Below are 230686 nucleotides of genomic sequence, written 5' to 3'. Positions count from 1 at the left end.
CCGGGCCGATCCCGACACGGCCGTGATCCGGGTGAGTGGAGACCTCGCGTACACCACGGCGAGCCCGCTGCATGCGGAGATCGACCGGGCGCTACAGGCCCGCCCCGGACTACTCGTACTCGACTTCGCCGGTTTGCAGTTCATCGACAGCACCGGGCTCAGCGTCATCGTGCACGCCTGGCGCGAAGGGCAGAAGTCGGGCATCGTCCTGCGGCTGCGGGCGGTGCCGCGGTTCCTGGAGACCATTCTCGACATGACCGGGGTGACCGGCCTGCTCGCCCGGCCGGTCGGCCCCGGCGCCCCGGTGACGAGCGAGCCCGACGGGCAACCCACCGTCACCGCCTGAGCCGGCCGGCCTGACGACGGAACGCGCAGCGGGCGGTGGGTCACTTCACGCGGATGACGAATCGCCCACCCCGCGACTTGCGCCAACCCGACGGACTGGGAGCATGGAGCCATGACCGCGCAGCTGTTGACCATCGAGGTCGGCCGGTTCGACGCTGGGCGGGCCGAGCTGAAGTTGACCGGGGACCTCGACTTCGACAGTGCACCCGAACTGATCGCCGCGGTCACCGAGTTGCGCCGTGAGGGTTACCAGCAGCTGGTCATCGACCTGGCGGGCGTCGGCCTGTGCGACTCCTCCGGTCTGAGCGCCTTCGTGGTGGCCCATCGGGGCGGTTCCGCACCGATCCGGCTGACCGGGGTCAGCGCCAACCTGCGGCAGTTGCTGGACCGTACCGGTCTCGCCGAGTTGCTCGAGATGTCCGCCACCACCGAGGACGACGTACAGGCAGCTGGCTGAACCGCCGACCGGGGGATGGCCCCCGACCCTGGGACCAGGGGCCGGGGGCCGGAGTTCGGCTCAGGGTGCCGGGACCGCAAACCCGGCTCGACGCGGTTCGGGTACCGGTTCGGCGTCCTCCGGCGGACCGGAGTCGGGCGGGCTGAACAGGTAGCGGACGAACTCCGCGCCCGTGTCGTCGTCGGCTCCGGGCCACTGCCCGGCACAGTCGACGCCGATCACCTCGCGGCCGGTGCCGTCGGCCTCCTCCAGCAGCGCCCACAGGCTCACGGAGTAGCACCGGGTGCTGCCGGGGGGCCCGGAGACGTCGCTCTCGGCGGCCAGGCGCCACCGGGCGTACCAGCCCGGGCGGGCGGGGACGATCTCGACAATCCGCTTCATCACGACCTGCCCTTCCGCGTGCCTCGGAAGATCTCCGGTCCAGGTCGATCGTCCGCACCGCTGGGGTGAGCGTCCCTCACCCGGCGAGGATGAAGCGGAATCGTCGCTGTCCGGCGGGCCCCGAGCCGGAGCCGGAGCGATCGTTTCGCGCCCGGTGGCGGCGGGAAGGCCACCGACGAGGCCAGGGAACAGCCACCGTTGAAGCCAGGGAACACCAGCGGAAGCGAGGTGTCACCATGCGCAAGCAGATGGAGGGCGACAACCAGCGTCGACGGGCGCTGGCCCGGCAGGCACGGGAACGCGGCCGGCAGGCCGGCGACACCGGGGCCAGCCTCAGTGCGTCGAAGCAGCTCACCCACCTCGACCAGGGCAAACGCGCCGGACCTCCGCCGGCCGGCAAACGCCACAAACCCGATGCCACGCGCGGTGGTCCCACCCCGGCGCCGGCCGGTGTCCCGGAGACCTCCCGCCCCCGCCCCGAACCGGGCAGGCAGGAACCGGGGGTGGCTCCGATCGGCTACCGGGATCTCGTCGAGGACGTGGTACGTCGGGCCGGCGTGGACTTCCGCACGGCGAAGGTCGGCGTGGAGTCCACCGTGCTCGTGCTGGCCTGGGCGCTGGGCGCGGCCGAACGCCAGCGCCTGCTGGCGGCGGTGCCGACCTCGCTGCACGACGTCGTGCCGGTCGACGGTATCGAGCGGCGGCAGGACCTGCCGGGCTTCCTGTCCGAGGTGGGGCGGCTCAGCGGACGGAGCCCCGAACAGGCCCGCTACCAGGCCGAGGCAACCCTCGCGGCGCTCGCCGAGCAGGACGGTGATCTGATCGAGTCGTTGCACGTGCCGGACGAACTGCGGGAACTGCTGAACCCGCCGTCCGTCGGCGGCGGGGTGGTCGGCGCCAGTAGCGCCACGCCGCCGCTGCCGAAGGCGGACCTCGACGCCGCGCTGGCCGACCTGCCGTACTGGTCGGACGAGGGCGACGGACTGTCGCGGACCCTCGAACTACCGGCGGACAACCTCGATCGGGTGTTGGACCGGCTCGACGAGCTGCGCGGCCAGACCGGCCGGGGGCCACGGATCGGCCGGGCGGACCCGAGCACCGCCGTACTGACCGTCACCACCGGTCGCGTCGGCGGGGTGACCGCGCTGGACGTCGACCTGGCCCACACGGTCGACGCCGCGATCGACGAGGCGGGCGCCGGCCTGGCCGGCTGACGAAGGTCGAGCGCCCGGGCGACTGTCGGGCCGGCGGGCACCCCGCCCGCCGGCCCGCACGCCCAGCCCCGCCCGTCAGCGAGCCCGGCTGGGCACCTCGGGTGAGGTGCTCTCCAGCGGTACGGCGTTGGCCGGTACGAGACCCAGTTGGGCCGCCGACCGGGGCAGCGTCGCGTCGAGCAGCCAGTCGGCGCTCACCCGGGCCCGGTTGCCCGGCATCGCCAGCAGGTGGTAGCCGCGGGTGACGGCCTTGGCCGGCAGGCCGGCCAGCGGCACCTTGAGCGGGTTCGCCGCCGCCTGCCTGCCGCCGAGGTCGACCACCCAGCCGAGGTCGTGGTGCTTGTACGGCCGGCGGCGGCCCTGCCCGTACGAGGCGGCGATGTTGTGTGCGGCCAGCTTGCCCTGCCGCTGCGCGTGCTGCGCGGTCATCGTGCAGACCTGGCCGGGGCGGGCCAGGTCGGGCACCGCGGCGGCGTCACCGCAGGCGTACACCTCGGGGAAACCGGGGACGTTGAGGTACTCGTCGACGACCAACCGCCCCTTCTCGGTACGCAGACCCAACTGGGCCACGAACGGGTCGGGACGTACGCCCACGCACCAGACGAGGGAGCAGGTCGGTATGTGCTCCCCGTCGGTGAGTTTGACCCCGTCGGCGGTGGCGACGGCCACGGAGGTGCCCATCCGGACGTCCACGCCGCGACGACGCAGCACCCGGTCCGCGGTCTTCGACATCCGCTGGTCGAGTTCGGGCAGCACCCGCGGCGCGACGTCCAGCAACATCCACTTCGGGCGGATCTTCAGCCGGGGGCGTTGGGCGGCCAGTTCGTCGGTGAACAGTTGTCCGTGGGCGGCCACCTCGGTACCGGTGTATCCGGCACCGACCACCACGAAGGTGGCCCGGGCCTGCTGCTCGGCCGGGTCCTCCGCCTGCTCGGCCAGCTCGATCTGCCGGACCACGTGGTCGTGCAGGTAGACCGCCTCGGGCAGGCCCCGGAAGCCGTGCGCGTACTCGGTCACGCCGGGAATCGGCAGCAGTTTGTTGACGCTGCCGACGGCGAGGACGAGCCGGTCGTACGCCAACCGGTTGTGGTCGCCCTCGGGTTGGCTGAAGCCCACCCAACGGTTCTGCAGGTCGACGTGGTCGGCCTCGCCGATGACCACGCGTACCCCGTCCAGCGTGCCGGTCAACGGCACGGCGACCCGGCCGGGCTCGACCACACCGGCTGCCACCTCGGGCAGCAACGGCAGGTAGAGGAAGTAGTCGGTCGAGTTCAGCAGGACGATCTCGGCCCGGTCGCGGGCCAGCCGACTCAGCGTCTTCGCCGCGTGGTAACCGGCGAACCCGGCTCCCACGATCACCACACGAGGTTTCGTCATCTCGGCCCGGTTCCCGTCGCCGGCCACGACAAACGTCCGCCCCGCAGGAGCCGACCGGTTGGCTGGTGCGGCTGGTGCGGCTGCAACCTGTTGGCACCCCGACGGTCGCCTGGCCCGGGAGGCACGTTCCTGGACCGGCGTGATTTCAACCTGAAATATTTATTTCACCCTGAAATCAGGGTTGCGCCAGTGGACCGTCGCCGGACGGCGGCATCGGGAACTGGAGGAACGTGGTGCCCCGCAGGTCCAGCCAGGCCCGGTCGGGCGCCCGGACCAGCCGCACCATCACCTCGGCACAGGTCGGGCAGCGCGCCACCAGTCCGGGCGCGTGCGAGTAGACCCGCAGGGCGGCCACCGGACCGGTGGCGCCGCAGTTCGCGCACCGCCCGGTGGCAGTGCTGAGGTCTACGGCGAACACCTCCCCCATCGGGCCGTCGAGCATGTTGCCGTCGACGTACGGCAGCGCGGTCATCCGCGGTCTCCTCTCAGCCGGTCGGGCCGAAACGTTCGGTGCGGACCCGACGGGCCGGATGTCCCAGCCCGACGAGCAGGTCGGAGACGGTCTCCACGAAGCCGGTGGGGCCGCAGACGTACACCAGCGGTTCCAGCTCCGGCGGCCAGCCGTGATTGTTGACGTCGGCGAGCCCGACCCGGTGTGGCTCGCCCCGCCAGCCCGGCGGCGCCTCACGGGTGTAGACGTACGCCACGTCGAGGCCGGCGTCGTCGCGCACCCGTTGGCGCAGTTCCTCGGCGTAGAAGAGGTCGGCGGGGGTCCGTACGGAGTAGATCAGCCGGAACGGCGTACGGCTGCCCGCCGCCCGCCGGGCACGGATCATGGCCATCAGTGGCACCACGCCGGAACCGCCCGCCACCAGCAGTACCGGCTCGGTCTGCTGCGGCCGCCAGATGAACCAACCGCCGAGTGGGCCGCGTACCTCGACCGGGTCGCCCTGCTGGAAGGCGTCCACCAGGAACGGCGACACCTCGCCGTCGGGCACCCGCTGCACGGTGACCTCGATCCGGTCGCCGTCGGCGGGGCCGGCCAGCGAGTACGACCGGGCGGCCTGGTAGCCGTCCGGTGCGGTGAGCCGGATGTCCACGTGCTGGCCGGGCAGGTGCGACGGCCAGTCGGGCACCTCGAGTACCAGAGTCTGCGCGCTCGGTGTCTCGACCCGGCGACCCACCAGCCGCGCCGGCTGCCAGCGCATCCGCCCGCTCAATCGCCCTGGTAGCGCTGCTCGCGCCACGGGTCGCCGTAGTCGTGGTAGCCGGCGGTCTCCCAGAAGCCGGGGGTGTCCTCGATGGTCAGGTGGATGCCGCGTAACCACTTGGCGGACTTCCAGAAGTAGAGGTGCGGCACCAGCAGCCGGGCCGGTCCACCGTGCTCGGCCGGCAGGTCGTCACCGTCGTACGTGTGCACCAGCCAGGCCTGCCCGTCGCGCAGGTCGTCCAGCGGCAGGTTGGTGGTGTACCCGCCGTAGGAGTGCGCCAGGGCGTAGTCGGCGGCCGTCTCGACCTCCTCCAGCAGGGTGTCCAGGGAGACCCCCTGCCAGCTGGTGCCCAGCCTGGACCACCGGGTGACGCAGTGGATGTCGACGGTCGGCGTCTCCTGGGGCAGCGACATCATCTCGTCCCAGCTCCACCGGTACTCGGTGCCGGTTTCGGTGGTGATTACGAACTCCCAGTCCGCCCGCGGCACCTTGGGTGTCGGACCGGCGGAGAGGACCGGGAAGTCCGGTGTCAGGTACTGCCCGGGCGGCAGGTCCGGCGCGCCGGACCGGGGCCGGCCCGAGAAGCCGGGCGTGATGATTCCCACCGCTAAGTCGTACCACGTCCGGGTCGGCACCCGGGGAGGTTCGCCGGCCCACCGGTCTTGGCCTGGTGGGCCGGCGTGTCGTCACCGTCGTTCGGTGACGACCTCCTTCGAGCCGGGCACCACGTTGCGGGTGGCCCGCAGACTGGTGATGGTGACGATGGTCAGCACGGCGATGATGACCAGGAGGGAGATCTCGGTGGGGATCAGCGGGACGCCCTCCCAGATGCCGTGCGCCCAGTGCAGGCCGAGCTTGACGCCGATGAACGCCAGGATGATGGCCAGGCCGTAGGTGAGGTGGACCAGCCGGCTCAGCGCCGCGTGCAGCACGAAGTACAGCGCGCGCAGGCCGAGCAGGGCGAAGGCGTTGGTGGCGAAGACGAGGTACGGGTCCTCGGTGATGCCGTAGACGGCCGGCACCGAGTCGACGGCGAACACCACGTCGGTGGCGAGCACCGCCACCACCACCAGCGCGAGCGGGGTGAGTGCACGGCGCCCGTCGACCCGGACGGTCATCTTCGTGCCGTGGTACTCGTTCACCACCGGCATGAAACGGCGCAGCAGGCGCACCGAGCGCATGTTGGCGATGTCGACCGACTGCTCGTGCCCGGTGAAGGCGTCGCGCAGCAGCTTGGCCGCGGTGAACAGCAGGATCAACGCGAAGATCAGGAAGGCGAAGTCCAGGGTCTGCAGGGCCGCCGCGCCGAGGGCGATGAAGATGCCGCGCAGCACCAGCGCGCCGGTGATACCGAAGAGCAGTACCCGCTGGGCGAGCACGCTCGGTACCGCGAAGGCGGCCAGCAGCAGCATGAAGACGAAGAGGTTGTCCACCGACAGCGACTTCTCGACCAGGTAGCCGGCCAGGTAGTCGATGCCCTCCTGACGTCCGTACTGGGACCAGACCCAGGCACCGAAGGCCAGCGGCAGGGCTATGTAGAAGGCGGACCAGCCGAGTGCTTCCTTCAGCGACACCTCGTGCGGGCGGCGGGTCACCACGAAGTCGAGCACCAGCAGGGCGACGACCCCGACGATGGTGATCGCCCAGAGCGACGGCGTACCGATGGTCTCGAAACCGGCGGCCGCATACGACAAATCAGACATGGATCCTCCTCGAACACCGTGTCATGTTCGAGGTCTCCTTCACCCACGTTTCGTGGGCAACCACCCGAGGCGCACCCTGGTGCGCCGTACTGACCGGTATGGTTCGTGGGAAGTACTCCCCTCGTGCTGACAAGGTTAGGGCAGCCCGATCCCGGCCGCCAGGCGGGGCACGCCGGTCTCGTCCGCCGAGGTCAACGGTGTTCCAGTCGGACACGAGTGCCTATCGTGAACCGATGAGCGCAGCGCAGTCCGGCCCGCTGGCCGGTGTACGCCTGGTCGAGCTGGCCGGCATCGGACCGGGTCCGTTCGCCGCGATGATGCTCGCCGACCTCGGCGCCGACGTGATCCGGGTGGACCGGGTGACCGACGTGGACGCCTCGGCCTTCGGCACCCCGCACCCCGACCTGCTCAACCGGGGCCGCCGGTCGATCGCGGTGGACCTGAAGTCGGCCGGCGGCCGGGAGGTGGTGCTGGCCCTGGTCCGTGACGCGGACGGCCTGATCGAGGGCTTCCGGCCCGGGGTGACCGAACGGCTCGGTCTGGGCCCGGCCGACTGCCACGCGGTCAATCCCGGGCTGGTCTACGGCCGGATGACCGGTTGGGGGCAGGACGGGCCGAACGCCCCGTACGCCGGGCACGACATCGACTACCTGGCCCTGACCGGGGCCCTGCACGGCATCGGCCGGGCCGGACAGCCGCCGGTGCCACCGCTGAACCTGCTCGGCGACTTCGGCGGCGGCGGGATGCTACTGGCCCTGGGCGTCGTCTCCGCGCTGTACGCGGTCCGCGGCGGCGCGGCCGGTCAGGTGGTCGACGCGGCCGTGGTGGACGGGGTGGCGGTACTGAGCACCCAGGTGCACGCCCTGCGGCAGCTCGGCATGTGGCAGGACCCGCGCGGGGTGAACCTGCTCGACGGCGGTGCGCCGTTCTACGACACCTACGAGTGTGCCGACGGGCGGTACCTGGCGGTCGGCGCGCTGGAGCCGAAGTTCTACGACGAGTTGGTCCGGCGGACCGGGTTTCCACTGCCGCCGGACGAGGCGCCGGACCGCACCGACCCGGCGAACTGGCCGGCGCTGCGGGCGGCCTGGGCGCGGCTGTTCCGCAGCCGGTCGCGGGACGAGTGGTCGGCCCTGCTCACCGCCTCCGACGCCTGCGTGGCACCGGTGCTGGACTGGCAGGAAGCGCCACGGCATCCACACCTGACGGCGCGGGACACCTTCGTCGTACGCGACGGGGTGGTCCAGCCGGCGCCGGCACCCCGGTTCTCCGGTACCCCGACCGCGCTCCGGCGGCCGCCGCCCTGGCCGGGTGAGCACACCGACGAGGTGCTCGCCGAGACCGGCTACCGCCCGGACCGGGTGTCGGAGCTGCGCGCCGCCGGTGCCGTCGGCTGACCGGAGCCGCACGCGGCCGGGTGACCGGGGGGCCGCACGCGGCCGGGTGACGGGGGCCGCACGCGGCCGGGGCTGCGCGTTCAGCGGCGGCGCAGGGTCGCGCCCGGCGCCATCGCCGGTTCGACCAGGTCGCGATAGTCGCGCGGCAGCTGCACCACCAGTTCGTCGAACTCTCCGCCGGTGACCGCCTCCCGGATGGTGGTGAACACCGCCCGCACCACGTTGCGGGCGGCCGGCTCGGAGACGTCGGCCCGCAGGGCCACCCGGGCGACGAACTCGGCCGCGCCGAACCGGTGTGCCGCCTCGGTACCGGGTGTCGGCCGCAGCGACAGCCGGAGCGGCTCGGGCAGCTGGACCGCCAGGTCCAGCGCCTCGCCGCCGGTCAGCCGCTCGGCGAGCGTCTCCAGGGTCGCCCCGGTCAGCTCCACCGCCCGTGCCGAGGACGTGCTGGTGCGCTGGGCGACCTGGTCGACGAACGTGTCGTAGTTCATCGTGTCTCCCCTCCGGTCGGCGGTTACCCGCCCGGCCGGCGCGGAAACGGCGGCCGATTCTCCGGGACACGGTGCGTGACCGGCGCCCGGGCGGGTAACCGCCGCCGGTCGTGGCCGGAACGAAGCCGGGAGGAGCCGACACCATGGCGAGCTACGCCGACGTTCTGCACTACCTGTCCAGCCTGGACTACCCGGCCGGGAAGGACGACGTACTACGCGAGGCCGAACGCGAGGGAGCCCCGGCCGACGTGCTGCGCGCGCTGCGTGCCCTGCCGCCGGTCGACTACGCCAACGGCACGGAGGTGGCCCGTTCGGCCGGTATCGAGGCCGCACCGGAGGTGAACGACGCGCAGCGGGCCGCAGCGGGCCGCGACAAGCGGCACCAACGGGTGTCCCAGCATCTGCGCAGCATCTGACCGGAACCATCGGACCGCAAACCCAGGAGGGCGCCCCGGCCGCGAACCGCGACCGGTGGCGCCCCTGGGTAACCACCTGCCCTGGTGGCGGCTGCGCCGAACCGGTCGCGGCCACCAGGCGGCCCCACGGCCGCCCGAACCGGGCAGCCGCTGTTACCGCGACCAGCATACGACACGCCATCATCCGAACGGACATGGGGGTACCAACCGAAGATCTAACCGGTCACTTCCGCGTACCGGTGCTCCAGGTCGATCCGCGCGAGCGCCCCGACCAGCCAGGCCAGTCGTTCCGATTCGCCGCCGCCGGCCACCTCGGCGAGTTCCGCGGCCGAACGCCCCAACCCGAGCCGACGTGCCGCCGCCAGCGCCCGCTTGTCGGCGACCGGCGCCACCTCCGCCCACAGCGCCTGCACCTCGCGCAGGAACAGGTCGACGACCGTCGCGTCCACCCCGGGCAGCGCGGCCAACAGCATCCGCTCACGGGTTGGGTCGTGCCGGGCCGCGGAACGCATCCGCCGCAGGTCACCCCGGTACCGCTCGGTCACGGTGCGGGCCAGGTCGCCGAGCAGGTCGGCGAGGGCGTCGACGTCGCCGCGTTGACCGCTGTCGCACAGTACCCGGACCCGGTCGCCGTGCGGAGCCCGCGCCAGCCGGGCGGCGCTGTCCCAGCCCGCCGCCGGTAGGGCGTGAGCGCTGTCCAGGGCCCGCCGGAAGTCTCCCCGGCGGGCCAGCAGCACCGCGAGACAGAGCAGTTGGAACAGGCTGGACGGGTTGTTGGTGACCCGGAAACCGTACTGCTCGGCGAAGCCTCGACCGCTGCCGGCGAGCCGGCGGGCCAGGCGCTTCCGGTCCTCGATGGTGGTGGCGACCGCGGTTGGCATGCCGGCTACTACCCGCCTGCGGCCCGGTCAGTCCCGCGGACCGCCGGCCCGGTCAGTCCCGCGGACCGCCGGCCCGGTCAGTCCTGGAAGCCGCCGGCCCGGTCGCGGGCCTTGAGTCGGGTGGTGGGCAGGGCGGGGGCGGGCAACGGCGGATCCGGATCGGCGGCCACGACCCCGAACCGCCGCCCGGCCATCCAGTCCTCGCGGGCGGCCACGATCTCCTCGTGGCTGCGGCCGACGAAGTTCCACCACATCACCAGCGGCTCCTCGAACGGGGTACCGCCGAGCAGCATCAGCCGGGTGCCGGGCTCCGCGCGTACGGCCAGCGAGGTGCGGCCGGTGCCGAGCCAGAGCAGCGCGCCGGGGGTGAGGGGTACGCCGTCGACCTCGGCGCTGCCGTCGACGGCCAGCAGCGCGTACTCGAAGTCCCGGCGCAGCGGCAGCGCGGCCGGTCCCGGGCCGGTCACCTCCAGCTGGGCGCCGAGCAGCGGGGTGTACGCCCGAGCCGGTGAGCGCTCCCCGTCGATCTCCCCGACCAGCAGCGTCACGTCCAGTTCCCCGTCCCGCCAGCGGGGCAGGTCGGCGTGGTGGGCGAAGTCCGCCGGACCGGAGCGGGCCGAGTCGGGCAGCGCCACCCACAACTGCACGCCGTGCATCAGCGGCGGACGGTCGGCCGGGGACCGCTCGGAGTGGGCGATGCCGTGGCCGGAGGTCATCACGTTCAGCTGCCCGGGGCGGATCGGCTGCACGTTGCCCAGGCTGTCGCGGTGCACGATCTCGCCGTCGAGCAGCCAGGTCACGGTCTGCAGGCCGGTGTGCGGGTGCGGCGGTACCTCCATGCCGGGGCGTACGGCGACGTCGTCCGGGCCGAAGTGGTCGACGAAGCACCAGGCGCCGACCAGCCGCCGGGCCCGCTGCGGCAGCAGCCGGCGGACCGTGGTGTAGCGGCCCAGCGGCACGTCGTGCCCCGGCAGCAGCACACTGCCCGGATCGACGGTCGCCACCCCGGGCGGTCGGGTCTCTGCCGGCAACGACTCGGTACGTTCCACCAGCCGACTGTACGCCCGCCACGGGCCCGGTCGACCCGGCTGCGGCGGCACCGGCCGGTGTCATCCCCGACGCACGGTGACCAGGTTCGCGCCGGCCACCAGGTCCAGGAAGATCCGGTCGACCGAGCGGTCCCAGTTCGGCGAGCCGAGCACCGTACCGGGCGGCACACCGTCGCGGCGTTCCTCGTACACGTTGACTCCGCCGGCCCCGGAGCGGGCGCGTACCCGTACCGGTGCCCCGTCGGCGACCGTGACGGCGAGGAGGTTCACCCCGCCGGTCACCCGCACCACCAGCGCGCCGCGGGTGCGCGGCAACCGCAGTTCGGTACGGGTCGCGCCACCGGCGAACTCCAGCGCGGACAGCCGTCCGGCGGTGAGGTCGAGCCGGCGTTCGGTAACCCCGCCGGTGATCCGCAGTTCCCACGACACCTGGGCGTTGAGCAGCACCTCCACCGCACCCGGCGCGTCGCCGATCCGCTGCATCCGCAGCCGCAACCGATCCCCGGTCAGCTCGGGACGGGGTCGAGCGTCGGATTCGGCCGGGCTGGTGATCCGGTACAGCTCCTCCCCCAGGTCCGTCACCCGCAACTCGAACCGGGTCACCCCGTCGACCAGCTCGAAGCTGGCTCGCTCGCGGCCGTCCAGCGGCGCGGTCATCGCCTCCTCGGCGCGCTCCGCGGCCGCCCGGGCCGCGCCGCCCAACCCGCTGGTGCCCGCCGGCTCGGCCGTCTCCTCCGACTGCGGTCCGGCGCCGGAGAAGACCAGGCCGAGCCGGTGCGGGTCGGAGAGGATCACCACCACGGCGACCCCACCGAGCCCCAGCACCAGGACCGCGGCGGCGGCCAGCAGTCGTGCCCCGGCCGACCAGGTCGGCCCGGCCGGGACAGCCGCGTCGCCGGCCTCGGCCGGTTCGCCGTCCACCGCGCCGCCCGGCGCCGGCCCATGGGTTGTCGGACAGTTCGTGTTCCGCCCCGAATCGGCCATGCCACGTCCCCTTCCACGGTCCCCCTACCAGCAGACACGCACCAGAGGGCGGGATGGATCAGTCAGGCCGGCGCCGATGGGGTGGGATCGGCCGGCGGTGCCACCCGCTCGGCGACCTTGCCGGCGCAGTTCGCCAGCACCGTCCGGGCGTCCAGGCCCAGGCTCTCGATGGCGACCAGGGCGGTGAACGCCACGTCGGCGAGTTCCGCCACCACGTCCGGCCGGGTGTGGGTGACGCCCTTGCGCGGGTTCTGCCCGAGCGTGCCGATCCAGGCGGCCGCCACCTCGCCCACCTCCTCGGTGAGCTTGAGCACCCGGCAGGTCAGCTCCGCCTCGCCGGTGCCGTTCGCCACGTCCAGCCACTCCCGCGCCGTACGTACGGTCGCCCAGATCGTCTCGTCCACGTCAGCCGATGAAGTCTCGTCCACGGCGGCCAGTGAACCGGACGACGTGGAGGATCCGTATCCGGGGGCACCGTCGCCGCGGCGGCGGTGAGGTGCGGCAACGAAGCCGCGCCCGGACCGGAAGGACGTGTCGGTGATGCCGGAGACGGTCGAGTCGGTGTTCGCCAGGGTGGTCACCCGCAACCCGGGTGAACCCGAGTTCCACCAGGCGGTACGGGAGGTGCTGGACAGTGTCGGCCCGGTCCTCGCCCGGCATCCCGAGTACGCGGACGCCCGGATCGTCGAGCGGATCTGCGAACCGGAGCGGCAGGTCATCTTCCGGGTGCCGTGGGAGGACGACCGTGGCCGGATCCGGGTCAACCGGGGCTTCCGGGTGGAGTTCAACAGCGCGCTGGGCCCGTACAAGGGTGGTCTGCGTTTCCACCCGTCGGTCTACCTGGGCATCGTGAAGTTCCTCGGCTTCGAGCAGATCTTCAAGAACGCCCTGACCGGGCTGCCGATCGGGGCCGGGAAGGGCGGTGCGGACTTCGACCCGAAGGGCCGGTCGGACCGTGAGGTGATGCGGTTCTGCCAGAGCTTCATGACCGAACTGCACCGGCACATCGGCGCGCAGACCGACGTACCGGCCGGGGACATCGGGGTGGGCAGCCGGGAGATCGGCTACCTGTTCGGGCAGTACAAGCGGATCACCAACCGGTACGAGTCGGGGGTGCTCACCGGCAAGGGCCTGTCGTACGGCGGCGCGCAGGTCCGTGCCGAGGCCACCGGCTACGGGGCGGTGTTCTTCGCCGAGGAGATGTTCGCCCAGGTCGGGGAGGGTCTGGATGGCAAGCGGGTGGTGGTCTCCGGCGCGGGCAACGTGGCGATCCACGCGATCGAGAAGGTGCACCAACTCGGTGGCACGGTGCTCACCTGCTCGGACTCGGCCGGGTATCTGCTCGACGAGAAGGGCATCGACCTCGAGGTGTTGCGGGAAGTGAAGCAGCGTCGTCGCGGCCGGCTGGCCGACTACGTACGCGAGGTCCCGCACGCGGTCGCCGTCGCCGGACGTACCCCCTGGGAGGTGCCCTGCGACCTGGCCCTGCCGTGCGCGACCCAGAACGAGATCGGCGCGGCGGAGGCCGCCGCGCTGGTGGCCGGCGGCTGCCTGGCGGTGGTGGAGGGGGCGAACATGCCGACCACGCCCGACGGGGTGCGCGTCCTGCGCCGGGCCGGGGTGCGGTTCGCGCCCGGGAAGGCCGCCAACGCCGGTGGGGTGACGGTCAGCGCCCTGGAGATGCGGCAGAACGCCAGCCGGGAGTCGTGGACCTTCGCCGAGTCGGAACAACGGCTGCGGGAGACCATGCGCGACATCCACGCGCGGTGCTGGGCCACCGCGCAGGAGTACGGCCGCCCCGGCGACTACGTGGCCGGTGCGAACATCGACGGCTTCCGTCGGGTGGCCGAGGCGATGCTCGCGCACGGGGTGGTCTGAACCGGACAGCGGTACGCGCCGGTGCCCGCCGGAAGGGATCCGGCGGGCACCGGCGCGCGTGTTACGAACGCTGCCCGCAGCGTGGGATCAGCGTGTGCCGAACCGGCTGCGCCGACGCCAGAGCATCGTGCCGAGCAGCAGGACCGCGCCCGTGGCGACCAGGCCGCCACCGACCTTCAGCGGCGTGTCCAGGCTGCTGCCGGTGACCGGCAGGTGCGGCTTGCGCTTGTGCAGCACCCGCAGCTCGGTCGAGGCGGTACGACCCGACTCCCGGCCGACCGCGGTGATGGTGAGCAGGCCGGTGACCGACGGCGTGTACCGCCGGGTGAAGACGCCGTTGCTGTTGGTCCGGGCGGTGAAGCTCAGCGGCGCGCCCGCCTGGAACGCCACCGGCACCATGGCGACCGTGCTGCCGTCGCCGCGACGTGCCGTACCGGCGGCGGGCGCGGCCAGCGGCTGCACCGTGACCGACAGGTCCACCGTCTCGTTCGGCCCGAAGTCGCGGCCGGTGAGGACGACCGTCTCGCCCACCACGATGCTCGGCTGGTTCGCCGTCAGCGTGGCGAGTTCCGGTGTGTACGGCGGTGGTTGGGGCGGATCCGTGGCCGTGGGCGATGGAGACGGCGCCGGCTGCGGCTGTGCCGCCCCCGCCGCGGCCGGCACGGTCGCTACAGCCAGTCCGACCGTGAGCGCCATGATGATGCGGGATAGCCGCATGATCTCGTTCCCTCCTACTGTGAACAGCTAGGTGCGGTGACAACTTGGGTGGTCCATGGGGTGGCGGTCGGGGTCAGCCACAGCTCGGCGGACCCGCTGCCCGTCTTGCCGGTCAGCAGCGAGACCTCCAAGGTGCGACTGCCACCCGGGCCGACCTCGACGTTCACGGTGGCCACCTGCCGGCGCCGTTCGGTGCCGGTGGCCACTGCGGTCTCGGCCCCTTCCAGGCGGGTGTTCAGTACCGCGCCGCCAGCTGGTCCGTACACCGAGACCAGGGTTCGGATGGTGTACGGATCACCCGCCCGGCCCAGGCCGAGGACCGACTTGCTCAGTCCGGAGCTGGGGGCGGTGGACCGGATGGTCACCCGCAGGCTCAGCTCCCGACGGCCGTCCGCCTGGCAGGCGCCGACCGCCAGGTCGGCGCTCTGCCGCAGGTAGTAGCCGAGTTTCGCGCCGCTGCCGTCGTTGAGGAACACGCCGACCGTCGGCACGCTGTCCTCTTCCGGAAGCGTCCCGGCCATCCGGCTGTCGCCGAACATCCGCTGTTCCTCTGGTCGAGCACTCCAGAACAATATCCGACGTTCTTGCACAGATCGGTCAAATGCGGACAACAGCCCGTTCGGGCTGGTGTTCCGCTCGAACAACGTGTTGAACACCTTCGCGGCGGCGGCGGCGAAGAAGGCGTCCTGTTCCTTCGGTTCCAACCGCTGGTAGGTGTCGTGCAGCAGGGTCTTGACCGCGTTGTCGGCGTCGATCGTCACCCCGTCGGCGAGCCGTACCGCACCGGTGACCCTCAACAGGTACGACAGCGCCACCGGGTCGACGGCGAGCACTCCGTCGACGGCCTCACCACCGCGCTGCCGGTACATCTGCCGGAACAACGACGCCGCCGTCGGGAAGTGTGGCGTCAGGTTGACGTCCGCGGGATACATGCCGGGCAGGTCACCCCAGAGCGCCCGCACCTCCCTGGGCACCTTCAGCGGGTCGGTGAAGCGGCCGAGGCTGCCACTGCCGCCCTGCGCGCCCATCTTCATCCGGCCCCGGTTCGCCTCGATGACCGCGTACGCGCCGATCATGCCGCCGGTGGCGCGCAGTTCGGCGGAGTTCTGCGAGACCAGCAGGTACTGCCGTGGCCCGTCGACGCCGAGCAACGCCGGCAGCAGGCGGCTGGCCCGATCCGCCGCCGAACTCAACGCCGCCAGCCGGTCGATCTCGCCGCGCAACTCGACCAGCGCCTGCCGGATCGGGCCGACCAGCCGATCGTCCGGGATCTCGGCCAGCTTCGCGCGGGTCCGCTGCACCGTCGCGTCCACCTCGACCAGTTCCGCGCTGACCGTCCGCAGCGCCGCCACGTCCAGCCGCCCCTCGCGAGGCACCAGCCCACCGAGGTCGACCCGCAACAACGCCGGGAACGTCGCGCGGGCCAGGTCGTCGATCGCGATGGAGATCTGCCGCACCGCCGAGAAGTTCGACCCGGCGTAGGGCACCTGCCGGCCGAGCCACCAGCCTGGATCCCCGGTCGCGCGACGCGCGGCGCCGGACTGTTCCTGGAGCGCCGAGAGGGTGCGCTGCGCGCGTTCGGTGTCGCCGCCGACCAGTTGGCGGCTCAACTCACCGGCCAGTCCCGCGGCGTTGGTGAGGTGCGACCGGGCCTGCCAACCCCGGAACCCCACCCAGCCGGCGACACCCAGCAGCAACGAACCGGCCACCAGCGAGGCGAGCAGGATGCGACGCAGTCGGGCACGCCGCCGTCGGCGGGAACGACTCTGCCGACGACCCGGGCTGTCGCTATCCGTCACGCCGCACCTCACTCCCAGTAGTTCGGAACTTCCGGTAATCCGGACAGAAGGCATCACAGTTCTAACACCCAACGATGGGATTGGTGCCGTAATGACGGCTTCAGGCGATATGCGACTCTCGCTCGCTACTCACCTTCCGGCCCGATCCCGCGTCGGCCGCCTCCCGCAGCAGCTGCTCGATCCGGTCCACCCCGGCCGGCAGGGACATGTCCCGCAGGTACGCCGCACGCCCCCGCCGCCCCATGTCCAGCCGGGCCGGCGGCGGTATGGTGGCGGCCAACCAGAACCGGTCGGCCAGGCTGGCCCAGTCCTCCGGCGGGCAGGACAGTCCCGCCCGCGTGCGCTCCACCAGGGCCGCCGTGTCGCCACCCGCCGAGGCCACCACCGGCGCGGCGCAGGAGAGCGCCGCCTGCAGCTTGCCCGGCACGGTGCTGCGCAGCGCCGGCAGGTCGCGCAGCATCACCAACTGGTAGTCGGCGGCGGCGTACAACTCCGGCATGTCCAGCGGCGACCGGCGGTCGACGAAGCGCACGTTGTCGGCCCGCAACTCCTCGGCGAGCCCCCGCACCCGCCGCTCGTCCGCGCCCGAACCCACCAGGACCAGGTCCATGGTCCGGTCCAGGGCCGCCGCCGCCCGGACCGCCGTCTCCAACCCCTGCCGGAATCCGATGGTGCCGGCGTGCATCACCACGCAGCGCTCGTCGCGGCGAACCAGGTTCCGCGCGGACGCGCTGGCCGTCGCGGGGCGGAAGATCCGCTCGTCGGTCCAGTTGAGCACCGTGCGGACCCGATCCGGGTCGGTGCCGACCGCCACCACCGCGTCGCGCAGCGACGGCGCGGTCACCGCGATAGCGGCGGCGGACTGGTACGTGCGGGTCATCGCGGCCCGGACCCGTGCCGCCCACCGGCCGTCGTCGGTGTCCGCCGGCGCCTGCTCCGCCCACACGTCCGGCACGTGCAGCACCACCGGCACGCGGCCGAGTCGACGCAGCAGTGCCACCGAGGCGAACGCCGTGGCCGGCGGCTGGTGTACGTAGAGCACGTCGACACCGGCGAAGTAGCGACGTCCGACGAGCGCGGCGCTGCCGGCGAAGGAGAGCCAGGAGGCCATCCGTCCCCGTACGCCACCGTCACCCGTGCTGTACCGGGGGACCCGCCGCACGGTCAACCCCCGGCTGTGGGTCTCGTGCCGCCAGCGCTGCCGCCATCCAGGGTAGACGTGCCCGCCGGGATAGTCGGGGAAGCCGGTCAGCACCCGCACCTCGTGACCCCGCGCGGCCAGTTCCACGGCCAGGCTGCCGGGAATGAACGCCGGCTCCGGCGGAAAGTGGTAGGTCAGGATGCCGATCCGCACCGAGCCACCTCCGTCCCCGCCCATCCGTTCGGCGCGGCGGCCCCGACGGTGGGCGCCCCGCCTGCGTACGATGCCGGGAACCCCTCCCGGGACGGCCGCCGCCGATGGCCGTCCCTCGTCGCGGCGCTCCCGCCCGCGACCACGTCGTCGAGGGAGTTCCACATGGTCAACGGGGTGTTGTTCGTCTGCCACGCCAACCTGTGCCGGTCACCGATGGCCGAGTACACCGCCCGCCGGATGCTCGCCGGCCGGCCGGTGACCGTGGCCAGTGCCGGCACCGACGCGGTCGAGGGCCTGGCCATGCACCCGTACGCGGCGGAGATCGCCGCCGAGACCGGCGAGGACCCGGCGGCGTTCCGTAGCCGGCGGCTGGCGCCCGAACACCTCACCGAGGCGGTGCTGGTACTGACCGCCACCCGGCGCCAGCGGTCGATCTGCACCGCGCTGGCACCGGCCGCACTGCACCGGACGTTCACGCTGCGCCAGTTCGGCCGGCTCGCCGCGGCCGTCGAGCCGCCGGTGGACGAGCAGGACGACCCGTTGTCCGCCGCGGTGACCGCGGCCGCGCTGGCCCGGGGGCGGCTGCAACCCGCCCCCGGGGACGCCGACGACCTGCGGGATCCCGTCGCCGGCACCCCGGAGGACTTCCGGCGCTGCGCGGAGGAGATCGAACGATCCCTGCGACCGCTGGCGCTGCTCATCGGGACAGCCGGGTGAGTTCCTGCGTGTGGTCGACCTTGTCGGCGGCGGCATCCCGCTCGGCGTGCCGGCCAGCCGGGATCCCGTCCGTCGACGCGGTCCCCGCGACCACCCGGTAGGCCTCGTACTGGTACGCCTCGGTCTTCGGCACCCGGGCCATGTTCAGCACGCAGCCGAGCAGCCGCACCGACACCGAGTGCAGGGCCCGGGCCGCCGCGGCCACCTGGGTCCGCGAGGTACGACCCTGCTGGCTGACCAGCAGCGCGCCGTCGGCCTGCACCGCGACCACCACACCGTCGGTGACCGCGAGCAGCGGCGCGGTGTCGATGATGACGATGTCGGCCGACTCGCGCAGCGCCAGCAACAGGTCCGACATCGCCTTCGAGCCGAGCAGTTCGCTCGGGTTGGGCGGCGCCGAGCCGCTGGGCAGCACGAGCAGTGACTTGTCGCCCCAACGCTGTACCACGTCACCGACGTGCACGTCGCCGACCAGCACGTCGGTGAGCCCGACGCCGGAGTCGATGCCCAGGTAGTCACCGACCTTGGGCCGGCGCAGGTCGGCGTCGACCAGCAGAACCCGCCAGCCCGCCTCGGCCAGGGCGATCGCCAGGTTGCACGACATGGTGGTCTTGCCCTCGCCCTGCAGGGCGCTGGTGACGGCGATCACCCGGGCCGGCTCGTGCACGTCGACGAAGCGCAGGTTCGTCCGCAGTTTGCGAACCGCCTCGGCGCGGGCCGAGGTGGCGGCCTCACCGACGATCAGTGGCGCCACCCGGGCGCTGGGATCGAGCGGGATCTCGCCGAGCAGCGGGCTGCCGGTCACCCGTTGCAGCCCGGCGGCGTCCCGCAGTCGGACGTCGGCCATGCCGCGCAGGATCGCCAGGCCCACGCCGGCGAGCAGCCCGAGCAGGGCGCCGATGACGGTGTTGCGTACCGGCTGCGGCGAGACCGGCGTGGGGCTGACCCCCGGGCCGCTGACCACCTCGATCTTGATCGGTCCGGCGCTGCCGTCGGGCCGGGTCTCGACCTTCTGGACCAGTTCCACGAAGTTCGCCGCGAGCGCCTCCGTGATCCGCAGTGCCCGGGCCTGGTCGGTGTCGGTCACCGAGGCGCGCAGCAGGACGGTGCCGGTTTCGGTGGAGGTGCTGACCCGCCGCTGGACCTCATCCGCGGTCAACCCCAGTTGCCGCTCGGACACCATGCTCTGCGCGAGCCGGTCGCTGGTCAGCAGTTCCGCGTAGGACTTGACCCGCTGCTGTAGGAAGAGCCCACCCTGGTAGGCGTCGGAGACGCCCTGGCTGGGGGTGGTGACGAAGAAGGTGACCGAGGCGACGTACCGGGGTTGCGCCCGGACCGTGACCAGGGCGGTCACGCCCAGCGCGACCATGAGGGTGACCAGGACGATCCACCAGTGCTGGCGCACGAGGCGTAGCTGGCGCAACAGGTCCATCAGACATGCCTCCGGATCGGGCCGGTAACGCCAAAGAGCTTCACAAAAACCCCCAAGGTCGACTCAATCTCGTGAAACCATTAAAGCGGCTTCTGCGACTTATGTCCGGAGTTAGGTGTTTTCCTCGCAGACCACGGTGCTCGGAATGCCCAACCGGAGCGACGGTGCGTCGGAATCGCTTTCCGGCGGAAAAGATGCGGGTTTCTCCGGGGCGGGCGCGCGAGGACGCGCTCACCGCCGCCCGGGCCGACGAGACCGGACCGTCGCGCCGGGGTGCGACCGCCGATAGTCGGCGAGCAGTGCACCACGCAGCACGGTGCGCAGCAGCACGATGGCGACCACCCCGGCCAGGTCCGCCCAGGTCTGCTCGCCGACCAGCCGGACCAGGCCGGCGGCGACCAGCATGTCCAACAGCACCCCGAGGGCCGTCGGCACCGAACGGGTACCGACCAACACGATGCCGGCGGCGAACACGCCGATCACGGTGATCACGGTGGAGAGGGTGGCGGTCATCCGGTTCGCCCCCGGCGGTCGACCTGCCGCTGCTCCTGCTCGATCTCTCGGCCGAGGACGTGGTTGAGCCCGGTCCGGATCGCGGCGATGGCGGCGAGTTGGCCGATCTGCGCGAAGGTCGGCGACAACGCGGTACGCAGGATGTCCGCCGCCAGCTGGAACTCCAGCCCGAGGACGAGGAACCGACCCAGGGTCAGCCGGATCCGGGTGAAGACGGTGGCGTCACGCTGACGCAGTCCGTCGACCACGAACCGCAGCGCCGCCCAGGCCACGCCCGCGACGATCACCGCGACACCGACGACCTCCACCGCGGTCACCACGACCTGGTGGCCGCGGTGAAGGATCACCTCGATGTCCATCCCGGCGCCTTACCCGGCCGGCACCCGGGTAGTCAGCGCCGGGGCACTCAGAGCAGTTCCGCGGCCGCCTCGATGATCAGCCAGAGACCACTGAGGGCGAACAGCGCCGCGGCACCGTACTTGATGGTCCGTTCCGGCAGTTTCCGCCCGAGCAGCCGGCCGACGATGATGGCCAGCGCGTCGGCGGCGACCATGCCGATGGTCGAGCCGATCCAGGTGCCGAACCAGCCGTACTGGGTGGCCAGGGTGATCGTGGCCAACATCGTCTTGTCGCCGAGTTCGGCGAGGAAGAAGGCGACGCCCACGGTGAACACCGCCGACTTGCCACTCTTGGCGGCCTTGCGCTTGTCCTCCTCGGTGAGGGTGTCACCCCGCAGGGTCCACGCCCCGAATCCGATGAACGCCAGACCCGCCAGCAGTGAGATCCAGCCGGTCGGCAGGGCGGCACCGAGGCCGTGGCCGATGGCCACCGAGGCCAGGTGCACCACGGCGGTGGCGACGGTGATGCCGATCAGGATCGGCAGGGTGCGATATCTGGTGGCGAAGGCGAGGGCCATGAGCTGGGACTTGTCTCCCAGCTCGGCGACGAAGATCACGCCGAAGCTGACCGCCAGCGCGACGAGGAAGCCTTCCATGACGTCCTTCCGGATCAGGCCGGGAGGAGGTACGGGGATGCCCTCGACCCGGCTGTACAGCCTGGGTCGAAGGTCTCGCCCGCCTCGTCTGACGAGGCCGCGTGGCCGGATGCGGAACGCACCAGTATGTCGACCACGACGTTGCGGGCTACTCCCCTTCGCTGCGCCAAGCCTAGCCCATCATCGGCCGGGCCGGCCCCACCGGGGCGCCGGTCAGTCGGCGCGGGCCAGCGTCACCCCGAACAGGTCGTCCGGGTCGGTCCAGAACCGCTCGGCGTGCCACCCCGCGGCGGCGAGTTCGGCGGCGATCCCTTCGGGGCGGAACTTCGCCGACACCTCGGTACGCAGCTCCTCCCCCGCGGTGAAGCTGACCACCAGGTCGAGTATCCGGACCCGCATCGGCCGCTCGGCCCGCAGCCGCATCTCGATCCACTCCCGGTCCCGGTCCCAGAGCGCGACGTGGGAGAACGCCTCCGGGTCGAGATCCGCGCCGAGTTCCCGGTTGAGCACCCGCAGGACGTTGCGGTTGAACTCCGCGGTCACCCCGGCCGCGTCGTCGTAGGCGGGCAGGATCACCGCCGGATCCTTGACCAGGTCGGTGCCGACCAGCAGCCAGTCGCCGGCCTCCAGGGCGGTCCGCATCCGGGTGAGGAACTCGGCCCGTTCGGTCGGCAGCAGGTTGCCGATGGTGCCGCCGAGGAAGATCACCAGCCGCCGACCGCCGGCCGGCAGCCGGTCGAGATCCCGGGTGAAGTCGCCGACGATGCCGCGTACCCGCAGACCCGGATAGTCGGCGGCGAGCGTCACGGTCGAGCCGCGTAACGCGCTGACCGACACGTCCAGCGGTACGAAGGTACCCAGGCCACCCCGGCGGGTGAAGGCGTCCAGCAACAGGCGGGTCTTCTCCGAGGAACCGGAACCCAGCTCGATCAGCGTCTTCGCCCCGGTCAGCTCGGCGATCTCGGCAGCTCGTCCGGCCAGCACCGCACGTTCGGCGCGGGTCGGATAGTACTCGGGCAGCCGGGTGATCTCGTCGAACAGCTCGCTGCCCCGGGCGTCGTAGAACCACTTCGGGGGCAGCCACTTGCGCTCGGCGGTCAGCCCGACGCGGACGTCCCGGCGCAGGTTCTCGGCGATGTCCTGGTCGTCGAGATGGATCTCGAGCGGTTCCGCGCTCATCTACTTCCCCTTCCGTCGAGCTGATCGGGTACCACCGCCACGCCGAGGGCCTGCCGGTGTACCTCGGTCGCGTTCGCCCGGACGAGGTGCCCCTGCGGCACCTCCCGCCAGCCGGGTTCGTCGTCGTGTGGTTCGGAGGACAACAGCACCGAGTCGGCCGTCGCCCGCAGCGACAGCGCGTGCCCGAACGCGCTGGCGACCACCGTGCGGCCGTCGGTGAGCAGCAGGTTGAGCCGCGACCCGGGGGCGGCCGCGGCCACCGAGGTGACCGTCTCGGCGACCGCCCGCGCCGGGTCGAGACCCGCCCGCAGCCGATGACGTACCAGCGCCCACAGCAGCGCCGAGTCGGTGGTCGCGTCGAGGGTGAGCAGATCCCGTACCGGCAGCTCGGCGGCGAGCGGGACGATCGAGTCCGGCCAGCCGCGCACCACACCGTTGTGGCTGAACAGCCACCGTCCCTCGGCGAACGGTGCGGCGGCGGCGTCGACGACCGCCATGCCGACCGTGGCCGACCGCACCGCGGCCAGCACCGCCGTGGTAGAGGTGACCGCCGCGAGATCGGCGATGGTCGGGTCGGTCCAGATCGGCTGAGCCCGCCGGTACCGCACCGGCGGGCCGCTGTCCGGGTACCAGCCGACGCCGAACCCGTCGGCGTTGATCGTCCCGCCGCCGCGCATGTCCCGCGGTGCCCAGGACTGCCGCAGCAGCGAGTGCGGCGGGTCCAGGAGCAGTTCGCGCAGGGTCACCGGGGGACCCAGGTACGCCAGGTGGCGGCACATCAGGCGACCCTCACGGGTGGGCCTGCTCGGCGTCGGCGTCGCGGGCGCACCGGAACCCGCTGAAGATCTGCCGGCGTACCGGGTAGTCCCAGTTGCGGAACGTGCCCCGGCAGGCGGCCCGGTCGGTGCCGAACGACCCGCCGCGCAGCACCTGGTATTCCGCGCCGAAGAAGACCTCGGAGTACTCCCGGTACGGGAAGGCGGCGAAGCCCGGATAGCCCCGGAAGGTGGTGCTGGTCCACTCCCAGACGTCACCGACGAGTTGGTGCACACCCAGCGGCGAGGCGCCGGCCGGGTAGGCGCCCACCGGCGCCGGCCACAGGTGCCGCTGCCCGAGGTTGGCGTGCGCGGCGGTCGGCTCGTCGTCGCCCCACGGGTAGCGGCGGGACCGGCCGGTGGCCGGATCCCAGCGGGCCGCCTTCTCCCACTCCGCCTCGGTGGGCAGCCGCCTACCCGCCCACGCGGCGTACGCCTGCGCCTCGTGGAAGCAGACGTGCACCACCGGCTCGTCGTCGCGGACCGCGGTCCAACGGCCGAAGCGGCGGTACGCCCAGCCGTCGCCGTCGCGTCGCCAGTGCATCGGCGCGCTCAGCCCGGCCTCCTGGCGGTGCCGCCAGCCCGGTCCACTCCACCAGCGGGGCTCGTCGTATCCGCCGTCGGCGATGAACTCGCGGTACGCGCCGTTGGTGACCGGCGCGGCGTCGATCAGGTACGCGGGCAGGTCGACCCGGTGCGCGGGGCGCTCGTTGTCCAGCGCCCACGGGTCGGTGTCGGTGCCCATCACGAACGGACCGGCCGGCACCAGCACCTCGCCGGCCGCCCGGGTGGCCGGCTCGGGCGGCGGCGGGGCGTGCAGCGCCGCCGGCCCGGAGCGCAGTTGGTGGGTGGCGAGCATCGTCTCGTCGTGCTGCTGCTCGTGCTGCACGATCATCCCGAAGGCGAACCCGTCGGCGACCAGTCGACGGTTGTCGAAGGCGATCCGGTCCAGCAGGTCGTACACCTTGTCGCGGACCGTCGCCAGGTACGCCCGCGCCTCGGCCGGCGGCAGCAGCGGCAGAGCCGGACGGTCACGGCGGGGCTGCTTGAAGGCGTCGTACAACTCGTCGATGTCGCACCGGACCGGTTCTCGGCCGCCGACGTCGCGGACCAGCCAGAGTTCCTCCTGGTTGCCGACGTGGGCCAGATCCCACACCAGGGGGGACATCAGCGGCGAGTGCTGGCGCATCAGCTCGCCGTCGTCCACCGCCTCGGTGAGCAGCGTGGTGCGGGCGCGGGTGCGTTCGAGTTCCGCCGCGATGCGGTCCCGCAGCCCGCGACCGTCGGCCGGCGCGGTCGGGGTGTCGGTCACCGTTGCCTCCTCTCCGCGACGGCACGCCGCCGTCGCCGTAGTCCCCGTTCGATGTCGTGGTGCAGTCGCGGCGGCAGGTCGAGCCGGGACAGCGCGGCCAGGGCCAGGTCGAGCAGGGCGACGGCCGCCGCGGCCAGGGCGGGAGCGCGCAGCCCGTGCCGCGCTGCGGTGCGCCAGTCGGCGGCCACCGGGGTGGCCACCGCCGTGGCCGCGTCGATCGTGTCGGCGCCGCTGAAGAGGGCGGCGAGCACCGCCAGCGGCAGCGTCCAGTCCCGCCCCGGCTGCGCGTCGAGATAGCGCAGTTCGAGGTAGCCGCGCGGTCGTACCGGCGGGAAGAGGGTGCTCACGTGGTATTCGAGGTCGTCGACGGTGGGTGGCTGGGGCAGCGCCCCGTCGAGCCAGTCGGCGAAGGTCAGCTCCGGCGGTGGGGTCCAGTCGTCGCCGTCCCGGACGCAGAGCAGCGGGGCGGCCAGTACGTACGCCGTCCATGCCGCGACCGGCTCCGCGTCGGCGCGGTCCGGCCGCCAGACCGGCGCGGTGCGGGCCGGGTCGATGCGCCACCACGTCCCCATCCGGGCCGACGCCCAGCCGGTGTCCCGGCCGGCGTGCCGTCCCGCCGTGGCGAAGGCGGCCAGCAGTGGTGGCCCGACGGCGTGTGCCAGCGCCCACCGGGCCGCCAGTTGGTCCGGCTCGCCCGCGTCGAGACAGACCTGCAGGCCGGCGCTGCTGTACATCATGGTCCGCCCGGCCGGGCCGCTGCGGTCGAAGACCTGCCGCATGGCGCGGTAGCGGGGTGTGTCGATCGCCGGCCGGGGCGGCCGGAACGGGTCGAGTCCGGCGGGCCCGAGGCGCAGGCCGGCGGTCCGCAGCAGGTGGGTGAGCTGATCGATGTCGGATCGGGTGGCCTCGACCAGCGCGGCGAGGGAGGCTCGCGGCGGGGTGGAGATCTCCACCTGGCCGCCGGGCTCGACGGTCACCGTGCTGCCCTGGAGCAGTCGCCGGGCGGGGCTGGTCGGATCCAGTGTGGTGGGGTTGTAGGGTCCGAGCGCCGCGCGCAGCCGCGTGGCGTCTAGGGGGCGGGCGGGATCGACGGCGTCGTGGACCGTCCACTCGAGTTCGACACCGGTGAGTGTCGGTGGGCCGGTCTTGAAGCAGATCCGGCCGATGTGTCGGGCGGCTGCGGCGCGGTCACGCAGCACCGCCACCCGGTGCAGTTCCGGTGATGTCACCATGCGACGGCTCCCTTCCCGGCGCCGGCTCAGCCCTGACACCGTAACCCGGAACTGTGACATCCGTGGGGGCCGCCGACGGTCGCACCGCTTCTGTCCAGCCGGCGCCGGCCGGGCGTCGAACGGCATTCACCCCGCTGCCACCTGCCCGGCGGTGGCGTGGCCTCGCCCGTGGGTGGACCGGATCAGGATGTCGCGTCGCCCGTGGCCGACGGGGCGGGCGTCGGCCCGTGCTTCGCCAGCCAGGCCGGGTCGACCTCGGTCAGCAGCTGCTGGCAGTACGCCAGCACGTGCTCGGCACCGCCGGCGGCGACCACCAACTCGTTGAACGCGGGGGTCTGCAGGGCCTTCTCCCGCTGCCGCTCGGACTTGGACAGGTAGGCCCGGCAGTGCCCGGCCCGGTCGGCGGTGTTGCTCGAGTTACCGGGCCCGACCTGCACCGTCGCGTCGGGATCGGGTTCACCCAGGCCGGGCGTGGGTGCCGGCGACGTCGCCGCCGGCTCGCCGCCGACGGGTCCGGCTCCGCTGGCCGACGGCCCGTCGACGCCGTCCGGCAGGCCCGTCACGCCGACGGACGGGCTGGTGCCGATCCCGTTGGGCCGCGCACCGGCGCCGGTGGGCGCGGGCGTGGGCGACACGGTGACCGGTACCGGCGGCGGGACGGATGGCTGGTCGGGACGGTCCAGGCGGACCGCCGCCAGGGCCGCACCCGCGGTGGCGGTGGCCGCCACGCCGGCGATCCAGACCACCGCGCCGGTGGTGAACGGCCGGCGGCGCGGCCGAGGTGCCGGCCCGGCCGGGGCGGCCTGTCGCGCGGCGCGGAACGCGGCGAGCGCCGCCTCCTCACCGGCGAGTTCCGGCTCGCGCGCCGGGGCGGCAGCGGCTCGCAGCAGTCCGGCGAGCCGGTCCGGCGAATCGGCGGCAGGCGTCGCGTTGCGCGGTCCACGGGCGCCGTCGAGCAGCTGGTCGGCGCCGGAGCGGGTGGCTCCGGAGCGGCCCAGCCGCCGCAGGATCATGCGAAGTCCCATCACGTCAACCATCCACCGGTTCGGCGTGCGGCGCCGGCTGGGACGGGCCGGTACGGGGACGCGGTGGCGGACCCGGCGACTCGGCTGCGGTCTCCTCCTCGGCGCGCTGGTCGAGCAGCAGCGCCAGCCGTCGCAGGCCGCGGTGGGCGGCGGTGCGGACCGCTCCGGCCCGGCGACCGAGCACCCGTCCGGCGGTCTCGGCGTCCAGCCCGACGACCGCCCGCAGCAGGACCGCTTCGGCCTCCCGCGGCGGCAGGCTGGCGATCATCGCGAGCGCCGCCTCGGTACCGATGCTCTCGCCGGCCCGTTCGGCGGTGTCGGCGTCCCCGGCCAGTTCACTGAGCTCCTGAACCGGCACCGAGAGCGCGGGGCGGCGGCGCTGTCGGCGCAGGTGGTCCATGGCCCGGTTACGGGCGATGGTGACGACCCAGGCACGGAACTCCCCACCGGTGAATCTGGGCAGGTCCCGGGCGACCTGCAGCCATGTCTCCGACGCGACGTCCTCGGCATCCGCCCCGACCAGAGCGGTCAGGTAGCGCAGCAGTCCGGGCTGGAGGCTGCGGTAGAGGAAGCGGAAGGCTTCCTCGTCGCCGGCCTGGGCCGCCTCGACGGCCTGACTCAGTTCACCGGTCATGGCCTTGCCGCTTCCGTCTTGTCGGTCCTCTCGCGGGACGTCTGCCCGGTGGGCGTACTCGGTGCGGGTTCGGTGCCCGGGCCGGACCTGTTCCCCCGCACCCCGCCCCCGTCGACCTGTTCGCTGCTGGACCGCTGTGGCCCGGAGCGGATTGTTCCCGACCGTACCGCCGACCACAACCACCAGTGCCGAAACTGCGGCGGCGCCCGAGGAGACCGGGACGGGGTTAACGTTAGGAGCCGGCGCGGGGCGCGGCAACCACGGCCCGAGCCGACAGTGACAATTGTCTACCCGCTCGCCGGGCGTTTCGCCGTAACGGGTGGGAATCGGACGACGCTCCCCGAGCCGATGGCCGACCCGGCAACGAACCACACCAGAGAAGATCAACTCGCCGCGACCGGGCCGTCGCGGTCGGTAGGCGTCGACGACCGGCCCGGCCCGCGACACCGGTACCCGAGTGCGCGCCACCCGGCCCGGCCGGCGCGCCGGCCGACGCCGCTGTGGGTACGGTGGTGCCGTGTTGTCTTCGGAGGTCGTACTCAGCGGCCGGTACCGCTTGGACGAACGTGTCGCCACCGGCGGCATGGGTGACGTCTGGCGCGGCACCGACCTGATCCTCGGCCGGCAGGTCGCGGTCAAGGTGCTGCTGCCCTCCCTGGTGTCCGACCCCGACTTCATCGCCCGGTTCCGCGCCGAGGCCCGGATCATGGCGGCGCTGCGCCATCCCGGCATCGTGCAGGTCTTCGACTGCGGCGAGGACGAGCTACCGGGCGGGGGGCACGCCGACTACCTGGTGATGGAGTTCGTCACCGGCCAGCCGCTGTCGAAGCGGATCGAGGCCGAGGGTCGCCTGGACGTCGGCCAGACCATGTCGGTGGTGGCCCAGGTGGCGCAGGCGCTGCACGCGGCGCACCTCGGCGGCATCGTGCACCGCGACGTGAAGCCGAGCAACCTGCTGGTACAGGAGGACGGCAGCGTCGTCCTCGTCGACTTCGGTGTCGCCCGGTCGACCAACGTGACCAGCATCACCAGCACCAACGCGGTGCCCGGCACCGCGCTGTACATGGCGCCCGAGCAGGCCGCCGGCCGGCCGGTGTCCGGCGCGACCGACCTGTACGCGCTCGGCGCGGTCGCGTACTGCTGCCTGACCGGCAGCCCGCCGTTCACCGGCGACAATCCCCTCCAGGTCGCCGTCCGGCATCTTGACGATCCGCCCCCGGAACTGCCGCACGACATCCCGGAGGCGGTTCGGGCCCTGGTCGGGCAGGCACTGGCCAAGGAGCCGACCGCGCGGTTCAGCAGCGGCGCGGCGATGGCGGAGGCGGCCCGGGCCGCCGTCTCGGACGGTTCGATGCCGACGGCGATGGTCCCGGCCGCCGCGATGGTGCGCGACGCGGGCCCGAACACCCGGGCCGACAACACGGAGTTCGACACGGCTCCGGTCGGCCGTCGGCGTGGTCGGGGCACCCTGGTCGGCGCGCTCACCGCGGTGGTGGTGGGCCTGGTCGCGCTCGGCACCGCGCTCGGCGCGGCACGCGAGGCCAACACCCCGGCAGTGAAGCTGCCGAGCAGTCCACCGGCGGCTGAGGCACCGACCGAGGACGCGCCGGCACCGATCGAGACGGACACCGGTCCCGCGCAGGCTCCGCCGTTGCGGCCGGCCAACTCGACGGCGAAGCCGACCGATTCGCCGACGCCGACGCCGAGCACCCCGGAGCCCACCGAGTCGAACCCGCCCGAGTCGCCCGATCCGGAGCCGAGCAGCCCCTCCCCGACGGGCCCCGGCACGCCGAGCGGGGAGCCGCACACGCCGACGACGGCCCCACCGCCGCCGACCACCGCGCCGCCCGACGACGACACCGGGTCCGGACCGGGCGCCGGCAACGGCGCCGGCTGAGCCGGGACAGCCGCACCGGCGCGGCCGGCCGTGCCCGCCGTCACCGGCAGCGGCGTCGAAACCGCAGCAGTACGCCGGGCGTGTGAGGATGACCAGCCGTGACCGCATCCGGGGACGCCCCGCCCGCCCCGAACCGGCCGGCCGACGGCCGACGCCGACCCCACCCGCTCGACGTGATCGCCATCGCGCTCGCGGTGGCCGGTGCCGCCTGCGTGGCGACCGGACTGCTGCCGCGCGCCGCCGCCGCCGACACCCTCGCCCGTGTCGTGCCCCTGCTGCTCTTCCTCGGCACCGTGGTGGTGCTGGCCGAACTGACCGCGGCCGCCGGTGTCTTCGACGTGCTCGCCACCCGGCTGGCCGTCGCGGCGCGGGGCCGCTGGCTGGCGCTGTTCGCGCTCTGTGTGGGTTTCGCCGCGCTGACCACCATCGTGCTGAACCTGGACACCACGGCGGTGCTGCTCACCCCGGTGATGGTCACCCTGGCGGTCACCCTGCGCACGGCGGTGGCGCCGCTGGCGATCACCACGGTCTGGCTGGCGAACACGGCGAGCCTGCTGTTGCCGGTCTCCAACCTGACCAACCTGCTGGCCGCCGAGCGGATCGGGCTCGACCCGCTGGCCTACGCGGCCGTCATGTGGCTGCCCCAACTGGCCGTGCTCGCGGTCACCATCATCCTGCTCTGGTACCTCTGGTGGCGACGTGACCGGCCGGCCGGCGGCCGGTTCCCCGCGCCGCCGGTACACCGCCCCGCCGATCCGGTGCTGTACCGGACGGCGCTCGCCGCCTGCCTGCTGTTCGTCGGCGGCATCCTGGCCGGGGCGCCGGTCGGGCTCGCCTCGGCGGTCGCCACCGGACTCCTGCTCCTCGGCTTCGCCGTCCGCTCCCCCGGCACGTTGCGCCCGGCGCTGCTGCCGTGGCGGCTGCTGGTCTTCGTCACCGGGCTGTTCCTGGTGATCCAGACGATCGGCCAGCACGGGCTCAACGACCTGGTCGCCCGGCTCGCCGGGGACGAGGGCGGGGTGGCCGGCGTACTGCGCGCGGGCGGCACCGGCGCGCTGCTGGCCAACCTGGTGAACAACCTGCCCGCCTACCTCGCCGGTGAGACGGTCCTGCCGGTCGGCGACCGGCAGCGCCTGCTCGCCCTCCTGGTCGGCACCAACGTGGGGCCGTTGGCCCTGCCGTGGGCGTCGCTGGCCACCCTGCTGTGGCTGGAACGCTGCCGGGCGGCGCGGGTGAAGATCCCGCTGGGCCGGTTCCTGGCCACCAGCACCGTACTGGCCACGCTCGGCACGCTCGCCGCCGTCGGCGCTCTCCTGCTCACCGGCTGAGCCGACCCCGTCTTCCGCGCCGCCGACTGTGCGGCGGGCGGCTCCGGAGACCACGACCGCGACCGACGGTCCGGCCGGGGTCAGCCGGGCAACGGCGCCTCGTCGCCCCGGTTGCGACGCGGCGAGACCAGCCGACGCACCATCGGCGCGGCGTTCCAGCGGGCCGCGCCGACCAGGTCACGGGCGTGTTCGAGCACCGTGTAGTCCGGACGTGCCCGACCGGCGGCGATCGCCGCGTCCAGGTCGTTGTCGCAGCGCATCAGCACGCTGTCGAAGTCCCGCCGGACCGGTTCCAGCAGGTGGTAGCCGAACGAGCGGTGCAGCCGGGCGAAGAGCGGCTTGTACAACCGGGCCCGCTCGTGCAGCCCGGAGGAGTACGACATCGGGTTCTTCGGCCGGCGCCGGATGTAGTCGGGCAGCAGGTCGGCGAAGGCCCGCCGGACGATCCACTTCTCCTGCCCCGCGCACATCTTCAGCCCGATCGGCAGCCGCATCGCCAACTCGACCAGCGCCAGGTCGAGGAAGGGCACCCGGGCCTCCACCCCGAACCCCATGCTGGTGCGGTCCACCCGCTGCAACTCGGTCCGGCAGAGGTTGCGGATCTTGTGCAGGAACAGCCGGCGGGACGCCTCCGGTCCGACCTCGTGGTACATCGGGTAGCCGCCGAAGAGTTCGTCCGAGCCGTCCCCGGTGAGCACCACCTTGATCCCCAGCTCGGCCAGCCGGCGGAAGATCGGCACCGAGACGACCGCGTTGATGATGTCGCCGTACTCGGTCAGCTCGGAGATTCTGATCGCCTCACGTACGTCGGTCAGCCGGATGTCGCGCGGGCGCAGCTCGACCACCTCGTGCCGGACACCGAGGTCGCGGGCCAGTCGCCGGGCGTACGCCACGTCGGGGCTCTCCGGCACCCCGACGGTGACCGCGACACAGTCCGGGTGCAGCGCGGCCGCGTGCAGCAGCACCAGCGAGCTGTCCAGGCCGCCGGAGAGCACCACGCCCACCGGGAGGTCGGTGTCCAGCCGCACCCGGATGCTGTCGGTGAGCGCGGTACGCACGAGCCGGGCGGCCTCGTCCGGGTCCGCCACCATCGGCAGGCCCGCGCCGAGGGAGAGCAGGTCCACGTACGGGCGCAACTCGACCTGACCGTCGGCGTCGGCCCAGCCGTGGTGGCCCGGCGGCACCTCGACCACCGGCGCGCCCGCGCGGACCAGTGCCTTGACCTCGCTGGCCAGGTGCAGGCAACCCGGCGTCCGCGACCAGTACAGCGGCTTCACGCCGAGCGGATCCCGCACCAGGTACGCGCGGCCGGTGGCCCGTTCCACGATGGCGAAGGCGTACTCGCCGCGCAGCCGCGTCACCAGCTGCTCACCCCAGTGTTCGAAGGCGGCGAGCACCACCTCGGTGTCGCTGGCGCTGCGGAACCGGTGCCCCAGGGCGCTGAGCTCGGCGCGCAACTCGTGGTGGTTGAAGACCTCGCCGTTGTAGCAGAGCACCCACCGCTCGTCGGCGGAGACCCAGGGCTGCACCGCCCGGTCGCGGTCCACCACCCGCAGCCGCCGGACACCGGCGAGCAGGCCGGTCTCGTACCGCGTCTCGGTGACCTCGCCGCGCGGGGACAGGGTGGCGAGCATCCGGCGGAAGATCGCCGGGTCGGCCTCCGGGCCGAGACTGAGCAGGACCCCACACATCGCTCAGATCCCCATCTCGGCTTCGTACGCCCGGCGCAGCCGCAGCGTCGCGGCCGGCGCGAGGCAGACGTGCCAGGCCTGCCCCTCGTCGACCACGTTGATCTCACCGGCGCGCTGCCGGTTCAGCAGCAGCCCGGCCAGCACGTCCCGCGCGCCGAAGCGGCGGTACCACTCCATCTCCAGGTCCACCGCCCAGCCCAGGCAGTGGCCGCTGGGCACCATCGCGGCGTACCCCAGGCGGCGCAGCCGGTACTGGTGTTCGGCACTGCGTACCAGGCTGGTCACCCACAACGGCGGCGTACCCGCCGGGGTGGCCGCGGTGAACTCGCGGCCGATGTCGTTGAGCAGGGCGACCACCTCCCGACGGGCCCGGCGGAACAGCAGTCCGGCGGTACGCGGTGTGGCGTCGGGCAGCAGCCGTCGGCGCAGCGCCCGCACTCCCCGACCGGCCAGGTTCCGGGGCTGCTCGGTGTAGCGGAACCGCAGCAGGTCCCGGCGCCGCAGCCACTCCAGGTCGACCAGTTCCGCGCTGTGATGCACCTCGGTGTCGGTGAGGAAGGTGCCGGCGTCGCGCCACCACATCACGTCGATGCGGGAGAGCAGATAGATCCGCACCAGCGCGGTCAGGTCCGCGGCGGAGCTGCGCGCATTGGGCTGGTAGCGGGCCATCTCCAGCAGCAGCGTCTCCCGGGCACCGACCAGCCCCTGGCTGGTGGCGTCGAGCACCGCGGCGATGGCGGGCTCGCGCAGCCGCTGGTCGATCAGGAGCTGCCGGGCCTTGGTGCTGCTCGCCCCGGCCAGCGCGCCCACCTCGACCAGCAGTTCGGCGACGGCGTCGCGGTACGCGTCCAGATCCGGCTCGGTCGCGGCCGGCGGCCGGGCCGGGCCACGAGGGCGGCGGCGGGCGGGCGCCGCGGGAGGACCGGACCGATGTCCCGGGCTACGGCTGGGCAAGCGCATGATCGGGTCCTCTCCCGTCGCTACACACGGCGTACGTCACCCTCAGCGACACCGTAAGCACGTTTTGCGGGAGGAGCCCGAACAATCCTCCTATCTACTCCACAAGGAGGCAGACCGGATACCCGACCCCGTACCGACCGGCGGGCTCACAGCCAGCCGTACTCGCGGGCCACCCGGAGCGCCTCGGCGCGACTCTCCACGCCCAGCTTCTGCACCGCGAGGGCCAGGTAGTTGCGGACCGTGCCGGTGGACAGGTGTGCGCGGCGGGCGATCGTGGCGACCGGTGCGCCGTCCCCGGCCAGGCGCAGCGTCTCCAGTTCCCGGGGCGTCAGCGGGCACGGCGGAATGGTGAGCGCGTCGGCCGCGAGCGCCGGGTCGACGTACCGGCCACCGGCGTGCACCCGGCGGATCACGTCGGCCAGCGCGCCGCCGGGGGCGCCCTTGGGCAGGAAGCCCCGGGCCCCGGCGGCCAGCGCCCGGGCCAGGTGCGGGGGCCGCCCCTGACCGGTCAGGATGACCACCGCGCAGTCCGGCACCGCCCGGGCCAGTTCGGCGGCGACCGCGAACCCGTCCCGTCGGGGCATGGCCAGGTCGACCACCGCCACGTCCGGCCGGTGGGCCAGCGCCGCCGTCACCGCCGCCTCCCCGTCGGCCGCCTGCGCCACGACCATGAGGTCCGCCTCGAGGTCGAGCAGGGCGGCCAGCGCGGTACGGATCAACTCCTCGTCGTCGGCGAGCAGCACCCGGATCACCGGCCGGTCACCGGTCCCGCCGCCCACGACGCTCCGGCGGCTCCCCACGGTCGCGCCGCCGTCGGCGGTCGGCCGGTCCGCGGCGGTCATGCGGCGGTCGGCACGGTCGCCTCGACGGCGAAGACGCCGTCGGCCCGGCGGGTCCGCAGCTGCCCACCGGTGGTGGCGAGGCGGTCGGCCAGGCCGCGCAGGCCGTGGCTGTGCCGGTCCGGTGCCGCCGAGTCGGCCACTCCGTCGTTGGTCACGGTCATCCGCGCGACGCCCTCCTCCTGGACGATCTCGATCCGGCACCAGCCGGCCCGGCTGTGCCGCAGCACGTTGGTGCCGGCCTCGCGGAGCACCGCCGCGAGTTGGGTCGCCGCCTCCGCCGGCAACTCACCGACCGGCGGCACGACCGTGCACCGCACCCCGGAGGAGCGCAGCACCTCCCCGACGGCGGTGAGCTGTTCGGCGAGGTCGACCCGGCGGTACCCGTGCACGGTACGGCGCAGTTCGGTCAGCGCCGTGGCGGCCAGCCGCTGCGCCTCGCTCGCCTCCCGGCCGGCCCGTGCCGGGTCGTCGGCGGCCAGCCGGGCCGCCAGTTCGGCCTTCAGCGCGATCACGGTCAGGTGGTGCCCGAGCAGGTCGTGCACGTCACCGGCGAAACGCAGCCGCTCCTGCGCGGCGACCAGCCGAGCCTGCGCGGCCCGCCCCTGCTCGGCCTGCACGAGCAGCCGCCAGAACCACACCTGGAAGCCGTTCACCAGGGCGATGCCGAGGCCGACCGAGCCGGTGATCAGCACCGACCGGCCGACCGCCGGGCCGATGAACCAGCCGACCGCCCCGGACACCACGACGGCGGCGAGCGTCGCCGGCAGCACCAGCCGGAACGGGGCCAGCAACGGAACCCCGCCGACCAGGGCCGCGCCGAACCAGGCCCAGGTGGGCCAGGCGGTGCCGCCGACCGGCCCGACGAGCGGCACGCTGAGCACCGCCACGGTGCCGTAGCCCAACCGCAGCCACCGGCGCCGGATGCCGGCCTCGTCGGGCGTCACCACGGCGTACAGCGCCGCCGCCAGCACCAGCGCGAACGCGGCGAGGGCGAGCGCGCCGGAGGCGACCCGCCAACCGTCCGGTTCCCGGGCCAGCCCGACCGCCGGCAGGAGCAGCGTGCCGGCCATGCCCGAGGCGAGGGAGAGCAGGGTCGCGGCCCGGGCGCGGGACAGGGTCCGCCCGCTGCCCGGCACCGCCGCGTCCGCCACCACGGTCGCCAGGGTAGAGCCCACCGGCGCACCGGTGGACCCGCCGAGGTGCCCGGGTCGGCCGGGCGGAACGCCCGGCCGACCGGTGACACCGCGCGGCTGGTCCCCGCCCTCGCCCACCCCGACGCTCGGTGGCATGACCGAGCTGACCTCCCCCACCCCCACCACCGCCGGCCACCGGGCCGGACCGGCCCGACGCCACTGGTCGCGGCCGCTGCTCCGGCACCTACTGGAGATGGTGCTGGCCATGCTGGCCGGGATGCTGGTACTCGGGCCGGCCCGCGCCGCCCTGGGTACGGCGTTCGGGTTGGCACCGGCGACACCCGGCATCGCCGCGCTGCTGATGGCCACCGACATGAGCATCGGCATGGCGGTCTGGATGGGCTACCGGGGGCACTGCGCCGCCGCGACCGTCGAGATGGTGCTGGCCATGTACGTGCCGGCCCTGCTGCTGCTCGTGCCGTACCGGGCCGGGCTGCTCGACGCGGGCGCCCTGCTGACCGGCACGCACCTGCTGATGGTGCCGGCGATGGTGCTGGCCGCACTGCGACGGCGGACCGAGTACGCCCGGCATCCGACCGCCCGGCCGGTGCCGCGACACCCGCTGGTCCGGGTACTGGTGCACCGCTGGCCGACCGCGCTGGCGCTGCTGATGACCGCCGACAACTGGAGCACGCCGACGGCGCTGGGGGCGTACACCCTGCTGGTCCTGCCCATCGGGTACCTCGTCATCGGCACCGTACGGCGGCAGTGGGGCGTACCGGGCAATCTGCGGACTCAGCTCGGTGGCCTGACGGCCTGGTCGGCGCTGGCCCTGGTCGCGGTGGTCCTCGGCGGCACCGCCGGGCGGTGGCTGGTGGCGGCCGGCTGGCTGGCCCACGCGGGGTGGGATCTCGCGCACCACCGCAGCCGACGGGTGGTGCCGCGCGGGTACGCGGAGTGGTGTGCGGTGATCGACGCCGTGCTCGGGGTCACCATCGTGTTGGCGCTGACCACCGGATGACGCGTGCCCGCGTGGGTTGACCGCCCCGCGCCGGAGTCGAGGTCCAGGAACTCCGTGGCCACGCCGGTGGCGCCGCCACGGTGGGGCCGCGACGGCGGCCCACCGGCCCGGACGGCGGCCCACCGGTGGGCGTTGCGGTGGTCGCCGCAGCGGCCGGGGGGCGGTGATGAAAGGCTTGACCCATGAGTTCCACGTCCATACCGCTCGACCCGTCCACCGAACAGCCCGCTTTCGCGGACCTTGGCCTGCGGCCCGAACTGCTCGCCGCGCTCTCCGCACTCGGCTACGAGGAGCCCACCCCGATCCAGCGCGAGGCCATCGGCCCGCTGCTGGCCGGCCGGGACCTGCTCGGACAGGCGGCGACGGGCACCGGGAAGACGGCCGCGTTCGCGCTACCGTTGCTCCAGCGGATGCCCGACCACCGGCCCGACGGCGACCCCGTCGCGCTGGTCCTGGTGCCGACCCGTGAGCTGGCCGTGCAGGTCTCCGAGGCGTTCCACCGCTACGGCAAGGATCTGGGCACCCGGGTGCTGCCGATCTACGGCGGGCAGCCGATCGGCCGGCAGCTACGCGCCCTGGACCTGGGGGTCGACGTGGTGGTCGCCACACCGGGCCGCGCCCTGGACCACATCGCCCGGGGCACGCTGCGGCTGGGCAACCTCGGCACGGTGGTGCTGGACGAGGCCGACGAGATGCTCGACATGGGTTTCGCCGAGGACATCGAGGCGATCCTGGAACACGCCCCGGCCCAGCGGCAGACGGTGTTGTTCTCGGCGACCATGCCGGCGCGCATCGACGGGATGGCGCGGGCGCACCTGACCGACCCGGTACGGATCCTCATCGCCCGGGAGCAGCCGGTGGCCGGTGAGGCGCCCCGGGTACGGCAGAGCGCGTACCTGGTGGCACGGGCGCACAAGCCGGCGGCGCTGGGTCGGGTGCTGGACGTGGAGTCGCCGACCGCGGCGATCGTGTTCTGCCGCAGCCGGGAGGAGGTCGACCGGCTGACCGAGACGATGAACGGGCGCGGCTACCGGGCCGAGGCGCTGCACGGCGGGATGAGCCAGGAACAGCGTGACCGGGTGATGGGCCGGCTGCGCGCCGGCACCGCGGATCTGCTGGTCGCCACCGACGTGGCGGCACGCGGGCTGGACGTCGAGCAGCTCAGCCACGTGGTCAACTACGACGTGCCGTCGGCGCCGGAGTCGTACGTGCACCGCATCGGTCGGGTGGGACGGGCCGGGCGGGAGGGGGTGGCGATCACCCTGGCCGAACCGCGGGAACACCGGATGCTCAAGACCATCGAGCGGGTCACCGGGCAACGGATCACGATCGACAAGATCCCGACGGTGGCCGACCTACGGACCCGCCGGTTGGAGCTGACCCAGGCGGCCTTGCGGGAGAGTCTGCTGGAGGACGACCTGGATCCGTTCCGGGTCATCGTCGAGACGCTCAGTGACGAGTTCGACCTGATGGAGGTGGCGCTGGCCGCGGTGAAGCTGGCCCACGAGTCGACCCTGCCCGGCTCGGACGAGGCCGAGGAGGAGATCCCGCAGGTCGCGGTCCGTCCGGCCCGGGAGCCTCGGGCCGGGGCCGAGGGACGGGGCGAGCGCCGGCCGGCCCGGCCCCGGACCAACGGCACCACCCAGGTCTTCATCGGTGTGGGCCGCCGGGCCGGGGTGCGCCCGCAGGACCTGGTCGGTGCGATCACCGGGGAGACCGGCATCCGGGGCCGCGACATCGGCTCGATCGAGATCGCCGACCGGTTCTCCCTGGTCGAGGTGCCGATCGCCGTCGCCGACGAGGTGATCGCCGGCCTGCGGAGCAGCACCATCAAGGGCCGCAAGGCCACCGTACGCCGAGACCGCGACGACCGCCGCTAGGTGCGCCGAAGGGCCCCTGCCACGCCCGAGGCGTCGGCAGGGGCCCGTTCCTCACATCGGCACCTCAGGCGGCGGTGAGGCGCTGGCCGCCCAGTTCCGCGGGGTCGATCTCGGCCGGGCGCAGGGCCAGGGCGAGCACGTCGGCGACGTCGGCCAGGGTATGCACGGTCAACGCCTCGCGTACCTCGGTGGGCAGGTCGTCGAGGTCCGGCTCGTTACGGGCCGGGATGATCACCTCGGTCAGGCCGGCCCGGTGCGCGGCGAGCAGCTTCTGCTTCACACCGCCGATGGGCAGCACCCGACCGGAGAGGGTCACCTCGCCGGTCATCCCGAACTCGGGGCGTACCGGCCGGCCGCTGGCCAGGGAAGCCAGCGCGGTGACCATGGTGATGCCGGCGCTGGGGCCGTCCTTGGGCACCGCGCCCGCCGGTACGTGCAGGTGGATCCGCCGCCCGGCGAGGGCGTTCGGGTCCAGGCCGAGCCGGCGGCCGTTGGCCCGCAGGTAGGAGAGCGCGATGTGCGCGGACTCCTTCATCACGTCGCCGAGTTGACCGGTGAGGGTCAGCCCCGGCTCACCCTCCATGCTGGTCGCCTCGATGAACAGCACGTCTCCCCCGGCGCCGGTGACCGCCAGGCCGGTGGCCACGCCCGGCACCGCCGTACGCTCCGCCGACTCCGGGGTGTGCTTGGGCCGCCCCAGGTAGCGGACCAGTTCGTCGGCACCGACCCGGACCGGGGTCGGGTCGTCGGTGAGCGCCACCGCGACCTTGCGCATGATCTTCGCGAGGGCCCGCTCGAACTGCCGTACGCCGGCCTCCCGGGTGTACTCCCCCGCGATCCGGCCCAGCGCGGACGGATCCACGTCGACCTCGTCGGCGGTGAGACCGGCCCGCTCCCGCTGCCGGGGCAGCAGGTGGTCGCGGGCGATGGCGACCTTCTCGTCCTCGGTGTAGCCGTCCAGGGTGACCAGTTCCATCCGGTCCAGCAGCGGGCCGGGGACGGTCTCCACCACGTTGGCGGTAGCCAGGAACAGCACGTCGGACAGGTCGAGGTCGACCTCGAGGTAGTGGTCGCGGAAGGTGTGGTTCTGGGCCGGGTCGAGGACTTCCAGCAGGGCGGCGGCCGGGTCACCGGCGTACCCCACGGAGAGCTTGTCTACCTCGTCGAGCAGCACCACCGGGTTCATCGAACCCGCCTCCCGCAGCGCCCGGACGATCCGACCGGGCAGCGCACCGACGTAGGTACGCCGGTGGCCACGGATCTCGGCCTCGTCGCGGATGCCGCCGAGGGAGACCCGGACGAACTTGCGCCCGAGCGCCCGGGCCACCGATTCGCCGAGGCTGGTCTTGCCGACCCCGGGCGGACCGGCGAGGGCGAGCACCGCGCCGGAGCCACGGCCGCCGACCACACCGAGGTCACGCTCGGCCCGCCGGTTACGCACCGCCAGGTACTCCAGGATGCGGTCCTTCACGTCGGCCAGGCCGGCGTGGTCGGCGTCGAGCACGGCCCGCGCCGCCGCCAGGTCGGTGTTGTCCTCGGTACGCACGCTCCACGGCATCTCCAGCACCGTGTCGAGCCAGGTACGGATCCAGCCCGCCTCCGGGGATGCGTCACTGGCCCGCTCCAGCTTGCCGACCTCGCGCAGCGCCGCCTCGCGTACCTTGTCGGGCAGCTCGGCGGTCTCGACGCGGGCCCGGTAGTCGGCCGAGCCGTCCGGGGCGTCCTCGCCGAGTTCCTTGCGGATCGCGGCGAGTTGCTGGCGCAACAGGAACTCCCGCTGCGACTTCTCCAGCCCCTCGCGTACCTCGGAGTTGATCTGGTCGGTGACCTCCTGCTCGGCGAGGTGGTCCTTCACCCAGCCGACGAGTAGTTCCAGCCGCGCGGTGACGTCCGGCGCGGCCAGCAGTTCGGTCTTCTGCGCCAGGCTCAGCCAGGGCGCGTAACCGGCCGAGTCGGCCAGTTCGGAGAGGTCGGTCATCCGCTCCACCGCGTCGATGACCTGCCACGCGCCTCGCTGCTGGAGCACGGAGGTCACCAGCGCGCGGTACTCACGGGCGAGTTCCCGGGCTTTGCCGGCCGGGGCGGGTTCGTCGATCTCGGACGCCTCGACCCAGAGCGCCGCGCCGGGGCCGGGCACGCCGGAGCCGATGCGGGCGCGGGCCAGGCCACGGATCACGGCGGCCGGCTCGCCGCTGGGCAACCGGCCGACCTTCTCGATGGTGGCGATCGCGCCGACGGAGCCGTACTCGCCGTCCAGGCGGGGCACCGCGAGCAGCGTCTGGTCGCCGGTGGCGCGGGCCGCGTCGACCGCGGCCTGGGTGGTCGGGTCGAGGGTCACCGGGATGACCATGCCGGGCAGCAGTACGGCGTCGGTCAGTGGAAGTACCGGAAGGGTTGCCATCGAACACCTGCTATCGCATTGAGTTGAGCGTGTCAGGCTCAAGTCGCGGACGGCGGGCATTGTTCCTCGCTGTGATCCAGGACACGACGCGCCCTCGGGAACCCGGCCCGACAGCGGCCCCACCTCAAGGACCGGGATCGGCGGCCGGGCCGGTCGCGCCGACATCTGCCGAAATCAGGATTTCAACGGGACGCAAAACGCGAGCAGCAGCAGGGTGTGGCTTTTGTTGCGCAATTGCCTGACGATCAGTCAAACTTTGACCACGCCCCGCCCGACACAAGGAGTAATCGACGATGGCGCGAAAAGTAATCACGGTACTGACCGACGACCTCGATGGCGGAAAGGCCGACCGGACGGTCGAGTTCAGCCTGGATGGCGTGGCGTACACCATCGACGTCTCCGACGAGAACGCGGGCGTCCTGCGCAAGGCGCTGGATCCGTTTATCAATGCCGGTCGGCGACTCGGCCGTGGCGGTTCCGACACGGTCCGCAGCCCACGCCGGGGCGGTGGTTCGGCGGCGCCCGGAATGAACCGCGAGCAGAACCGCGCCATCCGGGAATGGGCGGTCAGCAACGGCTACAAGATTTCCGAGCGGGGCCGCATCCCGGTCGAGGTCGTCGAGGCGTACAAGAACCGCTGAGCAGCCGCCTCACGGCAGCCGTCCCGGTGCGGACCGCACCAGAGGTATTCGGGGACCGGCGACGAACGACACGTCGGCCGGCACATAGGCGGCGGGGCCGCCGGAGTCACCACTCCGGACGGCCCCGCTTTGTTCTGCCGATCGGCGGTGTCAGTTGACCTGAATCCGCACCGCGTCGAACGCCGGCGTCTGGTTGGCCCGCTCCGACATCGGGATGCGGTGCGAACCGTCACCGGCCCAGACCGCGCACTGGGCGGTGCCCGACTCCGGCAGACCCGGAATCTGGATGACCACGCTGTCCGGCTGGCGTCCACCGCCACCGTCCTCGGTGGCGACGAAGAAGGCCGGTACGGGCTCGGGCGCCGGCGCCTCGTTCGTGTTGTTCAGCATCCGGCAGGCGGTGTGGAAGTGGCCCCGGGTCAGCCCCTCGCCGTTGAGCAGCGAGCTCTCCAGGTAGTAGCCACCCTGACCGGCCGGCAGGAAGCGGTCGCGGACCAGGTTACGGGTGCTCACCCGGATGGCGAAGCCCTCGTTGCGGTTGATCTGCTGGGGGAACTCGGTGATCAGCAGCGACGGGTTGTTGGCGGCGGCGCCGACCTCACCGAAGGCGGTGCTGATGCAACGGTTGCCGTTCTGGAACCCGTCGTGCGGCTGCAGCTGGCTGTTGTTGCAGTTGTTGGCCAGCACGCCGAGGCCGTTGTTGGGGTTGTTCCCGCCGTTGTCGCCCCCGTTGTTCCCGCCGTTGTTGCCCCCGCCGTTGTTGCCACCGTTGTTGCCGCCGGTGTTCCCGCCGTTGGTGTTGTCGACCGGCCGGACCTGGCAGGTGGCCAGGTTGGCCAGGCCGCGCGGCCGCGGGCCGAACCGGTCGATGGCGATGGTGATGCGGTCGAGCGTCGCGCGTCGCTTGCTCGCCAGCGGGCCCAGGATCGCGTTGTCGATGAACGCCTGACCCCGGTTGCCCTCGGCGGCGAGTCGCTGGTCGGCCTCGGTGATCTGGGTCTGCAACAGGGCCAGGTTGCGGTCCACCTCGGCGCGCGCCCGGTCTGGCACCTGGGGCAGCCGGCTGACCACGTCCGGGCAGGCCACGGCCAGTGCGCCGGTGGCCGCACCGCCGGTGCCGTTGCGGGTCTCCTGGCACTCCTCGACGGTCTGCTGGCCGTCACCCCAGTGGTTGGTCACCCAGCGGCCGTTCTGCCAGGTGCGAGTGGTGGTGACACCACGAGCGGCCGGGGCGGTCGCGCCGGGGCTCGGTTCCACGCATTCGGCCGCGACCGGCCGGGTCTGCTTGTTCGGCCGTCGGTCACCGGCCGACGAGATCTGGGTTACGGCGACCACGCCGCCGAATACGGCGAGCGTGGCACCGACTGCCAGCAGTCGCTTCGTCCGCGTGTTACCGGATGGTCGGCGCGACCGGGGGGACCTGCGCATCGAATTGCTCTCCTTCTCGATCCGGTACCTGATTCGTGACTCGACGGACCGAACGGAATCGTGGTGGCACGCTCGGCGGACATCCGAACGCACCGATGGCACGTCGACGAGCGACGATGCCCTTTCCGCACCGTCTCCCGCGCCTACCGGTGCGGGTTGGGGATCCTGTCCATTCGCGGTGAGGTACGGAGCGGCCGCGACGGAGGTTCAAAGACCGGTGACCTTTTTTTCGGTCGCTTCCGGCGGCGGGTCACCGCTCGGCCGGTGCGGGTGCCTCAGCCCTGGCAGAGATGGTCGTACGCGAAGTCGTCCACGAGTTCGTCCCGGCGGTCCCGCAATGCCCGGAGGTCGTCGAGCAGTACCGCCCGACGGATCAGGGCCGGCGTGCCGCTCTCCAACGTCCGCAGCCGGTCACCGACGGCGAGGGCGGCCAGATCCTCCGCGAGGCGCGCCGGCTCGATCCCGCAGGAGAGCCGGTGCGTCTGCAACGACACCCGTTCCAGCAGGCACTCGCCGGGGCGCACCTCGACCCAGCTCCAACCCTCGGCCGGGCCGGCCGACCAACGTACGTGCAGCCCGCGCAGGATCGGGTCGGCCAGCCGCCGCGCCACGTACGCCTCCACCGCCTCGGCCCGGGCGAGCGCGCCGAGATCGTTCACCGCGCCGGTGCGCCCGTCGGGCAGCCGGCCGACGATGTCCCGGAAGCCGACGGCGACCACGTCCGGCCCGCCGGCGCCCGCCGCGTACCGGCGCGCGTCGATCAGGTACGTGACGATGCCCGGCCCGTGCTCGACGGCGCGCAGCGTGTCCGAGACGATCCGCAGGACGGGCAGGCCGACCGCGGCGGTGACCGCATCCATGATCCGCTCGGCACGTCGGGCGGCGGTGTCGGTCGACGGCGGCCGGAACTCGACGGCGAACTCCACCCGTCCGGTGTCCTGCGCGCAGACCACCAGGTCGAAACGGCCCCGGCCGGCGGTGTTCCACTGACTCGCGGTGAGGCCGGGTGGACGGCGCCGGACCAGGTCGCCGAGGCGAAGCCCGGCCTGCACCCGCTGCCCCGCCCGGGTCAGTACCGTGCCGCGTCCGGCTCCGGCCGGAATCGTCGCCAGCCAGGAGTCGTCGCCACCGGTCATCGTCGTCTCCACCCAATCCTGCCGCCGACCGCCCGAGTCTAGGCTGACGATCATGCCGGTCGGTTCCCCCGGGTGGCCCCTGGAGTGGCTGTCCGGGAGTCGACAGGAAGGAGCGCGCATGCGGCTGGTCTCGCTGGTGCCGTCGCTGACCGAGGCGGTGGCGGTGACCCTGCCCGGCCTGCTGGTCGGCGCCACCGACTGGTGCACTCACCCCGGCGAGTTGGACGTGCCGCGGGTGGGCGGCAGCAAGTACCCGGACCTCGACCGGGTCCGCGCGCTGCGGCCGGACCTGGTCCTGCTCAACATCGAGGAGAACCGGCGCGAGGACGCCGTCGCGTTGGCCGCCGCCGGCATACCGGTTCGGGTGACCTACCCGCGCACCGTGGACCAGGCGTTGGCCGAGCTGGCCGAACTGCTCCGCGACCTCGGCGCCCCGACGGAGCCCGAGTGGCTGGCCGCGGCCCGTTCCGCCTGGGCCACGCTGCCGGCGGCCACCACCCGACGGGCGGTCATTCCGGTGTGGCGGCGTCCCTGGGTGGTACTCGGTGCCGACACCTTCGCCGGAGACGTGCTACGCCGACTCGGCGTGCACAACGCGTACGCCGAGTCGTCCGACCGGTACCCCCGCCCGAGCCTGACCGAGCTGCGGGCAACCGCACCGGACCTGGTCGTACTGCCCGACGAACCGTACCGGTTCACCCGCGACGACGGACCGGACGCCTTTTCCGGCTTACCCTGCGCCCTGGTCTCCGGTCGACATCTGACCTGGTACGGCCCGTCGCTGGCCGAGGCGCCCGGAGTGCTGTCCGGCCAACTCGCCATCCCGGTCGTCGGCTGACCGCATCCGGTCGCGCCGGACCACCCCGGTGGGCGGCGGGCGGTAGGTCCCGGTGGACAGAGGACCAAGGTCCCGCCCGATCATGGCCTGGTCGGCCCTGCTGGACCGCTGCCCCGCGGGCGTCCAATGAAGATGCCACCGGGACAGCGGTGCGAGGCAGAGAAGGGACGTGGACACGATGACCGCGATGATGGAGCGGAACGCCGCCGCCGCCAACACCCCGGGGGCCGAGACCAGCCGGGAGCAGGCCACCCGTAAGCGGGCCACCCGTTACCTGCTCGCCGGGCTTCGCCTGGCGCTGGGTTGGATCTTCCTCTGGGCGTTCCTGGACAAGCTGTTCGGCCTGGGATTCGCCACCGAGGCGAAGAACGCCTGGCTCAACGGGGGCAGCCCGACCAAGGGCTTCCTGACCTTCGGCGCCACCGGCCCGTTCCAGGGGTTCTACAACGGCATCGCCGGCGCCGCCTGGGCCGACTGGCTGTTCATGATCGGCCTGGCGGCCATCGGTACCGCGCTACTGCTCGGCATCGGCGTACGCGTCGCTGCCGCCGCCGGTGGCCTGCTGCTGGTGCTGATGTGGACGGCCGCCCTGCCGCCCGCCAACAACCCCTTCATGGACGACCACCTGGTCTACGCCGGGGTGCTGGCCCTGCTCGCGGTGACCAACGCCGGCGACACCTGGGGCATCGGCCGCACCTGGGCCCGGCTGCCGGTCGTCCAGCGGTTCGGCTGGCTCCGCTGACCGACTCACCTCCCCCAACCGGCGGGCGTCACCACCCAGGTGACGCCCGCCCTCGTCGCCCCCACCCCCCACCCCCGCGCGCCCGCACGCCCGCCGCCCCGCGACGCTTCTATAGCGGACGCGGGGATGAGCGCGGGGATGAGCGCGGGGATGAGCGCGGGGATGAGCGCGGGGCGGGGACGCGGGCGGGCTCGGGCGGGACGGGAGCGGGGACGCGCGGGGACGGGCGGGACGGGTGGAGGTGGGCGGGGGTGGGGCGCTGCTGCCGTAGCATCCGGCAGGATTGTGCTGAACGGAAGCGACGTCACAGGAGAATTCGCATGAACCAGGCAGCGAGCAAGCCCGAGATCGGTCCGATCGAGGGCGCCCCGCCGGCCGACCTCGTGATCGAGGACATCACCGTCGGCGAGGGCCCGGAGGCCCAGACCGGCCAGGTGGCCCGAGTGCACTACGTCGGCGTCTCCCACTCGACCGGTAACGAGTTCGACGCGTCCTGGAACCGGGGCGAGGCGTTCGAGTTCCCGCTCGGCGGCGGGCGGGTCATCTCCGGCTGGGATCAGGGCGTGGTGGGGATGCGGGTCGGTGGCCGGCGCAAGCTGACCATCCCGCCGCACCTGGGCTACGGCAGCCGGGGCGCCGGTGGCGTCATCAAGCCCAACGAGACGCTGGTCTTCGTGGTCGACCTGCTCGGCGTCCGCTGACCGACGCGTCCGGCGCCGGCCCCGTGCCCGGCGCCGGACGCCCCCGGCATCCGGCCGCCGTCACACCGTGGCGAGCACCCGCGCGGGCGCGGCCTCGACGACCGGGATGACCCGACGCAGGCCGGTGGCGCGCAGAACCCGCTCCACCACCGGCGGCGGATCCACCAGCACCAGCTCGCCGCCCCGGGCCCGCACCCGCAGGCGCGCCGCGACCAGTGCGCGCACCCCGGCTGCCGAGAGCAACCGAACCTCGGAGAGGTCGACGCGCAGTTCCCGGCGCGGCGGCGCGGCCCAGAGTGCGGCCCGGAACGCCGCGACGGTGGCGATGTCGACCACACCTACCGGGTGGACGCACACCGCCTCGTCGGACACCCGGGTCTCGACGTGGAACCGCTCCTCGCGCTCTCGCATGACCCGAACCTATCCGCCGGCCCCGACACTTTCCCCCTGCCGAGCGATGGTTCGGGGTAGATCCAGGGCAAGACCCGCAGGCCCACCCGCTCCACCCTAGGGAACATCCCCGGCTCGACGATCCGGCCACCGCCGCGAAGGCGACGCCGGGTCACCGCAACCGCGACCGGGCCGGCCCGTGCGGGCCGGCCCGGCGGGTACGGTCCGGTCAGCCGCCGCTGGCGGACGGGGCCGGCTCCGGCGAGCCACCGGCCACCGCACCCGGGTCCGGCGCCTGGGTCGGCGTGGGCCGCAGGTTGGCCGGTACGGGCAGGGCGCTGCCCTTGGTGAACTGGTCCCAGCTGACGTTCCAGGCGGTCCAGCCGTTGCCCTCGTCGAGTTGGACCTCGGTGCCCTTGACGGTGACGAGGTCGCCGACCTGGGTGATGCCCATCAACCAGTCGGCGTTGGCCGCGGAGAGGTTGGTGCAGCCGTGCGAGACGTTGGTGTTGCCCTGGTCCCCCTCCGACCAGGGTGCGCCGTGGATGAACTCGCCGCGCCAGGTGAGCCGCTGCGCGTCCTCGACGTCGACCACGTACGGGTCCGCCGAACCCCGGGTGTCGAACGTGGTGAACTCGAGCTTCTCCATGATCACCATCTTGCCGCTGGAGGTCGGGGTGCTCGGCTTACCGAGGCTGACCGGCAGTCTGCGCAGCAACTTGCCGTCCTGGAACACCGACATCTGCTTGGTCGCGTTGTCGATCTCCAACTCGACCTGCCGGCCGATCTTCGAGGTCGCCCGCTTGTCGGTGTCGCCCACGTACTCCTTGCCGATCGGCAGGCCCTCCAACGCCGAGCGGACGTTGATCGTCGTACCCGGCCGCCAGAAGTCGGGCGCCCGGTAGTAGACCTGACTGCCGTCGGAGACCCAGGACCAGGCGCCCGGCTGCGGCGGGTCGGTCTTCACGAACAGGCGCCGTTGTACGTCCGCCCTGGCCTCTTTCGGAATGGGCGGGTCGAACGCCACGGTTACCGGCATCGCCGTGCCGTACGTCCGGTTGCCGGCGAAATACAGGACGCTGGTGATCGCCGGTTTCGACGATTTCGGTTGGGTGGTGAAGGTCGTCCTCCGGGTGACGGTGGTGCCCGAATCACCGGTCGCGGTCACCTCGGCGGTGTAGGTGCGTTTCGGCTCCAGCGGCTTGTTCGGCACCCAGCCGGTGCCGTCCTCACGTGGCTCCGCCTCGACCGTGCCGCCCTTGTCGTCGGTGATCCGCACGGCGGTGACCCGCCCGTGCTTGACGTCGGTACCGATCTCACCGCTGATCGGCACGTCACGCGTACCCTCGGCGGGGGTCACGACCAGTTCCGGGTTGACCCGCGCCTCGGCGGGCTGGCCCGGTCTGCGGTCACCGGTGCACGCCCCCAGGGCCAGGGGTGCCGCTGCCACGGTCACCGCCAACAGCGTCAGTCGCCGCCTCAACATCATGATGCGTCCCCCCGTTATTGCTCCGTCCTCCGCCACATTCTCTCCGCCCGACACCGACGGTTTCGCAATTTCCGAGAAGAGCAGGCACACAATGCGAGAGCTTTTCTGGAAATCTGCTCCAGAACGCGCCGCCAATGCCGAACAGGGCGACGGCGGGCGGAACGGGGCCGGTGTCCCGGCCCGCCCCGCGTACGCCCGGGCCTCACCGGTGCGGACGGACGCGCCCGGCGTCCGTTACGACGACGCCGGGCGCGTGGGCCGGAAGCCGGAGTCAGACGGCGGCGACCAGCAGCGCCGGCTGCTCGACGCAGTCGGCGACGTGCCGCAGGAAGCCCCCGGCCACCCCGCCGTCGCAGACCCGGTGGTCGAAGGTGAGGCTGAGCTGGGTCACCTTACGCACCGCGAGTTGGCCGTCGACCACCCACGGCTTGTCCACGATGCGCCCCACGCCGAGCAGCGCCGCCTCGGGGTGGTTGATGATCGGGGTGGAGCCGTCGACGCCGAACACGCCGTAGTTGTTCAGCGTGAACGTCCCGCCGGTGAGCCGGGCTGGCGGCAGTCCACCGGCCCGGGCCGCCGTGGTGGTGGCGGCCAGTTCGGCGGCCAGCTCCGCGGTGGTGAGCCGGTCGGCGTCGCGCAGCACCGGTACGACCAGGCCACGGTCGGTCTGCGCGGCGATCCCCAGGTGCACCCCGGCGGACTGGATGATCCGCTGCCCCTCGGTGTCGACCCGGGCGTTGAGCTGCGGGTAGCGACGCAGCCCCGACAGGCAGATCCGGGCGAGCAGGGCCAGGATGCTCACCGGCTGGTCGGGACGGGCCGCGTTGATCGCGGCCCGGGTCTGCAGCAGCGCGGTGGCATCGGCGTCCACCCAGATGGTCACCTCGGGAATCTCCCGCCGGCTGCGGGAGAGCTTGTCGGCGATCGCCCTGCGGATGCCGGTCAGCGGGATCACCAGGTCCGCCGCGCCGGCCGGGGCGAGCCCGACGTGGGCCGGTTGCCCGGCCGCCACCCCGACGGCTGCCGCCGGCCGGTCGGCGTGCACGCCGCTGGCCTGCGGCACCGGTGTCCCGGCACCGCGGGCCAGCGCGTCGGCCGCCGCTTCGACGTCGGCCCGCCGGACCACCCCACCGGGACCGCTGCCCCGCACCGCGCGCAGGTCCACGCCATGGTCGCGGGCCAGCCGTCGCACGATCGGCGAGATGACCAGGACCGCGGCCGCCGTCACCGGCTGCGGCCCGGCCGGGGCGGTTGGATGCGGTCCGACGGCGGGCGGCGGGGCCGGGTTCAGCGCGACGGGCGATGCGGCCGGGTCCGGCGCGACCTGCGACGCGGCCGGGGCGGTGGCGTGGGTGGCCGGGGCGAGCCCGGCACGACGGCGTCGCCGCGAGCGGCCGCCGTGACCGGTGCCGTAGCCGATCAGGACGTTGCCGGATCCGGCCCGCTCCTCCTCGCGGTAGACGGCGTGCCCGGACGGTTCGGTCGTGGACCCGTCGGTCCCCGGCCCGGCCACCGTGATCAGCGGCTGGCCGACCGGGCGGACCTCACCCTCCGCGCCGTGCAGCGCGACGACCCGGCCGGCGTACGGGCAGGGTACGTCCACGACGGCCTTGGCGGTCTCGACCTCGACCACGGTCTGGTCGACGGTGACCACGTCGCCGACCGCGACCCGCCAGTGCACGATCTCCGCCTCGGTGAGCCCCTCGCCGAGGTCGGGCAGCAGGAAGACCTGTTCGCTCATGCCGCGCTGCCCTCGGCCAGCCAGCGCCCGTCGGGCTGGTCGTCGAACTGCAGCCGGGCCACCGCGTCGAGCACCCGGTCGACCGAGGGCAGGTGGGTGTGCTCCAGCATCGGCGCGGGGTACGGGATGTCCAGGCCGGAGACCCGCAGCACCGGGGCGTGCAGGGCGTGGAAGCAGCGCTCCTGCACGCGGGCGGCGATCTCCGCGCCGACACCGGCGAAGCCCTGCGCCTCCTGGATCACCACGCAGCGGCCGGTGCGCCGGACCGAGGCGGTGACGGTGGCGTCGTCGAACGGCACGATGGTGCGTACGTCGACCACCTCCAGGTCCCAGCCCTCCTCCCGGGCGGCCTCGGCGGCCTCCAGCGCGACCGGCACCGCCGGGCCGTACGCGACCAGGGTGGCGTCGCGTCCGGGCCGGCGGACGACCGCCCGGCCGAACGGCTCGGTACGGGCCGGCAGTTCCGCCTCGGCGCTGCCGAAGTAGAGCTTCTTCGGCTCCATGAAGACCACCGGATCCGGGTCGTCGATCGCCTCGCGCAGCAGCGAGTACGCGTCGGCGACGGTCGCCGGGGTGACCACCTTCAGACCCGGGGTGTGCGCGTAGTACGCCTCGGAGGAGTCGCAGTGGTGCTCCACCCCGCCGATGCCGCCGGCGTACGGCACCCGGATCACCATCGGCACGCTCAACGCGCCCCGGGTGCGGTTGCGCAGCTTCGCCACGTGCGAGGCGATCTGCTCGAACGCCGGGTACGCGAAGGCGTCGAACTGCATCTCGACCACCGGCCGCAGCCCGGACATGGCCAGTCCGACCGCGAAACCGACGATGCCGGCCTCGGCGAGCGGGGTGTCGAAGCAGCGCTTGTCGCCGAAGCGGGCCTGGAGCCCGTCGGTGATCCGGAAGACGCCGCCGAGCTGGCCGACGTCCTCGCCGAAGACGACGACCCGCTCGTCGTCGAGCATCGCGTCGGCGAGCGCGGCGTTGAGCGCCTTCGCCATGGTCATGGTGGCCATCAGGCGTCCTCCTCCTGCGCCGCGGCGAGTTCGGCACGGACCTGTTCCCGCTGTTCGACCAGCTGCGGGGTGGGCCGCGCGTAGACGTGCTCGAAGAGGCTGAGCGGGTCGACGGTGGGTTGGCTGTTCATCCGCTCGCGCAGCCGCGCGGCGTACGCCTCGGCCTGCTCGGCGATCTCGGCGACGGCCGCGTCGTCGAGCACGCCGCGGGCCCGCAGGTAGCTCTCCAGCCGGACGATCGGATCACGGTCGCGCCACGCCTCGACCTCGTCGGGGTCGCGGTAACGGGTCTGGTCGTCGGCGTTGGTGTGCGGCTCCATCCGGTAGGTGTGCGCCTCCACCAGGTACGGCCCCTTGCCGGCCCGGGCGTGCGCGACCGCCCGGTTGAGTACGGCGAGCACGGCGACCGGGTCGTTGCCGTCGACCTGCTCGCTGGGTACGCCGTAGCCGACGCCCTTGTACGCCAGGGTCGGTGCGGCGGTCTGCCGGGACAGCGGGACGCTGATCGCGTACCGGTTGTTCTGGACGAAGTAGACCACCGGCGCCTTGAACACGGCGGCGAAGTTGACCCCCTCGTGGAAGTCGCCCTCGCTGGTGGCGCCGTCACCGATGTAGACCAGCGCCACGGTGTCGCGGCCCTGGTACGACTCGCCGTAGGCCAGCCCGGCGGCGTGCACGCACTGGGTCGCCAGCGGGGTGCACTGCGGGGCGGTGCGCACCTCGGTGGGGTCGTACCCGCAGTGCCAGTCCCCGCGCAGCAGGGTGAGCACCTCGACCGGGTCGATGCCCCGGGCGGTGAGCGCCATCGACTCACGGTAGGTGGGGAACACCCAGTCGTCGTCGCGCAGCGCGAGGACCCCGCCGACCTGGCACGCCTCCTGACCCCGGGAGGACGGGTAGACGGCCAGCCGACCCTGTTTGGTCAGCGCGGTGGCCTGTGCGTCGAAGCGCCGCCCGACGACCATCCGCCGGTACATCTCGCGCAGCGCCTCGACGGGCGGCTCGGGGTAGTCGGCGCGGGGCGGCAGGGTGGTGCCGTCCGGGTCGAGCAACCGGACGGGCTCGGCCTGGGGCAGCAGTTCGGCGGACGGGTCGGGCGCGGCCGGGGTGGCCGGCCGGCGCTTCCGCGGGGATGCCCTGCGGGCCGCCTGGGGGGTGGTCGTCACGGCGGAACCTCCTGGACGTGTGGTGGCCCTATGCTCCTTTGGTCGGATGATTGACTCAAGATGGCCCGTGAAGGCGGGATGAATGGCATCACGGGAGGATTGATGTGGGCCAGGAGACCGTAGACAGGGGGCCGGTGACCGGTGGTACGGGACGTTCGGCACCCGGCCTCGACGAGGTGGACCGGCGCATCCTCGACGAGTTGACCCGCGACGGCCGGATCTCCATCCGTACCTTGGCCGAACGGGTGCACGTCTCGCGGACCAACGCGTACGCGCGTATGGAGCGGCTGGTCCGGGACGGTGCGATCACCGGGTTCACCGCTCGGGTCGCGCCGGAGCCCGCCGGGCTGGGCACGTCGGCGTACATCGCGTTGACCATCCGGCAGGACACCTGGCGGGAGGTGTCGGCGGAGCTGGCGCAGGTGCGCTACGTCGAGCACGTGGCCCTGCTCAGCGGTGAGCACGACGTGCTCGCCCTGGTCCGGGCGCCGGACAACGCCACGCTGCGGGACGTGGTGCTGGACCGGGTGCAACGCATCGCCGGGGTGCTCTCCACCCGCAGCTGGCTGGTCTTCGAGGAGTACGACGGGCAGACCAGCCCCTGGGCGTGAGCCCCGGTGGGGCTCGCCTCAGCGTTCCGGCGGGGCCTCCAGACCGTCGCGGTCGGCCAGGGCCAGCAACGGCTCCAGCGAGTACGAACGGGTGTCCAGGCCGGCGTGCGGGTCACCGCGCTCGGCGAACCGGCCCGGCATGGTGGTGACGTCGAAGTCCTCCGGACGGGCCTGGTCCAGCTCGGCCCAGTCCAGCGGCGCGGAGACCAGGGCCGCCGGTGTCGGCCGGATCGAGTATGCCGAGGTCATGGTGTGGTCACGGGCCATCTGGTTGTAGTCGACGAAGACCGGCCGGTCCCGCTGCTCACGCCACCAGGTGGTGGTGACCAGGTCGGGGCGGCGCCGCTGCAGCTCGCGGCCCAACGCGAGGACCGCACGCCGGCAGTCGCCGAAACTCCACCGGGGCTCGATCGGCACGTAGACGTGCAGGCCACGGCCGCCGGAGGTCTTGGGGTAGCCGGTCAGGCCCAACTCGTCGAGAAACCCACGCACCTCGTGCGCCACCGGCACCACCTGGTCGAACCCCACCCCGGGCAGCGGGTCCAGGTCGATGCGCAGCTGGTCGGGCCGCTCCACGTCGGCCCGGGTCACCGGCCAGGGATGGAAGCGCAGGGTGCCCAGGTTGACCGCCCAGATCACCACCGCCAGTTCACCCGGGGCCACCTCGTCGGCGGTCCGGCCGCTGGGAAAGGTGATGTGCGCGGTGCCCACCCAGTCGGGGGCGCCCGACGGCACCCGCTTCTGGTAGAACGCGTCGCCCCGGTTGTCCTGCCGGGTGGCGATCGTGGCGCCCTCGAAGACGCCGCGCGGCCACCGTTCCAGCATGGTCGGCCGGTCCCGCAGCGCGCGCAGGATGCCGTCGCCGACGGCGAGGAAGTAGCGCACCACGTCGAGCTTGGTCAGTCCGCGTTGGGGGAAGTACGGCTTGTCCGGGCTGGAGACGCGGACCGTCCGCTGCCCCACCTGGATCTCCTCGGCCGCCGTCGCCACCCACCGAGGGTACGCCGCGACGACGGGCCGGGGCGGACTACCGCGGTACGCCGAACCGCCCGGTCGGCGCGTCCACCGGCGGCCCCGGCTCGCCCGCCCTGCCTGCCCCGGAGCCGGCCGAGCCGGGCGACCCGCCGACCGACGCCACGGCGGGTGCCGGAACCACGGCGGGCACCGCGACGGCGGGCCGCGGCGCCACGCCCGCGGGTGGCCGCGGCCGGGCCCACCGGCGGGACAGCCGGACCACCGGCGACGGCGTCCAGTCCTTGAGCCGCAGCGCGGGTTGCTCGACCAGCTTCCAGGACAGGACGGCCGCCGCCCCGGCCACGGCCACGGAGAGCAGCACGAACGGCACGAAACCCCACCGACTCCAGCCCAGGCTGGCCATCACCTGCTGGCCGACGAAGCCGTAGATGTAGATGCCGTACGAGTAGTCGTTGCGTCGACCCACGGCGTGCAGCCGGCGCGGCATCCGGACCGACATCCAGATCAGCAGGTACGCGAAGGCGGGCAGGCCCAGCACGGCGAAGCCGCCGACCAACAGGGAGCCGGCCAGCAGCGCCGCCGAGCCGAGGCCGAGCAGGTCGTTGACCGGCACCCGCTCCCGGTATAGGTCGAAGCTGGCCCCGAGGGCGAAGAGGAACCCCAGGTAGAGCAGCCAGTGGTAGCCGACGTTGCCGAGCAACGGCAGCTCGACGCTGCCGCTGACCGTCTTGGCCGGGCCGGTCCAGCGTCCGGTGCTCCACCAGTTCGCCGCGATGGCCAGATAGAGGGCGACCGCCAGCGCCAGCACGAAGCGCCGGGCCTGGCGGAGTACCGCCGTCGCGGCGAGTACGAACACCGCCAGGTAGCAGAGCATCTCGTACTTCAGCGACCAGAGCGCGCCGTTGAAGATGCTGTCGCCGGTCCGGCGCCCCCACGGAGTGGTCTCGGCCAGCAACCCCTCGATACCGTACTGCCGTACACCGGTCCACCAGTTCGCCTGGGCGTACGCCAGCGGGCCGCCCGGCTCCCACGGCTCGTCGAAGAAGCCCGCGACGGTGCCGTTCTCGCGCAGCGCCACCAGCGGTGCCACCAGCAGCGCGGTGACCAGCAGGCAGACCCAGAGCGCGGGGAAGATCCGCAGGCCGCGGTGCCACAGGTAGCGGCCGAGGCCGGTCCGGCGGGCGCTGCGGGTGATCAGCAGTCCGGAGAGTACGAAGAAGCCGTAGACGGCCATCGTCCCCACGTTGGTCTGCCGGTTGAACAGGTGGTGGCCGAGGTCGCTGGCGCCGAACCCGAGCGGTCTGGCGTGCGAGGTGACCACGGCCAGGGCCAGCACGAGCCGGATCAGCCCGATGCCGTTGCCGCGTCCGGTGAGCAGCTCCGCCAGGGTTCCGTGCCGCCGGGTGAGCCGGCGCAGGATGCTTCCCACCGCGCGCACGCTATCACCGACCCGGCCGGTTCCGGTGTCCTGACGCCGGCGAGTGTTCTGACACTCCGCGAGCAATCGGCACCCAAGGTGTAACGCGACTCGGGAAAGGGGCGCTGGAGACGGTGTGAACAACCTCGGTCGCACAGCAGTCGTCGCGGCGACCACCGCGGCACTCGGCGCCGGCCTCGCCGGCGCCGCCGGGGCCCCGGTCACCGCCTCGGCCATCGGCCCGCAGGCCACCTACCTGGTGTTGGCACCACAGGGTGGCACGGTCGAGCGGGCCACCGCCCGGGTCTCCGCCGCCGACGGCACGGTGGTGGCCGACTACCGGCAGATCGGCGTGCTCGTCGTCCACTCGGCCAACCCCGCCTTCGTCACCGACGTGGCGGGCCCGGGTGTCGAGTCCGTGGCGTCGACCGCCGGCCTGGGTACCGTGCTGAACGAGGGCGACACCGTCGAGCTGACCGCCGCCGAGATCGCCGAGGCCACCGGCGACCCGACCGCCGAGCCGCTGGCCGGTCAGCAGTGGAACCTGGCGATGATCGACGTACCGCGAGCCCACCTGGTCACCACCGGCAGCGCCGACGTGGTGGTCGGCGTACTGGACAGCGGCATCTCCAGCAGCCACCCGGACCTGGCCGACCAGATCGCCCGGGAGCAGAGCGCCTCGTGCCTCGGCGGGGTGCCCGACACCAGCGAGGCGGCGTGGAACCCCACCACCTCCGACCACGGCACCCACGTCGCCGGGATCATCGCCGCCGCCCGCAACGGGATCGGCGTCGCCGGTGTCGCCCCCGGGGTCCGGGTGGCCGCCGTGAAGATCGTCGACAACGAGGGGTACGTCTATCCGGAGGCTGCGATCTGCGGTTTCGTCTGGGCAGCCGAACACGGGATGCGGCTGACCAACAACAGCTACCACCTCGACCCGTGGGAGCTGAACTGCCGCAGCGACCCGCGGCAGCGCCCGGTCTGGCAGGCGGTGCAGCGGGCCATCCACTACTCGTGGAGCAGGGGCGTACTCACGGTGGCCGCGGCCGGCAACGCCAACCGCGACCTGGCGCACCCGTTCGCCGAGGCGGGCGGCCCGGACGACAGCGAGCTACGCGAGATCGACGCCGCCTGTCGCGTCCTGCCGGCGCAGGCACCGGGCGTGGTGACCGTCTCGGCGGTCGGGCCGACCGGGCGCAAGAGCTACTACTCCTCGTACGGGCAGGGGGTCGTCGACGTGACCGCGCCCGGTGGCGACAGCCGGACGCGTACCCGGGGGCGGACCTCGACCACCGCCGACACGGTCCTGTCGACCACGTACAACACGGTGACCCGGACCGACGGTTGGGGCTGGAAGCAGGGCACCTCGATGGCGAGCCCGCACGTCACCGGCGTCGCGGCGCTGGCGCTGTCCGCCCACCCGGAGTTGACGGCCGGGCAGCTGTCGGAGCTGCTGGAGCGCACCGCCGTGGCCCGGCCGTGCCCGGCCGGCGGGTACGACCCGGTGCCGCTGCTGCCGAGCCCGACCGCGGGTACGGCCACCTGCCGGGGCGGTGTCCGCAACGGCTTCTACGGCGCGGGCCTGGTCAACGCGGACCGGGCGGTGCGGTGACCCGACCGGCGGTGGGCGCCGAGGGCGGGTGGCCCACCCGGTAGGATCGGCCACGGGCCGTGACTGGCGCGTGGGGATGGAGCACCATCGGGAAGCGGCCCCGTCACGAGGACGCACGCCGAGCGCCTGGGCCTTCCGCACATCTTCAGGAGGTCGCATGTCGCGCAACGCCGAATCCACCGCGTTCCGCAGCGCGTTGGAGGTCATCCGGGCGGTCGAGCCGCGGGTCGCCGACGCGATCGGGGCCGAGCTGACCGACCAGCGCGAGTCGCTCAAGCTGATCGCCAGCGAGAACTACGCCTCGCCGGCCACCCTGCTGGCGATGGGCAACTGGTTCAGCGACAAGTACGCCGAGGGCACCGTGGGCCGCCGCTTCTACGCCGGCTGCCAGAACGTCGACACCGTCGAGGCGCTGGCCGCCGAGCACGCCCGGGAGCTGTTCGGCGCGGCGCACGCGTACGTGCAGCCGCACTCCGGGATCGACGCCAACCTGGTGGCGTTCTGGGCGATCCTGGCCGACCGGGTGGAGGCACCGGCGTTGCGGCGGGCGCAGGCCCGGCACGTCAACGACCTGTCCGAGGCCGACTGGTTCGCGCTCCGCCGGGAGCTGGGCGACCAACGGATGCTCGGCATGTCCCTGGACGCCGGCGGCCACCTCACCCACGGTTTCCGGCCCAACATCTCCGGCAAGATGTTCGACCAGCGCAGCTACGGCACCGACCCGGCCACCGGGTTGGTCGACTACGACAGGGTCGCCGAGGCGGCCCGCGAGTTCCGGCCGCTGGTGCTGGTCGCCGGCTACTCGGCGTACCCCCGGAGGGTGAACTTCCGGATCATGCGGGAGATCGCCGACTCGGTCGGCGCCACCTTCATGGTGGACATGGCCCACTTCGCCGGGCTGGTCGCCGGCAAGGTCTTCACCGGCGACTTCGACCCGGTGCCGCACGCCCACATCGTCACCACCACCACGCACAAGTCGCTGCGCGGCCCGCGCGGCGGCATGGTGCTCTGCGGCCCGGAGCTGGCCGACCAGGTGGACCGGGGCTGCCCGATGGTGCTCGGCGGTCCGCTGCCGCACGTGATGGCCGCCAAGGCGGTCGCGCTGGCCGAGGCGCGCCGGCCCGACTTCGCCGACTACGCCCGGCGCATCGTGGACAACGCCCAGGCTCTGGCCGACGGGCTGCTGCGCCGGGGCGCGAAGCTGGTCACCGGCGGCACCGACAACCACCTGGTGCTGATCGACGTCACCGGGTACGGGCTGACCGGCCGGCAGGCCGAGCAGGCGCTGCTGGACTCGGGCATCGTCACCAACCGCAACGCGGTGCCGCAGGACCCGAACGGGGCCTGGTACACCTCCGGTATCCGGATCGGCACCCCGGCGCTGACCACCCGGGGGCTGGGCACGGCGGAGATGGACGGCACCGCCGAGCTGATCCACACCGTGCTGAGCCAGACCACCGCCGGGACGAACCCCGACGGCACCGCCTCGAAGGCCAAGTACGTGCTGGACCCGGCGCTCGCCGACAAGGTCAGCCGGCAGGCCGGCGAGCTGCTCACCGGTTTCCCGCTCTACCCCGACGTCGAGCTGTCCTGACGGGGCGGTCCCGCCGGTCCGCGCACCGGACCGGCGGGACCGCGCGGTCTGTCAGTAGTTGAACGTCCACAGGAACCACTGGGCGCTCTGCGGGCTGGCGCTCTGCTCGCAGTACCACCAGTCCCAGCGCTGCTCCGCCACGCCTTGCCGACCGTACGACTGGCAGAACCAGTAGTCGTAGTAGACGCCGCGCAGCGTCCCGCCCGGCGGATCCGCCTGGGCGGGCGCCGCACCGGCGACCAGCGCCGTGCCCACCATCGCGAGCGCCGCCAGCGCCCCCGCCATCCTTCGCCTGATCATCTTCTACCCCCGGCACCACGTCCGCGCCGACGCCCATGCATCGACGTTCGTCTACCTAGCGTGGCGAGTCGAGGATGCACCGTCAACGCGATCCCGGAGGGTGGTGACGCTCAGTTGAGTGGGCGTTTGAGGTGGTAGCGGTGCACCTCGGTGCTGCCCTGCACGTTGTTCACGTCCTCGGCCGCCGTGACCAACTCCCAGCCCTCCCGGCCGACCCGGTTGAGGTGTGCGACCGCGGTGTCGCCGTAGGCGGTGACGTCCTTTCGGGACCCGTCCGGCCCGTACCAGACGAAGGTGACGTGAAAATTCCGGCCCTGTCCCTGGTACCGGCGGACCAGCAGGGCGTACTCCCAGGCAATCATGCCGCCCATTATGACCATCCAACCAGGACGGCGACAGGACTGCCGTCACACGTTGCGTACGGATGAACGCGGTGCGTCGCGCCGCGCGGTCAGCCCGGTACGACGGTGCGCAGCGTCCGGGCCTCGGCCGGGTGGGCGCAGCCGGCCAGCGCCAACGCGTCGTGCAGCTCCGCGGCGAGCAGGGCCAGCGCGCGCACGAGGGGCTCTGCATGCGGTCCACCTTCGCCGACCCGTACCGTCGGCGCCAGCACATCAGTTTCGAGAGTGGCCCGCGGACCGCCGCGCACCGTGGCTGCCCAGAACCAGAAGGACACTCCGGCACCCGCGCGGGCCGAACGATCAACGGTCCCGTACGCGCATGCCGGAGTGCCCCAACCGGTCGCTGGTGTCACCGCTTCTCGCAGGCAACTCCATCCTTGTCGCGGTCGAGCTTGGTGTTGGCGTTGTAGATCGCCGTCGAAACCTTGAAGTTGGTCACCGGCTTCGTCTTGCCGCGAACCTTGTCCCGCGCACCCTTCTTACCCACACCGTGCTTGTACTTCTTGTGCATCGCGGCGCAATTCTTGAACTTGGGTGCCGCGGCCTGCGCCGGCGACACCACGGCCAGGGAACCGCCGCCAAGCACCAACGCAACAACAAGTGCTGCCCGGACCAGCCTGGAAACCAATCCAGCCTCCTCAAGGGATCGTCGTGGACGAGCACGCTATCGCGTCCGCCCGCGATACCTGGACCTCCGCGAGACCCAGCTGTCGCGACGTACGGTGACATTCCAAGCACCGATCGGGCAGCCCGGCCAAACCACCGACCGAGGCGGCAGACCCAGCGTTCAGCCGGTGGGTAGCCAGGGCTGCCACACCTCCGGGTTCGCGTCGAGCCACTTCTGCGCCGCCTCGTCGCGGGACAGCTTGTCGACCGTGAGGTAGCGGGCCACCTCGTTCTGGTCGGCGTTGGTCCACTGGAAGTTCTTGATCATCTCGGCGGCCGGGTTCCCCGACTCGGCGAACTCCCGGTTGGCGATCTTGTCGAGGTCGTACGGCTGGTAGTCGCAGGCCACCTTCTCCGGGTCGGAGTCGCAGCCGGGCGTGTACGCGGGCAGTCTGACGTGCACCAGGTCGACCTCGGCCAGGAACCACTGTGGCGCGTAGAAGTAGCCGATCGCCGGCCGACGGTCGCGTTCCGCCGCCCGGAACGCCTCGATCAGCTTCTCCTCGCTGCCGGTGAGGCTGACCGTGAAGTCCAGCTTCAGGTTACGGATCAACGCACGGTCGTTGGTCTCGTAGGACGGGTCGCCACCGAGCAGGGCGCCCTTGCCGTTCGAGGTGGGGGTGCGGAACAGGTACGCGTAGTCGTTGAGATTCTTCCAGTTGGTGATGCCCGGATACTGCTCCACCAGCCACGGCGTGACGTACCAGCCGACGACTCCCCGGTTCCCGGTCATGCCGTGCTCGACGGCGGACCGTTCCTCGTCGATGTAGCGCTTCTTCAGCGCCTCGCGGCCCCAGTTCTCCAGGATGACGTCGACCTCGCCGGCCGCGACCTGCGCCCAGGCGTCCTCCGCGGTGAGATCCTTCACCACCACGGTGCAGTCGAGCCGGGTCTCGGCGAGATAGCCGACGACGGCGAGGTTGGCTTCGTAGCCGACCCAGGGCAGGTTCGCCAGCGTCAGGGTGCCGCACTCGGTCCGCTCCGGCGGGCCCGGTGCCGCCACCCGGGGGGCGATGTCGGCCGCGCAGCCGGCCAGCACGAGCACGGCCGAACCGACGATGGCCGCCGCCCTGATCCAGCCTGACCTGCGCATCGTCACTGTCTCCTCCTCGTCGTGGCGCCCCGGGCACAACCGCACCGGTCGGCGGAGCGGCGTGCTGTCACCGGGACACGCCGGCCCGGGCCAGGCGTTGCGCCAGCACCACCTCGGTGAGCGCCACCAGCACCTGCTTGACCGACTCCCGGTCCCGGGCGTCGCACTCCACCAGCGTCACCTCGTCCGCGACGCCGAGCGCCTCCCGCACCTCGGGCAGGTCGAACCGGCGGGCGGTCTCGAAGTTGTTGACCGCCAGCAGGAACGGGATGCGGTGGTCCTCGAAGTAGTCGATGGCGGGGAAGCAGTCCTCGATCCGCCGGGTGTCGATCAGCACGACCGCCCCGAGGGCGCCGTCCACGAGGTCGTCCCAGAGGAAGGCGAAGCGGTCCTGCCCGGGGGTACCGAAGAGGTACATCAGCAGCGACTCGTCGAGGCTGATCCGACCGAAGTCCAGGGCCACCGTCGTGGTGGTCTTCCCGGCGACCACCGAGATGTCGTCGACACCCACCGAGACCTCGGTCATGTCGGCCTCGGTGACCAGCGGCTCGATCTCCGACACCGCCCCGACGAAGGTGGTCTTGCCGACGCCGAACCCGCCACTGACCACGATCTTCACCGCGGTGGGCGCGGGCGGCTGGCTAGAGAGCGCGGACACGGTCCCGGATCCTCTCGATCATCTCGACGGACAGCTCGCCCTGTTCCGTACGGTGCAGATAGCCCTCGATCAGCAGGTCCGCGACAAGCACCCGGGTGACACCGAGTGGCACCCGTAGCGCCACCGCGAGGTCGGCCACTGTGGTGGGCCGCTGACACAGCTCGACGATCCGCCGGGCCTCGAAGCGCAACGGCGCGGAGAGCGCCGCCGGTTGGGCATTGAGCAGCGTCTCCACCCGAAGCCCGTCCTGCACCGGGCGGGTGCGCCCGCCGGTGAGCAGGAAGGGCCGTACTGCCGCGTCATCCACCGGCTCGGCCTCGGACGCGGATCCGGACTCCCGGGCCGCGTCGGGCGGCGTGGGCGTGGGCGCCCAGTACGGGATCATTCGCGGGTCGGGCAGCCGCGGTCCCCCGCCACTCACCGGGGCAGCACCCGTCGCGACTCGGAGATCAGTGCCGGGGTCAGGATGGCACCGAACCGGTCGGCGAGCAGCGAGATCTCGTACCCGACCAGACCCAGGTCGCAGTCACCGTCGGCGAGCACCCCCAGACAGCTGCCGTCGCTGATCGCCGACACCAGCAGGAAACCCCGCCTCATCTCGATCATGATGAGCTTCAGCCCGTCGAAGTCGTACTTGCGGGAGGCGGTCCGGGCCAGGCTGGCCATGCTGGAAACGATCGCGGCGAGCTGGTCCCCGGCACCCCGGTCCAGGCCGGCGGAGACGGCGACGAGCAGACCGTCGGAGGAGACCGCGACGCTGTCCCGTACGCCGTCGGTCTGCCGGACGAAGTTCGCCAGCAGCCAGTTCAACTGGTGTGGATCGGTTTGCACGTCAACCATTGCGGGCCCCCCAGGAGTCGGTCGCGGTCTCGTCGCCAGGCGCGGTCTCGGGCGCCGACCGTGCGGTCTGGCCGCGTAATGTCCCGGCGCGCAGCGCGGTCAACCGGTCCCGGACGTGCGTGGGCGAGTCGTCGAGGGCGGCCGGACGTTGGTCGGGCACGGGCCGGGCCGTCACCTGCTCGGGCGTTGCGGTGCGCCGGTCGCGGGGCAGCCGCTTGCGCAGTCCGTTGGTGGTCCGCTCCGCAACCGTCCCGGCACCGGCCAGTTCGCCGGGGATGGTGGCGGGCCGGCCGACGACCGACTGCACCGGGATCGCCGGCGCCCCGGCGCCGGGCAGGCCGACGCCGCTGCCCTCCCCCGCCGTCACCGCGCGGGCGGCGGGCCGACGCGGCGGGTTGGCCGGCGGCACCCTGCCGGAGTCCGCCGGGTCCGCGGCGGCGATGGCGATCGGCGTCGAGTCGCCATCGGCGGATCCCGGCGGCGGGGTGATCGCGTTCGGGCGGCTGAGCAGGCTGTGCGGCAGGACCACCCGGGCGGTCACGCCGGTGACCGGGGACGGTGCCAGGTGGACGTCGATGCCGAGGTCCTGGGCCAGTTGGCCGACCACGTGGTGGCCGAGGTAGCGAGTCGGCGCGGAGACGAAGTCGATCTCGCCGCGCAGCCGCGCGTTGGCCTCGGCCAGGTCCTCCGGCGACATGCCGAGGCCCTGGTCGGTGACGGCGATGAGGTAGCCGTCGCCGTGGCGGCGGCCCTGGATCTCCACGTCCGCGTCCGGCGGTGAGAAGGTCAGGCCGTTCTCGACCAGTTCGGCGAGCAGGTGGGCCACCGCGCTGACGTTGGCCCCGACCACCCAGGCGTCGTCGATGCGGCGCAGCTGGACCCGCCGGTACTCCTCGACCTCGGAGATGGCGGCCCGGATCACGTCGGAGATCGCGAGCGGATTCGCCCACTGGCGGGGTCCGCTGGCACCCACCAGCACCAGCAGGCTCTCCGCGTTACGACGCATGCGAGTGGCCAGGTGGTCCAGCTCGAAGAGGTTGGCCAGCCCGGTCGGGTCGGTCTCCTCACGTTCCAACTTGGTGATGAAGCCGAGCTGGCGGCGGAGCAGGTTCTGGTTACGGCGACCGAGGTTGGCCAGTGAGTCGGTGGTGCTGCGGCGCAGCAGGGCCTGTTCGGTGGCGAGCCGGAAGGCCACCTCCTGCACCTGGTCGAGGGCGCCGGCCACCGAGCGGATCTCGGTACTGGCTCGCGGCGGCACCCGGACCGGGGTGGGTGCCTGCGGGGTACCCGCGTCGTCACCGTCCTGCAGCCGGCGCACTGCGGCGGGCAGCCGGTTCGCCGCGAGTTCGTGGGCCTCGGCGGCCAGCATCGCCAGCGGCCGGGTGATCGACCGGGAGGCCAGCACCAGCAGGGCCACCGCGCCGGAGAGGAAGAACATCACCAGTACGCCGACCCCGACGAGCCGCCCGGTGGACTCGCGCTGGCGTTCCGCGGCCCGCGCCTCGATCTCCGCGCCGACGTGTTCCTGCAACTGCCGCAGCCCATCCAGCACCGTGGTCAGCGCCGACCACCAGGATTGCGGGTTCACCTGCACCCGCCGGCCGTCGGCGGAATCGAGCGCGACCTGTTCGAAGTGGTTGGCCACCCGGGCGGCGCCGGTGTCCAGCACCCAGTCGTTGGCGGCCCGCTGTTCGGCGGTGGCGTACTCCTCGAACTCGGCCAGTGCCGCCTGCCGGGTCGCGCGCATCTCGGCGAACTGCAGGAACTCACCTTCGGCGAAGCCACCGGCGGAGAACACCCCGTTGAGGAACGCGCGCTGCTGGGCGGTGCTCTCCTTGATCCGGCTGAGGGCATCCAGTGCGGACACCTGGCGGTGCAGCTCCGGGTCGTCCGCCGCGTCGAGACCGAAGTCGACGCCGTTGAGGGTGGCGATGCGTTCGGTGAAGAAGTCGAAGGTCGCCGCACGGCCGGCACTGCCGCCGTCGGTGGCGGCACGGACCACGGCTAGCCCGTCGAGTTCCCGCACCGCCGAAGCGACCCGGGCCGCCACCGCACCGCCGCCGGCGATCGCCGTCTCGACCGCCTGCCTCCGCTGGTCCACCCGGTCCCGAGCCGGTGCGATCTCGTTGCGGAAACCGGTGTTCCCACCGAGCAGGCCGGCGGTGAGTCCACGCTCGGTCTGTAGTTCCTGGGTCAGCTCCTGTACGGCGAGGGCCAGCGTCACCGACTCGCTGGCGGTCCGGACGGCCCGGTACTCCGAGACCTCGATCACCGTCACGTAGCCGAGCAGCAGCAGGACGGCCGCCACCGGCAGGGCGATGATGCCGACCAGCCGACCGCGGATGGTGTTCCTTGTCGTGCCCGCAGGGCGGCGGGTCGCCGGCAGGCCCGGCTGGTCGGAGTGCTGAGTGGACACCCGTACTCCAATCAGCGCACGGCCGCGGGCCGGTGCGGCGGCATCGGGGGATTTGATCAGTGCAATATTCCGGCAGCGACGCGGTCCCACAACCCTTCGGTGCGATTGTCGTGGGGTCGGAGCTGCGGTTCCGTCCGTCCAGCCGCGACCGGTCAACCGAACGGTCCAGTCCGTGCGCACGCTCCCACGGCCACGTCAGCACTGTCCGTAAACGACACCATGGCCACCGCGACCGCCCTGCCGGCCTGTTCGCGGTGGTGCCGATCCATCGACGGGGTTGCCGAGTGGATCATGCTCTGTCAGGATTCCGCGATGGAGAACAGTTGGAAGACCAGGGCCCGCGCCCGACTGGCCCTGGCCAGCGTGGCGACGGTGCTGCTTACCACGGCGTGGGCGGGGGCGCCGGCGGCGGCAGCGGCAGCAGCCACCCAGGGGATCTGCTCGGAGCAGGGCAACTACGAGGTCTGCGTGACCTACGGAACGCCGGGCGGCCCGAACGACGAGGGCGACACGCTGCTCGTCCGGAAGATCAAGGCGAAGGTCGACGCCACCGCCGACTCGCCGCAGAGCGGCGACTACATCCGGATAGCGATGTACGCCTGGTCCAACACGGGTGAGGGCGGCCGACTGGCCGACGCGCTCGTGCGGGCCGCCCAGCGTGGCGTGAGTGTCCGCGTCGTGCTGGGCCAGAAGCACGTCGACCCGGCCATCGTCAGCAAGCTCAGAGCGGCGAATATCAACTTCAGGCAGTGTTTCAAGACGGTCGACGGCACCCCCACCGACACCTCCTGCATGACGCACCCGGACGGGCGCCAGATCGGGGTCATGCACAACAAGTTCGTCCTGATCAAGAAGGGCGACACCAAGCTGGTCATGCAGTCGGCGTCCAACCTGGACACCAAGCAGTACCAGCACTCGCAGAACATGCTGATCGTCCGCGACGACAGCGCGCTGTTCTCCGCGTACGTCAACTACTGGCGCCGGTTGTACGTCGGCAACTGGACGTGGGACGGGGTGACCTGGGGCGACGACGACAAGTCGATCTACGGCAGCAACGACAGCTCGCGGGCGTACTTCTTCCCGCAGTACAACAAGCGGCCCCTGGTCGGCGTGCTGGCCGGAGTCACCGAGTGCGCGCCGGGCAACGACCGGGTGTGGATGCTGGCGAGCAACGTCGACGCGGACACGGTCTACATCCGCGAGATCGCCGACCAGTTGAAGCGGCTGCGGAACATCGGCTGTGACGTCAAGGTCCTCACCCAGGACCAGGCGCACCGGAACAACCTGGTGGTGCTTCAGGGCGTACACGCCAACGACGTCAAATGCGACGCCGTCAACCACAACAAGCTGCTGCTGATCGACGCGAAGTACGCCGGCCAGTGGCGTAAGGCGGTCTTCGTCGGCTCGTACAACCTGACCGCGAACTCCAACTACAACGGCAACGACGCGATGCTGCGGATCATCGACGGATGGGTCACCAACCGCTACATCGACCTGTTCCGCGCGCTCTGGACCAAGTCCGCCCCGGTGGCCTGCGACTAGCTCGTGTCTCGAAGTCGGGGTGCGGCGGGTCGGTGATCGATAGGCAGCGGTGGATGATCGGCGCTGGCGCCGTGGCTGGCAGCCCGGGAGAGGGTTACCTTCAGAGCGCTGATTTCATGGTGAAATAAAAATTTCAGGGTGAAATCACGCCTACCCGCGGATCTGCCTCCGCCCAGCCGAACTGCGTCCTCGGCTATCCGCCCGCCCGCCGCGCTGACCCCGGCCCGTACCTGGACATCCCGTCCGGGTGCGGGCCGACGCGCGTCCCGGCCGGCCCCCGGCCGCCGGCCGTGGCCAGCTCCGCCGGGCCGCCGGTCGTGGACGGCTCCGCCGGGCCGCCGGTCGTGGACGGCTCCGCCGGGCCGCCGGTCGTGGACGGCTCCGCCGGGCCGCCGGTCGTGGACGGCTCCGCCGGGCCCGCGGGCGCCGCCGCGGCACCCGGCACGGGCCGGTGCCACATCCGGTCGGCGGCGTTGGGCAGTCGGTCGGCGGCGGGCCCGGCGAAGGGAGGGTCGGCGGGGAAACGCAGCGGGCTGGTCATGAGATGTCCACCGTCCACCACTCGATGTCGACGCGATCGTGTCTCCGCGTAGTTGCCGGAACCCTACGGCAGCCGTCGCGGGCATTGCGACGTGCGAATGGACAACGGAGAAAGGGCGACTCGCGGGATTGTCGGCGCACGGTTCGGCGAGGAAGATCGACCCCGTGTGCCGACCCTCGGCGAGCGGTCCGCCACCCTACGTGGCGCCCGGTCAGGCCGGGACGGGGGTCTGGGCGTGTACGTGGAAGCGCAGCGACCGGGCGTCGGTGAAACACTCCCGCATCGGCCGGACCAGGTCACGGTGCTCCGGGCTGCGTTCCCACGCCTCGAAGTCGGCCAGGTCGGCCCACTCGCTGGTGATCAGCCACTGCTCCGGGTCGGTGGCCGAGCGGCACACCTGGTCGACCAGGTGGCCCGGCACCCCGGCGGCGACCAGGTGGCGGACCGCCTCGTAGGCCCGCAGGAAGTCGTCGGTGCGGGCGGCGGGCACCCGGATCAGGAACACCACTCGTCCTCGCGTCATCGTCGCTCCTCTCCGGCCGGCGCCGACCCACGCAGCACCAGCGCACTGTTGAAACCGTCGAAGCCACGGGCACAGACCATCGCCACCCGGGAGCGTGGCCGCCGACGCTCACGCAGGAAGTCCAGGTCACAGCCGTCGGCAACCCGGTCGGGGCCGGCCGAGGCGGGCAGCGTGTCGTGCGCGAAGGCGAGCAGCGCGGTGGCCACGTCCAGCGCCGAGCCGCCCTGGTGGGCCCGCCCGGTCAACGTCTTGTGGGTACTCACCGGGGGTGCCGTGCCGGCGAAGGCGGCACGCAGCGCGGTCGCCTCGGCGCGGTCGAAACGGGGTACCCCGAGCGCGTCGGGGACCACCAGGTCCACGTCCCCCGGTTCGACCCCGGCGCGACCCAACGCCAGGCGCATCGCGCGGGCGTACTGGTGCGGGTCGCCGCCGCTCTCGGCGGTGGTGTGCACCGCGTCGTGGGTGGCGCCCCAGCCGGTCACCTCGCCGTAACTGCGGGCGCCCCGGGCGAGGGCGTGCTCGTACTCCTCGACGACGAAGACCGCGCCGCCCTCCGCCGGCAGGTAGCCGCTGGCGGCGGCGTCGAACGGCCGGTACGCCCGTTCCGGGTCGGTGACGTCGCTGAGCAGGCCGGAACGCAGTTGGCAGGCCAACGCGTACGGACTGAGCGGACACTCGGTCGCCCCGGCGAGCACCACCGAGGCGCCGCGCCGGACCGTACGTACGGCGTGGGCCAGGCTGTCCAGGCCGCCGGCCGCCTCGGTCACCAGCACCCCGCACGGGCCCTTCGCCTGGTGCCCGATGGAGAGCTGCCCGACGCTGGCCGCGTAGAACCAGGCGATCGACTGGTACGCCCCGACCGTGCGGGTCGGCGACGACCAGAGCCGTTGCAGCTCCCGCTGGCCGAACAGGTTGCCGCCGGAGGAACTGGCCATGGTGACCGCCCAGCCGTACGGGTCGGAGGCCCGTTCGGGCAGTCCGGCGTCGGTCAGCGCCAGCCGGGTGGCCGCGAACCCGAGGTGGGTCCAGCGGTCGGTCTGCACCAGGATCCGGTTGTCGGTGTACCGGGAGGCGTCGAAGTCCGGCACCTCGCCGCCGAGCCGGGTCGGGTAGCCGGTGGCGTCGAACAGGGTGACCGGACCGGTGCGGCGCTGCCCCGACAACACCGTCCGCCAGTGCGCCTCGGCGCCGATGCCGCTGGGCGCGACCACCCCGATACCGGTCACCACCGCCCGGCGGCGCTGCTCGGTCACGCCGCCGCCTCGCGGCCCAGCCGGCGGAACAGCATCGCCGACTGGAAACCGCCGAACCCGCTGCCGACCGAGAGCGCCACGTCCACCGGCACGTCGCGCGCCTCGTTGGGTACGTAGTCCAGGTCGCACTCCGGGTCGCGGGTGGTCCAGTTGGCGGTGGGTGGCACCACGCCGTACTCGATGGCCAGTGCGCAGGCGGCCATCTCGATGGAGCCGATGGCACCCAACGAGTGCCCGACCATCGACTTGATGGAGCTGATCGGCACCTGGTACGCCGCCGACCCGAGCGCCCGTTTGAACGCGGCCGTCTCGTGCCGGTCGTTCTGCCGGGTGCCGGAGCCGTGGGCGCTGATGTAGGAGATGTCCGCTGGCGCGATCCTGGCCTGCCGCATCGCGTCGGTGATGGCCAGCCCCATCTCCACGCCGTCGGGACGCAGCCCGGTCATGTGGTAGCCGTTGCTGCGGCTGGCGTAGCCGGCGACCTCGCAGTAGACGTGCGCGCCGCGCCGCTGGGCGTGCCCGGCCTCCTCCAGCACCAGCACCGCCGCCCCCTCGGCCAGCACGAACCCGCGCCGGTCGGCGTCGAACGGGCGGCTGGCGTGCGCCGGATCGTCGTTGTCCGGGCTGGTGGCCTTGATCGCGTCGAAGGAGGCAACGGTGACCGGGGAGATCGGCGAGTCGGCGGCGCCGGTCAGCACGATGTCGGCCTCCCCGTCGGCGATGAGCTGATGGGCGTAACCGATCGCGTCGATGCCGGACGTACAGCCGGTGGAGACGACCTGGGCCGGGCCGTGCAGCCCGTGCCGGCAGGCCACGTCGGCGGCGAGGCTGCTCGGGATCAGCGCCTGGTACAGGTACGGTCCGCCGAGCGCGGCGTCGACCAGCCAGCGCCGGCCGCTGTCGCTGACCGTCACGTACTCCTGTTCCAGCGCCATGGTGCCGCCGACCGCGGTGCCGAGCACCACGCCGGCCCGGTCGCGCTCGGTGTCGGTGAGCTCCAGTCCACTGTCGGCGACCGCCTCGGCGGCGCAGGCCAGGGCGAACTGCACGTACCGGTCGGCGCGCTGCCGCTCCAGCGGGGTCAGCCCGGCCGCGTCGGGGTCGAAGTCGCACTCGGCGGCGATCTGCGAGCGGAACGGTGCCGGGTCGAAGAAGCTGATCCGGCGGGTCGCCGTACGTCCCTCGGTGATGTTCTTCCAGAACCGGTCCCGGGTGGCGCCGCCGGGGGCGACCACCCCGATGCCGGTCACCACCGTGCGCCGGCCGGTCACGACCCGTCCCGCTGTTCGACCAGCTCGGTGTCGACGTGGCCGAGTTCCGGGCGGGGGGCCAACGGCCCGAGGTGGAAGACCACCTCGGCGGGGACGTCACCGGTGTTGCGCAACCGGTGCCGGACGTTGCGGGCCACGAACAGCGCCTCACCGGCGGTCAGCGGCACCGGTTCGTCGTCGAGGTCGACGGTGATGGCGCCGCGGGCGAGGTAGAGGAACTCCTCGCTGTACGGGTGGTAGTGCTCGGCGATCCGCTCACCGGGGGCCATGGTGGCCACGCCCATGAAGCCGGAGGTGCTGCCGACGGTCCGGGGGCCGAGCAGCACCCGCAGCTCGCCGCCGCGGCGGCGGTCGGCGGGTACGTCCCGGGCCGCCACCAGGGCCAGGTCACTCATCGTCGCCTCCGGTGACGTCCACTGCGGCCCGCCGGGCGGCGAGCCGTTCGATGCGTTCCTTGATGACGGCCAACTGCACCACGCTGTTGGTGTTGATCCGTTCGGTCATGCCGGCGTTGTCCACCGGCGCGGAGGGCTTCATGGCGAAGTCCTGCACCCAGGTCATCCGGACACCCTCGGCTTCCTCGGTGTACGTCCAGTGGATCCGCATGTACTCGAACGGTCCGGTCTCCACCCGGCGGGCCCGTACCTGCCGACCGGCCCGGTCGGGGGTACGTTCGCTGACCCAGCTCCAGGCCACCCCGTTCTCGTCGGGGTGCATGGTGAGCCGGAACCGGACGGTGTCGCCGTCGCGGCCGAGGATCTCCGCCTTCGCGTACTCGGTGAACAGCTCGGGCCAACCAGCCACGTCGTTGGTGACCGTCCAGACCAGTTCCAGTGGCGCGGCGATGACGATGCTGTTCTCGGTGTGTCCGGGCGCACCGGCGGCGGGTGCCGGTGCGGCGGCCCGCCGGGCCACCAGGTCGGCCACCGCCGGGATGCTCAGCTGGCCGGCCTGTTCCGGAATGCTCACCCGCCACCGGTCGGCGACCACGGCGGAGAGTTCGAGCAGCGCCAGGGAGTCCATCCCCAGCTCCTCCAGGGAGGCGGCCGGCGACCGGGCGGCGACACCCGGGTCCAATCCGCAGTTGGCCACCAGGATGTCGGTTATCTCCTCGGTCAGCGGGCGGCCGTCGGTGACGGTCATCGTTCACTCCTCGGGTGTGCGGGGGGCCGGGGATCGAAGCGCGACGCAGGTGTGGGCGGTCACGGGTCACGGCTGCCGGGCGTCGAAGCGGTAGAAGCAGCGGGCCATGGCGTCGCGGGGCGAGCGCCAGTCCGGCAGGTACGGCGTGATGTACGGGCTCAGGCGTTCGCTGACCCGGCGGAACTCCGGATGCTCCCGCACCGACTCCACCGCGCCGTCACCCGGTGAGTCGGTCTCCAGCAGGTGCACGTACAGGTCGTGCAGCCGATACAGCGACCGGTGCCGGACGCCGGCCAGGTGCGGCAACTCGGTCGTATCGGATTCGGCGAAGATGTCGGCCACCGACGCCTCGGCGGTCGGCACCACCTTCGCGATGATCAGCGTTCGGTCCATGCCGGTCCTCCCCGTGGCCGGGCCTCGCCGTCCGGCTGTCCCGGGCGGCTGCGCACACGATGCGGGCCGGTGCGTCACGCGCGCGTCACCGACACCCCCCGCCACCACCGCCTTCGGTGACGCTGCGTTGACGCAAGCTGTGGCTTAGCTGTGCGTACGGACTGCCAAGATCTCGGCAACTGACCAGTTCAGAGCCATCCTCAAAGATGACGGGCCGGTTACGTTGCCGGCGCGGATATTGACCGAGAGTAACGGCGATTGATAATCTTCACAGCGGTCCGAACCTGGCTCGCAACTACGCGCGAAGGCCGACCCCCTCGACAGAGGCGTCGGCGACCACGCCGGGACCCGGCCGATACCCGCAGCCGAAACGTTCCGCAGGGGGTGCCGCCGTGGCCGTCGAACGACCCACGCCGACCACCGGAGAGCACCGGGAGGCCGAGGTACGGCTGCAGTTGCTCGGTGGCTTCCGCCTGACGCACGGCGCCACACCGGTGGTGGTGCCCCGCGGCCTACAGCGGGTCATCGCCCTGATCGGGCTGCGTCCCGAGGCCACCCGCACCCATCTGGCCGGGCTGTTGTGGCCGGAGAACACGGAGGACCGCGCGCTGTCGTCGCTGCGCACCGCGCTGTGGCGGCTGCGCCAGGACCCCTACTGCCCGTTGACCACCACCGCCGACACGATCCGCCTCGACCCGATGGTGCGGGTGGACGTCGACCGGCTGATCGACACCGCTTCCCGGGTACGCGACGGTCAGCCGCCGGACGACGCCGCGCAGGCGCTCGCCGCCGGGCGACACGACCTGCTCCCCGGCTGGTACGACGACTGGGTTCTGGCCGACCGGGAACGGCTGCGCCAACTTCGGTTACACATGCTGGAGCAGGTGGCCGGGCAGCATCTGGCCGCCGGGCGGCACGGTGAGGCGCTGGAGGCGGCGCTGGAGGCGATGGCCGCCGAGCCGCTGCGGGAGACCCCGCACCGGTTGGTCGTCCGCATCCATCTCGCCGAGGGCAACGCCTTCGAGGCCCTGCACGCCTTCTACGTCTACCGCGACCTGCTGCTGCGCGAACTGCGACTGGAACCGTCACCGGCGATGAGCACACTGCTGGCCGAGACCCTCGAGCCGATCCGTCGGGCCAGCCGGACGGCACCGGAACCGCGCCGACAGCCGTCGAACCGCATCACCTTCCGGACCGGTTGACGCCTCGACGTCACCGGGCGGCCCGGATGCGTTGACGGCCAGGTGACAGGCACCGGAAAGGGTGGGTCCAACAGCGCGGTCGCGTCCCCGGCGAAGGAGCCGGACGCGACCACCGGCGAGAGGGGTCCGATGAGCAGCCGACTAGTGATCGTCAGCAGGATCATCCCGGGTGCGGAGGGACGGGTGGCGCAGATCTTCACCGAGTCCGACGCGACCGAGTTGCCCGGCCTGACCGGGGTACGGCACCGCTCCCTGTACTGCCTGCACGATCTGTGCGTACACCTGATGGAGACCGACGACGTCGGGGCCGACGCCCTCGCGGCGGCCCGCAACCACCCGCTCTACCGCCAGGTCAACGAGCGGCTCTCCGCGCACACCTCGCCCTACCTGCCGACCTGGCGTTCCCCGCGGGACGCGATCGCCAGCTGCTTCTACCGCTGGGACGCCGCGGACGTCCCGGCGCCGCGCGTGGCCGGCTGATCGGGGCGGCGCCGTGACCATCCGAGCACCGCACGTCCTGGTCATCGGCGCGGGCACCGGTGGCCTCTGCCTGGCGCACGGGCTGCGCCGGGCCGGCATCAGCGTCGCCGTCTACGAGCGACACCGCACCCGGTCCGACGGGCTGCTCGGCTACCGGGTGGGCATCGGCCCCACCGGTAGCCGAGCGCTGCGCGACTGCCTGCCGCCGGAGCTGTTCGAGATCTACCTGGCCACCTGCGCCCGGTCCCCCCGCTACTTCAACGTGCTGGACCAGAAGCTGCGCCGGACCGCCTCGTTCCCGCTCCGACCGGACACCCACCCGGTCGACACCGAACGGTCGGTGGCCCGGATGACGCTGCGCCAGGTGCTGCTGACCGGCATGGAGGACGTGGTGCACTTCGACCGCACCTTCACCCGGTACGAGCAGCACGACGACGGTACGGTCACCGCACACTTCGCCGACGGTGGCACCGCCACCGGTGACCTGCTGGTGGCGGCGGACGGCACGCACTCGGCGGTCCGCCGCCAGCACCTGCCGCACGCGGTCGTCCGGGACGCCGGGACGGTCAACATCGCCACCCGGATCCCGCTCACCGAACACACCCGGTCGCTGCTGCCGCCGGCCGTGCAGCGGGGCATCTCGCTGATCTTCGGCACCGGCGGGGTGATGGGTGTGCTGCACGTGATGGAGTTCAAGTGGGACGCCGAGGGCCGACTCAAGCCGGACACCAGCCCCGCCGACGCGGCGTTGCTCGCCGACTGGCCCGGGTTGCGTCACGACAACACCCGCGACTGCATCAACCTGGTGGTCTGGAGCACGGCCCGGCGCTTCCCCGCCGACGTCATGCAGCGCCGTGGGACGGAGCTGGTCCAGGTCGCCCTGGACCTCACCGACAACTGGCACCCGCACCTTCGGGAGTTGCTGGGCCGGGCCGATCCGGACAGCGCGCTGCCGATCCGGGTGTCCACCTCGGAGCCCGTACCGCCGTGGAAGAGCAGCACGGTCACCCTGCTCGGTGACGCGATCCACACCATGACACCCGGTCGGGGTGTGGGTGCCAACACCGCACTACGGGACGCGAACCTGTTGCGCCGTCAGCTGATCCTCGCCGCCGCCGGCACCAAGCCCCTGGTGCAGGCGGTGTCCGACTACGAGGCGGAGATGCTGCCGTACGGCTTCGCGCGGGTGGCCGACTCCCTCAACCGCAGCGGCACCAGCGGTGACGACCGGATGTACAAGCCGGTCTTCGGCCGGCTCGCGCTGCTCGGCGCCCGGGGGTACTTCCGGGTCACCAGCCGGGTTCCCCGGCTGCGCCGCAAGTTCGTCGACGACTTCTACACCTATCGGGGCGAGGAGGACTGACCCGTCGTACCCGCGACCCCGGCGCCAGCACGGCGCCGGGGTCGTCGGCGTTCGTCCGGTCCACACCGTCCGTCCCGTGTCGGGCACGGGTGGTAGCCCCGCCGCGGCCCGCACGGACTGTTACAAGACCTGCCTGTCGCCCGCGACGAGCGTGTGCGAAGCTGCGGCGAGTTTTTCTCGCGACGATTCGGACGTGACCTTCAGGGAGGTTTGCCGTGGCGGAGTCCTCTGGCATCTGGCTGATACTGCTCGTGGTGCTGCTCGCCGGGCTGGTGGCGGGCTGGCTGCTGCTACGCGGCCGGCGCAACGAACGGCCCGTGTCCAGCGGCGGTACGACCGCCGGGATGACCGCGCCGACGCCGGCCGCGACCACCGAACCCCAGCGGTCGAGCGCCAGCGACGAGGCGGCCTCCATCGACCCGGCGCCGACCCTGGCCGCCGAGACCACTCTGGCCGCCGGGCCGGCCGCCGAGACCACCACCGTGGCCGCCGAGGCGTCGCCGGCCACCGACGCCACCGTTACCCTCCCGGAGCCCGCCGGCCCCGCACCCGCCGGCACGGAGTCGGCCGACACCACTGCCGCGGATCCGCCCGCCGCGGATCCGCCCGCCGCGGATCCGGTCGCCGCGGATCCGGTCGCGTCGCTCGTCGAGAGCGACGCCGCACAGCCGGCGGACGTCCCGTCCGGAGCCGAACAACCGGCGACGGTCGTGGCCGAGCCGGCCGGGGACGTGACCGCACCGGCGGAACGGCCGGCGGTCGCCACCCCGCCGAAACGCGGTACCAAGGCGACCAAGGCCACCGCCGCCAAGGAGCCGACGGCCGCCAAGCCGGCGAAGGCAGCCAAGACCAGCACGGCCAGCAAGAACAGCACTGCCACGAAGGCCAGCACTGCCACCAGGGCCACGAAGGCCACGAAGACGGTGGCGGCAAAGACGGTGGCGGCGACGGCCGTGGAGCCGGCGGCGGAGGCCGTCGTACCGGCGCCGGAAGCGGCACCCGCGCCGAGTGTGGTCACGGGTGCCGGTGACGACTTCCGCCGGATCCAGGGCGTCGGCCCGAAGATGGCCACCGCGCTGCACGACGCCGGCATCCAGACCTACCGGCAGCTGGCGGACCTGGACGAGGCGGCGCTGCGGGAGACCATCCGGGGCGCCGGGCTGCGGGCCACCGCCAGCCTGGCCACGTGGCCGCAGCAGGCGAAGATCCTGGCCGCGGAGGCCGGCGAACTCGGCTGACCACGACGGACAACGGATCGCCGGGGTACGGGGGCCAGGTGCAGCGCCCGAACCCCGGCGATCCGGCGTATCGCCCCCGTGGTCGACGTACGGGTTCCGCTACCGGTCAGGTGGGCGCCGGCGTACCAACATCCGGCCGCCCTGCGGGACAGCGTGCCGCCGGACCGACCACTGGCGGTAGGCCGCCGGATCAGCGACTGGCGGTAGGCGCGGATCAGCGACTGGCGGTAGGCCGCCGGAAGGTGACTCACTGCTGGGCTGGGTGGGGTGGGGTGGGGTGGGGTGGGCCCTGTCGAGCTGAACCGCTTGTGCTATCGCGCGGGGCGCCGCCACGGCGGCCGGGATGTCATGGGCACCACCGGCCGGGCCCCTGGACCACCCACCCGAGCCGCGACCCGTTCGCGCTATCAGCTCGACAGGGCCCACCCCACCCAGCCCCGCCGTCCGGCGACACTCGTTCCGGTTACCAGCGCCGATATCGCCTCCGGCCGGTGGGTACGCGGCTAGCGTCGGGATGCCGGCCGAGTCCGGCCCGCCGAACCGTCGTCGGCCGCCGGGAGCCGTTCGTGTCGTCCGTCCAGCCGGAACCAGTACCCCCGAGGCGTTCGCTGGTCCGCAACGACCGGACACCCGTACGGGTGACCCTGCTGGAACTCTTCTTCGATCTCGTCTACGTCGTCGCCCTGGCGCTCATCTCGCAGGACCTGGCCAGGGAGATCAGCTGGCCACAGGCGATCCAGGCGCTGGTCCTGCTCGCTGCGGTCTGGTGGACCTGGGCCATCACCACCCTGGTCACCGACCTGTACGACCCCGACCGCACGCAGATCAAGGCACTGATCATCGGGGTGATGTTCGGCGTGCTGCTGATGACGACCGCGATCCCCAAGGCGTTCGGCGACCGGGGGCTGGTCTTCGCCGGTGCGTACGTGGCGATCCATCTCGGACGTGGGCTGTTCCTGATGCCGATGATGCGCGGCGACCGGCAGATCCAGCGGCGGGCGACCCGGGTCTTCTGCTGGTTCGCGGTATCGGCGGTGCCGTGGGTCGCCGGGGCCTACGTCTCCGGTGACGCCCGGCTGGTCCTCTGGCTGCTCGCCCTCGGCCTGGACTACCTCGGCCTGCGGCTGGCCTATCCGGTGCCCGGGCTGGGTACCGTCCCTTCCACCCAGTTCAACGTGACCGCCGAGCACCTCTCCGAGCGGTACCAGCAGTTCTTCACCATCGCCCTCGGCGACGCGATCCTGGTCATCGGCATGGCCTACAGCGCGGAACACGCCCGGACGGAGAACGCCGTCGGCTTCGTCATGGCGTTCGCCACCACCCTGCTGCTGTGGCGGATCTACGTGCACAAGTCCGGGGAACTGATGCCCGTCGCGATCGCGGCGGCGAAGAACCCGAGCCGGTTCCTGAAGACCGCGCCGTACACCCACCTGCTCATGATCGCCGGGGTGGTCGTCACCGCCTCCGGGTTCAAGCTGGTACTGCACGATCTGCCGGCGCGTACGCCGCCCACCTGGGCGGCGGTCATCCTGGGCGGGCCGGCGTTGTTCCTCATCGGCCGAGCCTTCTTCGAACGCGAGGTGTTCAGCCGGGTGTCGCCGTCGCGCCCCGGCGGTGTCCTGGCTCTGCTCACCGCCGCGCCGGCGGTGCTGTACCTGCCCCCGCTGTCCGCCTCGATCGCCGCCGCGCTGGTCCTGGCCGGCGTGGCGGTGGCCGACTTCCGGCGCAGCCACGGCCGCCCGCCCGAAGTGCCCGCGCCATCGCTGTAGCGGTGACCGTTGTCGGCCACCGGCTGCGGCGGCCCGGCCGGAAGTGGCCACGGCTGCCGGCCGGAAGTGGCCGTGGCGGCCCATCGGCCGGTGCGACCGCGGCGGCCCGTCGTTAGCCGGAGAGCGCGGTTGGGTACATGGCCGGACACCCTGGCCCCCCGAGCGTGGAGGAAGACATGCGCGGCACGTCGATATTCGGAGTCCTCGTGGTGATCTGGCTCGTCATCGGCGCGGTCGCCGCCGGTCAGCGCGGCTACTACGACAGCGGTGAGGCCAACTGTGCCGAGGTTGGCACGATCCTGGTGACCATCGCCGCCGGCCCGCTGAACTACGTGGGCGCGAACCCGCAGGTCGACTGCGAACTGCCCGAGCCCTCCCAGTGACCGGACGCGACGGTACGTCCGGCCCCGCGTACTCCGGTCGTCGGGACCGGGGTCGTGGGGGCCGGACGCACCCGGTGCGTCGCCCGTGCCCGTTCAGCGGAAGCAGTGTGCGACCGGCACCTTGCTCCCCAGGCAGTTGGTGGGGCTGTTCTCGATGACGACGCTCTCGTCGTCGATCTTGACCTGGGCCCGTTCGGCCTGGATCCCGCCGGCCTTGGCGGTGGCCCGGTTGCCGATCACCCGGCTGGAGTACAGCGAGGTGGAGCCGGCGGTGACGTACAGGCCGGCGCCCTGCGAACTGCCGCCGACCGCCTCGTTGCCCTTGACGTCGGTGTAGCGCACCAGCAGGTTGGACTTCTCGGTGTAGACACCCCCGCCGTTGCCCCGGCTGGTGTTGCCGACGATCAGGCTGTCGTCGATCGGCAACAGGCCCTGCACGGTCCAGATGCCGCCGCCGGCGACGGTCGCCAGGTTGTCCCGGACGGTCAGCTGCCCCAGCACCAGCACGGCGTCGGAGTTGGCCAGGCCACCGCCGGTCTTGGCGCTGTTGCCGGCGACCAGGCTGTCGAAGACCTTGGTACGGGCCGAGAAGCTGGCGATCCCGCCGCCCTGACCGGCGTTGTTGCGGATGAAGGTGGAGGAGTAGACGTCCCCGGCGGCCCGGAAGTTGGCCAGTCCGCCGCCGTAGCTGACCGCGTTGTTGTGCCGGAACTCGGTCCGGTACATGGTCATCACGCCGCCGTTGAGCAGGCCCCCGCCCTTGCCCTCGGTGCCGGCGGCCCGGTTGCCGACCAGTGTGCTGTCGCTGATCCGCAGGTTGCCGTCGTTGAAGATGCCGCCACCGCCGCCGTCCGCGGACAGTGAGGTGCTGTTGGCGACGGTGACCCGTTCCACGACCGCGGTCGCGCCATGCACGATGTGGATGCTGCCGCCCTCGGCCTTCGAGCGGCCGTTGCGCAGGGTCACGTCGCGCAGGGTCAGTTCACCGCCGTCGCGGACGGTGAAGAACCGGAAGTCCGCGGCGTTCGCGCCCCGGACGATGGTGGCACCGGAGCCCTCGATGGTGATCGCGTGGTAGATCACCGGCAGGCCGGCGGTGTCGTGCGCCGGGTTGCGCGGCGGCGCCTCGGCGTCGCCCGGGTTCTCGGCGGCGTCGGCGGCCTCCCGCGCGTCGCGGATCCCACCGTCGTACTCGTCGACCTGCTGGAAGGCGTGGGTCAGGGTGTAGGTGCACTGCTCCGCCAGCCGCAGGGTGGCGCCGCCCTCCGCGTTGGCGCGGACCAGCGCGGCGATCAGCCGGGCCGAGTCACAGGGCACCGGCACCGCCTTGCGCTGCGGCGGGCGCCCGTAGCCGCCGGTGGGCCGGCCGGCGGCCGGGTCGTCGGGCCGGGCGGTACCCGGGCCGGCGGGTTCGTCGCCGGGCCGCGGCCGGTCCTTGCCGTGACCCTCGGCCGCCCAGTCCGTGCCGGGTACGTCGGAGTACATGGCGGTGGGCTGGTCGCGGGTCGACGGCGGGGTGTCCCGGTCGGCGGCCGAGGCGGCGACCGTGGTCAGTCCCGCGGCGGTCGCCACCAGGCTGCCGGCGACCAGACCACCGGCCAGCAGCCACCGCGACCGCGGTCTGGATCGCGCCGGGCGCCGGCTCCCTTGATACGTGGACATGAGGGTTTCCTGCCTCTCGTGCGTGCGAATACACGGCCGCGCCGAGATCGGACGCGGGGTGGCCGACGTCGCGGCAGCCACCAGAGGCAACGTAAGGCGCGTGAGGGACGAAATCCGGCATACGTGAATAAGTACGCCATTCGCCTTCACGTCTGGGCGGGAAGGGGCGGTCGGCTACCCGCCGACGTGGATACCGGGACGGCGGGACGGATCCGGCTCGGACTTACGCAGGATCTCCCGCACCACCGGCGGGGTGTCGCCCCGACCCAGGATCAGGTACCGCAACAGGTGCGCGATGGGGTTGCCCTCGGACCACTCGAAGTGCGCGTGCGGGCGTACCCCGGTGGCGTCGCGCAGCGCCAACAGGATGGCGGCGATGGCGTTGGGCGCGGCCGGGCTGCTGGCCCGCAGCACCCGGTAGCCGCCCACCTCCACGCCGCGGACCCGCAGCACGTGTCGGAACCCGGACGGGTCGACCACGTCGATCTCCAGGAACAGCACGTCGGTCGCGCCCGGCACCGGATTCTGCCCGCGTTGCGCGCGCTCCTTGATGGTGTACTCCTTGACCGCGCCGTTGCGCCGCTTGTGGGCGATCACGTGCAGCCGGCCGTCGTGGGCCACCGAGTCGGCGACGAAGCGCCGGGCCGCCTCGTCGAACTCCACCCGCTCGGCCCGCAGCTCGGTGGTCCGGCTGACCCGGGACACCAGCGACACCGCGATGATGGCCAGGATGAACAGGCCGGAGATGGCGATCCCGTCCGGCTTGGCGATCACGTTCTCGACCAGGGCGTACAGCAGGACCAGGGTGAGCACGGTGAAGCCGACGGCGACGCCACGCTGCCGGCGGCCGACCGCGGCGATCGCCACCGCGACCGCGGCGGAGACCATCATCGCCAGGATCCCGGTGGCGTACGCCCCGGCCTGCGCGTCGACGTCGGCCTGGAAGACGATGGTCAGCACGATGCAGATCAGCGTGTAGACGATGACCACCGGCCGGACCGCCCGGGCCCACTCCGGCGCCATGCCGTACGACGGCAGGTAGCGGGGCACGATGTTGATCAGTCCAGCCATCGCCGAGGCACCGGCGAACCAGAGGATGAGCACGCTGCTCAGGTCGTACACCGTGCCGAACGTCTCGCCGACGCGCTCGTGCGCCAGGTAGGCCAGGGCCCGGCCGTTGGCCGCGCCACCCGGAGCGAACTGTTCGGGCGGGATGAGCAGGGTGGTGACGAAGGTGGTCGAGAGCAGGTACACCGACATGATCAACGCGGCGGCGGTGAGCAGCCGCCGGGTGTTACGGATCCGCGCGGCCAGCCGGGCCCGGGAGTCCGACCCCTCCCCCGCCACCAGCGGCATCATGCTCACCCCGGTCTCGAAGCCGGAGAGTCCCAACACCAGCAGCGGAAACGCCAACGCCGCGGTCAACGCCAGCTGACCCGGCCCACCGCCCGCCGTCAACGCCCCGGTCCAGTCGGACAGCACCCGCGGATCACCGGCGATCTCCACCAGCGACACCACCACGATCACCGCGTTCAGGGCCAGGAAGACGCCCACCAGGGGTACGGCAACCGCGACGGCCTCCCGGAAGCCGAGCAGGAACACCCCGCCCAGGACCAGCAGCAGCACCACGGTGACGACCACCGCGACGGTGGTCCCGCCGAAGGCCGCCGGCAGGTAGGGGTTCTGCAACATGTGCACGGTCGCGTCGGCCGAGGAGAGCGTGATGGTGACGATCCAGGAGGTGGCCACGAACCCGAGTAGCACCAGTACGAAGATCTTGCCCCGCCAGAACGGCAGCAGCCGCTCCAGCATCGCCACCGAGCCCTGGCCGTGCGGGCTGTCCCGGGCCACCCGGCGGTACATCGGCAGCATGCCGAACAGGGTCAGCGCCACGATCAGCAGCGTCGCCAGCGGGGAGAGGGCCCCGGCGGCCAGCACCGCGATGCCCGGCAGGTAGGACAGGGTGGAGAAGTAGTCCACCCCGGTCAGGCACATCACCCGCCACCAGGTGTGCGTCTTGGCCTGCCCCTCGGCGGTCTCCGGACCGACCGGCTGCACCTGGTGCACGAACAGCCAACGGCGCAGCCGGCTCTCCGGGTTGGCCGGTCCCGGCGGGCGCACCGCCACCTGGTCGGGCACCGTGACCCGCCGGCCGGCCCGCTCACCCGGCCGGGTCGGATCCCGGGCGGCGCGCAGCGCGGGCTCGGGTGTGCCGGACGCCGTACGACGGCGGTCCCGGCCACGTCGTGGTCTGGTCCCGTCCCCCATGCCCCGCCCCGCCCTCCCCGGTCCTGCCCCGACCGTAGGTGGTCGTCGGGCCCCTGCTCGCCGGAACGGTCAAAGCCGGCCGGCACCGGGCGGCGTGACGCCCGTCGTGCCGCGCTCGACCCACCCGGTCACCGGCGGCACGGCACGCTCAGCCACCGGGCGGCTCGGTCAGGGCGCGGGCCAGGGCGGTGGAGTCGGCGACGGTCACGGTCAGTCCGGGGTGTCGGGGCCAGTCTCCGGGCAGCAGCGCGGGCACCGGCCGGACGAACCGGACGCAGAGCCCGCCAGCGGTGCTGCTGCCGAAGGTGACACCGAGGTCGGCGGCGGACAGCCGGGGGCCGGCCACCCGCCACCAGCGGTACGGGCCGGTCGTCTCCACTCCCGCCACGTTGTCCCGGCCGGTACGCAGCCGCCAGGGCCCGAACCGCACCGCCAGTTCGTCGCCGTCGACGCGGACCCAGGCGGTCGACGGTCGGACGCCGAGCAGGGCCAACGCGGGGCGAAGGGGCCGGTCGAAGCGGAAGCCGAAGGTCCGGCCGGTCAACTCCGCGCTCCCCGGCCGGCGCGGTCTCCCGGCCGGGCCGGGCGCGGCGGGGCAGCGGGACGAGGTCGGGGCCGGGCGGCGGGACGGCGCCGGGACGCAGCGGTCATGGCCGCCGCGTACCCCGCAGGGGCCGGCCGACACCCCCCGGGCCGGCCGACCCCTGGTCCCCCTGCTCCCCCCGTGGTCACTCCGGGCGTCGTCGCCCGGGCGGGTCGGACCGCCCCCGCGCTCCACCGGGGGCGGAGCGCGGGGACCCCCCGTCCCGGCTACTGCAGGAACGCCCCGAGGGGCGACAGCAGCAACCGACCGAGCGCCGCGGACGTCTCGTCGAGCCGCCTGCGCTCGCGTTCGTGCCGGTGCGGGTCGTGCCGGCACCGCCAGATCCGCTGTGCGTTGCGCCAGGCGACATCCCGGGTGTAGCCGATCAGCTCACCCTGGTACCAGTCGTCGATGTCGCCGTTGAGCATGTCGATGAGCAGTTGCCACCGCTCCAGGTAACCCCGACGCAGACTCGGGATCTTCTCCGCGAAGATCTTGTTGATCTCCAGATAGTCGCGGTGCTGGTCACTGCCGTCGACCGGCTCCGACTCCAGGTGGTCGAAGGTGGTGACCAGCGCGAACGGCAGGTCGAAGTTGATGTGCGCGTTGACGCCGGCCGCCGCCGAGGGCAACGGACGGGCGTCCGGCCCGCGCATCCGCTCGAACAGGCAGGCCCACGCCTTCGGCGTGCTGGGGCTCTGGTCGCTCCACAGCCGTAGCGCGTCGAAGTAGCGGGCGGCGAACTCCACGTCCAGCCGGGACAGGAAGACCGGGTCGACGAACCGGTCGGCGTAGAGCCCGTCCAAGACGGTGCTGGTGATGACCAGGTAGAGCTTGTTGAAGTCGGCCAGCGGGCAGCTGTCCAGCAGCGGCGGCAGCCGGACCAGCATGTCCTGCAGCTTGGTCAGATGGTCCACGACCGCGGGCACGTCCGCCGGATGATCGGCGAGCAGGTCGACGATGTCCCGGTGCACGGGCCCCCAGGGCGGTTCGCTCATGCCGCCCTCCCGATGTCGCCACGTCCGTCCACGTCTCCCCCAGCCTGCTCGCCGGCGCCGTGGTGCCCTCCCTGACGCCGGGCTCAGCCTCTCAGCCGAACCGCCCGCCGGCATCAGTAGAACTACTTATCCGACACCTACCCGCGACTACGCAGGAAGATGGCGCTGGCCTGGACCCGGGTACGTACCTGGAGCTTGTCGAAGATGTGCGAGACGTGCACGCCGATGGTCCGCTCGCTGATGAACAGCCGTTGGCCGATCTCCCTGTTGGTCAGCCCTTCGGCCACCGCGGCCAGCACCTCGCGCTCGCGGGCGGTCAACGCGGCCAGCTCTTCGCCCCCCTCGACGGCCGGCGTCGCCGCCGGGGAGCGGTCCTCCAGGGTGACCCGGGCCCGGCCGGCAAGTGTCCGGATCTCGTCGGTCAACGGCACCGCGCCGAGCGCCTGGGTCATCTGGTACGCCTGCCGGAGCAGCTTCCCGGCGGTGGCGGTCCGTCGCCGACCGGCCAGCAACGCCTCGGCCTGCCGCAGCCGCGAGTACGCCGCCGGGTACGGGTGGTTACGGTGGTCCCACTCGGCGGCGGCCCGCGCCCACAGCTCCGGGTCGGCCCCGTCGAGCCGGCTCACCTCGGCCGCGCAGAGCGCCAGGTAGCCGTCCACCACGTCACGCACCGGCCGGGCCGCCCGCTCGCTACGACCGGCCACCCGCTCGGTGATCTCCCGCAGCCGTCGTACCGCGTTGTCGTCGACGGCGACACTGCGGCTGGCCTTCGCCTCCGCCTCGGCCCGCAGGCCGTGCCAGACCAACACCGCGAGAATGACCAGGTCGTCGGAGCGGGTCTCGGTCAGCCCTCGTTGCACCGCGTGCCGAGCCACGTCGTGCCGGCCCTGCCACATGGCCAGGCCGGCGCGCAGGGTGAGCAGCGGGATGACGTGCCGGGCACCGCCACCGGCCAGCATCGTCGCCACCGCGTCGAGATCACGGTCGGCCGCCTCGATGTCGCCGTACCCGACGGAGAGCCGGCAACGCGCCAGCAGCAGCTCGACGGCGTCGGTGCCGGAGGGCCGGTGACGCAGCGCCGCCGCCACCACCTTCTCCGCCTCGGCCCACTGCCCCACCCGGAACAGGCCGTTGGTGGCGATGGCCAGCAGCCGGGTCGCGTAGCTGCGCCCCAGCCCCAGCTCGGCCACCCGCTCGGCGCCCCGGCGGGCCACCACCACCCCCTCCTCGAGGATGTTCAGCGGCCCGGTGAGCAGCTCGGCCAGATGCAGGTAGGCCAGCGCGACGTCCTCCGGCCGACCGGCGCGTTCGGCGGTCTCCAACGCGCGGCGCAGCACGGCCAGCCCGGCGTCCGGATCCTCCAGGAACGCCTCGGAGAAGCCCAGCGCCGCGCTGGCCAGCACCACCTCCGTGGTGGCCCCCTCGACCTGCTCGGCCAGCGCCAGCGCCTCCCGCGCCCGCCGGCCCGCGTCGGCGTACCGGCCCAGGTGGAGCAACAGTTCCGCCAGTCGCGCGGCGGCGGTGGCCCGCTGGCCGGGGGTGCAGTCGGCGGCGTCCAACGCGCGCTGGTACTCCGCCTCGGCCAACGCCGACCGACCCGCGGCGGCGAGGTAGCGGGCCCGGCGGATGTACAGCTCACAGACCGGCTGACCGGTGTCGGCCAACTCCTCCAGCAGGGTCAACGCCCGGGCGTACTCGCCACAGTGGTGGGCGGCCTCGGCCGCGTGCCCCAGCAGGGCGGCCCGGTCGGTACCGGGCAACCCCTCGGCCAGCTCGACCGCGACCGACCAGTGCCGGTGCGCCTCGGCGTAGCCGTAGAGCCGCTCGGCCTCCTCGGCCGCGGCGACCGCCGCCGGCAGCGCCCGCTGCGGTTCACCGGCCAGCCGCCAGTGGTGGGCCAGCCGGGCCTGGTGCAGCTCCCCCGGTGCCGAGGTCAGCGCCTCGGCGTACCTGCGGTGCAGCACGGCCCGCTCGGCCGGTAGCAGTTCGTCCTCCAGCACCTCGGCGACCAGCCGGTGACGCAGCCGGTAGCCGTCGTGCGAACCGGCCAGCAGCCGGTGGGCGACCGCCGCCCGGACGGCGTCCAGCAGGTCCTGCTCGGGTAGCTCGACCACCCGGGCGAGCAGCCAGTGCTCGACCGGTTCCACCCCGGCGGCGACCGCGTGCACCACCCGGTGCGCCGCCCGGGGCAACGCGTCGACCCGGGCCAGGAAGACCTCACGCAGGGTGTCGGAGAGACCGTACCGGCCGTCGCGCAGATCCCGGGAGAGCTCCTCGACGACGAACGGGTTGCCGCCACTGCGCTGCCACAGCCGCTCGGCGGCCTCGGCATCCAGCGGGCGGCCCACCACCGCGGCGGCGAGCCGCTCGGCGTCGGCGCGGTCCAGTGGCGCCAGGTCGAGCACCCGCACCGACCGCAGCCGGCGCAGCTCGGTGAGGACCCGCCGCAGCGGATGGGCGCCCTGCAGGGACTCCGAACGCACCGCCGCGAGCACGGACAGCTGCAGGTCACCCAGGCCGGCGAGTAGATAGAGCAGCAGCTGGCGGGTGGTCCGGTCGACCCACTGCAGGTCGTCGAGGACCAGCACCACCGGGCGACCTCCGGCGATCACACTCAGCCCGCGCGAGACCCGCTCCAGCAGCGCACCCGCGCCATCCGGGCCGGTGGGATCCTCGGCGAACACCGCCAGTAACGACCGGATCGAGGCCGCGGCGGCCGGGGCCAGGTCGGCGTCGAGCCGCCGCAGCGCCTGGCGCAGCGGATGCAGCGGGGAGGCGTCGCCGATGTCCAGACAGGAGCCGGTGAGCACCAGGGCACCCCGGTCGCCGAGTTGCTCGCCGACTTCGCGCAACAGCCGGGTCTTGCCCACACCGCTCTCACCGGTGAGGAACACGGCGGCCGTGTTGCCCGGCGCCACGCTGTCGAACAACGCGGCACGCATCGTGGCCACCAGGTCGGCCCGACCGACGAGCGGTGTGCGGTCCACGTCGCTGGCCATGGCTCGCAGCCTAGTCACACGCGACCGCACCGTTCTACCGCCACCACCCGCCTCTCCTCCTCCTCGCGTCGACAATGCGACCAATGGTTGCGCTCGGCCGACATACGTCGTTCTGCAGATCCGCCGTCGGACCAGGGGTGACAGTCTCCGGTCAACATCGACACAAACGGGGGGAGAGGCGGGTGCGTCTCCATGCCCATGTCCACCGCCGCCGCCCGCGGCACGGCCAGACGTCTGCGCTGGTCAGTGCCGCAGGAGCGGCGGATCGTCACCGTTCTCTTCGTCGACATCGTCGGTTCGACCGGGTTGGTCGACCGGCTGGATCCGGAGGACGTACGCGCCCTGCAACGGATCTTCTTCGGCACCGTGGCCCGGGTGCTACGCCGCTGGGACGGCGCGGTGGAGAAGTACGTAGGTGACGCCGTGATGGCGTTGTTCGGCGCGCGGACCGGCGACGGCTGGGAGGCGTACCGTGCGGTGCGGGCCGCCCTGGAGATCCAGGGGGCGCTGGACCGGCGGCCGCTCGCGGCGGCCCCCGGGCTGCGGGTACGGGTCGGGGTGGCCACCGGCGAGGCCGTGGTCGATCTCGCGGTCGGGCACGACGGCGGGTACGGCGTGGCCAGCGGTTCGGTCATCACGCTGGCCGCCCGGTTGCAGGGGTACGCGCCGCCCGGTGGGGTGGCGCTCTGTCCGGCCACGCACCGGGCGGTCGCCGGGCTGATCGCGCAGCGCCGGGTGCCGGCGGTCACGGTGGCCGGCAAGTCGCTGCCGGTCGACGTCTGGCACGCCACCGGCACGCTGCGGCCCGGTCCACCCCGGTCGGGTGGTCCGCTGGTCGGCCGACGGCGGGAGCTGGCCACCGCCCGGGACCGGCTCGCCGAGGCGATCCACGGGCGCGGCCCGCGCCGCCTGCTGCTGGTCGGCGCGCCCGGCAGCGGGCGCAGTCGGTTGTTGCACGAGCTGGCGCGGGCGGTGCCCACGATGGACGGCGAGCCGGTGCAGTGGTGTGCGACGGGCTGCCCGCCCTATCCGGACGGCCCGCTGGCGCCCGTCGCGGACCTGCTCCGCGCGCTGGCCGGGGCCCGCGCCACGGACAGTCCCGAGGTGGTACGCCGGGGGTTGGCCGCCACCCTCGCCGGTCAGGTGCCGCCGGAGTGTCTCGCACCGGCGCTGGGCACGGTGGCCGGTCTGCTCGGCGCCACCGGCGCCGCGGCCGGCGCCCGGGCCATGGTGTGCTGGCGGGAGGTGCTGCTGGCGCTGGCCCGGCGGCGACCGGTGGTGCTGGCCGTCGACGATCTCGACCGGGCCGCGCCGGTGCTGCGCCGTCACCTGGATGCCCTGGTCGATCGGGCCACGGCCGACGGCCTGCCGCTGGTCCTGGTCGCCACCGCTGGCGGCGAGGACGCCACCCCGGGCCATCCCGCGCCGGGCCGTCCAGGGCCGGGCGTCGCCGGGCGGGACGGTACGCCGGGCCGACCGGTCGCCCGGGTGTGGATGCGGCCGCTCGACGCGGTGACCACCGGCCGGTTGCTGCGCCGGCTGTTGCGCCGCGCCGGTCGGCCCACCGAGTTGGTCCGGCAACTGGTGCCCCTGGTCGGCGGCAATCCCGGGCACGCCGTGGCCTACGTACGCGCGCTCGACGGTGACGACGGGACGCGACCGGCCGTTCCGGAGAGCGTTCGACGGCTCGCCGAGGCGCGGCTCGACCGTCTCGACCCGCCGCTGCGGGCCGCCCTGATGGCCGTGGCGACCCTACCGGTGGGCGCCACGACGGCGGCGACCGCCCGAGCGCTGAGCTGGCCGGTGGACCGGACCGCGTCGGCGCTGCGGGCGCTGAGCGCCGCGGGCCTGCTCGGCGCGCTGCCGGCCGGTGGGTACGGCATCACCGATCCGGTGCTGCGCGAGGTCGCCGGTGTACGGCTGCCGCGGGCGCTGCGGGCCGTCTTCGCCCGCCGGGCCGACACCACCCCGCGCACCGAACCGCAGGTCGACACCACGCCGCCGGTCCCGGTCGGCCGGGTCGGCGAGATCGGCGCCGGATCAGAGCTCCGCCAGGAAGACCCGGACCCGGTCCCAGGTGAGTTGGGCGGCCGCCGGGTCGTGGTCGGTCACGGTCGGATCGGTGAACAGGTGTCCCACCCCGGGGTAGCGGTGGACCACCAGGTCGGCACCGGCGGCGGTCAACTCCCGCCGCCACTGCTCGACCTCGTCGGGCAGGTCGTAGGGGTCCGGATCGGCCAGGTGCAGGTGGATCCGCAGCCCGGGCCGGACCGCCGACGGGCTGCCACCGGTGCCGTGCAACAGCAGCAGGCCGGCGGCGTCGGGGCGCTCGGCGAGCAGCGCGCCGGCGATCCCGGCGCCCATCGAGAAGCCGGCCAGGACGGTCTCGGGCGGCAGTTCGTCGAGGGCCGCCCGGGCCCGGTCGAGTACGACCTGCTGGCCGATCTGGTCGAGCAGGGTGAAGCCCGCCTCGACGGTGTCGACCGCCGGCACCCCGTACAGGTCGGGCGTGGTCACCTGGTGCCCGGCGGCGCGCAGCCGATCGGCGGCGGTCAGCACGGCCGGCCGCAGTCCGTAGACGGAGTGGAAGAGTGCCACGTCAGCCATGCGGACATCCTGCCCGACAGCTGCGACGATCCCGGCCCGGCGCGCGGTGCGGCCGCTCGTGTGCCCGGTGGGCCGGCGCCCGCCCGCCGTGGTCCAGTGACGGCGCGCGGTAGGACGGCCTTCGCGCGCGGTGGCGCCGCCGTCGCCGGGCGGGTCAGTCGGGCGTACCGGAATCGGGCGCCGGACCCCGGTCCCCCGGCGTGGGGCCCGGCTCGGTGGCCGGGCGCAGGCTTCGGCTGCGGCCCCGGAACTCCGCGACCACCTCCCCGTCGGCCCGGGTCACCGTGACGTCGTAGATTCCGCTGCGCCCGTAGCGGGTGCGTTCGGACGCGCGGGCGAGCAGCGTGTCGCCCGCGCGTGCGGGCCGGACGAAGGTGATCTCGCCGCCGGCCGCGACGGTGACCGGGCCGTGACTGTTGCAGGCCAGCGCGAACGCGGTGTCGGCCAGCAGGAACACGAACCCGCCGTGGGCGATCCGGTGCCCGTTGACCATGTCGGGGGTGATCCGCATCCGGGCCACGGCGGCACCGGCGGCGGCGCTGACCAACTCGATGCCGAGCCGGTTCGACGCGACGTCGGCGTCGAACATCTCGTGCGCGGCGGTGCGCTGCGGTTCCACCTGACCCCCGGGGTCCATACCACCGGGCGTTGCCGTGCCCGCGGACCGACATCATGTCACCGGCGACGACCACCCACGCCGGGTGGCCTTCGCGGGCCCGACCCGGATCGTTCCCGGCGCGCGTACCGACGAAGTACGGGGCCGAGCGGCTCGCGCCACCGGCCCCGCGATCATCGCCCTGCCATTCTCTCTCAATTGCAAATCGTTGGCAACAAGACTGGACAGCGATCCTGGTCGGTAACTACCGTGTCGCGCATGATCCCTTACATCGGTGCTGCCGGGGCCTGGCAGGAGAGCTGGGACCGACAGCAGGAGGCGTACCTACCGGACCGGGAACAACGCTTCGCCGCGATGCTCGACGCGGTCGACGCCATCCGCGACACCACGCCGCCCCGGCTGCTGGACCTGGCCGGCGGCACCGGCACGATCTCGCTGCGCGCGCTGCGCCGCTTCCCCGACGCCGAACTGACCCTGCTCGACCTCGACCCGGCCCTGCTCGCGCTCGCCGCCGCGTCGCTGGGCGACCGCGCCGACATCGTCACCGCCGACCTCAGCCGCCCCGACTGGTCCACCGCCCTGCCGCATCGCCGGTACGACGCGGTGCTCACCGCCACCGCCCTGCACTGGCTACCCGCCGAACGGTTGACCGACCTCTACGCCGAACTCCGCGACCTGCTGCGCCCGGGTGGCCTGCTGGTCAACGCCGACCACATGCCCGACGACGGGCTGCCGGAGCTGACCGGCCGCCTGCTGCGCCGGGCGGGGGAACGTCGCGCCTCCCGGTACGCCGCGGGCGCCGCCCTGTCCTGGTCGCAGTGGTGGCAGCAGGCCGAGCAGGACGAGGCGCTCGCGCCCCTGGTGCGGCAACGGCACGCCATCTACCCGACCGGCCACAGTCCGGAGTGGAACCCGCCGGTCTCCTGGCACCTGGAGGCCCTGTCCAAGGCGGGCTTCGCCGAGGTCGGCACCCTCTGGCGGGGTGGCCCCGACGCCGCCGTCGTCGCCGTCCGCTGAGCAACCCCGGCTCTGCCGGGTACGCTGCGCGCACCGCACGCCGTGTCACGACGTGCGGTGCGGCTCCGCGCGCGGCCCGCGGTGCGCAGCGGGCACGGGAGGGCGGTGCGGGCGGGTGAGGTTCGAGCGGGTTGCGGGGCGGGTGTGGGTCTGTGCGGGTGATCCGGATCCGGACCTGGTCCAGGCCGGCGTGGCGCTCGTCGCCGACGAACGCGGCAGCGTGCTAATCGATGCCGGGCAGAGCCCGTCGCACGCTCGGGAGATCCAGGCGGCGCTGCGCCAGGCCGGTCTGCCCGCGCCCCGCTGGTTGGTCTACACCCATCATCACTGGGATCACGTCTGGGGCGCCGGCGCCTGGCCGGACGTGGAGATCGTGGGTCACGCCGCCGGGGCCGAGCTGCTGCGCGCCGAGGCGAACCGGCCGTGGAGCATCCCGTACCTGCGCGCGGAGGTGCTGCGCAACCGGCGACTCGGACCCAGTTTCCGGGCCCGCGCCCTGGCCGTGGACTCCTGGGACGAGCTGACCGTGTTGCCGCCCACCCGGGTCTTCACCGACGCGCTGACCCTGCCCACCGGGGTGCGGCTGCGTCACGTCGGCGGTCGACACGCGCCCGACTCGACCGTCGTGGTGGTGCCCGACTCGGGGGTGATACTGCTCGGCGACAGCTGGTATCCCCCGCCGGCCCACCTGCGTACCCCGGCCGACCAGCCGGACCTGGCGCTGGTCGGTCGCCTGCTCGACGACGACATCGGCTGGTACGTCTCCAGTCACAGCCCGGTGCTGTCGCTGGCCGAGGCGCGCGCCGCCCTCCGCGGATGAGGCGCCCGGCTCAGCGGGCCCGGCGCTCCGGGTGGGCCCGGTTCCAGGCCCGCATCCGCTCCGGATAGCCGACCTTGGTGGCCTCGTACAGCGGGATGGCGTGTCGGCGGGCGAGGGCACCGGCTGCCCGCGGCGTACCGGTACGGCGGCGGATCCACTCACCGTCGTGGGCGATGGCCATCACCGTGGTGTCGGTGGCGGTGGTCTCCGGTTCGAGGTAGAACTCCACGCCCTGCCGGCTGGTGGCGAACTCCGCCAGCGCGGCGAGGTCCTGCGGGGTCGCCTCGCGGTCCAGTTTCGTCGGGATGCCCTGCGCGACCCGCGGTCGCCGGCTGAACCAGCCCATGCCCGGCTCCTCTCCTCGGCGTGCCTCCCAGTGCAGCACCCTCACCTGGCAGCTACCTGGGAGGACGGTGCGCGGTGACTGGACGGTGCGCCGGGTTCGGTCAGCCCGCCGAGTCCGCCTGCCCCGGTCCGCCTGGCCCGGACGACGCCGGCCCGGACGACGCCGGCCCGGACGACGCCGGCTCAGACGACGCCGGCTCGGCAGTGGCGGGCGGGCGGGCGGCCGGGACCAACGCCAGGGTCGGCAGGAGCAGCAGCGGGACGACCAACAGCGCCCGCAGCGTGCCCACCTGGTCGCCGAGCAGACCGAGCAGGGGCGGACCGGCGAGGAAGGCGGTGTAGCCGATCACCGCGACGACGCTGACCCGTACATGGGCATGTTCCGGCTGGTCGGCGGCAGCGCTCATGCCGACCGGGAAGCCGAGCGAGGCACCCACGCCCCACATCGCGACGCCGACCACCGCGAGCGGGCCGGAACCGGCGAGCACCGCCAGGCCGGCACCGCAGACCGCGAGCAGGATGGTGGTGGTCAGTACCGGACCTCGCCCCCACCGGTCCAGCGCCACCGTGCCCAGGGTGCGGCCCAGCGTCATGCCGACCACGAAGACACCGAAGACCGCCGCGCCGGCCGCCTCGCTGAAGCCGTACCCGTCGATGAAGGCGACCGCGAGCCAGTCGTTGGCGCTGCCCTCGGCGAACGCCGCCGCCAGCACGAGCAGGCCGATGAGCAGGGTGCGCGGCTCGCGCCAGGCGGCGAGCAGGCGCCGACGTCGACCGGCCGGGGTACCGGCGTCGGCGCCGGCCTCGGCGGGCAGGAACGCCCGCGCCCCGAGCAGGGTGCCGGCCAGCACCAGCGCGGCGATCACGCCCAGGTGCACCGCCACCGGTACGGCCAGGCGGGCGGCGGCGGCGCCGAGGCCGGCGCCGGCCACCGAGCCGAGGCTCCACGCGGCGTGGAAACGGGGCATCACGGTACGCCCGAGTCGACGTTCGACGGCGGCGCCCTCGATGTTCATCGCCACGTCGCAACTGCCGGAGCCGTAGCCGAGGGCGAACAGCCCGACGGCCACGCCCGGCAACGAGCCGGCGACGCCGGCCGACACGCCCGCGACGGTCAACCCGAACGCCAGGATCAGCGTGGCCAACGCCACCGCGCGAGCCGCGCCGAGCCGCTGGGTGACCAGCCCGGCGGTGGGCATGGCGAGGATCGCGCCGACCGACATGGCGAGCAGGAGCAGGCCGAGGCGACCGGGGCTGAGACCGAGCCCGTCGCGGATCGCCGGCACGCGGGCGAACCAGGTGGCCACGGCCAGCCCGTTGAGCGCGAAGACCACCGCCACGCCGTTGCGGGCGGCCAGCACGTGTCGGGGTGGACCGGCGATCCTCGGCGGGGTCGTGGCGGTGGTGGCGGCGGGATCCACGGGCGTCTTCCGTTCCTCTCCTGAAGCAACCTCATGACGATCACACACCTGGGAGCGCTGCCACCACAATCCGGTCCCGGCCCTTACCGTCGGCGGCGCCCGGGTGCATGATGCGGGTACGCGCCCACCGACCGGGCGCAGGACGGGCAACGGGGGTACCTGATGAAGACGACACGCCGCCCGGCCACCCTGGACGACGTCGCCCGCGCCGCCGGGGTGTCCCGGTCGACGGCGTCCCGGGTCATCGCGGGTAACGGCTTCGCCTCTCCGATCGCCCGGGAACGGGTGCACACCGCCGCCGACCGGCTCGGCTACGTACCCAACGCGGCAGCCCGGGCGCTGGTGCGGGGCGCGGGCGTCCGACTGCTGGTGGCGGTCGCCGGAGCCAGCGCCGCCGTCCTCGACGACGGCTACGTCGACCAGGTGGTGAGTTCGACGGCGCAGGTGTGCGCCCGGTACGGGCTGGGGGTCGCGGTCGAGTGGGTGCCGCTGGACGAGCCGGACCGGCTGACCCGGCTGACCGACGACCACGGGGTCGCCGGCCTGCTGCTGGTGAACACGACCGACGTGCTGCTCGGCCTGGTGCCGGGCCGGTTGCGCGGGCGGACGGTGTCCATCGGCATCGGCTCGACCACGGTCCCGTCGGTGGACATCGACAACGGCGGTGGCACCGCGGCGATCGTCCGGCACCTGTACGCCGCCGGCCGTCGACGGATCGCGATGGTGACCGGCCCCCGCTGGCTCAGCTGCGCCAACCGCTCCGTGGAGGCGTACCGGGGGCTGCTGCGCGACGCCGGTCTGCCGGCGCGGGAGGTACTCGGTGACTTCACCGCCACCCGGGGTCGGGCCGCGGCCCGGGAGGTGCTGCGCCGCTGGCCGGACACCGACGCGATCGTCGGGATCAGCGACGCGACCGCGCTGGGCGTGATCGGGGCGCTGCGCGCCGAGGGTGTGCAGGTGCCCGGCGACGTCGCGGTGACCGGGTTCGACGACATCCCGCTGGCCTCGGCGACCGCGTTGACCACGGCGAGCCATCCGGTGCGGCGGATCGCCACGGCGGCGGCGACGATGGTGCTGGAGCAGCGCCCGGAACCGGGCAGCACCGTCTTCCCCTCGGCGCTGGTGCTGCGCGAGAGCGCCTGAGTCCTCGGCCCGACGCTCAGTCGGTGAGGGCGCGCAGCAGGTCACGGACGGCGGCCCCGAGTTCGGCGCGGCTGGCCTCGGTGCCGGGTGGTGGCGCGGTGAGGGCGCCGGCACCGACCAGCCGGTCGAAGAGCAGCCCGTCGACGAACGCGACGAACTGCCGGCCCTGCCGGCCCGGATCCGGGGCGCCGGCCCGGGCCAGCAGGTCCTCCGCCTGGGTCCGCAGCACCGTGCCGTGTTCCAGGATGGTGCGCAACTGCGGGCGGTGGACGGCCTCCAGCAGGCAGGCGTACCGCGCCAGGGTGCGGTCCCGGCCGACGCCGAGCCAGTGGTCGAGCACCCCGGCGATGCCGGTGGCGAGCTGGTCGAGGTCGTCCGGGGTCAGTGGCGGTCCGGGCACCGGCGGTGGCGCGGCGGTGGGCAGCTCGTGGCCGCCGAGGTCGGCCCGGTCCAGCTCGGCCAGGCGCGCGACGACCGCCTCGATGAGCGCCTGCCGGGTCCGCAGGTAGGCCGAGGTGGTACCGGCCGGCACACCGGCCCGGACGTCCACCGCCCGATGGGTCAGGCCCCGCATCCCGCTCTCGGCGAGCAGCGCGATGGCCGCGTCGGCCAGCACCGCGACCCGCTTCGTCCGCCCGGCCATCCGCACCTCCCGACCGCTCTTCTACTGCTGTAGTATGACTTTCTACAGGCGTAGAAGGGTGGGCGCGGTGGCACACGGACACGCGGTCGTGGTCGGTGGCGGCATCGGCGGGCTGGCCGCCGCCGTCGCGCTCGGTCGCCGCGGCTGGCGGACGACCATCCTGGAGCGGGCGCCCGAACCACGCGAGGTCGGCGCCGGGATCACCCTGATGGCCAACGGCGTACGCGGACTGGAGGCGCTCGGGCTCGGCACGAAGCTCCAACGGATCGGGCGGGCCGACGGCCCCGGCGGGCTGCGCACCCGCACCGGCCGCTGGCTGTCCCGGGTGGACGCCGAGGAGATGAGCCGCCTGCTCGGCACCACCGCGATCGGCGTACACCGGCGCGACCTGCACCGGCTACTGCGCGAGGCGCTGCCGGCGGAGGCCCTGCGGACCGGCTGCGCCGTCCAGGACGCCGACCCGGACTCCGCAGTGGTGCGGTACCGCCACGCCGGCGGATCGGCCGAACTCCACGCGGACCTCGTCGTCGGCGCCGACGGGATCAACAGCGTGCTGCGGACCCGGCTCTGGCCACAGCTCCCGCCACCGGTCTACGGCGGTTCGACGACCTGGCGCGCCGCCGTGGCCTACGACGGCCCACTGGCCACGGCGGTCAGTTGGGGCACCGGGGCCGAGTTCGGGATGGTCCCGCTCGGCGCGGACCGGGTCTACTGGTACGCGGCGCTCGGCGCGGCGCCGGGCGGACGCGCCGCCGACGAACTGGCCCTGGTACGCGAACACTTCGGCCACTGGCACGACCCGATCCCCGCGCTGCTCGCCGCCACCGCACCCGACGCGGTGCTGCGGCACGACCTCTACCACCTGGCCACCCCCCTGCCCAGTTACGTGCGGGGCCGGGTGGCGCTGCTCGGCGACGCCGCGCACGCCATGATGCCCAACCTCGGGCAGGGCGGCTGCCAGGCGATCGAGGACGCGGTCACGCTGGGCGCCGTGGCCGACCCGAACACCGACGTCCCGGCGGCCCTGCGCGCGTACGACCAGCAGCGGCGCCCCCGCAGCCAGGCCGTCGCCCGGGCGGCGGCGCAGATGGCCCGGTACGGCCAGCAGTTGCGCAACCCGGCCGCCGTCGCGGTACGCGACACCCTGGCCTGGCTGGCACCCAACCGGGCGGCCCTGCGCAGCATGGCTCGCCACGCCGACTGGCGACCGCCGAGCATCGACTGATGCCGTACCACCGCGGGAACCCGTACCAGGGAATCCGCGGTCAACCCCTCAGGATAGCGATTCGTACGCTTTCCGGCCTCGGTCGAATGTGACTGCCGACCGGTAAGATCGGCGACTGCCTTGTGACTGATCGCTGACTGATGGGTCTAACGGCGAGCGCACACACTGAGCCCATGAATACCGGGTTCGGGCGCAGCAAGATTCTCCGCGGCACGGCGTGCCTGGCTCTGCTCGCGGCCCTTTCCGGCTGTATGCAACTCAATGCCGGTCTGACCGTCAAGGCCGACGACACGGTCAGCGGGCAGCTCCTGCTGACCGCCGACCGCAGCTTCCTCACCACCAACAACAGGACGGTCGAGACCGGCTTCGCCGAGCTTCGGCAGAACATCCCCGCGCTGCCGCCGGGTCCGGAGACCCGGTACGAGGACCCCACGCACTTCGGTTTCCAGATCAACTATCGGGACGTTCCGCTCGACCAATTCGACAGCGAGAGCATGAGCATCGTCCGCCAGGGCGACCGTTACGTGTTCACCCTTCCGCTGGACCCGAAGAAGTACGGCGGGAAAGTGGCCGAGCAGAATCCACAGAATCAAGAACGATTCATGTTGTTGATGTCGTTCGAGATAACCGTGACCTTTCCCGGCCGGGTTCTCGACGTCAGCACGGGCGGGCAGGTCAACGACCGGACGGTGACCTGGCGCGTCGACCGGAACCAGCAGAAGCCCGCCGACCTGCGGGCCGTGGCCGAGGCACCGCCCCGGCCGTCGGCCGCCGCGGCCGAGGACGACACCGGTGGTGGCGTGCCGTGGCTGCTGATCGCCGCCGGCACGGTGGTGCTGCTGCTCGTCGCGATCCTCGTCGTACTCCTGCTGCGTCGCCCCGGCACCGGTTCGACCAGCACCCCGACCTCGGCGGACACCGCGCTGCGTCCCGCCCCGGGCAGCACCGTCACACCGAGTACCAGCAATCCCGGCCTGCCGGGCGCCGGCTGACCAGCCGGCCCGCCGCCCCGCCGACCCGGCGGACGGCACCCCCACCACCCCACGGCGCACCAACGCAAACCGAAGGGGGATCGGCAATGAACGATCTCTTCACCTGGGCTGCACTGGGTAGTCTCACCGGCGCGAGTGCCGCGACGCTGCTCACCACCAACGTCATCGGCGGTTTGATCGGCCCCGGCGCCGACAAGGCCCGCAAGTGGATCGCGCTGGGCATCGCCCTCGCGCTGTCGTACCTCACCGCGGCCCTCGCCACCGACGCGGGGCCGGAGAAGTGGGTCATCGCGTTCTTCAACGGGCTGGTCATCTTCTCCGCCGCGCTCGGCGTCAACCAGCTGCCGCCCGGCAACCGGCAGGCGACACCGACCCGGCTGGCGCAGGGCAACGAGCCCCGCTTCGTCCGCTCGTGGGCCTGAGGGGAGCACGGTCATGGTCTTCGGCATCATCAGCGCCGCCGTACACGTCGCCGCCGGCGCGGTCCTCGGCCAACTGCTCGGCGGCATCGTCGGCCTGCTCGTCGGCGCCGGGTTCGGCCTGCTCGTCGGCGGCGTCTTCGGCTGGGCGATCGCCTCGGCCCGGGTGTACGGGGCCGACCCGCGGGGCGTGTTCCTGTTCGTGGTCGACCACACCTGGAGCCTGCTGAACACCCTGGTCGGTGCGCTCTACCTCGCCGTACACCTGGTGTTCGGGCACTCGCTGGACCGCGGCAGCTCCCAGCACAGCTGCCGGGTCAACGTGGTCGAGGGGGTCTCACCCCGGTACGCCACCACGCTCGGCACGGTCTGCGCCGGCTCCGGTCCGGGCATCCAGCGGCACGAGGACGTGCACATCTTCCAGGCCCGCCTGCTCGGGCCGCTCTACATCCCACTGGTGGTGGCCAACTATGTGCTGTTCACCATCGCCCCGGTGTGGCTGCTCTACCACGACCACACGGGTGCGCCGATCAACCGGTTCACCCGGTACTTCGAGATCGGTGTCTACCCGCACGTGTGGAACGAGGCCATCGCGTACCGGATCCAGGGGACGCCGCCGCGATGACCGACCGCGGTCCGATCGAGACGGCCACCGCCGACCTGGTGGTGTGGCTGGCCGGTGCGGCCGGTGACGCCGTCGCGGTCGGCCCACCCGGGCCGGACGCCGACACGGCCGGGCTGGCGCTGTGGCCGCTGGAGCTGCGCCCGGCCCGGCAGACCCGGGGCACCGGCGGTCCGGAACCGTACCGGTTCACCGTCCGCTACCTGCTCGCCGCCGGTGGGCCGGACGCCCTGGCGGCGTTGGACCGGGTACTCCTCGCGGCCACCGCGGCGAACGGGCACCCGCTCGTGCTGGAGGCCGGCGACCCGGCACTGTGGGCGGCGTTCGGCACGCCGCCCCGGCCGGCACTGCTGCTCGACGTGGCCGTGCAGGTCACCCAGCCGAGCCGGCCGGCAGCCCCGGTGCTGCGGCCGCTGCGGCTGCGACAGCTGGACATGTTGACCTTCGACGGCCGCGTCGTCGGTCCGGCCGACCAGCCACTGGCGGAGATGCGCGTCGAGGTCGTCGGTCAGCCGTACGCGACCCGGACCGATCCGGCGGGCCGCTTCCGGATGGTCGGCGTGCCCCACGACCCGGAGCACCCGGGTCGGATCCGGCTCCGGCTCACCGGCCGGGGGCAGGTGCTCACCGCCGAGGTCGACCCGACCGAGCCCGACATCGTCATCGTCTGCGCGCCGCCGGCCCGCTGATCAGCCACCCCGAACCGGGAGGACCGATGCCCAACTACTTCTCACCCGGCATCTACGTCGAGGAGGTGCCCGGTGCCGCCCGGCCGATAGGGCCGGTCGGCACCAGCACGGCAGCCTTCGTCGGCGTCGCACCGGACCGCACCGCCCACCTGGGCGAGGCGCTCGCGGTGAACAACTGGACCGACTTCCTGCGCCTGTACGCCGACGGTGACCAGTTGGAGAGCACCCCACTGGCCCGGGCCGTCTTCGGTTTCCTGGACAACGGCGGCACCCGCTGCTGGGTGGTGAACGTCGGCGAGGGCGGTTCGATCACCGGTACCGGCCGCAAGCGCGCCGGTCTGGACCTGTTGGAGGCGATCGAGGAGATCTCCATCGTGGCCGCTCCCGGCTTCCACGACCCGGTCTCCCACGAGGCGTTGCTGAGCCTGGCCGAACGCACCCGCACCATGGTCGCCATCTGCGACCCGGCACCCGACATCGACGACGTCTCCACGCTCACCCGGGTCGCCACCCCCGGCTCGACCCGGCCGGCCAAGCCGAGCGACGTCGCCGACTCCGACGCCCCGGCCGGGGGCACGGGTGGGGGCTCCGGCGGCAGCCCGGGCGCGGGGACCGGCGGCGGTTCCAGCGGAGGCGGCCCGGTGGCGAACCGGCCCCGGCAGTCGGACTTCGCGACGCTCTACTACCCCTGGCTACGGGTCCGCGACCCGCTCACCGGCGACCTGGTGCTCACCCCGCCGAGCGGGCACCTGGCCGGCATCTGGGCCCGTACGGACGGCCTGCGCGGAGTACACAAGGCACCGGCCAACGAACCGGTACGCGGCGCCGTCGACCTGGGTCACCTGGTCACCCGGGCCGAACACGACGTGCTCAACCCGAAGGGGGTCAACGTCATCCGCTACTTCCCCGGCGAGGGCATCCGGGTCTGGGGTGCGCGTACCCTCGCCGCCGAGGCCAGCGAGTGGCGGTACCTGAACGTGCGCCGGCTCTCCATCGCCATCGAGCAGGCCATCGCCAACGGCACCCGCTGGATGGTGTTCGAGCCGAACGACTTCACGCTGTGGCGTTCGATCCGCCGCGACATCGGCGCCTTCCTGACCCGGGTGTGGCGCGACGGCGCCCTGTTGGGGCGGACCGCCGAGGAGGCGTTCTTCGTCAAGTGCGACGAGGAGACCAACCCGGCCGACGTCCGCGACGCCGGGATGGTGGTCGCCCACATCGGCATCGCCGTGGTCAAGCCCGCCGAGTTCGTGGTGTTCAAGCTGAGTCAGTGGGCCGGCGGCACCGAGACCGAGACGATTGGAGGCTGACATGCCGACCACGGCCACTCCCCAGCCGGGCGCACCGGTCGACCCGTACCGCGCGTACAACTTCAAGCTGCTCGTCAACGGGATCACCAACGGCCACTTCACCGAGGTCAGCGGCCTGGAGGTGAACATCGCCGCGGTGCCGTACCGGGAGCAGGGCAACGACCGGATCCGGATGATCCCCGGCCAGGTCGAGTACGGCCCGGTGACCCTGCACTTCGGCCTCACCTCGTCCCGTGAGTTGTGGGACTGGGTACAGGGCGTCGCGCGCGGCACCGTGAACCGCCGCAACGTCTCGGTGGTGCTGCTGGACGCCGCCGGCACGGCCGAGGTACTGCGCTGGAACCTGATCAACGCCTGGCCGACGAACTGGCGCGGCGCCCACCTGAACACCCTCGGCCAGGAGATCGCCATCGCTGCCCTGACGCTGCGCTACGAGAGCCTGGAACTGGAGGCCGGTGGTGCCGCGCCGACGACCGCGTAGCTGGCTCGCCCGGCGCCTGAGGTCCACGGCCCGGGCCGTGGACCGCTTCGCCGGCCTGCTCGACTCCTCCCCCACCGACGTCTCCCCCACCGCCGGTCCCGGTTCGGCCGGGGGCGCAGCGGGGCCGGGCCAGCCACCGGCGCACTGGCTGCGGGTGGTCGAGGAGCACGCCCCCGGTCTGCTGCGTGACCTCGACGCCCCGTCACCGGCGGCGGTGAACACCGGAGCCCCGGCCGCGCCTGCCGACGGCGTGTCCGCGGCGCCGGGCCGTGTCCCCGACACCGCCTTTGCTCTGCTTCAACCGACGCAACGGCCACTGTCCGGATACCGGACGGACGCCGGTGCGTGGAGTGAAGCAGAGCAAAGGCGGGTCACCGGGATACCGCGGCTCCGGCCGGGTGCGCCGGCATCGGGGGTAGCGGCCTCAGGGGTACCGCGGCTGCGGTCGGGCACGCCCGCCGCGCCGACCGTGGCGCGTCACGGCCTGACCGACGCCGCCCGTCACGGCCCGACCGACGCCGCGCGTCACGGTCCGACGGACGCCGCGCGTCACGGTCCGACCGACGCCCTGCACCACGGCCCGACGGACGCCGCGCGTCACGGCCCGACCGACGCCGCCCGTCACGGCGGGCGGGCGGTGCCGGGCGGCGCGGTGGCGTGGGGCACGGCAGGCCACGGGGTGGGTGGGGCGGTAGCGCCGATCGGCGGTGCCACTGCGGCCGAGGTCGACGGGCCGGACCACGGCGGCGCGCGCCCACCGGGCCGGGCCTCGGGCGGGCGGCACGGTGTGCCGGACGCACCGTCCGTGGCCGGGGCTCCGGCGGGTGACGGCGAGGGATCCGCGCCACCGGGATCGACCCGGGCGCGGGCCGCGGCGAACCAGAACCGGATCCGCCTGCGCGCGGCCGCGCCTGGGCCGCGGTGGCCAGGACCGCCGGCCGACGGCGCGGCCGTACCCGAGCCGCGGTCGGCGGGACGGCACCCGGACGGCACCGGTTCGCGCGGGTTCGGATCGGGGCTGCGCCGACCCGATGCCGGGTCGGGGGCGGCCGGCGGCCGGACCGCACCGCCGTGGCCTGCCCGGCCGGTCGGCCCGACCGGCCCCACCGGCCGCGCGCCGACCGGCCCCACCGCCGGCATGTCGACCAGCCGCGTGCCGACCGGTGCCACCGGCCCCGGATCAACCGGTACGGGGCATCGGCTCGGTGTCCGGATTCCGGCCGGCGACGGATTGTGGCCCGGCGGCGGGGTACCGGCGGGGGTCGGGCGGCGTCCCGGCGGGGCGCCCTGGCCGGACCCGGAGTCGCCGGAGCGGTCACCGGGACCGTGGCGCGGGCCCGACCCGTGGCCGCCCCTGCCGGACGACCGGCCGTTGTGGTCGCCGCCCGAAGGGGCCGGGCTCGACACCGAGCGCCTGCACCGGCTCGACCGGGAACAGGCAGGTGACTGATGGAGCGGGTCGCCTTCCTCATCGACACCACCGGCGAGCGGGTCGACTGCCTGCTCAACCCGGAGACCGTACAGGTGACCCGGCTGGCCGGGGTACGGCGGCGCGGTGCTGCCGGCACCCCGCTGACCGGCACCGGCCTGGCCGACGACCCGCTGGTCTTCACCGGCGGTGGACGCACCGAACTGCTCCTCGACCTGCTCTTCGACACCGACTTCGCCGAAGGTCAGGTCCGCCCCGGCGACGTGCGGGAACTCACCCGGCCGATCTGGTTGTTGGCGGAGAACTCGGCGGTGGAGCACGGCTGGGTCCGCCCTCCGCTGGTACGGCTGGTCTGGGGCAAGACGTGGAACGTGCCCGGGGTGATCGTCTCGGCGGCGGAACGCTTCGACGCGTTCACCGCCGCCGGCTCGCCGCGCCGCTCCTGGCTGCGGCTCAAGCTGGTACGGGTCGCGGAGGACGCCGACCGGGCCCGGGAGGGCTTCGCCGAGGAACTGGCCGCCGCGCAGACCCCGGCGGTCGCGCCCGGCACGGCCGTGGTCGCCGCCGGTGACGGCAGCGAGGCGGCCGGCACCTCCGGCGTACGCTTCGACCTGCTCGCCCACGACGCCCTCGGCTCCCCGTTGCGCTGGCGGCTGCTGGCCGAACACAACCGGATCACCGACCCGCTCACGGTGCCCGCCGGCACCGTCCTGGCCGTGCCGCCGGTGCCGGCGACCCCCACCGCCGGAGGTGGGTCGTGACCAGCACCGCCACCCCCCGCGCGCTGATGATCCTGCTCGACGGCACCGCGCTGGCCGAGGTACTGACCGCCCGGGTCGCTGCGGTGCGGGTGGCCGCCCGGCTGAACCGTCCCACCCAGTGCGAGGCGACGCTGGTCACCGGCGCCGGGGCCGCGGCGCTGACCGGGCCGGTCCCGCTCGGCGCGACGTTGGACGTCCGCCTCGACGGCCGGCCGGAGCCGCTGTTCGGCGGCGAGGTCACCGCCGTCGAGGTCGAGTACGCCGCCGACGGCGCCGCCACGTTACGGATCCGGGCGTACGACCGGCTGCACCGGCTGCGTAAGCGGCAACGGCTGCGGGTCTTCGAGTCGGTCACCGCCGCCGAACTGGCCGGGGAACTCTGCGCCGACCTGGGGCTCACCGTCGACGCCGAGGCGGACGGGCCCCGGCTGGACCGGTTGGCCCACCACCGGCACAGCGATCTCGACCTGCTGCTGGAGGTCGCCGGGCGGGCCGGGCTGCACCTGACCGTCGACGGCGACAGGCTGCGGCTGGTGACCCTGGAGGGACACGGTGAACCGATCCCGCTCGACCTGGGTCGCGACGTGCACGACCTGCGGCTGTCGATGAACGCCGACCGGGCCGCCGGGGAGAGTACGGCGTTGGGTTGGCACCCGCAGCGCGCCGAGCCGATCGTCCAGCGCGTCGACACCCCCCGCTGCGGCCGACGTACGCCGGTGCAGCCGGAGCCGGTCGACGTGGGTGCGGACGGCCCCCGGACCGCGCTGGACCAGCCGGGCCGCAGCGACGACGAGATCGCCGCGCTGGCCCAGGCCCGGTTGGACGTCCGGGCCGCGGCACTGGTCACCGTGGAGGGCACGGCCGAGGGTGATCCGGCGTTGCGTCCCGGCCGCCGGATCCGGCTGACCGGGGTGGCCGCCGCGCTGGCCGGCACGTACGTGCTGACCGAGGTGGTGCACACCCTGGACGGGACCGGGCAGCTGACCCGCTTCTCCACCGCCCCGCCACCGGCGCCGCCGACCGGGCCGCCCGCACCGGCGGTGGTCACCCTGGGCACGGTCACCGACGTGGCCGACCCGGACGGGTTGGGCCGGGTGCGGGTGACGCTGCCCGCCTACGGCGACGCGGACGCCGGCTGGCTCGGCGTGCTCTGCCCGGGGGCGGGCCGGGGCAAGGGTCTGGTCGCGCTCCCCGATCCGGACGACCGGGTGCTGGTGGCGCTGCCCGGCGGCGAACCGGCCTCCGGGGTGGTGCTCGGGTCGCTGTTCGGCGCGGTCGAGCCGTACGACACCGGGGTCGACGACGGGCGGGCCCGGCGGTGGTCGCTGCGGACCTCCGGCGGGCAGCAGGTGGTGGTCGACGACGTGGCGGGCAGCCTGCGGTTGAGCAACGACGCCGGCAGCTGGTTGGAGCTGACCCCGCAGCTGGTCACCCTGCACGCCGCCACCGACCTGGTGCTCTCCGCCCCCGGTCGGGCGATGGTCGTGCGGGCCCGCAGCGTGGACTTCCTGCACGCCGAGGCGGTCGAGGACGCGCGGACCGCCGCCGAACGGGCGCGCGCGCTCGCCCGCGCCCAGGACGGAGGAGGTGGCTGATGCGCTGGATCCACCGCGACTCGGTGATCAGGTGCGACCACGACGGACGGGTTCGTAACCGGCCGTCCCAGCAGTGGGTGACGGTGGCCGGGGTGCCGGCGCTGGTGGCCGACGACCCGAGCGGGCGGGAGATCGTGGCGTGTCCGAACTACGGCGCCACGGTGAAGCCGTGCGCGAAGACCCTGGCGGTGCGGGTCGGCTACAGCGGTTGGGTGCGGGTCGACCGCCGGCCGGTGGTGCTGTCGCACCTGGCGGGTTTCACCGACGGCAGCCCACCCGGCCAGGTCAGCTACCGGGTACGCGACCCCCGGCAGCGGTTCGTGGGGGCCGACCGGTGAGGGCGATCAGGTTCGTCGGTGCCGGTTTCGACCCGGGTCAGGGCGGCGGGCTCGGGTTGACCGCGGCCGGCGGGCTGGCCATGACCGACGGCGACGAGACGGTACGCCAGGCGCTGTTCCTGCTGCTGTCCACCACGCCCGGTGAGCGGTTGATGCGTCCCGGCTACGGTTCGCGGCTGCACCGGCTGGTCTTCGCGCCGAACGACGACACCACCGCCGGGCTGGCCATCCACTACGTACGCGCGGCGATCGCCCGGTGGGAGCCACGCATCGACGTGCTCGGTGTCGACGCCGGGCCGGACCCGGACGATCCGTGGCTCCTGACGATCCGACTGGACTACCGGATCCGGGCCAGCCTCTCCCCCGGTCAGCTGGTGTTCTCCGTGGACCTGCTGCCCGCCGACGACGATCCGCCCGCGGAGCCGACCGGAGATCCCGGCTTCGAGGCAGAGGAGACGCGATGACACTGCCCGTGCCGCACCTGGACGACCGGACCTTCCTCGACCTGGTCACCGAGGCGCGGGAGCGGATCCGGCAGTCCTGCCCGGGCTGGACCGACCTGTCGGCGCACGATCCGGGTATCGCGCTGCTGGAGGCGTTCGCCCATCTCACCGAGGTGATGATCTACCGGTTGAACCAGCTGCCGGAGAAGGCGTACGTGTCGTTCCTGAACCTGCTCGGGGTGACCCGGCACGCCCCGTCGGCGGCCTGGGCGCAGGTGCGGTTCGTCCGTACCGGCAGCGACGACGCGGAGCTGCGGATCCCCGCCGGTACAAGGGTGGCCGCCGCGCGTGGCGCCGACCCCCGGCCGGTCGTCTTCGTCACCTGCGAACCGGCGCTGCTGGCCGCAGGCGAACGCGAGATCACCGTGCGGATGCACCACTGCGAGCCGGTGGAGGCGGAGTTGCTGGGGGTGGGCACCGGGGCGCCGGGGCAGGTGCTGCACGCGGCGCGGGCACCGCTGGCGCGGACCGCCGAGGCGTTGGACCTGCTGCTCGGCGTGGAGGTGCCCGCCGGGTCGGTGGAGTTGGGCGCGGCGGCCCGGGAGCACGAGGGCCGCACCTTCGAGATCTGGCGGCCGGTGGACAGCTTCGCCGGGCTCGGCCCGCAGGACAAGGCGTACCTGGTGGACCGCTGCTCGGGCACGGTGACCTTCGCCCCGGCGCTGGACCTGCGTACCGCCGACCCGCAGGACGGGTCGCTGCACTTCGGCGACGGCGCGGTCGCGGCGGTGCCGCCGGCCGGGCGGCAGGTACGGCTCTGGTACCGCGCCGGTGGCGGCCCGACCGGCAACGTGGCGGCGGGGACGCTTACCAGTCTGCGCGATCCGCTGCCCGGGGTGAAGGTGGTCAACCCGTTGCCGGCGGTGGGCGGCCGGGAGATGGAGGAGATGGAGTCGGTACTGCTGCGCGGGCCGTACGCGTTCTTCGCCCAGCAGCGGGCGGTCACCGCCCGTGACTTCGAGGTGCTGGCCGCCGCCTCGGGCGGGGTGAGCCGGGCGCGAGCGTTCACCCGGGCCGCCGTGTACAGCTTCGCCCGGCCGGGTGAGGTGGAGGTGGTGCTGGTGCCGTACGTGCCGGCGGAGGCGCGGCCGGGCGGCGGGCTGCCGGTACGGGTGCTGCGCGAGCACGAGGTGGAGGAGACCCGGTTGCGGGTCGAGGCGGACCTGGAGCGGCGCCGCTCGTTGGGCACCGACTGCCGGGCCAGCTGGGCCCGGTACAAGGCGGTCTCGATCCGGGCGCGGGTGGTGGTCCGCCGCGAGGAGGACGTCGACGCGGTCCGGCGGCGCATCCACGACCGGTTGCAGCAGTCGTTGAGTCCGCTGCCGACGGCGTTGAACCCGACCGGCTGGGCGTTCGGCGAGCCGTTGCGGGCGTCCAACGTGTACCGGCTGCTGGAGCACGCCGAGCCGGGGGTGCGCTACGTCGAGTCGGTGCGGTTCGTGGTCGACGAGGCGCCGGACGCCCAGGTGCGTACCCTGGCCGCCGACGAGTACCAGCCGCGCACCTGGTACGCCGGCAGCGGTGCGGTGCTGTTCCGCTCCACCAACGCCGGTGCGGGCTGGGAGCCGGCCGGGCGCTTCGACGGGGAGACCGTGCAGCGGGTGGCGCCCGCCCCGGCACCGGTCCGGCCGGGGATCGTGCCCCGACCCGGCTCGGTGGCGGTGGCCACCGTACGCGCCGGTGGCGGTTCCCGGGTGCATCTGAGCACCGACCTGGGTGAGAGCTGGTCGTTGCTGGCCGACCTGGACTCACGGATCAGTGACCTGGCGTGGATCGACCGGGACGGCGCCGGTGCCCTGCTGGTCGCCACCGACACCGGCCTGTACGAGGTGTCGTTGCTGCCCGGCGCGGTGCCGTTGCAGATCCTGGTCGATCCGACCGACGCCGACCGGGGCTTCTACGCGGTGCGGACGTTCGTCTCCGAGCGCGGCGTACCGGGGGTGGCGGTGGCGGCGCAGGCCGGCTTCGGGGTGTACCTGTCCGGCGGGGGTGGCCGACCGGGCACCTTCGTGCACGTCGGGCTGGCCAACGTCGACAACCGGGTGCTCGCCGTGCAGTACGACGGCCCGGCCACCCTGTTGTGGAGCGGTGCCGGCGAACCGGACCCGAAGAAGCCCGGCCAGGGCTGCTTCCGGGCGCGACTGTTCGAATCCGACGTCAAGTGGCAGGCGATGCAGGCGGGCTGGCTCGGCGGCACCTGCCGGGATCTCGCTTTCAGCGGCACGCTGGCGTTGGCCGCCACGCAGAGCGGTGGGGTGCTGCGGCTGGACACCGTGGCCGGGCAGCCGCAGTGGGCTTCCGTGTCGGTGAACTGCGGGCTGCCGTTGCGCGACCGTACCCGGTTCGTGCCGGTGGACGCGGTCGCCGCCACCTCGGGGGCGCAGCGGCTGGTGCTGGCCGGTGGTGAGCGGGGCGTGCACCGCAGCGCCGACGCGGTGGACTGGTCGGCCAGCGCCAACCAGGCCACCGCCGACACCGTGACGGTTCCGGACACCTGGCTGCTCTGCTCCGGCGAGCACGACATCGAGGTGGTGCGGCAGGATGCGTCGAGCGGGCATTGAGCGGCTGCTGCCCGCGGCGTACCAGCGGGCAGGTGTGCCGGGCAGCGTGCTGTGGGCGCTGCTGGACGTGATGGAGGGGCTGCACGCCCCGGACGAGGCGGTGCTGGCCGAGGTCGACGCCCTGTTCGCGCCGTACCGGGCGCCCGGCGCGATGGTGGCGTACCTGGCCCGGTGGGTGGCGATGGACCACGTGGTCGCCGTACCCCGGCGGGACGCCCCGCTGCCGCTGCCGCTGAGTCGGCTGCGGGACCTGGTGGCCCACGGCGCGCAGCTGGCCGCCTGGCGGGGCACCCCGGACGGGCTGCGGACCGCCCTGGAACTGGCCACCGGGGTCACCGGTTTCGTCCTGGACGAGCCGGCCGACCGGCCCTTCCACGTGGTGGTCCGGGTGCCGGCCGCCGCCGCCGACCAGGTGCACCTGGTCGGCCGCATCGTCGAGGCCGAGAAGCCGGCCGCGGTCACCGCCGAGATCGTGGTCGAGGCCGAGAAGCCGGCCGGGACAGTGGTCGAGGCCGAGAAGCCGGCCGGGACAGTGGTCGACCCTCCGGAGCGGGCGGTCGGCCGGGCCGCCGTTCCGCCCGCCGGCACCGTCACCGGCGTCGCCGAACCTCCCGTTACCGACCCTGCCGACCTCGCTCCGAAGGAGCCGTCATGACCACCGAATGGACCGTCGTCGCCGCCGCCGAACAGTTCACCCTGGACGCCCGCAACGCCGGGGAGCTGACCTTCACCGTCTCCAACCCGGGTCTCGCGCCGGACACGGTGGTGTTCGACGTGGCGCCCGGCGAGGGTTCGCAACGCGCCTGGTTCACCGTCACCGAACCGCAGCGGGTGGTGCCCGCACAGGGCTCGGTGTCGTTCCTGGTGCGGCTGGCCGTGCCGGCGGGGACACCGCCGCGGCGCTACGACATGACCGGGTTCGCGTACTCGGCGAACACCGCACCGGAGGAGAGTTCCCGCTCCAGCGGTCGGGTCACCTACGAGGTGCGGGCGGTGGCGCCGCCGAAGCGTACGCCGTGGCCGTGGATCGCCGCCGCGGCGGCGCTGGTACTTGTCGTCTCGGCCACGGTGGTGTTCCTGCTGACCCGCGACGACGAACCACCGCCGCCACCTCAGGTGGTGACCGTCGAGGCGGAGACGCTGGTCGCCGGTGCGCGGGTGGACTCGCCGTCGGGATCGTCGGCGAGCGTGCTGGCCCAGCGCAACTGCTGCGAGGTGACCTGGTCGCAGGACGGCCAGTTGTTCTTCCTCGGCCGGGCGGTCAACGACCGGGTGAGCGTCAGCGTGCAGCTGCCCGCCCAGGCGACCTGGCAGTTCTCGGTGGTACGGACCACCGCACCGGACTACGCCAACACGGTGTTCCTGGTCGACGGCCGCCAGGTCGGTGAGCCGTTCCTCGGCTACACACCGAAGGTGCGGGTCACCGACTGGATCGAGGTGGCCACCCTGGACCTCGCCGCCGGACCGCACGAGATCACCCTGGTGGTGATCGGCAAGACGCAGAGCACGAACAGCTACTTCGCCGGCCTCGACACCATCCGTTTCACCGAACTCCCGCCGTCCCACCGCCAGTGATCCACGGTGGCGGGTCGGCGGGCGCGGGGGCGACGGACGGGAGGGAGTACGGGTGAGTGGGTGGCAGAAGGGCCTGCTGGCGGGGCTCGGCGTACTGCTGGTGGTGTTGTTCCTGGTGGCGGTGGGCGCGGGGCGCGACGACCAGGGTGACCCGGCGGGGCGGCATCCGCTGGTCGAGTTGCTGGGGCGGGCCGGCGGTGGTCGGGACGCGGTCGACCCGGCCACCGTCGAGGCGGAGTGCGCCGAGGCACCGGGCCGGCTGGCGGTGGTCGGCGACTGCGCGCTGCGGGTCGCCGACCCGGGCGGGTTGCGGACTTTGATCCTGCGCAGCGCGGAGGCGTTCAGGGTGAGCGCGCCGGCACCCGGGGAGGCCGAGTTCACCGTCGAGGACCGCCGTACGCCCGGCCCCGACGACACCGGCGCGGTGGCCCGCATCGCCGTGGACCGGGCCGTCACGGTGATGCTGAGCTGCCCGGGCGGCTGCCTGGTCACGATCGCGCACGAGTGAGCCGGGAGGCCACGATGGGTGCCTTGCGTAAGCCGTTCCTGCTGCTGGCCATGCTCGCGCTGGTCCTGGCGGTCGGCGTCGAGGTCGGTGCCGGGCTGCTGCTGGGCGGCGGGGACGCCGGCGCGGCGCTGGTCGGCAGCGCCGCCGACCTGGGGGTGGAGGTCGGGGACGTGCGCGACGTCAGCGAGCCGTCCGGGCGCGGGTTGGGCTACCTGGTCCTGGTCGACGCGGCGGCGCTCTGGACGACCGGACTGTTCTGCCTGGGGCTGGTGCTGCCGGACCGGCTGCACGGTCGGCTACAGGGCGTCGCGACCCTGGTCTTCTCCATCGTCCTGATCATCGTCGCGCTCGTCGCGCTGGTCGTCGCCTTCGTCGAGTTGATGATCATGGTGTCGTTGTTCCTGGCGCCGCCGTTCGGCACGCTTGCGTACCTCGCGCTGTGGGGCTTCTTCCCGGTCGGCGACGCCGCCGTACTGCTCGGCCTGGCGCTGCTGCTCAAGCTCGCCTGGGCCGCGCTGCTGATCCTGGCCCAACCGAGGTTCCTGCAGAACAAGGGTCTGGTGCTGCTGATCCTGACCAGCCTGCTCTGCACGGTGGTACTGGAGTTCCTGCACCGTCTGGTGCCGGTGATCCTGGTCAGCATCCTCGACGACCTCGGTGCGCTGGTCTTCGCGGTGGTGGCGATCGTCTGGGCGCTGGTGCTGCTGATCGGCGCGATCCCGGCGATCGTCAAGGCGCTGCGGACCACCGCCGCCCTACGCGCCGAGTCCGACCCGCACCGGTAGGCCACCCGCACCGGGCGGGCGCAGCCGGAGCCGGCGCTGCGGCAGGAGACCGACGGCGGCTGCGGTGGGCGGCTATGGTTGTCCTGTGATCGGGCTCGGGATGCTCTGGTACCTCGTCGGCGTGTTGGCCGACGTCGGTGCCGGCAGCATGCTGTCCGGCACGGCCGCGGCGACCGGTGTCCTGCTCTCCGTCGTCCTGGCCGCCTCGAATCTGCTGCACCGGGTCCTCACCGACCCCGACCTGCGGATCACCCGCCGCATCCTGCGCGAACGCTCCGGGCGCACGGGCGTACCCCGCCATCGTGACCCGGACGCGGCCGGTCGGGCCCGCCCGAGGGCCCCGACGGCGACCCACGCGGTCGCCTGAGTCTCCTTCCGCTCTGCCGCTCGTCGGCGACCGCACCCGGCTGTCTCCTTCCGGCTCGTTCGCAGTCACCGGTCGCCTTTCGAGGGGTGTTTCATGTCCTTTCCATCCGCTTTCTGTAGTTCGTTCGTCGCGGGAGCAACCCGATGAGCGCGGTCTTCAGCCCGGTGATGGCCGTGATCTACGGCGCCATCTCCGCGATCCTGCTGTTCTGGCACGCCGCCTGGCGGGTGCTCTTCGGCGACAACGCGGTCCTGGGCACCAACTGGTCCTGGGTGCTCGGCATCGTCTTCCTGGTGCTCACCGTCCGGGGCGTGCTGTTCCCGGTCTACGTCAAGCAGATCAAGTCGCAGCGGGCGATGCAGGCGTTGCAGCCGCGGATCAAGGCGCTGCAGGAGAAGCACAAGGGCGACCGGGAGACGCTGCAGAAGGAACTGGTCGAGCTGTACCGGACGGAGCGGGCCAACCCGCTGATGGGTTTCCTGCCGATGCTGGTACAGATTCCCGTCTTCCTGGGCCTGTTCCACGTGCTGCGTCACCTCAAGCCGACCATGCCGGAACACATGAAGACGCTGTACGGCTGGTCGGTGACGCAGTTCGACAGCGCCTCGTCGGCCACGCTGTTCGGGGCGCCGATCGCGGCCAGCTTCCGGTCCACCGGGCAGGAACTGTCGCTGCTCGGCACCGACGGGATCACCGTCCGGCTGGTCGCCGCCATCCTGATCGTCGCGATGATCGCGACCACCTACCTGAGCAGCCGGCAGATGATCCTGCGGACCGGCTGGTCCGAGGATCCGCAGCAGAAGATGGTGCAGCGGCTGATGCTCTACGGCATCCCGTTGTCGCTACTGGTGTCGGGTCTGATCTTCCCGATCGGTGTGATCATCTACTGGGTGACCACGAACCTCTTCTCGCTCGGCCAGCAGACCTGGGTACTGCGCAAGTACCCGCCACCGCCGGCCAGCGCCGCCGCCAGGACGGCGACCGGCAGGCCCGACCACGGGGCCGGGACGGCCGGCGGCCGGCCCGACCGCGGGGCCAAGGTGACGGCCGGCGCGGCCAAGGCCGCCAAGGCGGCGGACGCACCGGTCCCCGCGAAGTCCCTCGCGCCCCGGCCGGGCGCCCGACCGACCACGCCACGCAAGCGCGCCAAGCGATGACCGGGCCGCGCCAAGCGGTGACCCGGCCGCGGCTCCCCTCGGCCACGGTGACGCCGCCCCGGTGAGCCGCGATCCCGGTACGGCACCACCCGAGCGGGTGGTGCCGTACCGGGATCGGCGGCCGGTGCGGTCAGGACAGCCGCGACGTGGTCCAACGAGGCGAGGCGATGGTGATCTCGGCGGGGGCGCCGACCAGGGTGGTGCGGGCCTCGACGGCCCGGTGGGCGCTGGTGCCGACCCAGAGTTCGACGTCGCCCGGCTCGACGATCCGGGTGAACGTACGGTCGGTGAAGGCCAACCGGGTGGTGGGTACGGACAGCTCGACGGTGACCGACCGGCCCGGCTCCAGGTGGACCCGCTGGTAGCCGAGCAGTTGCGCCACCGGGCGGGTCACCGAGGCCACCACGTCCCGGCCGTAGAGCTGGACCACGTCGTCACCGGCGACCGGGCCGGTGTTGGTGACCCGGACGCTCACCCGGACCGCCCCGTCGGTCGGCACCGTCTCCGGCGCCGTCAGGTCGGCGTAGCTGAACGTGGTGTAGGACAGGCCGTGGCCGAACGGCGCGACGGGCGTCGTCGGCAGGCTCGTCACCTCGTTGCCCTCGCCCAACGTGGGGTGCAGGTACGAGTACGGCTGCGCACCGGCCGAGCCGGGCAGGCTGACCGGCAGCCGGCCGGACGGGTTGACCCGGCCGGAGAGCACACCGGCGATCGCGCCGGCCCCCTCCTCACCGGGGAAGAACGCCTGCACCACCGCCGCGCAGCGGTGCACCGCCCACCCCAGCGCGTACGGGCGGCCGGTGAGCAGCACCAGGACCACCGGCGTGCCGGTGGCCAGCACCGCCTCGACGAGTTCGCGCTGCACACCGGGCAGTTCCAGATCGTCGCGGTCGCAGCCCTCGCCGACGGTGCCGCGCCCGAACAGGCCGGCGTGGTCGCCGACGACCAGGACGGCGGTGTCCGCGGCGGTCGCGGCGGCCACCGCCGCGGCGAAGCCGGAGCGGTCGTCGCCGTCCACCTCGCAGCCGAGCGCGAAGCTGACCCGGTCGGCACCGAACTCGACCCGGAGGGCGTCGAGGAGCGTCGGCACCTCGATGCCGGTCTCCACCCCCGGGTGCTGGGCCAGCACGTGGTTGAGGAAGGAGTAGCAGCCGAAGACGGCGCTCTCCCGATCGGCGTTCGGGCCGATCACCGCCACCGACCGCCCAGCCGGCAGCGGCAGCGTCTCCTGGTTGGTGACCAGGATGATCGACTTCTCGGCGAGCCGGCGGGCGATGTCCCGGTGCTCCGGCGAGTCGAGTTCCACCGGTTGGGGTTCGTCGGTGAAGGTGGCGTCGAGCAGTCCGAGTTCCTGCTTCTGGCGCAGCACCCGCAGCACCGCCCGGTCCACCAGCGCCTCGTCCAGCCGGCCGGTACGCACCGACTCGGCCAGCGTCAGGTAGGCGTCGCCGGTCGGCAGTTCGACGTCGAGCCCGGCGGTCAACGCCTGCACGGCCGCCTCGGCGTGGTCGCCCGCGACATGGTGCAGCAGGTTGAGGAACGCCACCCCGAAGTAGTCGGCCACCACCGTGCCGTCGAAGCCCCACTGGTCCCGCAGCACCCCGGTGAGCAGGGTCGGGTCGGCGAGGACGGGCACGCCGTCGATCTCGGCGTACGAGTGCATGATCGATCGGGCGTTGCCGTCCAGGACGGCCATCTCGAACGGTACGAGCAGCACGTCGGCGATCTCGCGGGGGCCCGCGTGCACCGGGGCGAAGTTGCGTCCGGCGCGCGAGGCGGAGTAGCCGACGAAGTGCTTGAGGGTGGCGTGCACCCCCTGCGCCTGCAGGCCGCGCACGTACGACGTGCCGATGGTGCCGACCAGGTACGGATCCTCGGCGACGCACTCGTCGACCCGCCCCCAGCGCGGGTCGCGGATCACGTCGAGCACCGGGGCGAGTCCCTGGTGGACGCCGAGGGCCCGCATCGACGCCCCGACCGCCTCGGCCATCTCGGTGACCAGTTCGGGGTCGAAGGCCGCGCCCCAGGCCAGCGGGGTCGGGTAGGTGGCCGCCTTCCAGGCCGACAACCCGGTGAGGCACTCCTCGTGGACGATCGCCGGAATGCCCAGCCGGGTACCACTGACCAGGTCCGCCTGGAACTTCCACAGCCAGGCGGCCCGGGCGGCGGCGTCCACGGGCCGGGTCCCGTACGCGCGGGTGAGGTGGCCGAGCCCGTGCCGGGAGAAGGTCTCCAGCCTGCCGACGTCACCGAACTCGCCCTGCAACGGGGCGACCGTCTCGCCGTCCTCCTTCTCCCAGAACCCGACGAGCTGCGCGATCTTCTCCTCGATCGTCATCCGACCGAGCAGCTCACGTACGCGCGCCTCGCTGTCAGGCCCGTCCCACCCATGCGGCCGGTCGTGCGCCGGACCCTGCTGTACCGGCGCCGTCGCGCCCGCCTGACGGACCTCAGTCATGCTGTGCCTTCCATTCTGGTGCTCGTGCGGCTGCGGCTCAGCCCTTGACCGCGCCCTGCAGGCCGCCGACGATCTGTTTCTCGGCGAAGGTGAAGAAAAGTAGTGCCGGGAGCATCGCCAGCGAGGTGAACGCGAGGATGCCGGCGGTGTCGGAGGTGTACTGGCTGGAGAAGTTCTGCACGCCCAGGGGCAGCGTGTGCAGGTTGGCGTCGCCGAGGACGAGCAGCGGCAGGAGGAAGGCGTTCCAGCTGGTCACGAAGGCGAGGATGCCCACGGTGACCAACGCCGGCCGGGACAGCGGCAGCAGGATGCGCCACAGGAAGCCGAGCCGACCGGTGCCGTCGATCGCGGCGGCGTCCTCCAACTCGCGCGGGATGGCGGACAGGAACGGCCGGAGGATCACGATCGTCAGCGGCAGCGCGAAGGCGATCTGCGGAAGGATCACCGCGTAGTAGGAGTTGATCAGGCTGAGGTCCCGCAGCATCAGGTAGAGCGGCAGGATCGCCGCGCCGGCCGGGAACAGCAGGCCCAGGGTGAAGAAGGTGTAGAGCACCTCGCGGCCGCGGAAGGTGTACCGGGCCAGCACGAAGGCGGCGCAGACCCCCAGGGTGACCACGCCCAGCGTGGTGCCCAGAGAGACCACGGCGCTGTTGAACGCCTGCCGCCAGAAGTTGCTCTGGGTCAGCACCCGGGCGTAGTTGTCCCAGACCCACGGGTCGGGCAGGCCGGCCGGGTTGGCGACGATCTGCGGTGTGGTGCGGAAGCCACCGATGATCACGTAGACCACCGGGGCGATCGACACGGCCGCGACCGCGAGGGCCAGCGCGTAGGTCAGCGGATTGCCCCAGGACACCGGGCGGCGCCGGCCGGACGGCGACAGGGTGGTGTTCGCGGTCACGGTCAGTTGGCCTTTCTGGTGATGGCGCCCTCGATGTCCCGACGCAGCAGGAAGCGCTGGAACAGCAGCGCCGCGACGAACGAGATGGCGAACAGGATCACCGCGACCGCGTTGCCGTAGCCCCACAGTCGGGCGAAGAAGCCGTTGTCCACCATGTACGTCGCCATGGTGGCGGACGCGCCGAGCGACCGGACCGCCGGTACCGAGGTCACCCAGATCACGTCGAAGACCTGCAACGAGCCGATCATCGAGAGGAACATCCAGATCCGGATCGTCGGACCCAACAGCGGAAGCGTCACGTGCCGCTGGATCTGCCACCAGCTGGCGCCGTCGATCTGGGCGGCCTCGTTCAACTCCTGGGGCACGTTGGAGAGCCCGGCCAGAAGCAGGATGATGGCGAAGCCGACGTACTTCCAGGTGAGCACGAACAGCAGCGTCCAGATGACGATGTCCAGGTCGGCCAGCCAGGGCTGCACCAGGCCACCGAGCCCGACCGCGCGCAGCAGCGCGTCGAAGGTGCCACCGTCGGTGAGGATCAGCTTCCACATGATGCCGACGGTGACCTCGGCGAGCACGTAGGGCACGAACGCCAGCAGGCGGAACAGCGTCCGGCCGCGGAAGGTGCGGTTGAGCAGCAGTGCCACGCCCAGCGCGATCGGCCCCTGGATGGCCAGCGAACCGAAGACGATGATCGCGTTGTTGCGCAGCGCGTCGAGGAAGATCGGATCCTGGAACGCCATGACGTAGTTGTCGAACCCGATGAAGTCGGTGGGCGGTCCGACACCACGCCAGCGGAAGAGGCTGTAGTAGAAGGCGAATCCCATCGGGACCAGCACGAACATCACGTACACGACGATCGCCGGGGCGGTCAGCCCGATGATCTCGTACCACTTCCGTCGGGTCACGGCGGCCCGGCCGGCGTTACGCCGGGCGGGCCGGAGCCCCGCCGGGGGCGCCACCGCGCCCCCGGCGGGGTTCAGGGTCTGGTTGGTCGAGGTCACTTGCGGGCGGCCGACTTCATCGCATCGACCACCTGCTGCGGCGTACCGTTGCCGGCGAAGATCGCGACGATGGCGTCGTTCATCGCGTTGCCGACGGTGCTGCCGAAGGCCGTGTCCAGCCAGAGTTGCACGTAGGTGGCGCTGGTGGTGGCCTCCAGGACGGAGCGCAGGGCCGGGTCGGCGACACCGGACTCGGCGCCCTTGGCGACGGGCAGGCCGGTACCGGTCTCCGCGTAGCCCTTCTGCACCTCGGGGCTGACGATGTACTTGAGGAACTCGACGCACTCGGCCGGGGCGTTCTTCGCGCAGGCGAACCCGTCGCCACCGCCCAGGGCCGCCTTCGGGTCACCGGCGGAGCCGGTGATCGCCGGCACCGGGAACCAGCCGATGAACTTGTTGAGTGCCTCGGTGTCCTCGGCGACGGTGTCCAGGGTGCCCTTGTTCCAGTCGCCCATCAGCTCCATCGCGGCCTTGCCGTTGGCGAGCATGCCGTTGGCGCTGGTCGGGTCGTTCTGGCCCGGGGTGGCGATGAAGTTGGGCTGGAACGGCTGGGTGTCGATGAAGGACTTGAGGTCCTCGCCGGCCTTGACGAAGCAGGGATCCTCGAAGTCGAGGTCGGTGGAGGCCTTCTTCAGGGTGTCGACCGAGCAGGCCCGCATGGCGAAGTTGTACCACCAGTGGGCGGCCGGCCACTTGTCACCGGCACCGACGGCGATCGGTACGACGTTGATCGCCTTGAGCTTGGTGACCGCCTCGTTGAGCTCGTCGAACGTGGTCGGCGGGGCCGTGATGCCGGCCCGCTGGAACATGTCCTTGTTGTACCAGATGCCCTCGATACCCATCCGGTACGGCAGACCGTACTGCCGGCCGTTGACCGCCCAGATCTCGGCGGAGCTGCCGATGTTGGCGACCTCGTCCTTGACCAGGTCGGTGATGTCCTTGAGGTAGTCGGCGTCGACCTGCTCGCGGATCTCGCCACCACCCCAGGCCTGGAAGATGTCCGGCGGGTCGTTGCTCAGCAGCGCGGCGGGCAGCCGGGTGCGCTGGAGCTGGTTGGTCTCGATCCCCTCGATCTCGATGGTGACCGTCGGGTGCAGGGCGTTGAAGTCCTTGGCGACCTTCTGCCAGTACTCCTTGCCCGGCCCGTCCTGGGAGGCGTTGTGCCACCAGGTCAGGGTCACCGGGTTCTTGTACAGCTCACTCTCGGCGGGCTGGTCGGACTCGCCGCCGCCACATCCGGCGGCGAGCAGGGCGGTGGTAATGGACAGCGCTAGGACGGTGGTTACGCGGCGCTTTATAGCCATCGGTGTCTCCTCGACTAGTCAGTCGCGGTGCTCGGCCTGCCGGGGAGTTTTACAGCCTCGAAACTTTGTGTCAATCGGTGTCGATAACGTTTTCGAATCGCCCGACACACTCCCCCGGCGGCCCTCTATCATCGTCGGCGTGGCGTTCCCGCAGCGTGTCAACATGTCGGACGTGGCCCGCGCGGCCGGCGTCTCCGTGGCAACTGTATCCAAGGTGGTGAATGGCCGGTACGGCGTGGCGCAGGCGACCGTGGAGCGCGTGCAACAGGTCATCCACCAGCTCGGGTACGAGGCCAGCCTGGGCGCGCAGAGCCTGCGCAGCCATCGCACCAACGTGCTGGGCATCCTGGTAGCCGAGTTCGAACCGTTCTCCACCGAGCTGCTCAAGGGCGCCTCGTCGGAGGTGACCGGCACCGGCTACCAGCTGCTGGCCTACTCCAGCGGCGACGTCGCGGGCGCCGCCATCGGCTGGGAGCGCCGCTCCCTGGCCCGGCTCTCCGGCACCCTGATCGACGGCGCCGTGATCGTCACGCCGACGGTGGTGGAGACCAAGCAGGGCTTCCACGTGGTCGCCGTCGACCCGCACACCGGCCCGTCGGGACTGCCCACCGTCGACTCGGACAACTTCGCCGGTGCCGTGCTCGCCACGAACTACCTGCTCTCCCTGGGACACCGCCGGATCGGACACATCAGCGGCCGGGCGGACCTCGAGTCGTCCCGGCTGCGCGAGGCCGGCTTCCGGCAGGCGATGGCCGACGCGGGCGTGACGGTGGACGAGCGGCTGGTCCGCGTCGGCGGGTTCCGCATCGAGAGCGCCGCCGGCACTGCGGCCGAACTGCTCGCCCGCCCCGACCGGCCGACCGCGGTCTTCGCCGGAAACGACCTCTCGGCGATCTCCACGATCGACGTGGCCCGCAACATGGGCCTGTCGGTCCCCGCCGACCTGTCCGTGATCGGTTTCGACAACATTCCCGAGTCAGCGCTGGTCAACCCGCCGCTGACCACGATCATGCAACCGATACAGCGGATGGGTGCCGAGGCGCTACGGCTGCTCGTCGACCTGATCGCCGGCGTCGAGCGCAACATCCACATCCGGCTACCGACCGAGCTGGTCGTCCGCGCCTCCTGCCGCGCCCTGGATGCCTGACGGGCTGTTTGCCGCTTTGCTCGCCATCTGAGAGTGCGCTCCCCCGACGACGGTATTTCCCGGGCCACCACCCGCTCCCTAAAGGCGTAACCGCGTCGACACCGGACCGAAACAGCCGGGGTCGGCAATGCTCCGTCGAGGGGAGAAGTTCGTCATGAGCAGTGCAGGAAGACGGCTCCGCCGGGCCGTCTGGGTCGGCCTCACCGGGGCGGCACTGACCGGTCTGTTGACGGTCACCGCAGCCGCCGCCGCGCCCGTCGGGGAAGGATCGGTGCGGGCGGCGGCCGCGGCCCGCACCGACGTCTACATCAAGGACGTCACCGCCGACGTCGGCACCGAGCCGCACTCGCACAACCCGCTGTGGGCCAGTCCCGACATCAAGGTCTGCCCGACGGCCGTGGAGTGCGCCGTCAGCCAGAACCCGATCGTCGGCGCGACCAACTTCATCTTCGTCAAGCTGCGTAACGCCGGCCCGTACGGCTCGGGCACCAGCAGCGGCGTGCTACAGGTCTACCGCACGACTCCGGGTGGCGGTGCGGTCTGGCCGACCCACTGGACCCAGATCGGCGCGGTCAACGTGGTCGCCTTCGCAGGTGTCACCACGGTCACCATCCCGTGGACCGGGGTGCCCGGACCCGGACACTTCTGCCTGCTGGCCCGCTGGGTGTCCGACTCCGACCCGATGACCTTCGAGGGTCCGGACATCAGCACCAACACCCGGCACAACAACAACATCGCCTGGCGCAACGTCGACTCGGTCGCGCTCACGCCGGGCGGCGGCCAGGTCGTGCGGCCGTTCGCGATCGGCAACTCGCTGCGGGTACCGTCGCGCAACGACCTCGTCTTCGCGGCAGCCGAGCCGTTGCAGGGCATCGGTGGCCGGGTCGTCGTCGACCTCGGCCCGCAGCTGTTCGAGCGCTGGCGGGCCGGCGGCGCGGTCGGTACGGGGGTACGCCCGGTGGGTCGGACCCAGGTGGAGATCGTGGAACCCACCAAGGCCAGCCTCGGCAACCTGCTGCTGAACCCCGGTGAGCGGGTGGAGTTCTCGCTGCTCTTCTCGGCCGAGGCCGCGTCCAACCGGGAGGTCTCGTTCACCGTCACCCAGTTCGGGCCGGACACCGCCGGCGCCCGATGGACCGACCTCGGTGGGGTGGAGTACCTGATCAGCGCGGGTAGGCGGCAGTAACCCGTACGCACCACGGGGTCGCGGGCCGGTCGGCCCGCGACCCTCGCGGCGTCACCGCAGACAGACCCAGTCGGTGGCCACCGCGTAACCGGCGGCGCGGGCGTGCAGCTGCACCGGACCGGGTGGTGGAACGGTCAGCGAGAAGAGCCCCACGGCGTCGATCGGGGCGTCGTCGAGGACGCCGTTCGCGGTCCGGGCGCTGATCCGCCCGCCACCGGCGGGTGAGAGCTGACCGACGATTCCGGCGTCACTGACCTCGATCTCCAGGACGACCGGGCCGGCCCGGAAGGACAGCGTCCGGGTGGAACCGCCCGATCGGGTCGCCCCGGCAGCGCCCGCCGCGCAGGCCGAGTCGAAGACCAGCTCGGCGATGGTCAACTCGGCGTCCACCGTCCGCCAGGCGAAGGCCGCCCGGGCCGCCCGCAGGTGTTGTTCGGGAACGGCACCGGCGTCCCAGAGCGCCGCCCGCAGTTCCGCGCCCAGGGCGGCGTCATCGGCCGGCGGCCACTGCTCCATCACGGTCACCTCCCGTCGTCGCGCTGCTCGGCCCCGGACCAAGGTACGACGCGAGGGCCGGGTAGTCGCGCAGCCGACGCAGGCAACGCCCCTGGGTCGGCCCGATGCTGCCGACCGGTACGCCGAGCCGTTCGGCGGCCTCCCGGTAACTCAGCGGTGGGTCGGCCGTCAGCAGTGCCAGCAACTCCTGACAGCGGGGTGGCAGTTGGGCGAAGCCCTCACGCAGGGCCTGTCGCCGCTCGGCCCGTAGCAGGTCCTCGTCCGGCGCTGCCGAACTGCCGGGGTAACCGTCGAAGGCACCGTCGGCGGGGTCGACCGGCTCGGTCCGCCGGCCCAGCCGGGACATCCGGTAGCACTCACGCCGGGTGGTCACCGCCAACCAGGCCGCCAGTGCCTCCGGCTTGCGTACCTGGTCCAGGTGCTCCACCAGGCGCAGCCAGACGGTCTGGTTGACATCGGCCGCGTCGGCACCGGCCAGGTCGTGGCCGCGGATCACCGAGTAGACCAGCGGGGTGTACCGGCGCACCAGCTCGACCCAGGCCGACTCGTCGCCGCGCGCGGCGGCGGCCACCAGGACCGCCGCGCTCTGCCCGGTGGCCATGGCGGGGGTCCGGGCGGTCATCCGACGTACACCCCGTAGTCGGGGTGCCAGCGCGGTGCCGCCAGCAGCGCCAGTCGGGCCGCCTCGGCATCCAGGCCACCGGCGGTCATCAGGGCGGCCAGCCGGCCGGCGACGTGGGCCGTGGCGAACGAGGTGCCGGCCCAGGTGGCGAAGCCGTGGAAGAGCCGGGCCGGTCGACCGGGCAACCACAACCGACCATCGACGTACGTGCTGTCGCGCCGACCGACGGCGCAGGCGTCGACCCACGGGCCGTAACCGCTGTAGGGCGCCGGCGCCAGTCCGCTCTGGGCGGTGCCGACCGCCGCGACCCCCACGACCCCCGCCAGGGCGGCCGGCCAGATGGGCCGCCCGGTGCCCGCGTTGCCCGCCGCCGCGACCACGACGGTGCCCGGCGGCAGCCCGGCCACGGCGTTGGCCAGCGGCAGCGAGGGTTGGTCGTCGAGAGTGAACCCACCCAGCGAGAGGTTCACCACGGACACCTCCGGTACCAGCCGGCTCAGCGCGGCCACCAGCATGGCCTCGTCGCCGATGCCGGTGGGGGCCAGCGCCGTCTCCGGATCCACCCGGACGCCCGGCGCGGCCTGCCGGACCACTCCGGCGACGAAGGTGCCGTGCCCACCCTGCGCGGCGAGCACGTCGGTGTGCAGGTAGAGAGGATCCTCGTCGTCCGGCTCGGGCAGGTACGCGCCGCCCAGCCACTGCGGGTGACAGGCGGCGGCCTGCCGCCAGATGCCGGTGTCGCAGATTCCCACCGTCACCCCGTTCCCCTCGGCGAGCCGGGTGGGGTCCGGTGGGGGCAGCGCGGCGGTCGCCCGGGGCGGGCTACCCGGGTTGCCCATGATGTTGCCCAGGCCGAGCAGCACGTGATGCGGTTGGACCTTCGGCACCGACTGGCCCGGCCACTGCCGGGGGTCGCGCAGTCTGGCCACGATCGCGGGAATGTCGGTTTCCGCGCCGAACTGCAACCGAGTGACGCCGGCGAAGTCGCCGGCCATGGTCGCCGGTTGGCCGATGTCCTTCAGTCTGGCGGCGACCCGCCGGGCATCGGCGGCGGCGGCCAGCAGTTGCCGGGGCCGGTAGAGGATTTCCCGGCCGGCGGCGAGGTGCCGCCGCACGTTGCGATCGGCATTCAGCGCTTCTTCGAATGCGTTCTGGTATGCCTGGTCGTCACCGGGTTCGGTCGCGCCGAGCGCGGGCGGCGGGCGCAGCCCGGCGCCGAGCGGGAATGCCACCGCGGCCAGCGCGGATGCCGCGAGCAGCCGGCGACGGGACGGTCGGCCGGCGGGGCATGACGGGGTGGGGTGGTCAGGGCGCACGGATCCTCCAACTGCGCGGGAGAGGGCACGCTCACCGGTGGCCGGCGCGGCGAATTCCCGCGGACCTCACCAATTCTTCCAATCAATCGGCACATGTCAATGAGACGAAGGACCATTCCCAGTTCCCACGCCCGCCATTAGACGACATTGACGCCCGGGCATGACTGATGGAAATCTCAGACCATGCCCGACAGCACCGGTACCGGTGCCGGAGCCGCCCAGGCGGCCCTCGACCTCGTCCAGCGCAGTCCACGCGAGGCGATCACCATCGCCGTACGGCTGATCGCCACGAGCGCGACCGATCACGACGTACGCTCCACCGCCGAGCGGGCCGTCGGGCTGGCCCTGCGCGAACTCAACGACCTGCCCGGTGCACTACGCCACCTGCGCCGCGCGGTGCGTACCGCGCGTACCGCCCGGACCCGCGCCCTGGCCGAGATGAGTCTCGGCTACGTTCTGGCCAACTCCGGCCGGACCGCGGCGGCGCTACGCGCGGTCACCGCCGCGCTGCCCGAGCTGACCGGCGCGGACGCCGGACGCGCCCGGATGCAGCGAGGAGTGGTGCTGCACTATCGCGGCCTGTACGACGACGCGGTGCGCGACTACGGCCACGCCATCGACATCGCCCAACGCGAGGGCGACCGACTGCTGGAGGCGCGGGCCCGCAACAACCGCGGACTGCTCAACGCCCACCGGGGCACCGTCGACGGCACCGACGACCTCGACCGGGCCGCGGCCATGTTCCACGACCTCGGCCTGGACCTGGCGGCGGCCGACGCCCGCTGGAACGGCGGGATCGCGGCCGGCCTGCGCGGCGACATCGCGGCGGCGTTGCGCTGCTTCGCCGCCGTCGGCGCCGATTACCAGCGGCTGGCCGTGCCCCGGCCGGCGTTGCTGCTCGATCGGTTCGAGCTGCTGCTGTCGGTGCCGCTGATCGACGAGGCGGTGCAGGTCGCCGCCACCGCCATCGGCGAGTTACGTCGACGGAGCATGGCCTCCGACCTCGCCGAGGCGCTGCTGGCCCAGGCCCGGGTCGCCCTGCTCGCCGGGGATCTGGACACCGCCACGGCCGCCGCCACGGCGGCCCGTACCCGGTTCCGCCGGCAGGGTCGCCGCACCTGGGCCGCCTTCGCCCGGCATGTCGAGCTGCGCGCCGAGTTCGGCCGGGGCACCCGATCCGCCGCGCTGTTGCGGGCCCTGGTGCGGACCGCCGACCAACTCGACGCCACGGGTTGGCCCGATCCGGCGCTGACCACCCGGATCGACGCCGGCCTGCTGGCCGCCGCGACGGGTCGGGCCGGTCACGCGCGGCAGCTGTTCGAGCGCGCCGCCCGTACCCGGGGCCGGGGCACCGCACCACGGCGGGCCCGGGGCTGGTACGCCCTGGCCCTGTCCCGCCGCCTCGACGGCGACGAGACCGGCGCGGCCCGCGCCCTCCGACGTGGACTGGCGGTGCTCGACCGGCACCGCACCTCGCTCGGCGCCACCGAACTACGGGCACACAGCGGGGTGTACGGGCAGGAGCTGGCGGCCGAGGGGCTGGACATCGCGGTCCGGGCCGGCGCGCCGGGCCGGGTGCTGGCCTGGGCCGAGCGCTGGCGCGCCAACGCACTGCGGACGCGTCCGGCGCTGCCGCCCGACGATCCCGACCTGGTCGCCGCGCTCGCCGAACTCCGGCTGGTCAGCGGCCTGTTGGAGGACGCGGTGCTGGCCGGACGGCCGGTACGGAGCCTGCGCGAGCGGCAGACCCGGCTGGAGCACCGGATCCGGGATCTGGCCCGGCGGGTACCCGGCGGCGCCCCGGTGGTGGCCCCGCCGAGCCTGGGTCGGCTGACCGATCGGCTCGGCGACCGGGTGCTGGTCGAACTGGTCGCCCACGGTGACCGGCTGCGGGCGGTGCTGTTGCGCGACGGCCGGGCCAGCCTGCACGACCTGGGTCCGCTCGACGAGGCGACCCGGCTGGCCCGATGGCACCGGTTCGGGCTGCGGCGCCAGATCGTCACCGGGGACTCGGCCGCGGCGCGAGCCGGCACCGGCCATACGGCGACCGCCCTCGACCGCCAGCTCTTCGACCCGTTGCGCCGCCGGCTGGCCGACCGTCCCCTGGTGGTCGTGCCGGTCGGTGCCCTGCACGCCGTCGCCTGGGCCGGCCTGCCGACCTGCGCCGGCCGGCCGGTCACCGTCGCCCCGTCGGCCACCGTCTGGCTCGGCGCGGAGAATCGCGAGTCGTGGACCGGGACGCCGGTGCTGGCCAGTGGCCCCCGCCTGCCGGCCGGGCAGGCGGAGGTCCGCCGGCTGGCCCGGGTGTTGCCGGGTTCCCGGCTGCTGACCGGCCCGGACGCCACGGTCGCCGCGTTGACCTCCGCCGTGGACCGGGCCGGGATGGTGCACATCGCGGCGCATGGCACCTTCCGCGCCGACAATCCCCAGTTCTCCACCCTGGAACTGGCGGACGGGCCGCTCTTCGCCTACGAGTGGGAGCGGGTCACCCACCCACCGGCCTGTGTGGTGCTCTCCGCCTGTGAGTCGGGGCTGAACGGGGTACGCCCCGGTGACGAGATCATGGGTTTCGCCGCGGTACTGCTGGCGCTGGGCACCCGGTGCCTGATCGCCACCGTGTTGCCGGTGCCGGCGGAACCGACCACGGCGCTCATGCTGGACCTGCACCGGCGGATGCGGGCCGGCGCTCGACCGGCGCAGGCCCTCGCCGACGCCCAGCGGGCGTTCGTGGTGGCCGGCGACGACACCGCCCGGGCCACCGCGGCGGCGTTCGTCTGCCTGGGTGCCGGTTGACCCACGGCGCCGGCACGTGCCCGGTCTCCGCTCAACGGGTGGCGTCGACCAACGCCCCGGCGGTGGCGCGGTCGAGCGTGCCGTCGGCGACGACCACCTGGTAGTGGCCCTGCCGACTGGCGCCGGCCGGGATGGTCGCGGTCCGGTCGAAGGCGAACGCCACGCACACCCCCGGGTACATGGTGGTCCGCACGAACCACCGGTCGCCGGGCCCGAGGCCGCTGAAGACCAGGGTGTACGCCGCACCCTGGCGGCCCTGCCCGCGCAACGCCACCCACGGCTGGTCGCCGCCGTTGACCGCCTCCTCACCGGTGAACGCACCGGCGAACACCTCGGGCGGGTGGGCCGCCACCGCCCGCCAGAAGAACCCGCCGTAGCCGGCCCCGCCGGGTCGCCCGTTGGTGGCTGGGCTGCCCAGGGTGACGTCCCGCCCGGCGGGGGCGGTGAGGGTGGTGTCGAACCGCAGTCGCCAAGCGCTCGGGTGCTCCGGTACCGCCGACGCGGTGAGGGTTCGCCGTTCGGTGAGCAGCACCGCGCCGGTCGGGTCGCACCAGTGCAGGTGGTGTTCGAGCCGGTCGGTCGCCCGGTGTTCCCAGTCGGTGTGGACGATCCGGCCGTGGTCGGCGCGCCAGGTGTAGCCGACGTCGCGCACGTAGGTGCGTCCACCCCAGAGATTGGTGCCGTTCACGTCCTGCACCGCCAACGACGCGCCGAGGTGCCAGACGTGGTCCTCGGGCAGCGCGTCGGTGACCGGGGTGCCGGCGAGGGTGCGTACCGGGTGCAGGTAGGGCCGCGGCCCGTGCCGGCCGTCGAGGTCGGGGGCGAGTACGTACCGGGCGACCGGAACGCCACCGACCAGCAACTGTGGATCGGCGGACGACGGGTCACCGGTGGCCGGAGCGCCGTCGGTCACCACGACTGCACCCGGACGACCGGCCGGCGGCGGGCGACGGCGTGCACGGCGGCCAGCGCGTACCCGGCGAGGATCGGCACCGCGACCGGGGTGACCAGCGCACCGAGCAGGACGACGACCACGCTGGTGCCGGCCAGGGCGGCGCCGGTCGGCGGGTGGTCGAGGCAGGCGCGGGCGGCGCGGGAGACCGCCGACCGCCACCCGGTACCGCCGGTGCGGCCCACCTCGACCACGATCGCGGCAGCGTACCCGAGCAGGGCCGCGGTCACCACGGTGGTGACGGCCAGCGCCGGCACGCCGCCGGGCACCCGACCGGTGGCCAACGCGACCAGGTCGGCGACGATCAGCCCGACGGCGGCGAGCCCGAGCAGGGTCACCGGTACGCCGGGCAGCAGGCCACGGCCGAAGCGGGCCAGCGTACGCCGGGCCGTCGGCCAACTGCCGGTGGTGAGCCAGTCGTGCACCGCCGCGCTGGCGGTGCCGACCGCGGCACCGGCGGTGAGTACCGGTGCCGCGGCGAGCACGGTCAGGATGCCCAGCAGCGCCAGGTCGGCGCCGTCGCGGACGGTGTCGCGCCAGTCGCGGCGCGACACCGTCGGCTCAGCCCTTGAGTCCACTGGTGTTGATCCCCTCGACGAGCATCCGCTGGAAGGCGACGAAGAACACGAAGACCGGCAGCAGGGAGAGCACCGCCATGGCGAACATCGGGCCGACCGCGCTCTGGCTGGTCGAGTCGATGAACAGGGTCAGCGCCACCGGCACGGTGTAGTCGCTCAGGTTGGACAGGAAGACCAGTTGCCGGAAGAACTCGTTCCAGGTCCAGATGAACGAGAAGATCGCCGTGGTGACCAGGGCGGGCCGGCTCAGCGGCAGGATCACGTGCCGGAAGATGCCGAACGCGCCGGCCCCGTCGATCCGGGCCGCCTCGTCCAACTCACGCGGGATCCCACGCATGAACTGCACCATCAGGAAGACGAAGAACGCCTCGGTGGCGAGGAACTGCGGGATCAGCAGCGGCAGGTACGGCCAGTCGCCGCCGACCAGGCCGAGGCTGCGGAACAGGATGTACTGCGGCACGATCAGCACGTGCCCCGGCAGCAGCAGGGTGCCGATCATGACGGCGAACCACATCCCGCGCAGCCGGAACTTCAGCCGGGCGAAGGCGTACGCGGCCAGCAGGCAACTCACCGCGTTGCCGAGCACGGTGAGCAGGCTGACCATCGCGCTGTTGAGGAAGAACCGGCCGAAGCTGACGTCGAAGTTGCGCCACCCGTCGAGGTAGTTGCCCGGGGTGAAGACCTGCGGCAGCAGGCCGATGTTGTTGACGATCTCCTCCTGCGACTTCACGGAGGTGCCGATCATCCAGATCAGCGGGTAGAGCACGACCGTGACGATGGCCAGCAGCACGATCAGCCGCAGCCAGGAGCGGCTGCGCGGGCGTTGCGGGCGGGTCGCCACGGGCGGGGCCACGGTGCTCGCCACCATCAGTGGTCCTCCCCGTCGGAGTAGTGCACCCAGAACCGGCCGGTGCTGAAGAAGACGACCGTGATGAGCGCGATGGCGATCAGGAAGACCCAGGCCATCGCGGAGGCGTAGCCCATCTCCAGGTCGGTGAAGCCGGTGATGTAGAGGTTCAGCGTGTACATCAGGGTCGAGTCGACCGGGCCGCCGGTGCCGTTGCTGAGCACGAACGCGGCAGTGAAGCCCTGGAAGCCGTTGATGGTCTCCAGCACCAGGTTGAAGAAGATCACCGGGGAGAGCATCGGCAGGGTGACGTTGACGAACTTGCGGAACTTGCCGGCCCCGTCGACCGAGGCGGCCTCGTACAGCTCGGTCGGCACCTGCTTGAGCCCGGCCAGGAAGATCACCATCGGGGCGCCGAACTGCCAGATGGCCAGCACCATCAGGGTTTCCAGGGCCCAGTCCGGGTCGTTGACCCAGGGCTTGCCCTCGATGCCGAACAGCGCGAGGAAGGAGTTGAACGCCCCGTCCCGGTTGAACATGTTCACCCAGACGATGGCCAGCGCCACGCTGCCGCCGAGCAGCGACGGCAGGTAGAACAGGCCGCGGAACAACCCGACGCCGCGCCAGGCCCGGTTGAGCAGCAGGGCCACGCCGAGCGCCGCGGCCAGCTTCAGCGGTACGGCGATCAGGGCGAAGCTGAGGGTGACCCGTACCGAGTGCCACCACGACGGATCGCGGGTGAACATCCGTTCGTAGTTGGCCAGCCCGACCCACTCGACCTCGGACCACGGGGTGAGGATGTCGTAGTTGGTGAAGCTGAGGTACAGCGACAGCAACATGGGTAGCGCCGTGATGCCCATCAGTCCGATGAGCCAGGGCGACAGGAAGACGTAGCCGGCCAGACCTTCCCCGTGCCGGATCCGTCCGGTCCCGCCCCGGGGGGCGGGAGGTCGGACGGATCCGGTGCCGCGGCGGGTCGGGTCGGGCGCCGTGGTCAGGGCCACGAACTGCTCCTCTCCGGGTATCGCGGCGTTCAGGAGGCGATTGCCGCCTTGCATGCCTCGACGAACTGGGCGGCGGCCTCGGCGGGGGTGGCCCGGCCGTACTGCGCGTTCTCGGCGGCCTTGGTCAGCTCGGCGCGTACCTTGCTGTGGCCCTTGATCGGCACCTGGGGCGACTCGCCGAACGTCTCGGCCAGCTTGTTCTCCACCTCGATGGACTGCTTCATCGCCGGGTCGGTGGTGTCGTCGCTGACCACCCGGCGCAGGTCCATGTTGGACGGCAGGCCCCGGTCGGTGCCGAGCAGCTTGACCGCCTCCGGGTCGTTGGCCAGGAAGTTGATCACGTCGACCGCGATGTCGGCGTTCTTGCTGCCCCGGAAGACCGACCAGTACATCGAGGCGCGGGCCCACTGCGCGCTCGGGTCACCCGGGTACGCGATGACCCCCAGCTCGTCGGTGGTGTTCTTCTTCAGCTCCGGCATCTGGTTGACCCAGACCCAGGAGGTCGCCGACTTGCCGGTGACCACCAGCTGCTTGGTGATGTCGGTGGCGTTGCCCTCGTGGATGACGTCGGGCGTCGGCGTGGCGCCCCGGTCCCGGGCACCCTTCCACAGCTCGAACCACTTGGTCACGTCCTCGACGGTGAAGCCCAGGTCGCTGCCGGAGTAGAGGTCCTTGCCCTGCTGGCGCAGCCAGACCCAGAACGCCTTGTAGTCGGCGCTGGGGTCCTGGGTGCCGGGGATCCCGGCCTTCTTGCTGACCTCCTCGGCCCAGGCGATGTGCTCCTCCCAGCTCATCCCGGTGGTCGGCTCGGGCAGCCCGTTCTTGGTCAGCAGCGTCTTGTTGTAGACCAGGCCCTGGGTGTTCTCCCCGGCGGCCAGCCCGGCGAGCTTGCCGTCGACCACGCCGTACTGGAGCAGGCTGGGCGGGAACTTGCTGGTGTCGAGGTCACCGGAGTCCTGGTACTTCTTCAGGTCCAGGGTCACGTTGCGGGCGGCGTACTCGGCGAGGAAGTTGTCGTCGATCTGGAAGATGTCCGGCGGGCTGCCGCCGGCGGTCAGGGTGGCCAGCTTGTCGAAGTAGCCCTGGTTGGCCTGCCAGGTCGTCTCGAAGGTGACGTCCGGGTTCTTGCTGGTGTACAGCTCCAGGGCCTGCGCGGTGAGCTGGGCCCGGGCGTCACCGCCCCACCAGAAGATGGAGATCTTGGTCTTGCCGTCGGACGCGCCGTCGTCGCCGCAGGCCGCGGCGGCGCCGACCAGGGGCAGGGCCACCACTGCGGCGAGCAGGCCGCGCAGCAGCCGGCGACGTGGCAGGAGGGTACGGTAGGTGCGCCCGTCGGGCGCGCTGGTGGGGTGCGTTGCGGGGTGCATGTGCGCTCACTCCTTGGCGTTAGGAGGCGACGACGTCACCGGCGGCCACTCTCGGGCCGCCCGGGTCCGCACGGCGATGCGGGCCCGGGCCTGCGGCAGTGGCACCGGGACGTTCCGGGCCGGCGTAGGGGCCCGGCCCGGTGGAGTCGCGGATGACCAACTCGGTCTGGAGCATTACCTGTGCGGTGGTACGACGGACGCCGACTGCCGCCCCGGCACCGCCGCCCCGCCCGGTGCGCGGGAAGTCGGTGTCCTGTTGCAGCAACATGTCGACGGCCGTCCGGCCGGCGGCCGCGGTCGGGGTGGCCACCGTCGTCAGCTTGGGGCGGGTGAGCCGGCTCAGCGAGATGTCGTCGACCCCGACGACACTCACCTCCTGCGGCACCCGCACCCCGAGTGCGTCGAGCCCCTCCAGGAGGCCGATCGCCATCAGGTCGTTGTAGGCGAGCACGGCGGTGACCCCGGCCCGGCGGACCTGCTCCGCCTGGGCCAGGCCACCGGTCTCGGTCGGCGGGTTGGGGCCGAGCACCGTCAGCTCCGCACCGGCCGCGCGGGCCGCGACACCGGCGGCCCGGCGCAGTTCCCGACTGGTCCAGGAGCCGCGCGGGCCGCCCAGTAGGGCGATCTCCCGGTGCCCCAGGCCGGCCAGGTGCTCGATCGCGGAGCGGGCACCCTGACCGACGTCCATCAGGACACAGGGCAGGCCGGCGAGCTGGCGGTTGACCACCACCAGGGGCACCTCCCGGCTGAGCTGTTCGATCAGGCTGTTGCTCATCCGGGGGCTGCACAGCAGTACGCCGTCGACCTGCTTGGCCAGGGCGTGTACGAGTTCCTCCTCCGCGGCGGCGTCCTCGTTGGTGTCGGCCACGAAGACGTGGTAGTCGCGGTGCCGGGCCTGACTCTCCGCCGCCTTGATCAGGGGCGGGAAGAAGGGGTTGGCGATGTCGGCGATGATCAGCCCGATGTTGTGCGTACGGCCGGTGATCAGGGCGCGGGCCGCCCGGTTGGGCCGGTAGCCCAGGTCCTCGGCGCAGGCGAGCACCCGTACCCGGGTCTCCGGGTTGACCAGGTGGGGCGCGGAGAAGGTGCGGGACACGGTGGAGATGTGCACTCCGGAGGCTCGCGCGACGTCCCGGATCGTGACTGGCACTGCGGCCCCCTTCGTCGATGTGTCGGCGGTCACGGGTGCCGCCAATTAATGCAAACGGTTGCTCCAGTGTCAACGGCCGATGATTACAGATGTGTTTCGGCACCGCACTCGCCATGCGCTCCAATACTCATCAATCGCCACAAAGGTTGCCGATTGCCGACCCACCGTTGACGTCGGGGGATCGAGCGTGATTACTTCACTGCAAAGGTTTGCAGAGAGATCGAGGAGGATCGGTCCGTGTCACCGCAACCCGGCAGGCGAGCCCGGTACGCCGTGGTCGGCACCGGCGCCCGCGCCGAGATGTTCGTCCGGGCGCTGGTCCGCGACCACGGCGACACCGCCGAACTGGTCGCCTTCGCCGACGTCAACCAGGCCCGGATGGACGCCCACAACCGGTGGCTCGCCGACCTCGGCCACCCGCGCGTGCCGACGTACCAGGCCGGCGACTTCACCGCCATGCTGGCCAAGGAGCGCGTGGACGTCGTGCTGGTCACCTCGGTCGACGTCACCCACGACGAGTACGTGGTCGCCGCCCTGGACGCCGGCTGCGACGTGGTCACCGAGAAGCCGATGACCACCGACGCGCCCCGCTGCCAGCGCATCCTCGACGCGGTACGCCGCACCGGCCGGCGGGTCACCGTCGCCTTCAACTACCGCTACAACCCGTTGCACGAGCAGCTGCGTCGGCTGCTCGCCGACGGCGCGGTCGGCGAGATCGGCTCGGTGCACTTCGAGTGGCTGCTCGACGTACGCCACGGCGCCGACTACTTCCGCCGCTGGCACCGCGACAAGGCCAGCTCCGGCGGGCTGATGGTGCACAAGGCCAGCCACCACTTCGACCTGGTCAACTGGTGGCTTTCCGCCACACCCGTGCAGGTGTACGCCGCCGGCCGGCTGTTCTTCTACGGCGAGAACGGGCACCGCCACGGCTACGCCCGCGACTACGACCGCGCGCACGCCTCCCCTGCCGCCGCCGACGACCCGTTCGCGCTGCGCCTGGCCGAGCATCCCCGGATGCGCGAGCTGTACCTCGACGCCGAGGCCGAGGATGGCTACCACCGCGACCGCAACGTCTTCGCCCCCGGGGTGAGCATCGAGGACGACATGGCGGTGCTGGCGACCTACTCCACCGGCGCGACCATGACCTACCACCTCACCGCGTACGCGCCGTGGGAGGGCTACCGGGTGATGGTCAACGGCAGCCGGGGGCGCCTCGAACTGGAGGTCTGCGAGAGCGAGTACGTCAGCCCCGCCGCGGCCGGCGCGCTCAAGGGCGCCGCGTTGCACGGCGACCAGGCCGCCGACGAGGGCGGTGGCGCCACGCTGACCCTGCGACCGTTCTGGTCCCCGCCCCGGCGCATCGAGGTCGACGGGTACCGCCGGCAGGGGCACGGCGGCGCCGACGCCCGGATGACCCAGGTGCTCTTCGGCGGCGTACCCGACCCGCTGCACCGCGCGGCGAACGCCCGCGACGGAGCGTTGGCCCTGCTCACCGGCTTGGCCGCGAACCGGTCCTTCGACACCGGCGCCCCCGTGCGGGTGGCCGACCTGCTCAGCCTCGACTGACCTCTACCCCCAGGAGCCGCACCCCGTGCCCACCTCGACCCGACCAGACCTGCTCCTCCCCGCCGAACCGGGCCAACGTGCACTGGCCCGGGAGCTGTACGCGCTGGTGGCGCGGTCGCCGATCATCTCGCCGCACGGGCACGTCGACCCGGCGTTGCTGGCCGAGGACCGGCCGTTCCCCGACCCGGCACAGCTGCTCATCGTGCCCGACCACTACCTGACCCGGATGCTGCTCAGCCAGGGCGTGCCCCCGGCCGAGCTGGGCGTGCCCAGCCGCGACGGCAGTCCGGTGGAGACCGACGGGCGGCGGATCTGGCGGCGCTTCGCCGCGCACTGGCACCTGTTCCGGGGCACCCCGTCGCGGCTGTGGTTGGAGCAGACCTTCACCGAGGTCTTCGGCGTCGACACCCGGCTGTCGCCGCAGACCGCCGACGAGGTGTACGACGCCCTCGCCACCCGGCTCGCCGAGCCGGACTTCCGGCCACGGGCACTGTTCGAGCGGTTCAACATCGAGGTGCTGGCCACCACCGAGTCACCCCTGGACGACCTGGGCCGGCACGCCAAGCTCGCCGCCGACGGCTGGGGCGGGCCGGGCGGGCGGGTGGTCACCACCTTCCGCCCGGACAACGTGGTCGACCTGGAGTTCGAGGACTGGTCGGCAAACGTCGACCGGCTCGGCGAGATCACCGGCGAGGACACCGGCACGTACGCCGGCTACCTGGCCGCGCTGCGCTCGCGTCGGGAGGCGTTCATCGCCGCCGGGGCCACCTCGTCGGACCACGGGCACCTCACCGCCCGTACCCTCGACCTGGGGGCGGGGGCGGCGGCGCTGTTCGACCGGGCCCGGCGGGGTCGTACCGAGCCGGGTGACACCGAGACGTTCCAGGCGCACATGCTGCTGGAGTTCGCCCGCATGTCGCTCGACGACGGGCTGGTCATGCAGTTGCACCCCGGCGCGGTACGCAACCACAACCGGTGGCTGCACGCCCGGCACGGCCGCGACGTGGGCGGCGACGTCCCGCAGGTCACCGAGTACGTGCACGCCCTCGCGCCGTTGCTGGAGGCGTACGGCAACGACCCCCGGCTGCGGGTGGTGCTCTACACCCTCGACGAGGACACCTTCACCCGGGAACTGGCCCCCCTCGCGGGCGGCTACGCCGCGTTGTGGCTCGGCGCGCCCTGGTGGTTCCTGGACTCCCCCGAGGTGCTGCGCCGGTTCCGGGAGACCGTCACCGAGACCGCCGGCTTCTACAACACCGCCGGGTTCGTCGACGACACCCGCGCGTTCTGTTCCATCCCGGTACGCCACGACGTGGCCCGGCGCGTCGACGCCGGGTTCCTGGCCCGGCTCGTCGCCGAGCACCGGCTGCCCATGGACGAGGCCGCCGAGACCATCGTCGACCTGGCGTACCGGCTACCGAAGCGGGTCTTCAAGTTCGGAGCGTTCTCATGACCATCATCACCGACGTCACCGTGCACGACGTGCGGTTCCCGACCGCCGCCAGCGGCGACGGCTCGGACGCCATCAACCGGGGCGACTACTCGGCCACCTACGTCGAGCTGCGCACCGACGACGGTCCGACCGGCGCCGGGTTCACCTTCACCAACGGCCGCGGCAACGAGATCACCTGTGCGGCGGTCCGTGCCCTGGCCCATCACGTGGTCGGCCGGAGCGTCGCCGAGATCACCGCCGAGCCGGTGGCGTTCTGGCGTTCGCTCGTCGCCGACGTGCAGCTGCGTTGGCTGGGCCCGGAGAAGGGCGTCATCCACATGGCCACCGGTGCGCTGGTGAACGCGGTGTGGGATCTGCGTGCCAAGCTCGCCGGCAAGCCGATGTGGCGCTACCTGGCCGAGCTGCCCACCGACGAACTGGTCGCCAACGTCGACTTCAAGCACATCACCGACGCGCTCACCGCCGACGAGGCCGCCGCGATCCTGGAGAAGGGCCGCGACGGGCTCGCCGACCGGCTGGCCGTGCTGGAGCGTGACGGTTTCCCCTCGTACACCACCTCGGTGGGTTGGCTGGGCTACCCCGACGACAAGGTCCGGGCGCTGACCCGCGCCGCGTACGCCCAGGGGTGGCGGGCGATGAAGATGAAGGTCGGCGGGCCGCCCGCCGACGACCTGCGCCGGGCCCGGATCATCCGGGCCGAGATCGGCCCCGACGCGCTGCTGATGATGGACGCCAACCAGGTGTGGGACGTCGACGAGGCGATCGCCAACATGACGGCGCTGGCCGAGGTCGACCCGTACTGGATCGAGGAACCGACGCACGCCGACGACATCCTCGGGCACGCCCGGATCGCCCGGGCGGTGACCGAGCTGACCGGCGGGCGGTGCCGGGTGGCCACCGGCGAGGTGGCCGCCAACAAGGTGATCTTCAAGCAGTTGTTGCAGGCCGAGGCGATCGGCGTGATGCAGATCGACGCCTGCCGGGTCGGTGGGGTCAACGAGGTGCTCGCCGAGATCCTGCTGGCCGCCAAGTTCGGCGTACCGATCTGCCCGCACGCGGGCGGCGTCGGGCTCTGCGAGTACGTCCAGCACCTGGCGATCTTCGACTACCTGCGGGTGGGCACCAGCCTGGACGGGCGGATGGTGGAGTACGTCGACCACCTGCACGAGCACTTCGTCGACCCGGTGCGCACCCGCGACGGTCGGTACCTGTTGCCGACCGCACCGGGCTACAGCGCCACCATGCATCCGGAGTCGGTCGCCACCTTCGGCTTCCCGGACGGGCCGGCATGGCGGTGACCGTGGGCGCGTCCCGGCTCGAACTCGGCGCGCTGCGCCGGCTCCCGGTCGACGCCCGCCCACTGGTACGGCCCGGCGCCGTGGCCGCCGGCGTGGTCCACCTGGGACTCGGCGCGTTCCACCGGGCCCACCAGGCGGTCTACACCGAGCAGGCGGTGGCCGCGGCCGGCGGCGACTGGGGCATCGTCGGGGTGGCGCCGCGCAACGCCGACCTGGTGCGGACGCTGACCGCGCAGGACAACCTGTTCAGCGTCAGCACGCTGTCGGCGGCCGACCGGCACACCCGGGTGATCGGGGCGCTGGCCGGGGTGCGGCTGGCCGCCGCCGACCCGGGCGCGGTGGTGGCGTTGCTGGCCGACCCGACGATCCGGGTGGTGACGCTGACGGTGACCGAGAAGGCGTACCAACTCGACCCCGCGGCCGGCACGCTGCGCCCGGATCCGGCGCTAGTCGCCGACCTGAGCACCGACCGGCCCCCGGCCACCGTGCCGGGGCTGCTGGTGCGCGGCCTGCTCGCCCGGGCCGCCGCCGACGCCGGGCCGATCGCCCTGGTCAGCTGCGACAACCTGCCGGCCAACGGCCGGCGGCTGCGGAGCCTGGTCGAGCAGGCCCTGGCGTACGCGGACGCACCGCGGTCGGCCGTCGACTGGGTCGGCGCGCAGGTCGGTTTCCCCGGCACGATGGTGGACCGGATCGTCCCGGCCAGTACGGCGGAGACCTTCGCGGCGGCCCGGCAGGCGCTCGGTGTCGCGGACCTGGCGGCGGTGGCCGCCGAGCCGTACACCCAGTGGGTGATCGAGGACGACTTCCCCGGCGGGCGACCCGCCTGGGAGCGGGCCGGTGCGGTGCTCTGCGCCGACGCCGGCCCGTGGGAACGGCTGAAGCTGCGGGCGCTCAACGGGGTGCACTCGGCCGCCGCGTACCTCGGCGCGCTGGCCGGCTGCGAGACGATCGCGGAGGCGCTGGCCCTGCCGCACCTGGACACCGTGCTGCGCCGGCTCATCGCCGAGGACGTGGCGGCCAGCTTCACCCCGCCCGAGGGCGTCGACGTGATCGACTACGGCGAGCAGGTGCTGGCCCGCTTCGGCAACCCGGCGATCCGGCACCGCACGTTGCAGGTGGCGATGGACGGGTCGCAGAAGCTGCCGCAGCGGATCCTGCACACCGTCGCCGACCTGCGGGCCGCCGGACGGCCGGCGCGGTGGGCGTCGCTGGTGCTGGCCGCCTGGATCCGGTTCGCCCAGGGCAGCGCCGACGACGGCCGTACGCTGCCGTTGGACGACCCGCTCGCGGACCGCATCCGTACCGCGCTGGCCGCCGGCACGTCGCCGGCCGACACGGTGGCGGCGGTGCTCGCCCTCGACGAGGTCGTCCCGGCCGAGGTGGCCGCCGACGCGCAGGTCCGCGCCGACGTGACCGCCTGGCTGACCGACCTGACCCGCCACGGCGTCCCCGGCACCCTCGCCGCCGCGACATGAGGCAACGGAGGGGCAGCTTGTTGACGCCCGGTGTGGAGGACGGGCCCCCGGTCAACCCGACCCGGGTCGCGCTGATCGGGGCGAACGGGCACGGCCGCTGGCACCGGCGGGTGATCGGCCCGCTGCACGACGCGGGGCGGCTGCGGCTGGCCGCCCTGGTCGACCCGAGGCCGATCGAGGCGGAACCGGCCGCGCCGGTGCCGCCCGGCACCCGGATCTTCACCGACCATCGGGAGATGCTCGCCGAGGTCGCCCCGGAGGTGGTGGTGATCTGCACCCCGCCGCACACCCACCTGCGGATCGCCGGGGACGCGGTGGCCGCCGGTGCCGACCTGCTGTTGGAGAAACCGCCGGTGTTGTGCTCCGCCGAGCACGACGAGCTGGAAGCGGCGCTGTCCGCCGCGGGTCGGGTGGCGCAGGTCGGGTTCCAGGCACTCGGCTCGGCGGCGCTGAGCGCGTTGACCGACGCGGTGACGGCCGGGCGGCTGGGTACGGTCACCGGCATCGCGACGGTGGCCGCCTGGCAGCGGCCGGACGCCTACTACGCCCGCGCCCCGTGGGCCGGTCGACGGCTGCTCGACGGCCGGCCGGTGCTCGACGGCGCGCTGGCCAATCCGCTCGCGCACGCCGTCATGCAGTGCCTGGCGGTCGCCGAGGCGGTCGCCGGGCGACCGGTGGTACCGGTCGGCATCGAGGTCGAGCGGTACCGGGTCCGGCCGATCGAGGTGGACGACACCGCCGTGCTGCGGGTCCGGACCGCCCACGGTCCGCCGATCGTGGCCGCGGTGACCCTGGCCGGGGAGGACTTCGTCCCCGGCGAGGTGATCGTCACCGGCAGCGTCGGGCGGGCGGTGCTGGAGTACCCGACCGACCGGCTGTCGCTGCCCGGCGACGCGGCGCCGGCCGAGGTGCCCGGCCGGCGGGGGCTGCTGGAGAACCTGCTCGCCCATCGGGCCGATCCGGGCGTACCGCTGATCGCGCCGCTGGCGCGGACGGCGCCGTTCACCGCGGTGCTGACCGCGCTACAGGTGGCACCCGAGCCGACGCTGCTCGGCGGTGGACTGGTCGACCCGGTCGGCACGGGCCCGCAGCGGGTGCTGCGGATCCGGGGCGTGAACGCGGTGCTGCGCCGGGCCGCCGAGCGGGGTGAACTGCCGTCGGAGTCGGGGGTGGAGTGGGCGGTCCCGCCGTGGCGGGTCACCGTGGAGTCGGGAGCCCGCGGTGGCGGGTCACCGCGGCGCAGCAGCCAACCCGCGGCGGGCTGACCACACCGAGAGAGGAGGAACGGCAACCGGACTGCAAAACACCGGTCCGATCCGGACCCGGCCAACACGTTGAACAGCAGGTTCCGACCTGGACAGGTCGGGGCAATCTCGGCCGATCATAATTACTGCAACAAACCTGCATATCATTAATATTGACCGCCATAAAACGCTCTCCGTAACCTTCGTTACAAACAAGAAACACCACGAAGGAACGGATGAGACGATGCGCAGAATCGCCGCCGGCGCGGCATTGATCACACTCACCCTGACCGCGACACCCGCCGCGGCCGCGGCCCAACCGCAGGCCGGCACCGGCGCACCGGCGCTCTCGTCGCCGACGCAGGAACGCGGCGCGGTGCTGTCCCCGCTGGCCCGTCAGCTCGGCCGGCAGGCCCTGCCGGCCGGCGACGGCTGGGCCGCCGCCGGACCGGGCACCACCGGCGGGTCGGCCGCAACGGCCGACCAGGTCCACGTCGTCTCCAGCCGCGCCGAGCTGGTCGCCGCGCTCGGCGGCGACAACGCCACCAACGCGGGCAACGCCACCCCGAAGATCGTGTACGTCAAGGGCACCATCGACGGCTTCGAGGACGCCGACGGCAGGCTGCTCGACTGCACCGACCTGGCCGACCCCGGCTACTCGCTGGCGGGCTACCTGGCCGCGTACGACCCGGCGGTGTGGGGCCGGACGGCACCGAGCGGGCCCCTGGAGCAGGCCCGGGTGCGGTCGGTGACCAACCAGACCCGGCACACCCAGATCAACGTCGGCCCGAACACCACGCTCGTCGGGCTGCGCGGGGCGCGGTTGACCGGTCTCACCCTGATGATCGACCGGGCGCCGAACGTCATCGTCCGCAACATCACCTTCGACGACGCGCGGGACTGCTTCCCCGCCTGGTCCCCCACCGACGGCGACACCGGCAACTGGAACTCCCAGTACGACCAGATCTCGGTGCGGCGCAGCGAGAACGTCTGGATCGACCACAACACCTTCACCGACGGCGACAACCCCGACAGCGCCCAGCCGCTCTACTTCGGACGCCCGTACCAGGTGCACGACGGCTCGCTGGACATCACGCACACCGCCAGCCTGGTCACCGCCTCCTGGAACCGGTTCGACGGGCGGGACAAGCTGATGCTGATCGGCTCGTCCAACACCGTCGGCCCGGACGTCGGCCGGCTCAACGTCACCCTGCACCACAACCTGTTCGACGGGTCGCTACAGCGGCTGCCCCGGGTCCGCTTCGGCCAGGTCGACGTATACAACAACGCCTACCGGCTGGCCGGTGCGGGCTTCGAGTACGCCATCGGCGTCGGCGTGCAGTCCGCCGTGTACGCCGAGAACAACCACTTCACCCTCGGCGCCGGGATCGACGCGGCCGACCTGCTCTACGACTGGGGCGGCACGGCGGTCACCACCCGGGGCAACTGGGTCACCCCGGCGCGCGGGCTGCCGCGTCCGGTGGACCTGGTCGCCGCGTACAACGCCGTACACGAGCCCGCGCTGAGCCCCGACGCCGGCTGGACGCCGACGCTGCGGCGCGGCCCGGTGCTCCCGGCGCCGCTGGTGCCGCTCGCGGTCGGCCCGCTCGCCGGCGCCGATCGGCTGCCGCTGTAGCGGCACACCGCTGTTGACAGGGCCTCGCCCGTACCGGCGACGTCAACCAGGGCCCTTCTTCCACCACCCACCACCACCAGCACGGAAGGTGAGACGAGGATGAGACGACCAGTCACGCGACGAGTCCTGGCGGCACTGGCCGCCACCGCCACCGGGGCGGCGATCTGTGTGGCCGTCACGACGCCGCAGGCGTCCGCGGCCGTGGGCAGCGCCACCGGCTTCGCGACCCGCAACGGCGGCACCACCGGCGGCGCGGGCGGGCAGACGGTACGCGCCACCACCGGTACGCAGATCCACGCGGCGCTGTGCAACCGGGCCAGCAGCAGCACCCCGATCATCATCCAGGTCGAGGGGACCATCAACCACGGCAACACCACCAGGGTCTCCGGTTCCAGCTGCAACACCGCGGCCGACGTGATCGAACTCAAGCAGATCAGCAACGTCACGATCCTCGGTGTGGGCAACGGCGCCCTCTTCGACCAGATCGGTATCCACATCCGCGAGGCCAGCAACATCATCATCCAGAACGTGACGGTCCGGAACGTCAAGAAGTCCGGCTCCCCCATCTCCAACGGCGGCGACGCCATCGGCATGGAGGCCAACGTCCGCAACGTCTGGGTCGACCACGTCACGCTGGAGGCGTCCGGTGGGGAGTCGGAGGGCTTCGACGGCCTCTTCGACATGAAGAACAACACCCAGTACGTGACGCTGTCCTACAGCATCCTGCGCAACTCCGGTCGCGGCGGACTGATCGGCTCCAGCGAGAGCGACCTGTCCAACGACTTCGTCACCTTCCACCACAACCTGTACGAGAACCTCGACTCCCGCGTTCCGCTGCTGCGGGGCGGCACCGCCCACATCTACAACAACCACTACGTCAACATCCGGGAGTCGGGCATCAACTCCCGCGCCGGTGGCCGCGCCAAGGTGGACAACAACTACTTCCGCAACTCCAAGGACGTGCTGGGCACGTTCTACACCAACCAGGCCGGCTACTGGCAGGTCAGCGGGAACACCTTCGACAACGTGACCTGGTCCAGCCGCAGCAGTGACAACAACCCGGCCGGCCCGAACCCGACGTCGAACACCAGCATCAGCATCCCGTACCCGTACAGCCTCGACGCGGCCAGCTGCGTGCCGAACATCGTCAGCCAGACCGCCGGCGCCAACAAGGGCATCCGCACCTCGAACGGCAGCTGCGCGACGCAGAACCCGACCAGCGGCCCCACGCCCGGTCCCACCGGCAACCCGACGCCGACCCCGAGCCAGCCCAGCGGCACCAACCTGAGCATCGGTGCCGGTTCCGACGGTTCCAGCAAGGCCAGCGGCACCAGCTACGGCGACGTACGCGACGGCAACATGAGCACCGCCTGGTCGCCGTCCGGCGCCACCGGCCAGATCTCGATCAAGTGGGACACCGCCACCCGGGTGTCCCGGATCAACATCCGCGAGGCGTCGGGCTCGGTCGGCAACGTCCGGGCGTGGCGGGTGCTCAACCACGACACCGGGGCCGTCCTGGCCACCGGCAGCTCGGCCGGCGTGATCACCTTCACCGCCACGTCGCTCCGCAAGATCACCTTCGAGATCACCAGCTCGTCCGGCACGCCGAGGGTCGCCGAGTTCGAGACGTACGCCAGCTGACCCCACCCGCGCCAGCCGGGCACCCCTGCCGGCACACCCCCCGGAGGTGGGGGCCGCCACCCCGGCGGCCCCCACCTCTCCTCGGCCCCCCTTTGTCGGGCGACCACATCCCGACCGCCGCCGCGACCTCCGCGTGGGCGACGACGCGGCGGCGGTCGGGGTGAGCTGCGCGGTGCATCCGGACGGGGTGGCCGCACACGTGGAACGGCAACGCACACTGCTCCGCGCCGGCTGGCACCTGTCCGACGTGTTCGCCAGCCGCTGGTCGAACGACCCGATCCGGGCCGCCCTCGACCTCTCCGCGCGGATCGCCCCACGCTGATCCGCCACGCGATGCCTAGAGCTTGACGAAACGTACGGGCTCGCGGAGTACCGCAATGGCGGAGTCGACGTCCGCCAGCCTCGCCGCGAGCGTGGCGGCAGCCATCCGGCTGGGCAGCGCCGCACTGAACTTGAGACCGGCCAGCGCCTTCTCGGTCACGACGACTCCAGTCGTCCGGCGCATGGGACGGGGCACCCGTAAGGGCCGTTTCCATCGCCGAGCCGCTGCCTACGGCTCCCGCATCCAGAGCTTCGGATCGTTCACGAAGACACCCTTGCCCTGATGCCGCCGGATCACCCGGAGGGCTTCGAGTCGGGCGTAGGCCATCTGCACGGTCCCGTGACTGACGTCGTAGGTGGCGCGCGTGTCGGCGATCGAGGGCAGCCTGTCCCCCGGCTTCAACTTCTTGGACTTGACGTCGGCGATCACATCATCGGCGATGCGCCAGTAGTCCGGCACTTCTCGCATGGCACTCCTCGCGTGGCAATCCGATTCGATCACACCGCGACGCGCCGAACAAGCAACGTTGACTCACCTGACATGTCTAGTTATGTTGGTGCGGAGCCGCTTCTCGCGTGGCAACGAGTTCGGCTCATCCCCCTGGTCGGGGCGGGTGTGTGTGCCCGTCCCGACCCAGTGAGCTGCTCTGTCGTCGTACCGCCGAACTGGGCTGCGGCGGCCGAGCGGGCGGGCCGTGCGGACGCCGGCCACGCACGGCCCGCCCTTCCACGCACCACCGCACCGACCCTCCGCGCTCCAGAGAGCCCTTGAGGAAGGACCGTCGTGGCCCAGGTGTATCGAGGTGGCCAGCCCTACGGGACCGGCCGCCCGACCCGGTTGACCCCACACGAGGTACGCAACCACACGTTCGCCCCGCGCCGCCGTGGGGCCGACCCCGATCAGGTACGCGAGTTCCAGGCCACGGTCGCCGACGAGCTGGCCGACCTGCACCAGCAGTTCCGCAAGCTCGCCCAGGAGAACGACCGGCTCAAGCGGGCCCTGCGCGACTGGCAGTCCATGCACGCCCGGCACTGCCGACCACCGAACCAGGCCCGCTGGTGACCGCGCGCCCGGTCCCCGGCGACCTGCTCCGGATCGACGGTCGCGCCTCGGTGCAGTTCGCCGGGGACCGGGCGCTGACCCTGCGCGTCGTCTCGACCAGCGACCGACAGGCGTACGACGGCTGGATCTGGCTGACCGGGTACGTCATCGACCGGCGCGGCAACGCCACCACCAAACGCGAGATCTACGTCCAACTCGCCGGGCTGCGTCCCGCCTCGGTGCCCGCTCCCCCTCGCCAGGTCAGCCGGCGAGATGGACCTGGTGGGCCGCGCGGAGCGTCGGCACGACCGTCCCGTGCAGGTACGGCGCCGAGGTGAGTCGCCCCAGTCCCGCTCGCACTCGGCGGCCCGGCGCCACAGCCCACGGGTGGAGCCAGGTGTGCTTCTGGGGATCATGGTGGCCGCCGGCTGGCCAGGATGGCGAGGGTCTCCCGGCGTACCGCCTCCGGCTCGCGCACGAGCCGACGGTGGGCGAAACGGACGACCAGGATGCCGAGGGCGGCCAGGTGTGCGTCGCGGCGCAGGTCGATCTCGCGCTGGCGTGGGTCGCCGTGGGTGCTGGCACCGTCGAGTTCGATGTTGACGCGTTCCGGTTCGGCGTACAGGTCGAGGTAGACGTTGCGCCGGCCGAGGCGGATCTGCACCTGCCGCTGGAACGCCGGCATTCCCGGGCCGGTGAAGACCCGCTCGTGTCCCCAGATCTCCAGCGGGCTGCGACAGCCGTCGGCGAGCCGGTTCAGCAGCGTGCGGAGCGCCACTCGGCCAGCCAGCCGCCTCGTGTGGTCGAGCGTCCCTTGCAACCGCCCGGGCGTGGTCAGCCGGTTGTTGACCGCCCTGATCATCGGCGTCCGTTGCTCGCTCGGGGGCAGCATCGGCCAGGAGTCGACGAGCGCACGCTCGATGGTGGTCACCGGCAGCCCTTGTCGCGTCAGCACCGACGGTGGGGCGAGGGTGAGGTGGCGGCGTCGATGGACCCGGACTCCGGGCCAGTTTCGTAGGCCGCCAGCGACTGGCGTGCTCACGTGCAACAGGTCCCCGGGCAGTTGTCGGCGCAGCCCCCACACGTCGAGGGCAGTGAGATGGCTGAGCGCGCCGCGCCCGCGTAGCCAGGCGGCGACCGCCCGGCGACCGAGGGCCGGGTCGAGGCGGCTGAGCGGCGGGCTGGCGGTGCGTTTGCACTGTTCGTCAAGGAGACGAGCTGCCGCGAACACCTCGGGGAGCACCCGCACCAGGTCGCCGTTGGTGCACGCCCGTTGCAGGATCCACTCCGGTACGACCTGCTCGGCCACGGAACGGGTCACCAGCCCGTGGCCGCGCTCCACCAGTTCCGCCAACACCGTATCCACGCCACCGACCGTGCCGCCCAACGCCGAAGTCCCGCAACGGCGAAGCTCCAAACCTGTGGACGAGGCATCCGCTGTGGACAAGCGCCACCGCCCGTCGTGATCTGCTACGGCGCGTGCATCTCGTGGGCCTCAACGTGGCGGTGCAGCTGCCTCCGCGTCGGCGTGTCGGACAGCCACGCGCCACATTCAAAGGCATCGCCACGATCGGGCGCCGCCGTGGAAAGGGGGGATGTCAGGCGGGGATGGAGCTGCGGTGGGCGTTGACGGCCCAGGCGTCGGGGAGGGCGATCCATTCGTTGTCGCCCACCGGGACCACCGCGCCGTCCAGCTTGGGCAGCGTGCCCGGGTCCTCCATCGGGCAGAGCAGCCACAGCTCCCCCGCCCCGCCGCGGGCCGCGTCCGCCAACTCGTGGAGCCGCTCCATCGCCCGGTAGCGCGCCAGCACTGCCGCGTCGTGCAGCAGCACCGGCCCGGCGTCGGCGCGCAACTCCGCGTGCAGCGACGGCACCGCCAGATGCCATGCCTGCTCGACGTACTCGCCGAGCTTGATGGCGCTGCGGGAGCCCGCCTCGGCGACGTCCGCGCCCAGCACCGTCTCCCAGGTGGGCTTCGGCCGGGCGTCGACCAGTCCACGTAGCTCACGCAGGAACACCGCCGCCACGTTGACCGGTCGGGCGTCGAAGCGTCGGGCCAGTTCCTGGCGGGCCAACGCGTACCGGTTGAGGCGTACCGTCAACGCGCGGAACCCACCGGCGGACCTGGCGCCGGTCAGCCGCTCCTCGGCCCGCATCGCCTCCGCCAGCTCCGGCGACTCGGCGGCCCAGCGGTTCGGTGCGTTCGTGGCGGAGGGGCGACGTTGGACGATCGACATCGACGACGAGCCGGCACGCGGTGGCGGCGGGACGTAGCGGTCACGGTTCCAGCGCAGCTCGAAGCCGGCCTCGGCGAGCAGCCGGTCGAGCTTCGGGTGCGGCGGCAGCGGCGCCGCCAGTTCGGGGAAGCGGGCGGTCACCCGCTGGACGACCTGCTCCGGGGTGAGGCCCCGGTGCCCCTCCGGGCTGGTCGCCGGGGGCACCACGCCGGCCTGGGCCAGCCGCAGCGCGCGGACCGGGTCGAGATTGCGCGGGTACAGCTCCAGCCGAGCGGTCGCGGCGGCCCGCTCCGAAGCCACCGCGGCGAGCAGTACCCGTCGCCGGTCGTCGATCGCGTCGGCCGCGCCGCCGGGCGCGGCCACCGCCGCGAGGGTACGCAGCACCGTCGCCGCACTGGGCAACACCTCGCTGGCGGCGAGCTTGTCGGCAGCCTTGCCGAGCACGTCGGCGTAGTCGAGCAGGGCCGGTGCGGCCGGAGTGTCCGGAGCGTCGTCCTCACCCGCTTCGAGCGCCACGAGCAGACGGTCACCCTGCGGGTGCGGCTTGCCGTCGATGTCGGCTCGGCCATGTCGGCGCAGCAGCAGCCGTGGCTCGTCCTCCAGGGCGTCGATCTCGACCGCCGCCCGCACGGCGGCGACCGCCACCGCGAGCCGCAGTTCGTCGCCGGTACGCACCGAGCCCCGGCTGACGAGCAGGGCCGCCGCCAGCTCGGCCACCCCCATCACCCGCCCGCCGTCGCGCAGCAGCTCGATGAGCTGGGTACGCACGCTACCCACCACCGGCAGGTCGTGCCACCGCTTGCGCTGCCTGCCGAGGATCTGCGCGATCCGTCCGGCGCTGACCCCGACTGCGGTGGCGACCTGTGGCTGCTGCGGCCAGAGCTGCAGCGCGGGTAGCGTGCCGGTGGCGTCCGGCAGGTTCAGCAGCAGCCGGGTGGCCTCCACCTCGGCGGCGTTGCGGCCGTTGTTGCCGGGCACGAGCAGCGTGGCGATCGCGTCGAGGCCGACGCGTACCAGGTCGGTGGCGCCGCCCGGCGCGGTGGTCTCGCCGGTGACCTCGACGGTGGCTGCCTTGCGGGCGGCCACCGAGGTGGGCACGGTCTCCCGCTCCCCCAGCCGGGTACGCCACTCCTTGACCCGCCGCTGCAGCTCCTTGCGGGTCTTCGCGCCGAGGCCGGGCCGCGTGGCGAACGTGTTGTTGCCGAGGGCCAGCAGCTCGCCAACGGTGGTGGCGTCCACCCGGTGGGCGGCGGAGACCGCCCGGGGGGTGAGCCCGGCAGCCTCCAGGGCGGTGGCGCGGGTGGCCTTGCCGGCGGCCTCCTCGCGGGCCTTCTCGGCGGCTCTCTCATCCGGCTCCTCGGTCTCGATCTCCGGGTGCTCGGTGCCGACCGGGGTGCTCGGTCGACGGCAGGTCGGCCCGACTGCGCACCGCTGGTGCGGGGATTCAGGGCGGGCGTCGGGTATAAGGAACGGGTGGAGATGCCGCCGTACCTGGCCACCATGCCGATGCACGCGATCACCGAGATGTACGGCGAGGCCGGACTGCGGGAGCGGTTCCGGTTGGAGATCGCCGCGTTCGACGCCGAGGCGCGGCGGCGGCTCGACGAGGCGTTGGCGCTGGCCGCCGTACTGCACCGGGACGACCGGCGGTCCCGGGAGCCGTACCTCAACCATCTGCTCCGGGTGGCGATCCGGATGATGCACCACTACCAGGTACGCGACGTCGACGTGATCGTCGCCGGTCTGCTGCACGACTCGGTCGAGGATCACCCGGCGGAACTGGCCGGTGCCGGGTTCGTGGGCGACCCGGGCGCGGCGGCGTTGGCGGTGCTCGCCGACCGGTTCGGTGCCCGGGTGGCGCGGCTGGTCGCGGCGGTCACCAATCCGGCCTGGGATCCCGGGCGCGACCGCAACGAGCAGTACCGCGAGCACGTGGCCGCCAGCCTGGACCGGGAGCCGTGGGCGCGGGTCATCAAGGTTTCCGACTTCACCGACAACGGCGTCGGCGTCATCCACTCGGTGGGGCCGAAGGTGGAGTCGTCGGCCCGCAAGTACCGGCCGCTGGTGCCGGTGTTCCGGGATCTGGTCACCCGGGCCGACACTCCCCTGTCGGCGCCGGTACGCCGGCACATCCTCGACCAGCTCGACCTGGCCGAGGAGCGGTTCGGCGCGATCCTCGACCAGCCCGCCCACCACGCCTGAGCGGCGCCTGGGTGAACGGCGTCGGGTCCGCACCACCGCCGGTGGGTCAGCGCGGAGCCGGCGGGTCAGCGCGGAGCCGGCGGGTCAGCGCGGAGCCGGCGGGTCAGTGCGGAGCCGGTGGGTCAGCGCGGAGCCGGCGGGTCAGCGCGGAGCCGGCGGGTCAGCGCGGAGCCGGTGGGGCGGTGCGGGTCCGGTCGAGCCGGGGCATCAGCAGCGTGGCCTGGGCGACCGATCCGCCGCCGACCTCGAGCCCGGCGCGCGCCGCGGCGTAGAACTGGTCGCGGGCCTCGTTGGCGCGGTGCAGCAGGCCGGGCAGGTCGTCGGTGGCGCGCGGTCCGCTCCCGGTGGCGCGCTGGCGGGCGAGGCGTTCGACCTCCCACACGGTGTCCCGCCAGTGCCGGGCCGCGGCCACCGTCGGGGCGTCCCCGAGCAGCAGGACGTTCTCCCAGGCGATGGTGTGCCGGAAGCTGGCCTCGGTCAGCGCGGCGAGTTCCTGGTCGGGGTCGAGGTAGCCGCCGATGAGCCGGCTGGCGATGGTGTGCACCTCCTTGAGGACGCGGGCGAACTCGGCGTACGCGTCGAGTCGCCGCTCGTCCCAACGCACGGTCTGGCGTCGCCGCCATCGGGCGCGGTCGGCGAGCGTGGTGGCGACGATGGTGCCGACGGTGCCGACCAGTACGCCGATGAGGGCGGGCAACTGCGCGACGATGCTCCCCATGACGATCACCCTGCCAGCCGGGGGCAAGGCCGCCGCTACTCCTCGCTGGTGGCGCAGTTGACTCGCCACCAGGTGGGTTTCGGCTGGGTGACGGCGCGGGTGCTGGCGGGGCGGTCGGGTCGCGGGCGGCGGACGGACCAGCCCGGCGGGGCGAGGCTTCGGTCGCCGCGCCGGGTCGTCGGATGGGTCGGTGCGATCAGCTGCCGGTACGCCTGGGTGAGGGCGTGGCCGGGGTCGACGCCGAGTTCGTCGCGGAGCAGCCGCGTTCCCTCCCGGTAGACGACGAGGGCGTCGGCCCGTCGACCGGCTCGGTGCAGCGCGGTGATGAGCTGCGCCCGGGCGATCTCCAGCATTGGCCGGTGGAGCAGCAGGGCGCGGAGTTCGGGGACGAGTTCCTGGTGGCGGCCGAGGGCGAGGTCGGCGTCGATCCGGTTGGCCAGCGCGATCAGCCACCGCTCTTCGAGCTGGACCACGGCCGCGGTGACGAAGGGGGCATTGATCCCGCCCAGTGCGTCGCCCTGCCAGAGGCCGAGGGCGTGGTGCAGGGCGCGGGCGGCCTCGTGCGGACGGTTGTCGGCCAGCGCCTGGCCGCCCTTGCGGGCCAGGAGCAGGAAGGTGGCGAGGTCGATCCGGCCGGGGTCGATCGTCAGCCGGTAGCCGGCCGGGTGGGTGTGGATCGTCGCGTCGTCGATGCCGGCGAGGAAGCGTCGCAGTGCGGACACCCGGACGTGCACCTGGGTGCGTACGGTGGCGGGTGGTCGTTCGCCCCACATCCCGTCGACGATCCGCTCGGTGCTCACCACCGTGTTGGCGTTGAGCAGCAGCAGTGCCAGCAGGGCCCGGGCGCGTCCGCTGGGAATCGGAATCGGGGCGCCGGGCATGGATATCTCGAATGGCCCGAGAAGCCGGAACAGCACTGATGAATTCGGGCTGGCGACATCCGGTCGGGCTGGTCCTACATTCGCCGTCAGATCACGCGCCACCCATGATTCCATCGATTCCTCCCCGTAAACAACGCAAGACTCCGAAGGAGTGGTGGAATCTCGGCTCACCCCATCAGTAAATGTCAGCATCTTAATGTTTGTTCAGCTGACCAGGCCAGACAGGCATTGATCTCCGTGCTGTGTCGTACATCACAGTCGGCTGTTCGGCATCGACACGACGGGGTCGATCATGGCGATATAGCGGGAACTAGTCCGATTAGACCATTGGCCTGAACGCGAGCCGGCACGGCCGTTCCACACACCGATAGCGAACCGATAGGGAACCTGTAGCCACACCTCCGACGATCACCGCCACCACAAACTCGTCGGAGGTTGAGTTGCAGCACAATCGTTCCAGGCGGGCCCTCGGCGGTCTGCTCATCGCGGCCGTTTCGGCCGTCGCCGCGGTCTTCGTCGCGCCACCGCCCGCGGCGGCCGCGCCGCCCGCCGACCACGTACTGTTCTGGAACGACGTGCTGCTGCGCAGCTATCGGCAGGTGGGCGGCGCGCCCGGACCACTGGCCCGGGCGGGCGCGATGATGCACGGCGCGATCTACGACGCGGCCAACTCCGTCGGGTGCGCCTGGAACGCCAAGCTCCAGGGCATCGGCTGCAACGCCGAGCCCTACCTGGTGCAGGTCGAGATGCGGGAAGATCTCGACCCGGTGCTCGAGACGGCGATCGACTACGCGGCCGTCACCGTGCTGCGGTCGACGTTCCCGCAGCTGGACTTCGACGCCGACCTGGCCGGCGCGCAGCAGGGTCGCAGTCAGGCCGCGAACGAGGTGGAGTCGGCTCGGGCCGGGACGGCGGCGGCCCGGGCGATGATCGACGCGCGGGCCGGCGACGGGTCGACGAACAACACCGCGTACGTCCACGGCACCGCCCCCGGCGACTGGCGGCCGACCGGATCCGGCCCGGCCGCGACGCCGAACTGGGGGCTGGTCACCCCGTTCGCGCTGACCTCCGGCGCACAGGTCCGCCCGCCGCTGCCCGGCGGGTTCGCCAGTACGGCGGCGCTGCTCGCCAGCCCGCTGTACGCCGCGCAGGTCAACGAGGTGAAGGAGCTGGGTCGGGAGGACAGCTCGACCCGTACCGCGGAGCAGACCGAGATCGCCTGGTTCTGGGCCAACGACCTGGACGGCACGTACAAGCCGCCGGGCCAGCACTTCGCGCACACCCAGATCGTGGCCCGCCAGCAGCAACTCGACCAGACCCGCAACGCGCGGCTCTTCGCTCTCGTGGCGATCAGCATGGCGGACGCCGGCATCGCCGCGTGGGACGCCAAGTACCGCACGCCGGTCGACCTGTGGCGCCCGGAGACCGCGATCCAACTCGCCGGCACCGACGGCAACTCCGCCACCACGGCGGATCCGAACTGGAAGCCGCTCTCCGCCGACCGGGACGGCAACAACTTCTCCCCCGCGTTCCCGGCGTACATCTCCGGTCACGCGACCTTCGGGGCGGCCTGGGCGGGCGCGATGCGCAACTACTTCGGCACCGACGCGATGACCTTCACGGCGACCACCGAGGACCCGCACGCGGTCGGCGTGACGCGTACCTTCACCAGCTTCAGCGCGGCCGCCACGGAGGACGCCCGCAGCCGGATCTACCTGGGCGTGCACTACCAGTTCGACGCCGACCAGGGCCTGGCGACGGGTACGGCGGTGGCGGACCACGCGGCGGCCAACCACCTGCAGGCGGCACCGGAGTTCGACTTCATCGGTCCGTTCACCTTCGAGCAGGACTGCCGGGCCGACGGCGACGCGCGGGTCGCCACCAGCGACTACTACGAGTTCTTCTGCGACGGCTTCCTCGGCGAGTGGTTCCTCTACATCCGCTGACGCGGACGCAGCCACCGCCGCCGACGCGGACAGGGCGGCGGGGCGGGACAATCGCCCCGCCCCGCCGTCGTGATCCGGATTCAGGAGGTGAACTTGTCCAGGGCCAACTCGATGGCACCGCTGTCCGGCTGGGCGTACGCCCGCATGGTCTGCTTGTTGTACGAGATGAAGCTCGGGCAGCGCACCGCCGGAGCGTTGATCCGCCCGCCGTCGCCGATCTTCTCGCCGGTCTTGGCGGCGTGGAAGGTCAGCGTGTAGCGCGCGGAGACGTAGTCGACGGTGACCTTCTTGTCGTCCCGGTCGTTGTACTCGCACTTGCGCGGCTCGCCCTCGCTGCCTTCCTCGAAGGCGAGGCAGCCGACCACGGCGACCGAGGCCCAGTCCGAGGTCTTGGCGTAGTACGGCTTGTTGAAGCCGACCGACTTGCTCAGCCAGGACTCCGGGCGCTCCGGGGAGTTGGCGAAGGTGTAGACCTTGGCGCCCTTGGGCGCGGTGTACGACGCGGCGTTCAGGATCGGGCTGCCGTCGCAGACCGCCGACATGTCGCTGGAGTTGCGAGCGGTGATGGCGTTGTTGTCGTCGGGCTGCTCCTGCGCCGGCGGGGCCTCCGACGGGGCCTCCGACGGGCCGTCGCCCTCGACGGGCGGGTTGCTCGGGCCGGTGGCGACGGGCGACGAGTCGTCGTCGGCCAGCAGGAAGTAGCCGATGGTGCCGCCGCAGGCGACCAGCACGGCCATCACCGCGGCACCGACACCAAGGCCGAGCCACAGCCCGGTCTTCGAGGACTTCTGCGGCGGCGCGCCGAAGGGCGGCGGGGCGGGTGCCCCGAACTGCGGCGGGGACGGCGGGGCGGGCGCGCCGAACTGCGGCGGCGGGTAGCTCCCCGGGGAACCGGGCGGAAGCGGTTGACCGACCGGCGAACCGGGCGGAAGCGGGGCACCGGGCGGTGTCGGCTGCCCCACCGGGGAGCCCGGCGGTGTACCCCAGGCGTTCGGATCCGGCTGCCCTCCGTACGGAGGGTAGTTGTCACTCATGTGTGGCCCTTGTCAGTGTCGAGAGGTTCACTGGTGATCAGGGTCAGGGTAGTGAGCGGCGCAAATCCGGCCCGCGACGTCGTCCGCGCGGTTCCGCACCGTGGACGGCCCGGTGGCCAGATCCGACACGGTGAGTGGTGGAGTCGGCGCGATACGCCACAACCGAGCGGACGAATCGAGCAAGGCCGACCTTCCCGGACGTGGTGATTGCCACAGGACAACAGGTGGCGACATGCACCGCCGTCGAAGCCTCCCAGCGGTGTGGCGGACCGCCGCGGCGGGTACCACGGGGACAGCGGCGAGGAGGAGGAACGAGATGACGACCGATCCCAGGTACACGCCGATCGCGATCACCGCGGCGGGCGGCAGTCTGGTCGACGACGACAGTGCGGAAGCCGGCGAACTGGTGGGCGCGGACGACGCGGCGGCCGACGCCGCTCGGGCCGGCGCCGACGTCGACCTGACCGGCGCGCGGCGGGACACCGATCCCACCCCGGTCGGGGCCGCCGACGCCGAGGCCGATCGGCGGCGCGCCGCCGGTGAGGCGTGACGCGACCCGGCCCGCCCGACGCCCCGGAGATCACCCTCCGGGGCGTCGACGTTCACTCCACCGCTGCGGACCGCGGCGTTCGGCCGGGCGCAACACTTCGATAGATAGAAATATTGCGTGACCGTTTCGCAACGCCGTAAGCTGCTGTGGGAGCGCTCCCGACCTTCCGTCCGATGTCGTCGGAGTTGCCGTACCCACCACCACACCAGATTGCGACGGTCCACATGAAGCATCCACCGCACCGCCCGCGGCGCCTGCTGGTCGCGGCCGGCACCATCGGCGCGCTGACCCTCGGCACCCTCGCGGCGCTGCCCGTCACCAACGCGATGGCCGCGACCGGCTGTTCGGTGAGCTACACGACGAACAGCTGGTCCGGCGGGTTCACCGCCAGCGTCACCGTCACCAACCTGGGCGACGCGGTCAACGGCTGGACCCTCGGGTTCTCCTTCCCCGACGGTGGGCAGCGGGTCACCCAGGGCTGGTCGGCGACGTGGAGCCAGAGCGGCCGCGCCGTCACCGCGCGCAGCGAGAGCTGGAACGGCGCGCTGGCCACCGGCGCCAGCACCAACATCGGCTTCAACGGCAACTTCACCGGCGCCAACCCGTCGCCGACCTCGTTCACCCTCAACGGCACGGTCTGCACCGGTTCGACCACGCCCACCACCCCGCCCCCGCCGACCACACCACCGCCGACCACACCACCGCCGACGAACCCCCCGACCACGCCGCCACCGCCCGGCGCGCAGACCCCAGTCGGCATCAACGGACAGCTGCGTGTCTGCGGGGTCAACCTGTGCAACCAGTACGGCCGGCCGATCCAGCTGCGCGGCATGAGCACGCACGGCATCCAGTGGTTCGGCAACTGCTACAACCCGGCCTCGCTCGACGCCCTCGCCACCGACTGGCGGGCGGACCTGTTCCGGATCGCGATGTACGTCCAGGAACAGGGCTACGAGACCGACCCCGCCGGGTTCACCCACCGGGTCAACAACCTGGTCGACGAGGCCACCCGGCGCGGCATGTACGCGATGATCGACTTCCATCTGCTCACGCCGGGTGATCCGATGTTCAACCTGGAGCGGGCCAAGACCTTCTTCGCCGCCGTCTCCGCCCGGCACGCGTCGAAGAACAACGTGATCTACGAGATCGCCAACGAGCCCAACGGGGTGAGCTGGGCGACCATCAAGAACTACGCCGACCAGGTCATCCCGGTGATCCGGGCCAACGACCCGGACGCCGTGGTCATCGTGGGCACCCGCGCCTGGTCCTCGCTGGGCGTCTCGGAGGGCGCCAACCACACCGAGATCGTCAACAACCCGGTGAACGCGAGCAACGTCATGTACGCGTTCCACTTCTACGCCGCGTCGCACCGGGACAACTACCGGGCCGAGGTCGAACGCGCCGCCGCCCGGCTGCCGCTGTTCGTCACCGAGTTCGGCACGGTCGACTACACCGGTGACGGCGCGGCCGACCTGGCCAGCAGCACCCAGTGGCTGGACCTGCTGGACCGGTTGAAGATCGGCTACGCGAACTGGACGTTCTCCGACAAGGCCGAGGGCAGCGCCGCGCTGCGCCCCGGTACCTGCAACGGGGGCAACTACACCGGCACCTCGGTGCTGACCACCTCCGGCGTGTTCATGCGCGAGCGCATCCGTACGCCGGACAACTTCCCGACCAGCTGAACGCGCTCCCCGGCGGCGGTGCCGCCGGGTGCGACAAGACCGCCCGACCACCAGGGGGGAGCCTGGTGGTCGGGCGGTCGGCGCGGGTGCCGCCCGGGGCGTGAAGCGCGCGCGGGGGCCGTCCGCTCACCGTGAGGTCGCCGCGGCCGGGGTCACTCCTCCTCGCCGCCGTCGTCGCCCTCGTCGTCGCCGAAGGCGTCGAAGACCTCACCGGCGACCAGGCCGCCGGCCATCCCGAGCGCGGCTCCGCCGACCACGCCCGCCGCGACCGCGCCCATGCCCGGCCCCCGCCGCTCGTGCTGCTCCGGGTGGCCGTAGCTGTGCTGTGGCGGCGGGTAGCCGCCCGGCTGGCCGTAGCCGGGGCCGTAACCCGGCTGGCCGTATGCCGGCTGGCCGTGGCCGGGCTGGGCATAGCCGGGGTGGCCGTGGCCGGGGGCGGGGTGCAGCGTCTGGTACTGGGTCAGCGCCGCACGGACCCACTGGTCGACCTCGGCGACCCAGTCCAGCCGATCGGCGTCCGCGTGCGATACCCGGTAGCGGCCGTACGTGTCGTGGCCACCGGAGAAGAGCCCACCACGCCGGTCGAACTCCAGCACGACGTCAACGCCGTGCTCGTCGGCGAGGAAGGTCAGCTCGACCTCGGTGACCCCGTGGGCGTACTGCGGCGCGGCGAAGTACTCGATCTCCTGGTAGAACGGCAGGGTCTGGTGCACCCCGGCGATCTGCCCACGCTCCAGGTCGGCGCCCTTGAACTGGAAGCCCAGCTGGCCGAACGCCGCGAGGATCCGCTCCTGCACCGGCAGCGGGTGGACGTACACCGGATCCAGGTCACCCTTGTCGACCGCGCCCCGGATGGCCACCTCGGTACGCAGGCCCAGGGCCATGCCGGGCAGGGGCTGGCCGTAGAAGTCGGTCACCGGGGTCTGCCAGGGCAGCGGGATCTGGAACGGCAGGGTCAGCTGCTGCCCCGGGGCCAGGCGCAGCCCACCGGCCACGGTGGCCCGGTGGAACTCGACGGTGGCGTCGTGGTCGGCCTCCGCGCCGTCGACCTCGACCCGGGTGATCAGGCCCAGCACGACGTGGTCGAGTTCCACGTCGTAGCTGCCGCCGGTCAGGTTCACCTGCCCGCCGAGCAGCATCCCGGGCCGGGTGCTGGGATTGGTCAGGACCGTGTCGACGCTGGGCGCGCCGACCCCGAAGGCACCCAGCATCTTCTTGAACACCACGAGCTTCTCCCTCGCCAGCGGACCGGCGCGACCCCGGGGACCAACGTGAAAGATCCACGCGGAACCGTTGCGTCGCAACGGGATCGACGCCGTCCATGATGGATCCCGTCGGCACCGGAAGCTAGCAGCGCAAGCTGTAAGGTAGCTGAGAGAGATCAGCCGATCACTTGCGGTGAGGGGTTTCACGGGCGCGGGTCAGCCCGGCACCGGGCCCAGCAGCGTGTCGTCCGGTCCGGCGGAACCGGCCGGGTACTCCTGCAACGGCACCGCGCCCGCCCGCCACGCGGCCAGCACCGGCTCGACGATGCGCCAGCACTCCTCGGCCACGTCGCCGCGTACCGACAGGGTCGGATCCCCCTCGAAGGCCCCCCGCAGCACCTCGCCGTACGCCGGCAGGTCACCGGGACCGAAGTCGGCGGTCAGCCGGACCCGGTCCAGGTCGAACGGGTCACCCGGACCGTTGATGTTGAGGTCCAGGCCCAGCCGGTCCGGACCGAACCCGATCCGCAGCCGGTCCGGATGCTCGTAGCCGGTCAGCCCGTCGGGCACCCGGGCCGGCTGCTTGAAGGTGATGATCGCTTCCTTGCGTACGCCGGCCGTCGCCTTGCCCGAGCGCAGCCGGAACGGCACCCCCGCCCACCGCCAGGTGTCCACCGTCAACACCAACTCGGCCAGCGTCTCGGTACCGCGCGCCGGGTCGACGCCCGGCTCGTCGGTGTAGTTCGGCAGCCGCCGACCGTCGATCTCCCCTGCGGCGTACCGGGCCCGTCGACTGGCCGTCACCGGGTCGTCGGCCCACAGCCGGGTGGCCCGCAGCACCTGCGCCTTACGGCCACGCAGCTCCGACGCCCGCAACGTCGGCGGCGGGTCCATCGCGAGCAGGGCGAGCACCTGCAGCAGATGACTCTGCACCATGTCGATCAAGGCGCCGGCCCCGTCGTAGTAGCCGGCCCGGCCCTCCAGCCCCAGGGTCTCGTCGAAGACGATGTCCACACAGGCCACGTGCGTGGCGTTGAGCACCGGCTCGAAGATCCGGTTGGCGAAGCGCAGACCGAGCAGGTTCAGCACCGTCGACTTGCCGAGGAAGTGGTCGATCCGGTGGACCTGCTCCTCCGGTACGAGAGTGGCCAGCAGTTCGTTGAGCGAGCGGGCCGAGACGCGGTCGACACCGAACGGCTTCTCCAACATCAGCCGGGTACCCGGTGGCACGCCGATGCGGGCCAGCGCCGCGGCCGACCGGGCGGTCACCAGCGGCGGCAGGGCGAAGAAGATCACCAATGGTCCGGCGCAGTCCCGCAGCAGCCGCCGCAGGTCGTCCTCGCTGGTCACGTCCGCGCTCACGTACCGGCTGTCGCGAAGGACCGCGGTCTCGTGCGGGCCGTCGGCGCCGACGGAGGCGAAGGAGTCGGCCACCCGGCGGCGCCAGCGCTCGTCGTCCCAGTCGTCCATCCCGCTACCGATCAGGCGCAGGCCGGGCACCGCCCCGGTGGCCAGCAGCCGCCCCAGGCCGGGCAGCAGCAGCCGGCCGGTCAGGTCACCGCTGGCGCCGAGCACCAGCAGCGTCTGCCGCGCCGGTGCGACGGTCGAGGAGCGTGCGGGGACGGTGGTGGGGGCGCTCGGGACCGAGGTCGTCATGGTTCCACCTTGCCCTGTCCCGGTCGCGGCGACGCACCGGACCCCACTGCCGCCGCCCCGACCGGCCACCGCGGTGACCAGTCGGCTGCTCTGGTGACCAGTCGGCTGCTCTGGCGACCGGTCCGCTGCCGCGGTGATCGGCCGGCTGCCGATGGTGAGCAGTCACCGCGTCCGGCTCGCGCGGCGATCTTCGTGTGGCAGGCTGGTGACATCCCCGCCGGCCGGCCGATGCCGGCGGCGTGCCGACCCTGCGAGGAGACGATCGATCCGATGGCTGCGGACGTCACCACCACCGACGAGTGGCAGGCCCTGCGCAAGCACGCCGACGAGATCCGCGCGACGCACCTGCGGGACCTGTTCGCCGGTGATCCCGACCGGGGCGAGCGGTTGACCGTCGAGGTGGCCGATCTCTACGTCGACTACAGCAAGAACCTGGTCACCGACGAGACCCTGACCCTGCTGACCGCGCTGGCGGAGCGGGTCGGGCTCACCGACCGGATCGCCGCGATGTTCGCCGGCGCCCACATCAACGGCACCGAGGACCGGGCCGTGCTGCACACCGCGCTGCGGCTGCCGCGCGACGCCACGCTGACCGTGGACGGGCAGGACGTGGTGGCCGACGTGCACGCGGTCCGGCAGCGGATGGCCGACTTCGCCGACCAGGTGCGCGCCGGCCAGTGGCGCGGGCACACCGGCGAGCGGATCCGCACCGTGGTCAACATCGGCATCGGCGGCTCCGACCTCGGACCGGTGATGGCGTACGAGGCGCTCAAGGCGTACCGCGACGCCGGCATCAGCTGCCGCTTCGTGTCCAACATCGACCCCACCGACATCCACGACACCACCGCCGACCTGGACCCGGCCAGCACCCTGTTCGTGATCGTGTCGAAGACCTTCTCCACCCAGGAGACTCTGGCCAACGCCCACCAGGCCCGCCGTTGGCTGCTGGCCGGGCTCGACGCGGGCGACGAGGCGGTGGCCCGGCACTTCGTCGCGGTCAGCACCAACGCGCAGCGGGTGGCCGACTTCGGCATCGACCCGGCGAACATGTTCGGCTTCTGGGACTGGGTGGGCGGCCGGTACTCGCTGCCCTCGGCGGTGGGCCTGTCGGTCATGCTCTCCATCGGCCCGGCCGGGTTCGACGAGCTGCTGGCCGGTTACCACGCCGTCGACGAGCACTTCCGCACCGCTCCCCCGGCCCGCAACGCGCCGGTGCTGCTCGGCCTGCTCAACGTCTGGTACACCAACTTCCTCGGCGCACAGACCCACGCGGTGTTGCCGTACTCGCAGTACCTGCACCGGTTCCCGGCGTACCTGCAACAGCTGACCATGGAGAGCAACGGCAAGTCGGTACGCACCGACGGCCAGCCGGTGTCGTACGACACCGGGGAGATCTTCTGGGGCGAGCCCGGCACCAACGGCCAGCACGCCTTCTACCAGCTGCTGCACCAGGGCACCCGGCTGGTGCCGGCGGACTTCATCGCGTTCAGCGAGCCCAACCACGACATCGGCGACATGCACGACCTGTTCATGTCCAACTTCTTCGCCCAGACCGCCGCGCTGGCCTTCGGCCGCACCGCCGAGCAGGTCGCCGCGGAGGGTACGGCCCCCGAACTCGTCCCGCACCGGGTGATGTCCGGCAACCACCCCACCACCTCGATCGTGGCGGACCGGCTCACCCCGGCCACCCTCGGCCAGCTGATCGCCCTCTACGAGCACATCGTCCTGACCGAGGGCGTGATCTGGGACATCAACCCGTTCGACCAGTGGGGCGTCGAGCTGGGCAAGGTGATGGCCAACCAGCTCGCCCCCCTGCTCACCGCCGACCGGCCCGACCTGACCACGCTGGACTCCTCCACCGCCGCCCTGATCCGCCGCTACCGCACCCAACGCCACCGCCGCTGACCCGCCCGACGGGTTGATCGAGAGGTGCCGGTCACGACACGACCACCACCTCTCGATCAACCCGAGCTGGGGGCGGGCGGCCCGGTAGGCTTGGCCGATCGACGCCGGCCTGCCGTACACCCGCGCCACGCTCGCCGACGACCTGAGGTCGCTGGGGGTGCGGCGCGGTTCGGTGCTGCTGGCGCACTCGTCACTCAAGGCACTCGGCTGGGTCTGCGGCGGCCCGGTCACGGTGGTCCAGGCGCTGCTCGATGCCCTCGGCCCGGACGGCACGCTGGTGGTAGCGACGCACACCCCGGACAACACCGATCCCGCCGGCTGGCGGCATCCGCCGGTGCCGGAGTCGTGGTGGCCGGTGATCCGCGCACACCTGCCCGGGTTCGATCCGGCGGTGACGCCGAGCCGGTGGATGGGCGTGGTCGCGGAGACGGTGCGCACCTGGCCCGGCGCGCGGCGCAGCGACCACCCACAGGTGTCGTTCGCGGCCGTCGGCCCGGCTGCCGAGGCAGTCGTGAGCGGGCATCGACTCGACGAGATGCTGGGCAGGAACTCGCCCGTGGGTGCCGTGTACCGGCTCGACGGTGACGTCCTGCTGTTGGGGGTGGGACACCACCGCAACACGTCGCTGCACTTGGCCGAGTACAGACTGCCGAACCCACCGCGCAGGCGGGAGGGCTCGGCTGTCCGCATCCGCACCGGCCGGGCCTGGACGCGTTGGCAGGACGTCGACACCGACGAGAGCGACTTCGACCGGGTAGGCGAGGCTTTCGAGGGCGGCGGCGCGCGGATCGGTCGGGTGGGCGCGGCCGAGTGCCGACTGATGCGCCAACGCGCGCTGGTCGACTCAAGGTCGTGCTCGATCCCGGATCGAGTCGCTATTGTGGCGCCGGGATGCCACTCGATCCAGGATCGAGCGTGATCTTGGCAAGGTGGCCAGGGCGTGTTCGGCATCGCGATCGGCAAGGCGGGCCGCACACTCATCAAACGCGCCGTCGTGCCGCGACTGCGCGCTAGCCCGGACCGCGATCCGTCTGTGCCATCAGCTCGATAGCGCCCACAAACCTCACGTCACCTCGCCTGGAAGCCCCATCGCAGCAGCCGGCCACCGGCCCTCGGCAGTCGACCTGCGGAGACCAGCTCAATCAATCTGGCGGCCCCGGGCCTTCGCGCTCGTCGTTCGGTTGGCTTTCGGGGTGCTCTGGCTCAATGGGTCACGAGCGGGTACCCGACCTCCCCCGTTGGTCGGGTGCCCGCGTCCCCTGACGCGACCGAGGAGCGAGTGCGTGACGACGACCGACATACGCGAGATCGACGTCATCGGCGAGCACGCCGGGGCGGCCCGACTGTTGGAACAGACCCTGTTCGAGGTGAAGCGGGTCATCGTCGGGCAGGACCGGCTGGTGGAGCGGTTGTTGACCGCGCTGCTGGCCCGGGGGCACTGCCTGCTGGAGGGCGTACCCGGAGTGGCGAAGACGCTCGCGGCGGAGACCCTGGCCACGGCGGTGGGCGGCAGTTTCGCCCGGATCCAGTTCACCCCGGACCTGGTGCCCTCGGACATCCTCGGTACCCGGATCTACCGGGCGTCGAAGGAGAGCTTCGACGTCGAGCTGGGGCCGGTGATGGCCAACCTCGTCCTGGCCGACGAGATCAACCGGGCTCCGGCGAAGGTGCAGTCGGCGCTGCTGGAGGTGATGGCCGAGGGGCACCTGTCGCTCGGCGGTCGCAGCTATCCGGTGCCGACGCCGTTCCTGGTGCTGGCCACCCAGAACCCGATCGAGTCCGAGGGGGTCTACCAACTGCCCGAGGCCCAGCGGGACCGGTTCCTGATGAAGGTCGTGGTCGACTATCCCACCGACGACGAGGAGTTGGGCATCCTCTACCGGATGGGCACCGGTACGCCGGCTGCCCGGCCGGTGCTCGACCCGGCCCGGCTGCTGGCGATGCAGGCCCGGGCCCGGGAGGTCTTCGTCCACCACGCGCTGGCTGAGTACGTGGTCCGGCTGGTGCTGGCCACCCGCGACCCGCGCCGGTTCGGGTTGGCCGAGGTGGCCGGGCAGTTGGCGTACGGGGCGAGTCCCCGGGCCACCCTCGGGCTGGTCGCCGCGGCGCGGGCCCTGGCCCTGCTGCGTGGGCGGGACTACGTGCTGCCCACCGACGTCCGGGAGATCGCCGGTGACGTGCTCGCCCACCGGCTGGTGCTCTCCTTCGACGCCGTCGCCGACGACGTCGACCCGGCCGAGCTGGTGCGGCGGGTGGTCGAGGCGGTGCCGCCGCCGCAGATCGCCCCGGCCCAGGAGGGCCAGGGTCCGGGTCTGGGGACGGCGGCATGAACCACGACTCGACCACGCTCGGGCAGCTGGCACCACAGCGTCGGCTGCGCCGGCTGGAGTTGACCATCACCCGCCGCCTCGACGGGCTGCTGCACGGGCAGCACCTGGGGTTGTTGCCGGGGCCCGGCAGCGAACCCGCCGGCAGCCGGGAGTACCGGGCCGGTGAGGACGAGGTACGGCGGATGGACTGGTCGGTGACGGCGCGTACCGCGGTGCCGCACGTGCGTACCGTCGACGCCGACCGGGAGTTGACCACCTGGACGCTTGTGGACGCCACGCCCAGCATGGACTTCGGCACCGCGGAGTTGGAGAAGCGGGAGCTGGCGGTGGCCGCCGTGGCGACCGTCGGGTTCCTCACCGCCGGCACCGGCAACCGGCTCGGCGCGCACCTGCTCGGCGACGCGGGGGTACGCCGATTCCCCGCCCGCACCGGACGGCACCACCTGATCAGCCTGCTGCGGACGTTGATGGAGGTGCCCCGGGGACGGCCCGCCACCCAGCCGGTGGCGCTGGCCGACGGGATCGACGGGCTGCGCCGCGCCGCCGGTCGACGCGGGCTCGCCGTGGTGGTCTCCGACTTCCTCGACGGGCTGCCCGACGAGGGTCTGGCCGGCGCGGACGGGGCGCCACCACAGTGGGAGGCGCCGCTGCGGCGGCTGGCCGCCCGGCACCAGGTACTCGCGGTCGAGGTCCGCGACCCACGGGAGCTGGAGCTGCCCGACGTCGGCCTGATCACGCTGGTCGACCCGGAGAGCGGGCGCCGCCGCGAGGTGGCCACCGGCAGCCGCCGGCTGCGGGAGCGGTACGCGGCGGCGGCCGCCGCGCAGCGGCTGGCCGTGGCGCGGGCGTTGCGCCGGTCGGGTGCGGCACACCTGCCGTTGAGCACCGACCGGGACTGGATCGCCGACATCGTCCGGCACGTCCACGCCCAGCGCCGGCTGTCCCGCGCCACCCGGAAGCCGAACGGAGGCGCCGCGTGAACACCAGCATGAGTTGGCAGTCGCCGGAGCGGTTGTGGCTGCTGGCCGGGGTGGCTGCCCTGGTCGTCGGCTATCTGGTGCTGCAACGTCGGCGCAGCCGGTACGCGGTCCGGTTCACCAACCTGCGGTTGCTGGACAAGGTGGCGCCGTCGCGCCCGACGTGGCGCCGACACGTACCGGCCGGTCTGTTCATCGCCATGCTGGCGCTGCTGGTGGTGGGTTTCGCCCGGCCCACCGACGAGGTACGCGTACCGCGGGAACGGGCCACCGTGATGGTGGCGGTGGACGTGTCCCGGTCCATGCTCGCCGACGACGTACCCCCGGACCGGTTGATCGCCGCCAAGGACGCGGCCCGGGAGTTCGTCGCGGACCTGCCGGAGGAGTTCAACGTGGGGCTGGTGGCGTTCGCCGGCAGCGCCCAGGTGATGGTGCCGCCGACCGGCGACCGGGAGGTGATGGCGGCCGGTATCGACCGGCTCGACGAGGGGATCACCGGGATCCAGGGCACCGCGATCGGCGAGGCGATCCACGCTTCGCTGGAGTCGATCCGCACGCTGGACGCGCAGGCGGTCGAGGAGCCGCCACCGGCTCGGGTGGTGGTGCTCTCCGACGGGGCCAACACCTCCGGGCGCAGTCCCACGTCGGCGGCGGCCGACGCGGTGGAGGCGGATGTGCCGGTGGACACCATCTCCTTCGGCACGCTCGACGGTCAGATCGGCGCGGGTCAGCGGGTACCGGTCGACGGGGAGACCCTGCGGACGGTCGCCGAGCAGGCCGGCGGCGGCTACTACGAGGCGGGCAGCGGCGCCGAGCTGCGCGAGGCGTACGCCGACATCGGCTCGTCAGTGGGCTACCGGATGGAGCGGCAGGACGTCTCGGCCCGGTTCATCGGTGCCGGTCTGCTGTTCGCCCTGTTGGCCGCGGCCACGTCGATGTTCTGGTTCTCCCGCCTGCCGTGACGACTTCGAAGGGACAGTTCATGACGAGCACGATTCCGGGCCTCGGTGAGCCGCGCGGGCCGCGGTTCGTCTCCCCCGACCTGCACCCCGGTGCCGCCCCGACCGGTGTACCGGCGGGCGCACCGGCTCCGCCGGTCGTACCTGGCCCGCCGCCCGGGGCGAACACTCCGCCGCGCACCGATCCCGGTGGCGGCCCGTCCCGGTGGCCCCGGTTCCTGCTGGCCGGGTTGACGCTGGTGGCGGTGTCGGCGGGCGCCGGTGGCGTGGCCGGTCATCTCGCCGCCCGCGACGACGCGCCGGAGGCGGTGGAGGCCGCCGCGCCGCCACTCGCCACCGGGCCCGGTGGCGACCTGGTGGCCGCCGCCGACCGGGTGCTGGCCGGGGTGGTGTCGGTGCAGGCGTCGACGGGTGGCCGGGGTGCCTCCGGCTCCGGTTTCCTGATCGACGACCGGGGGCATGTGGTCACCAACGACCATGTGGTGGCCCGGGGCGGCACGGTCAGTGTCGTCGGTCAGGACGGTCGGCGGTTGAGCGCACGGTTGGTCGGCCGTGACCCGGGTACCGATATCGCCGTGCTGCGCGTCGATCCGAGCAACGGGCTGCGCCCGCTGCCGCTGGCCCCGACCGGGCAGACCCGGGTGGGCGAACCGGTGCTGGCCGTCGGTTCGCCGCTGGGCCTCTCCGGCACGGTGACCGCCGGGATCGTCAGCGCGCTGGACCGGCCGGTGCGCCTCGGCGGCGGTGCCCGACAGCCGGCGGTGCAGACCGACGCCTCCATCAACCCGGGAAACTCGGGTGGGCCGCTGGTGAACGGCCGGGGCGAGGTGGTCGGAGTGAACACGGCCATCGCCACGCTGGAGGGCAGCGGCAACATCGGCATCGGCTTCGCCATCCCGGTGGACCGGGCGGCCCAGGTGGCGCAGCGATTGATCGCGAGGGGATGACGGGACGTGCGACTGCTCGTGGTGGAGGACGAGGAGGATCTGGCGGGTGCGTTGCGGGTCGGGCTGGTCCGGGCCGGGTACGCGGTCGACCTGGCGGGCGACGCGGCGGCCGCGTTCGAGTTGCTGCGGGTCAACGCGTACGACCTGATGTTGTTGGATCTGAATCTGCCGGACTCCGACGGGTTCGCGGTCTGCCGGGCGGTCCGTTCGGGTGCGGTGGAGTTGGCCGGCGGGCCGGAACTGCGGGTGCTGATGCTCACCGCCCGCGGCGCGTTGGGCGACCGGGTGCGTGGCCTCGACGAGGGGGCCGACGACTACCTGGTGAAGCCGTTCGCGTTGGCCGAGCTGCTGGCCCGGGTACGGGCGCTGCTGCGTCGGGACACCGGCGGCACCTCGGCGGTGCTGACGGTCGGCGAGTTGACCCTGGACACCGCCCGGCACGAGGCGCGGCGGGGGTTGCGCCGGTTGCGGCTCACCCGCAAGGAGTTCGGGGTGCTGGAGTATCTGATGACCCGACCGGGGCAGGTGGTGCCGGCGGAGGAGTTGCTGGAGCACGTCTGGGACGCCAACGCGGACCCGTTCACCGAGACGGTCCGGGTGACCGTGGGTACGCTGCGGCGCAAGCTCACCGGCGACGACGACGAACCGCCGATCGAGACGGTCATCGGGCGCGGCTACCGGTTGCGTGAGCGGACGGCGTGAGTGGGGTGGCGGCGTGAGTGTGTTCCGGTCGATCCGGTTCCGGTTGACGGTGCTCTACTCGACGCTGTTGTTCGCGTTGGCCGGTGCCGGGCTGCTGGTGGCGTACCTGGCGGTGGACCGGGCGATCGATCCGAAACCGATCAGCGAACGGTACGAGGCGCACCTGGTCAAGCTCAAGAGCGACGGCCGGACGGTGCCGACCGGTGTCACGATCGAGGTGGCCGAGGTGCAGCAGATCGAGGACGAGGTGAACCTGCGGCTGTTGCAGACCGTACGGGACTACTCACTGATCGCGCTCGGTGGCCTCTTCGTGGCCAGTCTCGGTATCGGCTGGGTGCTCTCCGGGCGGGCGTTGCGTCCGGTCGGCGCGATCGCCCGGACCGCGCGGGAGATCCAGGCCACCGACCTGTCGCGCCGGATCCGGCTGGAGGGCCCGCAGGACGAGCTGCGCGATCTCGGTGACACCATCGACTCGATGCTGGACCGGCTCGACCGCGCCTTCCGCGCCCAGCGTCAGCTCATCGACGACGCCTCGCACGAGTTGCGCAGCCCGTTGGCGATCATCCGGGCCAATCTGGACGCGTCGTTGACCGCGCCGGACGCCAGCGAGCAGGAGCGGGTCGCCGCGGTGGCGACCGTCGACCGGGCCACCACCCGGATGTCTCGGTTGGTGGAGGATCTGCTGGCCACCGCCCGGCGGGACGCCGACTCGACGGCCGACACCGACGTCGACCTGAGCACCGTCGCGCAGGAGGCGGGTGAGGACTTCACCCCGCTGGCCGCCGGGCGGGGGCTGCGCCTGCGGTACGCGCTCGGCGCGAACCTGGTGCTCGTCGGTGACCCCGACGCGTTGCGCCGGGCGGTGGGCAACCTGCTGTCCAACGCGGTACGGCTGTCGCCGCTGGGCGGCGCGGTCGAGGTGGCGACGGGGCGCACGGGCGGCTGGCTGTGGGTGGCCGTGGTCGACGAGGGGCCGGGCATCGCCGAGGCGGACCGGGGTCGGGTGTTCGACCGGTTCTGGCGTGGTGCGGGCGGCCGGGGTGGTGCCGGTGAGCGGCGTACCGGGCTGGGGCTGGCCATCGTCCGGCAGATCGTCGAGTCGCACGGCGGGCAGGTGGCGGTCTTCTCCCAGCCCGGTGCGGGCAGCACCTTCGTGTTCTGGCTGCCGGCGGCGGACCGCGCCGACGACGACCCGCCGCCGGCCACCGCGCCGCGGTGACCGGCGCTCGTCGGGTTATCTGTCACGCAACTGTCATCCAACCGTGCGGTCGACTCCAAGGTCCTTGCGCAAGGTGGTGGTCGATCGGGACGGCGCGTCGGGACGCCGGCCTCGACGACGAAGGAGACCGCTGTGGTGATGCCGTGGCCCTGGCCGATGCCCGACGACCACTCGTTTCGCGCGCTGTGGGACGAGCCGCAGGACCATGACGAGGACGTCCGGCTCGCCGCGTTGGTCGCCCAGCGGCTGAGCGCCGACTGGAGCACCCGCCGTCAGCAGATCACCGTGATGGTGCAGAACCGGGTCGTGATCCTCACCGGTCTGGTCGCCGGTGCCGAGACCCGGCGTGCCGCCGGTGAGTTGGCCTGGGATGTCGAGGGTGTGGCGGACGTCTGCAACGCCCTGCGGCTCGCCGGGCACCGGCGCAGCCGCCGCTGAGTTCCGGCCCGCCCGCACGCCCGGCACCGGCAGTGCGGGCGGGCCGGACACGGGGTGGCGCGGTCGGGCCAGGTCGCGCCGCCGCCGACCCGGCCGACGGTCCGCGCCGATCGGCGGTCGGACGTCGACGGTCAGGTCCGCTCGGCGGTCAGCCGGGCCAGGGCCTCGGCGCGGTCGACGGCCACCGACAGCACCTTGTCCAGGCCGGTGACCTGTAGCACCTGGCGGATCAGGGGCGAGGTGACCGCGACGCAGACGCGGGCGCCCCGTTCGGCGGCGGTGCGGTGGGCGCGGACCAGCAGGCCGAGGGCGGTGGAGTCGAGCAGGTCGGTACGACCGAGGTCGATCAGGACGTCACCGCCCATGTCGGCGGCGTGCCGCAGGGCCAGGCGCAGCGTGTCGCCGGTGTCGAGGTCCACGTCACCGGCGACGGTCACCACCGTCACGCCGTCGATGTGCTCGATGCCGAGGATTCCGCCGGGTACGCCGCCGGCGGCCGGGCCGAGCCGGATGCAGTGCGCGCAGCGGTGCGGGCCGGCGGCCAGTGGCGAGCCGCCCCAGCCGTGCTCGGAGAGCAGCGTCCAGACCACCTCGCCGTCGGCGGGTGGGCGCGGGCCGGTGACGGTGTCCCCGCAGTTGTCACAGGTCAGGGTGACCAGGTGGTCGTCCAGGACGACGGCCATGCCGGCCTCCTCCCACGTCGGATCGGTCGGGCACCCACCCTGCACCGGTCAGGTGGCGGGCACCGCGCGGACATGTGACGGTTGGGTGACGAATCCGTTTCCACCGGTTCGGTCGGATGGCTGACCGCTGGCCGGGAACGCCCCGGTTTATCTGCGACTATAACTATGAGGCACATGAATGTGACCGTGTGCGACAGGAGGTCGAATGATGTGGACCGGACTGCCCACCGACGAACCGGTCGGCACGCTGGAGGTCGTACACCGGTTCCGGAAGGCCATGCCCACCGGCGTGACCGTCTCGCACCGGGGCCGGATCTTCGTCAACTTCCCCCGCTGGGGTGACCCGGTTCCGGCGACCGTGGTCGAGCTGCGTCGGGGACGCGAGGTGCCCTTCCCCGACCTGCGGTGGAACACCCCGTCGGGCAACACCGACGAGTCCGCGTTCGTCTCGGTGCAGAGCGTCGTGGTCGATCCGGCCGACCGGCTGTGGGCGCTGGACACCGGCAGCCCGATGTTCGAACCCACCGCCCCCGGTGGCCCGAAGCTGGTCCGCGTCGACCTGAGCACCGACACCGTCGCCCAGGTCATCACCTTCCCGCCCGACGTGGCGCTGCCCACCAGCTACCTCAACGACGTACGGTTCGACCTGCGGCGCGGGGAGGCCGGGATCGCGTACATCACCGACTCCGCCGACGGCGCGCCGAACGCGATCATCGTGGTCGACCTGGCCACCGGTGTGTCGTGGCGCCGGCTCGACGACCACCCCTCGACCAAGGCCGCGCCGCTGGCGGACTTCCGGCCGGTGGTCGAGGGTCGCCCGTTCCTGGCCCGGCCGGCGCAGGGGGCGCCGCAGCCGGTGGGCGTCGGCGCCGACGGCATCGCCATCTCCGCCGACGGCGCCCGGCTGTACTACTGCGCCCTGGCCACGCGCCGCTGGTACAGCGTCGCCACCGACGCACTTGTCGACCGCACGCTCGGCGAGGCCGAGGTGGCCGCCACGGTGGTCGACGAGGGCGACAAGGGCGGCGGAGCCGACGGCCTGGAGTCCGACGACGCCGGTCGGCTCTACCTCACCAACTACGAGCACAACGCGGTGCTGCGTCGGCGACCGGACGGCGAGTACGAGACGGTGGTGCACGACGCGCGGCTGCTCTGGCCGGACACGTTGAGCGTGGCCACCGACCGGCACCTGTACGTGATCGCCAACCAGGTGCACCGGCAGCCGCCGTTCAACGGTGGCCGCGACCTGCGCCGCAAGCCGTACGCACTGTTCCGGACCCGGATCGACGCCGGCCCGGTGTTGCTGCGGCCGTGACGCGCTGCTGCTGCCCGACCGGCAGCAGTTTGCTGCACAACCTCGACGGCAGGCCACCTGCCGTGGCCGGCGACGGCGCCTCGATCGGGTGGTGCCGGCGCTCGCCACGGCGGCGCCGATGGGCGCGCCCGTAGCGTCGGGATGCAGCGACGACGAGGTGAGGAGTGGGTCGGTGACCGAGCCGGAGGAAGATCAGGAGAAGAGCGCGAAGGTCGACCCGGTGCTGTTCTCCCCCGACGGCGACCCGCACCACAACCCGGCCCAGGCGCCGCAGCCCGACGAGCACCTGGCGGTGACCTTCTCCCACGACGACGAGACCGAGGTCCTCGACGACGAGCAGTGACGGTGCCGGTCACCGGTGCCGGGCGCGCAGGGCGGCGGCGAGTTCCTCGTCGTAGGTGGCGAGTTCGTGCCCGTCGGCGTCGTAGGCCACCAACCGGCCGTGGGCCATCGTCGCCGAGCGGAACGAGAAGGTGCGCACGCCGGGGTAGGCCGCCAGCAGCGGGATGGCGCGCGGCGGGCCACCGGGCGCGGAGTGGTACTCCAGCCGGTCCACCCGGTCGGAGACCACCCCGTTGACGCGTACCTTGGTCTTCTCGGTGCGGGTGCCGAAGGTGACCGGGGCCGCCGTGCCGAACCGGGCGCACTGGGTCGCGTCCCGGCAGACGAAGAAGTAGCGCGGGTTGACCACGTCCTGCATCCGGTACGCCTTGAAGGTGGGGTCGGCGCCCGCCGGCAGCGGCTGCACGGCGAAGAACGCCAGTACCCCGGCGGCGGCGACGCCCACCCGCAGCCACGCCCGCCGCGACGCGGCGCGGGGCTCCGGCCGGCCGGCGACCACCGCGACGGCGCCGAAGCCCACCAGACACAGCGCGACCACGCCGAGGGCGCGGGCGTTCTCCAGCAGGAACTGCACGCCGGGGCGCATCGAGACCGGCCCCAGCGCCACTCCCAGCGAGATCACCATCGACGCCAGCAGCGCGGCACCGGCCACCCGGCGGGTCACCCCGGCGGCGCCGACCAGCAGCATCGCGGCCAGCACCGGCCACACCTGGTGGTGGGTCCAGGAGACCGGGGAGGCCGCCACGGTGGCGCAGCCGACGAGCACCGCGGCGTGCCCGGGCAGACCCCGGGCGGCCAGTTGCCGGGCCCGCAGCAACGCCACCGCGCAGATGCCGGCCACCAGCACCGCCCAGACCACCGGCAGGTACGCCGGGTCCAGGCCGAGGCGCAGCAGCATGCCGTGTACGGACTGGTTGCCCAGCGAGGCCAGGTTGCCGATCCGGGAGGTCTGTGCCACGGTGCCCGCCCAGTAGGTGAGGCTCTCCCGGGGCAGCACGACCAGGGCGAGAGTGGCGCAGCCGACGAAGGCGGCCAGCGCACGGGCGGCGTCCCGGTACCGTCCGCAGACCAGGAAGTAGGCCACGAACAGCAGCGGGGTGAGCTTGATCGCCGCCGCCACGCCGACCAGGACTCCCCGGGTACGCGAGGGACGGCCGACGGCGTCGAGCAGGGCCATCAGCACGATGAAGATGCTCACCTGACCGAAGCGCAGGTTGCTCTGCACCGGTGCGGAGAGCATGAGTACGGCGGCCACCGCCGCGACGGCCAGCGGCCGGCCGGCTGCCGTACCGGGATCGGGCCGACGGCCGGCTGCGGTTGCCGGATCCGCCTGGCGGCCGGCTCCCGTGGTGGCGAGGGTGCGGCCGATCGGCACGGCGACGGCGATCACCGCCAGGCAGGTCGCCGCCAACCAGATCGCCTCGGCCACGCCGAGCGGTACGGCGGTGATCGGCCAGAGCACCAGCGCGGCGAACGGCGGATAGGTGAACGGTCCACCGTTGGCCGCCGCGTACTCGTAGAGGGGTCGCCCGGCCCGCAGGTCGACCAGCGCGCCGTGGTAGATGTGCAGGTCGGACAGGTGGTCGGGGCGTCGCAGTACGAGCGCGACGGAGACCAGCGCGGTCAGCGTGAACACGGTCCAGAGCAGTACGACCCGACGATCCCGCATGGACCGAGGATAAGGATCCTCGCCGGGGTCGGCTGCCCCGCGACACGGGCCCGGCGTCTTGTCACCACCCCCCTGCGCCAACGATAATCGTCGATGTTCCTGAGCCGGACGAGATCGGGCACCGGGCAGCCCTCGATCGGAGCACCGCCCTGTCCACCCCCGTCCCAGGGAGCCCTCCCGATGAAGAACGCGATCAGACTGTGCTGCGCCGCCCTCGCGGCGGTCATCCTGACCGCGCTGGCGGCGTTGTCGATCCCGGCACCGGCGTCGGCGGCCACGCTGACCGAGGTGACCAACTTCGGCACCAACCCCAGCAACCTACGCATGTACCTGTACGTGCCGGACCGGCTCGCGCCCCGGCCGGGGCTGCTGGTCGCGGTGCACTACTGCACCGGCACCGGCCCGGCGCTGCACTCCGGCACCCAGTTCGCGGCCCTGGCCGACCGGTACGGCTACCTCGTGGTGTACCCGTCGGTCACCCGCAGCAGCCAGTGTTTCGACGTCTCCTCGCCGCAGGCGTTGCGGCGCGGTGGCGGCAGTGACCCGGTCGGCATCATGTCCATGGTCGACCACGTCCGGCAGCGCTACCCGGTCGACCCGACCCGCATCTTCGCCACCGGCGTCTCGTCCGGGGCGATGATGACAAACGTACTGCTCGGCCTCTACCCGGACGTGTTCGCCGCCGGGGCCGCCTTCTCCGGCGTACCGTTCGGCTGCTTCGCCACCAGCAACGGCTCCGAGTGGAACAGCGAGTGCGCCAACGGGCAACTCGTACGTACCCCGCAACAGTGGGGTGACCTGGTCCGCAACGCGTACCCGGGTTACTCCGGCCCGCGCCCGCGGATGCAGACCTGGCACGGCACCAACGACGACGTGCTGCGTTACCCCAACTTCGGTGAGCAGATCAAGCAGTGGACCAACGTACACGGCCTGAGCCAGACGCCCACGTTCACCGACAGCCCGCAGGCCGGCTACACCCGGACCCGCTACGGCGGCTCGGGCGGGCAGGCGCCGGTGGAGGCGATCAGCATGCAGGGCGTGTCGCACAACCTGCCGGTCGACGCCGCGCAGGCCATCCGCTTCTTCGGCCTGGACACCACCGCACCGACCAGCCCGCCGCCGACGTCCACCCCGTCGCCGACCGTACCGCCGACCCCGACGCCGAGTCCGACACTGCCGCCGACCCCGACCCCGCCGCCGGGCACGGGCTGCCGGATCGGGTACGCGGTAAACGCCTGGAACACCGGGCTGACCGCGTCGGTGACCATCACCAACACCGGCGCCACGGCGGTCAACGGCTGGAGCCTGGCCTTCACCCTGCCCACCGGGCAGCGCATCACCGGCGGCTGGAACGCCACCTACTCCCCCACCTCGGGTGCGGTGACCGCCCGCAACGTCTCGTACAACGCCGCCATCGCCCCCGGTGGCTCGGTCACCATCGGTTTCCAGGCCGACCACGGCGGCAACGCCGCCGCCCCGACCGCCTTCACCCTCAACGCCGTCCCCTGCTCGCTGGCCTGACCCGCGAGACCGCACCGTCGGCGCCCGGGCGACACACCCGCCGTCCGGGCGCCGTCCCGGTACGCACACCACCACCGCTCCCCTGGAGGAAACGCATGCTGTTCAGGGCACTCCCCAGACGACTCCGACAGGCCCTGGTGCTCGTGGTCGCGCTCGCGTTGCTCGGCGTGGCCGGCGCCGTCGCGGCACCGGCCGCCCGGGCCGCCACCGTCGACCCCAACGCCAGCTACGTCATCGTCAACCGGCACAGCGGCAAGGCGATGGACGTGTGGAACTGGTCGACCGCCGACAACGCCCCGATCAACCAGTTCACCCGCAACGACGCCGTCGTGCAGCAGTGGCGCTTCGTCGACGTGGGCGGCGGCTACCACCAGATCCGCTCGGTGCACAGCGGAAAGGTCCTCGAACTGCCCAACGCCAACGACGGCGTCCAACTGGTACAGAACACCGCGGCCAGCGGCAACACCCGTCAGCACTTCCGGCTGGCCGACTCCGACGGCGGTCACGTTCGGCTGGTCAACCGGCACTCCAACAAGGCGCTCGACCTGTGGGGCTGGTCGACCGCCGACGGCGCGATGATCTCGCAGTACCCGGACGTCGGCGGCGCCAACCAGCAGTGGCGGTTGGTGCCGGTCGGTGCCGCCGCCGGCTGCGGCAGCGGCGCGTTCCAGACCGAGGCGGTGCTCAACGGCTCGACGTGGACCGCCCGCACCGCCGGTGGCGCGGTCCACCACACCGGCGGCGACATGCGGGCCGCCGTGCAGGCCGCGGTGAACGCCCTGCCCGCCGGGCGGACCAGCAAGCAGCGGGTGGTGGTACGCGGCTCCGGCAGCATCAGCGCCGGTTCCCGCATCTCGCTGCCCAGCTACACCACGATCGACGTGTGCGGCACGATCAACGTGACCGGATCCGGCAGCGGCGATCAGGCGCCGATCTACTCACGCGGCACCACCCAGGTCGAGGTGCAGAACCTCACCGTCACCGGTGCCCCGCTGTACGGGATCTTCCTGCGCAACGTCACCGACGTGGTGCTGGGCCGGATCGAGATGCGGCTCTCCGGCGGGTTGGGCGTACGCATCGACAACCGGGGCGACACCAGCCAGTGGACCCGCAACGTACGCATCGACGACGTGTACGTCTCCGGTGCCGGCTCGCACGCGGTGGAGACGTACGGTGTGGACGGGTTGACGATCGGCACGGTGACCGCCCGCAACGTCGGCGAGTCCGGGCTACTGCTCAACCAGACCATCAACGCCACGGTGACCACGGTCGACGCGGAGAACGCGGGCAGCGGCACCGGCTACGCGGCGTTCCGGATCGCCAACCGGGCCGGGCGCGTCGGCAACGCCTACCCGACCAACATCCGGGTCGGTACGGTGCGGGCCCGCGGCGGCGGTCGGGGGATCTTCTGCGTCTCGGAGTCCGGTGGGCTCGCGGTCAACCGGGTCGACATCGCCAACACCGGCAACAACGCCATCCTGATCGAGAACTGCACCGGGGTGGATGTCGCGGCCGGCGGCGGCACGATCAGCGGCGGCGGTGAGCTGCGGCTGGCCGCCCGCGCCGAGTTCCCCGGCAACCGGGACATCGGCCTGCGCAACTTCACGCTGGTGAACAGCCGGATCCTGGAGAGCCCCTGCACGACCAACCTGACCATCAGCAACATCACCCTGAGCAACTCGACGATCAGCCGCTGCTGAGCCCCAGCACCACCCCAACCTGGTTGATCATGAGGTTGGCGGCGAAGTCGATCTCCTCGACTGCCGCCAACCTCATGATCAACGTGGGACCGGCCGGGGGCGATTCGTCAAGCAGGGGCCGTTCGTTGCACTCAGCTGGCGGTGCAGGTGGGGGTGGCGGTGGGACCGACACCGTTGCCCTGGAAACCGAACTCGGTGGTGGTTCCGGCGCTGACCGTGCCGTTGTAGCTCACGTTGCGGAAGTTCACGTTGCCGCTGCTACCGCTGGCCTGGGCGTTCCAGGTGTTGGTGACGGTGCTGCCGCCGGGTATCGAGATGTTCACCGACCAGCCGTTGAGCTGCGACGAGCCGGCGGTGACCCGGACGGTGGCGACGAATCCGCCGGTCCACGAGTTCAACGAGATCGACGCGGTGCAGCCGGCGCCGCCCGGCGGCGGAGTGGTGGGCGGCGGAGTGGTGGGCGGCGGGGTGGTGGGCGGCGGGGTGGTGGGCGGCGGAGTCGTCGGCGGCGGGGTGGTGCCGCCCGCGTTCAGCGCCTCCAGGGTGGCGTTGTACGCCTGCTTCTTGTTGCCGTTGTTGTCGAACAGCAGCGGGGTGCCGCCGGAGCGCCAGGAGTCCGAGTCGCGGATGCCCCACACGGTGATGCCGGTGCAGCGGGCGACCGCGAGGCAGTCGGTGACGACCCGGCGGTACGTCTCGGCCTGCGCGCTGCCGGAGCCCTCGATGTCCAGCTCGGTGATCTGCACGTCCACCCCGAGGGCGGCGAAGCTGGACAGCGTGGTCCGGTAGTTGCCCGGGTACGGCGAGTTGGGGTTGAAGTGCGACTGGAGGCCGACGCAGTCGATCGGCACACCGCGCTGCTTGAAGTCCTGCACCATCCGGTAGACGGCCTGGGTCTTGGCGTGCGTCCAGTCATCGGTGTTGTAATCGTTGTAGCAGAGCTTGGCGCCGGGGTCGGCGGCCCGGGCGGCGCGGAACGCCGCCTCGATCCAGTCGTTGCCGGTGCGCTGGAGGTTGGAGTCACGGCGGGCACCGCTGCTGCCGTCGGCGAACGCCTCGTTCACCACGTCCCAGGAGTGGATCTTGCCGCGGTAGTAGCTGGCGACCTGGGTGACGTGGTTGAGCATCGCGTTACGCAACGCGGTGCCGGACATGCTCTCCATCCACCGCGGCTGCTGCGAGTGCCAGGCCAGGGTGTGGCCGCGCACGCTCCAGCCCCGGCTGAGGGCGTGGTTGACGATGCGGTCCGCGTTGGTGAAGGTGAACTGCCCCTGGTTCGGCTCGAGCGCGTCGATCTTCATCTCGTTCTCGGCCGTGACCGAGTTGAACTCACGGTTGAGGATGCCGACGTAGGTGGAGTCGGAGAGCTTGTGGGCCGCCACCGCGGCGCCGAAGTAGCGACCCTTCTCGGCCGCCGAGGCGCCCAGGGTGGTCGCCGCGCTGGCGCTGGAGGCCACCACCACACTGGTGGCGGCGAGGGCGAGACCGACCACGGCCGAGATCAGCGCGGTGCGCGATCGCGGTCGGGTCGCGGGACGCCCACTGGCGCGGGCGAACGCGTTGTTCATGGCATGAGCCTTTCGACGAAGCCGTGCTGACGGGAAGCCGGCCCCGACTACTGCCCAACACGGTGGCCCTTCCCTCGCCGACGCGGTCGCCCGGATGCCGCGCCGGCCGGTGCACTCGGCCAGCCACCGTGAGTAGATCGAGGCTGTTCTATCGAAAACAGTATCGAAACACGTCGGCAACCTCAACGTGTCGGACTGTCTTCGGTGGACCGGAGCGAGCGGATCGCCCCAGCCTGATCCGCAGTAAACCACAGCACGTGCGCCCGGCGGACCGGAAGGAGACGACCGAAAGTTTCGGTCGAGAACCGGGACTACCGGTCACCCAGAGATCGTCGCGTCGCGCGTCGCCGACACCCGGTCCGACTCAGCGAGTACGCCGGACAGCCAGCGCAGTTGGCGTCGAACGTGCAGCGCCTCGCCGTGTTCGTGACCGTTGAACGGGTAGACGTGCATGGTGCGCCCCGGTGCCGGGCCGTCGTGGGCGGCGCCGTACTGGTTGTACGCGGCGAAACCGGTGCTCGGCGGGCAGACCACGTCGCGCAGCCCGACGCCCATGTGCAGCGGGGCCCGGGCCCGCCGCGCGAAGGTGACCCCGTCGACGTAGGACAGGGTGCGCGCGACCGCCGCCTCCGCCTCCCGGTGCACCGCCAGGTAGGTGACGATCTGGCCGTACGCGCCGACGTCGGTGAGTTCGACGGCCCGCTGCGGGTGGCAGAGGAACGGCGCGGTGGACAGCACGGCGGCCAGGTCCGGCACCAGCCCGGCGACCGCCAGGGCCAGCCCACCGCCCTGGCTGTTGCCGGCGACGACCACCCGGTCCGGGTCGACCCCGGGCAGGGACCGGGCCGCCGCGACGGCGCATACCGCGTCGGTGACCAGTCGCCGGTAGTAGTAGCCCTCGGGCGACAGGATGCCCCGGGTCACCGGTGCCGGCCCGCCGGGCGCGCTGCCGTGCGGGTCGACGGTGTCGCCGACGCCGTACTGCCCGGACTGCCCGCGGGCGTCCATCAGCAGGTGCGCGTAGCCGGCGGCGGACCAGGTCAGCCGCTCGTGCGGCAGGCCCCGGCCGCGCCCGTAGCCGACGTACTCGACGACCACCGGCAGCGGGTCGGGCAGCGCCGACGGGCGGGTGTACCAGGCACGTACCGGGTCACCGGCGAAACCGGCGAAGGTGACGTCGAAGGTGTCGACCAGGCGCAGGTCGGTGGGTTCGGGACGGACGTCGACCAGCACCGGCACGGCCGCCGCCGCCGCCTGGTGCAGCGTGCGCTGCCAGAACTCGTCGAAGTCGGCGGGCTCGGTGACCTCGGGGGCGTACGTACGCAGCTGGTCCAGGGGCAGGTCGAACAGGGGCATGGCTGATCACCACCGGTGGGTCAGGGCCGTCGGGGCGGGTGCGGTGCTCTCCCGGACACCAGCTCGGCACCACGTCGACCCCGGTGGTGGCGCCGACCGCCTCGACCCGGGCCCGGGTCGCCGCGGCGACGTCGGCACGGCCGTTGAGGACCTTGGAGACCGTCGCCGCCGAGACCCCGACCTCCTGGGCGATGGTCGCGATTGTCGTGGCGCCGAGCGCCGAGGGCGAGCGGCTCTCCGTCATCCGCTCCTCGGCAACGGTTCCGAAAGTTTCGGCAAACTCTAGCACGCGCAGCACGATCGCCGCTGACATCGGTCGATGCGCTGCCGGTCGGCACGACGCACCGGCAATCGCTTACCCGCTCGACATCTTAGGGCTGGACAGTGCATTCCCGGCCCTTGACACGGATTCATCGACGCCCTTAGGTTCCCGACACGGTAACGAATCGGTTTCCGAAAATTTCGATGATCGCCGTGCTCCGCGACGGTTGGTGGAACCGCCGGGACGACCTGCCGGGCGCGGCCGGAGGGGTGCGCATGACAAGTCAGCTGCCCGTGGACGATCCGCCGGCGGCACCGGACGACGACCGTTGGCGTGATCCGGCACTGCGGCCCGACGAGCGGGCCGACGCGCTCATCCCGCTGATGTCGCTGGCGGAGAAGGTCGCCCAACTGGTCGGTCTCTGGGTCGGCGCCGACGCCGCCGGCGGAGGCGTGGCCCCACACCAGACCGACATGATGGAGTACACCCCGCCCTGGTCGACGGCGATCCGGCACGGGTTGGGGCAGCTGACCCGGCCGTTCGGGACCGCGCCGGTGGATCCGGTGCAGGGCGCCCGTTCCCTGGCCGCGTCGCAGGCGCAGATCGTGGCGGCCAGCCGGTTCGGCATCCCGGCGCAGGTGCACGAGGAGTGCCTGACCGGCTTCGCCGCCTGGCGGGCCACCGTGCATCCCGCACCGCTGTGCTGGGGCGCTGCCTTCGACCCCGACCTGGTCGAGGAGATGGCCGGCCGGATCGGGCGCTCGATGCGCGCCGCCGGGGTCCACCAGGGGCTGGCGCCGGTGCTGGACGTGACCCGCGACTACCGGTGGGGCCGTACGGAGGAGACCATCGGCGAGGATCCGTACCTGGTCGGCACGGTCGGCGCGGCGTACGTGCGGGGGTTGGAACACGCCGGTGTGGTCGCCACGTTGAAGCACTTCGCGGGCTACTCGGCCACCCGGGGCGGACGGAACCAGGCCCCGGTGTCGATGGGCCGGCGGGAGTTGGCCGACGTGATCCTGCCCCCGTTCGAGATGGCGCTGCGCCTCGGCGGGGCGCGCTCGGTGATGAACTCCTACGCCGAGGTCGACGGGGTGCCGGCGGCCGCCGACGAGGAACTGCTGACCGAGCTGCTGCGCGACCGGTGGGGATTCGACGGGGTGCTGGTCGCCGACTACTACGCCGTCCGGTTCCTGCAACGCCTGCACGGTGTCGCCGCCGACGCCGCCGACGCCGCCCGGCTCGCGCTGCGCGCCGGCATCGACGTGGAACTGCCCACGGTGGACGCCTACGGCCCGCCGCTGGTGGCGGCGGTACGCTCCGGCGCCGTCGACGAGGCGCTGGTCGACCGGGCGCTGCGCCGGGTGCTGGTCCAGAAGATCCAACTGGGGTTGCTGGACGAGGACTGGCGGGCGCTGCCGGCCGACGTCGACGAGCTGTGCCTGGACGACGAGGCCGACCGGGAGGTGGCGCTGCGGCTGGCCCGCCGCTCGGTGATCCTGCTGCGCAACCGCGACGGGCTGCTGCCGTTGCGCACCGGCCGGCGGATCGCACTGGTCGGTCCGGTCGCCGACGACCCGATGGCGATGCTCGGCTGCTACTCGTTCCCGCTGCACATCGGGGTGCGGTATCCGGAGCACGGGGTCGGGGTGCGGATCCCGTCGCTGCACGCGGAGCTGCGGCGGCGCTGTGCCGAGCTGACCAGCGTACCGGGCTGCGCCGTCACCGGCGAGGACACCTCCGGCATCGCCGTGGCGGTCGAGGCGGCAGCCGCCGCCGACGTCTGCGTACTGGCCGTCGGTGACCGGGCGGGCATGTTCGGTCGGGGCACCTCCGGCGAGGGGTGCGACGCGGTCGACCTGCGGCTGCCCGGTGTGCAGGCCGAGCTGGTCCGGGCGGTGCTGGCCACCGGTACGCCGGTGGTGCTGGTGGTGCTCGCCGGTCGCCCGTACGCCCTGGGTCCGGAGGTGGACGACGCCACCGCGATCGTCCAGGCGTTCTTCCCCGGCCAGTTCGGCGGTCAGGCGCTGGCCGAGGTGCTCACCGGTGCGGTGGAGGTGTCCGGGCGGCTGCCGGTCAGCGTGCCCCGCGACGGCGGCGGGCTGCCCCGCACGTACCTCTCCCCCATCCTGGGCCACCGCAGCGAGGTGTCCTCGGTGGACCCCACGCCGGCCTTCCCGTTCGGGCACGGGCTGACGTACACCACCTTCGACTGGACCGACGCCGAGGCGGCCGGCGGTGACGTGGCCGGCGGTGACGTGGCCGGCGGCGAGGCGGCCGGCGGCACCGGTACGCCGGTGGACTGGCCGGTCGACGGCACGGTGCGCGTCGGGGTGACGGTCCGCAACACCGGGCCGCGGGCCGGCACCGAGGTGGTGCAGCTCTACCTGCACGACCCGGTGGCGCAGACCACCCGCCCGGTGGTCCGCCTGGTCGGGTACGCGCGGGTGCCGCTGCCGGCGGGCGCCGCCGCCCGGGTCACCTTCGCGGTACCCGCCGACGTCACCTCGTTCGTCGGCGTACACGGCCGGCGGGTGGTCGAGCCCGGCGCGGTGGAGCTTCGGCTGGGCCGCTCCAGCGACGACTTCGCCGCCCGGCTGGCCCTGACGCTGGTCGGCGACGAGCGGGAGGTCGGTCACCGGCGGGAACTGGTCAGCCGGGCGGACGTGGTGCCGCAGGAGAGGCGGTGAGCGGCCCGGTCCGGGTGGCCCCACCGGCCGCCGAGGACCAGGTGCCGCGCGGGGCACCGGTACCCCCGGCGCCGCCGCGTCCGCCGCGCCGGACCTGGCGCCGGGCGCTGCGGCGCGACTGGCAGCTGTACTCGTTGGCGATCCTGCCGCTGCTGTTCTTCCTGATCTTCCGGTACCTGCCGATGCTCGGCAACGTGATCGCCTTCCGCCGGTTCCAGCCCGGCGGCAACATCTTCGGCGAGTACTGGGTGGGGTTGCGGTACTTCAAGATGTTCCTCGGCGACCCGACGTTCTGGAACGTCTTCACCAACACCCTGGCGCTGGGCGCGTTGACCCTGCTGTTCTGCTTCCCGCTGCCGATCGTGTTGGCGCTGCTGCTCAACGAGGTACGCGCGCGCCGGCTCAAGCGGTTCGTGCAGTCGGTGTCGTACCTGCCGCACTTCCTGTCCATCGTGATCGTGGCGGCGATGGTCATGCAGCTGCTCTCCATGGACGGCACGATCAACCAGCTGGTCCGGGCCGGTGGCGGGGAGGCGATCCCGTTCCTGCAACGTCCGGAGTGGTTCCGCACCATCTACGTCTCCTCGGAGGTCTGGCAGACGGTGGGCTGGGGCACCATCCTCTACCTGGCCGCGCTCACCACCATCGACGACAACCTGTACGAGGCGGCCCGCATCGACGGCGCCAACCGGTGGCGCCAGACCTGGCACGTGACGCTGCCCGGCATCCGGCCGACCATGGTGACGCTGCTGATCCTCAACATCGGCACCTTCATGGCGGTCGGGTTCGAGAAGATCCTGCTGCTCTACAACCCGCTGACGTACCCGACGGCGGACGTCATCTCCACCTACCTGTTCCGGGTCGGTTTCGCGTCCAGCAACTTCAGTTACGCCGCCGCGATCGGCCTGTTCGAGGCGGTGATCGGGTTGATCCTGGTGCTGTCGGCGAACCTGATCGCCCGCCGCACGGTGGGGACGAGCCTGTGGTGAGCATCGAGGCCGAGCCGAGGCCGCGTCCCCGGCGGCGCGGCATCCAGGACACCCGCGGCTACCGGGTCTTCCGCGTCGTCAACGGGATCGTGCTGACCCTGGTGGTGCTGGTGACGCTCTACCCGTTCGTCAACATCGTGGCCCGTTCGATGAGCCACGAGTCGTACCTCATCGCCGGTGAGGTGAACCTGGTGCCGCGCGGGTTCACGCTGGACACCTACCAGCTGCTGATGTCCGACTCGCTGTTCTGGACGAACTACCGCAACACCGTGTTCTACACGGTCACCGCCACGGTCGTCTCGATCGTGCTGACCACCTGCTACGCGTACGTGCTGTCGAAGAAGCAGCTCAAGGGGCGCGGCGCGCTGGTCGGCATCGCGGTCTTCACCATGTTCTTCACCGGCGGGCTGATCCCCAACTACGTGCTGGTCACCAGCCTGGGGTTGAAGAACAGCGTCTGGGCGATCGCCCTGCCGAACGCGATCAACGTGTTCAACCTGCTGGTGATGAAGGCGTTCTTCGAGAGCCTGCCGGGCGATCTGGAGGAGGCCGCGGCGGTGGACGGGCTCAACACGTACGGGATTCTCTGGCGGATCGTGCTGCCGCTGTCGAAGGCCATCGTCGCCACCATGGTGCTCTTCTACGCGGTGGCCTTCTGGAACTCCTGGTTCGCCGCGTTTCTCTACCTGGACCGGCAGGAACTCTGGCCGGTCACCGTCTACCTGCGCAACCTGATCGCCGGGGCCACCGGCGCGGAGAACGTCGGGGCCATCTCGGAGGCCAACGAGGTGCAGGCCGAGGCGACGCTCAAGGCCGTGACCATCGTGCTCACCACCCTGCCCATCCTGCTGGTCTATCCCTTCGTCCAGCGGTACTTCGTCCGCGGCATCATGCTCGGCGCCGTCAAGGGATGACCAGCGTGTCCACCCCCGCACCCACCACCCCCCGAAAGGACCCGCCATGTTCCGCAGATCGTGGCGCCACCTGGCGATGGCCGCAGCCGCCCTGCTGGCCGTCTCCAGCGTCGCCGCCTGTAGCGGTGACTCCGCCGACTCGCAGGACCTGTCGGAGAACCGGGCCGGCGCGATGGCGGACTACGCCGTCGGTACGCAGTTCAAGGCCACCGAGCCGGTCTCCTTCTCCGTCCTCTACAACAACCATCCGAACTATCCGCTCAAGAACGACTGGCTGTTCTGGTCCGAGTTGACGTCCCGGACCAACGTCACGCTGGAGCCGGTGGCGGTGCCGCTGAGCGACTACAACCAGAAGCGCAGCCTGCTCATCGGCGCCGGTGACGCGCCGTTGCTGATCCCGAAGACGTACCCGCCGGACGTGCACGCGTACGTCTCCTCGGGGGCGATCCTGCCGGTCAGCGACTACCTCGACCTGATGCCGAACCTCAAGGACAAGATCGAGAAGTGGAACCTGCAGCCGGAGCTGGACACCCTGCGCCAGGCCGACGGCAAGTTCTACCTCCTGCCCGGCCTGCACGAGAAGCCCTGGCACGAGTACTCGCTGGTGGTCCGCACCGACATCCTCGACGAGCTGAACCTGGCCGTGCCGAAGACCTGGGACGACGTCTACACCATGCTCAAGGCGATGAAGGCGGCGTACCCGGACACCATCCCGTTCTCCGACCGGTACAGCCAGCCCAACCCGGCCGGCAACCTGCTGAACCTGCTGGCCCTGTCGTACGGCCTTCAGGGCGCGGGCTGGAACTTCCAGCACGTGAGCTGGAACGCGAACGCGCAGAGGTTCGAGTACACCGGCGCCACCGAGCAGTACAGGCAGATGTTGCAGTACCTCAACCGGCTGGTCGCGGAGAAGCTGCTCGACCCGGAGAGCTTCACCCAGACCGACGACCTGGCCCGGCAGAAGCTGGCCAACAGCCGGTCCTTCGTGATCAGCGGCAACGCGCAGGCGCTGGTGAACGACTACCGGCCGGACCTGGCGGCGACCAACCCGAAGGCGAAGGTCACCAAGATCCCGCTGCCGGTCGGGCCGGCCGGTGAGATCAACCCGGCCAGCCGGTTGGAGAACGGCATGATGATCTCCTCGAAGGCCCGGGACAGCAAGAACTTCGTGGCCATGATGCAGTTCGTCGACTGGCTCTGGTACTCCGACGCGGGACAGGAGTTCGCCAGGTGGGGGGTCGAGGGGCAGACCTTCGTCAAGGACGGCTCCGGCAAGCACACCCTCGCTCCCGACGTCGACATGATCGGCCTCAACGCCGGAGCGCCCAAGCACCTGCAGAAGGACTTCGGCTTCGCCAACGGGGTGTTCTCCTACGGCGGCAAACCCGAGCTGGTGCAGGCGTTCTTCTCCGCGGAGGAGCAGGAGTTCCAGCAGGTGATGAACGCCCGGCCGCCGAAGTCACCGCCGCCGCCGTACCCGCTCAGTGACGAGGAGCGGGAACAGGTGTCGCTCTGGGAGACCCCGCTGAAGGACCACGTCTACCAGGCCACCCTCCAGTTCGTCCTCGGGCAGCGGGACTTCGCCCAGTGGGACGCCTACGTCGGCGAGCTGAAGGGCAAGAACATGGACTCGTACCTGAGCACCGTCAACGAGGCGTACCAGCGCTACCGCGACCAGAACAACTGACCGGCGGGGCCGGTCCGGTCGTGTCGGCGCGACCGGACCGGCTGCCCGCGTACCCGGAGCGAGGGACGACGATGCGCATCACCGTTGCCGAGCAGCCCTGCGGCGAGTTCCCCGACGCCTGGCGGTACGCCGTCGGCACCGGCCGGTTCGACCTGGCGCTGCGCCGCGACTACCAGGACTCGCTGGCCCTGGTCCAACGCGAGATCGGTTTCCGGCACATCCGCGGTCACGGACTGCTCAGCGACCAGGTCGGCGTGCACCGCCCGTACGAGTACCGGGGTCGACGGCACGTCCGGCACGCCTTCGGCTACGTCGACCAGGTCGTCGACGCGTACCTGGAACTGGGGGTGCGGCCGTTCGTCGAGCTGGGGTTCATGCCGTCGGGGCTGGCCAGCGGCGACCAGACGGTGTTCTGGTGGCAGGGCAACGTCACCCCGCCCCGGTCGCACACCGAGTGGGCGGCACTGGTCCGGGCGGTGGTCGGTCACCTGGTGGACCGGTACGGCCTGGCCGAGGTGCGGGGCTGGCCGATCGAGGTGTGGAACGAGCCGGACCTGACCGACTTCTGGGCGGGCGCGGACGCCGACGCCTACCACCGGCTGTACGAGGTGACCGCGCACGCGGTCAAGGAGGTCGACGCCGGACTACAGGTCGGCGGGCCGGCGCTGTCCCCCGGCGCCGACGACGACTGGCTGCCCCGCTTCGCCGGGTACGTCACCGACCGGTCGGTGCCGATCGACTTCGTCAGCCGGCACGCGTACACCTCCGGCCCGGCGCAGCACGTACCGTTCGGGGTCCACCAGACGCTCGCTCCGGCGGACCGGCTGCTGGCGCAGTTCGCCGCCCCACGCCGGCAGCTCGCCGGCACGCCGCTGGCCGACCTGCCGGTGCACATCACCGAGTTCAACTCCTCGTACCGGCCGGACAACCCGATCCACGACACCGCCCTGCACGCCGCCTACCTGGCCCCCGTGCTGGTCGGCGGCGGTGACCTGGTCGACTCGTTCGCGTACTGGACGTTCAGCGACGTGTTCGAGGAGCAGGGCGTACCGACCACCCCGCTGCACGGCGGCTTCGGCCTGCTCACCCACCGGCAACTGCGCAAACCCACCTTCCACCTGTACGCGTTCCTGAGTCGCCTCGGTGACCGGGTGCTCGCCCGGGGGCCGGACCACCTGGTCACCCGCGACGACACCGGCCGGATCAGCGTGCTGGCCTGGGCGCCGGTCGACGTCACCGACGCCGACCCGGTCGACCGGCACACCGTACGGCTGTCGCTGCCGGTCCCCGGTGCCCGGACCGCGTTCCTGTTGCGGCGCTCGGTCAGCGAGGAGGACGGCAACCTCCGGCGGGCCTGGTGCGAGCTGGGCCGGCCCGCCGCACCCACGCCGCGACAACTCGACCTGCTGCGGGAGGCGACCGAACCGGCCCGCCGGCACGCGTCGCTGCCGGTGCGCGGCGGCCGGGTCGACCTGGACCTGCACCTGTCCCGGCACGAGGTGACGCTGGCCGAGGTGAGCCCGGTGACCGACGAGACGCCGCCCTGGGCCGACGACCGCCGCCTGCTGGGCCTGACGTCGTGAGTGCGGCGACGCGGCACGAGTTCGGGGCCGGACCGCTGTCGCGGGTCGCCGCGCTGGTCTACACGCTGCTCGTCGTCGAACTGCTGCTGCTGGCCTGCGCGGCGCCCGGTCTGGTCGTGCTGTTCGCGCTGGAACGTCACGTCAGCAACCTGCCGCTGGCCGCCGGCTGCGCGGTGCCGCTCGGCCCGGCGCTCTCCGCCGCGCTGTACGCGCTGCACCACCAGCGGCTCGACCTGACCGAGCTGGCTCCGGCGCGGCTGTTCTGGCGCGGCTACCGGGCCAACCTGGTCGGCGCGCTGCTGGTGTGGGTGCCGATGCTGGGCTGGCTGGTCGTGCTCGCGGTCAACCTGGCGAACCTGTCGGCGGCCGGGTTGCCGCGCTGGTGGGCGGTGCCGTTGCTGCTGGTCGCCGTCGGGGTGGCGGCGGTCGGGGCGAACGCGCTGGTGATCACCTCGCTGTTCAGTTTCCGCTGGCGCGACGTGCTCCGGCTCGGCGGCTACTTCGTGCTGCGTACCCCGGTGGTGGCGGTCGGTACCGCCGGGTTGCTGGTCGCGGCGACGGCGCTCGCCGTGGTCACCTCGGAGGCGGCGCCGGCCGCGTTGGCCTCGGTGCTGGCGTTGGCGCTGGTCCGGGGCGCCGAACCGATGATCGCCGTGGTGCGGGCGGAGTTCACCGCGCCGACGGGCGAGGCCCGCTGAGGCACGCCGGGTCAGCGTGGTCGTGCGGCCTCGCGGAGGGCGGCGACGGCGGTCCGTACCGGTGGGGTGTGCGCGACCGCGTCGGGCACGACCACCTGGATCGACCGGATCGGGGTGGGGCGGAGCAGTCGGGCGCTGGTGACGCCGTCGGGTAGCCGGGCGGCGGCGAGCGCGGGCAGCACGGTGGGTCCGATGCCGGCGCCGACGAAGGCGATCGCGGTCGGGTAGTCGTGGGCCTCGACGCCGAAGATCGGGCTGAACCCGGCGGCGGTGCAGGCTTCGATCAGGTTCGTCGGGGTGGCCCTGATCGCCGCCGGTGGATTCACCGGGCACGCCGACCGGCTCGGCGTGGCGCTGGCGGTGCTCTCCGCCGTGCTGTACGCCTTCGGCCTGCTGCTGCAGAAGCTGCTGCTGGCCCGGATGGACGCGGTGCGGATGACCTGGCTGGGTGCGCTGGCCGGCACGGTGGCGCTGCTGCCGTTCGCGCCCACGCTGCTCGCGGAGTTCACCGCCGCACCGGCACCGGCCACCGTGGGGGTGCTCTACCGCGGCGACCTACCTGGTGCCGCCGGTGACCGTACTGCTGTCCTGGGCGCTGCTGGGCGAGGTACCGGCGACGCTCGCCCTGCTCGGCGGCGTGCTCTGCCTCACCGGCGTGGTCCTGGCGACCCGCCGCTGACCCCGACCGTCCGAAGGGGTACCGGGCCGCTGGATGTCCTCCATCGGCCCTGTCGAGCTGAATCGTTTGCGCTATCACACCCGACCTGCCGCCGGACCGCCGGACCTTCGGCCGCGCCCGGTGCCGCCCGACACCTTGCGCCACGCGATCCACCGACGCAATCAGGTCGACAGCGCCCACCCACCACACGCCCAACCGACACGCGATCCACCCAAGCTCTCAGCTCGACAGCGCCCACCCACCACACCCCCAACCGACACGCGATCCACCCAAGCTCTCAGCTCGACAGCGCCCACCCACCACACCCCCAACCGACACGCGATCCACCCAAGCTCTCAGCTCGACAGCGCCCACAGGGCGCTGGGCTCCGCCCGTCGACCACCGAGAGGCCGTGGCCACTCGTCTAGGGTGGGCGCCATGGCGAGTCCCGTCCCCGGCCCTGCCGGCCGTCAGGCCGACGATCCGCTCACCGCGCTGACGCTGGCCGAGCTGCGGCAGCGCACCAGCGTCAAGTGGCGGACGTACGCCCCGGACGTGCTGCCGCTCTGGGTGGCCGAGCAGGACGTGCCGTTGGCGGCGCCGGTGGCCGAGGCGCTGCACCGGGCGATCGACCTCGGGGACACCGGCTACGCGTGCGGCACGGAGTTCGCCGAGGCGGTGGGGAGCTTCGCGGCCCGCCGGTGGGGGTGGCCGGACTTCCGGGTCGCGCACACCACGATCGTGCCCGACGTGATGATGGGCGCGGTCGAGGTGTTGCGGCTGGTCACCGACCCGGGCGACGCGGTGGTGGTCTGCCCCCCGGTGTACTCGCCCTTCTACGCCTTCCTCGCCCACGCCGGCTGGCGGGTGGTCGACGCACCGCTCGGTGCGGACCTGCGGATGGATCCGGCCGTGTTGGAGGACGCGTTCCGGCAGGCCCGTGCGCACGGCCGGCGGCCGGCGTTCCTGCTCTGCAACCCGCACAACCCGACCGGGGTGGTGCACCGCCGGGACGAACTGGCGGTCCTCGCGGAGCTGGCCGACCGGTACGGGGTGCGGGTGGTCTCCGACGAGATCCACGCGCCACTGGTGCTGCCCGGCGCGCAGTTCACCCCGTACCTGACGGTGCCCGGTGCCGAGAACGCGTTCGCGTTGACCTCCGCGTCGAAGGCGTGGAACCTCGCCGGCCTGAAGGCCGCCCTCGTGGTGGCCGGGCCACGGGCCGCCGACGACCTGCGGCGGATGCCGGAGGAGGTCAGTCACGGCCCCAGTCACCTGGGCGTGATCGCGCACACCGCCGCGTTCCGCGCCGGTGAGCAGTGGCTCGACCTGCTGCTCACCGGCCTCGACGCCAACCGCGCCCGGCTGGGCGAGCTGCTGGCCGAGCAGCTGCCCGAGATCACCTACCACCGGCCGGAGGGCACCTTCCTGGCCTGGCTGGACTGCACCCGGCTGGGGGTGCCCACCGAGCAGCCGGACGGCGAGCCGGGGCTGGCCAGCGACCTCGACGGGCCGGCGAAGATGTTCCTCGATCGGGGTCGGGTGGCGTTCAGTTCCGGGCACGTGTTCGGTCCCGGCGGCACCGGCTTCGTCCGGCTGAACCTGGCCACCACACCGGAGATCCTCACCGAGGCGGTCACCCGGATGAGCCGAGCCGTCCAGGCCCACCGCCGGTCGGCCTGAACCACCCCGCGGCGGCCACGCTCAGTGCAGCGGTCGGCCCTGCGCGTCGGGTACCCCGGACTTGCGGTGGAAGTAGGCGTTGACCTGGTCGCACCACTCCCGCGCGCAGCGCAGCTGCTCGGCGAGACGCTCGGTGACCCGGGCGTGCAGGGCCGGGTCGACCAGCCCGGCGAGCCGCTCCCACCGCCGGCACATCGCCGCCACCTCCGCCACCCCGTCGAAGTGGGTGTCGTAGATGTGCTGCGCGACGGTACGACCGGAGTGCAGTACGTGGTGGTAGGGGACGTGGTGAAAGAAGAGCAGCAGCTCGTCGGGGCACCGGTCGAGTGACTCGTACACCTCCGACCAGGGCGACGGGTACTGGCCGGTGAACCCGGTGCCGGTGGCGCGGGTGCGGTCCACGCCGACGCCGTCGCGGTCGGCGAAGTGGTAGGTGCCCCAGGCGGTGTACTCGTAGCCGTCGACGTCGGGGCCGTAGTGGTGGCCGGGGCGGACCATGAAGCCCACGCCCAACGGGGCGGTGTACCGCTCGTAGGTGCGCCAGGAGTCGTCCATGATCTCGTGCAGGGTGCGGCGCAGCAGCTGCGGGTCGGCGCTGCGCGCCGGGTCGAAGGTCAGGTCGATCCACTCGTCCAGCAGGGCCGACGGGTCCAGCCGAGGATCCCAGGCGAGCCGGCCGAAGGCGTACAGGTTGGCCTGGGCCAGCGGGTGTCCGGTCCAGAACGGGTCGTCGCCCACGTTGGACACGGCGACCAGTCCCCCGCCGTCGGCCGCCACGTCTGCGACGGTGCGCCCGTCGGCACCCCAGGGGGCGAACCGCAGGATCTCGCTCCACCAGGGCGCCAGGTGGCAGACGTGCTTCTGCTGGCCGGTGTACTCCTGGGTGACCTGCAACTCCACGGCCAGCCGGGTGCCGGGCATCGCGGCGACGACCGGGGAGACCGGCTCCCGGGTCTGGAAGTCCACCGGCCCGTGTTTGACCTGCACGATCACGTTGTCCCGGAACCGGCCGTCGAGCGGGGCGAAGTGGTCGTACGCGGCGCGCGCCCGGTCGGTGCGCCGGTCCCGCCAGTCCTGCCGGTGGTTGTAGACGAAGGCCCGCCAGTGCACCACGCCGCCCTCCGGCGCGAGGGCGTCGGCCAGCAGGTTCGCCCCGTCGGCGTGGTCGCGGCCGTAGCTGAACGGCCCCGGTTGGCCCTCCGAGTCGGCCTTGACCAGGTACCCGCCGAAGTCGGGCAGCCGGGCGTAGACCCGGCGGGTGGTCTGCGCCCACCAGTGGCGTACCGCCGGGTCGTGCGGGTCGGCGGTGGGCAGGCCGCCGAGGACGACCGGCGCGGCGAAGGTGACCGCCAGGTGCACCCGGATGCCGTACGGGCGCAGCAGGTCGGCGAGGTCGGCGACGTCGTCGAGCCGGTCGGTGAGCAGCCGCGCCTCGGTGGCGTGCACGTTGACGTTGTTCACCGACACGGCGTTGATCCCGCAGGCGGCCAGCAGCCGGGCGTACGCGGTGATCCGGGACCGGCCGGCGGCGGGTGCGCCGTCCCGCCAGAAGATCGACCCGCCGGAGTAGCCGCGTTCGACCTGCCCCATCACCGGGTGCACGTCGACGTTGTCCCAGTGGTCGAGCATCCGCCGCGCCATGGCGGGCCGGAACACCCGCGGCGGGCCGAACGCCGCCGCGCTGTCGGGCGCCGCAGCACCGCTGAACGCCGCCGCACCGCTGAACGCCGTCTCGCCGAGGCGGACCAGGTGGAACAGCCCGTACAGCAGCCCGGCCGGGGCGTCGGCCAGCAGCACGGTCGCCGCGCCGTGCCGGGCGACGACGTACCCCTCGGGACCGAGTGCTCCCAACGCGGCCAGGTCGACGCCCGGCCCGGCGGCCGGCGGTCGGCGGCCCGGCAGGGTGGCGGTCAGCGCGAGCACCAGGTCGGCCGGCGCCTGGTCGGGAGTTTCGGTGGTGCGGCGGAGCGTGCCGCCGTGGCGGGCGGCGGCGCGCTGCACCTCGGCGGCCACGGTGTCGACCAGCAGGCCGGTGCCGGAGACCAGGGTGTGCCGGCTGCCGATGGCCCGCCACACCTCCGGCGGCAGCCAGGCACGATGCACGTCGGTCGATTCGATATCGGTCATCGGCGGTCCTGGCGAAGCCGGCGCATGCGCAGATAGTAGTGACCTCTATGGATACGTCAAGGTACTTCCGGAAGCTCCGGCCGCCGTTTGGTGCGCCCCTGCACGGGTACACCCGGCATCCGTGGCGAGAAGGGGGTCGGCGAGGTGGACGACGACGAGTTCATCGAGTCCGTGGCGAGCCTTACCGGAGGGTCGGCCGAGCAGGCCACGGCCATCGCGCGGGCCACGCTGACCACCCTGGCCGAGCGGATCGACGGCGGGCAGGCCCGGGACCTCGCGGATCAACTGCCCGAAGGGCTGCGGGCGTACACGTTCGCCCCACACGAGGACGCGGAGAGCTTCGGGCTCGACGTGTTCGTGCAGCGGGTCGGCGGGCGGGCCGACGTCGACCCGGAGGCGGCGCAGGCGGGCATCCGGGCCGTGATGGACACGATCCGCGCGGCGGTGGCCGCCGCTGAGTACGACGACGTGATCGCGCACCTGCCGGCGGAGCTGTGGCAGGTGGCCGACCCGGTGCCGCCGTACGACGGGTGAGCCGGGCCGACTCAGGCGTCGGCCACCGCGGGTTCCAGGTAGACCGGCAGGTGGTCACCGGCCTGGGCGACGAACATGGCCACCTCGTACGCCATGTCGCCGACCTCGGCCTCGCCGTCGATGCCGACGGTGAGGATCGCCCCGTTGCCGGTGGTGGCGTGGAACAGGAACGCCCGGGACATGTGTACGACCACCTGGTGCAGTTCGCCCTCGCCGCAGACCTGGGCGGCGGCCATGCCGAGCGCCTGTAGGCCGCAGACCATGGCGGAGAGCTGCTCGGCGAGTTCGTCGTCGATGCCCCGGGACGCGCCGAGCATGATGCCGTCCGGTGAGAGCACCACCGCGAACTGCGCCCCCGGCACCCGGTCGACCAGGTTGTCCAACGCACGGCCCAGGTTGTCGGCGATCAGGGCAGGGGTCATAAGGGGCTGTCCTTCCTACGGCGGAACCGGTGACGACCGGCGGTCGGGGGCAGGCACGGCCGGAGGGCGGCCCGGTCGTGGCGGGCCGACCTCGCGGCGAGCAGCCCCGGAGGTGGTGCCCCCCGCGGACTCCTCCGTTCGGACCAGAGATCACTCCGGCGTTCCGAGTCGCGCCGTCGGCCGAGCCCGGCCCCCGGTCCCCCTAACGTACGATGGCGGACCCGGTTCGGATCAGCCGGGGCGGGTGCCGGATTCGTCCCCGATGCTCCCACTGTCCGCCGTCGGGCGCGACCCCGTCAGGCCGACCGGGTCAACGCACGCAGCCCCACCAGGCCCGGCACGTCGACCCGGCCGAGTTCCGCGCCGCCGGCCGGGTCGTGCCAGCTCACCGCCGCGTCCCGGCCGACGTACAGCCGGCTGCCGTCGGGGCTGATCAGCAGCCCGTTGACCGGCTCCCCGGCGGTCAACTCGATGCCGCCGCCGAGGTCGGCGAGGTCGACGCCGAAGGCGGTGCTGCCGGTGGCGACGTAGAGCCGCCTACCGTCGGTGACCGCGTGCGCCGACCCGGACCCGCTGGTGATCTTGGCCACCCGGGTGACGGTCAGCTGTTCGGTGTCGACCTCCGCGACGACACCCGAGGTGATGTCGACGACGTACAGCCGGGCACCGTCCGGGGTGACCGCCATCGCGTGCCCCTCGGCCGGGCCGTGCCCGAACGGCGCCGGCAGGTCCACGCAGTACGCCCACCGCTCCCCCAGGTGCAGGGTGTGCACGAAGGCGTGCACGTCGCTGCCCGGCCGCCCGCTGATCCGGTCCCGGGTGTGCTCGTGCTCCGGCTGGTGGGTGTAGAGCGTGTAAAGCAGGGTGCGGTTCGGGGCGTACACCGCCTGCCGTCCGTCGCCACGCATCTCCTCCTCCGCACCGGCGGGGATCGCCTGCTTGAGTCGGGTGGTCAGCGGCCCCGGCTCGCCGGTGGCCAGGTCGACCACCCGCACCCGGTAGCGGTCCGGTGCCCGGGGCGGCAGCCACTCCAGCACGAACAGTCCGCTGTGGTCGGGAGTGAACGCCTCCGGCACGAAGTTGCCCGGCAGTCGCAGTTGCCGCCGCGGCCCACCGGTGTCGGCGATCAGCACCGGCGTGACGTCCCGCCCGACGGGGCGTTCCTTGGTGACGCTCACCGCCTCACCGGTCAACGCCACCCGCGTACCGTCGCCGGAGACGGTCTGCGGCACCCACCGGCCCGGCAGCCGTACCCGGGGCGAGGCACCCCCGGTGGCGGCGTCGACGCGCCACAGGTCGGTGCCGGCGTCGCCGGGCGCCGCCGCGAGGATGATGTTGCCGTCCGCGCTGGCGACCGCCGACGGGATGGGCTGCCGCTCACCGCCGCGCAGCAGGCCGAGCCCGCCGTCGAACTCCACCAGCAGCGGATCCGGCAGCAGCCCGGCCGGGCCGGACGCCGCCGGGCGCCGGGCCGGATCGCAACCGGCCAGCGCCGCCGCACCGACGCCGCCGAGGGCGGCCAGCAGGGTACGGCGGGTGATCGTCGTCTTCGCCATCATGACCGGATGACACCGCCGACACCGGCGCGGTTCCGTCGAAGAACCATGGAACCTGGACGGCGCGGCCGGTGTCAGTAGGGGTGATCCCACCGGAGGTAACACTGGACGACGCGGAGTTCGTCAGCCGGGCACAGGCCGGCGACCTGGAGGCGTACGAACTCCTCGTCGCCCGGCACACCGCGTCCGCGTACCGGACCGCGGTGCTGCTCGGCGCCGGTTCGGACGCGGAGGACGTCATCCAGGAGGCGTTCGTGAAGGGCTACCGGAAGTTGTCCCGCTACCGCGGCGACTCGTCGTTCCGGTCCTGGCTGCTCGCGATCGTCGCCAACGAGACCCGCAACCTGCACCGCTCCCGCGACCGCCGCACGGGTCTGGTGCTGCGCGCCGCCCAGCTGAGCCCCCGCGCCGAGGCCGCCGAGGACGACGCCGCCGGCACCCTGCTCGCCGGGGAACGCCGCGCCGCGCTCCTGCACGCCCTGCGGCAACTCCCCGAACGCGACCGTGAGGTGATCGTCTGCCGGTACTTCCTCGACCTCACCGAGGACGAGACGGTCGCCATGCTCGGCTGGGCCCGGGGCACCGTCAAGTCGCGTACCTCCCGGGCCCTGACGAAACTGCGTGGCCTGCTCGACGTCGAGGAGGTCCGGCATGGCTGACCTTGAGCGGGAGCTACGCGAACTGTCCGGCTGGCTGGACACCCCCGACCCGCCGGACGTGACCGCCCAGGTCCGCGCCCGCCTGACCGCCGCCACCCGCACCGCCGCCACCCGACCCGCCAGCTCCGCGCGGCGCGCCCCGGCCGCCGCCGGTCGGCGTCGGCGACGCCTGCGGTACGCGCTGGCCGCCGCGCTCGCCGCGCTGCTGGTGACGCTGCTGCCCCCCGGCCGGGCGGCGCTCGCCGACGCGGTCACCGGGCTGCTGCGCTTCGCCGGCATCACCATCAGCACCACCGGCGACCCGACACCCCCCGGCGACTCACCGTCCCCGCTACCCGCGCAACGCCCGACCGGACTGGCCGAGGCGCAACGCCTCGTCCGCTTCCCGATCCGGGTACCGACCGCGCTCGGCCCACCCGAGCAGGTACTGGTCGCCGACCCCGACGGCACCGGCAGCCACCGGGTGGCCACCCTGCTCTACCGAGCCGGTGAGGTACGCCTGGACGCCTTCGACGGACAACTCGACGGCGTCTTCTTCAAGCAGGCCGGCGGCCCCGGAGCCCAGTGGACCGAGGTCGACGGGCAGCCGGCGGTCTGGCTCGGCGGCCCCCACCCGGTGACGTACGTGGACCGCACCGGCGTCGTACGCGAGGAGAGCGCCCGCCTGGCGGCCGCCACCCTGGTCTGGGAGCAGGACGGCGTCACCTACCGCCTCGAAGGCCCCTTCACCGTGTCCGAAGCCGTCGAGATCGCCGCCACGCTGGAGTGACCCGCCCTGTTACCTGGGCGACCAGACGACCAGCCCACCGACGTCGGGTTGTCGCTGACGGCGGCCGGTGATGCGGATCTGCTGCCGGCCGCCGGAGGCACGCCGTCCTGGGCCTGCGTCGACGCCCCCGGTTCACTGGTCGAGGAGGCCACCGACCACCGGGCGATCAGCCGGGCGACCATCGGCGCGGTGCTCGTCCTCGGTGCCGTACACCCTCACCGCGTGGGCGACTGGTGTCGCGGTCGGCCCCGGCGCCGACCGGCCCGGTGGGCTTCCGGCTCAGGTCGGCCGGGGCGGCGCCGTCGGTGGGGCGGCGGGTCAGCACCCGTGGACCGGACGCGGTGACGGCAACGGTGTGTTCCGAGTGGGCGGTACGGGAACCGTCGGCGGAGCGGATCGTCCAACCGTCCTCGTCGTACCTGATCTTGTCGGTGGAGTGGCAGAGCCACGGTTCGATGGCGATGGTGAGGCCGGGATCGAGCCGCAGGCCACGGCGGGGACGACCACTGTTGGGCACGTGCGGTGCCTCGTGCATGGTGCGGCCGATGCCGTGGCCGCCGAACTCGGCGTTGACCCGGTAGCCGTACGACTGGGCGACCTCGCCGATCGCGGCGGAGACGTCACCGAGCCGTCCGCCCGGCTGGGCGGCGGAGATGGCGGCCTCCAGCGCCGCCTCGGTGGCCTCGATCAGGGTCAGGTCGGCCGGGTCCGGGTCGCCGACGACGACGGAGAGCGCGGAGTCGGCGACCCAACCGTCGATGCCGACCGCCATGTCGATGCTGAGCAGGTCACCGTCGCGCAGCACGTAGTCGTGCGGCAGGCCGTGCAGCACCGCGTCGTTCACCGACAGGCACAGCATATTGCGGAACGGGCCGCGGCCGAACGACGGGGCATAGTCCCAGTAGCAGGACTCGGCGCCACGTTCGGCGATCCGGCGGCGGGCGTGGTGTTCGAGGTCCATCAGGTTGACACCGACCTCGGCGACACCGCTCAGCTCGGCGAGCAGCTCGCCGACGAACCGGCCGGTCACCGCCATCCGGTCGATCTCCTCGTCGGTCTTCAGCTCGATCACGACAGCCTCCCCCTCCATGGCGGTATTTTTATACCACGTCAGGATGGGGCCGCCACGGCGGGCGGGTATCCTGCTCGCATGGTCCGCCAGCCACTCACCGCCGAACAGATCGCCGCAGGCCAGCGTCTCGGAGCCGCCCTCCGGGCCGCCCGGGCTGGGCGCAGCCTCGTCGAGGTGGCCCTGGCGGCCGGCATCTCCCCCGAGACCCTGCGCAAGATCGAGGCAGGTCGCCTGCCCGCACCGGCGTTCGGCACCGTGGTCGGCCTCAGCCAGGCCCTCGACGTCCCCCTCAGCGACCTGGCCGACGTCTGGCTGGCCGACCTTCCCGCCCGCCAGGCATCCTGACCGACAGCCAGAACGTCAGCTCCCGCCGCCGAGCGGCAGAGCCGCCGAGCGGCAGATCGGGCCGCCGAGCGGCAGATCGGGCCGACCCTCCAGGACCGCCCTCACCTCGTCCCTGGTCGCCGCCACGCATCCGCGGTCGCCCCACGCATCCCTGGTCGCCGCCACGCATGTCTGAAGATCGCGGTCCGCACTCGTGACACCCCGGCTGCCGCACGAAGCGGCTACCCCGATCAAGCGCGCCGCTGGCGTGCCCGGGGACGTCCCGACGTCCCCTTCAGGACGCTGATTTCAGGGTGAAATAATTATTTCACCCTGAAATCACGCCACCCACGGTACCCACTTCCGGGCAGGCGATTCCCGGGCCGGCGGTGGATCAACTGTTCCGCGAACGCGCGGGCGAGCCCACGAGCGGTGTTTGGCTGCGGTGATCACAATGGACACATGACGGGTACGGCGCGACAGATCGACCGGCGGCGCGCGGAACGACCGGCGGCGCGCGAGACGGCGCTGGACTGCGACGATCGCGCTGACAGTCCTGGTCACGGTCACGGGATGCGCCGACGGGGCACCGGCGGAGCTTGCGCTGCGGGCGGCACCGGTACCGGCCGAGGTGCGCGGGCTCGGAGCGGCGGTGCTGGCGGTACCCGTGACCGACGGCCGCCGCAGCGACCTGACCGGGCTGCTCGCCGTGCCCCGGTTCGGCGACGACATCACCGGCCGGGCGCCCTCCCGGCGGCACGCCGGGGTCGCCTTCGGTGATCCCCGTTTCCCGACCATCGCCGAAGGGCTGGCGGAGGACCCCCGGGACGCCCTGCTCGTCGACGGCAACCTGCGCGACATCGCGCTGCCCGAGCACGTGTTCGCCCGGCAGGCCACCGGCCTCGGCGCCGCCCTGTCGATCACGGCGTCCCGCTGCGCCATCGTGGCTGGCGACGGCACGATCACCCAACCGGCGGTGGAGGCATCCGGCACGATCGCGCAACGGGGCGGCGTCGTATGGCAGGACCGGCACGACCGGCAGAACCAGCAGAACCAGCAGGTCAGCCGCGTTCGGCCGGGATCCGCTCGATCGCCACCGTCACCGGGCCGACCCGCAGCAGGCCGTCGGTCAGTGGGGTGCAGCGGACGCCGCCGTGCCCGCGCAGCCCCCGCCAGGCACCCGGGCCGATGGTGACGTCCATCCAGGCGCAGGGATGCGCCGGGCGGTTCACCCGCAGGCGTACCGGGCCCGCCCCGGAGTCGAGCACCAGCACCGCGCCGACCAGGTCGTCGACCGGGATGCCGGTGGTCAGGATGTTGCGGCGGACCTGCGCCAGACCGGCACCGGGCGGCAACGACTCGGCCGCGATCACCGTCACGCTCGCCTCGCGGTGGGCCGGCTTGCCGAAGTACCGGTCCCCCACGATGCCCAGCTCGGCCCGGAGCTGGATCTCGGCGACCAGTTCCCCGGCCGGCGCGGGTGCCGGACCGTCGGCCGGTCGGCCCACGAACCGGTGCGCGGGTGAGGCCAGCAGCTCGACGATCTCCGACATGCTCGACACCCTATGCCGCCCGGGTCCGGCCCACGGGACCGCCGGACGAACGGCACCGATCGGGCGCGGACGCGACCACCTGGGGCGCCCGGGACGGCACCGTCGAGGGGGGCTGACGTGCCGGGGTTGGCGCGGTTGGACTAGACAGGTAGCCGTACCGGACCCCCTCGGACGGTGGGAGCACATGTCACCATCCCTGCTCAGCTGGCTCTTCGGCGGCGTGTTGCTGCTGGCGGCCGGCTTCGTCACCACCCTGTTGCCGCGCCGGCTGGCCCGTACCCGGCAGACCCGGGTAGCCTGGTCGACCGCGCGGGCGGCGATCGACAGCGCCGCGGTCAGCCGGGACGCCACCGCCGTACGGGTGCCGGAGGCCGAACGGCTGCTGGCCCGCGCCGAACTGCTCGCCGCCGAACACGGCGGGGTGGTGGCGGCGCAGGCGGCCTCCGAGCACGCGCGGCGGGCCGACGAGTTGTGGCGGGAGCGGGCATGATCGGCCGGCTCGCCCGGCATCTCGGGCTGCTGCGCTGGGCGCTGCTCGGCCTCGCCGGGCTCGTCCTGGTGGTGTTCCTGCTGGCCCAGCGGCAGAGCATCGACGTCAGCTACGGCCAGTCACCGACCCCCTCGGTACGCATCGAGGAGGGGTCGGCCGGCGAGTTGAGCGACGCCACGGTGCCCTCGACCGAGGAGATGACCGCGCTGGTGGCCGCCGACCCGGTGGTGCGGTTGCCCGGTGCCGTGGCGTACTGGGACGAGCAACAGGTACGGGAGGCGATCGGCGGCGACGACATCCGGATCCTGGTCGCGCCGCCCGGCCTCGACGAGGCCGAGCGCAAGCGGATCCGCGAGGTGGAGAACGCCTCGGTGCGGGTGATCGGTACGCAGGTCGGCGGCGGCAGCTATCTGGCCACTCCGGACCGGCTGACGGGGTGGCGGGCCCAGTTCGCCACCGGCGACGTGACCGGCCCGCTGGTCACGATGATCGCGAAGCTGCGGGACGTACCGGCCGCGGCCGACCGCGACGACCTGCGCTGGCGGGAGCCGTCCGGGACGGAGTTGGCCACCGTACTGGCCGACCTGCGGGCCGACGGGTTGCACGTCGGCCGGGGCGCCACGCTCGACGGGGTACCCGAGGACGCGGCCCGTTCGGCGTTCCCCGCCGGGGCCTGGTACGTCGTGCTGCCCCGGCAGGCGTACGGCGAGGCGCTGCCGGCGTACGGGGCGGCGTTGACCCGGGTCGACCCGGGCCGCCCGATCGTGGTGATGTACGGCGAGTGGATCGAGTACCACGGCCCGGCGGCCGACGAGTTCGCGGAGCTGGCCGGGGCGAGTTTCTACGCCCAGTTCGGTGACCGGCTCAGCCGGTACGACTATCCGCAGCGCAACGTGCTCGGCGTCTACCTGGGAAGGGTCACCGAGATCCGGTACGCGGGTCTGTTCGACCGGCCGCTGCCGTACCAGCCGCTCGACCCGCTGCGGGTGGCGTTGCCGGCGCTGCCCTGGATCTTCACCGCCTGCGTCGCCGGTTACCTGGTGCTGTCGGCCCGTTCGCTGCGCCGCGCCGGTGTCCTCGCCGGGTTGGGCGGGGCCCGGCAGGGTGCCGGTCCGGCCCGGTTGGCCGGGCTCACCGCGCTAGCGCTGGAGGTGTCGTTGCTGACCGACGCCCGCAGCAACGCGGCGTTGACCCGGGGCATCGGCAAGCTCCAGGCCGCCCGGGCGGCGTTGGAGAAGGGTCTGCCCGCGCGGCACGTACGGGAGTTACTCGACGACGCGACGGCGGAGTTGGACGAGACCGCCCGGGTCGTCGGCCTTCCCGACTACCGGCCGGAGAACTACCTTCAGGGCAGGCTGTCATGATCTCCACTCTTCGTCGCCTGCTCGGCGGGCTGTTCGGCAACGCCTTCGGCGGTGCCGTACTGGGTTGCCTGGTGTTGGCCGGGTGGGCGGTGTGGTCCGGCGGGATCCTCGACGGTCCGATCGCCCGCGAGGTCCGTTCCTCGGCGGTGTACGTCGCTCCCGGCGTGGACCTGGACCGGGGCGCCGCCGAGCGGATCATCGGCAACCGGCGGCTGGTCGTCCTGCTGATGGAGCCCGGGCACGACCTGCCGTCCGCGTGCGGGCAGACCGAGCGGGCCGCGGCGGGCACCGTCGTGCTGGCGATGAGTCGAGCGGGCGAGGACTGGGCGACGTACGGCTGTTCCCGCCTGCCCCGGCACGACAACCGGGATCTGGGCCGGGCGATCGTCGTGGAGACGACGATCGACCAGGGCACCGACGCCCTCGTCGACCAGCCGCTGGAGGCGCTGAAGATGGTCGTACTCAACTACGACCGGCTGGTCCGGGCCGGTCTCGTCCCCGACGGGGCGCGCACGATCAGCCCGTCCCTTCCCCGGTACCTGCTGGCCGGCGCGGCGGTCGGTGGGGTGCTCGCCGGCACCACGACGCTGTGGCTGATCGGGCGGCGGGCCGGTCGGCTGGCCGAGGCGCGGCAGGCCCGGCGGGTGGGGCACGCCGACGGGCGGGCCGCGCTGACCGCCGCGACCGCCGCGCTCGCCCAGCAGATCGTCGACCTGGACCAGCGGTTCGGCGGCCGGGCGGGGGCCAGGGTGCGCCCGGCGTACCTGCGGTTGGCCGGCGACTACGCCCGTCTGTTGGACGAGGTCACGGCGGTCGGGCCGGGCGACGAGAGGGCGGTACGCCGGCTGCGCGGCGAGGTCGACACGCTCAGCCGGCGGGCATCGCGGTTGGCCGACGAGCCGACCGGCCGGCTGCGCCGCGGGGTGTGACAACGGCAGCGGAGCAGGCGACACCAAGCTGTAACATCCCTCGACTTCTATGTTTGCGTACATCTATATAGCCTCTCAGCGTCAGTGATCATCCATGTCGGATGATCGGCTCTCGAGGAGGCTTCGTGTCACAAGCACGCCCACCGCGCCTGCGCCGCGTCGCGGTCGCCGCCGGCATCACCGCCACCGCCGTCGTCGCCGCCCTGCTCACCCTGCCGCAACCGGCGATGGCCGCCGGCGGACCGTACCGGGCCGCCGCCCTGCCGATCACCACCCCGCAGGCCGCCACCGACGTCACGGTCATCCCCGGGGCGTACGTCGTCACCATGAAGCCGGGCACCGACGCGACCGCGCCCGCCCGCGCCCTGCGCACCACCCCCAGCGCCTACTTCAGCCGGGCGGTCAACGGCTTCGCGGCCCGGCTCACCGCCGCACAGGTCACCGAACTGTCACACAACGCCAACGTGCTCAGCATCGAACGCGACGTCATCCAGTACGACGTGGTCGACGCCACCCAGAGCAACCCGCCGTCCTGGGGCCTGGACCGCATCGACCAGACCAACCTGCCGCTGTCGCGCAGCTACACCTACAACTCCACCGGCAGCGGGGTGCACGCCTACGTCATCGACAGCGGCATCCAGGCCAGCCACCCCGACTTCGGCGGGCGGGCGACGTTCGCGTACAACTCGATCGACAGCAACAACACCGACTGCAACGGCCACGGCACGCACGTCGCCGGCACCATCGGCGGCACCAGCCACGGCGTGGCCAAGAACGTCCGGCTGTACGGCGTGAAGTGGCTCAACTGCTCCGGTGGCGGCACCCTCTCCGCCGCCGTCGGCGCCGTCGACTGGGTGACCCGCAACGCCAGCAAGCCCGCCGTGGCCAACGCCTCCTGGAACTACACCTACAGCTCCACCCTGGCCACCGCGCTGACCAACATGATGAACAGCGGCGTGTTCCTGGCCGCCTCCGCCGGCAACACCGGCGGCAACTCGTGCGACCGACTGCCGCGTAACCTCACCGCCGCGCTGGTCGTCGCCGCCACCACCAACACCGACGCGCGGGCCAGCTACTCCTCGATCGGTTCCTGCGTCGACATCTACGCCCCCGGCTCGGCCATCGTCTCCACGTACCCCACCTCCACCACCTCCAGCCTCAACGGCACGTCGATGGCGACGCCGCACGCCGCCGGGGTCGCCGCGCTCTACAAGGCCACCTACGGCGACGCCAGCCAGGCCACCGTGCACAACTGGATCGTGAACAACGCCACCACCGGCGTGGTCGGCGGCAGCCTCTCCGGTACCCCGAACCGACTGCTCAACAAGCGCAACCTCTAGCTCTCTCTAGCGGCCCACCCGGCGCTGCCCACCGGCCACCCGAGCCGTGGGCAGCGCCGGGTGCCGCTCGACAGCGGCCGAGGAAGCGGCGCCGGAGAGTAGGACGGGAACCGGAGGAACGGGTGGGGGTCGTCTAGCGTCGGGGCATGGGCGAGGTTGGGGAGATCGCGGAAGTGTTCCGGACGGCGCGGGGCTTCGACAGTTCGCCGCTGTACCGCCACCTGCTCTCGGTGGTGGCGCAGGACCGCGCGCTGCTCGAACTAGCGGCGGGCACCCGACCAGGTCAGCAGCCGACGTTCGCGCTCTTCGGCGCCGTCCACCAGCTGCTGCTGGCCGGTACCGTCGACACGCTGGCCGAGTACTACCCGTCGGTCGTCGGTGCGCGTGCCCGGCCGGTCGACGGCGACACCGCTACGGCCTTCACCCGGTTCTGTGCGGCGTACGCCCCGGAGATCACGGCGCTGCTCGGCAGCCGACTGGTGCAGACCAACCACGTCCAGCGGGCCCTGGTGACCCGGATCGGGCTGGCGCTGCTGCGGCGGGCCACGCCGGCACCGGTCTGCGTCGTGGAGGTGGGGTGCAGCGCGGGCCTCAACCTGCGCGCCGACCGGTACGGTTTCACCCTGGGCGGCACCGGCTACGGCCAGCCCGACGCGTCGGTGTGGCTGCACGTCGACGTGCCGGACGCCCACCTGCTGCCCGACGTCGGCAAGATGCCGGAGATCGCCGAGGTCGTCGGGGTGGACCTCGACCCGCCCGATGTCACCGACGCCGACGACCGGGCCTGGCTACGCGCGCTGGTGTGGCCGGAGAACGCCCACCAGGCGGCGCTGTTGCAGGCGGCGCTCGACGCGGTGGCCGCCGACCCACCGCGGGTCCGCCGTGGTGACGTCGTGGACATCGGCGCCGACGTCGTGGCGAGCCTCCCCGCCGGCCTGCCGCGGCTGGTCGTACACACCGCGACCCGGATCCACGTGCCCGTCGGCCGACGCCCGGCGTTCGACGCGGCCGTGGCGGCCTTCGGCGACGGCGGACCGCTGCTGCACCTGGCGCTCGAAGACGACCAGCGGGTCGCGCCGTCGGGCCGGCCGGGCATCGGCCTGACCGCCACCGATCCCACCGGCAGCCGGACCATCGCCGTCGCCGACGGCCACCTCGCCTGGCTGGAACCGTTGCCCGCGATGCGGGAGGTACGCCTCGACGGGTGACCGGCGGCGGCACGACGACGGCTACCGGACCTCGATCAGGCTCGGGCAGGCGAACGGCAACGACAGCGAGACCGCACCGCCGGTGCCGGTCTCGGCCTCCAGACCGCCGAGGGTGATGGTGCCGGCCGGTACGGCGGCCGACTCGTCGCCCACGGTGGCGGCGCCGGTGAAGGAGTCACCGGGGACGAGTTGGCGCAGCCCGGCGGGCGGCCGACGATCGGTGTACGCCGCCGACATGGTGTCGAGGAACTGGCCCCGGTGCCGCAGCAGGGTCAGGGTGAGCGCCGAGGCGTCGTCGTCCACCTGGTACCGGTCACCGGCCCGGGCCAGGGTGATCTGTCCCTGCCCGCCGACCTTCTGCTCGGTGTCGAAGTAGAGGCTCACGGTCAGGGTGCCGTCGGAGCTGGACCGGTAGCAGCGGGTCGTCGCCACCCAGCCGGCCGCCGCGCCGGGCAGCCCCGCGCCGGTCACGGTGACCTCCCCCCGGGTCACCTCGCTGACCGTCGCCGTGCAGGCCGCCCCGCCCTCCAGTCCGGCGAAGACCAGCCGGTCCCCGCGCCGCAGCAGGTCGCCGGGGATGCCGCCGAAGCCGGTCAGCAGCGCGAGTTCCGGTTCGCCGAGCTTGCCGAAGGAGAGCCGGGCGACCCGCTGCCACTGTCCGGCGGACAGCATCTCGGACAGCTCCGGGCAGGCACGCCCACTGGCCAGGACCACGTGGCGGGCGGACTCCGCGACCGGCACCACGTCCGCGGTGACGTACAGGCCGGGGAAGCTGGCCGGCGCGGCGTCGGACGGCGCGGCGGCCCCGGGGGCCGGTGGGATGGACGCCAAACCGTCCGGGTGGGCGTCGCTACCGGTGCAGGCGGTCAGGGCGAGCAGGGTCGCCAGGCCGGTGGCGACGGCCGCCCGCCGCCAGGCGCCGAGGCGGTGTCGCGGGAGGGGCCCGCGCAGCTCACAGCTCGTCATGGAAGTACCTCACCTTGGGGCAACGCGGGTCTGATTCGACCCGTACGACCGGCCAGGACAGCCTGCTGAACGGGAAGGTGTGGCCGGCGAGCAGGATCTCGACGTCGCCGACCGGCCGACCGATGCGGTTGTCGGCGAGCACCACCGCCCGGGTGTTGAGGAACGGGTAGAAGCGCAGTACGCCGTCGAGGAACTGACTGCCGCCCTCGCCCTTCATGATGTGGAACTCGTGTCGGCCGGACTGGTCGGCCGACGGCGTGACGGTCATCTCGTTGGCCCTGCCGGCGAAGTCCTTCGGCACCTTCACCCCGGTCGCCGCACCCGCCATCTGCAGCAGCTGCCCGCTGGTCGCACCGTCGTAGCCGGCGGTGCCCTTGAAGGGGCCGGCCTCGCCGGCGCAGCTGACCAGGTCGACGTAGACCTTGGGCAGCTTCGCCAGGATCAGGTTGACCTCGTTCGCGCCCTGCGCCAGCACGATGTCACTGCCGTGGTAGGTGACCTCGACGGTGATGCTCTGGTCCGGCAGGCCCACCTTGACCAGCACGTCGCGCAACAGGTCGAAGTTCTTGCCGACGCCGAACCCGACCGGGTTGCTGAGCAGGCCGTACGCGTCGCCGAGTTCGAACGGCAGGCTCTCCTTGTCCAGCGCGGCGAGGAAGGTGGCGTACCTGGTCAGCTTCTCCCCCACGCCGTCCGGGTCCTCCACCGGCGGCTTGAGTTCCAGGGTGGCCCGGCCGTCGCTGCCGGTCTTCACCCCCCGGCTCATCTTCCTGCTGTCCGCGGAGACCGCCTTCAACAGCTGCGTGCCACCCTCCTGGATGGTGCCGGCCTGCGGCTGCACGCTGCTCCAGCGGACGGTGAAGCCCTTCAGCGGACCGGCCGGCGGGATGGTCACCCCGGCCAGCGAGTAGCAGTGCAGCAGATCCTTGTCGACCTCCAGTTCGAAGGTCGCCGTCGCGGTCAGCGTGACGTGCTCGGCCCGGCTGCCGACGGTGTGCTTGAAGTGGGTGCTGGTCTTGTCGGCGGTCAACGACAGCCGCGTACCGGACAGCAGCAGGATCGCGCTCGCCGCCGCGCCGGACTTGCCCCACACCTCCTCGGCCCGACCGATCCGGTCCTGCTTGTCCTTGGGGAGCAGCTTGACCAGGCCGTCCTTGAGTCGCCCCTTCGCGGAGTCGATGATCCCCTTGGCCGTCGGGTCGGGCGGCGGCCCGGTCCACCGGGTGATGCTCTGACACGGCCCGTCACCGGACCCGGCACGGGCGACACCGCCGCGGGACGCGGCACGGGCGACACCGCCGCCGAGCAACCGGTCCACCAGGCCGGGGCGGGCGGCGGCCTGCGGCTGCTCCTGCGCACGCACCTCGCTGATCCGGCTGGTCGCGTGCCCGAGCAGCAGGATCGTCTGCAGCGGGTCGAGGAACGTGGTGTCCGGGTCGGCGCCGGGGAAGATCACCTGCTGGCGGTGGGCCGACAGGGCCCGCACCCCGGCCGCCGCGGTAACGAAGATCGGCACGGCCTCGGGCTGCTTGGCCCACCCGGCGATGGTCGCGGTCAGCTGGCCGTACGTCAGCTTCTCCGGAGTCAGCCCGACGGCCTGTAGCAGGACCGCGAACCGGTCCACGGGGTACCGGTCCTCGGCCCGGGTCGCGGCGGTCAGCGCCGGGATCAGCTCGACGTAGACCGGTGCGTCGTACAGGGCCAGCCCGTCGGGCATGGCCACCACCGGCCCCCGCCCGGACACGATCGGGTGTCCGGCGCGGCGCAGCAGTTCCGCGGTGGCCGCGGCGGAGCGGCTCGGGTCGTCGGCGTGGATCAGGGCGACGAGTCGCTCGGCGGCCTCGGCCGGGTCGTCCGGGAGCGTACCGGCGACGGACTCGATGGCGGCCCGGTCGACCGAGCCGGTGGGTTGCGGGTCGTCGCGGTCGGCGGTACAGCCACCGGCGACGAGGGTGGCGCAGAGCAGCACCGCGACCGCCGGCCGCCAACGCAGCACCGCGACCGCCGGCCGCCAACGCAGCACCGCGGCCGGCGGCCGCCAACGCAGCACCGCGACCGCCGGCCATCGGCGCGGACGCCCGCCGGGCGGGTCGACACCTCGTGCCGGGCGGGAGGCGCGTGTCATCGATGGTTCCCTTCGTTACGGGGGCGGGGCGGCACCGGTCGGTGTCGCCCCGCAGGCAGTAGAGCGGGCAGCGTGTCCCGGCCACCAGGGACCGGCGTCCCGCCGGACCGGGATCGTCGGCCGCCGCCCGGTCCGCACCCCGCCGGGCCGGTGGTCGCGGTGGTGTGGTCCCGGCCCGGTCCCGGTCGATCGGGACCGGGTGACCCATGCGCGCCGGGTCGGCCGGTCGGCATCGTCGGTGCCGAATCGTCCGTTGCGGCCCACGAACACGGTCAGCCCGGTCTTGGGCAGCCGCCCACCCAGGAGGTAGCAGCATGTATCCCGCCCCGACGCCGGCCGGTCCGACCGACGGCGCGCCACCGCAGCCGGTACGCCCGAGACGGGCCTGGGCGTTGACCGGTGCCCTCGGCGGCCTGGTCGGTCTGGTCGGCATCTTCGCCACGGCCACCCTGACCGCGCCCGCCGAGCAGTTCCGCGCCGACAACGCCGACTACGTCGCCGCCGTCGCCGACCGCACCGGGTACGTCTGGGCACACCAGGTGGTGACGGTGGTGGCCATCGTCTGCCTGGCGGTCTTCGCGGCCGGGCTGCGGCGCTACCTGGCGGCGCAGGAGCCGGCCGACAGCCTGGTGCCGGCCGTGGCCACGACCGGCATCGGGTTGGTGCTGGTCGGGCTGCTGGTCGGCGGCGGCATCTCCACCGAACTGTTCTTCGCCCTCGGCGCCGCCGACCAGTACGACCCGGACGTGATCGCCCCGCAGCTCACCATCGTCGCCACCATGGCCTGGCTGTGGGGTGGGATCGGGTTGACCGCCGCGGCGGTCGCGGTCGGCGGGTTCCGGCACGGCTCGGTCAGCCGCTGGTTCGCCGTCTTCAGCGCGGTGGTCGCCGGGCTGGTCGCCGCCACGCAACTCACGCCGGTGCAGTACATCGCGCTGGTGCCCGCCGGGATCTGGACGGTCGTCGCCGGGTTGGCGTTGGCGTTCGGGCAGGCGAGCCGGTCGTCCGATCCGCCGGGCCGAGTGATCGTCTAGTGTCGGCGGCGCGATGACCAGCGACTACCCGCCCCACGAGCCGGTCGCCGGGCCGGTGCGCCCGGACCGCGAGGTCCACCTCGCCCGGGCGCGCCGGGCCGCGTGGCCGTTGTGCGCCACGACGCTGCTGCTGACCGTGGTCGCGGTGGGGTTGGCGGCGGCCAACGGTGGCACCCACAACGACGTCACCCACCTGTTCCTGGTGGTGACCAGCGCGGTCGTCGGCGCGACGATCGCCGCGCAGCGGCCGGAGCACCCGATCGGCTGGCTGGCGCTGACCAGCGGGTTCTGCTTCGCGTTGCAGGAGGCCTGCGGTCAGTACGCGGCGCACGGGCTGGTCGTGGCGCCCGGTTCGCTGCCGTGGGCCACGGCGCTGGCCTGGCCGCAGAACTGGCTGTGGGTGCCCGGGAACGCGGCGATGGCACTGATCCCGGTGTTCTTCCCCGACGGCCGGCCGCTGTCGGCCCGGTGGCGGCCGGCGGTCTGGGCGGTGGTGCTCACCGGTGCCGTCGCGATGTTCACCGGTGCGCTGCGGCCCGGCGCCAACGAGCAGGTCAGCCCGGCCGGTGCGGTCAATCCATTGGGCCTGGCGGGGTGGCAGCCGGTCGCCGACCTGACCGCCGCGGTGGCCACGCTGACCAGCGCGGTGGTCTTCCTGGCGGCCGGCGGCGCCGTCGTGTGGCAGGCCCGCCGGGCCCGTGGGGTACGCCGCGAGCAGGTCAGGTGGTTCGGGTACGCAGTCGCGTTGTCGGTCGCGGTGGTGGCCGCCCGGCTGGTGGCCGGGTTGACCGACGGACGGCCGGGCGTCTTCCCGTACGGCAGCGTGTTCTGGGATCTCGCCGGTGGGATCAGCGCCGCGCTGATCCCGATCGCGATCGGCATCGCCATCCGGCAGCACCGGCTGTTCGACATCGACCTGCTGATCAGCCGTACCGTCGTGTTCGTCGCCCTGTCCACGGGCGTCGGCGGCGTGTACGTGCTGGTCGTCGGCCTGCTCGGGGCCGGTTTCGACAGTTCGGCGAGCCTGCCGGTGTCGTTCGTCGGCGCGGCGGTGGCCGCGCTGCTCGTCGCGCCCCTGCGCCACTGGCTGCAACGGCGGGTCAACCTGCTGGTGTACGGCGAACGGGACGACCCGTACGCGGTGCTGGCCCGGCTGGGCGAACGGCTGGAGCAGACCCCGGACGCCGCCGCCGTGCTGGCCACCAGCACCCGGACGGTCCGGGAGGCGCTGCAACTGTCGTACGTGGAGATCGCGACGGTGGACGGCCGGTCGTACCGGTTGGGGGTGCCGCCCGCCGAGCCGGTGCGGCTGCCGCTGTCCGCCGGTGAACCGGTCGGGCACCTGCTGCTCGGGCCGCGGGCCGGGGAGAGCACGCTCGGTGCCCGGGAACTGCGGCTGCTGCGGGACCTGGCCCGGCACATCGGCGTGGCCGTGCAGGCGGTGCGGGCCCTGGACCGGGCCCAGAGCCTCGCGGCCGACCTGCAACGCTCCCGCGAACAGCTGGTGCTCGCCCGGGAGGAGGAGCGGCGGCGGCTGCGGCGGGACCTGCACGACGGGCTCGGGCCGACCCTGGCCGGGCTGACCATGCGCGCCGAGGCGGCCCAGGAGATCGGGCCGGGTGAGTCGGCCCGGCGGCTGCTGGAGGAGATCGTGGTCGACGCCCGTACCGCCGTCGCCGACGTTCGGCGACTGGTCAACGGGCTGCGGCCGCCCGCGCTGGACACCATGGACCTGACCGGGGCGCTACGCTCACACATCGCGGCGGGTCCGGCCGACGGACCGCGGGTGCGGTTCGACGCCCCGGCGACGCTGCCGGCGTTGTCGGCCGCCGCCGAGGTCGCCGCGTACCGGATCGCGGTGGAGGCGTTGAACAACGCCCGCCGGCACGCCCACGCCGACACGATCGAACTGCGGCTGCGGGTCGACGGCGGGATGCTGCACCTGCAGGTGCGGGACGACGGTCGGGGCCGCGAGCCGGGTCGACCGGACGGCGTCGGCATGCACTCGATGCGGGAACGAGCCGAGGAACTCGGTGGGTCGTGCGTGGTCACCTCGACCCCGAACGCCGGTACCCGGGTGACGGCGACCCTGCTCACCGGCACGAAGGAGGACGATGGAGCAGATCCGCGTGCTGCTGGTTGACGACCACGCGCCGTTCCGGGCCGGACTGCGGGCGCTGCTGGCGACCAGTACCGACATCGAGGTGTGCGGCGAGGCCGCCAGTGGCGAGGAGGCGCTGGCCGTGTCGGGTCGGCTCCAGCCCGACGTGGTGCTGCTGGACCTGACCATGCCCGGCATGGGTGGCATCGCGGCCACCGAGCGGCTGGTCCGGATGAGCCCGCACGTGCGGGTGCTGGTCCTGTCGATGGCCGACGACGACGATTCGGTCTTCGCGGCGTTGCGCGCCGGGGCGCGCGGTTACGTGCTCAAGGGTGCCCGCCGCGCGGAGATCATCCGATCGGTGCGGGTGGTGGCCGACGGCGAGGCGATCTTCGGTCCCGCCATCGCCACCCGGTTGATGGGCTACTTCGCCGGGCTGGCCCGTACCGAGCCGGCGTTTCCCGAGCTGACCGCCCGGGAACGGGAGATCCTCACGCTGATCGCGCAGCACCTGACGAACCCGCAGATCGCGGCGCGGCTGGGCCTGAGCACCAAGACCGTCCGCAACCACGTGTCCAACATCTTCGCCAAACTTCAGGTCGCCGACCGGGCGCAGGCCATCAGCGTGGCCCGCGAGCAGGGGCTCTGAACCACCGCCGACGGTGGACGCGGCGGACGGTGGGACTCAGCGGGGCAGACCGGCGAGCCAGCGGTCCAGCGCGGCCGGGGTGTCGAAGAGCAGCACCGGCGGCCCGGACGGGTCGGCGTGCCAGGCCCGCATCCGACGCCGTTCCCGCCCGTACTGGGTGAGGTGCCAGACCAGGATCGAGTCGCCGGACAGTACGCTGCCGAGCGTCTCACGGTTGCCGTTGCAGATCTGCTCCCCGGTGGACAGCCGGCGCATGGTGCGCCGGGCCAGCCGCCGGAAGGAGATCCCGCGCGGGTAGTCGAGGCCGATCACCAGATCGGCGCGGCCCAGCGGCACGTCCCGCCAGCCGTGGTACGCCCCGTCGAGGATCCAGCGCTCCCGGCGGCAGATCGCCTCCATCCGGCTGCGCTGCACCGCGACCGGCACCTCGACCCAGCCCGGCTCCCAGAGCAGGTCGTCGACCGGGTACCAGGGCACCCCGAGGCGCAGGGCGAGCAGCTCGGCGAGGGTGGACTTGCCGGAGCCGTGAACCCCGTAGATCAGGATGCGGGACGGCGCGTTCATCGCGCGGCAGCCTAGACCGTCGGGGCAAGCCGGGCGGGGGCACCCGACGAGAGAACGGGCCGGGCGGCCGGATGGTACGCCGGCCGCCCGGCTCTCGATCAGCGGTTGGCGGCGAGGTCGGCGCAGTCCGTCTCGTCGGGCAGCAGCGGCCGCAGGATGAGCGTCCAACGCTTGCCGTCCGAGGTCCACGGGGTCGCCGTGTTGGCGTTCGCGGCGGCCGCGAGCACCTGCTGCGCCGCGTCACCGGTGGCCGTCACACAGCCCAGCCCCAGATCCTTGTTCAGCTCGGCGCCGGGCAGCGTCGGCCCCGGCCAGGCCACCTCGGGCTGCCCGCCGGCCTCGGTGTTGGCGACCCACGGCTCGGCGACGGCGGCGACGGCGGTCGGCGCGTACGGCTGGGTGGTCGGGTGTGCCGCGGCGAGCGGGCCCGACTCCGCGGTCAGCGACTCGGCGAAGGCCCGCAGCTTCTCCCGGGCCGCCAGCTGGTCGGCGGTCAGGCCCGACTGCGGGATGTCGGCCGACTGGGCCAGGGCCGACACCTCCGTCTGCTCGACCCCGTTCGGGCCGAGCACGGTGAACCGGGTCGACGGCACGTCGGCGACCGGCGGTTCGCCGAAGTCGGTGACGCTGCCGACGCCCGCGTCGCGGGCCAACTTGACCAGGTTCTGCACCTCGTCGGCGCCGACCGTGCCGACCTGGAGGTTGGGTAGCGCGGGGCCCGGGTAGATCATGGTGATCGGGCCCTCGGTGATCACCCGACCGTCGCCGTAGACGCTGATCACGGGGAGTCGGGCGGCCAGCATGGCCGGCGTCGTGAAACCGCCGACGTAGCCCATCCGGAACACCACGGTGTCCGCGGAGTAGGACATCTCGGGGGTGCCGGAACCTCCGGCACCGGCGGCGCCGGCCTGCGGGCCGCAGGCCGTCGAGGTCAGCAACAGCAGGGGTACGACGGCCAGTCGCCCGTATCGCGAAGTACTCATGCCGGGTTCGACGTCAGCGGAGCCGAGTTGGTTGCGTTGACTCACCAGAAACGCCGCGACCGGGGTGCCCGGCCGGGTCAGCCGCCGGTGAGCGCCGTCGTCCGGGCCTCCGCACGCCCCTCGTCGCGGGCTTCGGCGAGCAGTCGGGCGAGGCGGCGGCGCCGACGGCGGGTGACGCCCCGCCAGAGCAGGACCAGGGCGGCGAGGACCACCACGAGGGCCAGCTGTGGCCAGGGCAGCACCCACACCGTCACGGTGGCCACCGCCGGTCGGAGCTGCGCGCCGGCCGGATCACCGCCGACGACGGCCGGATCACCGCCGACGACGGCCGGATCACCGCCGACGACGGCGGGGGTCACCTCGACGCCGGTCGTCACCCGCCCCAACCCCCAGACGCCACCGACGGCTGCCTCGACCTGCCGCTCCCCACCGGGCAGCGTCTCCGCCACCTCCCCCGGCCCGTCCCGGGTGACCAGGCCGAACAGTTCCTCTGTGCGGACCCGACCGGTGCCGGTCACCGCGACGTTGCCGGTATTGCTCGCCGTGTAGGTGACCCGGAGGGTGCCGGCGGTGAACGGGTTCCACGACCGCCGGTAGGTCGCGGCGAGGCCCTCTGCGGAGAGCGCGGCGGTGACCGTGCCGCTGGCGCGCAGCATCACCCGGAACCCGACCCGACTCTCCACCGCCACCGCGCCACTGGCGCTGACCACCGACGCCGCGATCCCCGCCGGATGGTCCCCCGGCGACGCGTCGACCGGCACCCTGATCGTGAACGGCACCACCCGCGTTTCCCTGGCCCCGACCGTCACCTTCTCCTGGACCTCGATCCAGGTCCCGCCGTCGACCGACACCCGGTCGGAGGACAGCATGTTGAACCGTCCCTTGTCGGTGAGATAGCCGTCGGCCGCCTTGAGGGAGAAGACCACCGGCGCGGCACCGAAGTTGCGCACCGCCAGGTGCTCGGTCACCACCTGGCCCGGGTCGAGCGTCAGCTCCACCCACCGCCGGCCGTCCGGCCCCTGCTGGTTCGCCGGCTGCACCGCCCAGGTCACCGTCGGACCGGCCGGCTGTGCCGCGGCGCCGGCCGGCGTCACCGACCCGACGACCACCAGCGCCGCCAACGCGGCCAGCAGCCGCGGCAACAACCTCGGTGCGGCGGGCACTCCGGGCGCGGGACGAATCATCACGGCGGTCCTCCGACGACAGCGGCGGTGCGGTGGTGGGGGTCGTCCCGCACGGGACGACCCCCACCGGCGCATCACTCGAACAGGGACAGGGTCAACGTCGAGGTGTACGCACCGGCGGCCACGTCCGCCTCCGTACGCAGGAACAGTTCCGCGTCCACCGAGTACGCGTCACCGGCCACCGCACCCGAGTCGAACGTCGACACCAGCAGTTCCTGGTCGACCAGACCGACGTTGTTGCCCGGCTGGGTCGGCTCGTCGAGGACGGTGACGACCTCCTCGCCCTCGCTGACCAGGCCGGTGTCGCCGCCGTCGATCAGCCGCGGCCGCCAGCCCAGGTGCCCCGCGCCGATCGGCTCCTGGCCGGCGGCACCGACGAAGTCGGTCGCGCTGCCCAGCACCGCCCAGGCGGCGTTCTCCGGCACCTCGTCCGCCGTCCGGGTGTCGGTCACCGTCACCGTCGGCAGGGTGCCGACGAACTGGCGGACCAGCAGCGTCGACCCGTCCTCGGTCAGCGCCACCGAGTCGCCCGCGATCGTCAGCGCCAGCACACCCGGCTCGCTGATCTCCTCGATGTCGACCGTCACCGCCACGTCGGCACTGCCGCCCGGCTCCGCCGACGCCGCCGACGGCATCGCCACCGCCCCGACCAGCAGGGCACCGGCGGCACCCGCCGCCAGCAGTCGCTTCCGATTCCATGTGTCCATCAGCTACTCCGTAGTCGTTCGTGGGACCAGGGGTGGGAAGGTCAGTCGCCGCAGCCGGCGGCGGAATGTTCCGCGGTACGCACGGTCGTCACCGACCGGCCGTCGACCGCACCGGTGACCCGGACGGTCGCCGAGCCGGCGGCCACCGACGCGGTCCGGGAGGCGAACTGCTGGTAGGCGTTGGCGCCCGGCGCGACGTCCGACACCGACCGCTGGCCGTACGCGCTCTCCAGCACGACGTCCACCGGCCCGTCATGACCGTTGCGGGCCTGCACCGCCACGTACGCCTTGCCGGCCACGCAGCGGGCCTGGGCGCTGACCTCGACGGGCAGTTCGGCACCGGTGCCGGCGGCGAAGGCCCAGGTGTCGATCTCGAACAGGTCGGCACCCGCGGGCCCGGCGTAGGTGAAGTACACGTCGTGCACGCCGCTGACCCCGGTCAGCCCGGTGGTCAGCTCCGTCCACTGGCCCAGCGGCGCGTCCACCGGGATGGTGGCCACCACGGGTGCGTCGGCGGCACCGAGCCGGAGCTGGATCGTGCCGCCGGCCGCCAACGGCCGCACCTTCGCCGTGAGGCTCCCGGCGCCGGCACCGAAGTCCACCGACGACAGCGCCGTCCAGTCGCCGTTGTCGATGTCGCGGACCACCAGGTTCGGTGCCGTGCCGCCGAACTCGGCCGACCCGCCGTCGACCTTGGCGGTCGCCACTCCCTTGCTCCAACCGAAGGTCTCCGCCTCGAAGACCCGGTACGGGTCGAAGTCGCGGACCTGGTCGACACCGGCGTAGTCGCCGACGACCTGCCGGATCGTGCCGTCGGCGTTGAACGCCAGCTCCTGGATGTGCGGGCTGCGGTAGCCCTGGGTGGTGTTGCCGTTGATCCGCTTGTTCAGCGTCGGGCCGTGGTACGTGAAGTAGTACCTGCCCTCGTACTCGAAGACCGACTGGTGGTTGTTGCCGCCGGTGCCGGCGCCGAAGAACTGCGACTGGTTCGGGAACAGCACCCCCGCGTAGGTCTCCTTCGGCCAGACCATCGGGTCGTCGGAGATCATGTAGCCGATCTGGCCGCCGCCCGGGTAGCCGGGCAGCGGGGTCTGCGGGCCGCCGAAGTCGCTGCCGCCGAAGTGCGACGAGTACGACAGGTAGTACCTGCCGTCCCGCTTGAACACCTGGGCCGCCTCGAAGGCCACCGGCGCGTCCACCACCGCCGCGCTGCCCACCGTCGACACCATGTCGTCGCCCAGCCTGATCGCCCGCAGGTTCTTCGGGTTGTTGAACCGCTCGGCCGGCGGCATGCTCGTGGCGGCCGGGCCGCCACCGAAGTAGAGGTACGCCTCCCCGTCGTCGTCCACCAGCGGGGCCGGGTCGAACCGCCAGGCGACGCCCTCGGTGCCGGGGGTACGGCTGTCGATGAGCGTGCTGGTGCGCTCGCTGGTCCACGGGCCGACCGGCGAGGCACCGGTGATCACGTTGCTGGAGCCGCCGCCGTTGGCGTAGTAGAGGAAGAACTTCTCCTGCCCGTCGACCACCTGCTTGGCCATGCCGGGTGCCCACGAGTTGTTCGTGAACGGGGCCACGCCGTTGGGCCCGGCGACCTGGATCTCACCGTGGTCGGTCCAGTTGACCATGTCGGTCGTGGAGATCACGGTGATCTGGTTGATGTCGCCGTAGTTGATGCCCGGCGAGACACCGGTGGTGGGGTCCGGCGCGTACCCCTGGGTGTCGTTCGTCATGTACATGTAGACCCGACCGTCGTGCACGAAGCCGTACCCGTCGGCGCCGAACTTGTGCCCGATCAACGGGTTGTGCTCCCCGGGCAGCTTGCCGACCACCTCGATGGTCTTCGACGGCGGCGCGGGCGGCGCGGCGCCGACCACCGACACGTCGTCGAGCGTGAAGTCCATCAGGTGCAGGTTCGGGTCGGCGGCCGGGGTGCTCGTCCACGGGGTCTCGAAGAACAGTCGCGCGGTGCCGACGCCCTGACTCGCCGGGATGGTGAACTGCCCGTTGAAGTGCGCCCACTGGCCCCGGGTCGCCGTCACGCTGACCAGATTGGTGTAGGTGCCGCCGCCGTAGTGCATGGTGGCGAAGAACTGCTTCGTGGCGGGCGAGGCCGCGTTCTCGTACTTGATCCGGGCACTGAGGGTGTAGGTCTGTCCCGCCTGCACCTTGCCGGAGAGGTCCTGCATCGGCCCGGAGCCGGTGGTCGCCCGGTTGGTGACCAGCACCGCGCTCGACCCGGAGTAGGCGTCGGTGGTGGACGACAGGATGGCACCGTCGGTCGCGTTGCCGTTGTTGACGAACCAACCGACGAGGCCGTCCTCAAATCCGCCGTTCACGACGAGGTTCGTGTCGGCGGCCTGGACCGGTGCCGCGGACCCGAAGCCGGCCAGCAGGACGCCGGCCGCCGCGATCGCGGCGACCCGACGGCGGGTCGCACTTCGTCGACGCTGTGTCACGAGATGTCCTCCTAGTGGTGGTGGGGGTCATCGACATCCCGGGGCCGGCGTGCACCGGCCCCGGGACAGCTCGGGCGGGGCGTCAGCCGCCGCAGCTGGCGGCGGGGTATCCGGCGGCGCGGACGGTCGTCACGGCGCTGGCGTCGACCGTCCCGGTGACCCGGACGGTCGCCGTACCGGCCGGAACCGCGGCGGTCCGGACGGCGAACTGCTGGAAGGCGTTGGCACCCGGTGCCACCTGCGCCACCGACCGCTGGCCGTACGCCGTCTCCAGCACCACGGCCACCGGCGCGTCGTGGTCGTTGCGCGCCTGCACCGCCACGTACGCCTTGCCGGCCACACACCGCGCCTGCGCGGTGACGGTCACCGGGAGCTGCGGCGGGTCGCCGCGGAGCACGCCGAGCCGGGCGAGTTGGAAGCTGAGGGCGCGTTCCGGGGCGTCGATCTGGTTCTGGGTGCCGAACTGACCGGCCCGCGCCGACGTCGCCGCCGCGAGCGCGGCGTCCATCGCGGCCCAGGCGTCGGCCGGGTACGCCGACTCGTCGAGCGTGGCCGCGTACGCGATGGCCGCGTCGAGGGCCCCGGTGTCCAGTGGCCGGTTCTGCGCGGTCAGCGTGTCGCTGAGCAGGTAGTGGTCGAAGTCGATGTGCCCGCCGCTCTGCTGGGTGGCGTAGTTGAACAGGCCGACCCGGTGCCCCATGAAGTGGGCGAGGCTGCCGTCCAGGGTCTGCGGCCCGACCCGGTTGCCCAGCTGCGTCCACGTCAGCCCGTCGAGGCTGTAGTAGAACGTGGTCCAGAGCTGCCCGGTCGGCGAGGCGAAGTCCAGGTCGGCCTTGACGTGCACCTCGGTCGCGTCCCCCAGCGACACCGTGGTGCCCGGCAGGAAGTTCTCCAGCGTCGCCTGGTCGAGGTCGACCGCGAAGGGCTGCCCCCGGTTGACCACGCCGAGCGTGTTCACCCCGCCGGTCCGCTTGACCGCCACGTACGAGAAACCCCGGTTGTACGCGGCCAGCCCGGCCACGTCACCGTCGCGCATCGCGGAGATGTCCATCCTGGTCTCGGCCGACTGCCGTGGCCCGAACGTCCGCTGCGAGAGCGTGTTGCGGGCTTCCTCGAACCAGGCCAGTTCCGCGCGGTTCGACAGCTTCGTGTAGACGTACTGGCCGGTGACCACCTTGCCGGTGGTCAGTCGCAGCCAGCCGTCCCGGTCGGTCAGCGACCAGTACCGGTTGTCGGGGGCGTGGTTCCACTCCCACGCCATGTCCAGCCGCGACCCGTTGGGGGCGATCTCCGCGGCGATCGCCGGGTCCGACGTGGTCCACTCCTCGTCGCGGTACGCCTTGTGCGGGGCGTCGTTGGCGAAGTCGTCGGAGGCGACGACGCTCTTCTGCCGTTCGAACCGCTCCTGCTCCGGGCTCAGCGCGATCGGCTTGGCGAACGCGCCCTCCACCGGCACCACACCGTTGGTGCCGAAGGTCGGCCAGCCGCCGGACCAGGTGGCGGGGATGAGCGCGGGGATGCGGCCGATCGGGAAGGTGTCCCGGAAGAACATGCCGTACCAGTTGGTCGCGCCGTCCGCACCGGCGATCGGGACCAGGCTGCCCTGGGCGAAGCCGTTGGAGTTGAGCACGCCCCGGGCCTCGTAGGTGTTCACCCCACCCGCGGAGGTGTGGCGGCCGAGCAGTTCCGGCGAACGGAGCATGACGACCTGACGGCCCTGCCCGGAGGGCCAGGTGATGATGACGGCGTAGTAGTAGCCGTCGATGTAGTAGAACTGGGCGCCCTCGAACAGGCCGCCGATGAACGGCTGCCCCGCGTAGTTGTTCGCGGTGAAGACGTTCGGGTAGTCCTGCACCACGGCGGTCAGCCCGGCGTTGAGTCGTACCGCGCTGATGTTGCCGTTGCCGTAGAAGATGTACGGCGTGCCGTCGAGGTCGAAGAAGAGCGACGGGTCGTGCAGGCCGCGACCGAGGGCCGTCCGCTGCCAGGCACCGTGCTCGATGTCGTCGGTGCGGTAGATGTACGCGCCACCCAGGTTGTTGGTGTTGAACGCGACGTAGAACATGCCGTCGTGGTAGCGCAGCGAGGACGCCCACTGGCCCTGGCCGTACGAGTTCTGCCCGTTACGTAGCGAGAACGAGTCGCCGATGCTGGCCCGGTCGAACACGTAGTTGACGATCTCCCAGTTGACCAGGTCGTACGACTTCATGATCGGCGCACCGGGGCTCAGGTGCATGGTGGTGCTGATCATGTAGTAGATGTCCCGGCCCTCGTCGTTCTCGGCGGCGGGGACGCGTTCCACGCCGATGTCCGGCACGTCGGAGCGCAGCAGCGGCACGGTGTAGCTGCCGTCTCCCCGGTCGGTCGAGGTGTACGACGAGCGGGGCGACCAGTCCTCGGCGGCCTGTGCGGCGGTACCGGGCAACGTCAGCCCGGCGGCGACGAGCACTCCGGTCAGGACGGTCGGGATCCAGCGCCGGCGGGCGCGACGACGGGCTTGCGGATCGGAGATGGTGGATGCGGCGAACGCAGGCATGACATCAGCTCCAGACACGGGCGTTACGAAGCCTTAATGCTGTTAGCGTTAACAACCCTCGTCAAGACCTTCATCAATACTCGCCGGAAATATCCCTGAAACAGCCCTGCGGAGTCCTATGTGCACGCTCCCATGCCAGAATGCCAGCTCGGGGAATCCCACCGATTGATCACCGTAGAGCGTCGGGTCAGCTCAGGTCGATCGTGTAGTCGGCGGTGTGCACCTTCCCCTCCACCTGGAAGTCGAAGAACGCCCGGTACCGGCCGGCGCTCGGCACGGTCAGCCAGAACTTGACCGCCCCGTCGACCAGCTCCGGCTCCGGGTGCACGTGCACATAGCCCAGATCGCCCTCGCGGACCACCACCAGATGCCCGTACGCGCCCAGGTACGGCTCCAGCGCCGCCGGGCCGGATCCGTCGGCGACCCGCAGCACGACCGGGGCGCTCAGCCCGATCGTCGGCGTACCCTCCATCGACACGGTGAACGGCCCGGTGGTGGCCTCCGGACGGGGCGGCGGCAGCTGCGCGGACGTGTACACCCCCGGCACCTGGTGGTCGACGCCCAGCACCAACGGCAGCTGCCGGCCGTCGGCGGCGCCGACGGTGAAGTCGGCGTACACCCGGTAGTCGCCGGCCCGGGGCAGGTCCAGCGGCACGCTCCAGAGCCCCTCGCCGGTCATCGTCGGGTGCAGGTGCTGGTAGCCGCTGAGATCACGACCCACCACGATGAGGTGCAGCGGCTTCTCGTGGACGACCGCGAACTCGGTCACCGCCTGCCGGTTGGCGTCGACGATGCGGAACTGGTAGTCGACGGGGGTGCCGGGCGGCTGGGACCGCTGCACCGGTTGCAGGGTGTACCCGGCGGCACTGACCCACGCCCCGGTGGTCTGCGTCTGGTCCGTGCCGTCGCCGGCATGCGAATGCGCTCCGGTGCCCGGCGCGTGCTGGTGCCCGTCCCCGGCCGATCCGGCGACGGGCAGGCCGCCGCCGGGCCGCGCCCCTTCGGTGACCTGTTGTTCGGTGGCCCCGAGCCGACCGAGCCCGAATCCGGCCAGCAGGGTGATCACCAACCCGCCGACGAGCAGGGCGAGCCGCGCGTTGCCCACCCCGGAGCCGGGCGCCGCCTCGGCACCGTCCAGCCCGGAGGCCGGGGTGACCTCGGCCGGCCGCGGGTCGGGCCCGTCGGCCGTGACCACGCCGCCGGCCGGGGTCGGTTGCCCGGCGGCGACCTCGCTGACCGGCGGCGCGCTGGCGGTGGCCGGTACGACGCTGGCGGTGACCGCCGCGCCGCCCCGGCGGGCGGCCGGTACCACGTTGCGGCGGCCGGTGCCCGAGGTGCCGCCGGCACCCGAGCCCCTGCCACGACCCGCGGTCGTGCCGGTCGCGTTGCCACGACCCGCGGTCGTGCCGGTCGCGTTGCCACGACCCGCCGCCGTGCCGGTCGGGGCGGCGGCGCCCCCGGTGCGGGTCGCCTTGCCGGCCCGCGCGGCCGCGTTCTTCCTCGCCCGGGCCGGCGGGCCGGTCCGCCGGCCGCGCGCGACGGGCGCCGGAGCCCGACCGAAGAACCGAGCCACGGCGAGGGGCCGCCGACGCCAGAGCAGGAGGCCGACCAACGCGGCCACGACGGCCACGACGATCGCGGCCCAGGCGCCCGCACCGAGGCCGCCGTCGGCGGCCGGGGCCGGCCCGGCTGCCGCTGGTGGCGACCCCGGCGGGGCGGGGGGTGCCGGCGAGGAGCCCGAATCGTGCCCGTGCTGGTCGGCGGCGGCCAGCAGGGCGGGGTCGGGTTGGTCGGTGGGTGGGTTCCAACCGGCCGGTGCCGGGGTCACCGGGCCGGTGTAGCGGAAGCTCATCGTGCCCCGCACCGGCTCGCCGTCCGAGGCCACCGACAGATAGCTCACCGTGTACTGCCCGGCCGACGGCAGGTGTGCCAGGTTCACCACCGCCGGGAAACCGGTGGTGTACTCGCGGGGCTCGAAGACGCCGTCGACCAGGAAGTACTCCCGCACCGGCTGGTCCAGCGGCGCGGCTGCCCCGTGGGTCCAGCCGTTGTCGACCCGGGCGCCGCCGGGCGCGGTGACCGCGAAGTAGGCGTTGCCGGCCACCTGCTCGGTGAAGTAGAGCTGCACCGTCGTCAGTGGTTCGTCCACCGTGGCGTCGGCCTTCGGGGTGGACATCGCCAGACCCCCGTGGGCCGCTGCCGGTGGGGCGGCGGCGAGCACCGCGACCGCCGTGGCGAGGACCAGCGCGAGCAGGCCGGAGAGGGCACGCACCGGGGTCCGAGGGAGTGGACGCATCGCTTCATCCTCACGACGACGCAGCTTTGGTCGATACGCGTCCATCTTTTTACACAGCTGGCAAAAGTCAATACGCTCGCTCAGCTGACCGCCTCGTCGCGGCCCGCCGCCCGGGCGGCGGCCTGCGCCAGCAGCCACGGCAGATAGGCCGCCCGGCCTCGGGCGACGCCGAGCAGGGTCAGCAACACCACCCGGTCGCCGACCCGCAGCACGGCCCGCTCCCCCGCCAGGTACGCCCCGTCGCCGACGCCGGGCAGTTCCTGGCCCCGGGCGTTGAGCCGCCAGATCCACTGCCCCGCCGTACCGGCGACGGTCTGCACCGCCAGCACGGCGGCACCGTCGCCGGCCGCCCGGAACTGGACACCGGTCAGCGGGCCGGGCAGATCCACCGCCTCGGCCGGGCGGACCGGCAGCCCCACCGCCTGGCCGACCTCCTCGGGCGGGAACAACGCCTGCGGCGTGACCGACGGTGCGCCCGCGCGGGCCGCCGCCACCCCCGTGGTCTCCGGTACGGTCGCCTCCGCCAAGCTCCGCGAGCGGCCGTGCCCGACCACCGCGAAGCCGACCACCCGCCGGGTCCAGGGACGCACCCGGAGCGTCACGGTGTCCCCGTCGTGGCAGTCGCCGGCCCACTGGCTGGGCAGCCCCCAGGCGGTGGTGCGATCGCCACTGCCGTCGTCCACCGCCAGGTAGTGCAGCCACGGTCGGGCCGGCTGGTTCTCCCCCTGGGAGGTCGACTTCCACACCTGCACCCAGAGCACCTCGCCGGTGACGGTGCGCTCGGTGAGCAGATCCGCCAGGCCGCGTACCAGGGTGTAGCCGCCGGAGGCGAGCAGCAGCACGGCGCCCGCGACGATACCGGCGGCGACCAGGGCGAAGGTCCGCGCGCCCGGATAGCTGCCGGTCGAGAAGAGGTCGGCCGACGGGCCGAAGAGTTTCAGCGCGAAGCCGCCCACCGCGCCGCTGATCGCCGCGCTGAACAGCAGCTTCGGCATCGTCTTGCCGTACCGCGACCCGCGTGGGTAACGCACCCGCACGCGGTGCCAGGTGCCGCCGTACGACGACCAGACCAGACTCCGGTCCCCCATCCCGAGGTCGAGCACGGCGCTGGTCAGCCGGGTGGCGCCGACGGCGGCACCGTAGGCCAGGTAGCGGTCCCAGATCGCCACCGCGGCCGGCGGCAGTTCGTCGAACTGCTCGTGCCCGCGCAGCCAGGCGCGTACCCCGAGCCAGCGCGCCGCCAGCTGACGGCCCAGCGGCGTGTCGCGTTCACCGGGCGTCGCACCGGCGATGGCGGACAGCACCGCGAAGGTGAAGACCCCGGCGGCCAGACCCGGGTTGTCCTCCGTGCCGCGCCAGCTGCCGTAGTGGGCGGCGGCGAGGCCGACGACGACGCCGGCGAGCAACGCGGCGGCGGACAGCGCCGTGGTCACCGTCGGGCCGAAGCGGCGCCGGGACAGCCCCGCCGCCCTGGCGTCGGCCACCACCTGCGCGCGCAGCCGCTTGTTCCACGACTTCGCCCGGGCCGGGTCACGGAAGGTCAACGCGGTCAGCGGCAGCACCCCGTCGACCGCCAGGCCGCGCACCCGGTCGAGCACCCGACGCTCGTACGGGCGCAGCGCACTGTCGTCGGGCGGCACCGGGGGCAGGTGCAGGGTGGTCTGCCGCGGGTCGTCGCCCGGCTGGCGCAGCTCGACGAAGCCCCGGGCGGCGAGGTCGAGCAACGTCGACTCGGCCGCGTCCTCGGTGACCGTCCAGCGGTTGACCAGCAGGCTGACCAGGGCCGGGGGTTCGGCACCGAGTTCCATGGTGGCCGGTGCGGGCGTCGGGTCGGCCGGCCGGGTGGCCAGCCGGACGGCGCCGTACGCGGCGAACCAGCCACCGAGGGCGGCCCCGCCCACCGCCAGATCGAGCAGGAGTCGAGGGTCCATCGTGTTCCGGCCGTCAGTACCGCACCTGGACGGCCGCACGTTCGCCGTCGACGGCCTGGAAGAAGTCCATCGGGCGGAACCCGGCGATCCCGGCGATCAGGTTGGTGGGGATGGTCTGCACGCTGGTGTTGAACGTCTGCACGGCGCTGTTGTAGAACTGCCGCGCGTACGCGATCTTGTCTTCGGTGCGGGCCAGTTCGCCCTGCAACGCGGCGAAGTTCTGGTTCGCCTTCAGCTCCGGGTACGCCTCGGCGAGGGCGAAGAGTCGACCGAGGGCGTGGGTGAGGACGTTCTCCGCGTCGGCCCGGTCGGCGGCCCCCGGGGTGCCGGCCGCGGCGATCGCGGTGCTCCGGGCCGCGGCCACCGCGTCCAGCGTGGCGCGTTCGTGCGACGCGTAGCCGCGTACCGTCTCCACCAGGTTGGGCACCAGGTCGTAACGGCGTTTGAGCTGGACGTCGATCTGCGCCCAGGAGGCCAGCACCTGGTTACGGCGGCGCACCAACCGGTTGTAGGCGACCAGCGCCCCACCGATCACGACTACCGCCAGCAGACAGAGCAGCCCAGCGGCGATGCTCAGCGTGACGCCCCTGCCCATCCACGACTCCCCGTACTGTTCCGGCCCGCGCGGCGGGCCGGCCACCCCGACTGGCCCGAGCATGAGCACCGTAACCAGCGGACGCAATCAGGCGAACGGCTGGTCACCCGGCCCGGTCGCGGGCGCGGGCGGGTTGCGGGCGCGGCCCCGGATGTGGGGGGCCGCCGGGCCGGCGGGGCCGGTCTCCGGGAACCGGAAGCGGTGCAGCACCTCGACGACGAAGCCGGCGGCGGCGATCGCCGCGGCGGTGTCCCGGCCGGTGTGGCAGCCGCCCACCAGCAGCGGCCAGACGGTCGCGTCCACCAGCCGCTGGATCCGGCGCAGGCCACCGGGCCGAGGCGCGGCTACGTGCTCGTAACGGGCGTGGGTGGCAGCGGAAGCGGCAGGCCCGGCAGGCCGTCGATGCTGGCGGCGATGTACTCCTTGCCGGCGAAGTAGGCGCTGAGCGACTCGTCGTCCTCCCGGGCGAACCGCCGGCCGTGCAGGTCACGGTCACCCTCGTAGGCCATCAGCGGTACCGCGTAGCCGCAGCTGTCCCGGACCATCTCGGCGCGGACCACGATGATGGCCCGCAGCCCGTGCTGGCGGGAGTCGATGTCCGGGAAGTGCGCCGCCAACCCCGGCCACCTCGGGTCGTCACGGAACACCGGTTCACCGCGCCCGTGGATCCGCAGGATGTTCGGCGGCCCCTGGAAGGCGCACCACATCAGCGTGATCCGGCCGTTCTCCCGCAGGTGGGCGATGGTCTCGGCGTTGCTGCCGGCGAAGTCGAGGTACGCCACGGTCAGCTCGTCGAGGACCGCGAACGATCCGGTCAGCCCCTTCGGCGAGAGGTTGACGGTGCCGTCGGCGGCGAGCGGCGCCGTCGCGGTGAAGAACATCGGCTGCGCCTCGATGAAGGCCCGGAGGCGGTCGGTGATCTGCGGATGTGTCTTTCCCATGGCGGCTGCCTCCCCGAAGCGCCCACCTGCTGGGCGCGCCTGTCACCAGCATCCACCCGGGTGGCGGTCCGCCGTCGACCGCGCGAGCGGATAGCGTACGAGGATGGCTGCGCGTACCTCTCGTGGTGCTGGTTCCGCCGGACGCTGGCGGGCTCCGGAGAAGCCCCGGCCGCCGGCCGCGCTGGAGCTTGCCGACCTCGACGAACGCGGCCTGACCGACGAGGCGAGCTTCCAGCGGCGGGGCTTCTTCGACCTCGACCTGTCGGGGCAGTACGCGGAGGCCGTCGAGTTCACCCAGTGCCGGTTCCGGGGCGCGGATCTCAGCGGCGCCCGGCTCGACGGGGCCACCGTCACCGACTGCCTGTTCGAGCAGACCAACCTGGCGAACCTGCGGGCGGAGAAGTCGGCCATGAACCGGGTCCGGGTGGCCACCGCCCGGATGACCGGACTGCACTGGATCAACGGCGCGTTGCGGGACGTGACGGTGTCGCAGTGCCGGCTGGACCTGTCGTCGTTCCGGTTCACCGACTTCACCCGGGTGGTGTTCGACGGCTGCAACCTGACCCGGGCCGACTTCCAGCAGGCGGACCTGACCGGGGCCCGGTTCACCGACTGTGACCTGAGCGGGGCGCAGTTCTCCCAGGCGACCCTGACCGGCACCCGGTTCACCAACTGTGACCTGGCCGGGATCGGCGGGGTGACCAGCATGGCCGGGGCGATCGTGGCCGGCGCGGACCTCACCGCCCTGTCGTACACCCTGGCGACGGCGCTCGGCATCGAGATCGAGCGGTGACGCCGGGGCGTATCGCGGGCGCGCCGGGGTAACCACCGCCGCCCGTCGCCGGCATCGCAGGTCAGGGGGTACGGATGAGCCGGGTGCGGAACCTGCGCGTGCGCCCGGACCTGCTCTACGTGGCGAGCGGCTGGAGCACCCTGGTCACCGACGTCCGGGGCCGGATCACCGGCGCCGACCCGCAGGGCTTCTTCGCCCGCAACACCCGGGTACTCAGCCTGGAGCGGATCACCGTCGACGGCCACGAACCGGTACCGTTCAGCACCGCGACCGTGCAGGGTCACGCCCAACTCTCCTACGCCGAGGTCGGTGACGGGGAGACGCTGCCGTCGCGGGCGGCGTACCTGTCGGTGGAGCGTTTCGTGGCCGCCGGGCTGCGGACCAGGTTGACCCTGTTCAGCTACGCCGCGCAGCCGCTGGAACTGTGCCTGCGGGTGCGGCTCGCCGCCGACTTCGCCGACACCGGCGAAGCCGAGACCGGCCACCGCGTCCAGGCCGGCGCCGTCGACGCCCACTGGGATCCCGCCGCCGCGGAACTGCTGTTGACGTACCGGTGCGACGGGCTCGACCGAGCGGTCGCGGTCCGGGTCCGGGCCCCGGCGCCGATCCGGTACGCCGACGGCACGTTCACCGTCGACGTGGTGCTGCCGCCGGGCGGACGCAGCCGGACCGAGTTCGCCGTCGAACCCGTCTTCGACGGCCGACGGCTCGTCGCGCCGCCGCCGGACTTCACCGACCCGGGTGACACCGCCGCGGCGGCCCGGCGCCGGCTCGACCGGGAACTTGTCCGGCTGACCAGCAGCAACTTCGACGTCACCGCGGCCTGGCGGTGCGCCCGGGAGGACCTGGCCGGGCTGCCGCTCGGCGAGGACGCCGGCCCCACCGCACCCATCGCCGGCCTGCCGATCTACCAGGAGATCTTCGGCCGGGACACGATGACCGCGTCCTGGCAGGCGCTGCTGGCCGGACCGGCGATGCTCGCGGACAGCCTCCGGCTCAACGCCCGCCACCTCGGCCGCCGCGTCGACGACTGGCGCGACGAGGAACCCGGCAAGCCGCTGCACGAGGCCCGTCACGGGCCGCTGTCCGAACTCGGTGTCGACCCGTTCAGCCACTACCACGGCGACTGGTCCACCGCGCCGGACTTCCTGGTCTTCCTCGGGCAGTACTACGCCTGGACGGGCGACCTCGACACGGTACGGCAGCTGCTGCCGGCCGCCGACCGGACGCTGTCCTGGCTCGACCACTACGCCGACCTCGACCACGACGGCTTCCTCGAGTACCACCGCCGGTCCCGGGGCGGGCTGAAGAACCAGGGCTGGAAGGACTCGGACACCGCCATCGTCGACGAGCACGGCCGGGTGGTACCGAATCCGATCGCCACCAGCGAGGTGCAGGCGTACTGGTACGCCGCGCTGCGACACGCCGCCGGCACGTACGCCGCGGCCGGTCGTCCTGTCGTCGCCGTCCGCCTGGCCGCCCGCGCCCGCGCCCTGCGCCGCCGTTTCCACCGCGCCTTCTGGCTGCCCGACCTGGGCTGTTACGCGATGGCCCTCGGGCCGGACAAGCAGCCGGTCCGGTCGGTCAACTCCAACGACGGGCACCTGCTCGCCACCGGGATCGTGCCGCCCGGGATCGCGCCGCTGGTGGCGCGGCGGTTGCTGGCGCCGGACATGTTCAGCGGGTGGGGCGTGCGGACCCTGTCCGCCACGCACCCGGCGTACAACCCGTTCAGCTACCACCGGGGCAGCGTCTGGCCGGTCGAGGCGGGCACCATCGGCCTCGGCCTGGCCCGGTACGGTTGCTGGGCGCAGCTGCACCGGCTGGCCGAGGGCATGTTCGCCGCCTCCGCGCTGTTCGCCGAGCACCGGCTGCCGGAGGTGCTCAGCGGACTGCCCCGCGGCGACGCCCATCCCCACCCCGGGGTCTATCCGAGCGCCTGCTCGCCGCAGGCCTGGTCGGCCAGCGCCGTCATCGCGCTGGTCCAGGCGCTGTTGGCGCTGCGCCCCGCCGCACCGCTACGGACGATCTTCGTCGACCCGCACCTGCCCGCTGAGCCCCTCCGGCCGGAACCAGCACCGCACGTCGGCGAGCAGGGCGTGGCGGTGCGCGGGCGTGCGTAGACTTCGCGGGGTGGTTGACCAGGGGCGGAGCCGGACGGAAGGGACATGATCAAGGGGTACGAGGGCCCGCTGTTGGTACTCACGGTGGCCACCGGTGCGATCGACGGCGTCAGCTACCTCGCCCTGGACCGCGTCTTCACCGGAAACATGACCGGCAACGTCCTGTTCATCGGCTTCGGCCTGGCCGGCGCCTCCGGCCTGCCGGTCCTGAACAATCTGGTGGCGTTGTTCGCCTTCATGCTCGGCGCGGTGCTGGCCGCCCGACTGACCCGCACCGGGTCCGGGCCGGCGAAGCTGCCCCGGGCCGCGTTGGCCGTCCTGGTCGGCGGTAGCGCGCTGACGCTGGCCCTGGCCGCGCTCTGGCTCGGCACCGGCCCGCCGGGCGAGTTCGCGATGCTGGTCACCACCGGGCTACTCGCCCTGGTCCTCGGTGCCCAGGCCGCCGCGGTCAGACACGTCGGCATCCGCGACCTGTCGACCGTGGTGGTCACGATGACCATGGTGAACCTCTCCGCCGACAGCCGGGTGGCCGGCGGCGCCGGGTCGGCCTGGCTGCGCCGGTTCGGGGCGATCTTCGCGATGGGCCTGGGCGCGCTGGCCGCCGCGCTCCTGACCCTGCGGGTCGACGGCGCAATCGCCCTGCTGATGGCCGGCGTGGTGATGGCGGTCGGCACCGCGATGATCGCGGGGGTACGGCGACGGGAGATCACCGCCGCGGCCGTCGACGCCTGACCTCCTCGCCGACCGCGCGTTTCGGTCGGGCACCCTGCGGGCGTGTTCCGGTCGCCGGATGTCAGCATGACGGCATGGATATCTACGAGGACGCCCGGACCGTGTCGCGGGCGGATCTGGCCGCCTGGCTGCGTCAGGTGGCCAGCCAGTTGGAGACCGGGCAGGTCTTCTACGGTGCGGCCGGCACGATCACCGTCGCCGACCAGGTGTACTGCGAGCTGGAGATCGAGCAGGAGGGCAAGGACGAGTACTCGATCGAGATCGAGTTCTCCTGGGTCAACCCGACGGCCACCCCGACCGCCGAAGCCGCCGCCGTCGAACCCGCCACCGAAGCCACCGTCCAACCCGCTGTCGAGGCGGACAAGCCGACAGCGGAGACGGACGACGCCGAGGACGAGCAGCCGGCGACGGTCTCCCCCGCCGCCTGACCGGCAGCGACCGGTTCCGGGTCGTAGGGCCGGACCGCTCAGGGGCAGCCGTCCGGAGCACCGTCGATGGCTGCCCTCCACCTGCCCGAGGGACCACGCCGCTGATCTTGGTCGGTCGGACTGCCACTAAGATCGTCGGCATGGCGACGCGGCTCGTGCAGATCAACATGAAGGCTCGGGACGACTCCACGCTGGGTGCCTTCTGGGCGGAGGCGCTCGGCTGGGAGGTCTCCAGCGAGGAGCCGGGCGTGACCAACCTCGAACCCGAAGGGTTCGACTATCCCGATCCCGTCGCCGTCTGCATCGACCTCGTCGCCTCCCCGGAACCCAAGACGGTGAAGAACCGCGTGCACGTCGACCTCGCCACCACCTCGACGGCCCAGCAGGCGGAGCTGGTCGCGCGCCTGACGGATCTCGGTGCGACCCCCGCCGACATCGGCCAGGGTGACGTGCCGTGGACGGTCCTGGCCGACCCGGAGGGCAACGAGTTCTGCGTACGGGAGCCCCGACCGCGGTACCGGGACACCGGACCGATCGCCGCGGTGGTGGTCGACTGCGCTGATCCGCGGGCCATGGCCCGCTTCTGGGACCAGGCCATGGACTGGACCCCGCACGAGGTGACCGACCACGAGGCGGTACTGCGTTCCGCCCAGGGCGTGGGCCCGCATCTGCGGTTCGTCCGCAGCCCCGACGTGAAGACCGGGTGGAACCGCGTCCACCTCGACGTCCGCCCGTACCCCGGTGACGACCCGGCGGCCGAGGCGGCCCGCCTGCGTACCCTCGGCGCCACCGCCGTCGACCTGGGCCGCGACGACATCCCGTGGACGGTTCTCGCCGACCCGGAGGGCAACGAGTTCTGTCTGCTCGCCCCGGGCTGAGCCGGACGACCCCGCACGACGGTGCCGGGCCGGACGCCGCTGCGGGAACCCGAGCCATCGCGGCACCTCGTGCAGGGTGACCGCGCCGCGCCGACCACCGGCCGGCTCGGCGGTCAGGTACGTCGCGTAGCCGCCGGCCGGGCCGGTCTCGTGCACCACCGCGATGCGCACTCCGGCCACCTCCGCCCGGGCGATCTCCGGCAGCCGGGCACGCAGCTGCGGCCCGCCGCTTCATCCGACGAGGACCACCTTGCCGCGGCCGTGGCCGGTCTCCAGAGGGTGAGGATCCGGGAGCGGTCGGCGCACAGGGTGAGCGACAGCGTGAGCGCCGCACCGCCGGCACCGTCGAGTACGGCGTCGGCACCGTCCGGCAGGAGCTTCCGGAGCTGGTCGGGCAGCTGGTCACCGTAGACGACCGGTACGGCGCCCAGGGAACGCAGGTAGTCCTGGTTGGCGGCGCTGGCGGTACCCACGACGCGGGCCCCGGACGACCTGATTACCCGGCCCGCTGCCGCGCCGCCTCGTAGAGCACGACGGTCGCGGCCGCGGCGGCGTTGAGTGAGCTGGCGGCGCCGGCGATCGGGATGCGCACCATCCGGTCGCAGGATTCGCGCCAGGCGGCGCTGAGGCCGTGTGTCTCGTTGCCCACCACGACGATCTTCGGGCCGGTGAGGTCGTGGTCGGCGACCGCCACGTCCCCGTGCTCGTCGGTGCCCAGGATCTCGACGGGCACCCGCGCGGCGCGCAGCGTGCCCGCCCAGTCGAGCACCTCCCGATGGCTGGGCACCCGCACCACCGGTACCGCGAACAACGAGCCGGTGCTGGCCCGCACCGCCTTCGGGTCGTACGGGTCGGCGGCGTGACCGGTGACGACCACGCCCGCGGCGCCGAAGGCGTCCGCCGAGCGGACCAGCGTACCGATGTTGCCGGGGGTGGTCGGCCGGTCGAAGACCATCACCAGCAGGTCCGGCGTACGGGGTATGCGTTGCAGCCGGTCCGCCGGCAGGCCGACGACGGCGAGCAACTCCGGCGATTCGTCGTCCTTGCCGCCGAGTTCCCGCAGCAGCTCCGGCGCCACCGCGACCCGGGTGCCGGCACCGGCCCGATCGAGGATGCCGCGGCCCCACCGGGACAGGGCCGGCCCGTCGGGGTAGAGCAGGGTGCGGACCGGCCAGCCGTGCTCGACGGCCAGGCTGATCGGCCGGACCCCCTGGACCAGGAACTCGCCCGCGCGTTGCCGCTTGGTGCGGTTGGTCAACAGCGCCTGCCACTGCTGGAAGGTCGCGTTGCGGGTGGTGATCCTCAACGTTCTCGCCACGGTGCCGGTAGTCTCCTCGCTGCGCCCACCGCCTGATCGGCCCGGGCTGGCCAGCTGCGGGATCATCAGACACCGTAGCGGTGGCCCCGGCCCGGTACCAAGGCGACGCGGTCAGCGCAGCCGGCGGCGGTTGCCGAACCAGTCGCGGGAGGCGCGGGCGTTCAACGCCCACAGCACCCAGGCCAGCAGGGCCAGACCGACACAGGTGATCGCGCCGAACAGGCCGAGCGAGGCGGCGGCCAGCAGACCCGCCAGGGCGTACGTGGCGTAGGGCGCCCAGACGCGGCGACCGGCCAGGGCGGCGGTCACCAGCGCCGACGCGACGGCCAGTACGGCGAAGAAGACGGCGGCACCCAGCGAGCCGCCGTCGGTGACCAGCCGATGGACGGTGGCCAGGGCGAACAGCAGCATGAGCAGCCCGAACACGAGCACGGTGAGCCGGACCGGAGCCGGCATCACGGGGTAACGGAGCAGGTCGCCGTAGCCGCGCACACCCATACAGACAACGATGGCTGTCGACCTGCACCGAGCTGAGGAAGTGTCGGCAACGCGACAGCCGTGGGCGCGGGCTCTAAGCTGCCGCCCATGGCGAGGTACTTCGACGTGCACCCGGACAACCCGCAGCCGCGTCTCATCGGGCAGGTGGTCGACCTCGTGCGCCGGGACGGGTTGATCGCCTACCCGACGGACTCCTGTTTCGCGCTCGGCTGCCAGCTCGGCAACAAGGACGGCATGGACCGGATCCGGGAGATCCGCCAGCTCGACGCCGGCCACCACTTCACCCTGGTGTGCCGTGACTTCGCCCAGCTCGGCCAGTTCGTGCAGCTCGACAACGCGGTGTTCCGGGCGGTGAAGGCCGCCACCCCGGGCCGCTACACCTTCATCCTGCCGGCCACCCGGGAGGTGCCGCGCCGGCTGCTGCACCCGCGCAAGCGCACCGTCGGCGTACGCATCCCGGAGCACCCGGTCACCCGGGCGCTGCTCGACGAGTTGGGCGAGCCGCTGCTCTCCAGCACGCTGCTGCTGCCCGGCGACGACGAACCACTGACCCAGGGTTGGGAGATCAAGGAGCGCCTCGACCACACCGTCGACGCGGTGCTCGACGCGGGTGACTGCGGCACCGAGCCGACCACGGTGGTGGACTTCTCCGACGGCGAGCCGGAGATCGTCCGGGTCGGCGCCGGTGACCCGACCCGGTTCGTCTAAG

At 72.7% G+C, this 230686-nt stretch carries 210 protein-coding genes, 3 pseudogenes and 1 riboswitch (1 of these 214 cut by a window edge); of the genes and pseudogenes, 102 read left to right on the top strand and 111 right to left on the bottom strand.

What is annotated here, in order from left to right:
- Both D2L64_RS01070 and D2L64_RS01065 read left to right on the top strand, forming a co-directional pair.
- Positions 1–346, top strand: partial view of an STAS domain-containing protein gene (locus tag D2L64_RS01070; protein WP_325049888.1) — the 3' portion only. Its footprint begins 53 nt before the window's first position; 346 of the gene's 399 nt are visible here — the last part of the coding sequence; its start codon lies off the left edge, out of view; its stop codon occupies positions 344–346.
- 111 nt (positions 347–457) lie between these two features.
- A complete protein-coding gene (locus D2L64_RS01065; RefSeq protein ID WP_119572532.1) occupies positions 458–802 on the top strand; it encodes an STAS domain-containing protein in 345 nt (114 codons plus the stop codon).
- 60 nt (positions 803–862) lie between these two features.
- On the opposite strand, the gene D2L64_RS01060 is transcribed toward D2L64_RS01065, so the two are convergent.
- Positions 863–1183 (bottom strand): hypothetical protein, encoded by a 321-nt coding sequence (locus D2L64_RS01060; RefSeq protein ID WP_119572531.1) that lies wholly within the window; start codon positions 1181–1183, stop codon positions 863–865.
- Positions 1184–1419: 236 nt separating this feature from the next.
- Here D2L64_RS01060 and D2L64_RS01055 point away from each other — a divergent pair, with 236 nt between their 5' ends.
- The gene (locus D2L64_RS01055) at positions 1420–2397 is read left to right on the top strand and encodes a DUF2267 domain-containing protein (RefSeq protein ID WP_119572530.1); all 978 of its coding nucleotides are present in this window, start codon (positions 1420–1422) and stop codon (positions 2395–2397) included.
- A 75-nt stretch (positions 2398–2472) separates the two neighbouring features.
- Here the strand turns inward: D2L64_RS01055 and D2L64_RS01050 are convergent, their stop codons facing one another.
- The 5 genes from D2L64_RS01050 to D2L64_RS01030 all read right to left on the bottom strand — a co-directional run bounded on the left by D2L64_RS01050 (position 2473) and on the right by D2L64_RS01030 (position 6688).
- Positions 2473–3774, bottom strand: coding sequence for an NAD(P)/FAD-dependent oxidoreductase (locus D2L64_RS01050; RefSeq protein ID WP_119572819.1), 1302 nt, complete (start codon positions 3772–3774; stop codon positions 2473–2475).
- A 175-nt stretch (positions 3775–3949) separates the two neighbouring features.
- Positions 3950–4246 carry a DUF6510 family protein gene (locus D2L64_RS01045; protein ID WP_119572529.1) on the bottom strand — a complete coding sequence of 99 codons (297 nt, stop codon included), beginning with the start codon at positions 4244–4246 and terminating at the stop codon, positions 3950–3952.
- Between the two features lie 13 nt (positions 4247–4259).
- Positions 4260–4982 (bottom strand): ferredoxin reductase, encoded by a 723-nt coding sequence (locus D2L64_RS01040; RefSeq protein WP_119572528.1) that lies wholly within the window; start codon positions 4980–4982, stop codon positions 4260–4262.
- A gap of 8 nt (positions 4983–4990) precedes the next feature.
- Positions 4991–5581: a sulfite oxidase-like oxidoreductase gene (locus D2L64_RS01035; RefSeq protein WP_199714373.1), complete on the bottom strand. Its 591-nt coding sequence runs from the start codon at positions 5579–5581 to the stop codon at positions 4991–4993.
- Between the two features lie 90 nt (positions 5582–5671).
- Entirely contained in the window at positions 5672–6688 is a 1017-nt protein-coding gene (locus D2L64_RS01030; RefSeq protein WP_119572526.1) for a TerC/Alx family metal homeostasis membrane protein, read from the bottom strand.
- Positions 6689–6921: 233 nt separating this feature from the next.
- Between D2L64_RS01030 and D2L64_RS01025 the strand changes: the two genes are divergently transcribed.
- Positions 6922–8085 carry a CaiB/BaiF CoA transferase family protein gene (locus D2L64_RS01025; RefSeq protein ID WP_119572525.1) on the top strand — a complete coding sequence of 388 codons (1164 nt, stop codon included), beginning with the start codon at positions 6922–6924 and terminating at the stop codon, positions 8083–8085.
- 80 nt (positions 8086–8165) lie between these two features.
- Here D2L64_RS01025 and D2L64_RS01020 read toward each other — a convergent pair whose 3' ends face one another.
- Positions 8166–8576: a DUF2267 domain-containing protein gene (locus tag D2L64_RS01020; protein WP_119572524.1), complete on the bottom strand. Its 411-nt coding sequence runs from the start codon at positions 8574–8576 to the stop codon at positions 8166–8168.
- Positions 8577–8719: 143 nt separating this feature from the next.
- Here D2L64_RS01020 and D2L64_RS01015 point away from each other — a divergent pair, with 143 nt between their 5' ends.
- Positions 8720–8992: a DUF2795 domain-containing protein gene (locus tag D2L64_RS01015; protein WP_119572523.1), complete on the top strand. Its 273-nt coding sequence runs from the start codon at positions 8720–8722 to the stop codon at positions 8990–8992.
- Positions 8993–9207: 215 nt separating this feature from the next.
- Here D2L64_RS01015 and D2L64_RS01010 read toward each other — a convergent pair whose 3' ends face one another.
- The 4 genes from D2L64_RS01010 to D2L64_RS00995 all read right to left on the bottom strand — a co-directional run bounded on the left by D2L64_RS01010 (position 9208) and on the right by D2L64_RS00995 (position 12310).
- Complete coding sequence (locus D2L64_RS01010) at positions 9208–9873, bottom strand: hypothetical protein (RefSeq protein WP_119572522.1); 666 nt, start codon at positions 9871–9873, stop codon at positions 9208–9210.
- A gap of 77 nt (positions 9874–9950) precedes the next feature.
- Positions 9951–10922 carry a pirin family protein gene (locus D2L64_RS01005; protein ID WP_119572521.1) on the bottom strand — a complete coding sequence of 324 codons (972 nt, stop codon included), beginning with the start codon at positions 10920–10922 and terminating at the stop codon, positions 9951–9953.
- A gap of 60 nt (positions 10923–10982) precedes the next feature.
- The gene (locus tag D2L64_RS01000) at positions 10983–11843 is read right to left on the bottom strand and encodes a hypothetical protein (RefSeq protein ID WP_119572520.1); all 861 of its coding nucleotides are present in this window, start codon (positions 11841–11843) and stop codon (positions 10983–10985) included.
- A 125-nt stretch (positions 11844–11968) separates the two neighbouring features.
- Positions 11969–12310, bottom strand: coding sequence for a MazG-like family protein (locus D2L64_RS00995; RefSeq protein ID WP_119572519.1), 342 nt, complete (start codon positions 12308–12310; stop codon positions 11969–11971).
- A 136-nt stretch (positions 12311–12446) separates the two neighbouring features.
- Between D2L64_RS00995 and gdhA the strand changes: the two genes are divergently transcribed.
- On the top strand, positions 12447–13784 hold the full coding sequence (gene gdhA, locus D2L64_RS00990) for an NADP-specific glutamate dehydrogenase (RefSeq protein WP_119572818.1): 1338 nt from the start codon (positions 12447–12449) through the stop codon (positions 13782–13784).
- An 87-nt stretch (positions 13785–13871) separates the two neighbouring features.
- Here gdhA and D2L64_RS00985 read toward each other — a convergent pair whose 3' ends face one another.
- From D2L64_RS00985 to D2L64_RS00975, 3 genes are all read right to left on the bottom strand, one after another.
- Positions 13872–14501, bottom strand: coding sequence for a hypothetical protein (locus D2L64_RS00985; protein ID WP_119572518.1), 630 nt, complete (start codon positions 14499–14501; stop codon positions 13872–13874).
- 14 nt (positions 14502–14515) lie between these two features.
- The gene (locus D2L64_RS00980) at positions 14516–16300 is read right to left on the bottom strand and encodes a DUF4012 domain-containing protein (protein ID WP_233558690.1); all 1785 of its coding nucleotides are present in this window, start codon (positions 16298–16300) and stop codon (positions 14516–14518) included.
- Between the two features lie 100 nt (positions 16301–16400).
- Positions 16401–17654 (bottom strand): glycosyltransferase family 4 protein, encoded by a 1254-nt coding sequence (locus D2L64_RS00975; RefSeq protein WP_119572817.1) that lies wholly within the window; start codon positions 17652–17654, stop codon positions 16401–16403.
- 162 nt (positions 17655–17816) lie between these two features.
- Between D2L64_RS00975 and D2L64_RS00970 the strand changes: the two genes are divergently transcribed.
- Positions 17817–18371, top strand: coding sequence for an arsenate reductase/protein-tyrosine-phosphatase family protein (locus tag D2L64_RS00970; protein WP_119572516.1), 555 nt, complete (start codon positions 17817–17819; stop codon positions 18369–18371).
- On the opposite strand, the gene D2L64_RS00965 is transcribed toward D2L64_RS00970, so the two are convergent.
- The 10 genes from D2L64_RS00965 to D2L64_RS00920 all read right to left on the bottom strand — a co-directional run bounded on the left by D2L64_RS00965 (position 18352) and on the right by D2L64_RS00920 (position 27507).
- Positions 18352–19803, bottom strand: coding sequence for a polysaccharide biosynthesis tyrosine autokinase (locus tag D2L64_RS00965; RefSeq protein WP_119572515.1), 1452 nt, complete (start codon positions 19801–19803; stop codon positions 18352–18354). The two genes, D2L64_RS00970 and D2L64_RS00965, sit on opposite strands and share 20 nt — an antisense overlap.
- A 231-nt stretch (positions 19804–20034) precedes the next feature.
- Positions 20035–20316, bottom strand: a complete 282-nt coding sequence (locus D2L64_RS00960) for a DUF1622 domain-containing protein (RefSeq protein WP_119572514.1) — start codon at positions 20314–20316, stop codon at positions 20035–20037.
- Positions 20313–20675 carry a DUF1622 domain-containing protein gene (locus D2L64_RS00955; RefSeq protein ID WP_119572513.1) on the bottom strand — a complete coding sequence of 121 codons (363 nt, stop codon included), beginning with the start codon at positions 20673–20675 and terminating at the stop codon, positions 20313–20315. The genes D2L64_RS00960 and D2L64_RS00955 overlap by 4 nt, the downstream gene beginning before the upstream one ends.
- Positions 20676–20722: 47 nt before the next feature.
- A complete protein-coding gene (locus D2L64_RS00950; RefSeq protein WP_119572512.1) occupies positions 20723–21310 on the bottom strand; it encodes a TMEM165/GDT1 family protein in 588 nt (195 codons plus the stop codon).
- Positions 21311–21523: 213 nt separating this feature from the next.
- Positions 21524–22489 (bottom strand): L-histidine N(alpha)-methyltransferase, encoded by a 966-nt coding sequence (egtD, locus tag D2L64_RS00945; protein ID WP_119572511.1) that lies wholly within the window; start codon positions 22487–22489, stop codon positions 21524–21526.
- Positions 22486–23268 carry an ergothioneine biosynthesis protein EgtC gene (gene egtC, locus D2L64_RS00940; RefSeq protein ID WP_119572510.1) on the bottom strand — a complete coding sequence of 261 codons (783 nt, stop codon included), beginning with the start codon at positions 23266–23268 and terminating at the stop codon, positions 22486–22488. The genes egtD and egtC overlap by 4 nt, the downstream gene beginning before the upstream one ends.
- Before the next feature lie 10 nt (positions 23269–23278).
- The gene (egtB, locus tag D2L64_RS00935; protein WP_119572509.1) at positions 23279–24616 is read right to left on the bottom strand and encodes an ergothioneine biosynthesis protein EgtB; all 1338 of its coding nucleotides are present in this window, start codon (positions 24614–24616) and stop codon (positions 23279–23281) included.
- Positions 24613–25848, bottom strand: a complete 1236-nt coding sequence (gene egtA / locus D2L64_RS00930; protein WP_119572508.1) for an ergothioneine biosynthesis glutamate--cysteine ligase EgtA — start codon at positions 25846–25848, stop codon at positions 24613–24615. The genes egtB and egtA overlap by 4 nt, the downstream gene beginning before the upstream one ends.
- 182 nt (positions 25849–26030) lie before the next feature.
- A complete protein-coding gene (locus D2L64_RS00925; protein ID WP_147376161.1) occupies positions 26031–26873 on the bottom strand; it encodes a hypothetical protein in 843 nt (280 codons plus the stop codon).
- Positions 26874–26877: 4 nt separating this feature from the next.
- A complete protein-coding gene (locus D2L64_RS00920; protein ID WP_119572506.1) occupies positions 26878–27507 on the bottom strand; it encodes an RNA polymerase sigma factor in 630 nt (209 codons plus the stop codon).
- Positions 27508–28024: 517 nt separating this feature from the next.
- Between D2L64_RS00920 and D2L64_RS00915 the strand changes: the two genes are divergently transcribed.
- On the top strand, positions 28025–29404 hold the full coding sequence (locus D2L64_RS00915) for a serine/threonine-protein kinase (RefSeq protein WP_119572816.1): 1380 nt from the start codon (positions 28025–28027) through the stop codon (positions 29402–29404).
- A gap of 98 nt (positions 29405–29502) precedes the next feature.
- The gene (locus D2L64_RS00910; RefSeq protein ID WP_119572505.1) at positions 29503–30732 is read left to right on the top strand and encodes an ArsB/NhaD family transporter; all 1230 of its coding nucleotides are present in this window, start codon (positions 29503–29505) and stop codon (positions 30730–30732) included.
- 80 nt (positions 30733–30812) lie between these two features.
- Here D2L64_RS00910 and D2L64_RS00905 read toward each other — a convergent pair whose 3' ends face one another.
- The 4 genes from D2L64_RS00905 to D2L64_RS00890 all read right to left on the bottom strand — a co-directional run bounded on the left by D2L64_RS00905 (position 30813) and on the right by D2L64_RS00890 (position 35400).
- Positions 30813–32423, bottom strand: coding sequence for an asparagine synthetase B family protein (locus D2L64_RS00905; RefSeq protein WP_119572504.1), 1611 nt, complete (start codon positions 32421–32423; stop codon positions 30813–30815).
- A gap of 3 nt (positions 32424–32426) precedes the next feature.
- Positions 32427–33383 carry a DUF5715 family protein gene (locus tag D2L64_RS00900; protein ID WP_119572503.1) on the bottom strand — a complete coding sequence of 319 codons (957 nt, stop codon included), beginning with the start codon at positions 33381–33383 and terminating at the stop codon, positions 32427–32429.
- Between the two features lie 146 nt (positions 33384–33529).
- The gene (locus D2L64_RS00895; RefSeq protein ID WP_119572815.1) at positions 33530–34135 is read right to left on the bottom strand and encodes a response regulator transcription factor; all 606 of its coding nucleotides are present in this window, start codon (positions 34133–34135) and stop codon (positions 33530–33532) included.
- 86 nt (positions 34136–34221) lie between these two features.
- Entirely contained in the window at positions 34222–35400 is a 1179-nt protein-coding gene (locus tag D2L64_RS00890) for a sensor histidine kinase (RefSeq protein ID WP_233558689.1), read from the bottom strand.
- A gap of 112 nt (positions 35401–35512) precedes the next feature.
- Between D2L64_RS00890 and D2L64_RS00885 the strand changes: the two genes are divergently transcribed.
- On the top strand, positions 35513–36379 hold the full coding sequence (locus tag D2L64_RS00885; RefSeq protein WP_233558688.1) for a hypothetical protein: 867 nt from the start codon (positions 35513–35515) through the stop codon (positions 36377–36379).
- Positions 36380–36561: 182 nt separating this feature from the next.
- Complete coding sequence (locus D2L64_RS00880; protein WP_119572502.1) at positions 36562–38259, top strand: DEAD/DEAH box helicase; 1698 nt, start codon at positions 36562–36564, stop codon at positions 38257–38259.
- A gap of 64 nt (positions 38260–38323) precedes the next feature.
- Here D2L64_RS00880 and lon read toward each other — a convergent pair whose 3' ends face one another.
- Positions 38324–40660, bottom strand: a complete 2337-nt coding sequence (lon, locus tag D2L64_RS00875) for an endopeptidase La (RefSeq protein WP_119572501.1) — start codon at positions 40658–40660, stop codon at positions 38324–38326.
- A gap of 293 nt (positions 40661–40953) precedes the next feature.
- On the opposite strand from lon, the gene D2L64_RS00870 reads away from it, so the two are divergent.
- On the top strand, positions 40954–41301 hold the full coding sequence (locus D2L64_RS00870; protein ID WP_119572500.1) for a histone-like nucleoid-structuring protein Lsr2: 348 nt from the start codon (positions 40954–40956) through the stop codon (positions 41299–41301).
- Between the two features lie 150 nt (positions 41302–41451).
- On the opposite strand, the gene D2L64_RS00865 is transcribed toward D2L64_RS00870, so the two are convergent.
- Both D2L64_RS00865 and D2L64_RS00860 read right to left on the bottom strand, forming a co-directional pair.
- Positions 41452–42729, bottom strand: a complete 1278-nt coding sequence (locus D2L64_RS00865; RefSeq protein ID WP_119572499.1) for a hypothetical protein — start codon at positions 42727–42729, stop codon at positions 41452–41454.
- 275 nt (positions 42730–43004) lie between these two features.
- A complete protein-coding gene (locus tag D2L64_RS00860; protein ID WP_119572498.1) occupies positions 43005–43865 on the bottom strand; it encodes a PDDEXK family nuclease in 861 nt (286 codons plus the stop codon).
- 118 nt (positions 43866–43983) lie between these two features.
- On the opposite strand from D2L64_RS00860, the gene D2L64_RS00855 reads away from it, so the two are divergent.
- The 3 genes from D2L64_RS00855 (at position 43984) to D2L64_RS00845 (ending at position 46146) form a co-directional block, all read left to right on the top strand.
- Positions 43984–44703 (top strand): helical backbone metal receptor, encoded by a 720-nt coding sequence (locus tag D2L64_RS00855; protein ID WP_119572497.1) that lies wholly within the window; start codon positions 43984–43986, stop codon positions 44701–44703.
- A gap of 169 nt (positions 44704–44872) precedes the next feature.
- Positions 44873–45445, top strand: coding sequence for a DoxX family membrane protein (locus tag D2L64_RS00850; protein ID WP_199714355.1), 573 nt, complete (start codon positions 44873–44875; stop codon positions 45443–45445).
- A gap of 320 nt (positions 45446–45765) precedes the next feature.
- Complete coding sequence (locus tag D2L64_RS00845; protein WP_119572495.1) at positions 45766–46146, top strand: FKBP-type peptidyl-prolyl cis-trans isomerase; 381 nt, start codon at positions 45766–45768, stop codon at positions 46144–46146.
- Positions 46147–46206: 60 nt separating this feature from the next.
- On the opposite strand, the gene D2L64_RS00840 is transcribed toward D2L64_RS00845, so the two are convergent.
- The 5 genes from D2L64_RS00840 to pdhA all read right to left on the bottom strand — a co-directional run bounded on the left by D2L64_RS00840 (position 46207) and on the right by pdhA (position 51945).
- Positions 46207–46557, bottom strand: a complete 351-nt coding sequence (locus D2L64_RS00840) for an STAS domain-containing protein (RefSeq protein WP_119572494.1) — start codon at positions 46555–46557, stop codon at positions 46207–46209.
- 208 nt (positions 46558–46765) lie between these two features.
- Positions 46766–48025, bottom strand: a complete 1260-nt coding sequence (locus D2L64_RS00835; protein ID WP_119572493.1) for a L,D-transpeptidase — start codon at positions 48023–48025, stop codon at positions 46766–46768.
- A gap of 271 nt (positions 48026–48296) precedes the next feature.
- On the bottom strand, positions 48297–49766 hold the full coding sequence (locus D2L64_RS00830; protein WP_119572492.1) for a dihydrolipoamide acetyltransferase family protein: 1470 nt from the start codon (positions 49764–49766) through the stop codon (positions 48297–48299).
- On the bottom strand, positions 49763–50779 hold the full coding sequence (locus tag D2L64_RS00825) for an alpha-ketoacid dehydrogenase subunit beta (protein ID WP_119572491.1): 1017 nt from the start codon (positions 50777–50779) through the stop codon (positions 49763–49765). The genes D2L64_RS00830 and D2L64_RS00825 overlap by 4 nt, the downstream gene beginning before the upstream one ends.
- Positions 50779–51945 carry a pyruvate dehydrogenase (acetyl-transferring) E1 component subunit alpha gene (gene pdhA, locus D2L64_RS00820; protein WP_119572490.1) on the bottom strand — a complete coding sequence of 389 codons (1167 nt, stop codon included), beginning with the start codon at positions 51943–51945 and terminating at the stop codon, positions 50779–50781. Before pdhA ends, D2L64_RS00825 begins: the two co-directional genes overlap by 1 nt.
- Positions 51946–52121: 176 nt before the next feature.
- Between pdhA and D2L64_RS00815 the strand changes: the two genes are divergently transcribed.
- Positions 52122–52556, top strand: a complete 435-nt coding sequence (locus D2L64_RS00815) for an Lrp/AsnC family transcriptional regulator (RefSeq protein ID WP_407663047.1) — start codon at positions 52122–52124, stop codon at positions 52554–52556.
- 18 nt (positions 52557–52574) lie between these two features.
- Here D2L64_RS00815 and D2L64_RS00810 read toward each other — a convergent pair whose 3' ends face one another.
- Both D2L64_RS00810 and D2L64_RS00805 read right to left on the bottom strand, forming a co-directional pair.
- Positions 52575–53546: a DNA polymerase domain-containing protein gene (locus D2L64_RS00810; protein WP_119572488.1), complete on the bottom strand. Its 972-nt coding sequence runs from the start codon at positions 53544–53546 to the stop codon at positions 52575–52577.
- Positions 53547–53583: 37 nt separating this feature from the next.
- Positions 53584–54960, bottom strand: coding sequence for an acyltransferase family protein (locus tag D2L64_RS00805; protein WP_158603426.1), 1377 nt, complete (start codon positions 54958–54960; stop codon positions 53584–53586).
- A 124-nt stretch (positions 54961–55084) separates the two neighbouring features.
- On the opposite strand from D2L64_RS00805, the gene D2L64_RS00800 reads away from it, so the two are divergent.
- Both D2L64_RS00800 and D2L64_RS00795 read left to right on the top strand, forming a co-directional pair.
- Complete coding sequence (locus D2L64_RS00800) at positions 55085–56560, top strand: S8 family peptidase (RefSeq protein ID WP_119572812.1); 1476 nt, start codon at positions 55085–55087, stop codon at positions 56558–56560.
- A gap of 49 nt (positions 56561–56609) precedes the next feature.
- Positions 56610–56699, top strand: a riboswitch (ZMP/ZTP riboswitch).
- An 18-nt stretch (positions 56700–56717) separates the two neighbouring features.
- A complete protein-coding gene (locus D2L64_RS00795; RefSeq protein WP_119572486.1) occupies positions 56718–58154 on the top strand; it encodes a glycine hydroxymethyltransferase in 1437 nt (478 codons plus the stop codon).
- A 51-nt stretch (positions 58155–58205) separates the two neighbouring features.
- On the opposite strand, the gene D2L64_RS00790 is transcribed toward D2L64_RS00795, so the two are convergent.
- The 8 genes from D2L64_RS00790 to D2L64_RS00750 form a co-directional block, all read right to left on the bottom strand.
- Positions 58206–58454: a hypothetical protein gene (locus D2L64_RS00790; protein WP_119572485.1), complete on the bottom strand. Its 249-nt coding sequence runs from the start codon at positions 58452–58454 to the stop codon at positions 58206–58208.
- 110 nt (positions 58455–58564) lie between these two features.
- Positions 58565–58825 (bottom strand): hypothetical protein, encoded by a 261-nt coding sequence (locus D2L64_RS00785; RefSeq protein ID WP_111242354.1) that lies wholly within the window; start codon positions 58823–58825, stop codon positions 58565–58567.
- 379 nt (positions 58826–59204) lie between these two features.
- Positions 59205–59483 (bottom strand): excalibur calcium-binding domain-containing protein, encoded by a 279-nt coding sequence (locus D2L64_RS00775; protein WP_119572484.1) that lies wholly within the window; start codon positions 59481–59483, stop codon positions 59205–59207.
- 159 nt (positions 59484–59642) lie between these two features.
- The gene (locus D2L64_RS00770) at positions 59643–60614 is read right to left on the bottom strand and encodes an ABC transporter substrate-binding protein (protein ID WP_119572483.1); all 972 of its coding nucleotides are present in this window, start codon (positions 60612–60614) and stop codon (positions 59643–59645) included.
- A gap of 67 nt (positions 60615–60681) precedes the next feature.
- On the bottom strand, positions 60682–61272 hold the full coding sequence (locus tag D2L64_RS00765) for a GTP-binding protein (RefSeq protein ID WP_119572482.1): 591 nt from the start codon (positions 61270–61272) through the stop codon (positions 60682–60684).
- The gene (locus D2L64_RS00760; RefSeq protein WP_119572481.1) at positions 61256–61693 is read right to left on the bottom strand and encodes a DUF742 domain-containing protein; all 438 of its coding nucleotides are present in this window, start codon (positions 61691–61693) and stop codon (positions 61256–61258) included. The genes D2L64_RS00765 and D2L64_RS00760 overlap by 17 nt, the downstream gene beginning before the upstream one ends.
- Positions 61690–62112, bottom strand: coding sequence for a roadblock/LC7 domain-containing protein (locus D2L64_RS00755; protein WP_119572480.1), 423 nt, complete (start codon positions 62110–62112; stop codon positions 61690–61692). The genes D2L64_RS00760 and D2L64_RS00755 overlap by 4 nt, the downstream gene beginning before the upstream one ends.
- Entirely contained in the window at positions 62105–64498 is a 2394-nt protein-coding gene (locus D2L64_RS00750; protein ID WP_325049892.1) for a sensor histidine kinase, read from the bottom strand. Before D2L64_RS00750 ends, D2L64_RS00755 begins: the two co-directional genes overlap by 8 nt.
- Before the next feature lie 342 nt (positions 64499–64840).
- Between D2L64_RS00750 and D2L64_RS00745 the strand changes: the two genes are divergently transcribed.
- The gene (locus D2L64_RS00745; protein ID WP_119572810.1) at positions 64841–66070 is read left to right on the top strand and encodes a phospholipase D-like domain-containing protein; all 1230 of its coding nucleotides are present in this window, start codon (positions 64841–64843) and stop codon (positions 66068–66070) included.
- A gap of 752 nt (positions 66071–66822) precedes the next feature.
- Here D2L64_RS00745 and D2L64_RS00735 read toward each other — a convergent pair.
- From D2L64_RS00735 to D2L64_RS00710, 6 genes are all read right to left on the bottom strand, one after another.
- A complete protein-coding gene (locus D2L64_RS00735) occupies positions 66823–67134 on the bottom strand; it encodes an antibiotic biosynthesis monooxygenase family protein (protein ID WP_119572478.1) in 312 nt (103 codons plus the stop codon).
- Positions 67131–68387, bottom strand: a complete 1257-nt coding sequence (locus tag D2L64_RS00730; protein WP_119572477.1) for a beta-ketoacyl synthase N-terminal-like domain-containing protein — start codon at positions 68385–68387, stop codon at positions 67131–67133. Before D2L64_RS00730 ends, D2L64_RS00735 begins: the two co-directional genes overlap by 4 nt.
- Complete coding sequence (locus D2L64_RS00725) at positions 68384–69658, bottom strand: beta-ketoacyl-[acyl-carrier-protein] synthase family protein (RefSeq protein ID WP_119572476.1); 1275 nt, start codon at positions 69656–69658, stop codon at positions 68384–68386. The genes D2L64_RS00730 and D2L64_RS00725 overlap by 4 nt, the downstream gene beginning before the upstream one ends.
- Entirely contained in the window at positions 69655–70053 is a 399-nt protein-coding gene (locus D2L64_RS00720; protein ID WP_119572475.1) for a cupin domain-containing protein, read from the bottom strand. The genes D2L64_RS00725 and D2L64_RS00720 overlap by 4 nt, the downstream gene beginning before the upstream one ends.
- A complete protein-coding gene (locus D2L64_RS00715) occupies positions 70046–70801 on the bottom strand; it encodes an SRPBCC family protein (RefSeq protein ID WP_119572474.1) in 756 nt (251 codons plus the stop codon). Before D2L64_RS00715 ends, D2L64_RS00720 begins: the two co-directional genes overlap by 8 nt.
- Before the next feature lie 66 nt (positions 70802–70867).
- On the bottom strand, positions 70868–71194 hold the full coding sequence (locus D2L64_RS00710; protein ID WP_119572473.1) for a TcmI family type II polyketide cyclase: 327 nt from the start codon (positions 71192–71194) through the stop codon (positions 70868–70870).
- Positions 71195–71586: 392 nt separating this feature from the next.
- Between D2L64_RS00710 and D2L64_RS00705 the strand changes: the two genes are divergently transcribed.
- The 6 genes from D2L64_RS00705 to D2L64_RS00680 all read left to right on the top strand — a co-directional run bounded on the left by D2L64_RS00705 (position 71587) and on the right by D2L64_RS00680 (position 77629).
- On the top strand, positions 71587–72396 hold the full coding sequence (locus tag D2L64_RS00705) for an AfsR/SARP family transcriptional regulator (RefSeq protein WP_119572472.1): 810 nt from the start codon (positions 71587–71589) through the stop codon (positions 72394–72396).
- A gap of 129 nt (positions 72397–72525) precedes the next feature.
- A complete protein-coding gene (locus tag D2L64_RS00700; RefSeq protein WP_119572471.1) occupies positions 72526–72876 on the top strand; it encodes a TcmI family type II polyketide cyclase in 351 nt (116 codons plus the stop codon).
- A gap of 13 nt (positions 72877–72889) precedes the next feature.
- On the top strand, positions 72890–74239 hold the full coding sequence (locus D2L64_RS00695) for an FAD-dependent oxidoreductase (RefSeq protein ID WP_119572470.1): 1350 nt from the start codon (positions 72890–72892) through the stop codon (positions 74237–74239).
- A gap of 215 nt (positions 74240–74454) precedes the next feature.
- Positions 74455–75477, top strand: coding sequence for a helix-hairpin-helix domain-containing protein (locus D2L64_RS27755; protein ID WP_233558685.1), 1023 nt, complete (start codon positions 74455–74457; stop codon positions 75475–75477).
- Positions 75478–76043: 566 nt separating this feature from the next.
- On the top strand, positions 76044–77246 hold the full coding sequence (locus tag D2L64_RS00685) for a low temperature requirement protein A (RefSeq protein WP_119572469.1): 1203 nt from the start codon (positions 76044–76046) through the stop codon (positions 77244–77246).
- Positions 77247–77422: 176 nt separating this feature from the next.
- Positions 77423–77629 carry a hypothetical protein gene (locus D2L64_RS00680; protein WP_119572468.1) on the top strand — a complete coding sequence of 69 codons (207 nt, stop codon included), beginning with the start codon at positions 77423–77425 and terminating at the stop codon, positions 77627–77629.
- Positions 77630–77722: 93 nt separating this feature from the next.
- On the opposite strand, the gene D2L64_RS00675 is transcribed toward D2L64_RS00680, so the two are convergent.
- The 5 genes from D2L64_RS00675 to D2L64_RS00655 all read right to left on the bottom strand — a co-directional run bounded on the left by D2L64_RS00675 (position 77723) and on the right by D2L64_RS00655 (position 86139).
- Positions 77723–79291 carry a right-handed parallel beta-helix repeat-containing protein gene (locus tag D2L64_RS00675; RefSeq protein ID WP_119572467.1) on the bottom strand — a complete coding sequence of 523 codons (1569 nt, stop codon included), beginning with the start codon at positions 79289–79291 and terminating at the stop codon, positions 77723–77725.
- Positions 79292–79465: 174 nt separating this feature from the next.
- Positions 79466–81559, bottom strand: a complete 2094-nt coding sequence (locus D2L64_RS00670) for an APC family permease (protein ID WP_119572466.1) — start codon at positions 81557–81559, stop codon at positions 79466–79468.
- A 148-nt stretch (positions 81560–81707) separates the two neighbouring features.
- Complete coding sequence (locus tag D2L64_RS00665; protein WP_119572465.1) at positions 81708–82103, bottom strand: hypothetical protein; 396 nt, start codon at positions 82101–82103, stop codon at positions 81708–81710.
- 266 nt (positions 82104–82369) lie between these two features.
- Positions 82370–83140, bottom strand: coding sequence for a DUF5995 family protein (locus D2L64_RS00660; protein WP_119572464.1), 771 nt, complete (start codon positions 83138–83140; stop codon positions 82370–82372).
- Positions 83141–83277: 137 nt separating this feature from the next.
- Positions 83278–86139 (bottom strand): helix-turn-helix transcriptional regulator, encoded by a 2862-nt coding sequence (locus D2L64_RS00655; RefSeq protein ID WP_119572463.1) that lies wholly within the window; start codon positions 86137–86139, stop codon positions 83278–83280.
- 192 nt (positions 86140–86331) lie between these two features.
- Between D2L64_RS00655 and D2L64_RS27750 the strand changes: the two are divergent.
- A pseudogene (locus tag D2L64_RS27750) lies at positions 86332–87462 on the top strand (AAA family ATPase); the annotation flags it as partial.
- A 717-nt stretch (positions 87463–88179) separates the two neighbouring features.
- Here the strand turns inward: D2L64_RS27750 and D2L64_RS27450 are convergent.
- Positions 88180–88746: a dienelactone hydrolase family protein gene (locus D2L64_RS27450; protein ID WP_199714371.1), complete on the bottom strand. Its 567-nt coding sequence runs from the start codon at positions 88744–88746 to the stop codon at positions 88180–88182.
- Positions 88747–88972: 226 nt separating this feature from the next.
- Positions 88973–89335, bottom strand: a pseudogene (paaI, locus tag D2L64_RS00645) (hydroxyphenylacetyl-CoA thioesterase PaaI); the annotation flags it as partial.
- 285 nt (positions 89336–89620) lie between these two features.
- Here paaI and D2L64_RS00640 point away from each other — a divergent pair.
- Both D2L64_RS00640 and D2L64_RS00635 read left to right on the top strand, forming a co-directional pair.
- A complete protein-coding gene (locus tag D2L64_RS00640; RefSeq protein WP_119572460.1) occupies positions 89621–90379 on the top strand; it encodes a class I SAM-dependent methyltransferase in 759 nt (252 codons plus the stop codon).
- A 115-nt stretch (positions 90380–90494) separates the two neighbouring features.
- Positions 90495–91199 (top strand): MBL fold metallo-hydrolase, encoded by a 705-nt coding sequence (locus tag D2L64_RS00635; protein ID WP_119572459.1) that lies wholly within the window; start codon positions 90495–90497, stop codon positions 91197–91199.
- A gap of 10 nt (positions 91200–91209) precedes the next feature.
- On the opposite strand, the gene D2L64_RS00630 is transcribed toward D2L64_RS00635, so the two are convergent.
- Both D2L64_RS00630 and D2L64_RS00625 read right to left on the bottom strand, forming a co-directional pair.
- Complete coding sequence (locus tag D2L64_RS00630; RefSeq protein ID WP_119572458.1) at positions 91210–91545, bottom strand: hypothetical protein; 336 nt, start codon at positions 91543–91545, stop codon at positions 91210–91212.
- Between the two features lie 100 nt (positions 91546–91645).
- Positions 91646–92965: an MFS transporter gene (locus tag D2L64_RS00625; protein ID WP_407663041.1), complete on the bottom strand. Its 1320-nt coding sequence runs from the start codon at positions 92963–92965 to the stop codon at positions 91646–91648.
- Between the two features lie 162 nt (positions 92966–93127).
- Between D2L64_RS00625 and D2L64_RS00620 the strand changes: the two genes are divergently transcribed.
- Positions 93128–94108 carry a LacI family DNA-binding transcriptional regulator gene (locus tag D2L64_RS00620; protein WP_119572457.1) on the top strand — a complete coding sequence of 327 codons (981 nt, stop codon included), beginning with the start codon at positions 93128–93130 and terminating at the stop codon, positions 94106–94108.
- A 16-nt stretch (positions 94109–94124) separates the two neighbouring features.
- Here the strand turns inward: D2L64_RS00620 and D2L64_RS00615 are convergent, their stop codons facing one another.
- Positions 94125–94751 carry a TetR/AcrR family transcriptional regulator gene (locus tag D2L64_RS00615; protein ID WP_119572456.1) on the bottom strand — a complete coding sequence of 209 codons (627 nt, stop codon included), beginning with the start codon at positions 94749–94751 and terminating at the stop codon, positions 94125–94127.
- Between the two features lie 67 nt (positions 94752–94818).
- Here D2L64_RS00615 and D2L64_RS00610 point away from each other — a divergent pair, with 67 nt between their 5' ends.
- The 18 genes from D2L64_RS00610 to yidC all read left to right on the top strand — a co-directional run bounded on the left by D2L64_RS00610 (position 94819) and on the right by yidC (position 112068).
- Positions 94819–95976: an FAD-dependent monooxygenase gene (locus D2L64_RS00610; protein ID WP_199714354.1), complete on the top strand. Its 1158-nt coding sequence runs from the start codon at positions 94819–94821 to the stop codon at positions 95974–95976.
- A 173-nt stretch (positions 95977–96149) separates the two neighbouring features.
- The gene (locus D2L64_RS00605) at positions 96150–96968 is read left to right on the top strand and encodes an LppM family (lipo)protein (RefSeq protein ID WP_119572454.1); all 819 of its coding nucleotides are present in this window, start codon (positions 96150–96152) and stop codon (positions 96966–96968) included.
- An 86-nt stretch (positions 96969–97054) separates the two neighbouring features.
- Positions 97055–97390, top strand: a complete 336-nt coding sequence (locus D2L64_RS00600) for a hypothetical protein (RefSeq protein WP_119572453.1) — start codon at positions 97055–97057, stop codon at positions 97388–97390.
- 13 nt (positions 97391–97403) lie between these two features.
- Positions 97404–98012: a glycine zipper family protein gene (locus tag D2L64_RS00595; RefSeq protein WP_119572452.1), complete on the top strand. Its 609-nt coding sequence runs from the start codon at positions 97404–97406 to the stop codon at positions 98010–98012.
- Positions 98009–98698, top strand: a complete 690-nt coding sequence (locus tag D2L64_RS00590) for a carboxypeptidase-like regulatory domain-containing protein (protein WP_119572451.1) — start codon at positions 98009–98011, stop codon at positions 98696–98698. Before D2L64_RS00595 ends, D2L64_RS00590 begins: the two co-directional genes overlap by 4 nt.
- A gap of 26 nt (positions 98699–98724) precedes the next feature.
- Positions 98725–100008 (top strand): phage tail sheath family protein, encoded by a 1284-nt coding sequence (locus tag D2L64_RS00585; protein ID WP_119572450.1) that lies wholly within the window; start codon positions 98725–98727, stop codon positions 100006–100008.
- 1 nt (position 100009) lies between these two features.
- Entirely contained in the window at positions 100010–100489 is a 480-nt protein-coding gene (locus D2L64_RS00580; RefSeq protein WP_119572449.1) for a phage tail protein, read from the top strand.
- 1449 nt (positions 100490–101938) lie between these two features.
- Positions 101939–102679, top strand: coding sequence for a CIS tube protein (locus tag D2L64_RS00570; RefSeq protein ID WP_119572447.1), 741 nt, complete (start codon positions 101939–101941; stop codon positions 102677–102679).
- Positions 102676–104274, top strand: coding sequence for a phage baseplate assembly protein V (locus D2L64_RS00565; RefSeq protein ID WP_233558684.1), 1599 nt, complete (start codon positions 102676–102678; stop codon positions 104272–104274). The genes D2L64_RS00570 and D2L64_RS00565 overlap by 4 nt, the downstream gene beginning before the upstream one ends.
- Positions 104274–104612 carry a hypothetical protein gene (locus D2L64_RS00560; protein WP_119572446.1) on the top strand — a complete coding sequence of 113 codons (339 nt, stop codon included), beginning with the start codon at positions 104274–104276 and terminating at the stop codon, positions 104610–104612. The genes D2L64_RS00565 and D2L64_RS00560 overlap by 1 nt, the downstream gene beginning before the upstream one ends.
- Positions 104609–105076 carry a GPW/gp25 family protein gene (locus tag D2L64_RS00555; RefSeq protein WP_119572445.1) on the top strand — a complete coding sequence of 156 codons (468 nt, stop codon included), beginning with the start codon at positions 104609–104611 and terminating at the stop codon, positions 105074–105076. The genes D2L64_RS00560 and D2L64_RS00555 overlap by 4 nt, the downstream gene beginning before the upstream one ends.
- Positions 105073–107676 carry a putative baseplate assembly protein gene (locus D2L64_RS00550; RefSeq protein ID WP_119572444.1) on the top strand — a complete coding sequence of 868 codons (2604 nt, stop codon included), beginning with the start codon at positions 105073–105075 and terminating at the stop codon, positions 107674–107676. Before D2L64_RS00555 ends, D2L64_RS00550 begins: the two co-directional genes overlap by 4 nt.
- Positions 107657–108331, top strand: a complete 675-nt coding sequence (locus tag D2L64_RS00545) for a phage tail protein (protein ID WP_119572443.1) — start codon at positions 107657–107659, stop codon at positions 108329–108331. Before D2L64_RS00550 ends, D2L64_RS00545 begins: the two co-directional genes overlap by 20 nt.
- Positions 108328–109251 (top strand): hypothetical protein, encoded by a 924-nt coding sequence (locus D2L64_RS00540; protein WP_119572442.1) that lies wholly within the window; start codon positions 108328–108330, stop codon positions 109249–109251. The genes D2L64_RS00545 and D2L64_RS00540 overlap by 4 nt, the downstream gene beginning before the upstream one ends.
- Positions 109252–109303: 52 nt before the next feature.
- Positions 109304–109759 (top strand): hypothetical protein, encoded by a 456-nt coding sequence (locus D2L64_RS00535; protein WP_119572441.1) that lies wholly within the window; start codon positions 109304–109306, stop codon positions 109757–109759.
- Between the two features lie 14 nt (positions 109760–109773).
- The gene (locus D2L64_RS00530; protein WP_119572806.1) at positions 109774–110544 is read left to right on the top strand and encodes a hypothetical protein; all 771 of its coding nucleotides are present in this window, start codon (positions 109774–109776) and stop codon (positions 110542–110544) included.
- An 85-nt stretch (positions 110545–110629) separates the two neighbouring features.
- Complete coding sequence (locus D2L64_RS00525) at positions 110630–110911, top strand: DUF6412 domain-containing protein (RefSeq protein ID WP_119572440.1); 282 nt, start codon at positions 110630–110632, stop codon at positions 110909–110911.
- A 143-nt stretch (positions 110912–111054) separates the two neighbouring features.
- A complete protein-coding gene (gene yidC, locus D2L64_RS00520; RefSeq protein WP_407663040.1) occupies positions 111055–112068 on the top strand; it encodes a membrane protein insertase YidC in 1014 nt (337 codons plus the stop codon).
- Positions 112069–112198: 130 nt separating this feature from the next.
- On the opposite strand, the gene D2L64_RS00515 is transcribed toward yidC, so the two are convergent.
- The 4 genes from D2L64_RS00515 to D2L64_RS00500 all read right to left on the bottom strand — a co-directional run bounded on the left by D2L64_RS00515 (position 112199) and on the right by D2L64_RS00500 (position 117729).
- The gene (locus tag D2L64_RS00515; protein ID WP_119572439.1) at positions 112199–114526 is read right to left on the bottom strand and encodes a beta-xylosidase/alpha-l-arabinosidase; all 2328 of its coding nucleotides are present in this window, start codon (positions 114524–114526) and stop codon (positions 112199–112201) included.
- Positions 114527–114563: 37 nt separating this feature from the next.
- Positions 114564–115424, bottom strand: coding sequence for a carbohydrate ABC transporter permease (locus tag D2L64_RS00510; RefSeq protein WP_407663039.1), 861 nt, complete (start codon positions 115422–115424; stop codon positions 114564–114566).
- Positions 115425–115426: 2 nt separating this feature from the next.
- The gene (locus D2L64_RS00505) at positions 115427–116329 is read right to left on the bottom strand and encodes a carbohydrate ABC transporter permease (RefSeq protein ID WP_233558683.1); all 903 of its coding nucleotides are present in this window, start codon (positions 116327–116329) and stop codon (positions 115427–115429) included.
- 92 nt (positions 116330–116421) lie between these two features.
- Entirely contained in the window at positions 116422–117729 is a 1308-nt protein-coding gene (locus D2L64_RS00500; RefSeq protein ID WP_119572437.1) for an ABC transporter substrate-binding protein, read from the bottom strand.
- A 139-nt stretch (positions 117730–117868) separates the two neighbouring features.
- On the opposite strand from D2L64_RS00500, the gene D2L64_RS00495 reads away from it, so the two are divergent.
- On the top strand, positions 117869–118876 hold the full coding sequence (locus D2L64_RS00495; protein ID WP_119572436.1) for a LacI family DNA-binding transcriptional regulator: 1008 nt from the start codon (positions 117869–117871) through the stop codon (positions 118874–118876).
- A gap of 154 nt (positions 118877–119030) precedes the next feature.
- The gene (locus D2L64_RS00490) at positions 119031–120062 is read left to right on the top strand and encodes a hypothetical protein (RefSeq protein WP_147376159.1); all 1032 of its coding nucleotides are present in this window, start codon (positions 119031–119033) and stop codon (positions 120060–120062) included.
- Between the two features lie 51 nt (positions 120063–120113).
- Here the strand turns inward: D2L64_RS00490 and D2L64_RS00485 are convergent, their stop codons facing one another.
- From D2L64_RS00485 to D2L64_RS00475, 3 genes are read right to left on the bottom strand one after another with little or no spacing between them, the layout of a single operon-like run.
- A complete protein-coding gene (locus D2L64_RS00485) occupies positions 120114–120578 on the bottom strand; it encodes a hypothetical protein (RefSeq protein ID WP_119572803.1) in 465 nt (154 codons plus the stop codon).
- Positions 120553–121200 (bottom strand): RNA polymerase sigma factor, encoded by a 648-nt coding sequence (locus D2L64_RS00480; protein ID WP_233558682.1) that lies wholly within the window; start codon positions 121198–121200, stop codon positions 120553–120555. The genes D2L64_RS00485 and D2L64_RS00480 overlap by 26 nt, the downstream gene beginning before the upstream one ends.
- Complete coding sequence (locus D2L64_RS00475) at positions 121197–122516, bottom strand: S8/S53 family peptidase (protein WP_119572434.1); 1320 nt, start codon at positions 122514–122516, stop codon at positions 121197–121199. Before D2L64_RS00475 ends, D2L64_RS00480 begins: the two co-directional genes overlap by 4 nt.
- 183 nt (positions 122517–122699) lie before the next feature.
- Between D2L64_RS00475 and D2L64_RS00470 the strand changes: the two genes are divergently transcribed.
- Complete coding sequence (locus D2L64_RS00470) at positions 122700–125309, top strand: CHAT domain-containing protein (RefSeq protein WP_119572433.1); 2610 nt, start codon at positions 122700–122702, stop codon at positions 125307–125309.
- A gap of 31 nt (positions 125310–125340) precedes the next feature.
- On the opposite strand, the gene D2L64_RS00465 is transcribed toward D2L64_RS00470, so the two are convergent.
- From D2L64_RS00465 to D2L64_RS00440, 6 genes are read right to left on the bottom strand one after another with little or no spacing between them, the layout of a single operon-like run.
- Complete coding sequence (locus D2L64_RS00465) at positions 125341–126222, bottom strand: DUF6807 domain-containing protein (protein ID WP_119572801.1); 882 nt, start codon at positions 126220–126222, stop codon at positions 125341–125343.
- On the bottom strand, positions 126219–126839 hold the full coding sequence (locus D2L64_RS00460; protein ID WP_119572432.1) for a hypothetical protein: 621 nt from the start codon (positions 126837–126839) through the stop codon (positions 126219–126221). Before D2L64_RS00460 ends, D2L64_RS00465 begins: the two co-directional genes overlap by 4 nt.
- Positions 126823–127707, bottom strand: coding sequence for a carbohydrate ABC transporter permease (locus tag D2L64_RS00455; protein ID WP_119572431.1), 885 nt, complete (start codon positions 127705–127707; stop codon positions 126823–126825). The genes D2L64_RS00460 and D2L64_RS00455 overlap by 17 nt, the downstream gene beginning before the upstream one ends.
- Complete coding sequence (locus D2L64_RS00450) at positions 127707–128690, bottom strand: carbohydrate ABC transporter permease (protein ID WP_119572800.1); 984 nt, start codon at positions 128688–128690, stop codon at positions 127707–127709. The genes D2L64_RS00455 and D2L64_RS00450 overlap by 1 nt, the downstream gene beginning before the upstream one ends.
- A gap of 29 nt (positions 128691–128719) precedes the next feature.
- The gene (locus tag D2L64_RS00445) at positions 128720–130057 is read right to left on the bottom strand and encodes an ABC transporter substrate-binding protein (RefSeq protein WP_119572430.1); all 1338 of its coding nucleotides are present in this window, start codon (positions 130055–130057) and stop codon (positions 128720–128722) included.
- 19 nt (positions 130058–130076) lie between these two features.
- Positions 130077–131207 carry a LacI family DNA-binding transcriptional regulator gene (locus D2L64_RS00440; RefSeq protein WP_119572429.1) on the bottom strand — a complete coding sequence of 377 codons (1131 nt, stop codon included), beginning with the start codon at positions 131205–131207 and terminating at the stop codon, positions 130077–130079.
- Positions 131208–131444: 237 nt separating this feature from the next.
- Here D2L64_RS00440 and D2L64_RS00435 point away from each other — a divergent pair, with 237 nt between their 5' ends.
- From D2L64_RS00435 to D2L64_RS00400, 8 genes are all read left to right on the top strand, one after another.
- A complete protein-coding gene (locus D2L64_RS00435; RefSeq protein WP_119572428.1) occupies positions 131445–132773 on the top strand; it encodes a Gfo/Idh/MocA family protein in 1329 nt (442 codons plus the stop codon).
- Between the two features lie 25 nt (positions 132774–132798).
- Positions 132799–134226: a glucuronate isomerase gene (gene uxaC, locus D2L64_RS00430; RefSeq protein ID WP_119572427.1), complete on the top strand. Its 1428-nt coding sequence runs from the start codon at positions 132799–132801 to the stop codon at positions 134224–134226.
- Positions 134223–135524, top strand: coding sequence for an enolase C-terminal domain-like protein (locus D2L64_RS00425; RefSeq protein WP_119572426.1), 1302 nt, complete (start codon positions 134223–134225; stop codon positions 135522–135524). The genes uxaC and D2L64_RS00425 overlap by 4 nt, the downstream gene beginning before the upstream one ends.
- Complete coding sequence (locus tag D2L64_RS00420; protein ID WP_119572425.1) at positions 135515–137002, top strand: mannitol dehydrogenase family protein; 1488 nt, start codon at positions 135515–135517, stop codon at positions 137000–137002. The genes D2L64_RS00425 and D2L64_RS00420 overlap by 10 nt, the downstream gene beginning before the upstream one ends.
- A gap of 17 nt (positions 137003–137019) precedes the next feature.
- Complete coding sequence (locus D2L64_RS00415; RefSeq protein ID WP_233558681.1) at positions 137020–138267, top strand: Gfo/Idh/MocA family protein; 1248 nt, start codon at positions 137020–137022, stop codon at positions 138265–138267.
- Between the two features lie 223 nt (positions 138268–138490).
- Entirely contained in the window at positions 138491–139882 is a 1392-nt protein-coding gene (locus D2L64_RS00410) for a pectate lyase family protein (RefSeq protein WP_119572423.1), read from the top strand.
- 99 nt (positions 139883–139981) lie between these two features.
- A complete protein-coding gene (locus D2L64_RS00405) occupies positions 139982–141523 on the top strand; it encodes a pectate lyase family protein (protein WP_119572422.1) in 1542 nt (513 codons plus the stop codon).
- 133 nt (positions 141524–141656) lie between these two features.
- Positions 141657–141845 carry a hypothetical protein gene (locus D2L64_RS00400; RefSeq protein WP_119572421.1) on the top strand — a complete coding sequence of 63 codons (189 nt, stop codon included), beginning with the start codon at positions 141657–141659 and terminating at the stop codon, positions 141843–141845.
- Between the two features lie 15 nt (positions 141846–141860).
- Here D2L64_RS00400 and D2L64_RS27445 read toward each other — a convergent pair whose 3' ends face one another.
- Together D2L64_RS27445 and D2L64_RS00395 are read right to left on the bottom strand one after the other, a co-directional pair.
- Positions 141861–142004: a hypothetical protein gene (locus D2L64_RS27445; protein WP_199714378.1), complete on the bottom strand. Its 144-nt coding sequence runs from the start codon at positions 142002–142004 to the stop codon at positions 141861–141863.
- Positions 142005–142073: 69 nt separating this feature from the next.
- On the bottom strand, positions 142074–142313 hold the full coding sequence (locus D2L64_RS00395; RefSeq protein ID WP_119572420.1) for a winged helix-turn-helix domain-containing protein: 240 nt from the start codon (positions 142311–142313) through the stop codon (positions 142074–142076).
- Between the two features lie 315 nt (positions 142314–142628).
- Here D2L64_RS00395 and D2L64_RS00390 point away from each other — a divergent pair, with 315 nt between their 5' ends.
- The gene (locus tag D2L64_RS00390; protein ID WP_233558680.1) at positions 142629–142907 is read left to right on the top strand and encodes a DivIVA domain-containing protein; all 279 of its coding nucleotides are present in this window, start codon (positions 142629–142631) and stop codon (positions 142905–142907) included.
- Entirely contained in the window at positions 142904–143224 is a 321-nt protein-coding gene (locus tag D2L64_RS00385) for a hypothetical protein (protein WP_233558679.1), read from the top strand. Before D2L64_RS00390 ends, D2L64_RS00385 begins: the two co-directional genes overlap by 4 nt.
- Before the next feature lie 74 nt (positions 143225–143298).
- Here D2L64_RS00385 and D2L64_RS00380 read toward each other — a convergent pair whose 3' ends face one another.
- Positions 143299–144252 (bottom strand): DUF559 domain-containing protein, encoded by a 954-nt coding sequence (locus D2L64_RS00380; protein ID WP_119572798.1) that lies wholly within the window; start codon positions 144250–144252, stop codon positions 143299–143301.
- A gap of 232 nt (positions 144253–144484) precedes the next feature.
- The gene (locus tag D2L64_RS00375) at positions 144485–146635 is read right to left on the bottom strand and encodes a hypothetical protein (RefSeq protein WP_119572419.1); all 2151 of its coding nucleotides are present in this window, start codon (positions 146633–146635) and stop codon (positions 144485–144487) included.
- Here D2L64_RS00375 and D2L64_RS00370 point away from each other — a divergent pair.
- Positions 146597–147325 carry an HD domain-containing protein gene (locus tag D2L64_RS00370; protein WP_119572418.1) on the top strand — a complete coding sequence of 243 codons (729 nt, stop codon included), beginning with the start codon at positions 146597–146599 and terminating at the stop codon, positions 147323–147325. The two genes, D2L64_RS00375 and D2L64_RS00370, sit on opposite strands and share 39 nt — an antisense overlap.
- 160 nt (positions 147326–147485) lie before the next feature.
- Here D2L64_RS00370 and D2L64_RS00365 read toward each other — a convergent pair whose 3' ends face one another.
- Complete coding sequence (locus D2L64_RS00365) at positions 147486–148043, bottom strand: hypothetical protein (protein ID WP_119572797.1); 558 nt, start codon at positions 148041–148043, stop codon at positions 147486–147488.
- 35 nt (positions 148044–148078) lie between these two features.
- A complete protein-coding gene (locus D2L64_RS00360; RefSeq protein ID WP_158603425.1) occupies positions 148079–148924 on the bottom strand; it encodes an AfsR/SARP family transcriptional regulator in 846 nt (281 codons plus the stop codon).
- Positions 148925–149364: 440 nt separating this feature from the next.
- Between D2L64_RS00360 and D2L64_RS00355 the strand changes: the two genes are divergently transcribed.
- Entirely contained in the window at positions 149365–150870 is a 1506-nt protein-coding gene (locus D2L64_RS00355; protein ID WP_199714352.1) for a vanadium-dependent haloperoxidase, read from the top strand.
- A gap of 80 nt (positions 150871–150950) precedes the next feature.
- Here the strand turns inward: D2L64_RS00355 and D2L64_RS00350 are convergent, their stop codons facing one another.
- On the bottom strand, positions 150951–151904 hold the full coding sequence (locus D2L64_RS00350) for a hypothetical protein (protein WP_119572416.1): 954 nt from the start codon (positions 151902–151904) through the stop codon (positions 150951–150953).
- Positions 151905–152220: 316 nt separating this feature from the next.
- Between D2L64_RS00350 and D2L64_RS00345 the strand changes: the two genes are divergently transcribed.
- Together D2L64_RS00345 and D2L64_RS00340 are read left to right on the top strand one after the other, a co-directional pair.
- On the top strand, positions 152221–152454 hold the full coding sequence (locus tag D2L64_RS00345; RefSeq protein WP_119572415.1) for a hypothetical protein: 234 nt from the start codon (positions 152221–152223) through the stop codon (positions 152452–152454).
- 224 nt (positions 152455–152678) lie between these two features.
- Positions 152679–154136, top strand: a complete 1458-nt coding sequence (locus D2L64_RS00340) for a cellulase family glycosylhydrolase (protein ID WP_119572414.1) — start codon at positions 152679–152681, stop codon at positions 154134–154136.
- A 152-nt stretch (positions 154137–154288) separates the two neighbouring features.
- Here D2L64_RS00340 and D2L64_RS00335 read toward each other — a convergent pair whose 3' ends face one another.
- Together D2L64_RS00335 and D2L64_RS00330 are read right to left on the bottom strand one after the other, a co-directional pair.
- A complete protein-coding gene (locus D2L64_RS00335) occupies positions 154289–155362 on the bottom strand; it encodes a sporulation protein (RefSeq protein ID WP_119572413.1) in 1074 nt (357 codons plus the stop codon).
- Between the two features lie 195 nt (positions 155363–155557).
- A complete protein-coding gene (locus D2L64_RS00330; protein WP_119572412.1) occupies positions 155558–156997 on the bottom strand; it encodes a glucose-6-phosphate dehydrogenase in 1440 nt (479 codons plus the stop codon).
- 270 nt (positions 156998–157267) lie between these two features.
- On the opposite strand from D2L64_RS00330, the gene pgi reads away from it, so the two are divergent.
- The 9 genes from pgi (at position 157268) to D2L64_RS00285 (ending at position 166474) form a co-directional block, all read left to right on the top strand.
- Positions 157268–158902, top strand: coding sequence for a glucose-6-phosphate isomerase (pgi, locus tag D2L64_RS00325; RefSeq protein WP_119572795.1), 1635 nt, complete (start codon positions 157268–157270; stop codon positions 158900–158902).
- Positions 158903–159059: 157 nt separating this feature from the next.
- A complete protein-coding gene (locus tag D2L64_RS00320; RefSeq protein ID WP_233558678.1) occupies positions 159060–159821 on the top strand; it encodes an aminoglycoside N(3)-acetyltransferase in 762 nt (253 codons plus the stop codon).
- 379 nt (positions 159822–160200) lie between these two features.
- Positions 160201–161232, top strand: coding sequence for an AAA family ATPase (locus tag D2L64_RS00315; RefSeq protein ID WP_325049891.1), 1032 nt, complete (start codon positions 160201–160203; stop codon positions 161230–161232).
- Positions 161229–162212, top strand: coding sequence for a DUF58 domain-containing protein (locus tag D2L64_RS00310; protein ID WP_119572409.1), 984 nt, complete (start codon positions 161229–161231; stop codon positions 162210–162212). Before D2L64_RS00315 ends, D2L64_RS00310 begins: the two co-directional genes overlap by 4 nt.
- An 8-nt stretch (positions 162213–162220) precedes the next feature.
- A complete protein-coding gene (locus D2L64_RS00305; RefSeq protein ID WP_119572794.1) occupies positions 162221–163171 on the top strand; it encodes a VWA domain-containing protein in 951 nt (316 codons plus the stop codon).
- Between the two features lie 20 nt (positions 163172–163191).
- Positions 163192–164115: a S1C family serine protease gene (locus D2L64_RS00300; RefSeq protein WP_119572408.1), complete on the top strand. Its 924-nt coding sequence runs from the start codon at positions 163192–163194 to the stop codon at positions 164113–164115.
- A 6-nt stretch (positions 164116–164121) separates the two neighbouring features.
- Positions 164122–164817 (top strand): response regulator transcription factor, encoded by a 696-nt coding sequence (locus D2L64_RS00295; RefSeq protein WP_199714351.1) that lies wholly within the window; start codon positions 164122–164124, stop codon positions 164815–164817.
- A 13-nt stretch (positions 164818–164830) separates the two neighbouring features.
- A complete protein-coding gene (locus D2L64_RS00290) occupies positions 164831–166036 on the top strand; it encodes a sensor histidine kinase (RefSeq protein ID WP_119572792.1) in 1206 nt (401 codons plus the stop codon).
- Positions 166037–166174: 138 nt separating this feature from the next.
- Positions 166175–166474: a BON domain-containing protein gene (locus D2L64_RS00285; RefSeq protein ID WP_119572791.1), complete on the top strand. Its 300-nt coding sequence runs from the start codon at positions 166175–166177 to the stop codon at positions 166472–166474.
- 131 nt (positions 166475–166605) lie between these two features.
- On the opposite strand, the gene D2L64_RS00280 is transcribed toward D2L64_RS00285, so the two are convergent.
- A complete protein-coding gene (locus D2L64_RS00280) occupies positions 166606–167157 on the bottom strand; it encodes an STAS domain-containing protein (RefSeq protein WP_119572407.1) in 552 nt (183 codons plus the stop codon).
- Positions 167158–167362: 205 nt separating this feature from the next.
- On the opposite strand from D2L64_RS00280, the gene D2L64_RS00275 reads away from it, so the two are divergent.
- Complete coding sequence (locus tag D2L64_RS00275) at positions 167363–168472, top strand: major royal jelly family protein (protein ID WP_233558677.1); 1110 nt, start codon at positions 167363–167365, stop codon at positions 168470–168472.
- A 172-nt stretch (positions 168473–168644) separates the two neighbouring features.
- Entirely contained in the window at positions 168645–168815 is a 171-nt protein-coding gene (locus tag D2L64_RS27440; RefSeq protein ID WP_199714350.1) for a hypothetical protein, read from the top strand.
- A gap of 9 nt (positions 168816–168824) precedes the next feature.
- Here the strand turns inward: D2L64_RS27440 and D2L64_RS00270 are convergent, their stop codons facing one another.
- A complete protein-coding gene (locus tag D2L64_RS00270; RefSeq protein ID WP_119572405.1) occupies positions 168825–170483 on the bottom strand; it encodes a glycosyltransferase 87 family protein in 1659 nt (552 codons plus the stop codon).
- A 180-nt stretch (positions 170484–170663) separates the two neighbouring features.
- Between D2L64_RS00270 and D2L64_RS00265 the strand changes: the two genes are divergently transcribed.
- On the top strand, positions 170664–172004 hold the full coding sequence (locus D2L64_RS00265) for an extracellular catalytic domain type 1 short-chain-length polyhydroxyalkanoate depolymerase (protein WP_119572404.1): 1341 nt from the start codon (positions 170664–170666) through the stop codon (positions 172002–172004).
- Between the two features lie 95 nt (positions 172005–172099).
- On the top strand, positions 172100–173704 hold the full coding sequence (locus D2L64_RS00260; protein WP_119572403.1) for an RICIN domain-containing protein: 1605 nt from the start codon (positions 172100–172102) through the stop codon (positions 173702–173704).
- A gap of 131 nt (positions 173705–173835) precedes the next feature.
- Here the strand turns inward: D2L64_RS00260 and D2L64_RS00255 are convergent, their stop codons facing one another.
- From D2L64_RS00255 to D2L64_RS00245, 3 genes and pseudogenes are all read right to left on the bottom strand, one after another.
- Positions 173836–175272 (bottom strand): endo-1,4-beta-xylanase, encoded by a 1437-nt coding sequence (locus tag D2L64_RS00255; RefSeq protein ID WP_119572402.1) that lies wholly within the window; start codon positions 175270–175272, stop codon positions 173836–173838.
- Positions 175273–175590: 318 nt separating this feature from the next.
- Positions 175591–176628, bottom strand: coding sequence for an acetylxylan esterase (locus tag D2L64_RS00250; protein ID WP_119572401.1), 1038 nt, complete (start codon positions 176626–176628; stop codon positions 175591–175593).
- A 145-nt stretch (positions 176629–176773) separates the two neighbouring features.
- A pseudogene (locus D2L64_RS00245) lies at positions 176774–176872 on the bottom strand (hypothetical protein); the annotation flags it as partial.
- Positions 176873–177165: 293 nt separating this feature from the next.
- On the opposite strand from D2L64_RS00245, the gene D2L64_RS00240 reads away from it, so the two are divergent.
- The 6 genes from D2L64_RS00240 (at position 177166) to D2L64_RS00215 (ending at position 185451) form a co-directional block, all read left to right on the top strand.
- Positions 177166–179580, top strand: coding sequence for a beta-xylosidase/alpha-l-arabinosidase (locus tag D2L64_RS00240; protein ID WP_119572790.1), 2415 nt, complete (start codon positions 177166–177168; stop codon positions 179578–179580).
- Entirely contained in the window at positions 179577–180569 is a 993-nt protein-coding gene (locus D2L64_RS00235) for an ABC transporter permease (protein ID WP_233558676.1), read from the top strand. Before D2L64_RS00240 ends, D2L64_RS00235 begins: the two co-directional genes overlap by 4 nt.
- Positions 180566–181483, top strand: a complete 918-nt coding sequence (locus tag D2L64_RS00230; RefSeq protein ID WP_119572788.1) for a carbohydrate ABC transporter permease — start codon at positions 180566–180568, stop codon at positions 181481–181483. The genes D2L64_RS00235 and D2L64_RS00230 overlap by 4 nt, the downstream gene beginning before the upstream one ends.
- Before the next feature lie 46 nt (positions 181484–181529).
- The gene (locus D2L64_RS00225; protein WP_119572400.1) at positions 181530–183170 is read left to right on the top strand and encodes an ABC transporter substrate-binding protein; all 1641 of its coding nucleotides are present in this window, start codon (positions 181530–181532) and stop codon (positions 183168–183170) included.
- A 71-nt stretch (positions 183171–183241) separates the two neighbouring features.
- Positions 183242–184753, top strand: coding sequence for a GH39 family glycosyl hydrolase (locus D2L64_RS00220; RefSeq protein WP_119572399.1), 1512 nt, complete (start codon positions 183242–183244; stop codon positions 184751–184753).
- Positions 184750–185451: a YesL family protein gene (locus D2L64_RS00215; RefSeq protein WP_119572398.1), complete on the top strand. Its 702-nt coding sequence runs from the start codon at positions 184750–184752 to the stop codon at positions 185449–185451. Before D2L64_RS00220 ends, D2L64_RS00215 begins: the two co-directional genes overlap by 4 nt.
- Positions 185452–185462: 11 nt before the next feature.
- Here D2L64_RS00215 and D2L64_RS00210 read toward each other — a convergent pair whose 3' ends face one another.
- Positions 185463–185960 carry a LysR substrate-binding domain-containing protein gene (locus D2L64_RS00210; protein WP_233558675.1) on the bottom strand — a complete coding sequence of 166 codons (498 nt, stop codon included), beginning with the start codon at positions 185958–185960 and terminating at the stop codon, positions 185463–185465.
- A gap of 587 nt (positions 185961–186547) precedes the next feature.
- On the opposite strand from D2L64_RS00210, the gene D2L64_RS00205 reads away from it, so the two are divergent.
- Positions 186548–187792: a MalY/PatB family protein gene (locus D2L64_RS00205; protein ID WP_119572787.1), complete on the top strand. Its 1245-nt coding sequence runs from the start codon at positions 186548–186550 to the stop codon at positions 187790–187792.
- 21 nt (positions 187793–187813) lie between these two features.
- On the opposite strand, the gene D2L64_RS00200 is transcribed toward D2L64_RS00205, so the two are convergent.
- The gene (locus tag D2L64_RS00200; protein WP_119572396.1) at positions 187814–189919 is read right to left on the bottom strand and encodes an alpha-glucuronidase; all 2106 of its coding nucleotides are present in this window, start codon (positions 189917–189919) and stop codon (positions 187814–187816) included.
- 144 nt (positions 189920–190063) lie between these two features.
- Between D2L64_RS00200 and D2L64_RS00195 the strand changes: the two genes are divergently transcribed.
- Positions 190064–190453, top strand: coding sequence for a DUF2267 domain-containing protein (locus tag D2L64_RS00195; RefSeq protein WP_119572786.1), 390 nt, complete (start codon positions 190064–190066; stop codon positions 190451–190453).
- 11 nt (positions 190454–190464) lie between these two features.
- Here D2L64_RS00195 and D2L64_RS00190 read toward each other — a convergent pair whose 3' ends face one another.
- On the bottom strand, positions 190465–190875 hold the full coding sequence (locus D2L64_RS00190; RefSeq protein ID WP_119572395.1) for a roadblock/LC7 domain-containing protein: 411 nt from the start codon (positions 190873–190875) through the stop codon (positions 190465–190467).
- 296 nt (positions 190876–191171) lie between these two features.
- On the bottom strand, positions 191172–192434 hold the full coding sequence (locus D2L64_RS00185) for a YncE family protein (RefSeq protein WP_233558674.1): 1263 nt from the start codon (positions 192432–192434) through the stop codon (positions 191172–191174).
- A gap of 68 nt (positions 192435–192502) precedes the next feature.
- On the opposite strand from D2L64_RS00185, the gene D2L64_RS00180 reads away from it, so the two are divergent.
- Both D2L64_RS00180 and D2L64_RS28200 read left to right on the top strand, forming a co-directional pair.
- A complete protein-coding gene (locus tag D2L64_RS00180; RefSeq protein ID WP_233558673.1) occupies positions 192503–193090 on the top strand; it encodes an RNA polymerase sigma factor in 588 nt (195 codons plus the stop codon).
- Positions 193083–193859 (top strand): hypothetical protein, encoded by a 777-nt coding sequence (locus D2L64_RS28200; protein ID WP_119572393.1) that lies wholly within the window; start codon positions 193083–193085, stop codon positions 193857–193859. The genes D2L64_RS00180 and D2L64_RS28200 overlap by 8 nt, the downstream gene beginning before the upstream one ends.
- A 166-nt stretch (positions 193860–194025) precedes the next feature.
- Here D2L64_RS28200 and map read toward each other — a convergent pair whose 3' ends face one another.
- The gene (map, locus tag D2L64_RS00170; protein ID WP_199714369.1) at positions 194026–194931 is read right to left on the bottom strand and encodes a type I methionyl aminopeptidase; all 906 of its coding nucleotides are present in this window, start codon (positions 194929–194931) and stop codon (positions 194026–194028) included.
- Between the two features lie 78 nt (positions 194932–195009).
- Between map and D2L64_RS00165 the strand changes: the two genes are divergently transcribed.
- Positions 195010–195276 carry a helix-turn-helix domain-containing protein gene (locus D2L64_RS00165; protein WP_119572784.1) on the top strand — a complete coding sequence of 89 codons (267 nt, stop codon included), beginning with the start codon at positions 195010–195012 and terminating at the stop codon, positions 195274–195276.
- 1040 nt (positions 195277–196316) lie between these two features.
- Here D2L64_RS00165 and D2L64_RS00160 read toward each other — a convergent pair.
- Positions 196317–196808, bottom strand: coding sequence for a molybdenum cofactor biosysynthesis protein (locus D2L64_RS00160; protein ID WP_119572392.1), 492 nt, complete (start codon positions 196806–196808; stop codon positions 196317–196319).
- Between the two features lie 184 nt (positions 196809–196992).
- On the opposite strand from D2L64_RS00160, the gene D2L64_RS00155 reads away from it, so the two are divergent.
- The 5 genes from D2L64_RS00155 to D2L64_RS00135 all read left to right on the top strand — a co-directional run bounded on the left by D2L64_RS00155 (position 196993) and on the right by D2L64_RS00135 (position 202139).
- Positions 196993–197298 (top strand): DUF6403 family protein, encoded by a 306-nt coding sequence (locus tag D2L64_RS00155; RefSeq protein WP_119572391.1) that lies wholly within the window; start codon positions 196993–196995, stop codon positions 197296–197298.
- On the top strand, positions 197295–198662 hold the full coding sequence (locus tag D2L64_RS00150; protein ID WP_119572390.1) for a hypothetical protein: 1368 nt from the start codon (positions 197295–197297) through the stop codon (positions 198660–198662). Before D2L64_RS00155 ends, D2L64_RS00150 begins: the two co-directional genes overlap by 4 nt.
- Positions 198659–199591 carry a hypothetical protein gene (locus D2L64_RS00145; RefSeq protein ID WP_119572389.1) on the top strand — a complete coding sequence of 311 codons (933 nt, stop codon included), beginning with the start codon at positions 198659–198661 and terminating at the stop codon, positions 199589–199591. The genes D2L64_RS00150 and D2L64_RS00145 overlap by 4 nt, the downstream gene beginning before the upstream one ends.
- Before the next feature lie 125 nt (positions 199592–199716).
- Positions 199717–200931 carry a S8 family peptidase gene (locus D2L64_RS00140; RefSeq protein ID WP_119572388.1) on the top strand — a complete coding sequence of 405 codons (1215 nt, stop codon included), beginning with the start codon at positions 199717–199719 and terminating at the stop codon, positions 200929–200931.
- A 146-nt stretch (positions 200932–201077) separates the two neighbouring features.
- Positions 201078–202139, top strand: coding sequence for a DUF2332 domain-containing protein (locus D2L64_RS00135; protein WP_119572387.1), 1062 nt, complete (start codon positions 201078–201080; stop codon positions 202137–202139).
- Between the two features lie 21 nt (positions 202140–202160).
- Here the strand turns inward: D2L64_RS00135 and D2L64_RS00130 are convergent, their stop codons facing one another.
- Positions 202161–203105 carry a hypothetical protein gene (locus tag D2L64_RS00130; RefSeq protein WP_119572386.1) on the bottom strand — a complete coding sequence of 315 codons (945 nt, stop codon included), beginning with the start codon at positions 203103–203105 and terminating at the stop codon, positions 202161–202163.
- Positions 203092–205230, bottom strand: a complete 2139-nt coding sequence (locus D2L64_RS00125) for a hypothetical protein (RefSeq protein WP_147376158.1) — start codon at positions 205228–205230, stop codon at positions 203092–203094. The genes D2L64_RS00130 and D2L64_RS00125 overlap by 14 nt, the downstream gene beginning before the upstream one ends.
- A gap of 314 nt (positions 205231–205544) precedes the next feature.
- On the opposite strand from D2L64_RS00125, the gene D2L64_RS00120 reads away from it, so the two are divergent.
- Genes D2L64_RS00120 through D2L64_RS00110 form a run of 3 tightly spaced genes read left to right on the top strand, consistent with a single transcriptional unit; the run spans position 205545 to position 209014 of the window.
- Positions 205545–206264: a hypothetical protein gene (locus D2L64_RS00120; RefSeq protein WP_119572384.1), complete on the top strand. Its 720-nt coding sequence runs from the start codon at positions 205545–205547 to the stop codon at positions 206262–206264.
- A gap of 13 nt (positions 206265–206277) precedes the next feature.
- Positions 206278–208407, top strand: a complete 2130-nt coding sequence (locus D2L64_RS00115) for a sensor histidine kinase (protein ID WP_119572383.1) — start codon at positions 206278–206280, stop codon at positions 208405–208407.
- A complete protein-coding gene (locus tag D2L64_RS00110; RefSeq protein WP_119572382.1) occupies positions 208379–209014 on the top strand; it encodes a response regulator in 636 nt (211 codons plus the stop codon). Before D2L64_RS00115 ends, D2L64_RS00110 begins: the two co-directional genes overlap by 29 nt.
- 36 nt (positions 209015–209050) lie before the next feature.
- On the opposite strand, the gene D2L64_RS00105 is transcribed toward D2L64_RS00110, so the two are convergent.
- The 11 genes from D2L64_RS00105 to D2L64_RS00055 form a co-directional block, all read right to left on the bottom strand.
- Entirely contained in the window at positions 209051–209578 is a 528-nt protein-coding gene (locus tag D2L64_RS00105; protein WP_119572381.1) for a P-loop NTPase family protein, read from the bottom strand.
- 98 nt (positions 209579–209676) lie between these two features.
- Entirely contained in the window at positions 209677–210561 is an 885-nt protein-coding gene (locus D2L64_RS00100) for a hypothetical protein (protein WP_119572380.1), read from the bottom strand.
- Positions 210562–210638: 77 nt separating this feature from the next.
- A complete protein-coding gene (locus tag D2L64_RS00095; protein WP_119572379.1) occupies positions 210639–211745 on the bottom strand; it encodes a hypothetical protein in 1107 nt (368 codons plus the stop codon).
- Between the two features lie 74 nt (positions 211746–211819).
- On the bottom strand, positions 211820–212452 hold the full coding sequence (locus tag D2L64_RS00090) for a hypothetical protein (RefSeq protein ID WP_119572378.1): 633 nt from the start codon (positions 212450–212452) through the stop codon (positions 211820–211822).
- A 41-nt stretch (positions 212453–212493) separates the two neighbouring features.
- A complete protein-coding gene (locus D2L64_RS00085) occupies positions 212494–214908 on the bottom strand; it encodes a family 43 glycosylhydrolase (RefSeq protein WP_119572377.1) in 2415 nt (804 codons plus the stop codon).
- 82 nt (positions 214909–214990) lie between these two features.
- On the bottom strand, positions 214991–217444 hold the full coding sequence (locus D2L64_RS00080) for a glycoside hydrolase family 43 protein (RefSeq protein WP_119572376.1): 2454 nt from the start codon (positions 217442–217444) through the stop codon (positions 214991–214993).
- 187 nt (positions 217445–217631) lie between these two features.
- Positions 217632–219740, bottom strand: coding sequence for a copper resistance CopC family protein (locus tag D2L64_RS00075; protein WP_119572375.1), 2109 nt, complete (start codon positions 219738–219740; stop codon positions 217632–217634).
- Positions 219741–219820: 80 nt separating this feature from the next.
- Complete coding sequence (locus D2L64_RS28195) at positions 219821–221671, bottom strand: DUF2207 family protein (RefSeq protein WP_119572374.1); 1851 nt, start codon at positions 221669–221671, stop codon at positions 219821–219823.
- A gap of 13 nt (positions 221672–221684) precedes the next feature.
- The gene (locus D2L64_RS00065; protein ID WP_233558672.1) at positions 221685–222266 is read right to left on the bottom strand and encodes a LemA family protein; all 582 of its coding nucleotides are present in this window, start codon (positions 222264–222266) and stop codon (positions 221685–221687) included.
- 87 nt (positions 222267–222353) lie between these two features.
- Positions 222354–222569, bottom strand: coding sequence for a hypothetical protein (locus tag D2L64_RS00060; RefSeq protein ID WP_199714349.1), 216 nt, complete (start codon positions 222567–222569; stop codon positions 222354–222356).
- 41 nt (positions 222570–222610) lie between these two features.
- A complete protein-coding gene (locus tag D2L64_RS00055) occupies positions 222611–223207 on the bottom strand; it encodes a pyridoxamine 5'-phosphate oxidase family protein (protein ID WP_119572373.1) in 597 nt (198 codons plus the stop codon).
- A 103-nt stretch (positions 223208–223310) separates the two neighbouring features.
- Here D2L64_RS00055 and D2L64_RS00050 point away from each other — a divergent pair, with 103 nt between their 5' ends.
- The 5 genes from D2L64_RS00050 to D2L64_RS00030 all read left to right on the top strand — a co-directional run bounded on the left by D2L64_RS00050 (position 223311) and on the right by D2L64_RS00030 (position 228161).
- Positions 223311–224000, top strand: coding sequence for a pentapeptide repeat-containing protein (locus D2L64_RS00050; protein ID WP_119572372.1), 690 nt, complete (start codon positions 223311–223313; stop codon positions 223998–224000).
- A gap of 74 nt (positions 224001–224074) precedes the next feature.
- Entirely contained in the window at positions 224075–226123 is a 2049-nt protein-coding gene (locus D2L64_RS00045; protein WP_119572371.1) for an amylo-alpha-1,6-glucosidase, read from the top strand.
- Positions 226124–226168: 45 nt separating this feature from the next.
- Positions 226169–226855 carry a YoaK family protein gene (locus D2L64_RS00040; protein WP_119572370.1) on the top strand — a complete coding sequence of 229 codons (687 nt, stop codon included), beginning with the start codon at positions 226169–226171 and terminating at the stop codon, positions 226853–226855.
- Between the two features lie 74 nt (positions 226856–226929).
- Positions 226930–227283 carry an amphi-Trp domain-containing protein gene (locus D2L64_RS00035; protein WP_119572369.1) on the top strand — a complete coding sequence of 118 codons (354 nt, stop codon included), beginning with the start codon at positions 226930–226932 and terminating at the stop codon, positions 227281–227283.
- A 140-nt stretch (positions 227284–227423) separates the two neighbouring features.
- Entirely contained in the window at positions 227424–228161 is a 738-nt protein-coding gene (locus D2L64_RS00030) for a VOC family protein (protein WP_119572368.1), read from the top strand.
- 113 nt (positions 228162–228274) lie between these two features.
- Here the strand turns inward: D2L64_RS00030 and D2L64_RS28355 are convergent, their stop codons facing one another.
- From D2L64_RS28355 to D2L64_RS00010, 3 genes are all read right to left on the bottom strand, one after another.
- Complete coding sequence (locus D2L64_RS28355; RefSeq protein ID WP_325049887.1) at positions 228275–228634, bottom strand: MDR/zinc-dependent alcohol dehydrogenase-like family protein; 360 nt, start codon at positions 228632–228634, stop codon at positions 228275–228277.
- Between the two features lie 23 nt (positions 228635–228657).
- Positions 228658–229479: a TrmH family RNA methyltransferase gene (locus D2L64_RS00015; RefSeq protein WP_119572782.1), complete on the bottom strand. Its 822-nt coding sequence runs from the start codon at positions 229477–229479 to the stop codon at positions 228658–228660.
- A gap of 111 nt (positions 229480–229590) precedes the next feature.
- The gene (locus D2L64_RS00010; RefSeq protein ID WP_119572367.1) at positions 229591–229977 is read right to left on the bottom strand and encodes a hypothetical protein; all 387 of its coding nucleotides are present in this window, start codon (positions 229975–229977) and stop codon (positions 229591–229593) included.
- An 87-nt stretch (positions 229978–230064) separates the two neighbouring features.
- Here D2L64_RS00010 and D2L64_RS00005 point away from each other — a divergent pair, with 87 nt between their 5' ends.
- Positions 230065–230685 carry an L-threonylcarbamoyladenylate synthase gene (locus D2L64_RS00005; protein WP_119572366.1) on the top strand — a complete coding sequence of 207 codons (621 nt, stop codon included), beginning with the start codon at positions 230065–230067 and terminating at the stop codon, positions 230683–230685.
- Position 230686: the final 1 nt, after the last annotated feature.

Origin of the sequence: Micromonospora radicis (assembly GCF_003583405.1) — a bacterium.
GTDB lineage: Bacteria > Actinomycetota > Actinomycetes > Mycobacteriales > Micromonosporaceae > Micromonospora > Micromonospora radicis.
Note: the sequence above shows the minus strand (reverse complement) of the source record. Positions and strands in the feature narration are given on the sequence as shown.

Bases quoted from the DNA above. Each gene is read 5' to 3' on its own strand.
- D2L64_RS01065 (WP_119572532.1), top strand. From the start codon at position 458: ATGACCGCGCAGCTGTTGACCATCGAGGTCGGCCGGTTCGACGCTGGG.
- D2L64_RS01060 (WP_119572531.1), bottom strand. From the start codon at position 1,183: ATGAAGCGGATTGTCGAGATCGTCCCCGCCCGCCCGGGCTGGTACGCC.
- D2L64_RS01055 (WP_119572530.1), top strand. From the start codon at position 1,420: ATGCGCAAGCAGATGGAGGGCGACAACCAGCGTCGACGGGCGCTGGCC.
- D2L64_RS01050 (WP_119572819.1), bottom strand. From the start codon at position 3,774: ATGACGAAACCTCGTGTGGTGATCGTGGGAGCCGGGTTCGCCGGTTAC.
- D2L64_RS01045 (WP_119572529.1), bottom strand. From the start codon at position 4,246: ATGACCGCGCTGCCGTACGTCGACGGCAACATGCTCGACGGCCCGATG.
- D2L64_RS01040 (WP_119572528.1), bottom strand. From the start codon at position 4,982: ATGCGCTGGCAGCCGGCGCGGCTGGTGGGTCGCCGGGTCGAGACACCG.
- D2L64_RS01030 (WP_119572526.1), bottom strand. From the start codon at position 6,688: ATGTCTGATTTGTCGTATGCGGCCGCCGGTTTCGAGACCATCGGTACG.
- D2L64_RS01025 (WP_119572525.1), top strand. From the start codon at position 6,922: ATGAGCGCAGCGCAGTCCGGCCCGCTGGCCGGTGTACGCCTGGTCGAG.
- D2L64_RS01020 (WP_119572524.1), bottom strand. From the start codon at position 8,576: ATGAACTACGACACGTTCGTCGACCAGGTCGCCCAGCGCACCAGCACG.
- D2L64_RS01015 (WP_119572523.1), top strand. From the start codon at position 8,720: ATGGCGAGCTACGCCGACGTTCTGCACTACCTGTCCAGCCTGGACTAC.
- D2L64_RS01010 (WP_119572522.1), bottom strand. From the start codon at position 9,873: ATGCCAACCGCGGTCGCCACCACCATCGAGGACCGGAAGCGCCTGGCC.
- gdhA (WP_119572818.1), top strand. From the start codon at position 12,447: ATGCCGGAGACGGTCGAGTCGGTGTTCGCCAGGGTGGTCACCCGCAAC.
- D2L64_RS00985 (WP_119572518.1), bottom strand. From the start codon at position 14,501: ATGCGGCTATCCCGCATCATCATGGCGCTCACGGTCGGACTGGCTGTA.
- D2L64_RS00970 (WP_119572516.1), top strand. From the start codon at position 17,817: ATGGTCAACGGGGTGTTGTTCGTCTGCCACGCCAACCTGTGCCGGTCA.
- D2L64_RS00965 (WP_119572515.1), bottom strand. From the start codon at position 19,803: ATGGACCTGTTGCGCCAGCTACGCCTCGTGCGCCAGCACTGGTGGATC.
- D2L64_RS00960 (WP_119572514.1), bottom strand. From the start codon at position 20,316: ATGACCGCCACCCTCTCCACCGTGATCACCGTGATCGGCGTGTTCGCC.
- D2L64_RS00955 (WP_119572513.1), bottom strand. From the start codon at position 20,675: ATGGACATCGAGGTGATCCTTCACCGCGGCCACCAGGTCGTGGTGACC.
- D2L64_RS00950 (WP_119572512.1), bottom strand. From the start codon at position 21,310: ATGGAAGGCTTCCTCGTCGCGCTGGCGGTCAGCTTCGGCGTGATCTTC.
- egtD (WP_119572511.1), bottom strand. From the start codon at position 22,489: ATGAGCGCGGAACCGCTCGAGATCCATCTCGACGACCAGGACATCGCC.
- egtC (WP_119572510.1), bottom strand. From the start codon at position 23,268: ATGTGCCGCCACCTGGCGTACCTGGGTCCCCCGGTGACCCTGCGCGAA.
- egtA (WP_119572508.1), bottom strand. From the start codon at position 25,848: ATGGTGACATCACCGGAACTGCACCGGGTGGCGGTGCTGCGTGACCGC.
- D2L64_RS00925 (WP_147376161.1), bottom strand. From the start codon at position 26,873: ATGGGACTTCGCATGATCCTGCGGCGGCTGGGCCGCTCCGGAGCCACC.
- D2L64_RS00920 (WP_119572506.1), bottom strand. From the start codon at position 27,507: ATGACCGGTGAACTGAGTCAGGCCGTCGAGGCGGCCCAGGCCGGCGAC.
- D2L64_RS00905 (WP_119572504.1), bottom strand. From the start codon at position 32,423: ATGTGTGGGGTCCTGCTCAGTCTCGGCCCGGAGGCCGACCCGGCGATC.
- D2L64_RS00900 (WP_119572503.1), bottom strand. From the start codon at position 33,383: ATGCGCTTGCCCAGCCGTAGCCCGGGACATCGGTCCGGTCCTCCCGCG.
- D2L64_RS00885 (WP_233558688.1), top strand. From the start codon at position 35,513: ATGACCGAGCTGACCTCCCCCACCCCCACCACCGCCGGCCACCGGGCC.
- D2L64_RS00880 (WP_119572502.1), top strand. From the start codon at position 36,562: ATGAGTTCCACGTCCATACCGCTCGACCCGTCCACCGAACAGCCCGCT.
- lon (WP_119572501.1), bottom strand. From the start codon at position 40,660: ATGGCAACCCTTCCGGTACTTCCACTGACCGACGCCGTACTGCTGCCC.
- D2L64_RS00870 (WP_119572500.1), top strand. From the start codon at position 40,954: ATGGCGCGAAAAGTAATCACGGTACTGACCGACGACCTCGATGGCGGA.
- D2L64_RS00865 (WP_119572499.1), bottom strand. From the start codon at position 42,729: ATGCGCAGGTCCCCCCGGTCGCGCCGACCATCCGGTAACACGCGGACG.
- D2L64_RS00860 (WP_119572498.1), bottom strand. From the start codon at position 43,865: ATGACCGGTGGCGACGACTCCTGGCTGGCGACGATTCCGGCCGGAGCC.
- D2L64_RS00855 (WP_119572497.1), top strand. From the start codon at position 43,984: ATGCGGCTGGTCTCGCTGGTGCCGTCGCTGACCGAGGCGGTGGCGGTG.
- D2L64_RS00845 (WP_119572495.1), top strand. From the start codon at position 45,766: ATGAACCAGGCAGCGAGCAAGCCCGAGATCGGTCCGATCGAGGGCGCC.
- D2L64_RS00840 (WP_119572494.1), bottom strand. From the start codon at position 46,557: ATGCGAGAGCGCGAGGAGCGGTTCCACGTCGAGACCCGGGTGTCCGAC.
- D2L64_RS00835 (WP_119572493.1), bottom strand. From the start codon at position 48,025: ATGATGTTGAGGCGGCGACTGACGCTGTTGGCGGTGACCGTGGCAGCG.
- D2L64_RS00830 (WP_119572492.1), bottom strand. From the start codon at position 49,766: ATGAGCGAACAGGTCTTCCTGCTGCCCGACCTCGGCGAGGGGCTCACC.
- D2L64_RS00825 (WP_119572491.1), bottom strand. From the start codon at position 50,779: ATGGCCACCATGACCATGGCGAAGGCGCTCAACGCCGCGCTCGCCGAC.
- D2L64_RS00795 (WP_119572486.1), top strand. From the start codon at position 56,718: ATGTCGCGCAACGCCGAATCCACCGCGTTCCGCAGCGCGTTGGAGGTC.
- D2L64_RS00790 (WP_119572485.1), bottom strand. From the start codon at position 58,454: ATGATCAGGCGAAGGATGGCGGGGGCGCTGGCGGCGCTCGCGATGGTG.
- D2L64_RS00785 (WP_111242354.1), bottom strand. From the start codon at position 58,825: ATGGGCGGCATGATTGCCTGGGAGTACGCCCTGCTGGTCCGCCGGTAC.
- D2L64_RS00770 (WP_119572483.1), bottom strand. From the start codon at position 60,614: ATGCGCAGGTCAGGCTGGATCAGGGCGGCGGCCATCGTCGGTTCGGCC.
- D2L64_RS00755 (WP_119572480.1), bottom strand. From the start codon at position 62,112: ATGGTTGACGTGCAAACCGATCCACACCAGTTGAACTGGCTGCTGGCG.
- D2L64_RS00745 (WP_119572810.1), top strand. From the start codon at position 64,841: ATGGAGAACAGTTGGAAGACCAGGGCCCGCGCCCGACTGGCCCTGGCC.
- D2L64_RS00735 (WP_119572478.1), bottom strand. From the start codon at position 67,134: ATGACGCGAGGACGAGTGGTGTTCCTGATCCGGGTGCCCGCCGCCCGC.
- D2L64_RS00720 (WP_119572475.1), bottom strand. From the start codon at position 70,053: ATGAGTGACCTGGCCCTGGTGGCGGCCCGGGACGTACCCGCCGACCGC.
- D2L64_RS00715 (WP_119572474.1), bottom strand. From the start codon at position 70,801: ATGACCGTCACCGACGGCCGCCCGCTGACCGAGGAGATAACCGACATC.
- D2L64_RS00710 (WP_119572473.1), bottom strand. From the start codon at position 71,194: ATGGACCGAACGCTGATCATCGCGAAGGTGGTGCCGACCGCCGAGGCG.
- D2L64_RS00700 (WP_119572471.1), top strand. From the start codon at position 72,526: ATGAGCAGCCGACTAGTGATCGTCAGCAGGATCATCCCGGGTGCGGAG.
- D2L64_RS00680 (WP_119572468.1), top strand. From the start codon at position 77,423: ATGCGCGGCACGTCGATATTCGGAGTCCTCGTGGTGATCTGGCTCGTC.
- D2L64_RS00675 (WP_119572467.1), bottom strand. From the start codon at position 79,291: ATGTCCACGTATCAAGGGAGCCGGCGCCCGGCGCGATCCAGACCGCGG.
- D2L64_RS00670 (WP_119572466.1), bottom strand. From the start codon at position 81,559: ATGGGGGACGGGACCAGACCACGACGTGGCCGGGACCGCCGTCGTACG.
- D2L64_RS00660 (WP_119572464.1), bottom strand. From the start codon at position 83,140: ATGAGCGAACCGCCCTGGGGGCCCGTGCACCGGGACATCGTCGACCTG.
- D2L64_RS00655 (WP_119572463.1), bottom strand. From the start codon at position 86,139: ATGGCCAGCGACGTGGACCGCACACCGCTCGTCGGTCGGGCCGACCTG.
- D2L64_RS27450 (WP_199714371.1), bottom strand. From the start codon at position 88,746: ATGGCTGACGTGGCACTCTTCCACTCCGTCTACGGACTGCGGCCGGCC.
- D2L64_RS00640 (WP_119572460.1), top strand. From the start codon at position 89,621: ATGATCCCTTACATCGGTGCTGCCGGGGCCTGGCAGGAGAGCTGGGAC.
- D2L64_RS00630 (WP_119572458.1), bottom strand. From the start codon at position 91,545: ATGGGCTGGTTCAGCCGGCGACCGCGGGTCGCGCAGGGCATCCCGACG.
- D2L64_RS00620 (WP_119572457.1), top strand. From the start codon at position 93,128: ATGAAGACGACACGCCGCCCGGCCACCCTGGACGACGTCGCCCGCGCC.
- D2L64_RS00615 (WP_119572456.1), bottom strand. From the start codon at position 94,751: ATGGCCGGGCGGACGAAGCGGGTCGCGGTGCTGGCCGACGCGGCCATC.
- D2L64_RS00605 (WP_119572454.1), top strand. From the start codon at position 96,150: ATGAATACCGGGTTCGGGCGCAGCAAGATTCTCCGCGGCACGGCGTGC.
- D2L64_RS00600 (WP_119572453.1), top strand. From the start codon at position 97,055: ATGAACGATCTCTTCACCTGGGCTGCACTGGGTAGTCTCACCGGCGCG.
- D2L64_RS00595 (WP_119572452.1), top strand. From the start codon at position 97,404: ATGGTCTTCGGCATCATCAGCGCCGCCGTACACGTCGCCGCCGGCGCG.
- D2L64_RS00590 (WP_119572451.1), top strand. From the start codon at position 98,009: ATGACCGACCGCGGTCCGATCGAGACGGCCACCGCCGACCTGGTGGTG.
- D2L64_RS00585 (WP_119572450.1), top strand. From the start codon at position 98,725: ATGCCCAACTACTTCTCACCCGGCATCTACGTCGAGGAGGTGCCCGGT.
- D2L64_RS00580 (WP_119572449.1), top strand. From the start codon at position 100,010: ATGCCGACCACGGCCACTCCCCAGCCGGGCGCACCGGTCGACCCGTAC.
- D2L64_RS00570 (WP_119572447.1), top strand. From the start codon at position 101,939: ATGGAGCGGGTCGCCTTCCTCATCGACACCACCGGCGAGCGGGTCGAC.
- D2L64_RS00560 (WP_119572446.1), top strand. From the start codon at position 104,274: ATGCGCTGGATCCACCGCGACTCGGTGATCAGGTGCGACCACGACGGA.
- D2L64_RS00550 (WP_119572444.1), top strand. From the start codon at position 105,073: ATGACACTGCCCGTGCCGCACCTGGACGACCGGACCTTCCTCGACCTG.
- D2L64_RS00545 (WP_119572443.1), top strand. From the start codon at position 107,657: ATGCGTCGAGCGGGCATTGAGCGGCTGCTGCCCGCGGCGTACCAGCGG.
- D2L64_RS00540 (WP_119572442.1), top strand. From the start codon at position 108,328: ATGACCACCGAATGGACCGTCGTCGCCGCCGCCGAACAGTTCACCCTG.
- D2L64_RS00530 (WP_119572806.1), top strand. From the start codon at position 109,774: ATGGGTGCCTTGCGTAAGCCGTTCCTGCTGCTGGCCATGCTCGCGCTG.
- yidC (WP_407663040.1), top strand. From the start codon at position 111,055: ATGAGCGCGGTCTTCAGCCCGGTGATGGCCGTGATCTACGGCGCCATC.
- D2L64_RS00515 (WP_119572439.1), bottom strand. From the start codon at position 114,526: ATGACTGAGGTCCGTCAGGCGGGCGCGACGGCGCCGGTACAGCAGGGT.
- D2L64_RS00500 (WP_119572437.1), bottom strand. From the start codon at position 117,729: ATGGCTATAAAGCGCCGCGTAACCACCGTCCTAGCGCTGTCCATTACC.
- D2L64_RS00490 (WP_147376159.1), top strand. From the start codon at position 119,031: ATGAGCAGTGCAGGAAGACGGCTCCGCCGGGCCGTCTGGGTCGGCCTC.
- D2L64_RS00485 (WP_119572803.1), bottom strand. From the start codon at position 120,578: ATGGAGCAGTGGCCGCCGGCCGATGACGCCGCCCTGGGCGCGGAACTG.
- D2L64_RS00480 (WP_233558682.1), bottom strand. From the start codon at position 121,200: ATGACCGCCCGGACCCCCGCCATGGCCACCGGGCAGAGCGCGGCGGTC.
- D2L64_RS00470 (WP_119572433.1), top strand. From the start codon at position 122,700: ATGCCCGACAGCACCGGTACCGGTGCCGGAGCCGCCCAGGCGGCCCTC.
- D2L64_RS00455 (WP_119572431.1), bottom strand. From the start codon at position 127,707: ATGGTGGCGAGCACCGTGGCCCCGCCCGTGGCGACCCGCCCGCAACGC.
- D2L64_RS00445 (WP_119572430.1), bottom strand. From the start codon at position 130,057: ATGCACCCCGCAACGCACCCCACCAGCGCGCCCGACGGGCGCACCTAC.
- D2L64_RS00425 (WP_119572426.1), top strand. From the start codon at position 134,223: ATGACCATCATCACCGACGTCACCGTGCACGACGTGCGGTTCCCGACC.
- D2L64_RS00420 (WP_119572425.1), top strand. From the start codon at position 135,515: ATGGCGGTGACCGTGGGCGCGTCCCGGCTCGAACTCGGCGCGCTGCGC.
- D2L64_RS00410 (WP_119572423.1), top strand. From the start codon at position 138,491: ATGCGCAGAATCGCCGCCGGCGCGGCATTGATCACACTCACCCTGACC.
- D2L64_RS00405 (WP_119572422.1), top strand. From the start codon at position 139,982: ATGAGACGACCAGTCACGCGACGAGTCCTGGCGGCACTGGCCGCCACC.
- D2L64_RS00395 (WP_119572420.1), bottom strand. From the start codon at position 142,313: ATGCGAGAAGTGCCGGACTACTGGCGCATCGCCGATGATGTGATCGCC.
- D2L64_RS00365 (WP_119572797.1), bottom strand. From the start codon at position 148,043: ATGGGGAGCATCGTCGCGCAGTTGCCCGCCCTCATCGGCGTACTGGTC.
- D2L64_RS00360 (WP_158603425.1), bottom strand. From the start codon at position 148,924: ATGCCCGGCGCCCCGATTCCGATTCCCAGCGGACGCGCCCGGGCCCTG.
- D2L64_RS00350 (WP_119572416.1), bottom strand. From the start codon at position 151,904: ATGAGTGACAACTACCCTCCGTACGGAGGGCAGCCGGATCCGAACGCC.
- D2L64_RS00345 (WP_119572415.1), top strand. From the start codon at position 152,221: ATGACGACCGATCCCAGGTACACGCCGATCGCGATCACCGCGGCGGGC.
- D2L64_RS00340 (WP_119572414.1), top strand. From the start codon at position 152,679: ATGAAGCATCCACCGCACCGCCCGCGGCGCCTGCTGGTCGCGGCCGGC.
- D2L64_RS00330 (WP_119572412.1), bottom strand. From the start codon at position 156,997: ATGACGACCTCGGTCCCGAGCGCCCCCACCACCGTCCCCGCACGCTCC.
- pgi (WP_119572795.1), top strand. From the start codon at position 157,268: ATGGCTGCGGACGTCACCACCACCGACGAGTGGCAGGCCCTGCGCAAG.
- D2L64_RS00310 (WP_119572409.1), top strand. From the start codon at position 161,229: ATGAACCACGACTCGACCACGCTCGGGCAGCTGGCACCACAGCGTCGG.
- D2L64_RS00305 (WP_119572794.1), top strand. From the start codon at position 162,221: ATGAGTTGGCAGTCGCCGGAGCGGTTGTGGCTGCTGGCCGGGGTGGCT.
- D2L64_RS00300 (WP_119572408.1), top strand. From the start codon at position 163,192: ATGACGAGCACGATTCCGGGCCTCGGTGAGCCGCGCGGGCCGCGGTTC.
- D2L64_RS00285 (WP_119572791.1), top strand. From the start codon at position 166,175: ATGCCGTGGCCCTGGCCGATGCCCGACGACCACTCGTTTCGCGCGCTG.
- D2L64_RS00280 (WP_119572407.1), bottom strand. From the start codon at position 167,157: ATGGCCGTCGTCCTGGACGACCACCTGGTCACCCTGACCTGTGACAAC.
- D2L64_RS00275 (WP_233558677.1), top strand. From the start codon at position 167,363: ATGATGTGGACCGGACTGCCCACCGACGAACCGGTCGGCACGCTGGAG.
- D2L64_RS00270 (WP_119572405.1), bottom strand. From the start codon at position 170,483: ATGCGGGATCGTCGGGTCGTACTGCTCTGGACCGTGTTCACGCTGACC.
- D2L64_RS00265 (WP_119572404.1), top strand. From the start codon at position 170,664: ATGAAGAACGCGATCAGACTGTGCTGCGCCGCCCTCGCGGCGGTCATC.
- D2L64_RS00260 (WP_119572403.1), top strand. From the start codon at position 172,100: ATGCTGTTCAGGGCACTCCCCAGACGACTCCGACAGGCCCTGGTGCTC.
- D2L64_RS00255 (WP_119572402.1), bottom strand. From the start codon at position 175,272: ATGAACAACGCGTTCGCCCGCGCCAGTGGGCGTCCCGCGACCCGACCG.
- D2L64_RS00250 (WP_119572401.1), bottom strand. From the start codon at position 176,628: ATGCCCCTGTTCGACCTGCCCCTGGACCAGCTGCGTACGTACGCCCCC.
- D2L64_RS00240 (WP_119572790.1), top strand. From the start codon at position 177,166: ATGACAAGTCAGCTGCCCGTGGACGATCCGCCGGCGGCACCGGACGAC.
- D2L64_RS00225 (WP_119572400.1), top strand. From the start codon at position 181,530: ATGTTCCGCAGATCGTGGCGCCACCTGGCGATGGCCGCAGCCGCCCTG.
- D2L64_RS00220 (WP_119572399.1), top strand. From the start codon at position 183,242: ATGCGCATCACCGTTGCCGAGCAGCCCTGCGGCGAGTTCCCCGACGCC.
- D2L64_RS00205 (WP_119572787.1), top strand. From the start codon at position 186,548: ATGGCGAGTCCCGTCCCCGGCCCTGCCGGCCGTCAGGCCGACGATCCG.
- D2L64_RS00200 (WP_119572396.1), bottom strand. From the start codon at position 189,919: ATGACCGATATCGAATCGACCGACGTGCATCGTGCCTGGCTGCCGCCG.
- D2L64_RS00190 (WP_119572395.1), bottom strand. From the start codon at position 190,875: ATGACCCCTGCCCTGATCGCCGACAACCTGGGCCGTGCGTTGGACAAC.
- D2L64_RS00185 (WP_233558674.1), bottom strand. From the start codon at position 192,434: ATGATGGCGAAGACGACGATCACCCGCCGTACCCTGCTGGCCGCCCTC.
- D2L64_RS28200 (WP_119572393.1), top strand. From the start codon at position 193,083: ATGGCTGACCTTGAGCGGGAGCTACGCGAACTGTCCGGCTGGCTGGAC.
- D2L64_RS00165 (WP_119572784.1), top strand. From the start codon at position 195,010: ATGGTCCGCCAGCCACTCACCGCCGAACAGATCGCCGCAGGCCAGCGT.
- D2L64_RS00160 (WP_119572392.1), bottom strand. From the start codon at position 196,808: ATGTCGGAGATCGTCGAGCTGCTGGCCTCACCCGCGCACCGGTTCGTG.
- D2L64_RS00155 (WP_119572391.1), top strand. From the start codon at position 196,993: ATGTCACCATCCCTGCTCAGCTGGCTCTTCGGCGGCGTGTTGCTGCTG.
- D2L64_RS00150 (WP_119572390.1), top strand. From the start codon at position 197,295: ATGATCGGCCGGCTCGCCCGGCATCTCGGGCTGCTGCGCTGGGCGCTG.
- D2L64_RS00145 (WP_119572389.1), top strand. From the start codon at position 198,659: ATGATCTCCACTCTTCGTCGCCTGCTCGGCGGGCTGTTCGGCAACGCC.
- D2L64_RS00135 (WP_119572387.1), top strand. From the start codon at position 201,078: ATGGGCGAGGTTGGGGAGATCGCGGAAGTGTTCCGGACGGCGCGGGGC.
- D2L64_RS00130 (WP_119572386.1), bottom strand. From the start codon at position 203,105: ATGACGAGCTGTGAGCTGCGCGGGCCCCTCCCGCGACACCGCCTCGGC.
- D2L64_RS00125 (WP_147376158.1), bottom strand. From the start codon at position 205,230: ATGACACGCGCCTCCCGCCCGGCACGAGGTGTCGACCCGCCCGGCGGG.
- D2L64_RS00120 (WP_119572384.1), top strand. From the start codon at position 205,545: ATGTATCCCGCCCCGACGCCGGCCGGTCCGACCGACGGCGCGCCACCG.
- D2L64_RS00115 (WP_119572383.1), top strand. From the start codon at position 206,278: ATGACCAGCGACTACCCGCCCCACGAGCCGGTCGCCGGGCCGGTGCGC.
- D2L64_RS00110 (WP_119572382.1), top strand. From the start codon at position 208,379: ATGGAGCAGATCCGCGTGCTGCTGGTTGACGACCACGCGCCGTTCCGG.
- D2L64_RS00105 (WP_119572381.1), bottom strand. From the start codon at position 209,578: ATGAACGCGCCGTCCCGCATCCTGATCTACGGGGTTCACGGCTCCGGC.
- D2L64_RS00100 (WP_119572380.1), bottom strand. From the start codon at position 210,561: ATGAGTACTTCGCGATACGGGCGACTGGCCGTCGTACCCCTGCTGTTG.
- D2L64_RS00095 (WP_119572379.1), bottom strand. From the start codon at position 211,745: ATGATTCGTCCCGCGCCCGGAGTGCCCGCCGCACCGAGGTTGTTGCCG.
- D2L64_RS00090 (WP_119572378.1), bottom strand. From the start codon at position 212,452: ATGGACACATGGAATCGGAAGCGACTGCTGGCGGCGGGTGCCGCCGGT.
- D2L64_RS00080 (WP_119572376.1), bottom strand. From the start codon at position 217,444: ATGCCTGCGTTCGCCGCATCCACCATCTCCGATCCGCAAGCCCGTCGT.
- D2L64_RS00075 (WP_119572375.1), bottom strand. From the start codon at position 219,740: ATGCGTCCACTCCCTCGGACCCCGGTGCGTGCCCTCTCCGGCCTGCTC.
- D2L64_RS28195 (WP_119572374.1), bottom strand. From the start codon at position 221,671: ATGGACCCTCGACTCCTGCTCGATCTGGCGGTGGGCGGGGCCGCCCTC.
- D2L64_RS00065 (WP_233558672.1), bottom strand. From the start codon at position 222,266: ATGGGCAGGGGCGTCACGCTGAGCATCGCCGCTGGGCTGCTCTGTCTG.
- D2L64_RS00055 (WP_119572373.1), bottom strand. From the start codon at position 223,207: ATGGGAAAGACACATCCGCAGATCACCGACCGCCTCCGGGCCTTCATC.
- D2L64_RS00050 (WP_119572372.1), top strand. From the start codon at position 223,311: ATGGCTGCGCGTACCTCTCGTGGTGCTGGTTCCGCCGGACGCTGGCGG.
- D2L64_RS00045 (WP_119572371.1), top strand. From the start codon at position 224,075: ATGAGCCGGGTGCGGAACCTGCGCGTGCGCCCGGACCTGCTCTACGTG.
- D2L64_RS00040 (WP_119572370.1), top strand. From the start codon at position 226,169: ATGATCAAGGGGTACGAGGGCCCGCTGTTGGTACTCACGGTGGCCACC.
- D2L64_RS00035 (WP_119572369.1), top strand. From the start codon at position 226,930: ATGGATATCTACGAGGACGCCCGGACCGTGTCGCGGGCGGATCTGGCC.
- D2L64_RS00030 (WP_119572368.1), top strand. From the start codon at position 227,424: ATGGCGACGCGGCTCGTGCAGATCAACATGAAGGCTCGGGACGACTCC.
- D2L64_RS00010 (WP_119572367.1), bottom strand. From the start codon at position 229,977: ATGGGTGTGCGCGGCTACGGCGACCTGCTCCGTTACCCCGTGATGCCG.
- D2L64_RS00005 (WP_119572366.1), top strand. From the start codon at position 230,065: ATGGCGAGGTACTTCGACGTGCACCCGGACAACCCGCAGCCGCGTCTC.